At 61.5% G+C, this 230,686-nt stretch carries 190 protein-coding genes, 1 tRNA gene and 1 riboswitch (1 of these 192 cut by a window edge); of the genes, 106 read left to right on the top strand and 85 right to left on the bottom strand.

The window, feature by feature from the left end:
* The 9 genes from LPW11_RS02595 to LPW11_RS02555 all read left to right on the top strand — a co-directional run.
* Positions 1 to 381 carry the final stretch of an asparagine synthase-related protein gene (locus LPW11_RS02595; protein WP_230996569.1) on the top strand. The gene continues 1,443 nt to the left of window position 1, outside the view, so only the last 381 of its 1,824 coding nucleotides appear in the window; its start codon lies off the left edge, out of view; it ends in the stop codon at positions 379 to 381.
* Between the two features lie 10 nt (positions 382 to 391).
* Positions 392 to 1,306, top strand: coding sequence for a glycosyltransferase family 2 protein (locus LPW11_RS02590; RefSeq protein ID WP_230996568.1), 915 nt, complete (start codon positions 392 to 394; stop codon positions 1,304 to 1,306).
* A 10-nt stretch (positions 1,307 to 1,316) separates the two neighbouring features.
* The gene (locus LPW11_RS02585; RefSeq protein WP_230996567.1) at positions 1,317 to 2,411 is read left to right on the top strand and encodes a lipid II:glycine glycyltransferase FemX; all 1,095 of its coding nucleotides are present in this window, start codon (positions 1,317 to 1,319) and stop codon (positions 2,409 to 2,411) included.
* 32 nt (positions 2,412 to 2,443) lie between these two features.
* Positions 2,444 to 3,808, top strand: coding sequence for an O-antigen ligase family protein (locus LPW11_RS02580; RefSeq protein WP_230996566.1), 1,365 nt, complete (start codon positions 2,444 to 2,446; stop codon positions 3,806 to 3,808).
* Positions 3,792 to 5,096 (top strand): glycosyltransferase family 4 protein, encoded by a 1,305-nt coding sequence (locus LPW11_RS02575; RefSeq protein ID WP_230996565.1) that lies wholly within the window; start codon positions 3,792 to 3,794, stop codon positions 5,094 to 5,096. The genes LPW11_RS02580 and LPW11_RS02575 overlap by 17 nt, the downstream gene beginning before the upstream one ends.
* Positions 5,097 to 5,194: 98 nt before the next feature.
* Positions 5,195 to 6,676, top strand: coding sequence for an O-antigen translocase (locus LPW11_RS02570; protein WP_230996564.1), 1,482 nt, complete (start codon positions 5,195 to 5,197; stop codon positions 6,674 to 6,676).
* Between the two features lie 36 nt (positions 6,677 to 6,712).
* Complete coding sequence (locus tag LPW11_RS02565; protein ID WP_230996563.1) at positions 6,713 to 7,702, top strand: glycosyltransferase family 2 protein; 990 nt, start codon at positions 6,713 to 6,715, stop codon at positions 7,700 to 7,702.
* Positions 7,703 to 7,733: 31 nt separating this feature from the next.
* Positions 7,734 to 8,753 carry a glycosyltransferase family A protein gene (locus LPW11_RS02560; protein WP_230996562.1) on the top strand — a complete coding sequence of 340 codons (1,020 nt, stop codon included), beginning with the start codon at positions 7,734 to 7,736 and terminating at the stop codon, positions 8,751 to 8,753.
* 29 nt (positions 8,754 to 8,782) lie between these two features.
* Positions 8,783 to 9,733, top strand: a complete 951-nt coding sequence (locus LPW11_RS02555) for a beta-1,6-N-acetylglucosaminyltransferase (RefSeq protein ID WP_230996561.1) — start codon at positions 8,783 to 8,785, stop codon at positions 9,731 to 9,733.
* A gap of 344 nt (positions 9,734 to 10,077) precedes the next feature.
* On the opposite strand, the gene LPW11_RS02550 is transcribed toward LPW11_RS02555, so the two are convergent.
* The 4 genes from LPW11_RS02550 to LPW11_RS02535 form a co-directional block, all read right to left on the bottom strand.
* Positions 10,078 to 11,754: a right-handed parallel beta-helix repeat-containing protein gene (locus tag LPW11_RS02550; protein ID WP_230996560.1), complete on the bottom strand. Its 1,677-nt coding sequence runs from the start codon at positions 11,752 to 11,754 to the stop codon at positions 10,078 to 10,080.
* A gap of 84 nt (positions 11,755 to 11,838) precedes the next feature.
* A complete protein-coding gene (locus LPW11_RS02545) occupies positions 11,839 to 13,419 on the bottom strand; it encodes a malectin domain-containing carbohydrate-binding protein (protein WP_230996559.1) in 1,581 nt (526 codons plus the stop codon).
* 203 nt (positions 13,420 to 13,622) lie between these two features.
* A riboswitch (cyclic di-GMP riboswitch) is annotated at positions 13,623 to 13,699 on the bottom strand.
* A gap of 259 nt (positions 13,700 to 13,958) precedes the next feature.
* Positions 13,959 to 14,777: a cytochrome c3 family protein gene (locus tag LPW11_RS02540; protein WP_230996558.1), complete on the bottom strand. Its 819-nt coding sequence runs from the start codon at positions 14,775 to 14,777 to the stop codon at positions 13,959 to 13,961.
* A complete protein-coding gene (locus LPW11_RS02535; protein ID WP_230996557.1) occupies positions 14,774 to 15,871 on the bottom strand; it encodes a cytochrome b in 1,098 nt (365 codons plus the stop codon). Before LPW11_RS02535 ends, LPW11_RS02540 begins: the two co-directional genes overlap by 4 nt.
* Before the next feature lie 490 nt (positions 15,872 to 16,361).
* Here LPW11_RS02535 and LPW11_RS02530 point away from each other — a divergent pair, with 490 nt between their 5' ends.
* The 4 genes from LPW11_RS02530 (at position 16,362) to arsS (ending at position 19,954) form a co-directional block, all read left to right on the top strand.
* Positions 16,362 to 17,870: a mercuric reductase gene (locus tag LPW11_RS02530; RefSeq protein WP_230996556.1), complete on the top strand. Its 1,509-nt coding sequence runs from the start codon at positions 16,362 to 16,364 to the stop codon at positions 17,868 to 17,870.
* Position 17,871: 1 nt separating this feature from the next.
* Complete coding sequence (locus tag LPW11_RS02525) at positions 17,872 to 18,537, top strand: TVP38/TMEM64 family protein (RefSeq protein WP_230996555.1); 666 nt, start codon at positions 17,872 to 17,874, stop codon at positions 18,535 to 18,537.
* Positions 18,538 to 18,660: 123 nt separating this feature from the next.
* Entirely contained in the window at positions 18,661 to 18,993 is a 333-nt protein-coding gene (locus tag LPW11_RS02520) for an arsenosugar biosynthesis-associated peroxidase-like protein (protein WP_230996554.1), read from the top strand.
* A gap of 10 nt (positions 18,994 to 19,003) precedes the next feature.
* Positions 19,004 to 19,954 (top strand): arsenosugar biosynthesis radical SAM (seleno)protein ArsS, encoded by a 951-nt coding sequence (gene arsS / locus LPW11_RS02515; RefSeq protein WP_230996553.1) that lies wholly within the window; start codon positions 19,004 to 19,006, stop codon positions 19,952 to 19,954.
* A 17-nt stretch (positions 19,955 to 19,971) separates the two neighbouring features.
* Here arsS and LPW11_RS02510 read toward each other — a convergent pair whose 3' ends face one another.
* The 3 genes from LPW11_RS02510 to LPW11_RS02500 form a co-directional block, all read right to left on the bottom strand.
* Positions 19,972 to 21,129, bottom strand: coding sequence for an NAD(P)/FAD-dependent oxidoreductase (locus LPW11_RS02510; protein ID WP_230996552.1), 1,158 nt, complete (start codon positions 21,127 to 21,129; stop codon positions 19,972 to 19,974).
* Positions 21,126 to 22,391 carry an SAM-dependent methyltransferase gene (locus LPW11_RS02505; RefSeq protein ID WP_230996551.1) on the bottom strand — a complete coding sequence of 422 codons (1,266 nt, stop codon included), beginning with the start codon at positions 22,389 to 22,391 and terminating at the stop codon, positions 21,126 to 21,128. Before LPW11_RS02505 ends, LPW11_RS02510 begins: the two co-directional genes overlap by 4 nt.
* Positions 22,392 to 22,931: 540 nt before the next feature.
* Positions 22,932 to 23,720 carry an alpha/beta fold hydrolase gene (locus LPW11_RS02500; protein WP_230996550.1) on the bottom strand — a complete coding sequence of 263 codons (789 nt, stop codon included), beginning with the start codon at positions 23,718 to 23,720 and terminating at the stop codon, positions 22,932 to 22,934.
* Positions 23,721 to 23,911: 191 nt separating this feature from the next.
* On the opposite strand from LPW11_RS02500, the gene LPW11_RS02495 reads away from it, so the two are divergent.
* The 15 genes from LPW11_RS02495 to LPW11_RS02425 all read left to right on the top strand — a co-directional run bounded on the left by LPW11_RS02495 (position 23,912) and on the right by LPW11_RS02425 (position 50,469).
* The gene (locus LPW11_RS02495; RefSeq protein ID WP_230996549.1) at positions 23,912 to 24,541 is read left to right on the top strand and encodes a hypothetical protein; all 630 of its coding nucleotides are present in this window, start codon (positions 23,912 to 23,914) and stop codon (positions 24,539 to 24,541) included.
* A gap of 517 nt (positions 24,542 to 25,058) precedes the next feature.
* Complete coding sequence (locus tag LPW11_RS02490) at positions 25,059 to 26,393, top strand: cytochrome c3 family protein (RefSeq protein WP_230996548.1); 1,335 nt, start codon at positions 25,059 to 25,061, stop codon at positions 26,391 to 26,393.
* A 124-nt stretch (positions 26,394 to 26,517) separates the two neighbouring features.
* Entirely contained in the window at positions 26,518 to 27,690 is a 1,173-nt protein-coding gene (locus LPW11_RS02485) for a hypothetical protein (protein WP_230996547.1), read from the top strand.
* A 162-nt stretch (positions 27,691 to 27,852) separates the two neighbouring features.
* Positions 27,853 to 28,431, top strand: a complete 579-nt coding sequence (locus tag LPW11_RS02480; protein WP_230996546.1) for a cytochrome c3 family protein — start codon at positions 27,853 to 27,855, stop codon at positions 28,429 to 28,431.
* A gap of 5 nt (positions 28,432 to 28,436) precedes the next feature.
* A complete protein-coding gene (locus tag LPW11_RS02475; RefSeq protein ID WP_230996545.1) occupies positions 28,437 to 30,407 on the top strand; it encodes a hypothetical protein in 1,971 nt (656 codons plus the stop codon).
* A 14-nt stretch (positions 30,408 to 30,421) separates the two neighbouring features.
* On the top strand, positions 30,422 to 31,492 hold the full coding sequence (locus LPW11_RS02470; RefSeq protein ID WP_230996544.1) for an SMP-30/gluconolactonase/LRE family protein: 1,071 nt from the start codon (positions 30,422 to 30,424) through the stop codon (positions 31,490 to 31,492).
* 69 nt (positions 31,493 to 31,561) lie between these two features.
* Complete coding sequence (locus LPW11_RS02465) at positions 31,562 to 33,298, top strand: cytochrome c3 family protein (protein WP_230996543.1); 1,737 nt, start codon at positions 31,562 to 31,564, stop codon at positions 33,296 to 33,298.
* Between the two features lie 739 nt (positions 33,299 to 34,037).
* Complete coding sequence (locus LPW11_RS02460; protein ID WP_230996542.1) at positions 34,038 to 34,835, top strand: cytochrome c3 family protein; 798 nt, start codon at positions 34,038 to 34,040, stop codon at positions 34,833 to 34,835.
* Between the two features lie 86 nt (positions 34,836 to 34,921).
* Entirely contained in the window at positions 34,922 to 39,919 is a 4,998-nt protein-coding gene (locus LPW11_RS02455; RefSeq protein WP_230996541.1) for a cytochrome c3 family protein, read from the top strand.
* 264 nt (positions 39,920 to 40,183) lie between these two features.
* Positions 40,184 to 40,855 (top strand): heavy metal response regulator transcription factor, encoded by a 672-nt coding sequence (locus LPW11_RS02450; RefSeq protein ID WP_230998234.1) that lies wholly within the window; start codon positions 40,184 to 40,186, stop codon positions 40,853 to 40,855.
* Between the two features lie 46 nt (positions 40,856 to 40,901).
* Entirely contained in the window at positions 40,902 to 42,353 is a 1,452-nt protein-coding gene (locus LPW11_RS02445) for a heavy metal sensor histidine kinase (protein WP_230996540.1), read from the top strand.
* Positions 42,354 to 43,130: 777 nt separating this feature from the next.
* Positions 43,131 to 43,910, top strand: a complete 780-nt coding sequence (locus LPW11_RS02440; protein ID WP_230996539.1) for a cytochrome c3 family protein — start codon at positions 43,131 to 43,133, stop codon at positions 43,908 to 43,910.
* Positions 43,911 to 43,994: 84 nt separating this feature from the next.
* On the top strand, positions 43,995 to 47,783 hold the full coding sequence (locus tag LPW11_RS02435) for a hypothetical protein (RefSeq protein ID WP_230996538.1): 3,789 nt from the start codon (positions 43,995 to 43,997) through the stop codon (positions 47,781 to 47,783).
* 260 nt (positions 47,784 to 48,043) lie between these two features.
* Positions 48,044 to 49,099, top strand: a complete 1,056-nt coding sequence (locus tag LPW11_RS02430; protein ID WP_230996537.1) for a glycosyltransferase family 2 protein — start codon at positions 48,044 to 48,046, stop codon at positions 49,097 to 49,099.
* Complete coding sequence (locus LPW11_RS02425) at positions 49,093 to 50,469, top strand: hypothetical protein (RefSeq protein WP_230996536.1); 1,377 nt, start codon at positions 49,093 to 49,095, stop codon at positions 50,467 to 50,469. The genes LPW11_RS02430 and LPW11_RS02425 overlap by 7 nt, the downstream gene beginning before the upstream one ends.
* On the opposite strand, the gene LPW11_RS02420 is transcribed toward LPW11_RS02425, so the two are convergent.
* The 16 genes from LPW11_RS02420 to LPW11_RS02345 all read right to left on the bottom strand — a co-directional run bounded on the left by LPW11_RS02420 (position 50,462) and on the right by LPW11_RS02345 (position 68,620).
* Complete coding sequence (locus tag LPW11_RS02420; RefSeq protein ID WP_230996535.1) at positions 50,462 to 52,135, bottom strand: tetratricopeptide repeat protein; 1,674 nt, start codon at positions 52,133 to 52,135, stop codon at positions 50,462 to 50,464. The two genes, LPW11_RS02425 and LPW11_RS02420, sit on opposite strands and share 8 nt — an antisense overlap.
* On the bottom strand, positions 52,135 to 52,533 hold the full coding sequence (locus tag LPW11_RS02415; RefSeq protein ID WP_230996534.1) for a DUF2304 domain-containing protein: 399 nt from the start codon (positions 52,531 to 52,533) through the stop codon (positions 52,135 to 52,137). The genes LPW11_RS02420 and LPW11_RS02415 overlap by 1 nt, the downstream gene beginning before the upstream one ends.
* Positions 52,534 to 52,537: 4 nt before the next feature.
* Positions 52,538 to 53,251 (bottom strand): glycosyltransferase family 2 protein, encoded by a 714-nt coding sequence (locus LPW11_RS02410; protein WP_230996533.1) that lies wholly within the window; start codon positions 53,249 to 53,251, stop codon positions 52,538 to 52,540.
* Positions 53,252 to 53,255: 4 nt separating this feature from the next.
* The gene (locus LPW11_RS02405; RefSeq protein ID WP_230996532.1) at positions 53,256 to 54,059 is read right to left on the bottom strand and encodes a glycosyltransferase family 2 protein; all 804 of its coding nucleotides are present in this window, start codon (positions 54,057 to 54,059) and stop codon (positions 53,256 to 53,258) included.
* A gap of 14 nt (positions 54,060 to 54,073) precedes the next feature.
* Complete coding sequence (locus tag LPW11_RS02400) at positions 54,074 to 55,267, bottom strand: glycosyltransferase family 4 protein (RefSeq protein ID WP_230996531.1); 1,194 nt, start codon at positions 55,265 to 55,267, stop codon at positions 54,074 to 54,076.
* 220 nt (positions 55,268 to 55,487) lie between these two features.
* Positions 55,488 to 56,414: a glycosyltransferase family 2 protein gene (locus LPW11_RS02395; protein ID WP_230996530.1), complete on the bottom strand. Its 927-nt coding sequence runs from the start codon at positions 56,412 to 56,414 to the stop codon at positions 55,488 to 55,490.
* Positions 56,411 to 57,478 (bottom strand): glycosyltransferase family 2 protein, encoded by a 1,068-nt coding sequence (locus LPW11_RS02390; RefSeq protein ID WP_230996529.1) that lies wholly within the window; start codon positions 57,476 to 57,478, stop codon positions 56,411 to 56,413. Before LPW11_RS02390 ends, LPW11_RS02395 begins: the two co-directional genes overlap by 4 nt.
* A gap of 7 nt (positions 57,479 to 57,485) precedes the next feature.
* Positions 57,486 to 58,577: a DegT/DnrJ/EryC1/StrS family aminotransferase gene (locus LPW11_RS02385; RefSeq protein ID WP_230996528.1), complete on the bottom strand. Its 1,092-nt coding sequence runs from the start codon at positions 58,575 to 58,577 to the stop codon at positions 57,486 to 57,488.
* A gap of 14 nt (positions 58,578 to 58,591) precedes the next feature.
* Positions 58,592 to 59,551 carry an NAD-dependent epimerase/dehydratase family protein gene (locus tag LPW11_RS02380; protein WP_230996527.1) on the bottom strand — a complete coding sequence of 320 codons (960 nt, stop codon included), beginning with the start codon at positions 59,549 to 59,551 and terminating at the stop codon, positions 58,592 to 58,594.
* The gene (locus LPW11_RS02375) at positions 59,548 to 60,513 is read right to left on the bottom strand and encodes an NAD-dependent epimerase/dehydratase family protein (protein ID WP_230996526.1); all 966 of its coding nucleotides are present in this window, start codon (positions 60,511 to 60,513) and stop codon (positions 59,548 to 59,550) included. Before LPW11_RS02375 ends, LPW11_RS02380 begins: the two co-directional genes overlap by 4 nt.
* Positions 60,510 to 61,496: an NAD-dependent epimerase/dehydratase family protein gene (locus tag LPW11_RS02370; protein WP_230996525.1), complete on the bottom strand. Its 987-nt coding sequence runs from the start codon at positions 61,494 to 61,496 to the stop codon at positions 60,510 to 60,512. The genes LPW11_RS02375 and LPW11_RS02370 overlap by 4 nt, the downstream gene beginning before the upstream one ends.
* Complete coding sequence (locus tag LPW11_RS02365; protein ID WP_230996524.1) at positions 61,493 to 62,590, bottom strand: radical SAM protein; 1,098 nt, start codon at positions 62,588 to 62,590, stop codon at positions 61,493 to 61,495. The genes LPW11_RS02370 and LPW11_RS02365 overlap by 4 nt, the downstream gene beginning before the upstream one ends.
* An 81-nt stretch (positions 62,591 to 62,671) precedes the next feature.
* On the bottom strand, positions 62,672 to 63,892 hold the full coding sequence (locus LPW11_RS02360) for a class I SAM-dependent methyltransferase (protein ID WP_230996523.1): 1,221 nt from the start codon (positions 63,890 to 63,892) through the stop codon (positions 62,672 to 62,674).
* A 22-nt stretch (positions 63,893 to 63,914) separates the two neighbouring features.
* On the bottom strand, positions 63,915 to 65,249 hold the full coding sequence (locus LPW11_RS02355) for a flippase (RefSeq protein ID WP_230996522.1): 1,335 nt from the start codon (positions 65,247 to 65,249) through the stop codon (positions 63,915 to 63,917).
* 79 nt (positions 65,250 to 65,328) lie between these two features.
* Positions 65,329 to 67,077, bottom strand: a complete 1,749-nt coding sequence (locus tag LPW11_RS02350; protein WP_230996521.1) for a tetratricopeptide repeat protein — start codon at positions 67,075 to 67,077, stop codon at positions 65,329 to 65,331.
* 598 nt (positions 67,078 to 67,675) lie between these two features.
* Complete coding sequence (locus LPW11_RS02345; protein WP_230996520.1) at positions 67,676 to 68,620, bottom strand: hypothetical protein; 945 nt, start codon at positions 68,618 to 68,620, stop codon at positions 67,676 to 67,678.
* A gap of 360 nt (positions 68,621 to 68,980) precedes the next feature.
* Here LPW11_RS02345 and LPW11_RS02340 point away from each other — a divergent pair, with 360 nt between their 5' ends.
* From LPW11_RS02340 to LPW11_RS02325, 4 genes are all read left to right on the top strand, one after another.
* Positions 68,981 to 70,660 (top strand): fibronectin type III domain-containing protein, encoded by a 1,680-nt coding sequence (locus LPW11_RS02340; protein WP_230996519.1) that lies wholly within the window; start codon positions 68,981 to 68,983, stop codon positions 70,658 to 70,660.
* A gap of 294 nt (positions 70,661 to 70,954) precedes the next feature.
* Positions 70,955 to 71,965 (top strand): hypothetical protein, encoded by a 1,011-nt coding sequence (locus LPW11_RS02335; protein WP_230996518.1) that lies wholly within the window; start codon positions 70,955 to 70,957, stop codon positions 71,963 to 71,965.
* Between the two features lie 82 nt (positions 71,966 to 72,047).
* Positions 72,048 to 72,719 (top strand): heavy metal response regulator transcription factor, encoded by a 672-nt coding sequence (locus tag LPW11_RS02330; protein ID WP_230996517.1) that lies wholly within the window; start codon positions 72,048 to 72,050, stop codon positions 72,717 to 72,719.
* The gene (locus LPW11_RS02325) at positions 72,700 to 74,142 is read left to right on the top strand and encodes a heavy metal sensor histidine kinase (RefSeq protein WP_230996516.1); all 1,443 of its coding nucleotides are present in this window, start codon (positions 72,700 to 72,702) and stop codon (positions 74,140 to 74,142) included. Before LPW11_RS02330 ends, LPW11_RS02325 begins: the two co-directional genes overlap by 20 nt.
* Before the next feature lie 204 nt (positions 74,143 to 74,346).
* Here the strand turns inward: LPW11_RS02325 and LPW11_RS02320 are convergent, their stop codons facing one another.
* On the bottom strand, positions 74,347 to 74,532 hold the full coding sequence (locus tag LPW11_RS02320; RefSeq protein WP_230996515.1) for a hypothetical protein: 186 nt from the start codon (positions 74,530 to 74,532) through the stop codon (positions 74,347 to 74,349).
* A gap of 288 nt (positions 74,533 to 74,820) precedes the next feature.
* On the opposite strand from LPW11_RS02320, the gene LPW11_RS02315 reads away from it, so the two are divergent.
* From LPW11_RS02315 to LPW11_RS02285, 7 genes are all read left to right on the top strand, one after another.
* Positions 74,821 to 75,600 (top strand): cytochrome c3 family protein, encoded by a 780-nt coding sequence (locus tag LPW11_RS02315; protein WP_230996514.1) that lies wholly within the window; start codon positions 74,821 to 74,823, stop codon positions 75,598 to 75,600.
* A gap of 70 nt (positions 75,601 to 75,670) precedes the next feature.
* The gene (locus LPW11_RS02310; RefSeq protein ID WP_230996513.1) at positions 75,671 to 78,517 is read left to right on the top strand and encodes a NapC/NirT family cytochrome c; all 2,847 of its coding nucleotides are present in this window, start codon (positions 75,671 to 75,673) and stop codon (positions 78,515 to 78,517) included.
* 118 nt (positions 78,518 to 78,635) lie between these two features.
* Positions 78,636 to 78,968 carry a hypothetical protein gene (locus LPW11_RS02305; protein WP_230996512.1) on the top strand — a complete coding sequence of 111 codons (333 nt, stop codon included), beginning with the start codon at positions 78,636 to 78,638 and terminating at the stop codon, positions 78,966 to 78,968.
* Positions 78,969 to 79,500: 532 nt separating this feature from the next.
* The gene (locus LPW11_RS02300; protein WP_230996511.1) at positions 79,501 to 79,845 is read left to right on the top strand and encodes a hypothetical protein; all 345 of its coding nucleotides are present in this window, start codon (positions 79,501 to 79,503) and stop codon (positions 79,843 to 79,845) included.
* 1,012 nt (positions 79,846 to 80,857) lie between these two features.
* Positions 80,858 to 83,614 carry a carboxypeptidase regulatory-like domain-containing protein gene (locus LPW11_RS02295; RefSeq protein ID WP_230996510.1) on the top strand — a complete coding sequence of 919 codons (2,757 nt, stop codon included), beginning with the start codon at positions 80,858 to 80,860 and terminating at the stop codon, positions 83,612 to 83,614.
* Between the two features lie 65 nt (positions 83,615 to 83,679).
* Positions 83,680 to 87,102, top strand: coding sequence for a cohesin domain-containing protein (locus LPW11_RS02290; protein WP_230996509.1), 3,423 nt, complete (start codon positions 83,680 to 83,682; stop codon positions 87,100 to 87,102).
* 138 nt (positions 87,103 to 87,240) lie between these two features.
* Positions 87,241 to 88,467, top strand: coding sequence for a hypothetical protein (locus LPW11_RS02285; protein WP_230996508.1), 1,227 nt, complete (start codon positions 87,241 to 87,243; stop codon positions 88,465 to 88,467).
* Between the two features lie 410 nt (positions 88,468 to 88,877).
* Here LPW11_RS02285 and LPW11_RS02280 read toward each other — a convergent pair whose 3' ends face one another.
* The gene (locus LPW11_RS02280; RefSeq protein ID WP_230996507.1) at positions 88,878 to 89,648 is read right to left on the bottom strand and encodes a hypothetical protein; all 771 of its coding nucleotides are present in this window, start codon (positions 89,646 to 89,648) and stop codon (positions 88,878 to 88,880) included.
* Positions 89,649 to 89,809: 161 nt separating this feature from the next.
* A complete protein-coding gene (locus LPW11_RS02275; protein ID WP_230996506.1) occupies positions 89,810 to 91,741 on the bottom strand; it encodes an OmpA family protein in 1,932 nt (643 codons plus the stop codon).
* Positions 91,742 to 92,300: 559 nt separating this feature from the next.
* On the opposite strand from LPW11_RS02275, the gene LPW11_RS02270 reads away from it, so the two are divergent.
* The 3 genes from LPW11_RS02270 to LPW11_RS02260 all read left to right on the top strand — a co-directional run bounded on the left by LPW11_RS02270 (position 92,301) and on the right by LPW11_RS02260 (position 94,035).
* On the top strand, positions 92,301 to 92,915 hold the full coding sequence (locus tag LPW11_RS02270; protein WP_230996505.1) for a cytochrome c3 family protein: 615 nt from the start codon (positions 92,301 to 92,303) through the stop codon (positions 92,913 to 92,915).
* A 194-nt stretch (positions 92,916 to 93,109) separates the two neighbouring features.
* The gene (locus LPW11_RS02265) at positions 93,110 to 93,586 is read left to right on the top strand and encodes a discoidin domain-containing protein (protein ID WP_230996504.1); all 477 of its coding nucleotides are present in this window, start codon (positions 93,110 to 93,112) and stop codon (positions 93,584 to 93,586) included.
* A gap of 140 nt (positions 93,587 to 93,726) precedes the next feature.
* The gene (locus LPW11_RS02260; protein WP_230996503.1) at positions 93,727 to 94,035 is read left to right on the top strand and encodes a hypothetical protein; all 309 of its coding nucleotides are present in this window, start codon (positions 93,727 to 93,729) and stop codon (positions 94,033 to 94,035) included.
* Between the two features lie 318 nt (positions 94,036 to 94,353).
* Here the strand turns inward: LPW11_RS02260 and LPW11_RS02255 are convergent, their stop codons facing one another.
* Together LPW11_RS02255 and LPW11_RS02250 are read right to left on the bottom strand one after the other, a co-directional pair.
* Positions 94,354 to 95,025, bottom strand: coding sequence for a response regulator (locus tag LPW11_RS02255; RefSeq protein ID WP_230996502.1), 672 nt, complete (start codon positions 95,023 to 95,025; stop codon positions 94,354 to 94,356).
* Positions 95,022 to 96,479: an ATP-binding protein gene (locus LPW11_RS02250; protein WP_230996501.1), complete on the bottom strand. Its 1,458-nt coding sequence runs from the start codon at positions 96,477 to 96,479 to the stop codon at positions 95,022 to 95,024. Before LPW11_RS02250 ends, LPW11_RS02255 begins: the two co-directional genes overlap by 4 nt.
* A gap of 376 nt (positions 96,480 to 96,855) precedes the next feature.
* Between LPW11_RS02250 and LPW11_RS02245 the strand changes: the two genes are divergently transcribed.
* Positions 96,856 to 98,313 (top strand): DEAD/DEAH box helicase, encoded by a 1,458-nt coding sequence (locus LPW11_RS02245; RefSeq protein ID WP_230996500.1) that lies wholly within the window; start codon positions 96,856 to 96,858, stop codon positions 98,311 to 98,313.
* A gap of 499 nt (positions 98,314 to 98,812) precedes the next feature.
* On the opposite strand, the gene LPW11_RS02240 is transcribed toward LPW11_RS02245, so the two are convergent.
* Together LPW11_RS02240 and LPW11_RS02235 are read right to left on the bottom strand one after the other, a co-directional pair.
* Positions 98,813 to 99,193: a desulfoferrodoxin gene (locus LPW11_RS02240; protein ID WP_230996499.1), complete on the bottom strand. Its 381-nt coding sequence runs from the start codon at positions 99,191 to 99,193 to the stop codon at positions 98,813 to 98,815.
* An 81-nt stretch (positions 99,194 to 99,274) separates the two neighbouring features.
* Complete coding sequence (locus tag LPW11_RS02235; protein ID WP_230996498.1) at positions 99,275 to 100,033, bottom strand: GldG family protein; 759 nt, start codon at positions 100,031 to 100,033, stop codon at positions 99,275 to 99,277.
* 179 nt (positions 100,034 to 100,212) lie between these two features.
* Here LPW11_RS02235 and LPW11_RS02230 point away from each other — a divergent pair, with 179 nt between their 5' ends.
* The 7 genes from LPW11_RS02230 to LPW11_RS02200 all read left to right on the top strand — a co-directional run bounded on the left by LPW11_RS02230 (position 100,213) and on the right by LPW11_RS02200 (position 107,670).
* Entirely contained in the window at positions 100,213 to 100,503 is a 291-nt protein-coding gene (locus LPW11_RS02230) for a Dabb family protein (protein ID WP_230996497.1), read from the top strand.
* A gap of 56 nt (positions 100,504 to 100,559) precedes the next feature.
* Positions 100,560 to 101,045: a YchJ family protein gene (locus LPW11_RS02225; protein WP_230996496.1), complete on the top strand. Its 486-nt coding sequence runs from the start codon at positions 100,560 to 100,562 to the stop codon at positions 101,043 to 101,045.
* 385 nt (positions 101,046 to 101,430) lie between these two features.
* The gene (locus LPW11_RS02220; RefSeq protein WP_230996495.1) at positions 101,431 to 102,675 is read left to right on the top strand and encodes a pyridoxal phosphate-dependent aminotransferase; all 1,245 of its coding nucleotides are present in this window, start codon (positions 101,431 to 101,433) and stop codon (positions 102,673 to 102,675) included.
* A 284-nt stretch (positions 102,676 to 102,959) separates the two neighbouring features.
* The gene (locus tag LPW11_RS02215) at positions 102,960 to 104,336 is read left to right on the top strand and encodes a sigma-54-dependent transcriptional regulator (protein WP_230996494.1); all 1,377 of its coding nucleotides are present in this window, start codon (positions 102,960 to 102,962) and stop codon (positions 104,334 to 104,336) included.
* 47 nt (positions 104,337 to 104,383) lie between these two features.
* Positions 104,384 to 104,776 (top strand): FxsA family protein, encoded by a 393-nt coding sequence (locus LPW11_RS02210; RefSeq protein WP_230996493.1) that lies wholly within the window; start codon positions 104,384 to 104,386, stop codon positions 104,774 to 104,776.
* A gap of 178 nt (positions 104,777 to 104,954) precedes the next feature.
* The gene (locus tag LPW11_RS02205; RefSeq protein ID WP_230996492.1) at positions 104,955 to 106,157 is read left to right on the top strand and encodes a methionine adenosyltransferase; all 1,203 of its coding nucleotides are present in this window, start codon (positions 104,955 to 104,957) and stop codon (positions 106,155 to 106,157) included.
* Between the two features lie 202 nt (positions 106,158 to 106,359).
* Positions 106,360 to 107,670: a hemolysin family protein gene (locus LPW11_RS02200; RefSeq protein WP_230996491.1), complete on the top strand. Its 1,311-nt coding sequence runs from the start codon at positions 106,360 to 106,362 to the stop codon at positions 107,668 to 107,670.
* 635 nt (positions 107,671 to 108,305) lie between these two features.
* Here the strand turns inward: LPW11_RS02200 and htpX (LPW11_RS02195) are convergent.
* Positions 108,306 to 109,163 (bottom strand): zinc metalloprotease HtpX, encoded by an 858-nt coding sequence (gene htpX / locus LPW11_RS02195; RefSeq protein ID WP_230996490.1) that lies wholly within the window; start codon positions 109,161 to 109,163, stop codon positions 108,306 to 108,308.
* Positions 109,164 to 109,369: 206 nt separating this feature from the next.
* Positions 109,370 to 109,945, bottom strand: coding sequence for an ANTAR domain-containing response regulator (locus LPW11_RS02190; protein WP_230996489.1), 576 nt, complete (start codon positions 109,943 to 109,945; stop codon positions 109,370 to 109,372).
* 223 nt (positions 109,946 to 110,168) lie between these two features.
* Here LPW11_RS02190 and LPW11_RS02185 point away from each other — a divergent pair, with 223 nt between their 5' ends.
* The 5 genes from LPW11_RS02185 (at position 110,169) to LPW11_RS02165 (ending at position 115,850) form a co-directional block, all read left to right on the top strand.
* A complete protein-coding gene (locus LPW11_RS02185; RefSeq protein WP_230996488.1) occupies positions 110,169 to 111,164 on the top strand; it encodes an HlyD family secretion protein in 996 nt (331 codons plus the stop codon).
* Positions 111,165 to 111,172: 8 nt separating this feature from the next.
* Positions 111,173 to 112,093: an ABC transporter ATP-binding protein gene (locus LPW11_RS02180; RefSeq protein WP_230996487.1), complete on the top strand. Its 921-nt coding sequence runs from the start codon at positions 111,173 to 111,175 to the stop codon at positions 112,091 to 112,093.
* A 49-nt stretch (positions 112,094 to 112,142) separates the two neighbouring features.
* Complete coding sequence (locus LPW11_RS02175; protein ID WP_230996486.1) at positions 112,143 to 113,099, top strand: ABC transporter ATP-binding protein; 957 nt, start codon at positions 112,143 to 112,145, stop codon at positions 113,097 to 113,099.
* A 387-nt stretch (positions 113,100 to 113,486) separates the two neighbouring features.
* The gene (locus tag LPW11_RS02170; RefSeq protein ID WP_230996485.1) at positions 113,487 to 114,620 is read left to right on the top strand and encodes an ABC transporter permease; all 1,134 of its coding nucleotides are present in this window, start codon (positions 113,487 to 113,489) and stop codon (positions 114,618 to 114,620) included.
* Between the two features lie 99 nt (positions 114,621 to 114,719).
* The gene (locus LPW11_RS02165) at positions 114,720 to 115,850 is read left to right on the top strand and encodes an ABC transporter permease (protein ID WP_230996484.1); all 1,131 of its coding nucleotides are present in this window, start codon (positions 114,720 to 114,722) and stop codon (positions 115,848 to 115,850) included.
* 10 nt (positions 115,851 to 115,860) lie between these two features.
* On the opposite strand, the gene ylqF is transcribed toward LPW11_RS02165, so the two are convergent.
* The 3 genes from ylqF to LPW11_RS02150 all read right to left on the bottom strand — a co-directional run bounded on the left by ylqF (position 115,861) and on the right by LPW11_RS02150 (position 118,352).
* Positions 115,861 to 116,751 (bottom strand): ribosome biogenesis GTPase YlqF, encoded by an 891-nt coding sequence (gene ylqF / locus LPW11_RS02160; protein WP_230996483.1) that lies wholly within the window; start codon positions 116,749 to 116,751, stop codon positions 115,861 to 115,863.
* A 124-nt stretch (positions 116,752 to 116,875) separates the two neighbouring features.
* Positions 116,876 to 117,787: an HDOD domain-containing protein gene (locus LPW11_RS02155; protein ID WP_230996482.1), complete on the bottom strand. Its 912-nt coding sequence runs from the start codon at positions 117,785 to 117,787 to the stop codon at positions 116,876 to 116,878.
* Positions 117,788 to 117,962: 175 nt separating this feature from the next.
* Entirely contained in the window at positions 117,963 to 118,352 is a 390-nt protein-coding gene (locus LPW11_RS02150) for a hypothetical protein (RefSeq protein ID WP_230996481.1), read from the bottom strand.
* A 360-nt stretch (positions 118,353 to 118,712) separates the two neighbouring features.
* Here LPW11_RS02150 and htpX (LPW11_RS02145) point away from each other — a divergent pair, with 360 nt between their 5' ends.
* Positions 118,713 to 119,570, top strand: coding sequence for a zinc metalloprotease HtpX (gene htpX, locus LPW11_RS02145; protein ID WP_230996480.1), 858 nt, complete (start codon positions 118,713 to 118,715; stop codon positions 119,568 to 119,570).
* A gap of 119 nt (positions 119,571 to 119,689) precedes the next feature.
* The gene (locus tag LPW11_RS02140) at positions 119,690 to 120,403 is read left to right on the top strand and encodes a TerC family protein (RefSeq protein WP_230996479.1); all 714 of its coding nucleotides are present in this window, start codon (positions 119,690 to 119,692) and stop codon (positions 120,401 to 120,403) included.
* Between the two features lie 338 nt (positions 120,404 to 120,741).
* Here the strand turns inward: LPW11_RS02140 and LPW11_RS02135 are convergent, their stop codons facing one another.
* Complete coding sequence (locus tag LPW11_RS02135) at positions 120,742 to 121,329, bottom strand: acyl carrier protein phosphodiesterase (protein WP_230996478.1); 588 nt, start codon at positions 121,327 to 121,329, stop codon at positions 120,742 to 120,744.
* A 12-nt stretch (positions 121,330 to 121,341) separates the two neighbouring features.
* Positions 121,342 to 122,394, bottom strand: coding sequence for an NAD(P)-dependent alcohol dehydrogenase (locus LPW11_RS02130; RefSeq protein WP_230996477.1), 1,053 nt, complete (start codon positions 122,392 to 122,394; stop codon positions 121,342 to 121,344).
* 264 nt (positions 122,395 to 122,658) lie between these two features.
* On the opposite strand from LPW11_RS02130, the gene LPW11_RS02125 reads away from it, so the two are divergent.
* The gene (locus tag LPW11_RS02125; RefSeq protein WP_230996476.1) at positions 122,659 to 124,272 is read left to right on the top strand and encodes a methyl-accepting chemotaxis protein; all 1,614 of its coding nucleotides are present in this window, start codon (positions 122,659 to 122,661) and stop codon (positions 124,270 to 124,272) included.
* Between the two features lie 691 nt (positions 124,273 to 124,963).
* Here the strand turns inward: LPW11_RS02125 and LPW11_RS02120 are convergent.
* From LPW11_RS02120 to LPW11_RS02110, 3 genes are all read right to left on the bottom strand, one after another.
* A complete protein-coding gene (locus LPW11_RS02120; protein WP_230996475.1) occupies positions 124,964 to 125,227 on the bottom strand; it encodes a hypothetical protein in 264 nt (87 codons plus the stop codon).
* Between the two features lie 74 nt (positions 125,228 to 125,301).
* On the bottom strand, positions 125,302 to 125,772 hold the full coding sequence (locus LPW11_RS02115; RefSeq protein WP_230996474.1) for an SRPBCC family protein: 471 nt from the start codon (positions 125,770 to 125,772) through the stop codon (positions 125,302 to 125,304).
* Positions 125,759 to 127,138, bottom strand: coding sequence for a deoxyribodipyrimidine photo-lyase (locus LPW11_RS02110; RefSeq protein ID WP_230996473.1), 1,380 nt, complete (start codon positions 127,136 to 127,138; stop codon positions 125,759 to 125,761). Before LPW11_RS02110 ends, LPW11_RS02115 begins: the two co-directional genes overlap by 14 nt.
* Before the next feature lie 686 nt (positions 127,139 to 127,824).
* Here LPW11_RS02110 and groES point away from each other — a divergent pair.
* Positions 127,825 to 128,112 (top strand): co-chaperone GroES, encoded by a 288-nt coding sequence (gene groES, locus LPW11_RS02105; RefSeq protein ID WP_230996472.1) that lies wholly within the window; start codon positions 127,825 to 127,827, stop codon positions 128,110 to 128,112.
* A gap of 63 nt (positions 128,113 to 128,175) precedes the next feature.
* Complete coding sequence (gene groL, locus LPW11_RS02100; RefSeq protein ID WP_230996471.1) at positions 128,176 to 129,807, top strand: chaperonin GroEL; 1,632 nt, start codon at positions 128,176 to 128,178, stop codon at positions 129,805 to 129,807.
* Positions 129,808 to 129,949: 142 nt separating this feature from the next.
* Here the strand turns inward: groL and LPW11_RS02095 are convergent, their stop codons facing one another.
* Both LPW11_RS02095 and LPW11_RS02090 read right to left on the bottom strand, forming a co-directional pair.
* On the bottom strand, positions 129,950 to 131,551 hold the full coding sequence (locus LPW11_RS02095) for a SpoIIE family protein phosphatase (RefSeq protein ID WP_230996470.1): 1,602 nt from the start codon (positions 131,549 to 131,551) through the stop codon (positions 129,950 to 129,952).
* Between the two features lie 229 nt (positions 131,552 to 131,780).
* A complete protein-coding gene (locus tag LPW11_RS02090) occupies positions 131,781 to 132,008 on the bottom strand; it encodes a hypothetical protein (RefSeq protein ID WP_230996469.1) in 228 nt (75 codons plus the stop codon).
* Positions 132,009 to 132,155: 147 nt separating this feature from the next.
* Here LPW11_RS02090 and LPW11_RS02085 point away from each other — a divergent pair, with 147 nt between their 5' ends.
* Entirely contained in the window at positions 132,156 to 136,643 is a 4,488-nt protein-coding gene (locus LPW11_RS02085; RefSeq protein ID WP_230996468.1) for a DEAD/DEAH box helicase, read from the top strand.
* A gap of 130 nt (positions 136,644 to 136,773) precedes the next feature.
* On the opposite strand, the gene LPW11_RS02080 is transcribed toward LPW11_RS02085, so the two are convergent.
* Entirely contained in the window at positions 136,774 to 136,965 is a 192-nt protein-coding gene (locus LPW11_RS02080) for a hypothetical protein (RefSeq protein ID WP_230996467.1), read from the bottom strand.
* 492 nt (positions 136,966 to 137,457) lie between these two features.
* On the opposite strand from LPW11_RS02080, the gene LPW11_RS02075 reads away from it, so the two are divergent.
* The gene (locus LPW11_RS02075; RefSeq protein ID WP_230996466.1) at positions 137,458 to 138,012 is read left to right on the top strand and encodes an alpha-ketoglutarate-dependent dioxygenase AlkB; all 555 of its coding nucleotides are present in this window, start codon (positions 137,458 to 137,460) and stop codon (positions 138,010 to 138,012) included.
* Positions 138,013 to 138,133: 121 nt separating this feature from the next.
* A complete protein-coding gene (locus LPW11_RS02070; protein WP_230996465.1) occupies positions 138,134 to 138,553 on the top strand; it encodes a PRC-barrel domain-containing protein in 420 nt (139 codons plus the stop codon).
* A 77-nt stretch (positions 138,554 to 138,630) separates the two neighbouring features.
* Here LPW11_RS02070 and LPW11_RS02065 read toward each other — a convergent pair whose 3' ends face one another.
* Complete coding sequence (locus LPW11_RS02065) at positions 138,631 to 141,582, bottom strand: PAS domain S-box protein (RefSeq protein ID WP_230996464.1); 2,952 nt, start codon at positions 141,580 to 141,582, stop codon at positions 138,631 to 138,633.
* A gap of 236 nt (positions 141,583 to 141,818) precedes the next feature.
* Between LPW11_RS02065 and LPW11_RS02060 the strand changes: the two genes are divergently transcribed.
* From LPW11_RS02060 to LPW11_RS02030, 7 genes are all read left to right on the top strand, one after another.
* Positions 141,819 to 141,895: transfer RNA gene (locus LPW11_RS02060), tRNA-Arg, on the top strand.
* A gap of 438 nt (positions 141,896 to 142,333) precedes the next feature.
* Entirely contained in the window at positions 142,334 to 143,074 is a 741-nt protein-coding gene (locus tag LPW11_RS02055; protein ID WP_230996463.1) for a hypothetical protein, read from the top strand.
* Positions 143,075 to 143,084: 10 nt separating this feature from the next.
* Positions 143,085 to 143,315 carry a hypothetical protein gene (locus LPW11_RS02050; RefSeq protein WP_230996462.1) on the top strand — a complete coding sequence of 77 codons (231 nt, stop codon included), beginning with the start codon at positions 143,085 to 143,087 and terminating at the stop codon, positions 143,313 to 143,315.
* 170 nt (positions 143,316 to 143,485) lie between these two features.
* A complete protein-coding gene (locus LPW11_RS02045; RefSeq protein ID WP_230996461.1) occupies positions 143,486 to 144,862 on the top strand; it encodes an ABC transporter ATP-binding protein in 1,377 nt (458 codons plus the stop codon).
* A complete protein-coding gene (locus tag LPW11_RS02040) occupies positions 144,849 to 145,616 on the top strand; it encodes an energy-coupling factor transporter transmembrane component T family protein (RefSeq protein WP_230996460.1) in 768 nt (255 codons plus the stop codon). Before LPW11_RS02045 ends, LPW11_RS02040 begins: the two co-directional genes overlap by 14 nt.
* 70 nt (positions 145,617 to 145,686) lie before the next feature.
* On the top strand, positions 145,687 to 146,244 hold the full coding sequence (locus tag LPW11_RS02035) for a hypothetical protein (RefSeq protein ID WP_230996459.1): 558 nt from the start codon (positions 145,687 to 145,689) through the stop codon (positions 146,242 to 146,244).
* 39 nt (positions 146,245 to 146,283) lie between these two features.
* Positions 146,284 to 146,670 (top strand): molybdenum cofactor biosynthesis protein MoaE, encoded by a 387-nt coding sequence (locus tag LPW11_RS02030; RefSeq protein WP_230996458.1) that lies wholly within the window; start codon positions 146,284 to 146,286, stop codon positions 146,668 to 146,670.
* A gap of 204 nt (positions 146,671 to 146,874) precedes the next feature.
* On the opposite strand, the gene LPW11_RS02025 is transcribed toward LPW11_RS02030, so the two are convergent.
* Positions 146,875 to 147,303, bottom strand: a complete 429-nt coding sequence (locus LPW11_RS02025) for a hypothetical protein (RefSeq protein ID WP_230996457.1) — start codon at positions 147,301 to 147,303, stop codon at positions 146,875 to 146,877.
* Between LPW11_RS02025 and LPW11_RS02020 the strand changes: the two genes are divergently transcribed.
* The 4 genes from LPW11_RS02020 to LPW11_RS02005 all read left to right on the top strand — a co-directional run bounded on the left by LPW11_RS02020 (position 147,259) and on the right by LPW11_RS02005 (position 152,525).
* Positions 147,259 to 147,546, top strand: coding sequence for an energy transducer TonB (locus LPW11_RS02020; RefSeq protein WP_331001608.1), 288 nt, complete (start codon positions 147,259 to 147,261; stop codon positions 147,544 to 147,546). The two genes, LPW11_RS02025 and LPW11_RS02020, sit on opposite strands and share 45 nt — an antisense overlap.
* 66 nt (positions 147,547 to 147,612) lie before the next feature.
* Positions 147,613 to 149,025, top strand: coding sequence for a fibronectin type III domain-containing protein (locus LPW11_RS02015; protein ID WP_230996455.1), 1,413 nt, complete (start codon positions 147,613 to 147,615; stop codon positions 149,023 to 149,025).
* An 86-nt stretch (positions 149,026 to 149,111) separates the two neighbouring features.
* On the top strand, positions 149,112 to 151,076 hold the full coding sequence (locus LPW11_RS02010) for a TonB-dependent receptor (RefSeq protein ID WP_230996454.1): 1,965 nt from the start codon (positions 149,112 to 149,114) through the stop codon (positions 151,074 to 151,076).
* Between the two features lie 15 nt (positions 151,077 to 151,091).
* On the top strand, positions 151,092 to 152,525 hold the full coding sequence (locus LPW11_RS02005; RefSeq protein WP_230996453.1) for a fibronectin type III domain-containing protein: 1,434 nt from the start codon (positions 151,092 to 151,094) through the stop codon (positions 152,523 to 152,525).
* A gap of 105 nt (positions 152,526 to 152,630) precedes the next feature.
* Here LPW11_RS02005 and LPW11_RS02000 read toward each other — a convergent pair whose 3' ends face one another.
* From LPW11_RS02000 to LPW11_RS01990, 3 genes are all read right to left on the bottom strand, one after another.
* Positions 152,631 to 152,858: a hypothetical protein gene (locus tag LPW11_RS02000; protein WP_230996452.1), complete on the bottom strand. Its 228-nt coding sequence runs from the start codon at positions 152,856 to 152,858 to the stop codon at positions 152,631 to 152,633.
* Between the two features lie 173 nt (positions 152,859 to 153,031).
* Positions 153,032 to 153,838: an amino acid kinase family protein gene (locus tag LPW11_RS01995; RefSeq protein WP_230996451.1), complete on the bottom strand. Its 807-nt coding sequence runs from the start codon at positions 153,836 to 153,838 to the stop codon at positions 153,032 to 153,034.
* Between the two features lie 46 nt (positions 153,839 to 153,884).
* Positions 153,885 to 154,742: a substrate-binding domain-containing protein gene (locus LPW11_RS01990; protein WP_230996450.1), complete on the bottom strand. Its 858-nt coding sequence runs from the start codon at positions 154,740 to 154,742 to the stop codon at positions 153,885 to 153,887.
* Between the two features lie 187 nt (positions 154,743 to 154,929).
* Here LPW11_RS01990 and LPW11_RS01985 point away from each other — a divergent pair, with 187 nt between their 5' ends.
* Positions 154,930 to 155,310, top strand: coding sequence for a molybdenum cofactor biosynthesis protein MoaE (locus tag LPW11_RS01985; RefSeq protein ID WP_230996449.1), 381 nt, complete (start codon positions 154,930 to 154,932; stop codon positions 155,308 to 155,310).
* Complete coding sequence (locus LPW11_RS01980) at positions 155,307 to 155,678, top strand: hypothetical protein (protein WP_230996448.1); 372 nt, start codon at positions 155,307 to 155,309, stop codon at positions 155,676 to 155,678. Before LPW11_RS01985 ends, LPW11_RS01980 begins: the two co-directional genes overlap by 4 nt.
* A gap of 217 nt (positions 155,679 to 155,895) precedes the next feature.
* Here LPW11_RS01980 and LPW11_RS01975 read toward each other — a convergent pair whose 3' ends face one another.
* The 4 genes from LPW11_RS01975 to LPW11_RS01960 form a co-directional block, all read right to left on the bottom strand.
* Positions 155,896 to 157,224 (bottom strand): hemolysin family protein, encoded by a 1,329-nt coding sequence (locus LPW11_RS01975; protein WP_230996447.1) that lies wholly within the window; start codon positions 157,222 to 157,224, stop codon positions 155,896 to 155,898.
* 25 nt (positions 157,225 to 157,249) lie between these two features.
* Positions 157,250 to 157,639 carry a family 16 glycoside hydrolase gene (locus LPW11_RS01970; RefSeq protein ID WP_230996446.1) on the bottom strand — a complete coding sequence of 130 codons (390 nt, stop codon included), beginning with the start codon at positions 157,637 to 157,639 and terminating at the stop codon, positions 157,250 to 157,252.
* A gap of 313 nt (positions 157,640 to 157,952) precedes the next feature.
* A complete protein-coding gene (gene chrA, locus LPW11_RS01965; RefSeq protein WP_230996445.1) occupies positions 157,953 to 159,125 on the bottom strand; it encodes a chromate efflux transporter in 1,173 nt (390 codons plus the stop codon).
* Positions 159,126 to 159,159: 34 nt separating this feature from the next.
* Positions 159,160 to 160,050: a DUF1259 domain-containing protein gene (locus tag LPW11_RS01960; RefSeq protein WP_230996444.1), complete on the bottom strand. Its 891-nt coding sequence runs from the start codon at positions 160,048 to 160,050 to the stop codon at positions 159,160 to 159,162.
* Between the two features lie 595 nt (positions 160,051 to 160,645).
* Between LPW11_RS01960 and LPW11_RS01955 the strand changes: the two genes are divergently transcribed.
* The 6 genes from LPW11_RS01955 (at position 160,646) to LPW11_RS01930 (ending at position 165,042) form a co-directional block, all read left to right on the top strand.
* Complete coding sequence (locus LPW11_RS01955; protein WP_230996443.1) at positions 160,646 to 161,542, top strand: GerMN domain-containing protein; 897 nt, start codon at positions 160,646 to 160,648, stop codon at positions 161,540 to 161,542.
* Positions 161,543 to 161,596: 54 nt separating this feature from the next.
* A complete protein-coding gene (locus LPW11_RS01950; RefSeq protein ID WP_230996442.1) occupies positions 161,597 to 162,958 on the top strand; it encodes a sigma-54-dependent transcriptional regulator in 1,362 nt (453 codons plus the stop codon).
* A 237-nt stretch (positions 162,959 to 163,195) separates the two neighbouring features.
* Positions 163,196 to 163,702 (top strand): heavy-metal-associated domain-containing protein, encoded by a 507-nt coding sequence (locus LPW11_RS22390; RefSeq protein ID WP_331001593.1) that lies wholly within the window; start codon positions 163,196 to 163,198, stop codon positions 163,700 to 163,702.
* 35 nt (positions 163,703 to 163,737) lie between these two features.
* Complete coding sequence (locus LPW11_RS01940; RefSeq protein WP_230996440.1) at positions 163,738 to 164,202, top strand: DUF2318 domain-containing protein; 465 nt, start codon at positions 163,738 to 163,740, stop codon at positions 164,200 to 164,202.
* 269 nt (positions 164,203 to 164,471) lie between these two features.
* On the top strand, positions 164,472 to 164,708 hold the full coding sequence (locus LPW11_RS01935) for a BrnA antitoxin family protein (protein WP_230996439.1): 237 nt from the start codon (positions 164,472 to 164,474) through the stop codon (positions 164,706 to 164,708).
* A complete protein-coding gene (locus LPW11_RS01930; protein ID WP_230996438.1) occupies positions 164,692 to 165,042 on the top strand; it encodes a type II toxin-antitoxin system PemK/MazF family toxin in 351 nt (116 codons plus the stop codon). Before LPW11_RS01935 ends, LPW11_RS01930 begins: the two co-directional genes overlap by 17 nt.
* Positions 165,043 to 165,113: 71 nt before the next feature.
* Here the strand turns inward: LPW11_RS01930 and LPW11_RS01925 are convergent, their stop codons facing one another.
* The gene (locus LPW11_RS01925) at positions 165,114 to 166,760 is read right to left on the bottom strand and encodes a fatty acid--CoA ligase (RefSeq protein WP_230996437.1); all 1,647 of its coding nucleotides are present in this window, start codon (positions 166,758 to 166,760) and stop codon (positions 165,114 to 165,116) included.
* A 208-nt stretch (positions 166,761 to 166,968) separates the two neighbouring features.
* Here LPW11_RS01925 and LPW11_RS01920 point away from each other — a divergent pair, with 208 nt between their 5' ends.
* On the top strand, positions 166,969 to 167,508 hold the full coding sequence (locus LPW11_RS01920; protein WP_230996436.1) for a DUF2284 domain-containing protein: 540 nt from the start codon (positions 166,969 to 166,971) through the stop codon (positions 167,506 to 167,508).
* 402 nt (positions 167,509 to 167,910) lie between these two features.
* The gene (locus tag LPW11_RS01915) at positions 167,911 to 168,354 is read left to right on the top strand and encodes a hypothetical protein (protein WP_230996435.1); all 444 of its coding nucleotides are present in this window, start codon (positions 167,911 to 167,913) and stop codon (positions 168,352 to 168,354) included.
* Between the two features lie 132 nt (positions 168,355 to 168,486).
* Here the strand turns inward: LPW11_RS01915 and LPW11_RS01910 are convergent, their stop codons facing one another.
* The 13 genes from LPW11_RS01910 to LPW11_RS01850 form a co-directional block, all read right to left on the bottom strand.
* Positions 168,487 to 169,500: a vWA domain-containing protein gene (locus LPW11_RS01910; RefSeq protein ID WP_230996434.1), complete on the bottom strand. Its 1,014-nt coding sequence runs from the start codon at positions 169,498 to 169,500 to the stop codon at positions 168,487 to 168,489.
* 261 nt (positions 169,501 to 169,761) lie between these two features.
* The gene (locus tag LPW11_RS01905; protein ID WP_230996433.1) at positions 169,762 to 170,514 is read right to left on the bottom strand and encodes a hypothetical protein; all 753 of its coding nucleotides are present in this window, start codon (positions 170,512 to 170,514) and stop codon (positions 169,762 to 169,764) included.
* 9 nt (positions 170,515 to 170,523) lie between these two features.
* Positions 170,524 to 171,627: a vWA domain-containing protein gene (locus tag LPW11_RS01900; RefSeq protein ID WP_230996432.1), complete on the bottom strand. Its 1,104-nt coding sequence runs from the start codon at positions 171,625 to 171,627 to the stop codon at positions 170,524 to 170,526.
* A 6-nt stretch (positions 171,628 to 171,633) separates the two neighbouring features.
* Positions 171,634 to 173,427, bottom strand: coding sequence for a hypothetical protein (locus LPW11_RS01895; protein WP_230996431.1), 1,794 nt, complete (start codon positions 173,425 to 173,427; stop codon positions 171,634 to 171,636).
* Between the two features lie 10 nt (positions 173,428 to 173,437).
* Entirely contained in the window at positions 173,438 to 174,322 is an 885-nt protein-coding gene (locus LPW11_RS01890; RefSeq protein ID WP_230996430.1) for a DUF58 domain-containing protein, read from the bottom strand.
* Positions 174,322 to 175,344, bottom strand: coding sequence for an AAA family ATPase (locus LPW11_RS01885; RefSeq protein WP_230996429.1), 1,023 nt, complete (start codon positions 175,342 to 175,344; stop codon positions 174,322 to 174,324). The genes LPW11_RS01890 and LPW11_RS01885 overlap by 1 nt, the downstream gene beginning before the upstream one ends.
* Positions 175,345 to 175,386: 42 nt before the next feature.
* On the bottom strand, positions 175,387 to 176,415 hold the full coding sequence (locus tag LPW11_RS01880) for a FecCD family ABC transporter permease (RefSeq protein ID WP_230996428.1): 1,029 nt from the start codon (positions 176,413 to 176,415) through the stop codon (positions 175,387 to 175,389).
* Between the two features lie 7 nt (positions 176,416 to 176,422).
* The gene (locus tag LPW11_RS01875; protein ID WP_230996427.1) at positions 176,423 to 177,442 is read right to left on the bottom strand and encodes an ABC transporter substrate-binding protein; all 1,020 of its coding nucleotides are present in this window, start codon (positions 177,440 to 177,442) and stop codon (positions 176,423 to 176,425) included.
* Positions 177,443 to 177,890: 448 nt separating this feature from the next.
* Positions 177,891 to 178,652: an ABC transporter ATP-binding protein gene (locus LPW11_RS01870; RefSeq protein WP_230996426.1), complete on the bottom strand. Its 762-nt coding sequence runs from the start codon at positions 178,650 to 178,652 to the stop codon at positions 177,891 to 177,893.
* Between the two features lie 20 nt (positions 178,653 to 178,672).
* On the bottom strand, positions 178,673 to 179,536 hold the full coding sequence (locus tag LPW11_RS01865) for a hypothetical protein (RefSeq protein WP_230996425.1): 864 nt from the start codon (positions 179,534 to 179,536) through the stop codon (positions 178,673 to 178,675).
* 104 nt (positions 179,537 to 179,640) lie between these two features.
* Positions 179,641 to 181,923, bottom strand: a complete 2,283-nt coding sequence (locus tag LPW11_RS01860; protein ID WP_230996424.1) for an ethanolamine ammonia-lyase — start codon at positions 181,921 to 181,923, stop codon at positions 179,641 to 179,643.
* Positions 181,924 to 181,969: 46 nt separating this feature from the next.
* Positions 181,970 to 182,794, bottom strand: a complete 825-nt coding sequence (locus tag LPW11_RS01855; protein ID WP_230996423.1) for a TorF family putative porin — start codon at positions 182,792 to 182,794, stop codon at positions 181,970 to 181,972.
* Between the two features lie 86 nt (positions 182,795 to 182,880).
* Positions 182,881 to 183,987, bottom strand: a complete 1,107-nt coding sequence (locus tag LPW11_RS01850) for an ABC transporter substrate-binding protein (protein ID WP_230996422.1) — start codon at positions 183,985 to 183,987, stop codon at positions 182,881 to 182,883.
* 411 nt (positions 183,988 to 184,398) lie between these two features.
* On the opposite strand from LPW11_RS01850, the gene LPW11_RS01845 reads away from it, so the two are divergent.
* The 6 genes from LPW11_RS01845 to LPW11_RS01820 all read left to right on the top strand — a co-directional run bounded on the left by LPW11_RS01845 (position 184,399) and on the right by LPW11_RS01820 (position 188,999).
* Entirely contained in the window at positions 184,399 to 184,713 is a 315-nt protein-coding gene (locus tag LPW11_RS01845) for a hypothetical protein (RefSeq protein ID WP_230996421.1), read from the top strand.
* Positions 184,710 to 186,170 carry an MFS transporter gene (locus tag LPW11_RS01840; protein WP_230996420.1) on the top strand — a complete coding sequence of 487 codons (1,461 nt, stop codon included), beginning with the start codon at positions 184,710 to 184,712 and terminating at the stop codon, positions 186,168 to 186,170. The genes LPW11_RS01845 and LPW11_RS01840 overlap by 4 nt, the downstream gene beginning before the upstream one ends.
* Before the next feature lie 307 nt (positions 186,171 to 186,477).
* A complete protein-coding gene (locus LPW11_RS01835; protein WP_230996419.1) occupies positions 186,478 to 186,693 on the top strand; it encodes a hypothetical protein in 216 nt (71 codons plus the stop codon).
* A 28-nt stretch (positions 186,694 to 186,721) separates the two neighbouring features.
* Positions 186,722 to 187,117: a response regulator gene (locus tag LPW11_RS01830; protein WP_230996418.1), complete on the top strand. Its 396-nt coding sequence runs from the start codon at positions 186,722 to 186,724 to the stop codon at positions 187,115 to 187,117.
* 15 nt (positions 187,118 to 187,132) lie between these two features.
* Positions 187,133 to 187,363: a hypothetical protein gene (locus LPW11_RS01825; RefSeq protein ID WP_230996417.1), complete on the top strand. Its 231-nt coding sequence runs from the start codon at positions 187,133 to 187,135 to the stop codon at positions 187,361 to 187,363.
* A 727-nt stretch (positions 187,364 to 188,090) separates the two neighbouring features.
* On the top strand, positions 188,091 to 188,999 hold the full coding sequence (locus LPW11_RS01820; protein ID WP_230996416.1) for a hypothetical protein: 909 nt from the start codon (positions 188,091 to 188,093) through the stop codon (positions 188,997 to 188,999).
* Between the two features lies 1 nt (position 189,000).
* Here LPW11_RS01820 and LPW11_RS01815 read toward each other — a convergent pair whose 3' ends face one another.
* The 3 genes from LPW11_RS01815 to LPW11_RS01805 all read right to left on the bottom strand — a co-directional run bounded on the left by LPW11_RS01815 (position 189,001) and on the right by LPW11_RS01805 (position 194,738).
* The gene (locus LPW11_RS01815; RefSeq protein WP_230996415.1) at positions 189,001 to 191,847 is read right to left on the bottom strand and encodes a PocR ligand-binding domain-containing protein; all 2,847 of its coding nucleotides are present in this window, start codon (positions 191,845 to 191,847) and stop codon (positions 189,001 to 189,003) included.
* 201 nt (positions 191,848 to 192,048) lie between these two features.
* Positions 192,049 to 193,374 carry a GAF domain-containing sensor histidine kinase gene (locus LPW11_RS01810; protein WP_230996414.1) on the bottom strand — a complete coding sequence of 442 codons (1,326 nt, stop codon included), beginning with the start codon at positions 193,372 to 193,374 and terminating at the stop codon, positions 192,049 to 192,051.
* Positions 193,375 to 193,541: 167 nt separating this feature from the next.
* Positions 193,542 to 194,738 carry a DUF1259 domain-containing protein gene (locus LPW11_RS01805; RefSeq protein ID WP_230996413.1) on the bottom strand — a complete coding sequence of 399 codons (1,197 nt, stop codon included), beginning with the start codon at positions 194,736 to 194,738 and terminating at the stop codon, positions 193,542 to 193,544.
* A gap of 397 nt (positions 194,739 to 195,135) precedes the next feature.
* Here LPW11_RS01805 and LPW11_RS01800 point away from each other — a divergent pair, with 397 nt between their 5' ends.
* On the top strand, positions 195,136 to 196,056 hold the full coding sequence (locus LPW11_RS01800; protein WP_230996412.1) for a hypothetical protein: 921 nt from the start codon (positions 195,136 to 195,138) through the stop codon (positions 196,054 to 196,056).
* 7 nt (positions 196,057 to 196,063) lie between these two features.
* On the opposite strand, the gene pal is transcribed toward LPW11_RS01800, so the two are convergent.
* From pal to LPW11_RS01770, 6 genes are all read right to left on the bottom strand, one after another.
* Positions 196,064 to 196,663, bottom strand: coding sequence for a peptidoglycan-associated lipoprotein Pal (gene pal / locus LPW11_RS01795; RefSeq protein WP_230996411.1), 600 nt, complete (start codon positions 196,661 to 196,663; stop codon positions 196,064 to 196,066).
* Between the two features lie 77 nt (positions 196,664 to 196,740).
* Positions 196,741 to 197,073, bottom strand: a complete 333-nt coding sequence (locus tag LPW11_RS01790) for a hypothetical protein (protein WP_230996410.1) — start codon at positions 197,071 to 197,073, stop codon at positions 196,741 to 196,743.
* 69 nt (positions 197,074 to 197,142) lie between these two features.
* A complete protein-coding gene (locus tag LPW11_RS01785; protein ID WP_230996409.1) occupies positions 197,143 to 197,403 on the bottom strand; it encodes a hypothetical protein in 261 nt (86 codons plus the stop codon).
* Between the two features lie 291 nt (positions 197,404 to 197,694).
* Complete coding sequence (locus tag LPW11_RS01780; RefSeq protein ID WP_230996408.1) at positions 197,695 to 199,626, bottom strand: response regulator; 1,932 nt, start codon at positions 199,624 to 199,626, stop codon at positions 197,695 to 197,697.
* A 141-nt stretch (positions 199,627 to 199,767) separates the two neighbouring features.
* Positions 199,768 to 200,562 carry an AraC family transcriptional regulator gene (locus tag LPW11_RS01775; RefSeq protein ID WP_230996407.1) on the bottom strand — a complete coding sequence of 265 codons (795 nt, stop codon included), beginning with the start codon at positions 200,560 to 200,562 and terminating at the stop codon, positions 199,768 to 199,770.
* Positions 200,563 to 200,768: 206 nt separating this feature from the next.
* On the bottom strand, positions 200,769 to 201,911 hold the full coding sequence (locus LPW11_RS01770) for a sensor histidine kinase (protein ID WP_230996406.1): 1,143 nt from the start codon (positions 201,909 to 201,911) through the stop codon (positions 200,769 to 200,771).
* A 231-nt stretch (positions 201,912 to 202,142) separates the two neighbouring features.
* On the opposite strand from LPW11_RS01770, the gene LPW11_RS01765 reads away from it, so the two are divergent.
* Positions 202,143 to 202,634: a hypothetical protein gene (locus LPW11_RS01765; RefSeq protein ID WP_230996405.1), complete on the top strand. Its 492-nt coding sequence runs from the start codon at positions 202,143 to 202,145 to the stop codon at positions 202,632 to 202,634.
* Between the two features lie 3 nt (positions 202,635 to 202,637).
* Here the strand turns inward: LPW11_RS01765 and LPW11_RS01760 are convergent, their stop codons facing one another.
* From LPW11_RS01760 to LPW11_RS01750, 3 genes are all read right to left on the bottom strand, one after another.
* Positions 202,638 to 203,819 carry a methyl-accepting chemotaxis protein gene (locus LPW11_RS01760; protein WP_230996404.1) on the bottom strand — a complete coding sequence of 394 codons (1,182 nt, stop codon included), beginning with the start codon at positions 203,817 to 203,819 and terminating at the stop codon, positions 202,638 to 202,640.
* Positions 203,820 to 203,948: 129 nt separating this feature from the next.
* Positions 203,949 to 204,107: a rubredoxin gene (locus LPW11_RS01755; RefSeq protein ID WP_230996403.1), complete on the bottom strand. Its 159-nt coding sequence runs from the start codon at positions 204,105 to 204,107 to the stop codon at positions 203,949 to 203,951.
* Between the two features lie 112 nt (positions 204,108 to 204,219).
* Positions 204,220 to 204,690, bottom strand: a complete 471-nt coding sequence (locus LPW11_RS01750; protein WP_230996402.1) for a universal stress protein — start codon at positions 204,688 to 204,690, stop codon at positions 204,220 to 204,222.
* 386 nt (positions 204,691 to 205,076) lie between these two features.
* On the opposite strand from LPW11_RS01750, the gene LPW11_RS01745 reads away from it, so the two are divergent.
* From LPW11_RS01745 to LPW11_RS01705, 9 genes are all read left to right on the top strand, one after another.
* A complete protein-coding gene (locus LPW11_RS01745; RefSeq protein WP_230996401.1) occupies positions 205,077 to 205,709 on the top strand; it encodes a DUF4136 domain-containing protein in 633 nt (210 codons plus the stop codon).
* Between the two features lie 80 nt (positions 205,710 to 205,789).
* Entirely contained in the window at positions 205,790 to 206,119 is a 330-nt protein-coding gene (locus LPW11_RS01740) for a hypothetical protein (RefSeq protein WP_230996400.1), read from the top strand.
* Positions 206,116 to 206,313: a hypothetical protein gene (locus tag LPW11_RS01735; protein ID WP_230996399.1), complete on the top strand. Its 198-nt coding sequence runs from the start codon at positions 206,116 to 206,118 to the stop codon at positions 206,311 to 206,313. Before LPW11_RS01740 ends, LPW11_RS01735 begins: the two co-directional genes overlap by 4 nt.
* On the top strand, positions 206,310 to 207,731 hold the full coding sequence (locus LPW11_RS01730; RefSeq protein ID WP_230996398.1) for an NlpC/P60 family N-terminal domain-containing protein: 1,422 nt from the start codon (positions 206,310 to 206,312) through the stop codon (positions 207,729 to 207,731). Before LPW11_RS01735 ends, LPW11_RS01730 begins: the two co-directional genes overlap by 4 nt.
* Before the next feature lie 321 nt (positions 207,732 to 208,052).
* Complete coding sequence (locus LPW11_RS01725; RefSeq protein ID WP_230996397.1) at positions 208,053 to 210,947, top strand: PAS domain S-box protein; 2,895 nt, start codon at positions 208,053 to 208,055, stop codon at positions 210,945 to 210,947.
* A gap of 518 nt (positions 210,948 to 211,465) precedes the next feature.
* Positions 211,466 to 212,404 (top strand): pirin family protein, encoded by a 939-nt coding sequence (locus LPW11_RS01720; RefSeq protein ID WP_230996396.1) that lies wholly within the window; start codon positions 211,466 to 211,468, stop codon positions 212,402 to 212,404.
* 75 nt (positions 212,405 to 212,479) lie between these two features.
* Positions 212,480 to 213,631, top strand: a complete 1,152-nt coding sequence (locus LPW11_RS01715) for an acyl-CoA dehydrogenase family protein (RefSeq protein ID WP_230996395.1) — start codon at positions 212,480 to 212,482, stop codon at positions 213,629 to 213,631.
* Positions 213,628 to 214,920 carry a thiolase C-terminal domain-containing protein gene (locus tag LPW11_RS01710; RefSeq protein WP_230996394.1) on the top strand — a complete coding sequence of 431 codons (1,293 nt, stop codon included), beginning with the start codon at positions 213,628 to 213,630 and terminating at the stop codon, positions 214,918 to 214,920. The genes LPW11_RS01715 and LPW11_RS01710 overlap by 4 nt, the downstream gene beginning before the upstream one ends.
* A 51-nt stretch (positions 214,921 to 214,971) precedes the next feature.
* Positions 214,972 to 215,451 (top strand): Zn-ribbon domain-containing OB-fold protein, encoded by a 480-nt coding sequence (locus LPW11_RS01705; RefSeq protein WP_230996393.1) that lies wholly within the window; start codon positions 214,972 to 214,974, stop codon positions 215,449 to 215,451.
* 152 nt (positions 215,452 to 215,603) lie between these two features.
* Here LPW11_RS01705 and LPW11_RS01700 read toward each other — a convergent pair whose 3' ends face one another.
* The 5 genes from LPW11_RS01700 to prpB all read right to left on the bottom strand — a co-directional run bounded on the left by LPW11_RS01700 (position 215,604) and on the right by prpB (position 222,480).
* On the bottom strand, positions 215,604 to 216,437 hold the full coding sequence (locus LPW11_RS01700) for an aldo/keto reductase (RefSeq protein WP_230996392.1): 834 nt from the start codon (positions 216,435 to 216,437) through the stop codon (positions 215,604 to 215,606).
* A gap of 16 nt (positions 216,438 to 216,453) precedes the next feature.
* Positions 216,454 to 218,409 (bottom strand): acetoacetate--CoA ligase, encoded by a 1,956-nt coding sequence (locus LPW11_RS01695; protein ID WP_230996391.1) that lies wholly within the window; start codon positions 218,407 to 218,409, stop codon positions 216,454 to 216,456.
* A 282-nt stretch (positions 218,410 to 218,691) separates the two neighbouring features.
* A complete protein-coding gene (locus LPW11_RS01690; protein ID WP_230996390.1) occupies positions 218,692 to 220,149 on the bottom strand; it encodes a bifunctional 2-methylcitrate dehydratase/aconitate hydratase in 1,458 nt (485 codons plus the stop codon).
* 316 nt (positions 220,150 to 220,465) lie between these two features.
* Positions 220,466 to 221,593 (bottom strand): citrate/2-methylcitrate synthase, encoded by a 1,128-nt coding sequence (locus tag LPW11_RS01685; RefSeq protein WP_230996389.1) that lies wholly within the window; start codon positions 221,591 to 221,593, stop codon positions 220,466 to 220,468.
* Complete coding sequence (gene prpB, locus LPW11_RS01680) at positions 221,590 to 222,480, bottom strand: methylisocitrate lyase (protein ID WP_230996388.1); 891 nt, start codon at positions 222,478 to 222,480, stop codon at positions 221,590 to 221,592. The genes LPW11_RS01685 and prpB overlap by 4 nt, the downstream gene beginning before the upstream one ends.
* Before the next feature lie 330 nt (positions 222,481 to 222,810).
* On the opposite strand from prpB, the gene pdhA reads away from it, so the two are divergent.
* Genes pdhA through LPW11_RS01665 form a run of 3 tightly spaced genes read left to right on the top strand, consistent with a single transcriptional unit; the run spans position 222,811 to position 226,160 of the window.
* The gene (gene pdhA / locus LPW11_RS01675) at positions 222,811 to 223,881 is read left to right on the top strand and encodes a pyruvate dehydrogenase (acetyl-transferring) E1 component subunit alpha (RefSeq protein WP_230996387.1); all 1,071 of its coding nucleotides are present in this window, start codon (positions 222,811 to 222,813) and stop codon (positions 223,879 to 223,881) included.
* Positions 223,868 to 224,830, top strand: coding sequence for an alpha-ketoacid dehydrogenase subunit beta (locus LPW11_RS01670; protein ID WP_230996386.1), 963 nt, complete (start codon positions 223,868 to 223,870; stop codon positions 224,828 to 224,830). Before pdhA ends, LPW11_RS01670 begins: the two co-directional genes overlap by 14 nt.
* 1 nt (position 224,831) lies before the next feature.
* The gene (locus tag LPW11_RS01665; protein ID WP_230996385.1) at positions 224,832 to 226,160 is read left to right on the top strand and encodes a dihydrolipoamide acetyltransferase family protein; all 1,329 of its coding nucleotides are present in this window, start codon (positions 224,832 to 224,834) and stop codon (positions 226,158 to 226,160) included.
* Between the two features lie 153 nt (positions 226,161 to 226,313).
* On the opposite strand, the gene LPW11_RS01660 is transcribed toward LPW11_RS01665, so the two are convergent.
* Together LPW11_RS01660 and LPW11_RS01655 are read right to left on the bottom strand one after the other, a co-directional pair.
* Entirely contained in the window at positions 226,314 to 226,829 is a 516-nt protein-coding gene (locus tag LPW11_RS01660) for a hypothetical protein (protein WP_230996384.1), read from the bottom strand.
* A gap of 10 nt (positions 226,830 to 226,839) precedes the next feature.
* The gene (locus tag LPW11_RS01655; RefSeq protein ID WP_230996383.1) at positions 226,840 to 227,946 is read right to left on the bottom strand and encodes a GNAT family N-acetyltransferase; all 1,107 of its coding nucleotides are present in this window, start codon (positions 227,944 to 227,946) and stop codon (positions 226,840 to 226,842) included.
* Positions 227,947 to 228,198: 252 nt separating this feature from the next.
* On the opposite strand from LPW11_RS01655, the gene LPW11_RS01650 reads away from it, so the two are divergent.
* Both LPW11_RS01650 and LPW11_RS01645 read left to right on the top strand, forming a co-directional pair.
* A complete protein-coding gene (locus tag LPW11_RS01650; RefSeq protein ID WP_230996382.1) occupies positions 228,199 to 228,645 on the top strand; it encodes a putative lipoprotein in 447 nt (148 codons plus the stop codon).
* Positions 228,646 to 228,651: 6 nt separating this feature from the next.
* Complete coding sequence (locus tag LPW11_RS01645; RefSeq protein ID WP_230996381.1) at positions 228,652 to 230,637, top strand: hypothetical protein; 1,986 nt, start codon at positions 228,652 to 228,654, stop codon at positions 230,635 to 230,637.
* Positions 230,638 to 230,686 lie beyond the last annotated feature (49 nt).

Genomic DNA, 230,686 nt, shown 5'->3' with positions numbered 1-230,686 from the left:
CTTGGCGGGGAGCAGGGGTATCTGGTCTCGAAGATCGCCTATCTCTACCGGGAGTTCCTCTTCAAGACGGACTACGCCTTCGATTACGGCATGCCGCAGTGGTACGCCGCCCTTGACCACCACCTGCTGGCACCGCTCCATCTCGAGCGCGTCTTCCTGGGGCGGCACAAGTTCTATCACTTCCGGGTCTGGTACAGGGACGAGCTCTCCGCCTACGTGAAGGAGGTGCTGCTGGACCGCAAGAGCTTGCAGCGCCCGTATCTGAAGAAGGAGACGGCGGAGAGGCTGGTTCTGGACCACACGAGCGGCCGCAGGAACTACACCTGCGACATCACGAGTCTCCTGACGATGGAACTCCTGCAGCGGCTCATGTTCGACTGAGGGGATGGAAATGACAGCGGTGAAAGAAGAGATCACCATATGCATCTGCACCTACAAGCGGGCGGCGCTTCTGGGCGACCTGCTGAAAAAGCTGTGGGCCCTGAAGACGGACGCCCTTTTCAGCTACCGGGTCGTGGTGGTGGACAACGACAGCGAGGAGTCGGCAAGACCGGTAGTGGAGTCGTTGCAGCGGCAGAGCCCGGTACCGATCTCCTACCACGTGCAGCCGGAGCAGAATATCGCCCTCACCAGGAACACCGCGGTGGAGAACGCCACCGGAGAGTACCTGGCCTTCATCGACGACGACGAGTTCCCGGAAGAGGGGTGGCTCCTCGCCCTGTACCTCGCGCTGAAGAAATACGACTGCGCCGGGGTGCTGGGGCCGGTCCGCCCCTGGTTCGGCGCGGAGTGCCCCCGATGGCTCGTGCGGGCGAACCTCGTGGAGAGGAAGTCCCACGAGAGCGGGACGGTCATGGACGCGCACGAGTGCAGGACCGGCAACGTCCTCATGGAAAGGAGGATCTTCGACGACCCGGATAACCGATTCGAGCGGCAGTACGGCAGGACCGGCGGCGAGGATGTGTGGTTTTTCGTGAGGGTGATGGCGAAGGGGTATCGCTTCGTCTGGTGCGAAGAGGGTCCGGTGCACGAGATCGTGACTCCGGAGCGGTGCAAGGCTCTCTACTACATCCGCCGCTCCGTGCGCATGGGTGGGGTGAGCGGTGAAGAGGTGCGCACGAAGGGGGCACCGGGACGGAGCTTTTCCCTCGTCTTCGCAGCCGCCTGCGCCTATCTCGCCTTTCTCCCGGTAGCTTTCCTCATGGGGAAGCACCGCTTCGTGCGCTGCCTTACCAAGGGCGCCTACCACTGCTCGTGGCTTCTGGGGTATCTCGGGCACGTGCCGATCAGGGTGAGGGACGATTGAGGGGGAAAGGATGAATTCTGCGGGTGCACAACGGTACAGCGTCGAGACGGCCCTTCTGGACCGGCAAGAGTGGGACGCGATCGTTTCCGCTTTTGCCGACGCCAACATCTACCAGACCTGGTCGTACGAGTCCGTCCTCACCGGAACGAAGGGGATGCAGCACCTCCTCCTCAGGAAAGAGGGGGAGATCGTCGCCGCCGCCCAGGCGCGGCTGACGAAGATCCCCTTCACCGGCACCGGCATTGCCTACGTGCGCTGGGGGCCCCTCTGGCGCAGGCGCGGCAAGGATACGGACCCTGCCCTCTTTGCCGCGGGGGTGCGTGCACTGCGGCGCGAGTTCGTGGAGAAGCGCGGCATGATCCTGCGCATCCTTCCCCTCCTCTTCGACGACGATGCGCAGCTCTTCCAGCCCGCCCTGGAGAGGGAGGAGTTCAGCCACCATTCCGTGGAGGTCCCGCAGCGCACCCTTCTCATCGATCTCCGCCGCTCTCCGGACGCATTGCGCAAAGGGCTGGAGCAGAAGTGGCGCAACTGCCTGAACCGGGCTGAGAAAAATGGACTTCTCCTTGCCGAGGGGACCGGAGACGACCTCTTCTCCGACTTTCTGGAGATCTATCGCGAGACAAAGGAGCGAAAGAAGTTCCTGGAAACGACGAACGTGCAGCAGTTCCGCACCGTGCAGGCTACCCTCCCGGAAGAGTTCAAGATGCGTCTTTTCATCGCCTACAACGGGGAGAAGCCGGCGGCAGGGCTCATCGTGAGCGGGATCGGGGACACGGGGGTCTTTCTCTTCGGGGGGACGAGCGATGCCGGGCTCACCAGCAAGGGGTCATATCTTTTGCAGTGGAAGGCGCTGAACTGGCTCAGGGAAAATGGCTCTTCCTGGTATAACCTCGCCGGTATAAACCCCCTCACCAATCCCGGCACCTACCACTTCAAGATCGGGCTGTGCGGCAAGAACGGGAAGGAGGTCTCCTCGCTCGGGACGTATGACGCCTGTGACGGCGTGGTCACAGCGAAGGTCTTCCGGTGGGCGAACCTTGCGCGCGTCCTGCACCGGAAGGGGATGGTGCTCGTAAGCCAGATCAGGGCGCGCTACGCCTGACGCCGGGGGAAGCCCGGAAAAGAGATGCTGCCATGACCAAAGAACTCGCCCTCGTGCTTTGCACAGCCCTCGTCGTCGCGCTCCTCGTGCGGGAGCACAAGCTGCGCCCCCTTCCTTCGGTGGAGCTGTGGATTCCCCTCCTCTGGCTCCTCATCATAGGCACCCGTCCCGTCTCCGCTTGGTTCGAAGGGCCCGTCGACTCCGAACAGATCGCCGCCTCCTACATCGAGGGGAGCCCCCTGGACCGCAACATCTTTCTGGTGCTCCTCTTCGGAGCGCTGTACACCCTGTGGAAGCGCCGCCTCGACTGGAAGAACATCCTCCTCTCCAACAGGTGGCTCCTCTTCTTTTTTATCTACTGCGGTGTAAGCGTCCTGTGGTCCGATTTCTTCTTCGTGAGCTTCAAGCGCTGGGTGAAGGACCTCGGCAACCTCCTGATGATCCTCATCATCCTGGGGGAGGAGGACCCGTTCGGGGCGGCGAAGGCGCTCTTTGGGCGCTACATCTGCATTGCCGTCCCCTTCTCCATGCTCCTTGTGAAGTACTTCCCGGGGCTTGGGCGCTACTATAACCGATGGACCTATGAGCCCTCCTACTGCGGGGTCACCACCAACAAGAACGAGCTCGGGATCATCCTCGTCATCTGCGGCATCTTTCTCGTACAGGACCTCATGGAGGTGCATGACACCCCGAAGGAGGAGCGGGAGCGTCTCTCCGTCGCTGTCCCTGTCGCTCTCCTTCTCATGTCCGCGTGGCTTCTGCGCATCGCCGGGAGCGCCACGGGGCAGGTGTGCCTCCTCCTCGGGGCGGTGCTTCTCCTCTCCCTGCGCTCCCCGCAGCTGCGCGGCATGACGCGGCACCTCGGCGCCTTTGCCGCCGTCGCCGGTTGCCTCCTCTTTCTCTTCTACGCCACCCCCTCCCTCACCGAAAGCGTGGTCACCCTCCTCGGGAGGGATGTCACCTTCACCGGGCGCACCGAAATCTGGAAGGATGTCCTCTCGGAGCGGAACAACCCCTGGATCGGCACCGGATACCGCAGCTTCTGGCTCGGGCCGGCGCTGGAAAGACTCCACCTGAACCAGGCGCATAACGGCTACATAGAGACGTACCTGAATGGCGGGTTCATCGGCCTCATCCTCCTAGTGCTGGTGCTCCTTGCCGCCGGACGCAGGTTCGCCGAGGAGGTTCCGTACGAGGGGGACTTCAGCGCGCTGCGGCTTACCTTCTTCATCGTGGCGGTCCTTTACAACTGGACGGAAGCGATGTTCAACGGACTCAGCCTCATCTGGTTCGTGCTCCTTCTTGCCGTCGTGGTGTGGCCTGAACCGGAGCCGGAGTTCGAGACGTCGCCGGAAAGCTACCTCTACTGGGGGGAAGAGGATGGGAGAGAGGCGTGAGAGCGCGGTGAAGCCTGGTGGACGCCTTGACGGTACCACCGTCCTCAGGTTCGCCCACATCTTCAAAAATGCCAGCGGGGGTATCGAGCAGTACCTCGACTCGCTGAACAGGACCCTTCTCGAGCGAAACCGCATGACGATCGTCCAGATGCACCTCGTGCGCGAGGGTTGCCGCCTGGAGGTGCAGCCGGAGCAGGTGGGGCAGGGGGTCCTCCTCTGGGTTCCCTCCCTCCTCTCCGAATCGCCGACCGCTCCCCGTTCCCTGAAGGTGAGGGTAAAGCGGGCTCTGTACAGCGCGGCAGCCGCCACCCCTCCTGTGGCGGCCCTCCTCAGGCGCGTCCTCAGCCGCGGCTTCCTCCACTTCGACGCAACCGTCTCCAACCGCCTCCTTCTGCAGACCGTGCGCCAGGGGAGGCCCGACCTCGTGGTATTCCACTGGGTGAGCGAGGACTCCGGCGAAGTCGTGCACTGTGCGCGAGAGATGGGGATTCCCTTCCTGGTGATAAACCACTTCGAGAACCGCCGCTTCAACCTCCCCCTGATGCAGAAGTCTCTGGCGGGCGCTGCAGGCTACGGCGGGGTCTCTCCCGCAGATGTCCCCGCCCCCTTCCGTCCCGGCTTCCTCAACTTTTCAGACGGTATCGACACCGACTTCTTCTCCCCCCAGGGCGTCACCTCCCCCGAGGATGGAGACGTTCTCCTCCTCCCGTCCCGCCTCACCCCCGGGAAGGGGCACAACGACCTCCTGCGCGCAGCGGCGCTCATCAAGAGGGGGGGAAGGAGGGTGAAGGTGGTATTTGCCGGGCGGGAGGAGTCCGGCTCCTTCGCTGCGGAGCTGAAGGGGGCGGCGGCGAGACTCGGCCTGCAGGAGGAAACGGTCTTCACCGGCCACCTCTGCGCCGCCGAGTTGCGCAGGTGGTACGGCGCGAGCACCGTCGTCGTCCTTCCCACCCTCTCCGAGGGTCTCGGCAGGGTGCTCCTGGAGGCGCAGGCGATGGAAAGGGCGGTCGTGGCGTACGATGTCGGCGGCGTCTCCTGCGCCATGGAAAACGGGAGCACCGGCTACCTCGTCCCGAAAGGGGACCACCGCGCCCTCGCGAGGATGACCGAGCTTCTCCTTGTGGACCCGGAAAGGCGCGTCACCTTCGGGCGAAACGGGCGGCGCTTCGTGCAGGAAAATTTCAGTCTCCCGGCGCTCGCCTCCCGCCACGAGGACTTCTACCTCGCGGCCTGCGCCCCTTCCCCGGTGCCGGAGTGGGCATTCTCCCTCCCCGCGCCCCCGCCGTAGAGCCCCCCTTTGTTGACCACGATCTCTTTTATTGTAGAATTCTAATGCAAATGTCCGGTTTACCTGCAGTTTCACGCCTCCGAAAACAGGAACAACTCATGTCCTACAAGCGGATCCTGGAAACGACCCTCATCATGGGGGGCTCCTCGGTGGTGAACACCATCCTCGGTATCCTGCGCACGAAGGTCCTCGCCCTCATGCTCGGCCCCTCCGGCATAGGGCTTGCCGGCATCTACACGACGGTCACCTCGCTTTTGAGCACCGTGTGCGGCATGGGGATCGGGGAAAGCGGCGTCCGGCAGATAGCGGGAGCTGTCGGGAGCAACGACGACGAGGCGGTGGCCCGCACCATCATCACCATCCGCCGCAGCGCCCTCATCTCCGGGGTCGTCGGGTGCGTCGTCCTCTTCATCTTTTGCGGCACGGTAAGCCGCTTCACCTTCGGCACCAGGGGGCACACCTTCGATCTCGCCCTGCTCTCCCTCACCATCCTCTTCGGGGCGGTCTCCTCCGGCCAGACCGCGCTGATCCAGGGGGTGCGGCGCATCGGGGACCTGGCGAAGCTCAGCATGATCGGCGCCCTTCTCGGCACCGTCTTCAGTATCCCCATCATCTACGCCTTCGGGCAGCGAGGCGTCGCCTACTTTCTCCTCGCCGTCTCCGCCACCAGCATCCTCACCTCCTGGTGGTACGCGAGAAAAGTGAGCACGAAGAAGGTGACGATGACGTGGCGCGAGTCGATGACGGAGGCGAAGCCGCTGCTGAAGCTCGGCTCCGCCCTCATGTGCGGCACCCTCATGATCGCCTGCACCCAGTACTTCCTCCGCGTCTTTATCGTGAGGAATCTGGGGCTCGATGCCGCCGGGATCTACCAGGCTTCCACCACCCTCTCACTCATATACGTCGGAGTGATCCTGAACGCGATGCTCACCGACTTTTACCCGCGGCTCTCCGAGGCGTCGCACGACAACGCCGAGTGCGCCTCACTCATCAACAAGCAGATCGAGGTCGGGCTTTTGCTGGCGGTACCGGGAATCCTGGCCATCATGACCTGCGCCCCCTTCGTCATCGCAGTATTCTACTCCTCCAAGTTTCTCCTCGCGGTCGATATCCTGCGCTGGCAGATACTGGGGGTCATGCTCCAGGTCGTCGCCTGGCCGATCGGATTCATCCTCCGCGCCAAGGGAAACGGAAAGCTCTTTTTCGAGACGGAACTCTTTGCCAACGCCACCCACCTCGGCTTCGCCTGGATCGGTGTCACCACCTTCGGTCTTCCCGGGGCGGGCGCCGCCTTCTTCGTCATGAACCTCTGCTACTTCGGCCTCATCTTTCTGATCGCGCGCAGCAATTACGCCTTCAGCTTTACCGGGGAGAGCGTGCGCCTTCTATGCATCTTCTCCGTCGCCCTCGGGGTGGTCTTCGCCACACCGTTTTTCCTTCCGAAGATCGTGAACCTGGTCTTCAACATCGCGGTGACGATCCTTGTCGGTCTCTACGCGCTCAAGATCCTCATCAGCAGGGCCGGCGAGGAGATGGCCCCCGGCTTTCTCCTGAAGATCAAGTCAGCGCTCACTTTCTAGGGACGGAGCTCTCTCCTCCCGTTGCGGGGTGCATAAGTGCCGCAGCTTTCAGTGATCATACCGACGTACAACAGGGCGAGGTACCTGACGAAGGCGCTGGACAGCGTGCTCGCCCAGGAGTGGAGCGACTGCGAGATCATCGTGGTGGACGACGGCTCCCGCGACGCGACCCGCGCCGCGCTGGAGCCGTACCGCGAGAGGATCAGGTATATCTACCAGGAAAACGCGGGAGTAAGCGCGGCGCGAAACAGGGGGATCCGCGCCGCCACCGGCACCTGGGTCGCCTTTCTCGACTCCGACGACGAGTGGCGCCGCGGGTATCTCGCCGAGCAGATGGAGAGCGTGCGGCGCTTTCCGGAGGCGGTGGCGAGCATAAAGAACAGCATCTGCATCTCCCTCGACGGTAGGTGCGCCGACGACCACTTCGCCGAGCTGGGGGTGCTGAAGCTTTTCGGGGAGCAGGAGGAGATCCTCCTGGAGAGGGCGTTTCGCACGGTTGTGGGGAGTTCGCACTGGTTCCTGCAGGGGATCGTGGTGCGGCGGGAGACCCTGCTGGAGGCGGGGCTCTTCAACCCCGCCCTCTCCATCGCCGAGGACATGGATCTCGTGGCACGGCTGGCGCTGCGCGGCGCGTTCGTCCTTTCCCGCAAGGTGCTGGTGGAGATCTACCGGCGGGAGGAGGATGGGGGGTCGCTTTCGGCGCAGTATATGAACCGCGGCATCTACAGCAGGGAGTCCTTTGCGAAGGTCTTCAGCGACCTCATGTCCCTGCCGGGGGTGACCCTTCCGGACCGGATCGTGCTGCGCAGCTCGATCGGCACCATGTGGCGGGCGCTCGGCAATATCTGCCTTGCCAGCGGAAGGGTGCGTGAGGCGCGGCAGTACTACCTGAAGTCGCTGGCGGTCCACCCCTCCCTGAAGGGGGTGGTAAAGTGCCTGGCTGCCTATCTCCCCCGGGGGGTGGCGCTCCTGGCGGTACGAAAGAGGGTGAACGTCGTCCCGGGGGACGAGGCGGAGCTCCGCTAGGGGTGCTCCATGAGGCGCAGGAGAAGTTCCGATGGGTAAGAAGCTCGTTTCGATCCTGATACCGGCCTACAACGCGCAGCAGTGGATCGTGGACACTCTGCGCTCCGCGCTCGCGCAGAGCTGGCCAGAGAAAGAGGTCATAGTGGTGGACGACGGGTCCCGCGACGAGACCCTCGCCATTGCCCGCACCTTCCAGTCGCCGTCGGTGCTGGTGGTCGGGCAGGAGAACCGTGGCGCGAGCGCCGCCCGCAACCGCGCCCTTTCCCTCGCGCAGGGAGAATTCATCCAGTGGCTCGATGCGGATAACATGCTGGCGCGGGACAAGATCGAGCGCCAGATGAAGGAGCCGCAGGCGGCCGATGAGCGGGTCCTCCTCTCCTCGCCGTGGGGCTTTTTCATGTATCGCTGGCAGAGGGCGCACTTTGTGAGAAGCACCCTCTGGGAGGACCTCCCCCCGGCGGAGTGGATCTGCCGCAAGTTCAGCGGCAACACCTTCATGGTCCCGGAATCGTGGCTGGTGAGCCGCGCCCTCACAGAGCGCGCGGGGCGGTGGGACGAGGCCCTCTCGCTCGACGACGACGGCGAGTACTTCACCCGGGTCGTCTCGCACTGCGACTCCATCCGTTTCGTGGACGGCCCGAAGTCGTACTACCGGTATGCCAACGCCGGGAGCCTGAGCAGCATGGCGTACCGGCCGCAGCACAAGCTGCAGAGCCAGTTTGCCTCCATCTCCTCCCAGATAGAGGTGCTCCTCTCCCTGGAGGCGAGCGGCAGGAGCACGGCGGCCTCGCTGAAGTTTTTGCAGGATTCCCTGATCTACTTCTACCCGGACAGCCCCGAACTGGTGCGGAAAGCGGAGGACCTGGCGCGCAGGCTCGGTGGCAGCCTCGTGGTGCCGACGCTCGGCTGGAAATACGCCTGGCTCGCCCGGCTCTTCGGCTGGAAGGCGGCAAAGGCCGCCTGCTTCGCGCTCCCAGCGGTGAAGGCCGCGGCCCAATCCCGCTTCGACAAGATGATGTACCGCTCGTTTTCCAACTACGCGCTGCCGTGACAAAACACGCGGCGAAGGAGGGTACCCCGGTGCGAATCGCCTATCTCCTCTTCGTGTACAAGAACCCGCGGCTGGTGGCGCGGGTGATCCGGACCCTTTCCTGCGACGATGCCACCTTCTTCGTCCATGTCGACCAGAAAAGCTCCCTTGCCGACTTCGACTGCACAAAGGGGGAAAACGTGCACTTCACCTCCCGCAGGCTCCCGGTCTACTGGGCGGAGTTCTCAGGGGTGCGGGCGACGCTCCTTTTGATGGAGGAGGCGCTCGGTGCGAAGCCGCTGCCGGACTATCTGGTCCTTCTGAGCGGCAGCGATTACCCGCTGAACGGAAAGGAATACATCCACGACTTCTTCGAGAGGCACCGCGGAAGCGAGTTCATCAACATGGTGGGGATGCCGAACGAGAAGGCGGGGAAGCCGCTGTCGCGCGTCAACACCTACCGGGCCCAGTCGCACGAGCCGATGAAAAGGGTGGTGTCGAAGGCGCTGGCAAAGGTTGGGTGCGCCACGCGCGACTACCGGAAGTACCTGGGGGGGATGGAGCCGTACGCGGGGAACACCTGGTGGGCCCTGTCGCGCTACGCTGTGCAGTACATCCTCGACTTCGTGCAGAAAAACCGGTCCGTCTCTGCCTTTTTTGAGGACACCTTCGCACCGGAGGAGATGTTTATCCACACCATCCTCGGCAACTCTGTCTTTCGTTCCAGCATCAGGCGAAACATCATGTTCGAGGACTGGTCGGGGCAGGGGGGGCACCCGGAGCCGATCGGGGAGGCGCACCTGGAGCTCTTCGAGAAGGGGGGGGCGGTGACGGTAAACGACGTCTACGGAAGCGGGGAGGCGCTCTTTGCCAGGAAGTTCACCGAGGATTCACCCCTTCTGGACCGGATGGACCGGCTGATTGCCCGCGGTGGGGCGCAGCTCTCGACTCCCGCCGGTACCTTCCGGCCGAGGACCGGCAACCTCGGGCTTGCCACTTGAAGGTAGGCCGGGCTGCCGGCAGACCCGCAGGCAGCGACTTCACCACCCCTCCGTGAAGCCTCTCCCGGGAATTCCGGGGAGCCGGCGTCAGGAAGGTCCCCCCTCCCTTGACGGGAGGGGGAGAGGGGGTGGGTGAAGCTGCTATGTGGCTGAAGTGGTGGCACCTTCCCCCCCACCCTGTCCCTCCCCCGCAAGGGGGGAGGGGACGTCCGACCGGCTGTCCCCGGAACCCGATGATCCCCCGTGAAGGGAGGGGGGACGTCACTCTGCGGTGATCACAAAAAAAACCAGGAGAGCACGAGCTCTCCTGGCTTTTTTCTTTGCTGCCGGCTTTGCGGGAAGGGTTACTGCACCTTCAGGGCGCTCGGGGCCATCGGGGCTTTCGTCACGCCACCCCACGGCATGCCGGAGCTCGGAGCGGTCGGGGCCATCGGGGAGAGGTCCGGACCGATCGCGGGCCATGCGGTGTTCCCCCACCAGGCCGGCTTCGTGCTCAGGTAAAGGCTCGCCGGGAGGACCCTGTCGTCCGAGCCGTTGTACACGGTGCCGCCGGTTACGCTGTCCCAGTTGGCGTGGCGCAGGAGGGTCGATTTCCCTGCCGCATCCTCAAACCCGTAGATCGCCTTCGCGCAGCTCGACTCCGCCGCATCGTAGGTCGTCTCGATCCCGGAGGTGCCGAGGACGTTGCCGATCACGTTGTAGTACTGCTGATGCGAGTAGATGTTGATCGCGTACTCCTTGCAGTTGTACCCGGTCTCGTTGATGACGCGGTTCCTAAAGAAGGTGTTGTTGCTGGAGGAACCCCAGTAGTTGTCAGCGACCATCGATACTTTGGAATAGTTCCCCTCGATCAGGTTCATGATCGGGTGCGAGCCGTGGAACGAGACCCCCTGCCCGGCGGAACCGGTGCTGTAGTGATAGAGGTCGTGCAGGTAGTTGTATGCGAAGACGTTACCGGAGGTCTCCCCGTTCATGGTGATGGCGAGCGCCAGGTTGAAGAACTCGTTGTTCTCGAAGGCGACCGCAGAGGCGCCGCTCAGCCAGATCCCGTAGCCGCGGTCACCACCGAAAGGGGTGCCGGAGGTGGCGGTGACGGGGTTCCCCTTGTGGAACTTGCAGCCGCGGATGGTGTTGCGGTAGCCGTTCCAGATCCTGAAGAGCTCCTTGTAGGCGCTGATCATCTCCACGTTGAGAATCCAGCTGTTGTTCACGTTGTCCCACTGCATCGCCGCCTCGCGGGCCGCGGAGACGCTGTTGTCCAGGGTGAGGGACTCGAGACCGAAGCCGGCTACCTGGTTGCTGACCTTCACGAGCTGCGGCGAAAGGGTGGAGTCATAGTCCCAGTAGAGGGGGATTTCCAGCGTGACGCTGTTGGAGGTCGGGACCGCCGTTACCTTCACGTACTGCCCAAGAGACCTGCCGCCGCTCGCCCTGCCGCACCAGGTGCAGCTGCCGCCGTCACCCTTATTGCTGACCGGCGGGTTGTCCGCCGCGTTGTTCACCTGGTCGATGAGGATGATGTCCCCCACCGCAAGGCCGTGGGAGGAAGCGGTGGTGATGCTGGTCGACCCCTTCTTGTAGCCGCCGGAGAGGGCGACGGACCCCGGGCTGGAGAGGTTATAGGACCAGGAGGAGGGCTCGGCCAGGATGATCTGGCTGCCGGAGAACCCGCTCATCCCCTTCACGATCGTCTTGCCCATCCCTGCGCCGCGGAGCACGATACCTTTGCGGACGGTCAGGGTGCTTTTCACGTTGAAGGTACCGGCTGCCAGCGCCACGACCTGGCCGGCAGGACAGTTGTTGATGGCGGTCTGGATCCGGGCGGTATCGTCGGTGCCGGAGGGGGTGAGGGTGGTGTACACGGTGCTTATGGAGGGGATATCGCCTTTGACCCCGACGTTCCCCGCCCAGGTAACAGCCCTCGTGGCCGGGACGGTGTAGGTGGCGCCTGCGAAGGAGGCGTATCCGGTTATAGCGGTTAAGAGAACAACTACCTTGGTAATGATTTTATGTCTAAGCATTCATATCTCCTATCAGAATAGACTGTCTGGGTGCCGGTCCGGCGGCCTCGGCGGCCGGACCGGCGTGAGGTAAGAGTCTGTGTACTACCGAGCGGTAACGAGGATGGCGCTCACCAGGGCGTTGTCGACCTTGGTGGTGAAGCCGATGCTCAGGTTGCCGTTGCTGACCGTTGCCGGGATCTCCACGTCGTAGGCCGCGTTCTTGCCGACCTTGGAGAAGATGTCCACGTTGCTGAGGGCGGTGGCCCCGTTGACTGCGACGTCGAAGACGCGGCTGCCGGCGGCGCTCCAGTACGTCTCGGCGAACTTCAGGCGCACGGTGTAGTTGCCGTTGGCGACGGGGATGTTGTAGGAGAAGTTGCCGCGGCGGTTGTTCTGGTACATCTTCCCGTCGGTCGTCCCGGTGATGGCGCTCGTGGTGGTGGAGGAATTCACACCCCCGGTGAACCTGGTGTCGGGGAGGTAGACGAGACCGGTGGCGCTCAGGTAGTTCGTACCACCTGCATCGATGGCGAAGACAGGGCTCCCGGCGGTCGTCGGCTTCACCACGATGGCGCAGACCTTCGCGTTGTCGACCACGCTCGTGAAGGCGAGGGAGAGGGTGCCGGTGGAGACGTTGACCGGAATGGTCACATCGTAGGCGGCGTTGCTGCCGACCTTCGCAAAGACGTCGAGGTTGCTGATCGCGGTGGTACCGTTCACCGCCACGTTGAAGACGCGTTTCCCCGCCGCGGTCCAGTACGTCTCCGCAAGCTTCAGGGTGACCGTGTAGTTGCCGTTTGCCACAGGGACGCTGTAGGTGAAGTTGCCGTAGCGCTCGCTCTGGTACAGCTTCTGATCTGCGGTGCCTCTGATGGCGCTGGTGACTGAAGCGACGCTCCCGCCGCTGTACTTCGTATCCGCGGAGTAGATCGCACCGCTGGCGTCGGTGTACTGCGCGCCGCCGCTGTTGGTCGCAAAGATCGGGGCCGCGGTGCCGGTGGTGGTGCCGGTGCCGGTTCCGGTGCCGGTCGTGGTGCCGCCGCTCGTCGCGCTGAAGGTGGCGGCGATGGTGTGGTTCGCTTTTACGGTCGCGAAGGTGTAGGAAGTGGCCGCCGCGACTGCCGCGCCGTCGACCGTCAGGCTCGCCACGCTGTAGCCGCTGGCGGGGGTGATGCTGAAGGTCTGGTTGGCGCCTGATGCGACGGTAACGCTCGTGATGGTCGTGCTGCCGTTCGTGGCGCTGGAGACGTTGGTGTTCCCCGTTGCGGTGATCGAACCGCCGGTTCCGGCGCTCGCCGTGATGGTGTATGCTGTGACCGCTGTCGCCTTGCTCACTTCATTGGAACGTGAGCTCTCGACCCTTGCGCTGTTGTACGCCGTGATGGCAAAGTAGTAGGTGCCGCCGTCGGTGAGGTTGCTCACGGTGTAGCTCGTGACCTTCCCGACATCGACCCCGGGCTGGTAGCTCCCGGAGGAGGTGCCGACGTAGACCTTGTAGCCGGCGAGGTCGGTGAGGCTCGAGCCGTCGCTGTTGGTGGTGGGGGCGCTCCAGGTAAGTGTCGCTGTTGCCGCCTGTGCCTCCGGGGCGCCTGCGAGGGTCACTGCCAGTACGGCCGCCACGACGGGGGCGAGACAGTTCCGGCGGAAAAATGCTGCTGCCTTTGAAACGGTAGTTCTAACCATAGATGATGCTTCCTCCCTTAGTTCTTTTGCCGGGCCCTTACGAGCATCCCGGCACCCTTCCGGACTTAGCATGGTGCTTGCTGCCGCTTTTTCAGCTCCTTAAAAGGGGTTTGGTTGGTGTTGCCACGTTTCCATTTCCCCGACTTCAGGTCGCAATTTCCCCTGCAGACGCAAAAAAGCCGGGTCCTCATATCGTGTGATATTTCGGCGACCCGGCTGTCTCGGTGAGACCCTGTAGGCTTTCCGTCACTCCCTCGCGGAAGCTTTAGTATTGTCGTGTATCGAACTGCTTATGCGAATTTTCGTTGAACGGACAGTACCACGGGATGCTCAAAAAAGTTGTGACCTCTGTCACTCTAATTAAGGATAGGGGCTAAAGTTTTCAATAAGGGCGTAACTAATGTAGAACGAGCCGAAGGTGGTGCGGAAGGAAATGCTGTGAAACCGGAGGGTTACCTGTGGACGGGTAGATGGGAAAGGGACACGCCGCGGCAGTCGGGCGGGTGGAGGGGCCCCGGGGGACCCCTCCCGTGGCAAGGCTACTCGAAGGTTTTTCTGAAGAGATGGAAGAGTCCCGCGATCGCCAGAGCCGCGCCGACGGCGATCCCCCCTGCGAGTTTCCGCTTCTTCTTCGTCTGGTCGATGACCGCGATCTCGCGCTGGAACTTGTCGAGCTCCGTGTTTATCTGCGCGGAGTCGCTGCGCACCTTTTCCACGTTCACTTCGTGGAAGAGGGAGTGGAAGCGGTTTCGCACCGCGAAGAGCCCCTTCTCCAGCGCTTCCGTGTCCACACCTTCCCCCTTGAACTCGGAGATGCGGGCGTCGATCGCCACCACACGTCCCTCCGTGCGCTGCATCGCGTCCCTTATGATGCTCGCGCGCTCGAAGCTGTGGCATCGGCTGCAGTCCTTCTCGTTGATGAGGGCGATCGTTGCTTTCACCACCTTGTGGTTGCTGTGGCAGGTGACGCAGGTCGGTCCCCCGCGCCCCAGCGCCCTGCCGTGCGCGCTGGCGAGGAAGTCCTTCATGACTCCGACGTGGCAGCGGCCGCAGAAAGCGGGGATCTCACCTTCGCTCGGTTTCCCCAAAAAGCCCATGGCGCGGTTCATGGCGTTCGCGGCGTCGCGCGGTTGTCCGCCGTGGCAGCCGTCGCAGCTTATGCCGTTCTCCGCGTGGATGCTCTGTTTCCACAGCGCGACCGGTTCCCCGAGTTTCCCCGGCAGCGCTCCGTGACACTGGATGCACACGGTCTCGTTCCCTTGCTGTTCCGCGGAGGCGGGCGCAACAAGGGAGAAAAGGATAAGAACGGCAGGAAAGAGGTTGCGCCGAAGCGGCGGCCAGTTGCCTTTCATGGTCATGAGAAGTGCCCCCAAATGCTGAGCCCCACCCACAGGAGTAACCCGGCGATGACGCAGGTGAGGAACAGCGGTCGCCGGTACGGATTGCGCTCCGGTCCCCGGTCGAGAAATGGCAAAAGGGCGAGGAGGGTCATCGCCGCCCCCTGCACGGCCAGCCCTATGAGCTCGTTTGGAAAGATCTTCAGCGTCTGGTAGTTTGCCAGGAAATACCACTCAGGCTTTATATGCGCCGGCGTCTGGAAGGCGTTTGCCGGCAGGAATGCGTCCTTCGGAAAGAAGATCGTGGGGGCGAAGAAGATCACCGCCAGAAAGAGTGCGAGATAGAGAAATATGGAGGTGGCGTCCTGCAGCGCGTAATTCGGGAAAAACGGTATGCCGCCGGGGTGGCTTTCATAGCTGTAGCTCTCCCCCGTCCAGCGTCGGTGCTTTTCCCGAAACGGCGGCGTGGAGACGCCGGTGCGCTTCAGGAGAAAGAGGTGGGCGCCTATGAAGCCTGCGATGAGGACCGGTATGAAGGCGACGTGCAGCGCGAAGAAGCGCCCGAGCGTCGAGGGGCCGACGAGCTTGCCGCCGCGCAGAAACTCCACGAGCTTTGGCCCCGCAAGGGGGGCTGCGCTGACGCTGTTCGTGGCGACGGTGGTGGCCCAGAAGGAGAGCTGGCTCCAGGGAGCGAGGTATCCGGTAAGGGAGATCCCCTGCACGAGGGTGAAGAGGATGAATCCCGTGAGCCAGTTCAGCTCACGCGGGCTTTTATACGCCCCCATGAAGAGGGTCGACAGAAGATGCAGCAGGAGCACCGCCACCATGAGGTTAGAGCCGACGGCGTGGGCCAGCCGGATCAGCCACCCGAAGGGGACGTTGTTCATGATGAAGGTGACGCTCTTGAACGCCTTCTCCGCGTCCGGGACGTAGTAGACGAGAAGGAGCATGCCGGTAAGGACCTGGATCAGGAAGATCACCAGGAGAACGCTCCCCAGGGAGTACCAGGCGTTTATGTCGTGCGGCAGCAGGTAGCCGGTGAGTTCCTTGTCCACCACTTCCCGCAGCCCGATACGCACGTCGAGCCAGTCGAAGAGTCTTTTGAAAATTGCCATTCTTCCTCCTTGCGGGGGCAGGAGCTGTAAAGCCGCGCCGGAAAGGGTTTTGCGGGGATTTTGCCTGGAGCTGCGACCTGCTCAGTATAATATAGCTTCCGTCCTTTTCAAGGTCGTGAAGTCATAGCCGCCGGTCTCGATGGACTTGGACAGTTGCGGTCGAGCCAATCGATCACTCTGTGCCACTCTCCTCCAAGGGGGGTGATGTCACTGTGTGTCATGGTGCGCCCTGTAGATGTAGTTGTCTTCAAAGGAGAAGGTAGCTACTTGTAAGCGCATCCGTGACATCCTCGGTTTTGACATGCGATACCTTCCTTGTCTTTCATGCTCTCCGCTGCTGCTGTACAATCTGTTCCTGTGTACCTGACCAATACAGAACTTCTTTTCTGCAGTGACAGGGTGGACAGGGCCGGTGCGATCCGCTATCCTGCGCAGCGCCTTTTCTGCCGCTCCGGTCTCCCCGGTGAGGGTGTGCCGGAAAGGGGGTACGATGCCGCACGTGACGCTGGTGCCGGAAGGGGAGGAGAACCGGGCCCTTCTCTCAAACGTCCATCCGGAACGCTGGGAGAACCCGGTCCCCTCCGGGCGCTACAACCTTGTGGTGATCGGCGCCGGAACCGCGGGGCTTGTGACCGCTGCCGCCGGTGCCGCACTCGGCGCGCGGGTCGCACTGGTGGAGCGGCACCTCATGGGGGGGGACTGCCTCAATACCGGCTGCGTCCCGTCAAAGGCGCTCCTTCGTTCCGCCCGCGCCCTCTTCGATGGGACGACCGCCGAGCGCTTCGCCCTCTCCGCGGGGACCCCCGGCTGCGACTTCGCTGAGGTGATGCGACGGATGCGTGCGCTGCGGGCGCAATTGAGCGGGCATGACTCGGCGCGGCGCTTCCGCGATGAGCTGGGGGTGGATGTTTTCTTCGGCGACTGCCGTTTTGTCGCGCCGGACGCGGTGGAGGTGGGGGGGCGAACCCTCCACTTTCGCAAGGCCGCCCTGTGCACCGGCTCGCGGGCAAAGGTCCCGGATCTGCCGGGACTCGAGGAGGGCGGCTATCTTACCAACGAGACGGTATTTTCCCTGGAGACCCTCCCGCCGCGCCTCGCGGTGGTCGGCGCCGGGCCGGTGGGGTGCGAGCTCGCCCAGGCCTTCTCCCGCTTCGGGAGCCGCGTCACCCTCATCGCATCGGGGGATCAGCTCCTGCCGCGCGAGGATCCGGATGCGGCACGCCTGCTGAACGATGCCTTCGCGGCTGAGGGGATCGAGATCCTTTTCAACGGTCGGCTCCGGCATGTCGAGGTCGCGGCGGGGGAAAAGGTGCTGGCCGTGGAGAGGGGAGGGGAGACGATTGCGGTCCCCTGCGATGCCATACTCCTTGCGGTGGGGCGTGCGCCGAATGTGGAGGGGCTTGATCTGGAACGGGGAGAGATCGCCTGGGACGGATCGGGGGTGAAGGTGAGCGACACGCTCCGGACGAGCAACCCGCGGGTGTACGCGGCGGGAGATATCTGCTCCCCCTACAAGTTCACCCACGTCGCCGACGCGCAGGCGCGGATCGTGGTGGCGAACGCGCTCTTCGGCGGCAGGCAGAAAAACTCCGCCCTCGTGGTGCCGTGGTGCACCTACACCGACCCGGAGATCGCGCACGTCGGGGGGTATGAGCGGGATCTGACGGGGAGGGTGCGGACGATCACGGTTCCTCTGTCGGCAGTCGACCGCGCCGTGCTGGACGGCGAGAGTGATGGCTTTGCCCGGGTGCACCTCTGGGGGAGCTCCGATCGCATAGCGGGCGCTACGGTGGTGGCGCGGCATGCCGGGGAGCTTGTGGGTGAGCTTGCCGTGGCTATGAGAAACGGAGTAGGGCTAAAGGGGATCGGCGCCACGATCCATCCGTATCCGACCCAGTCCGAGGTGCTCAGGAAGGTGGCGGACACCTTCAACAGGACGAGGCTCACCCCTTTCGTGAAGAAGGTACTCTCCGCGTGGCTTTCCTGGCAGAGGAGGTGAAGTGGCAACCAGAAAAATCGCTTTGATCGCCGGGGTGCTCGTGCTCGTCGCCCTCTTCTGGTACTTCGACCTCTGGCGCTACCTGACGCTTGAGTCGCTGAAGGGGAACCAGGGGCGACTCCTCCACTATTATCAGGGGCATCGCTGGCAGACGGTGACGGTTTTCGTCCTTCTGTATGTGACCGTGACGGCGCTCTCCCTCCCGGGGGCGGCGGTCCTCTCCCTGGGGGCCGGGGCGATCTTCGGGACGTTTTCGGGAGCGCTCTATGCGGTCCTCTCCGCTACGACAGGAGCGACGCTCGCCTTTCTCGTCTCGCGCTACCTCCTGCGCGACGCAGTGCTGCACCGCTTCGGGGGGAGGCTGGAGGGGATCAACAAGGAGCTGGAGGCGCGCGGGGGGAACTACCTCCTCTTCCTGCGGCTGGTACCTCTATTCCCCTTTTTCCTGGTGAACCTCGCCGCAGGGGTGACGCGGCTGCCGTTGAAGATCTTCGTACTGGTGACGCTGGTGGGAATCATTCCGGGGGGGCTCGTGTACTGCAATGCCGGTGCGAGCCTCGCCACTGTGGAGAGTATCGGCGGGATTCTGTCGGGGCGGGTGCTTCTCTCTTTCGTGCTGCTGGGGCTCTTCGCGCTCGCCCCGGCGATCTTTTTCCGGCGTCGCTAGCGGGACGCGCCCGCACCGGCCGGACCAGTCGGACCAGTCGGACCAGTCGGACCAGTCGGACCAGTCGGACCAGTCGGACCAGTCGGACCAGTCGGACCGGCTATATCTACCAAAGGAGTTGCAATGGAAAACTACTACGACCCGAAGGACCTCCCCCGCTTCGCCGAGATCGGCAACGACGCGCCGGAACTGGCGCAGAAATTTTTCGACTACTATGGCTCTGTCTTTGCCGAAGGGGAGCTGTCCGAGCGGGAAAAGGCCCTCATCGCCCTCGCTGTCGCCCACACGGTGCAGTGCCCCTACTGCATCGATGCCTATACCCGCGGTTGCCTCGAAAAGGGGGCGAGTCTCGGGGAGATGACCGAGGCGCTCCATGTGGTGACCGCGATCCGCGGCGGTGCGTCGCTCGTGCACGGCATCCAGATGCGCAAAATCGCCGAGAAGCTCTCCCTCTAGGTCTCCACTCATGCCCGATAAAATCGTGAAACAGGATCCCCCTGAGACTTTCGCGCAGACTCTGGTCCGGCACGGGGTGGAACTCACCCGAGACCGGACGGTGACGCTGCAGGTAAACACCGGCCGCCTCTGCTCCCTTTCCTGCCGCCACTGCCACCTGGAGGCGGGGCCCGGGCGGGGCGAGACGATGACGCGCGAAACCATGGACTCGGTCATCGATGCCGCCCGGCGCCTTCCCTTTGCGTCGATCGACATCACCGGGGGAGCGCCGGAGCTCGTGCCGGACCTCGAATACCTGCTGCGCGGGGTGGCCCCTCTCGCGCCGCGGGTGGTGGTGCGGACGAACCTCGTCTCCCTGGACGAGCGCCTCGCCCGCCTCTACCGGGAGCTTCGCGTAGTCCTTGTGGCCTCCTTCCCGGCGCTCAACGCCGGACAGACTTCCGCGCAGCGCGGTGAGGGGGTGTGGGAGAAGTCGATCGAGGCGCTGAAGCTCCTCAATTCCGTTGGCTATGGTGTCCCGGGGGAAGGGGTGGAACTCGATCTGGTGAGCAACCCGAGCGGCGCGTTCCTTCCCGCAGCGCAGGCCGGATCGGAGAAGAGATTCCGGGCGGAGCTCTCGCGCCGCTACGGGGTCTCCTTTGACAACCTCTTCTGCTTTGCCAACGTGCCGCTCGGTCGCTTTCTGGCGTGGCTGGAAAAGTCGGGGAATCTGGAAGGGTACCGGGAGAAGCTGGCGGCCGGGTTCAATCCGTGCGCGGTGGCGGGGCTTATGTGTCGCTCGCAGCTCTCGGTCGACTGGGACGGAGCTCTCTACGACTGCGACTTCCACCTCGCCGCCGGCATCCCCTTCGGCGGAGGGGTCGCCAACATCCGGGAGCTTCAAGAGCTCCCGGCGCCGGGGACGCCGATCCCGACCGCGCAATACTGCTTCGCCTGCACGGTCGGCTCGGGCTTCACCTGAGGGGGGAGCATCGCGGCCTAGGTAGGCTGCTTTTGTATCGTCGGCGTCGCCGCGGGACGATCGGGATCGAAGAGTGGGAGCGGCTGCACCCCCTGGTGGAGAAACCAGCGATCCAGGAGGAGTCGGCGGGTCAGCCATTTGCTGGAAAAAAGGAGTGCGCCGCCGTAGTGGCGCAGCCACGCGGGGGTGGCGGCGTTTCCTGCGCTCCCCCCGAACCGCGCTGCAAGGTGCGCGGCGTACGGTTCCAGATTCTTCTGCCGATAGTCTCCGTGCGCTGCCACGATGGTGTGCACCGCCATGATGGCGGACTCGATCGCCGGCAGTATCCCCTCGCCGCTTTCCGGATAGGCGAGTCCCGCGGCATCGCCGATAAGGAGCGCCGCGTCCCCCACCACCCGCCGCGCCCCGGGGTTGCCGTAGGGGAGGTAGGCGTGCCCCTTGAAGCGGTGCGGGATCTCCCCGATCCCCCCGCGCTCCTGCAAAAAGGCGCAGAACTCCGCCATGCGGCGCGGTAGCTCCTTCGTTTCCCTGCTCCCCAGACCTATGTTGAGATAGCGCCCCTTGCGCAGTATCCAGCCGTAACCCTGCAGGTCCTCGGTGAAAAAGAGTGCCGGGACACCGGCCGGGATGCCGCACCTTTCGACCTCCTCCTCGGTGAGGCAGAACTCGCACCCCTGCGCCGCGATCGCCTTTTCGGTGCTTCCCCGTGCGCCGAGGGCACGCGAGACGGGGCAGTAATGACCTCCGGCCCCGATCAGGAGGCCCGCCTTGATGTTGCCGTTCACCAGCCAGCCGTCCGCGACCCGCTCCACCGTGCGGACCGGTTCTCCCAGCCGGTGCCTGGCCGCGCTGCGCACCAGGAGGTAGTGGTCGAATTCCCATCTCCTGATCCCGTAACTCACGGGGTTCGGATAGCTCGTGACGATCTCTTTACCTCCGATCGTCGCCGTCCTGAATTCCCTTATCTCCTGCAGTACCCGCCCTCTGCAGTACCCTTCCGGGTCGATCTCCAGCGCCTCCAGCACGGCCGGTGTGATCCATCCGGCGCACAGCTTCTCGCGAGGGAACTCGGCGCGGTCCATGAGGAGGACGTCCAGTCCCCCCCGTTTCAGGAGCCTCGCGCAGGTCGACCCCGCGGGACCGGCTCCTACGATGAGCACTTCACATCTGGTCATAGCGGCTCTCTCCCCCTGTCGTCCCCCCTGCGGGTCCAGGGGATGCCGTTGTTGTCGAAACGGGAAAAGACGACCTGGAATAGCTGCAGGTTGCCGGCCCTGAAGTTGGCGATGGCACCGCAAAGATAGAGGCGCCACGCCCTCAGGAAGGCATCGTCGAAGAGTTCCTCCACCTGCTGCCGGTGCGACTCGAAGCGCTCCAGCCACTCCTCGCAGGTGCGGGCGTAATGGAGGCGCAGGTTCTCCACGTCGAGGATGCTGAAGCTGTACGGCTCGAAGATCGCCGCCATCTCCTTAAGGGTCGGAGGGTAGCTTCCCGGGAAGATCCGCTTTTCCATCCAGCCGCTCATCGATTCGGGGACGTTTTGTCCTATGCTGTGGATCAGTCCGAGTCCGGTGTCGGACAGGGTGCGGTTGATGACCTCTCCCAGCTTCCGGTAGTGGCTGGGACCGACATGCTCCAGCATCCCGACGGAGACGAAGGCATCGCACTCTCCGGTGATGTTGCGGTAGTCGTCCTCGATGAATTCCACACCGGTTATCGACTCCGCGTCCGCTCGCTTCCTGGCGTAGGCGATCTGCTCCCGCGAGATGTTGAAGGCGCGAACCTTCACGCCGTAATGCTTCGCCATGTAGCGGGCGAGCCCCCCCCAGCCGCACCCGGCCTCGATGACCCGGTCCCCCTCCTTCAGGCGCAGCTTGCGGCAGACAAGCTCCATCTTGGCGATCTGCGCCTCCTCGAGGGTGGCATCGGGGGCAGGGTAGTAGGCGCAGGTGTAAAGCATCTCCTTGTCGAGCCACAGCCGGTAGAAGTCGTTGCCGATGTCGTAGTGGTGGTGGATGTTGCGGCGCGAGTCGGAGAGGGAGTTGACATTTCTCTGCAGCCAGTGGGCGACCGGGCGGGAGCGGCGGCAGGTCCTCCCCGGGCGCATCATCCCCCGGTACACTGCCTCCAGGAAGTTGACCACACCCCCTTCGATCTCGATGTTCCCTGCGCTGTAGTCGTCCCCGAAGTTGAGGAGAGGGTTTGCCATGAGGCGAAGGAGGGTGGCGCGGTTGCGGATCACCATGCCGACCCGTCCCGCCCCGGGATGGGAGATGTCGCTGCCGTCCCAGAGGACGCTGCGGATCGCGGGGTTCCCTATCCCCTTCAGAAAGAGGGAGAGTATCCACCTGTCGATCGGATAGACCGGTCCGGGGTCACCGACTGTGGACCGGAAGAGTGCCTTCGGTCTGACTGCACTGGCCCGCATCTCGCTCATACCGCCCCCCGGACTTCTTCATGACATTGTTAGAGCACATGAAGATTTTGTGGGGTGATCTGGAAATGTCAAGCGCTCAAATGGCGGCCCGTGCGGGTTTGCGGGCGTTTTCGGTGGACCGAACCGGAAGCAGAAGCGGGAAAAGCTGAACATCCACCGCAAAGACGCAAAGGGCGCAAAGGAAACCACGCAAAGGAAAGTCTTTTCCGGGGCAGGGCAAGGGACGCAGGCGAGATCGAAGTGACCGGCGTTTCCTCGCAGAGCAGGAGCTCAGGGCGTCCCCTCCCTTTCAAGGGGAGGGACAGGGCGGGGATGGGGTAGAGGCTGGTTCAAGTGGTCATCGATAAGGAGGCGAAGGCAAATCCCCCCTGCCCCCCCTTCGCAAAGGGGGGAACGTCAGGCGTTCTGCAGTGCTTCGTGGCAATGTACCCACGCTCCTCCGGAATTTCCGGAAGGAGCTCAGGCGTCCCCTCCCTTTCACGAGGGATGTGCTGCCGAGGGCTTCGCTTCTTTCCATCTCGCCCCGCAGTAACGGGTTCGTCAGCGCAGCGTTTGTGCGATGAGCGGGTTTACCAGCTGCGGGTGGGTGAAGGGGGCGAGGTGGCCTGCGGGCACCTTGTGCAGCGTGCAGTGCGGGAGAGTCCGGGAGAGCACCTCGGTGACAAAGAGGGCAGGGGGACGGCTCCTTTCCCCTACGATCAGGTGCACCGGGAGCTGCAGCCGGCGGTAATCCTCCACCGTTATGGCGGTGCGGGTAATAGCCTGGAAGTCGAGCCGCAACTTCGGTGTTCGCGCGGCGAAATCTTCCTTCAGCCGCGCCGGATACGCAGCAAAGGTGCCGGGTCCCCCCCAGTAATCGAGAAAGGTCTCGGCGGCCAGCTCCGGCTTCCCCTGCGCCCCGAGCCGCTCCAGCGTCTGCGCCATCTGCAGCACCGTCGACAGCTGCGGCTCGGCGAGGTCCAGCAGATGAAATGCCACAGGCTCGAATGCGCAGACGCTTCGTACGCTCTCGGGATAGTAGTGGCAAAAGGAGAGGGCGACGGCGCCGCCGTAGGAGTGGCCAACGAGGTGAAAGACCGCGCCGGCTGGCAGCTCCCGCTCCAGTACCTCGCGCACGAGCTCCACTTCGTCTCGCAGGGAAAAGGCCGCCTTATCCGGCGGGAAGGGGGTCTCGCCGTAGCCGTAGAGGTCGACCGCGATGACCCGGTAGCGCCCGGCAAGGAGGGGGATCAACCCCTTCCACTGGTTTTTGGAGCTCAGCGAGGAGTGCAGGAGAACGACCGCGTCTCCGTCGCCGGTGCAGAGGTATCCTGGAGTGATCGGGGGCATCGGTTCATCCTTTCCGTGCAGGTGATGGCGCAAGAAGATACCTTCCTCCCGGCGCGGAGGTCAAGGAGTACCTTCAGCCGCAGGAATGGGAGGGGGAATGGCGCGAAGGTACGCGGGCCGCGTGTTTCCTTGACACCCGTCTCTCCGGCAGTGTATGAAAGATAGATACAAGCCACACGCTGGGGGAGCTGATGAGCAAAGACAAGGATGAACGCAAAAGGTCGCACCTGCGGCTCGTGGTGAACAACACCGAGAGAAGCGGCAGACCTCCCGGGGGAGAGCAGGAGTTCATCCCGCTGGAGGAGCTGATCGCCCGCAGGGACGACTTCCGCCCCGCCTTCTACCGCGGCATGCCCCGCTGGCAGGCGAAGGGGTACGCCACCCTGGAGCGCTTTCTCACCGCCCGCACCGCGCCGTACGGGATGGACCCGGTGCACGGCAGGGTAATGGTACTCCCCGCTGCCGTCGTCTCACGGGAGTCCCAGGAGTACGGCTCCCCCCAGGACGAGGTGCTCCTCAGCATCACCGAGGACGCCACCGGCTCCGGCGGCTTATGCTTCTCCATGGAGATGATCCTGCCGTACTTCAACGAGGACGACTCCGTTATGGAGGAGGCGCTTCTCTTCGCCCCGGTCCTGCAGTACGGCGCCCTCTTTCTGGAGGAGAACCCCCACGACGGGCTCCTCGACCTGATCTACAAGCTCGCGGTACCGCTGTACCCTCCCGCCTTTACCTTCCGGCTCGCCGACAGGATGTTCAACATCTTCTCCGCCGAGCTGAAGCAGACCTTCCACGCTCTCTCGGATTACCCGCAGGGATAACTGCACGGCGCCCACGGCACTCCGGGGCGCATCGAGCTTATAGTCGCGGGGAAATCTCTTTCAGTCTGGCGAAATACTGCATTAAGGGATTGTAATGCACTCTTAATTGTATTCCTTCCCAAAGATGAAAATCTTCTCTAACAGTCAAAGCGTTAGAAAGTTTTTTCGCTCTGAAGCTGTTCTTCAGACAGCATCAGCCAACCTGCCAGAAAACCCCGATTTTTGTTGAAAACATTTTCTGATTCTGGTAAATACAGTGCCGATTTAATACCTCTCAGCTCGCTCCAACTGTGACGCTTCGAGCCATTGAGGCTGTTCTTTCTCCGCCTCCACCGCTGACACAGGCGCGATTGGCCGTGAAAGTCTCAGCCCTTGTAGTCGATTTTTCAGGAGGGTACCTCGTCCCACCATGCGCCGGGGCCCGCCTCTTCTTCAGTTTCATCTCCGGGTCATTCCAGGAGCGCAGACCGTACGGTCCGCGGCTCTTCTCACTCTTTGCCTGGGCAGGGTGCCATCCATGAAGACATTTCGTACTCTTTTCACCGTGCTTGCCTGGCTCTCCCCCCTTTGCGCCCACCCCGCCTTTGCCGGCGGGTGTGTCACCTCTACCTGTCACCCCGACATCGCCGCCTTCAAGAAGCTGCACTCCCCCGTGAAGGACGGGGACTGCACCTCGTGCCACGTGCAGCGCGTGAAGGAGCACCCGTTGAAGGGGGGTAAGAGCTTCGAGCTCGCGGCGAAGGGCGCCTCTCTCTGCTCCAGCTGCCACGACGGGATGGTGAAGAAAAAGTTCGTCCACGTTCCGGTGAAGGAGGGGGAGTGCCTTTCCTGCCACAACCCCCACGGCGCGGCCGAGCGCTACCTCATGGATGTGGGGGACGACAAGACCGCGCTCTGTCTGAACTGCCACGACGAGGCGCCTTTCAAGGAAAAGTGGATGCACGGTCCGGCCGCCGTCGGCTCCTGCACCGAGTGCCACGACCCGCATGACGCCGCTGAGAAGAAGCTCCTGAAAGGGAGCGTGCGCGACCTCTGCCTCAAATGCCATGCGGACTTCTCCCATACCCTCAAAGGGGCGCCGGTGACGCATCCTCCGGTGAAGGAAGGACCGTGCACCGCCTGCCACAACCCCCACGGCACCCCCGTCTCCATGTTCCTGAACGACAAGATGCCGGATCTCTGCGTCGGCTGCCACAAGGGGATCGGGAAGAAAGCGGAGGAGGCGAAGGTCCCCCACAAGCCGCTGAAGAAGGAAGGTGGCTGCAGCAACTGCCACTCCAGCCACTACTCCAACGCAAAGGGGCTTCTCGCCCAGGACGAGAAGAGCACCTGCCTCAACTGCCACGGCACCGACACCCTCGGGAAGCCGCCGCTGCGCAACATCAAGAAGGAAATCGCCGGGAAGAAGTACGTGCACGGCCCGATCCAGAAGGGGCAGTGCAAGGCGTGCCACGACCCGCACGGCTCGGACAACTTCCGCATGCTGATCGGCGGCTACCCCGAGCCTCTCTACGTCCCGTACAAGGCGGGGAGCTACGACGTGTGCCTGAAGTGCCACGAGAAGAACATGCTCTCCTACCCTGACACGACGATCTACACCAAGTTCCGCAACGGCAACCGCAACCTCCACTACGTGCACGTCTCCAACGTGCGCAAAGGGCGCACCTGCAGGGTCTGCCACGCCGCGCACGCCAGCAACGGCGAGAGGCTTCTCCACGTGGAGGGGATGACCTTCGGGGAGTGGAAGATCCCCATCAACTTCAAGATCACCCCCAACGGCGGCAGCTGCGCCCCGGGGTGCCATCGTGCCTTTGTCTACGACCGCGTCACGCCGCAGGACTACAGGAAGTAAGCGGGCGCCGGCTACCCCCGGAGCCGCGGCAGGAACGAGCTTTATTTGCGCCGGCAACTGGACCGGTGCTTGATTGACGTTTTCACCAGCAATCACAGCAGGACCAAAGCAAGGAGAAATATCGATGGTAGTGAGGCGCACGGGTAGGATTCACGGTAAGGCACTGGTCATGTTTCCGCTGCTGGCCCTTCTTCTGGCGGGGTGTGCAGGGCAAAAGAAAGCCCAGACAGGGCCGATATTCTTTCCGCCGGAACCGAATCCGCCGAGGATCCAGTATCTGAAGGGGATCAACGGCTCGAAGGACATCGTGAAGGAGAAGCTCGGCTTCTCGGTCGTCTCCCTGGGCAAGGAAGAAGAGGATGTGGTAAAGAACATCGCCAAGCCGTACGGTATCACCGCGGAGAAGGGGAAACTCTACGTGGTCGATACGATCCTCAACGAGGTCTACATCGCGGACGTCGCCGCCCAGAGCTTCGTCAGCCTCCCCGGCAACAAGGGGCAGGGGAAGATGAAAAAGCCGATCAACATCGCGGTGGCGAAAGACGGCAACGTCTTCGTGGCTGACACCTTCCGCAAAGAGATCCTCATGTACGACGTCAACGGCAACTTCGTCCAGGGGTTCGGGAAGGATCTGGACATGAAGCCGGTGGACTGCGTCGTCGACGACGAGAACATCTACGCCCTCGACTTCAGCCACAACGACATCAAGGTCATCAGCCGCGCAACGGGGGAACTCGCCCGCACCATCGGAAAGAGCACCGAGACGGAGCAGGGGCTCTCCATGCCGACGAACCTGACCCTCGACTCCAAAGGGTTCATCTACGTCACGAACACCGGCAGCGGCAGGGTGATCAAGCTCGACCGCGACGGTCACATCGTCTCCTCCTTCGGCAAGATGGGCGACGCCTTCTCCGAGTTCGGCCGCCCGAGGGGGATCGCGGTGGACGACGCCGGGCGCATCTACGTCGCCGACGCCTCGCACCAGAACATCCAGATCTTCAACGACAAGGGACGCCTCCTCATGTTCTTCGGCGACCCGGGGCTCGTGGAGGGTTCCCTCAACCTCCCCGCCGGCGTGACCACCACGAAGGAGAACCTGGAGTACTACCAGAAGCTCGCCGATCCGAACTTCGTCCTGGAGAACGTGATCTTCGTGACGAACCAGTTCGGGCCGGTGAAGGTCGCGGTGTACGGCCTTGGCCACATGAAGGGGCAGAAGGTGATCGGCAACTACGGCGAAGGTGCCGAGCAGCCGAAGAAGGCGGCGCCGAAAGCTTCCGAGACTTCGCAGAAGTAGGTCGGCGGCACCCCGGCGCAGAGCCGGGAGGAGCACAGAAAGAGAACCGTCGGGCGCGCCGTGTGGCGCATCCGGCCTGAAGGCAGGTCAATGCGGAGAGCCCCTTCCCGTCCGGGGAGGGGCTCGAGGCGCGTAGGCACTTCTTTTCCACCCAAGGGAATTATGGGACTGCACATCAAACACATCCCCCTAGCGCTCCTCCTCGCCCTTTCCCTGGCGGGGTGCGACCCGGTGAACCGGCACATGGTGCTGTCGACGATCTTCGACGGCGTGCCGACCCTGCCGGAGCCCGCGCAGCTGTGCGTCGAGTACAACGACAAGAGGGTGGATGAGTTGCGCGACCAGCTGGCGGGAAAGACGGTGGCAAAGGACGCGGCTCCGGGGGAGGAGTCGGTGCACCGCCCGTACGGCGAGAAGAAGTGCGACGACTGCCACGACAAGAGCAAGGATTCCGGCCTCGTGCGCCCCGCGAACGAGCTTTGCCTCATGTGCCACAAGAACTTTTTCAAGGGAGCCTACCAGCACGGTCCCGCCGCGGTCGGCGACTGTCTCGCCTGTCACGTGCCGCACAACTCGCCGGACGGGCCGCTTTTAAAGATGTCGCGCACGAAGGTGTGCGATTCCTGCCACAAAGAACCGAGAGCAGCGCTCGCGCTGCACGATAAAGTTGCCGAGCGGAAAATGGCCTGCGTCGAATGCCACAATCCTCACGACGGGAACTCTCCATTCTTTCTGAAGTGATCGGTATGAGCAAGCGACGTCCCATCTTACTATGCGCAGGCCTCCTCACGGTGGCCGGAACGGCGCAGGCGCAGGTCACGAGCCTCATCTCGCTGACGAACTTCCAGCAGGCGGTCGATCTCTCCTATCGGGGCGACGCAAGCCAGGGGTCCGTCGGCTCCACGACCGACCACAGCCTGCAGGAGGACTACCGCCTCACCTTCGACTACGCGGTGTACCGGGCCCGCCTGCTGCACGGGCAGATCACCCTCGATCTGCAGGGTGACCAGAAGCTCTTCAGCGGCTCGGGGAACTCCAGTGGCATCTCCTCCGGCCTGAGCTTTCTCTACGACATAAGCGGCGTCTTCCTCGACCGCTTCCCGACGCCGGTGACCTTCACCGTCTCCTCCAGCATAAGCGAGGTGCCGAGGGACTTCGCCAGCAGCTACGAGCAAAAGAGGGACACCTACGGCGTCGCGGCCTCCATCAACAACGACTACATTCCGGTGGCGATGAGCTTCACGAGGACCACCACCGAGACGAGCGGTCTGGAGACGGACCGGGGCCAGACAAGCGACACCGTTTCTCTCGGCGCTTCCCACACCTATAAGCAGCTGAGCCAGACGCAGTTCACCGTCATCAACACCACGCAGCACCTGGACGGAACCGACGCCATCTCGTCCGAGGACACAGGAGACCTGGAGCTCACTCTCAACAACACCCTCACCTTCGGGAAGAAGGAATTGAACCGCGCCCTGTACACGAGGCTGCGTATCACCGACCAGACCGGTGCGAACCAGTCCCGCTCCACGGAGCTCGGTGAATCGCTCACCTGGGACCTCGGTAAGGCGCTCAGCTCCGGGGCCGACTATACGCTCAGCGACAGGCAGGTAGTGAACCAGAGCCAGCAGCTGCACCGCGGACGCCTGTGGCTGCAGCACCGTCTTTTCCGCAGCGTCACCACGAGGCTCAACCTGGAGGGGAGCGAGAACTTCCTCGGGTCCGGGAAGGAGGAGAACCTCTCCGGCGGCATCACCATGGCCTACTTCAAGGTGCTCCCCGCCGAGAGCTCGATCCAGCTCACCGGGCACAAGCAGTACGGCGTGACCTCCAGCCACCTTACCGACTCCAGCATTGTCGTCTCCAAGGAGGCGCACCAGGTCAACCCGAACGAGCCGTTGATCCTTTCCAGCATGAACGTCGTGCCGGAGAGCATCATCGTGGAGAACGCGGACCCGATCGCGCGCGCCATCCCGTACGTGGTGAACAAGGACTACGAGGTGAGGCAGTACGGGCCGCAGACCGAGATCTACTTCCTCCTCCCCGGCTCAGAGATCAAGGCGACGGATCGTCTCCTCATCACCTACAGCGTGCTGGTGAACACCGACATCTCCTACTCGAGCTCCTCGCAGGGGGTGGGCTCCGACCTCAACCTTTTCGACAACAGCTACCGCATCTTTGCGAGCTGGGACTCCACCGACCAGAGCCTCCTCTCCGGCAGGGCAGACACCGTTAACCTCACCAGCACCGAGGCGTACCGCTTCGGGGTGCAGAAAAGGCTCGACAGGGGGCAGGTGACGGCGGAGTACTCGGTGACGAAGTCGGACGTGGACAAGAACCAGTCGATCAGCGGCTCGTACCAGTACAGCGGCGTCTTCGCCCAGGGGACCCTCTCCTTCAACGCGAACGACCGCTACATCATGACAGAGGGGAAGTCGGGTACCACGGGCACCACCAACTCCCGCAGCGAAAACGTCCTCACCGCCGGCGGCACCTACACCCGAACGCTGGACAGCGGAGCGGTCCTTACCGCGACCGCGAACTACCTGAACAACAGGGGGTTCATCGACAGCGACAACCTCTCCTTTGGTCTGGGGCTCCGCTGGAGCCTGCGCAAGCTGACGATGTCGCTCCTTAGCCAGGCGAACTTCCGCTACACCCAGGGGTCGATGAGCACCGACCAGCACCTGCAGCTGCGGCTGTCGAGGTACTTCTAGTGACCGGAAGAGAGATGAGACCGCATACGCCGAAGCGCAGGCACCGGATCTTTGCCGGAGCGCTCCTTCTTTTGACCGTCCTCTCCTGCCTTGCCGGATGCGCTAGCGCGCCGGTAGCGGAGAGGTCCCAGTCCCCGGAGCTGCTGTGGCCCCCGCCTCCGAGCCAGGCCCGCATCGCCTGGGTAAGGGAGATCTCCGACTATCGCAGCGTGGGGATCAGCAAGGGGTTCTGGAGCCGGGTCGTGGAGGTGCTGGTGGGGGAGGAAACGGAGTCCCGCATCGGCAAGCCGTACGGGGTGTATGCAGATCCCGACCGCATCTTCATCGTCGACGTGGGGCGCGCCTGCGTGCACCTGCTGGACATGAAGCACAAGAAGTACAGCGTCATCGGGGAAGGGAAGGATGCGGTCCTGCGCTCGCCGATCGGGGTCACGGAGGACGATCGCGGCAACGTGTACATCACCGATTCCGGCTCCGGGCTCATCTACCGCTACAACCTGGAGGAGAAGAAGCTTCGCCCCTTCACCCCCTTCAAGATCGGCCGCCCGACCGGGATCGCCTTCAGCAGGAAGAACCGCCACCTCTACGTCTCGGACACGCTGAACCACCGCGTGCTCGTCCTCGATCTGGGGGGGACGTACGTGTCGCATATCGGGGAGCGGGGGCACCTCCCCGGGCAGCTCAATTTCCCCACCGACCTCTTCGTGGACAAGGAAGGGGAGGTGTACGTGACGGACGCGCTCAACTCGCGGGTCCAGATCTTCTCCCCCGAGGGGGCGCTTCTCAAGTACTTCGGGAAGGCTGGGGACACCTCCGGTTACATGTCAAAGCCGAAGGGGGTGGCGGTGGACAGCGACGGGCACATCTACGTCGCGGACGCCATGTTCAGCGCCGTGCAGATCTTCGACCGCTCGGGGCGCACCCTCCTCGATTTCGGTCAGCACGGCACGCGCCCCGGGGAGTTCTGGATGCCCTCGGGGATCTATATCGACAAGGACGACTACATCTACGTTGCGGACTCGTACAACAGGCGGGTCCAGGTCTTCAGGTATCTGAAGGAGAACGCGGCTGAGCCGAAGAAGTAACTACAGCAACTGACGTCCCTTCCCCCGGAGCGGGGGGAGAAGGATGCCCCCAATTCTCGAGGTTTTGAGATGCGTCATCGCAGAGCCATTTTCATAGTACCGATCATCCTTGCAGCGCTGGGGCTTGCTGCGGGAGAGTTGCGTGCCTCCACACAAGGGGTGCACATAGTAAACACTCCGCACAACCTCTCCAAGAGCGGGACGGGTACCCCCAACGTTACCGCCGCGAGCGACGAAGACCGCGTCTGCGTCTTTTGCCACACGCCGCACAACTCCTCGCTGGAGGGGCCGCTGTGGAGCCGCAAGTCGAACATCAGCATGTACACGCTGTACAAGTCCCCGACCATAAAGAGCCTGCCGGAGCAGCCGCAGGGGGTTTCTCGGCTCTGTCTCAGCTGCCACGACGGCACCGTCGCGCTCGGCCTTCTCCTGCACAATTTTGAAGCCTCCTCGCTCGGCGCCATCCCGGCAGGAAGAAACACGAACTTTGGCACCGACCTCTCGAAGAGTCACCCGATCTCCATCATCTACCCGACCGATCAGGAGTTCAGCGACAAGTCCACCCTGGAGTACAAGGGGATAAAGCTCGGCTTTGATGCCTACGTGGAGTGCACCTCCTGCCACGACCCGCACAACAACCAGTACGGCAACTTCCTCGTGGAGGACACCTCCACCCGTCATGACGCCCTGTGCGTCCAGTGCCACACGAAGAGCGGCTGGGCCACCAACGAGGACGCCACCCACAGAACCGGCGGGCAGCGCTTCTCCGAAGTCAGCGGGGTTGTTAGCTCCGACGGCTGCGTCAACTGCCATAAGCCGCACTTCGCCCAGCGCGGCGTCCACCTCCTGAAGCAGGCGGACAGCTCGTCTGGAGAGGAGTCGAACTGCATCTCAACCTGCCACAAGGGGGCGTCGTACCCCGGAGGGGATGTGGCGAGCTCCTTTGCGCTCGACTACAGGCATCCGATCCAGCTCTACCCCGGCGTGCACGAGGCGAACGAGACGCTTCCCGTCCCCGAGGGGAAGAAGCACGTGCAGTGCGTGGATTGCCACAACCCGCACCAGGCAGGCTTCCAGGGGAGCCCGCTCGGCTCCACATCCCCTGCCGTGTCGCCGCCGTCGAAGGCGCCCGAGGTGAATGGACCGCTGCGCGGGGTGCGCGGTGTGACGACTTTTGGGGAGGCGATCCCGGGTGAGGGGTATGCGAGCTCCGAGTTCCAGATCTGCTTCAAGTGCCACTCGGGGGGGAGCGCGAGCTACTTCAAGAGCAACCGCAGCTCCACGCAGCGCCCGGTACGCGTTTTCTCGAGCTACGACGAGAGCGTGCGTTTCGGGGCTTCGAGCGTCTCCTTCCACCCGGTCACGAAGCTGACGACCGGCACGGGGCGCAGCCTGAAGTCGGACTACCAGAACGGGAAGATGCAGATGGTGTACTGCTCCGATTGCCACGCGCCTCACGGCTCCGTCGAGCCGTACATCCTGCGGGAGAACAATAGCGACACCTTCCCGGTCGGTGCGGCAACCTTCCCGCTCTGCTTCCGCTGCCACGACGACACCTATCTCTACGGCACCGCCGGGAGCCGGACGCTGCACGTGTCACACGTGCGCAACCACCTGACTCCCTGCGCCTCCTGTCACGACCCGCACGGCATCCCCACCTTGACGGGGGTGACGCAGAACAACGCCGCGCACCTGATGAACTTCGACACCCGCTACGCAGGCGCCGGCGCCTCGTACGACGCCGCCGGGCGAAGCTGCACCGTAGCCGGCACGTGCCACGCAGCAGGGGACAAGCGGTACTACTAGCCTCGCCGCCAGCACAAGCACCGAAATGAAAAGGGATGGAAGCCTCGCGCTTCCATCCCTTTTTTAATGCCTGCATGCCCGCGGAACCTGAGGCGCCTTGTTCCGTTGGCAAAGCAGGAGCCCGCACGTCCCCTCCCTTTCAAGGGGAGGGACAGGGTGGGGATGGGGTAGACGTTGGTGGGAGCGCCGACCCCATCCCCCTCCTGTCCTCCCCCTTGAAAGGGGAGGGACGTACTGCCGGCGGCGGCTTGATCCTGTCCTGCCTTCCCCCATCCCCCCTTACGCTTCCTCTCCACCTGCCTACCGAAGGCGAAGCCGCCATTGCGCGATTAGGCGGAGCGATTCCGCCGATTCACCGCGAGAGCGCGTAGCGGCACTCTCATTCGCGAGATCTCCTCTGTCTCGGGCCAACCAAAAAATGTGAGAAAGTCTCTAATTTACGGTTAACCAAAAACGAGCATAACCTTAATCGTGGCTTGCGAAAAATGCTCCAGAAGATGTGTTGCACCTAATACAAAGTTAACCTAAATCACCTTCTTTCTTCGCTGGAAATTCACCAGTGGCACCTGCGTTGCACAATAGGTCGTGGGCGAATCCCTGTCATTGCCCCGGAATGCGGGGCGGCAGCTGTGAAATCAAAGGGAAAGGAGGGGTAGTCGGTAGCGAAGCAGTTACTTGAAATGGCTGTCTTTGTGTATTTGCAGCACCACTCATTCAATCAAAAAAGGAGAGCTAAGTAATGAACAAGAAGACAATCTTGGCAGCAATGACTTTCGTTGCCCTGACGGGAAGCCTCGCTTTAGCCGGGCAGAAAGCTGGAACCGGGGTTCCGGGTTCCATCCACGACATGACCATCTACGGTGCAATCGGAAGCAACGACCCCGAGGCCACCCAAGGCCGCGTGTGCGCCTACTGCCACACCCCTCACCACGCCATCACCGACGGCAACGACTACCTCCCGCTCTGGTCCCACACTGTGACCAGCCAGACTTTTACTCCGTATGCTTCCGCGACCATCGACGCCAACATCGATCCGACGACGATGATGGAAGGCCCCTCCAAGCTCTGCATGAGCTGCCACGATGGTTCCGTTGCTGTTGATACCCACTACGCCTTTACCGGCGGCAAGACCCTCCAGCAGGACGACAACCTCTTCTCGACCCCGGCAGTAGGAGCAAAAGGGAACCTCTCCAACGACCACCCGATCGGCTTCATATACGACAAAATCGATGGTGGTATCGCTGACGGTCCGATTGGTGTAGGTGGTGTAGGAAATGATCCCGACATCAAAGCCGTGCACCAACCCGGCGTTGATGAGTGGGTGCGTAATAAGAAATCTACTTTTTATGGCAGCAACATCACTATCGAAGATCGTCTCTGGGCCAGCGCCAGCCAGGGCGGCAAACCGATCATGACCTGCGCCACCTGCCACGACGTCCACAACAAGAAGAACAAGGACGAGGACGGCGCAACGAATTACCTGCTGCTCGCAACCAACAAAGGGTCCGCCCTCTGCATCTCCTGCCATATCAAGTAATGGTGGAGCCTGTATCATTCGCATCTTGTAAGCGGTGATTACAGGAGGCGGAATGCAATGAAAACTTACAAAAAAGGAGAATATACATGTTGAGAAAAGTAGGGTTAATGTGTGCCCTCGTCCTCACACTACCGGCATTCGCCAACGCATGGACCTTGACGGCGAAGGTTGCGAGCGGGCTCGGGGCCGTGGCGGGTGGCGCTAGCACGATCGTGACGAGGACCGCCGACGCAAAATCGGCGGTCATCGGCTACAGGCAGGTGGCGGCAGGCGAGAACGTCCTTGTGACCGTAACCCCCGACGCATCGCCGGCGAAGCCGTACGCGATCTCCTCCATCGTTGTAGATGGCGCGATGCGGACTAAGGTCGTTAACGGTGTTACGGTTGCTGATACGACGCCGACCTTTCCGGTTCTTGCCGACGGCAAGAATCATGCGGTCGTCGCTTACTTCACTCCTGTGACCTACTCCCTTTACTTCTTCGGCACCGATGCCGGTACTGCGGCCGCTCCCAAAGGCGGGGCCGTGTACGTGCAGCGTCTTGGCGCAGGGGACAAACTGGTCGGTGGCATTATCAGCGCAAGGACCGACGGCAAAGTCGCCCTCAGCGGACTGGCAGCTGGCACCAAGGTGAGGGTGTATGCCGCCCCCAATGCCGACTACACCGTGACCAGCATCCTTGACAAAGCTCCGCTGGAGTCCACTGGCGCAAACATCAGTGGAACTGGGGTCCGGTACTACAGGGACATGATCATTTCCACAAACAACACCGAGAACGTCGTGAAGGCAAGCTTTGCGCTCGTGCCGAACATCACGCTGTCTTTTGCCGCAAGCAACCTGAACGGTGTGGAGAACCAGGAAAAGCCGATTCTCCTCACGCTTGACAGCACAACGAATGATGGCTTCGTGACCTACACCCTGAGCGACCCAAGCCTTGTTCAGACCAGGCCGTATCCGATCGCGGCCCCCAACAAGGTTGAGGTAAATTACACGCCGACCACTGCGGGTATTAAAACGATCAAGGTCGTTGCAACGACAACTCATGGCGGGAAGGCCGAGAAGACCCTCACCTTCAACATCCTCAGCGATACCGCGAATAAGAATTCTATTTGCAGTTCCTGCCACAGCAATCGCAACCCGGGCAGCGTGCTTGCTGACTCTGTTGACAGGACCTGCTCTTCCTGCCATGACCCGAACAACACCGGACACCAGGAGTGGCCGGCACTTGGCGCAGCGTCGGCAAAATTTGCCTCCAGCCGCCACTGGAACAACCACTACGAGTACGGCCCCGAGTTCCGTGATCCGGTTACCGGGATCGATGGGATCCTGAACGCAAACGAGAGCTACACAACCGAGGAGCTCAAAAAGGGCGTATGGGGTGTAGTTACCTGCAGTGTCAGGTGCCACTTCAAGAACATCACGCAGAGCGGCGTGTATGGCTGCAAAGCTTGTCACTCAGACGGTCTCAAAACGGATGGTTCGTTCAAGAACGCCTCTTCTTCCCACGGCCTGGCGAAAACCTACAACGACACCTGCACCTACTGCCACTCCGGCTCGAAGCACGGGAAAGTTCCTGCTGAGTTTTTTGCCAGCAAGCACTGGAATAGCAGCCTGGAGGTGGGCCCCGAGTTCACCGCGCAGATGAACGTTACGGTTTCCGGCCCGACCGTTACCAATCTTGGCACCCAGACTGACGGGTATCTCAACGCCAACGACAGCTACAAAACAAAAGAAAATGGGGTTGTGAAGACCTGCGCCTATCGTTGCCACTTCCGTCCGGGGATGGCTCCTGCTGACGTTACACCCCCCGCTCAGTATGTGAAGGACGGCAGAGCCCTCACCTACGTGGCGTACTCCTCGCCGTACGGCGCAGGTAAGTACAGCCGTTATGGTGGAAATGCCTGCATGGCTTGCCATGATCCCCATGGGCTGGCAGCTAACGCTCGTACGACCTGCTATACCTGCCACGCAGGCGGAAACCACGGCTGGTCCGTTGCAGCTTTTGAAAAATCCACGCACTTCACTGGCAAATACGCAATCCTTGACGGCATCGGCGGCCCGACCGGCGAAGCCTGCACCGGCTGCCACAACCCGCACTCCACCGAGGCGGTATTCGCTGCATACTCGGCAGACTCCGCCGTTGTCAAGCGCACTGTCGGTTGCCAGAAATGCCACACCCCGGGCGGGAAGTTTAGTGTCTACAGCTCCACTGGCGTGCTTGCTCGCACCCACGGCGGCGGCGCCAAGACTTCAGCAACCAGCGGCGGTGCAAACGACAACGCTAAGAACCTTCTCCCGACCGCAAGACCGCAGTATATGGCACAGGGCATGAACTGCGTTGACTGCCATGGCCACAACAACACCATGAATGCCGATTATGCTGAGAGCGGCCACGGTCACGTATCCGCAGATCCCATGAACGCATTCACCCACTACGATTGGAAAGCCCGCGAGAACGACTTCAAGCCTGGCGTCTACGGTACCCGTCACAACAGCAACTGCAACCGTTGCCACACCACCTACGGCTTCCTCACCTTCGCCAACCAGACCACCGGCCTTACCCGTCTGCAACTGAAGCTTGGTGAGACCAACGCAGTCATGGCTTGCATCACCTGTCATAAGACTGCTGAAGGTGCTCTGCGCACCGACATGATCATCCCTGATGGTAACGTCACCCTGAAGAACGGCTATGTCGCCAGGTTCGTACAGGCTGGTCAGACAGATAAGACAGTCACCTTCCCTGCATTCAAGAACTCGAACATCTGCGTTCCGTGCCACTCCGGTCGTACCACCGGCAGCGTCGTGAAGGACTACTACGCTCTCGGCAACTACACCTCCGGTCAGACCAACTTCTACCAGCATGCAGCAAACATCGGCCAGACCTTCATCGGTACCGGCGCTTACGAGTTTGCCGCCGCTAACTACATCAACCTGCCGAAGCATCACACCGGCGCTGGCATGAGCCTCAACACCGAGAAAGGGCCCTGCGCAACCTGCCACAACGCGCACAGTCTGAAGGCCGAAGTCACCGAAGCAAGCTGCATGACCCAGTACTGCCACGATTCCGGTTTCAGCAACGAGAATGTGGAGCGTGCGAAAACCAACTACAACGCAGCAGTCAAAGTCCTTACTGGCCTTGTTCAGAAAAAACTCTTCCCGCTCTTCGTGAACGCTAGCGGGACGGATACCATCTACACCGAGCGTGCAGCAGTGCGCTGGGGCCGCTTTGGCAAGGCACCCGGTGAGGCTGCTGATGCCGAAACCGCGAGCAAGGCAAATGGCGCCTGGTACAACTGGCACATCCTCACCAACGCCGATCCTGCTGCCTGGGCGCATAACCCGGCATACGCCCGTGCGATCCTGCTCGACACCATCGACTTCCTTGATGATGGCGTCAACAACGATTCCGCACGTGCAACCGTAGCAACCAGCGCGGCCACCTCTTCCCAGGAGAAACAGGACGGGAAGCTTTTCGCGGCAACCCAGGGCTGCAACGGCTGCCACTACGAGGCGCTCGTATCGAAGCACTTCGCTAACGTCTCTTCCGCTATCAAGGCTTCCTACATCACTAGCCGTAGCGAGTGCGTTGACTGCCACACGAAGACCCAGTACCACTATGCAACTCCGGCAGCTAATGCTGCCTATGCCGAGTCCGGCCACGGCGAACTCACCGCAGCCCCCTGGAATGGTCGCAACTGGGCACAGCAGAGCGAGTGCGTTGTTTGCCACACCGCTACCGGCTACAAGAAGTTTGTAGCAAGCAACTTCACCGATGCGAAAGCCTGGGCCGCAACAACTGAAGGGCCCAACGAAGTACTGTCCTGCGTGGCCTGCCACACCGACGCCGCCGGCGCACGCGTTGCCGTTCCGCAGGTTACCGCATTCTACAACGTAAGCACCGTCGACAAAGGCACCAAGCTGACGGTTAAGAGCAAAATCGCTGCACAGTTCCCGAATGTCGGCGATTCCAACCTGTGCATCACCTGCCATGCCGGCCGCGTCAATGGTGACAACCTGGCGGCAATCTCCGCCGATGCCAACGTGACAGCTTCTAACTTCGGCTTCCAGAACAGCCACTACATGGCAGCATCGGGCATCATGTACATGAAAGCAGGCTTCATCAACTTCACCACCCTGACTGCTCCGGCGCCGTCCAACCTCGAGGGGGCTGCCTTTGCCAGCACCAAGACTTACGGCAAAACCCTCCTCCCTGACAACGCCAGCACACCTGGCGGCATCGCCGGCGGTCAGAAGAGCGCACACCGCATCATCGGCACCACCCTTCTTGCACCTGCCGAGGCTGACGACAACCTCTGGATCGAGAACACCGATTACCTCAGCCAGCAAGGGCCGTGCGTGAACTGCCACATTCAGGCATACAAGCCGCACAAAGGGAATGCCTCTGCAGAGTTCAACAAAGACCATGTCGACCTCTACGCCGGTGATGTCCCTGCTAATCGTACCGGTGCAGGTCACAAGCTGACTGCACTGGATGATGAAACCATCAAACAGATCTGCCTCCCGTGCCACGCCCACACCCAAGGGCTCAACATGGAAAACTTCATGGCAGTGAAGGTCGAGCCGGCCAGAGTTCCGTATCAGGATACGCTTGAGCTGATCAAGACGATCCTGTGGAACTACGGTATCTCCTACAACTCTGCTGCACATCCGTACTTCTATGACCTCACGAAGGACCCTGCTGGCAAGACTGCGGTGACTGACTGGACGCGTGGCGGCCAGCTCACCAAGCAGCAGGCAATGAGGCTGATGGGAGCGTGCTTCAACCTCAACGTTCTCGCCCGCGATCCGGGTGCCTATGTCCATGGCCGTACCTACAGCCAGCGGCTGCAGTACGATACCATCGACTTCCTGGACGACCTGAAGATGAACTTCTCTGCTCTTGATACCGCACGTAAAGTGTGGCCCCAGAAGTTCTACGGCAACAATGCAAACACTGGCTATACCGGTACGGAGTTCCCGGTCGCCAGCGAGGGTATCCTCTGGTTGTCGGGCACGCACCCGAACAACAACGAGATTGCCCCGCCGAACACCACGGATGTCATTCGTGTGAAAGTGCGTCCGTAACCCCTGATCTGTTCATTGCAGCTGCATTTGCCCCGCCTCGAAAGAGGCGGGGTTTTTTTATGCCGTGGCCGGCCACTCTGTCTATTCAATGGAGAACATGCTGTTTTTGTGGCACAAAGCTGCTGCTTTTTGTGCTATATCTTCTTGTCCCGGCGAAGCAGGTGGATGAGTTTATCTCTTGACTTTCAAAATTAGAAAATGTAATAGATTAGCGCCCTCTCAAAGGGGTGCTTTCCTATACCAATGACTGAGGAACCATATCTCGTGCGTATCTTGATAGTAGAAGACGAGGAAAAGACAGCGCTGCAGCTGAAAAGGGGGCTCTCGGAGCTGAATATCACCTCGGATGTTTCCATGAACGGCCTGGACGCGCTCACCTTAGCGGAGAAGATGGAGTACGACATGATACTCCTCGACGTCATGCTGCCGGGGGTGGACGGGTGGGAGGTCGTGAAGCGTCTGAGGGCGGCGAACGACCACACGCCGGTGCTCTTTCTCACCGCGCGTGATGCGGTCCAGGACAGGGTCATGGGGCTGCAGCTCGGGGGCGACGACTACATGGTGAAGCCCTTTGCCTTCTCCGAACTCACCGCTCGCATCCAGACGATCCTCCGCCGCGGCCATGACATCCAGCCGGACGTTCTCCGGGTCGCCGACCTCGAGGTAAACTTCTTCGCCTTCAGGGCGACTCGCTCAGGGAAGCGCCTCGACCTCACCCAGAAGGAGTTCTCCCTCCTCGCCCTCCTGATGCGCCACTCCGGCGAGGTCTTCACCCGCAGCCGCATAGCCGAAAGGATCTGGGACATGGACTTCGGGAGCGACATGAAGGTCGTGGACGTACATATGCGGAACCTGAGAGCAAAGGTGGACGATCCCTTCGAGCCGAAGCTCCTGCACACGGTCCGGGGAGTCGGTTACGTCCTGGAAGAGCGTTGAGTAAAACGCGTTGTGATCTGTTGAAGTCTTAGAAGTAAGGGAAAGTATGTTCAAGCTCCGCACCCTGCCGATCGCCTTTAGACTTACCGCCTTTTACAGCATCGCCTCCGCCATCATCCTGCTGGCCCTTGGCCTCATGCTCTACAGCTACACGGCTCAGACGCTGGAGCGCAACAAGTCCGCCTACATCGCCGACGAGATCAACCTCCTGCTCGACATTCTGTCCAGTCCGAGGGCGGAGGAGGCCATCAGGCAGGAGATGCAGCGCGAGCATCGGGATCGCGCCCATGTGGTCCACCATGTGAGGATACTCGACGAACAGGGAAAGACTCTGCTCGAGGACCCGGGGATGACCCGCGTTCTCCCTCCCAGCCTCTTCCCGGCTCCGACGCCGCCTGCCGCGGAGGCGCAGACCTTTATCAAGAGGCGCGTCGCTGACGGCAACATATACAATATGAGGGCGATCCGCACCGACATCCGTGGATTCGGGGGGAAAGCCCGGGTGGTGCAGGTCGCGATAGACGTCACCCGGCTCACCTCCTTCCTCAACAGTCTCCGTCAGGTCATCCCCGCCGCACTCTTCTTCGGGATAATCCTTACTTCCCTTGCGGGTGCGGCCATTGCGAGCTACTCGCTAAAGCCCCTCCACATGATCACCGGATCCGTCGAACGCGTCACCGCCCGCCGTCTCGGGGAGCGGATTGCGGCGGGGGAATTGCCCGAGGAATTGCAGGCGTTGGCTACAGCCTTTGACCGGATGCTGGACCGCCTGGAACAGTCATTCGACGCCCTCTCCCATTACACCGGCAATCTTGCACACGAACTGCGTACTCCGATCAACAGCCTGATGATGGAGGCCGACATCGCGCTCATGCGCCCGCGCACACCTGAGGAGTACCAGAAGGTGATCGGCTCCAGCATGGAGGAGTATGAGAGGCTCTCGTGCATGATCGACAGTCTCCTCTTCCTGGCTCGCGCCGACAATACTTCACACCTGCTGCGCCGGCGCACTCTGAACGTCGGGGAGGAGGTCGCGCGGATCTGCGAATTCTACCTCCCGGTGGCTGCCGATGAGGGGGTCGCACTTACCAGCACCGGCGATGCCTCCCTTTTCCTGGACAAGGACCTTTTCCGGAAGGCGGTGGGGAACGTGATCTCCAATGCCCTCAAGTACACTCCGGCAGGCGGAGAGGTGAAGGTGGCGGTGCGCCACAGGGACGAGAGGAGAGTGGAGGTGGCGATCTCCGATACCGGGTGCGGCATCGAGCCGGAGCACCTGCCGAGGATCTTTGACCGGTTCTACCGCGGAAGCGCGGAGAAGCGCCGGGACGTGCAGGGCTCGGGGCTCGGGCTCGCAATCGTGAAGGCTATCATGTCCATGCATGAAGGAAGTATCGAGGTGGAGAGCCGCCCGGGGCAGGGGACGACCGTCTCCCTCCTCTTTGATGTGAGTACCAGCGCCGACTCCGCAGATACGCAGCATCTCCCCGTAGCATAGGAAATCTCTTTCCGGTGGCGGCCGCCGTGCCGCCGCCTCACCCTCTCCGTCATCTCACCAGCCACCTCCTTCCCCGTCCGTAGCCTCATCGCCAAACTCCCACGAGCTCCTCGCCGTTGCTTCTGCCTCTTTACAAGCAAACGCATCTCCTCTTTAACTCAGCCCGGCGTGCGCCCGTTGTGGGTCCAGTAGCGCATTCAGCTGTGGCGTCGGCATCTTATGCCTATAGCACTCTTCAGCAATGCACAAGGGTAAGATGTCAGATGTGAGGTCGCACATGCTAGCTTAATCAAAACAGCGCTTTTGCCTTAACCGGACATGTACTTTTTCCTTTACTGGAAATTCGTCGGAATTCGCGGTATTTAGCCTTAGCGCTAAGTGAATTTGCCAGTCACCCCCTCGTCACCTCACTAGGAGGCGTTGCGTCACACCCCCTTCACCTCAGTGTCATCGTTTCGTAACTTTTTCTCGCCACCTCTCCATCAGCCCCTCCTCCTCCGTAAACGCTAAAAAAATATCAGTTTCTCCGTAATCGACCCCCCTCAGGGTGTCCGTCAGATGACGAAACTGTCACTTTGGCGAGCGGGGGCTGTCAGAAATGGCACCTCGGTTGCACAAGTCCGCCTGTCTAAGTCCTATCACTTACACCGCCGGGCGAAAAGGCCCGGCCCAAACTTGAGATCACATGAAAGGAGGGGTTTTAGAAGAAGCAACTTTGCAGCACCACTTAACTGGGTTGAGCAGCAACAATCATTCAATCAAAAGGAGAGCTAAGTAATGAACAAGAAGACTATTTTGGCAGCAGTATCCTTCGTTGCCCTTGCAGGGACCGCGGCGTACGCAGGTACGAAAGCGGGCACCGGTATCCCCGGCTCCATCCACGACATGACGATCTACGGCGCACTCGGCGCTAACGATCCGGAAGCGCAGCAGGGCCGCGTTTGTGCATACTGCCACACCCCGCACCACGCTATCACCGAAGGCAACGACTACCTGCCGCTCTGGTCCCACACGGTGACCACCCAGACCTTCACCCCGTACGCATCCGCAACCATCGACGCCAACATCGACCCGACCACCATGATGGAAGGTCCGTCCAAGCTCTGCATGAGCTGCCACGACGGTTCCGTTGCTGTTGACACCCACTACGCATTCACCGGCGGGAAGAAGCTCCAGCAGGACGACAACCTCTTCGCTACCCCGGCAGTCGGCGCGAACGGGAACCTCTCCAACGACCACCCGATCGGGTTCATCTACGACGAGGCTGACGGCGGCATCGCCACCGGCAACATCGATGGCACCGTTACCGTCGACAACCACGTCACCGGCAAGGACGAGTACATCAAGCGCAAAGGCGCCAAGTTTGACAAGAGCAACATCACCATCGCTGACCGTCTCTGGGTTTCCGCAAGCCAGGGCGGCAAGCCGATCATGACCTGCGCAACCTGCCACGATGTCCACAACAAGAAGAACAAAGACGAGGACGGCGCAACCAACTACCTCCTTCTCGCCTCCAACAAGGGCTCTGCTCTCTGCCTGTCCTGCCACATCAAGTAAGACGGCCGGTGAGTGAGGGGTAACCCTCAGAAGGACGAGGTTACCTCGATGAGCAATGAAAATACTTCTAAAAGGAGAATATACATGTTGAGAAAAGTAGGGTTAATCTCTGCCCTCATGCTCGCACTGCCGGCCTTCGCCAATGCGTGGACCATCACCGCAAAGGTAGGCAGCGGGGCTGGGACAATCGTGAGCGACTCGGCTGCCGGGACCGTGGCCAAGACGGCTGCCGACCGGACTGCGATCGTGGGCTACTTCAAAGTGGACAATGCTGACCTCGAACAGGTCATCACCATTGCACCGGCAGACGGCTACACTGTTTCTTCCGTCATCGTTGATGGTCAGAATGTGACTAAGAAGGACTCGAAGGGTGTTGTTCTTCTGTCCTATCCTGTCGCCGCTGGCGCTCCGGCAAAGAACCACACGGTGGTGGTGTACTACACCGCGGTAACCTACAAGGTTTCTGTCACCCAGGTTCCGAACGGCGTTGTTACCGTTCAGGCCCTCAGCAACGATGCCACTCCGAAAGTTATCGGCGCGTACAACGTTAAAGAGATCGCCAACCTGAAGGCCGGCTCCAAGGTCCGCATCAAAGCTGCTCCGAACGCTGACTACAAGGTTGTCACCGTTGCAGGCGTCGCGGCTAAAGCTGGCCTCTACGCAGGTGAGGCTGACTACCAAGACGTCACCGTTACCGGCAACGCTAACTACACCGCGACCTTCGCCATCGAGCCGAGCGTTGTGGCAAACATCTACACCAACAGCCTCAACGGCACCGTCGGCACCCCGATCACCGTGAAGGCAACTTCCATCGCCAACGGCCCGGTAACGTACAAGTTCACCTCCTCTGAGCCCACGGCCATCACCGCTTCCGGTGCTACCGCGGTCTACACTCCGAAAACCGCTGGCGAGCAGACCGTAACGGTGGTCGCTACCACCAACGGTAAGGACAGCGAGCCGAAGACCCTGAAGTTCAACATTCAGTCGGTGGCTTACAACCAGAGCGACGTCTGCAGCGCTTGCCATTCCGGCCGCGATCAATACATTGCTGCTGGGTACAACGCTTCTTCCCACAAGTCGACTACCAAGCATGTAATCACCTGCACCGACTGCCACGCACCTACCGCTGACAGCCACGCAACCCGTTCCACCTACGTTGTCTACAGCGGCAACTCCATCAAGCGTGCTGCTGGCTGCCAGGCTTGCCACACCCCGGGCATGAAGTGGGGCATCTACTCCTCCAACCTCGTGCTGAAAGCTCCGCATGCTGGCGGCGCTGTGACCAACGGGACCGCTACCGGCGGCACCTCCAAGACCCAGTACGTTACCCAGGGCTTCGAGTGCGCTGACTGCCACGGCCACAACAACACCATCAACGCTGAGTTCGCAGAAGGCGGCCACGGCGCAGTGTCCAGCGACGACCTGAACGCCTTCACCCACTACGACTGGAACACCCGCACCAACAACGGCAAGCAGGACAACGGCAACTGCGGCCGTTGCCACACCACCATCGGCTTCCTCAAGTTCGCCAACCTGAGCGCACAGTACAACGATCGTCTTAAGCTCGTGTCCGGCCAGCCGAACGCAACCCTTGCTTGCATCACCTGCCACAAGACCGCGGAAGGCGAGCTGCGCACCGACATCACCATCAGGGATGGTGGCCTGAAACTCGCCGACGGCTACAAGGCGAAATTCACCGCAACCGGTGCTACCACCAGCTACGTGCAGTTCGATAGCTACAAAAACTCCAACATCTGCATTCCGTGCCACTCCGGCCGTACCACCGAAGCGATTGTGAAGAGCTACTACGCTCAGAACAACTACTCCACCGGTACCACCGGCTTCTACCAGCACGCAGCTAACATCGGCCAGACCTTCGCAGGTACCGGTGCATACCAGTTTGACGCAACCAACTACGCGAACCTGCCGAAGCACCACACCGGGGTGGGCATGAGCGTCAACAGCGACAAGGGTCCCTGCGCTACCTGCCACAACCCGCACAGCCTCGAAGTCAAGGACTTCTCCAACTGCATGACTCAGTACTGCCACCCGAGCACCTTCGGTCAGGAAGATGTTGAGCGCGCACAGACCAACTACAACGCAGCCGTCAAGGTTCTTACCGCCCTGATGGAGCAGAAGATTCACCCGCTGTTTGCAGACACCTCCAAGCCTCTCGGCGAAGAGCGCACCAAAGTCTTCTTCGGCCGCTTCGGCAAGCTTGCTGGCGAGCCGGCAGACATGACCGTCACCTCCAAAGCTGCAGGTGCATGGTACAACTGGCACATCCTTACCAACGCTGATCCGACCGCTTGGGTACACAACCCGGCATACGCCCGTGCAATCCTGCTCGACACCATCGACTTCCTCGATGACGGCGTAAACAACGGCTCCGCAAAAGGCACTATCGCAACCTCTACCGCAACCACTTCCGTAGAGAAACTCGCAGCAAAAGGTCTCGTGGCCACCCAGGGCTGCAACGGCTGCCACTATGAAGCCCTTGCAACGAAGCACTTCGCAAACGTGACCTCCGCTATTGCAGCATCCTTCATCACCAGCCGCACCGAGTGCCTCGACTGCCACAACAAGACCACGTACCACTACGCAACTCCCGCAGTCAATGCAGAGTGGGCTGAGTCCGGCCACGGTGCACCGACCGGCCTTCCGTTCGTAGGCCGCCAGTGGGCAACCCAGGCAGAGTGCAACGTCTGCCACACCTCCACCGGCTTCCGCAAGTTCGTAGCAAGCAACTTCACCAACTCTGCTGCTTGGGCAGAGAAAACCGAGGGCGCAAACGAAACCCTCACCTGCAAGGCTTGCCACACCAACAGCAGCGACTTCAAAGGCAGCGTCCTGGCAGTTTCCCAGTACAACGCACCGATGGAAGGCAACTTCGCAAGCACCATCAAAATTTCCTTCCCGGATGTCGGCGAGTCCAACGTCTGCATCCCCTGCCACGCTTCGCGTGAAAACGGCGAGTCTCTGGCCAAAGTGGCAGACACGAAGTTCACCAACCCGCACTACCTTGCAGCAGCAGCAGTGTTCTACGGCAAAGGCGGCTTCCAGTTCTACACCTCCGGCGTCCGTTACAACACCTACGGTGCAGCTGGCAAAGTTGGCAAGAACGCCAACTGGAGCCACGGCAGACTCGGCATGGACAACTACTCCGCGAGCGGCAGCAATGACCTCCTCGGCGTGTCCAACAACACCGGCAACAAAGGCCAGTGCGTAGCTTGCCACCTCGGCCCGAAAAACACCCACACCTTCGGTGCAATCGAAGTTGCCAACGCAACCCTCGAAGGCGCGAAAAACCTGAAGAGCGGCAAGGCCATCACCCGTACCTGCTTCGGCTGCCACCAGGACAATGCTGACGCTGTTGCCCCGACCATCGCTTCCTTCATCGACGAGGAGAAGGAAATCTGGTACCGCATGTTCGACTTCTACAAGTGGCAGCTGTCCCAGTACGGCATCAACTACACCGATAACTACCCGTACTTCTCCGGCAGCTTCGCCGCCACAGTCGGCACCACCTTCGGCGGCGCCGGCGTGAGCGATGCCAACAAGACTGAAGGCGCAGCTATGAACCTGAAGCTTCTCATCGCCGAGAAAGGCTCCCACGTTCACAACCGTGCTTTCGGCCGCGCTCTTGTCGCCGACTCCATCACCTACCTCCAGAAAGGTTCTGTAGGCGACAGGACGGAGTTCAGCCTTGATCCGAACAACATCATCAAGTTCTCCGACTACTCTGCAGCTCGTCCGGCCAACTACCCTGGCCAGGTCGGTCCGAACGTCAGCATCTCGACGCTCAAGGGCTACCTGACCAAGGCTGCTTCCAACCCTGTCAAGGGTGAGCCTGATGGGTTTGTCCGCAGGTAATCACTTCCATTGCATTACATGAAGATGTATTTGCCCCGCTTCGAAAGAAGCGGGGCTTTTTTATGCCTGCTTCACGGCTGCATTTCGTTCCTTATAGTCATGACGCATGTACTGTACCTGAGACTAGTAGGTGATTATTAAAGTGCTTGAAAGGATTTAACTAAGGTGCTATAAGGTGCGCACTTTAGTCTTCCCTTCTTACATTACGTTTCATCTCTTTGAGTCAGTAGAAGGAGTTGTAAGTGGTTCATGAAGCTTTGATGCATAGAGGTGCTGAGGTAGCAAGTTCAAAGCACAAAACACTTGAGGATGACAAGCGAGTACTCCACCTTGCTCTTCCGAAAAGGCGCCCGCGAGTCGCCGTTCTCATTCCCTGCTACAACGAGGAAAAGACGATAGCGAAGGTGGTGGGCGATTTCAGGCTCCTCCTCCCGGAAGCGGAAATATATGTCTTCGACAATAACTCCGCAGACAGGAGCGCCGATCTTGCTGCGCTGGCGGGGGCTGTCGTAGTTCGGGAGAGGCGGCAGGGTAAGGGATTCGTCGTCAGATCCATGTTTCGCAACGTGGACGCCGATGTCTATCTCATGGTCGATGCTGATGATACCTACGAGGCTGCTGACATCGTCGCACTGGCGGGGCCGGTACTTGACGGGAGCGCTGACATGGTGATCGGCGACCGCCTTTCGTCCACCTACTTTGAAGAGAACCAGCGAGCTCTGCACGGGGCAGGGAACAGGCTGGTACGGCGGCTCATCAACACGATCTTCCGCGCCAACCTCACCGACATCATGACGGGAGGGCGTGCCTTCTCCCCGATCTTCGTGCAGACCTACCCGGTGATGTGCGGCGGGTTCGAGATCGAGACGGAGATGACCGTGCATGCGCTCGACAAGGGATTCATGGTCGCAGAGATGCCGGTCCGGTACCGCGATCGCCAGGCTGGCAGCGTGTCGAAGCTGAAGACAATTCCTGACGGAACACGGGTGCTGAAAACGGTAATGGCCCTTTTCAAGGACTTCCGACCCCTCCTTTTCTCCAGCATCATCTCCGCCGTCTTCCTCGCAGTAGCCATTGCGCTCTTCATCTCCCCACTCCACGAATATCTCACCACCGGATTCGTGCGCAAGGTCCCTTCCATCATCGTTTCCATGGCCTGTGGCATGTGCAGCCTTCTTGCGCTTTTTGCGGGGGCAATAATGGACTCGATCCGGAAGCAGTCCCGCATGCTCTACGAGCTTGAGTTGCACAGGTGGTCGCAGGAGCGGGAGGCCCGGACGCATCTGGAGTCCCCCGGATTGAGGGGGAGATGCTAGTGCGGATCTGCAGGCTTGTGGCAATCGGCCTCTCCCTTATCCTGGTATTTTCCCTTTCCATGATCGCCGCCTACACACTGCCTCAAGGACCTGTGAAGAGGCATGTTGCCGTCTCCCTCACCGAGCTTGCTGCGGAGGGGCACCCTTATCGCCCCCTTTTCGGCTTGTACTCTCTGATGCCGGACAACTTCACCGACTCGCTCATGCTGAACCAGGCCGTCGCGGCGGGTGACATGAGCCCGGTGAAAGCCTCCTTCGGCAATTACATGCGCATCGTCCCCGCACCAAATGGTGACCCGTCGCCTATCGACAGCCTTCGCGCTGCACTGGATGGACGTGGAGAGCTGACATCGTACTCGCGCTACTGGCACGGCTACCAGGTCATTCTCAGACCACTTCTCTTGCTCCTCGACTACAGCGCAATCCGGTGGTTGAACAGTCTCATGCTGTCACTGTCGGTATTAGCCGTGCTGGTACTCCTGCGCTATCGCCTCAACCTGCACACAGCACTCGCCTTCCTGCTGGCCCTCGCTTCTGCAGGCATCGTCATGGTGCCGATATCGATGCAGTTTTGCGCGGTTTTTTACCTTGCCATGGCCGGGATGGCAGCAGTCTGTTACGGAGTGGATGGTGACGGTACTTTTCGCCTCGACCTCGAGACATTTCTGGTGCTCGGGGCGTGTACCTCGTTTCTTGATCTGCTCACGGCGCCGGTGCTGACGTTGGGGATGCCCCTGGCGGTGTTGACGCTTGTGCGGATGCGTGCGCATTCCACGTCGTCATTGAGAGGACAATTCGTGCACTTTTGCAGGGTGTCTTTTGTGTGGGGGGTGGGATATGCGGGGACCTGGGTGGCGAAGTGGTGTCTTTCGTCCGCCATCCTGGGACACAGCCTATTTGCAGAGGCTGCGGAGAGTGTGGCAACAAGGCTCAATGGAGATGCCGCCGGTGTGGCTGTTAGCAGAGGTGGAGCGATTGTGCGCAACGTGGCGATGCTCTTCCCGCTCTTTGGTCTCGACAACACGGGGAACGCGAGGTGGACCGCTGTTGCGACTCTCTGCGCGCTCCCCGCTGTCGCACTGCTTCTCGGGATCCTCTTTCTCGTGCGGCACCTTCGGCAGGACGCGGGGCGGAAGTGCGTGGCGGCTCTCCTGCCTGTCGCCGCCCTCCCGTTCCTGTGGTACGTGGTGGTCGCTAACCATTCGTACGTACACTTCTGGTTTACCTACCGCTCACTCATGGTCACTGTCTTCACGGTGGCGGCTTCATACTGCTATCTTCTCGACCAGGAGTACCTGTCTGTCCTCAAGGAACGGGTAGAGTCGCACCTGCGGGGCTCAGCTGCGCGCCAGAGGCGAAATCTTACCTGAACGCCGAGCACACCCCTTGCACTGCCTGCAGGGAGGGATCTCCATTTCCCGGCATCTTGAGAATCTGGTAAAGCTTCAGATCCCCTTTCATCATCGGGTCTACCTGGTGGAGCTTCGTGCAGGCGTCTGAGGCATCGCTGGTGCGGCCGGTGACGACGTACAGAAGGACCAGGTTCGACAGGGCGTGAGGATCTACCGGGTCTAGCTTCGCCGCGATCTCGAACTCTCTCAGGGAATCCTCCACACGCTCCATCTCACCGTAGTACGTCCCGAGATTCACGTGCGGTCTCGCCTTCCCCGGGCTCTTCCGCTCAACATCCTGCCAGAGCGTAACCGGATTCTGCCAGATCATGTTCCTCGCCAGCGTCGCCCCCGAAAAAAGAAGGGCAACTGCCCCGATGGCCACCGCTGCGCCTTTCGCCGCGGCAGGCGCCGCGTCCTTTTTCCTCTCCACCCACATCATCACCAGAGCCACCACCGCCACAAAGAAGCCGAACGAGGGGAGGTACATCCTGTGCTCGAAGATCACGTCCACGATGGGGATGAGGCTCGATTCCACGGAGATGGCGAGGAAGAACCAGAAGATGCCGAACGCAGTGAGACGGGCATAGGCGGGGGCGAGGAGGTCTCTGGCCGCAGGTTTCGATCCTTTCCGCCACAGCCAGCACCCAAGCGCCACCAGCGCCACCAGGATAGCCGCGGAGAGAAGGGTGCGGAGCTCGAAGAGGGTATGGCTGACCGGGTAGTCGTAGTCCAGATTCTGGTTCACTGGCAAGAGGAGGAGCCGCAGGTACGTGACGATGACGCTGAACTCGGTGCAGAGGTAGTCCCAGCGGGAGAGGGTGGTCTGCACCGCGGTGGCGGAGTGGACGTCGCTGAGAATCTGGGCGGCGGGCTTGGTGAGGTTCAGCATCGTCGCCGGAATGATCGCCGCGGTAAGAATCATCGGGATGAGCTTCGGGATCACCGCGCGCTTCGGCACGCCGAAGAAAGCGAGTTCATAGAGGACGACGGCGAAGGGGAGGGTGAAGGCGATCTCCTTTGTCTTCATGGCAAGAGCCGCGGAGACAAGGGAAAGAAGGAACGTGCCGAGTACCCCGACGGAAAGGAAGCCGCGCCCGGAGAGTTCAGCCAGCCGCCAGCGCACATGTAGATACATGGAGAGGAGGAAAAAGAGAGTGGCGAGCGACGTAAGGCGCTGCACGATATAGGTCACAGCCTGCGTCTGCGCCGGATGAGCCACAAAGAGAAGCGCGACGAGAAACGGCAGGTAATTCGCAGAGGGCCCCGCTTCTGTGTCATCGCAACCCCTCCTGAAGAGAGGCGTCCTGAATGTCAGGCGTAGCAGGGCGTAGACCAGGAGCGCGTTCACCACGTGGATGGCGATGTTTAACAGATGGTAGCCGAAGACGTTCGTCCCGCCGATCTCGTAGTTGAGGGCAAGGCTGAGGTAGCCGACGACGCGGTTTGGCACTGCGGCGTAACCCCCCGACAGAAAGTTCTGCAGACCGTGGACCGCGGGGTTTTCCACGATGGAGGTATCGTCGTCGAAAAGGAACGGCACGTGGAAGGTGTTGGAGTAGCACAGAAATCCGACCGCCACCAGTATGAGGATGTGAAAGATGGGGCGCTGAAGGAGAGTCGCGGATTTGGTACCGGTGGGCATTAGTTACTCCTGTGCATGATTCTTTCCGTGCTACCGTTCTCTGTCCCCTCGCAGTCGCGGATCTTCACGATCTCCGCGCGGATCAGGGCATTGTCCTGCGCCAGATCTTTCAGCTGGTTGGTGAGCCGGGAGATCTTGAGGGAGAACTGAACGCAGATCAACATCAGGAAGATGATGGAGCCGATGAAGAGGGTGGTGGTGGGGAGGCCGGCTCCGATCAGGGCGGTCAGGGACTCAAGCCAGTCGTATTTCAGTACCAGCACGAACATGAGTAGACTAGTCCCCAGCCAGAGTACCGAATACTCTTCGCGCAGTTCGCGCTGGCGCACCATGTAGATGTTGAAGGCAAAGACGAGAATGCAGACGATGAGGGCGAAGACCTGTTGTTTTAAAGGCATGTGATCACCGGTGGTAGAACTTGCGGCTGCGCAGCAGGGTCACAGCAATGGAGAGGAACATCTTGAAGACGTAGTAAAAGGGCTTCAGTCCGTTGTGCATCGACTTCCCTTCGCTGTTGGCGTACATCCGTACCGGGACCTCCGCAATGGTGAACCCCGCCCTGTGCAGAGTGATGAGCATGTCTGCATCGGGGTAGTCGCAGGGGAAGATGTCGCCGGTGAAGAATTTGATGACCTCGCGATCGAAAGCCTGGTACCCCGAGGTGGAGTCGGTGATCTTCGTGCCGGTGACGAATGAGACGATCCTGCGAAAGCACGCCATCCCGATGCGGCGGGCCAGCGACGGCTCGTAACTTCCGGAAGAGAGGAAACGCGAGCCGAGGGCGAAGTTGCTGCGCCTCTCCATGACCGGTTCCAGGAGCTTCGGTATGTAGCTCGGGTCGTGCTGCCCGTCCCCGTCGATCTGCACCAGAAACTCGAATCCGTGCTGCGCCGCGTACTTGTATCCTGTCTGGATCGCCACGCCGTACCCCATGTTGAACGGGTGCGAGACGACTGTGGCCCCGGTGCCCCGGGCGGCCGCAGCGGTGTCGTCGCGGGAGCCGTCGTCCACCACGAGGATGTCGCAGTACGGCGCGGCGCGGCGGACCGTGTCGATGACCCCGGCGATGCGGGCGCCTTCGTTGAAGGCGGGTATCAGGGCGAGTATCCTGGACATCTGGCTAGGCTCCCGGTTTCAGAAAGTAGTAGAGAAGGCGCGTCCTCAGGCTGAGGATGCGGTGCACGAGGAGCGCGCACTCCCCCTTCGGGCCGTGCCCGCCGGCGTGCTTCCGGGCCGTTTCCAACGCCGCCGTGAGCTGCTCGCCCGTCTGTCGGCTCCCCTTTGCCGCGCCGTGGACGCGGAAGTCGGCGAGGGGCTCGTGAAGGACAGCAGGGGGGGCGACGGTGGCAAAACGCAGCCACAGGTCGTAGTCCATGTCGAGGTGCCGCTCCAGCTCGAGGCCGCCGGCCCTTTCCCACATCGCGCGGTTCCAGAAAACAGCCATCTGCGGGATGAAGTTCTCGGTGAGGAGCTTCGCTTTAGAGAAGCTTCTGCCACGCCACCTCTTGTAGCGCGAGATGAAGCTCGTCACCTCTTCCCCCTGCCCGCCGATAATCCCCGCCTCTCCGTACACCCAGCGAGGGTCGCACCCCTGGAGGAGGGGGAGCACCGTCCGCAGCGCGTCGGGGCGCATCCTGTCGTCCGAGTTCAGCCACCCGAGCACGCTCCCGCGCGCCAGCGCCATCCCCTTGTTCACTGCGTCGGACTGCCCGCGGTCCGGTGCAAAGACGAGGACCAGGCGGTCGCCATACTCTTCCTTGAGGCGGAGGAGTATCTCCCTGGAGCCGTCTGTGGAGCCGGGATCGAGGGCGATGAGCTCCACGTCGACGCCGCGCTGGTCGAGGACCGAACGGGCTGCCTCTTCAAGGAAGGACGCCTGCTGGAAAGAGGGCATCACGATAGTTATGGAAGGGGAAAAAGTCATCTGCTCCAATCGGTTCACAAATCCCGCGGCTGCGGGCGCGGGTCTCCCGCCAGTAACGCCTCCACCCTCGCTGTCTGCGAGTCGAGGCTGAAAAGTGTTTCGACCATCGCGCGAGCCCTCTTCCCCATCTCCGCGCGCTTCTCGGGGGCGGCTGCCAGCTCCGCGACGCAACGGGCGAGGGCGGCGATGTCGGAGACGGGGTGGACGTACCCTGCGCCGTGCTCGGCAACCTCGGGGACATTGCACTCCGCGGAAAGGACCTGCGGCACCCCGAGCGCCGCGACCTCCAGCACAGTCATCGGGAGCCCCTCGTCGCGGGAGGTGAAAAGGCAGAGGTCGCACGATGCGACGGCCTGCATTTTCTCGGCCCCGTTCACGATCCCGGTGAAGACGACGCGGTCGGAGATCCCCAGCCTGTGGGTCTCCATTTTCAGCTCATCCAGTACCCCTTCGTCCGGCCCCATGACGAGAAAGGAGAAATTCACCGTCTTTTTCAGCGAGGCGAGCACCTCCAGGGAGATATCGATCCCCTTGATGTAGGCGAGCCTCCCGATGAAACCTATCACGATGCTCCCGGAGGGGAGTCCGTACTTGCGGTGCAGGTCGATCCGTTCCGGCACCTGGATCTCGGCGAGGTCGAGGCCGTTCGGCACCACGGCGATCTTCTCGGCGATATCCCTTTTGAGGAGTACGATCCCGTTGCGCTCCTCTGCGGTGAGCGCGACGATGTGGCGCGCGCCGGTGAGGATGGTGCCGAAAATGGCGGTGAAGAGACGTTTCACCGCTGAAAACCGGGCCTCCCTGCGCACCGGCGACAGGCACCCGTGCGGCTGCACGATGAAGGGGACCTTGGAGAGCCGGCTGAAGATGCTCACCGCGATCGTCTGCATGGTGAAGAAATCGTGGCAGTAGATCGCGTCGAACTCCCCCCCGTGCTTCCACAGCCAGGGGATGAAGAGAAAGGGGGTGTAGCCGTTGCAGCGCTTCGCGAGCCTGTTGCTTACGTTGCGGAAACGGACGACGCTGATCCCTTCCATCGTCTCGGTCCGCTGCGCCACACGAGCTTTGTCGTCGAAGACATCTGTGGTCGCCACGGTGACCCGATGGCCGCGCCGGGCGAGCGACCTCGCGAGGTCGTACGCCACCTTCACCGGACCGCCGTAGCTGGTGGCGGGCATGAAGTAGGGAATGACCACGAGTATCTTCATTGTCTTGCCAGGGGCGTCAGAGGAACCCCATCCCCACCCTGACCCTCCCCTTGAAAGGGAGGGGACGTGAGGCGCCGTCCCTCGGCCTGAAAGGGAGGAGACGTGAGGCGCCGTCCCTCGGCCTGAAAGGGAGGAGACGTGAGGCGCCGTCCCTCGGCTTGAAAGGGAGGGGACGTGAAGCGCCGAATTGTCAGCGGTTTGTACCGTCAATGAGCCGTCCTCAGCAGGTCAGGAGCCAGCCGATGTTTCTCACCGCTCCCACATAAAAGAGGCGGTGCCGAAGGATGTCGATGCGCTTTCCCAAAATCCCCCTGGAGCCGAGGCCGGCGTAGGCGGAAAGAAGGGTCGCGGCGGAGGGGGCGATCTCCCCCCGGTATCTCTCGAGCAACGCCCCCGCTTGCCTTTGCAAAAGCGTCTGATAATGCCGCGCTGCGCCCAGGTTGGCAAGCTGCGCCGCTACGTAGGCACTCCCCCACCTCTTCGTCACCGACTCGTTCCCGCCGTGCTGGCGGTACAGGAGGGTCGGCTCAGGGAGATACCCCACCTTGCCGAGCGCACAGGCGACGAGGACGAGCCACGAGTCGTGCATCAGCGCCTCGGCCGGCACCGGGAGCGCCGCCTCGGCGAGGGCGCGGTTGAAGAGCATGGTGCAGCCGTTTGCGGGGTTCATCAGGAGGAGGCGGTTCATCCGCGTAGCGATCTCCGGGGCGGAGTGCTGGTACTCCCACATGGACGGCGCCAGGAGCGCCAGATCGGCGTCCGCCACGGAGGCGTCGCTGAAAACGAGAAGAGGTGTCTCCTTCCCGTACTTTTCCTCCAGCTCCTTCAGCTTCGCGAAGGTTCGTGCAACTTTCCCGGGAAACCACACGTCATCCTGGTCGCAGAACATCAGGTACTGCGCAGTGGACCGTTCGAGGAGCCTTGCAAAGCTGCGGCAGGCGCCCAGGTTTTCGCCGGAGTCGTCACTTATGCGGATCCGCCCCCCCGACTGCTGCGCGTACCTCTGCAGGAGCGTCACCGTCCCGTCTGAGGAGCCGTCGTCGCGCGCCGTCAGGCGCCACTCCCGGCACTCCTGGAGCAGCACCGAGTCGAGCTGCTGCGCGAGATATCGCTCGCCGTTGAAGGTGGAGAGGAGGATCTCGATCATGCGGCCGCGGAGCGCTGCGGGGCTCCCTCTTTCACCCTTCTCCACCCGTCGAAGAGAAAGCCGTAGAGGGTGAGGTAGAGGGAGCGGGTTATCATGCCGCCGAATCGCACGGCGGCAGATGCGCGTGCGCTCCCCCCCGTTTTGCGGTAGACGGACCAGTTGCGGCGTGCCTCGACGAGCACCCGTGATGCGGCGCGGGTAAAGGAGAGAGCTCCAAAATTCCCGCCGCCTGTTTCCACCCGCGCCGACCTGAAGCAGTAGGTGGAGAGGTGGATCATGGCGACCCCGAGGAGGTTCCGGTCGAAGTCCTCCTGCAGCGCCGGGTGGCGAAGGACCTCCGCCGAGCGGCGCAACAACTCCGGCGCGGAAGATTCGTACTTGTGCAGCTCGCTGTTCCCTTCGCTCCACGACTCGCTGTGGGTGCGAAAAACCACATAGGGGGCGTCCATGAAACAGATCCTCTCCAGCAGGGCGCAGCGCACCAGGAAAAGGTACTCGCAATACACGCCGATGGCGGACTGGCACAGCTCCTCGACCCCCCCCACGACTTTCCTGACGGCGGCGGTCTCGAAGAAGCCGCAGGTGGAGATGATCCTCAGCTTTCCTGCGAAGAAGCGGGAGAGGTACTCCCTGCCGGTCATCACGGAACTGCTCCTTGGTGTCACCTGCTGGGGGGTGAAGCTGTCCGTGCCGCGCAGGAGCCTGAACGACGGGAAGAGCGCGGCCGGGAAGGTGTGCCGTGCCAGTTCGCGATGCGCGGCGGAGAGGAACCCAGGCTCGTAGAGGTCGTCGTCGAAGAGCCAGGTGAAGTACCGCCCTGTCGCCGCGTTGAGGAGGGCATTCATGTTGCCGACCTCTCGCAGGTTCACCGGGTGGTTGATGATGCAAACGCGGGGATCGTCGATATCCAGCATCTCCAGCGTCAGTGTCTCCGCCTGGTAGTCGTTGCCGACGATCACCTCGAAGTCGCCGAAGTCCTGGGTCAGGATGGAGAGGAGCGCTTCCCTGAGCAGGTCGTGGCGGTTGTAAGTCGTGATGCCGATGCTGAAAAAGGGTGCTGTCATGACGGCCCTAGCGCTCGAAGCGGTTCACAAGGTCTATGACGCGCAACACGTCGTCGCTGTCGTGGCACGCTGAGATCGGAAGGCTGAGCGTGGTGGCGTGGATCTCCTCCGAGATCGGAAACTCCTCCCCGTCGAAGAGCCCCTGCAGTGCCTTCTGCCTGTGGGGAGGGACCGGGTAGTGGATCTCCGTCTGGACCCCATGCCCGGAGAGGTAGCTCTTCAGCTCGTCGCGCCGGGGGTGCCTGATGCTGTAGATGTGGAAGACGTCGAAGAAACCTTCCTGCGCCTGCGGCTTCACGAACCTCTCGCTGATCCCCTCCTGGTAGAGGGCGGCGAGCGCTCTTTTGTGCGCGTTGATGCGGTCGAGAGCCGGAAGCTTCACCGAAAGGAAGGCCGCCTGCATCTCGTCGAGGCGCGAATTGATCCCGATGTAGTCGTTGTGGTACTTCACCGACGACCCGTAGTTTCTGAGCGCCCGCACTTTTTCGGCGTAGCGCGCGTTCGCGGTGACGACCGCGCCCCCGTCGCCTAAAGCGCCGAGGTTCTTGGTGGGGTAGAAGCTGAAGGCGGCGCAGTCGCCAAAGGTCCCGGCCTTTCGCCCGTTGAGGCTCGCGCCGTGCGCCTGGGCGCAGTCCTCCACGATGCGCAGGTCGCGGCGCCTCGCTATCTCCCCGATACGCTCCATATCGCACAGCTTCCCGTAGAGATGCACCACCATGATGGCGCGCGTCCTGTCGGTGATCGCCTCCTCGATCCGCTCCGGGTCGATGTTGCAGGTGGCGACGTCCGGCTCCACGAGGACCGGTGAAAGACCGCTCTGCAGGATGGCGAGGATGGTGGCGATGTAGGTGTTGGAGGGGACGATGACCTCGCTCCCGGGGGGGAGCTCCAGCGCCTTCAGGGAGAGGACGAGCGCGTCGAGGCCGGAGGCGACCCCCACGCAGTGGGGCACCCCGCAGTAGGAGGCAAAGGCCTCCTCAAACCCCTGCACGCCCCCGCCGAGCACGAACCAGCCGCTGTCCAGCGTCTGGTCGAAGGCCGCACGAAACTCCGGGAAGAACGGCTCGTTCACCTTGCGGAGGTTTTCATATTGGATCACTGTCTCCCCCTTCGTCACGCAGCCTCCTGGGGCGTCGCCGCGGCAGTAGCCTGCTGCAGCCGGGCTATGGTGTCGCGAATGCCGCGCTCCAAGTCCCCCTTGCAGGAGAAACCGGCCTCCAGGAACCGGCGGCCGCTGACATGGTATGAGAGCTGGTTCATGATGCGGGTGTCGACGTAGGCGATGGAGATGCCGGGGACGTAGCTGCGTATGATCTCTGTGATCGCGGCCACGGAGGTGTTCACCGTAACCACGTTATAGACGCGGCGGTCGTACAGCTCCTTCTTGATGACAAAGAGGAGCGCCTCCACCCCGTCGACCACGTCGAGGTACGGCCGGTACTGGTTCAGCGCGGTGCGCCACACGGTGATCGGCTGCCCCATGACCGCCTGCCAGCAGAACTTGTTGATGGCGGTGTGGAAGCGCATGCCGGGGGAGATGCCAAAGATCGTCCCGAAGCGCAGCGTGACAAAGGAGAGGCCCTCCTCGCGCCCCAGCCGCTCCACGAGACGCTCCGCACGCAGCTTCGATCCTGCGTACGGGCTCTGCGGCTGGAGTGCCTCAGCGGTGCAGTCCTCATCCACCACGTCGGCTTGGGTGCCGTACACGCTGGTGGTCGAGAGGAGGATGAGCGGAACGCCTGCCTCGATGCACCCACGTGCCACTCGCTCCGTCCCCCGGTAGTTCACCTGCTCCACGGCCTCCGGATTCTGGAAGCTCCCGGCCGCGTTGGTGATCGCCGCGAGATGCACGACCGCGGAGGCACCGGCGAATAGGGGGGCGAGATCCTCCGTCAGGACGTCCGCCTCGTGAAAGGAGTAGCTCCCCTGCACCGGAAGGTCGAAGAGGGAGCAGTAGCGTTGTGTGGAAAGGTCGTCCAGCATGACGACGTGCGCTCCGGGGAGCGCCGCAGGGATCTCCCGTATCAGCCGGGACCCTATGTGTCCGAGGGCACCGGTCACCACTATCTTCATCTTCTCCCCCTTTCCTGCCGCTCCAGGATCTCCTTCACCAGGTGAAGCCCCGTCTCCATCGTGTGCCCCGGGTGCCATTCCACCATCGAGCGCAGCCGGTCCGAGGAGAAGAGGACGTGGTCAATCTCTATCCTTTTCCTCTCTTCGGGCCACTCCACGTGGGTGACCCGCCCGCGCCCGAAGATCTCCACGATCTTTCTGGCGATTTCGGCGACGCTGAGATGTTCGTCCCCTGTGGCAAACCAGCTTTCCCCCACCAGCGCAGGGGCGTGCGCCGCACGCCAGAGGATCTCCACCGCGTCATCGGCGAAAAGGACGTTGCGCATCTGCTCGCCGCTGCCGAAGATCTTGATCTCCTCCCCGGCCCAGGCAAGCTGGATAAAGTAGTTGATGAAGCCGAACTCCGGGTGCCCCTTCCCGTACGCGCCGTACAGGTTGGCGAAGCGCAGCACCACCGTGTCCAGGTCGTGCAGCGTGTGGTAGATGCGGTAGTACTTCTCGGCGACACCCTTGTTCGCCGAATAGATCTCCAGCGGGCGCTCCCAGTGGTCCTCGTCCACGACTTCGGTCAGGGCCTTCCCGATGACGGTGCTGCTGGAGGTGTACACCACCCGCGCCTTCCGGTTCAAGAGGCGGATGCTCTCCAGGAGCTTCAGGTTCCCGAGGCAGTTGATCTCGGCGTCGAGGAGGGGGTACTGGATGGAGAGGGGGTGCGAGGTCTGGGCGGCGCAGTTGAAGATCACATCCTGCCCTTGCACGATCTCTGCGAGAAGCGTCTCGTCCCGGATGTCGCCACGCACGAAGCGGATCCGGTCCCATACCTCCGAGAGGGTCCTGGTGCTGGCGTGCAGGTGGGGGTCGAGGGAGTCGAGCACCGTTACCCGCACTCCCGGCTCCTTCAGGCAGCGCCGTACCATGTTGGCACCGAGAAAGCCGGCACCGCCGATGATCAGTATGTTCATAGATAAGCCTCCAGGGTCCGGTCGATTCCGTCAGGAAGTGGTACGGCAGGCTCCCATCCGGTAGCCGCCCAAAACCTTCCGTAGTCGGCCACGAAGTTGCGCGCCTCGATGGGAGAGAGCCCCTGCGGCGGATCGATGTGCCGTATCTCAGGGCTCGTCCCGGTCTTTGCTCGGCAGCGTTCGGCGACGAGCGCCAGCGCCTGCGCAATGGTGTATCCCGTGCCGCTGCCGATCACGAAGTGCTCGCCGGAGAGAGCCTCGGCGTGCAGGGCGGCGGCAACGAGCGCCCGCGCCACGTCCTCCACGTAGAGGTAGTCCCTGAGCTGGTCCCCCGCGCCGTACACCGTCAGCGGCTCCCCGGCAAGAGCCCGCCGGATCATCTGGTTCAGGATCCCGCGGTCGGAGCGGCTGCTCCTGGGTCCCGGGCCGTAGACGTTGGGGAGCCTCAGCGCCACGCCGTGCACGGCCCCGAGCTCTGAGTAGCGGGACAGGTACTGTTCCGCCATCTGCTTGTGCAGGTCGTACATCGTGACCGGGTGGTCCGGGTGGCTCTCGTTCACCGGGAGGAGCTGCGGGAGGCCGGCGATCGTCACGGTGCTGGAGAAGCAGACGGCGGGGACGCTGCCCGCGTGGCGGCACTGCTCCAGGAGGTGGAGCATCGGCAGCACGTTTGCGGCATGATCAGCCACGGGATCGGCGTCCGCTGCGTAGCTGCTCGTCTGGGCTGCGAGGTGGAAGACGGTCGAGACCCCTTCGAGGCACCCCCCCTCCCAGAGTCGAGGGTCGCGCACGTCGCCGGCTACGTCCACGACCGCTACCTTTCCACCGGGGTGGGGGAGGGGGGCTCCGTGGCGGTGCACCCTCACGATGGTGCACTCCACATCGCGCAGGAGCGCGGTGAGCGCAGCGGCGAGGTAACCGGCGGCGCCGGTGATGAGGAGCTTTTTCCCGGCAAGCGCTTGGGCTGTGGCGGTGTCCCTCATCGTCCCCCCCCCTGCCACTGCGACAGTCGCTCGAGCTCTCTCTGCACCCTCCACTTCAGCTCTTCGGGGATGACGGCGGAAACCTTCAGCAGCATCTCGCCGACTCTGCGGCGCGCGAGCTCCCGCTTCAGCCCCAGGAGTTTCCTATCGTCGGCGGCTACATTGGCGACCGCCAGTTCCGCAAGTTCCCGTGCGCCATAGCAAAGGTAGACATGTCCCCCCCCGCGGATGCAGCGGCGGCACATCGGGTGCTCCGCGCGCAGGCGCTGGATCTCGGCCAGCGGCATCTCCAGATAGTTGCCGATGGTGAAGCGCGAGGCGTCGAAGATCCCGCAGCAGAGCTGGACGTCTCCCCTGAAGTCGATGGAGAGGGCGCCATCCTTCAGGGCGCACGGCTGCTGAGAATGGCGGGCGGCAACAGCCAGCGCCTCTTCCACGGGGAGGGCGAGCTCCGCCATGAGCTGCCGGTCCTCCTCGGTGAGGGGGAAACCCTCCCCGCCGTCGGCCAGGGGGAGGATCTTCTCCAGAGGGAAGAGGAGCGCCCACACGGACTGGAAGCCGAAACCGAGCTCCCTGGCGAAGTCCCGCATCAGCGGCTCCTCCTTCAGGTTCCCCCGGTAGCGGTGGTAGTAGACGTAGATCCTCGTGGAGGCACCGCGGCGTTTTCTCGCCTCGGCCAGTTCCACCATGTGCTTCTTGACCCGCTCCACGTCTCCGCCGCGGTGAAAGCGGCCGTACGTTCCCTGGGTAAAGCCGGAGGCGGAGATACGGAGCACATCGGGGTTGGCCGCCATAAGGGCGTCGGGGTCGGGGAGGAGGTTCAGGTTGGAGCTCAGGTAGCAGACCGTGCCGCTTCGGCGCACGATCCGGACGAGTTCCGTGATTTCCGGGTGGAGGAGCGGTTCGGCCCAGCTGAAAAGGCTGATGCGGGAGAGTGCGGCCTCGGAGGTGGCCTTCGCCACGATCTTCTCCAGAAGCTGCGGGTCGATGAAACCGTGCGGCAGGCGGTACTCCTTCAGGTTTCCCTGAGGGCAGCAGGGGCAGCGAAGGTTGCAGGCGCCCGTGACGTCGATGTCGAAACTGTACCGCTTCATGTGCTCAATACCGAAAAACCGCCGAAACTGCGGGTCCGTTCTCCCCTCGCGCCCTCACGCTGCACCGATACCACCCCGGAGCTATTCCAGCACCCCCACCTCGGGGACATAGACGATCCACTTCCCCCCGGAGGCACGGAAGGCCTCTTCCTTCTCCATGATCTCGCGGGCGTGGTTCCAGGCAAAGAGGAGGGCGTAGTCGGGATAGCTGGAGACGAACTCCTCATAGGGGCGCACCGGGATGTGAGCGCCGGGACTGAATTTCCCCTGCTTGATGGGCGTCGTATCGCTCACAAACTCCACCAGGTCGGGGGTGATGCCGCAGTAGTTGGTGATGGTGGTGCTCTTCGAGGTGGCGCCATATCCCACCACCCGTTTCCCCTGGGCCTTTAGTTCCCGCAGGAGGGAGATGAGGCGGTCGCGCGACTCCTCGCACTTTTTGCGGAACCTGTCGTACGTCTCCGGCAGGTGCAGCCCCATGGCGCGCTCCTTCTCGAGCTGGCGGGGGACGGCGGGGGAGACCGGTCGCATCCCCTTGCGGCAGAGCACGTAGCGCATGGAGCCGCCGTGGGTAACCTGCGGCTCCACGTCGATGACTTCGAAGCCGTAGCGGGCGAAGAGGTAGCTGACCGAGGCTGTGCAGAAGAGGAAGGTATGCTCGTCGTAGATCTGGTCGTAGGAGGTCTTCTCCACCACGTCCCCGAGGTAAGGGTCCTCGAAGATGACGACCCCGGAGGGCTTCAGGAGGAGGTCGATCCCCTCGACGATGGTGTGCAGGTACGGGATGTGGCACATGACGTTCGCGGCGAGGAAGGCGTCCGCCTGGCCGTTTTCTGCGACGATGCGGCGGGCAAGGTCGGCCCCGAAGAACTCGGTGACGGTGTTTATCCCCTTCTCCCGCGCGACCTGCGCCACGTTTCCGGAAGGCTCCACCCCGAGGTGCCTCATCCCGGCGGCGGCGAAGTTTTGCAGCATGATCCCGTCGTTGCTCCCCATTTCCACCACGAAGGGGTCCGGCTCCGCGAGGTAGCGCTCCATGACCCCCTCCGCAAACTCCCGGAAATGGACCGCCATGTAGCGTGAGGTGCCGGAGAAGAAGGCGTAGTTGTCGTGAAACATCCGCTCCCGGTCCGGCTGCTCGAGGAGCTGCACCATGCCGCAGACGGGGCAGAAGCCGACGCGCATGGAAAAGAAATACTCCTGTTCGTATTGTTCGGGGAGGAGAAAGCCGTTGCCGAGGGGCATCTTGCCAAAATCGATGAACGGGGAGATTTCAGTGCTGCAGATCAGGCATGATTCCATGTGTTTCCTTCGATACTGGGCGCTACCAGACCCGGGGATAGAGGAGGGACCTCGTCATCATGGTTCCGGTCCTGCGCAGGGGGGGGAAGAGGAAGCAGGAGCCATGCGCCACGAACCAGTAGGCGATCCCGGAGGCGGCGACGGCCCCCATCCCCCCGTAACGCGGGATGAGGATGAAGTTCAAAAGGATGTTCACTGCCGCACCGAGAAAGTCGGTGATGAAGTGGAGCCTTGTCCAGTTCATGGCGGTGAGATACTGACTGCGTGCCATCATGAGGTTGATGAAGATACCCCCCCAGGCAAGCCCCACGAGCATAAGGGCGGCCCCCTGGTAGGAGGCGCCGAAGAGGAGGGGGACCAGCCACCATGCCACCAGGGTGACGGGGATGGCGATGCCGTAGCCGAGGAGCGCCATCAGGTTGTAAAAGCGCTGCAGGCACTCCTGGAAAGCCGCTTCCCCCGCGGCGCGGGATTCCACGATGCGCGGGAACGCGGAAGTATAGACCGCGGTAGGGATAAAGTAAAGTCCTTCCGCCAGGAGCGCGGCGACGGAGTAAATGCCGAGCTCGGTGTTCCCCTTCAGCTCCCCGAGTATCAGCTTGTCCATGCGCAGGTACATAAGCATGGAGAGGTCGCTCAGAAGGAGTGGCCAGCTGTCGTGCAGCAGTTCGCGCACCATCGGCAGCGATGCCCGCCACGACGTCATGCGCCCGCCGCAGCACCGGTAGGCAGCAACGAGCGCCACTGAGCCGAGGACGATCTCCGCGGACGCCGCCCAGGCAAATGCGACCAGCGGCGCGCCGACAAGGATGAGGACGACCTTCGCGGCGGATACCGCGAGGAACGCGCCGCTTCGTGCCAGGGCAGGGTACTTCGAGCGCACCTCCGCCTGGAAGTGGAAGGAGACCGTGCCGAAGGCCTGGAAGAGGGTGCCGATGGAGATGATGGCGACGAGGGCGAGGGAAGCGGGGTCTCCCGGTCTCAGCACCAGTATGGAGGCGACGGTGGCGGCGAAGGCGCAGAGGGCGCCGACGGCTTTCAAGAGGAAGGTGCTGCCGAGGATCGTGTCGCTCTCTGCGGGGTTGCGGACGAGGTTGCGGACCGCGACTCCGTCCAGGCCGAGGAGCCCGATGGAGGAGACGAGAGAGACGAAGGCGGTGGCGTAACTCAGGACGCCGAAGCGTTCGGGGCCGAGATAACGGGTGACCCAGATATTGACGAGGAGTCCGACCCCCATGCGCAGCACGCTGTCGGAGATGTGCCACCCTGTGCTGCTGATCGCTTTCTTCAGATAGTGCCGCCCCTCCAGGTAGCTGCGCACCGATGCCGGCAGAAGACAGGCAAGGGACGCCTTCATCGGACTTCCCGCCAGGCGGCCGAGAACCCGCGGCTCTCCCCGGCGCTCTTCGCAAATCCCGAGCGGCTCCGTCGTTGCATCAGGGGGAACCGCCGGATGCTGCTCTGGCATTTGCGCGGTAGACGGCGTTTGCCGGGTCGAGGCGCAGCGCCTCGGCGAAGGAGGCGGCGGCGTTTGCCATGTCTCCCATCTCGCCGTAGGCGGTGCCGCGCTTGTTGTACAGCTCCGCGCTCAGCGGCTGCAGCTTCAGTGCTGCCTGGTAATGCTCTATCGCCTGGGGATACATCCCCTTGCCGCGATAGGCGTCCCCCAGGTTCTCCCGTGCAGGGGGGAACTTCGGGTCGATGGAGACGGCGGTGGAGAGCTCGGCAATCGCCCTGTCGTACGCTCCCGCGCGGCCGTACAGCATCCCCAGTATGTTGTGCGGCTCGACCTTGGCTGGGTTCAGCCTCGCAGAGAGCTCCGCCTCCCTGAGCGCCTCATCGAGCTCACCTTTCTTGAGAAGCGCCGCGGCGAGGTTTGCGTGCACCCTGGCCTTCTCCGGAGACTTCTCGGCGATGTCGCGCGTGAGGGTCACCTCGTCGCGCCACACCTGGTTTCTGGCGAAGGTGCTGCCGGCCAGAAGGAGAACGATGCAGCCGGCGGCCGCGGTCGCAACCCCCCTCGGCAGGCGCCGCGCCAGCAGTGCCCCGCCTGTTGCCAGCGCGAGGAAGGCGCCGACGCTTGGCAGGTAGAGGCGGTGCTCGAAGATGACGTCCTTGATGGGGATGACGCTCGACTCCACCGAGAGGGCGAGGAAGAACCAGATAGTCCCGAAGCTCACCACCAGGAGGGAGCTGTCGCCGCTGCGGCGTGCCCGGGCGATGAGCCAGAAAGCAGCACAAAGGATCGCGGCGAGGAGGAGGAAGGAGAGGGCGACCTGCGGCTCCAGGAAGGAGGTGAAGAGCGGGTAGTCGTAGTCGAGGTTCTGCCGGACCGGCAGGAAAAGAAGCCTGAGGTAGGTCGCGATGACCCGGAACTGGGTGAAAAGGTAATGATGGCGCGGGGTGCCGAGGTCCGCGCTGATCCGCTCCGTCCCGTCCAGAACTGCCGGGTCCACCGGCCCGAAGTGGACGAGCGAGAGGGGAATGATCGGCAGGGTGAGGGCGAAGGGGAGGAGCCAGCGGAGCCTCTCCCGCCGCGGCGGGCCGAAGAAGAGGATTTCGTACAGAACGATCGCGAAGGGGAGGGTGAAGGCTATCTCCTTCGTCTTCATGGCGAGGACCGCGGCAAGAAGGGACCCGAGGTAAAGCGGAGCGCGCCCGGCCGCCCCTTTCCTCTCCCTCAGCGATGCAACGACGTACAGGAGGAGGGAAAGAAGGTAAAAGAAGGTCGCCAGGGAGGCGAGGCGCTGAATGACGTAGGTGACCGCCTGGGTCTGAACCGGGTGCGCTACGAAGAGAAGGGCTGCAAAAAGGGAGACCGGCCCGGCGCGCTCGGAAAGGGAGGTGTCCGCCATCCGCGGGGTGCGGAAGGTGCTCTTCCCCAGGAAGTACACGAGGATGGCGCAGGCGAGGTGGATGACCAGGTTCACCACGTGGTAGCCGGCGACCTGGAGGCCGCCGGCCCAGTAATTGACGGCGATGGTGAGATATCCGAGAAAGCGGCGGGGGGAGTAGCCGTACCCCTCGCCGGAGAGGAAGGTCCACAGGTTCCTGATGACGTCATTGTGCACGATCGATGACTCGTCGTCGAAGACGAAGGGGACGTCGAAGGTCATGCAATAGGCGGCGACCCCCACCAGGAGGATCAAAGCGATGTGCAGTCGTCTGTTTTCGAGTAAAGCCATGCGCTCGTGGAACCAATCATAGGTGTAAAGGAGAAAAGGCTCACCCGAGAATTCCGGGGAAGCCGTAGTATGTTCCAATGAAGGGCCGCATGAGGCCTCGCGTCCCCCCTTTGCGAAGGCTCATCCGAGAATTCCGGGGAACCGGTATCTATCGGCCCTCCAGAAAGGAGGCCAGGCCATTTCGTTCCCCCCTTTGCGAAGGGGGGACAGGGGGGATTTGCCTTTGGCCTTGTCATCCCTGACCAGTTGAAGACGGTCATAAAGCAAGCTGCCGAGCAACTGCTGTGGCCTCATCTTCGCGCCCGGCAACGTCTTGATCTCCACATCACGACGAAAATGAGTGGCCCTCTGCTGATCTCTTTGCTGCCGAAGCACAGCGGGGATTGAGGTCGATAGGACCGCAGCACCTTCAGTTTCACAATGAACGGCTTACTGTTCGAAACGTTTCCGGCTCTACTGCCAACGAAAGCTAAATCCCCCCTGTCCCCCCTTCGCAAAGGGGGGAACGTTAGGGCTTCTGCAGTGCTTCGTGGCAATGTACCCACGCCCCCCCCCGGGAATTCCCAGAAGAACCAAGGAAAAGGTGCCGGCAGCGCTCCTACTGGGCGAGGCCCCGCGAAAACTGGATCTCCTCGAAGGTGCGCTTCATCTTTTTGCTCGGGAGGTTCCGCTTGATCTCGCCGGGGAGGAACTTCACCTCCTGCCCGACGGTGAGCTTCGTGGTCGGCACCGCGACCCAGAGTTTCTTTCCGTCCTTCTCCACCGCTACATAGCTGAAGCCGCCGACATCGGTCGTCTCGACGACCTTCCCGGAGACACCGACGAGGGCGAATTCCTCTTTGCCGGCCGCGTCATGCGGGGCAGCTGCAGGGGCGGATGCAGTCGTTGCCGCCGCGGCGTCGGCAAGCCCGTTGGAGAAGACGATGGTGTCGAAGGTGCGGTTGAGGAGGCGGCTGTTGAAGTCCTTGAGGACGTTCCCCGGGAGGAAGCTCACCGTCTGCCCCTTCTCTACCTTCGCCTCCGGAACGGCGACCCATTTTGTTCCCGCCGCGGTCTCCACCGAGCAGTAGGTGTAGCCGCCGCTGTTCATCGTCTCCACGACCTTGCCGCTTACCGCTTCCGTGAGCCCGGTGTCGGCGGCAAACGATTTGCCGTGCCCCGCAGCCATCGCTGCGGCTGCGCTCGTCTCACCTTTCAGCCCGTCGCTGAAGACGAGGGAGTCGAAGGTCCTGTTCAGCGCCTTGCTCTCAAACTTCTTCATCTCCATGCCGTTTCGCAGCTCGACCTGCTGCCCGACCTTCACCGTCGTCTTCGGAATCGCCGCCCACCTTGCCGTGCCGTTCGATTCGAGCTTCAGATAGGTGTACTGCCCCCCGTCCAGCACCTCGGAGACGGTCCCCGCCAGGGAAGGTGCCGCGGTGGAGGAGGAACCCGCGTTCCCCTGGGCAGCATCTTTGGCGACAGCCGATGCTGTGCCGGCGTTCTGGCAGGCGGTGGTGGCGATCGTTGCAGTAAAGAGGGCTGCTACAGTCAACTTGCGCATGATTCCTACTCCTTATGTGTGGTCTACCGCTTCAGTCGCGGTTCACGGTGTCCAGTGGGCGGAGGTGCGTGAACAGGCGGAAAAAGGGCCGCGAATGCAGCTGGTTAATATAGAGAAGATGATTGCAAAGTTCAAGCATATTCACTGTCGCGCGCCTTTCCTCTTCCCTTTCCTTGCGATACTCTCTACCGGGACGGTGACAAGGAGAAAATCATGCAAAATCAGATAATTCAATTGTATTCACTTTCAAAATGCATTATAAGACAGAGTCAATTGAAGCGCCTGTGCTGTCTCCTTCTCTGTCAGGTGCGTGATATGCAATGTCATCCCGGTTTCAGATCGGGAGGTATGGAGTAGATAGTGCGGAAGACTTCTTTGTTGTCGCTGGCCCTTTCCCTGTGCATCGCCGTTTTTGTCAGTAGCTGCGGTAATATCACCACCTCCACAGTAACCGCCTCCAACAGTGCAATCACGGCACCTTCCAACCTGAAGGTCGTGCAGGTCACCTCGACCTCCGCCATCCTCTCCTGGACCCCGTCGTCCGGTGACGTCTTTGCCTACAAGATTTTCCGCGACGGAGTGGAAGTCGGCAGCACCTCGCGACAGGGTACTGCCCCGGCGGCGACCGTCTTTGCCGATACCACCCTCACCCCTTCAACCTCCTACGAGTATCACGTCGCCGCCACCTCCAGCCTCGGCGTGGACACCGTGAAGTCGCTCCCGGTCACGGCGACGACCCTCTCGCTCGACGCGGGGGAGATCCCCCCTCCGACCGCGCTGAACGTGACCCAGACCACGTCGAGCTCCGTCACCATCACCTGGACGGCCGCAGCAGGAACCGCAGGTACCAGCCTGACTTACAAGGTGTACCGCAACAACCTGTACGTCGGGAGCGTTTCCGTGCCGGTCGGCTCGACAGCAAGCTTTACCGACACAAACCTCGCGCCGTCCACCACCTATGCATACAGCGTCTCCGTCGATACGGAGTCGGTGCAGTCCACACAGATAACCGCAACGACCCAAAGCCTTCCGTCGACCGCCCAGAATGCAGTCAGCACCGTGGCGGGAACCGCCGGAGGGAAGGGGTCGGCGGACGCCGTCGGCTCTCTGGCCGGATTCAACCTCTCCAGCGGCGTTGCCAGTGACGGTACCAGCCTGTACATAGCCGACACCGGGAACAACACTATCCGGAAGATCAGCCTTGCCACTAGGGAGGTTACCACCCTCGCAGGCGTCGCCGGGCAGACCGGGACCGCCGACGGGATCGGGAGCGCCGCTCGCTTCAACTCCCCGCGCGGCATCGCCTGCGACGGCAGAAACCTGTACGTCGCCGACAGCTCGAACAACACCATCCGCAGGGTGGTCATCAGCACCGGGGAGGTCGCCACCCTTGCCGGCGCCCCCGGGAGTCGCGGCTCAGCCGACGGCACCGGCTCGGCCGCCCGCTTCTACACCCCCCGGGGTGTCGCCACCGACGGCGTCAACCTCTACGTCACGGACACCAGCAACAACACCATCCGCAAGGTCGTCATCTCCACCGGAAAGGTCACCACCCTCGCCGGGTTCGCCGGGTCGCGGGGCTCCAGCGACGGCTTCGGCTCTGCCGCGAGCTTCTACGTTCCGTACGGCATCACCGTCAACGACGGGACGCTGTATGTGGCCGACACCGCCAACAACATGATCCGCAGGATCATCATCTCCAGCGGGGAAGTTTCGACACTTGCCGGTTCGCCGGTAGTGCACGGCTCGGGGGACGGTGTGGGGACCTCTGCAAGCTTCTACTACCCGGACGGCATGGCCAGCGACGGCACCTATGTCTACGTCGCGGACACCAACAACAACACCATCCGCAGGATCTCCATCGCCACCGCAGAGGTGAACACCATAGCGGGCTTCCCGGGGTCGCACGGCTCCACCGACGGCAACGGCACGGTCGCGCGCTTCTACGCCCCGCGTGGCCTCGTCTGGATCGGGGGCGCCCTCTACCTGGCCGACAGCAGCAACAACACCATCCGCAAGATCTCGCTGAACCTCCTCTAGCGGCCCGAAAAGCTTTATCCGCAGATTACGCAGATTAACGCAGATTTAAATCCCGATCACTCGATACGGGGATGCAGCGAGGCCCCGGATACCGCGGATTGTTTACTTTCTTGAGGTTCTAAAAAATCTGCGCAAATCTGCGTAATCTGCGGACAAAAAACGCCTTCCTAAGGCCGCTTTCGTGGAACATATAAAATGGAAATGTCAAGCAATATGCCTAGACAATTTCCGGCGGCTAAAGTTATAATGTCTGGCGCCGGTTAATAATGAGACCGGATTCACCTGGAGGGGCGCATGCGAAAGCTTTCTGCTTTACTTCTCATACTCATACTCGGACTCACCTTGGGCGGATGTGGCGTTGACTGGTTCCCGGCCGCTAATACGACCTCTTCAGGGGATGCTGCGGTAACGGCCTTCACCATCGCTGCGAAAAACGGTGTCGCGCCCGGCGCCACCGCCGTCTCCGACACCATCACCGTCGCCATGACTAGTACCACCACCGCCACCACCGCCGCGATCAGCGTTTCCGGCGCCACCGGCAGCGAGTACTCCACCGACAACGGCGCGACCTGGACCAGCACGGCAGGGACGGTCTCCAACGGCGCCTCCGTGAAGGTCCGCCATATCGCATCGACTACCCTCGGGCAGAGCGTCACCACCAAGCTCACCATCGGCTCGGTCAGCGCCGATTTTGTCAGCACCGTGTACACCGCGACAGTTTCATCCTTCGCCTTCACCAACATAAGCGGCGTGCAGCCTTCCACCACGCAGACCTCCAATCCCGTCACGGTCCAGCTTACCTCCGGCACGGCCGCAAACGTCAGCGTATCCGGCGACTCCAGCAGCGAGTACGCGGTTAACAGCCTGACCTCCTACAGCAAGGTCGCCGGATCGATGAAGAACAACGAGACGATCCTCGTGCGCAATACAGCCTCCGCAACTCTCGGGGCGACTGTGACCACCAACGTGACGGTCGGCGACAAGACTGTCGCCTTTACCACCAAGACCGCCAACGTGAAGAAGTTCGCAGTTTCGGCAACGGGGTTGGCCAACGCGGATGTCTTCACCCCCGCCACGGTCACCTTGAAGCCCGGCACCTACATGGTGTACGTCAAGGACGGCTCCGGCTACTTCTCCTTCGACGGCACCACCAGCTTTTTCCCGGGTGAGGATCCGGTTCCCTGGACCTTCACGAGCGCCGAGACGGAGATTCTTCTCGACGACATAGCGCCCTCCACCGGAAGTTCCGTGACGACGATTGTCATTGACGGGGTGGAGTCGACCTACACGGTAACGCCGCAGTAGATACGGACCAGGAGGGAAGCCAGCGGACCGCAGCCGCTTCCTCTCGGCAGCAGAGCAGGCAGCACGAGGCACGTTCGAAGTCATGCACATACTAGTCATCGAAGACGAGAAAAAGACGGCGGCGTTCATAACCCGCGGTCTCACCGAAGAGACCTTCACCGTCGACTCCGTGGAGAATGGGCGCGACGGGTTCAACCTCGCCATGAACCGCGAGTACGACCTCGTCATTCTCGACATCATGCTCCCGGGGATTGACGGCTGGGAAGTGCTGAAGAGGCTGCGCGACCAAGGTAACGAAACTCCCATTCTCATCCTCACCGCACTGGACGCCGTTGAAGACAGGGTGAAGGGGCTGAAGATGGGGGCGGACGACTACCTCACCAAGCCTTTCGCCTTCTCCGAGCTTCTCGCCAGGATCCACACGGTGCTGCGGCGCGGCCCGGTGCGCACCTCCGACGTGCTGCGGGTGGCCGACCTGGAGATTGATTTTCCCGCCCACCGCATCACGCGAGGGGGGAAGCGCGTCGACCTCACCCCGAAGGAATTTGCTCTCCTCTCTCTCCTCGCGCGGCGCTCCGGCGAGGTCCTTTCCCGCACCCGCATCGCCGAGCGCATCTGGGACATCGACTTCGAAAGCGACACCAACGTGGTGGACGTGCACATGCGCCGGCTGCGCATCAAGGTCGACGACCCGTTCGACAAGAAGCTGATCCACACCGTGCGTGGCGTAGGCTATGTCCTTGAAGAGCGCTGAAAAGGACCAGCCGCGCCCGTGGTCCCTGACCCTGTGGCTTACGCTGTTCAATACCGCCTTCTCCTTCGGTATACTCACCCTCATTTCGGTCCTTTTGTACCAGGGGCTCGCCTTTCAGCTGCGCCAGCAGAACTCCCTCTATCTTCACGACCTTGTGGACACCATCCGCCGCGAACTCGTGGAACTGGGGAGCGAGGTCCCGACACTTAAGGACGAAGTGGTAAAGGAGCACTCGGGGGCGGAGTACGTGAAGCATTACGTCCGCCTCTTCGACATGGACGGCCGCCTCCTGGTGGAGAGTCCCCGCATGGAGGAGATCCTCCCCCGCAACCTCTACCCCCTCCCGGTCCGGGACGGCAGGAGCCCCGACCACAAGCATCGCACCCGCGACGGCAGGCTCCTGGTCAGCACAATGGCCTGGATGCCGCTCGGCAAGAACGTTGGGGAGCAGGGGGTCCTCCAGGCGGCGCTCGATGTGAGCAACGTGGAGCAGATCCTCGTGGAATACCGCCGCAAGATCATGCTCGCTCTGGCACACGGGTTCGTGCTCTGTGCGGGAGGGAGCCTCCTCATTGCGCGGCGGGGCACCCGGCCTATCCGTGAAATCACCACGATGGTGCGGGGGATTACCGTCGCCGGTCTCGAAGAGCACCTGCACGGCGATAACTGGCCCCGCGAGCTCCAGCAACTCGCCGAGGCGCTGAACCTGATGATGGATCGCCTGCACGATTCCTTCACCCGCCTGTACAACAGCGCCACCAATCTCACCCACAAGATGCGCACCCCCCTTACCATTCTCCGCGGCGAGGCGGAGGTAGCGCTTTCACGTGCCCGCACCGTCGAGGAACTGCAGGAGGTGATCATCTCTTCCCTGGAGGAGAACGCCCGCCTCAGCCGCCTTGGGGACAATATCTTCTTTCTCGCAAATGCCGATATGAGGAAGTTCTCCGTGTCGCGGAGCGTCGTGCAGGTGCGGGAGGAGATGGAGAAGATTCTCGATTACTATTCGCCGCTGGCAGAGGAGAAGGAGGTTTCGATCGTTTGCAACGGGGATGCGACCTTCATGGTCGATCCCTCACTTCTGCGCAAGGCCGCCGCTGCGGTGACATCGAACGCAGTGACGTACAACAAGCCGGGAGGAAAGGTGGAGATCACCATCGTGCAGCGCGAGCCGCTCGGGGGGGAGATTTCCTTCAGCGATACGGGGTGCGGTATCGCCCTCGGCGAAATGCAGAAGATCTTCGACCGCTTCTACCGGATCTACGGGACGCGGCACATGGACCCGCACGGCACCGGCCTGGGGCTTCCGATTGCGAAGGCGATCATGGATCTGCACGACGGGAGTATCTCGCTGGAGAGCGGGCCTGATCTCGGGACGACCGTCACACTCACTTTCCCGCCCCCACCGCAGGGCGCGGCCTAGGCGCCCGCCTCCTTAATGTCCGAGACCTAACCCCATCCCCACCCTGACCCTCCCCTTGAAAGGGAGGGGACGCTGCGATCACCGGTGACGCCATACGGATCGACACCATACTTCTCAAAGCTGTACCTTCCTTTTTATCTACAATCCCATGCAGCGCCGCGACTCTCTTTGTCTCCATTTTACTAGCCGCGCACCCACCGTTTCTTACTCTTTTTCTTTTCTGACAAAACCGTAATCTGCTTGTAATACTATCGGTATTCTGTATGTAATCTTATCGGCTCTGTTATTCCGCCTATCAAAGCCATACTTCGGAAAATCACCGCTGACTCTTCCGCTCGCATTCTCTTCTCGTTCTTGTTTTAGCTCCCATTTCTTTCCGTGAGTATCCATTTGCTTCCCACCTCACATTTCTTTTTTCTTTGCACTACGCGCACTTGAACCTGCTGATACTGTCACTCGCCTCCTGAAATCTCTCTTTTTCCAGAGTGTGGCATTGCCGTTGCTATATAGATAAACGTAAAGCGCGACACGCTCTGTGGAACCTGACCACCAATATCATGTGATGCGGACCTTAGGAGGGACGCGGAAAGGAGCGACGAGGTAGCGTCAACAGGTGACGCTCTAAGTATGCAGTAGCAGTCCAGGCTGTAGTCATTCAACCCAAAAGGAGAGTAAGTAATGAACAAGAAAACCGTGTTGTCCGCATTAAGCATTGTTGCACTTGCTGGGACCGTGGCCTTTGCAGGCACCGCCCCGAGGTCCGGTATCCCCGGCTCCATCCACGACATGACCCAGTACGGCGCTCTCGGTGGCAGCGATCCCGAGGCACAGCAGGGCCGTGTGTGTGCATACTGCCACACCCCGCACCACGCTATCACCGAAGGTAACGACTACCTCCCGCTCTGGTCCCACACCGTGACCACCCAGACCTTCACCCCGTACGCTTCCGCAACCATCGACGCCAACATCGACCCGACCACCATGATGGAAGGTCCGTCCAAGCTCTGCATGAGCTGCCACGACGGTTCCGTTGCTGTTGATACCCACTACGCTTTCAACGGCGGCAAGAAGCTTCAGCAGGACGACAACCTCTTCTCCACTCCGGCAGTCGGCCAGAACGGCAACCTCTCCAACGACCACCCGATCGGCTTCATCTATGACGACGCTGACGGCGGCGTTGCCAAAGGCCCCGCAACCGGCGACCCGACTCTCGGCTCCCACACCGACGGCAAGGACGAGTGGATCCGCACCAAGAGCGCCAAGTACGCAGGCAGCAACCTCACCATCGCGGACCGTCTCTGGGTTTCCGCAAGCCAGGGTGGCAAGCCGATCATGACCTGCGCTACCTGCCACGACGTGCACAACAAGAAAAACCAGGATGCAGTGGGCGCAACGAACTACCTGCTCCTCGCTTCCAACACCGGTTCCGCTCTCTGCCTCTCCTGCCACATCAAGTAAGCCGGTCCGGCTCGATGTGAGAAAGTAGCGGATCTTGAATCGACTTAAACTTTACAAAGGAGAATTCTTCATGTTGAGAAAAGCAGGGTTTGCATTCGCCCTCATGCTCTCACTACCCACCTTCGCCAGTGCATGGACTGTGACGGCAAAGATCGGCAGCGGGGCAGGGACAATCACCAGAACAAGCGACAATGCCTCTGTCGCAAAGGCAGCGACGGAAGCTGCCAAGACTGCATACTTCAAGGTAGCCGACGACGTCTACGACGTTAACGGCAACCTCGTTTCCAATGCAGTTGCTTCCCAGACCCTCACCGTTGCGCCGACACCGGGCTCTTATGTGGTGTCCTCCGTTGTCATCGACGGCGTCAACAAAGGTAACGCAGCCGGCGACTACACCATCAACAACAACGGCAAGAACCACACGATGGTGGTGTACTACACCGCTGCGACCACCAGCATCTCCGTGAAGCAGCCGGTTGCAGGGGGCGGCAGCGTCTACGTTCAGCGCATGGCTAACGGCGTTCCCTACGGCCCCTTCAGCCGCACCGGGCTTAGCAGCATCAAGCCGGGCTCTACCATCCGCGTTTTCGCTGCTCCCAACGCGGACTACACTGTCAGCACCATCGCCGGCGCCAGCAAGACCGGTCTGGCAGGGCAGATTAAGTTTGCCGATGTTGTCGCTACAGGTCAGGAAGTGACTGCCAGCTTCGCACTGGTTGACGCAGTCCAGGCTCGCGTACTTGCCAGCACCGTGGCAACCGCCGTCGGGTCCGAAGTTACCCTCGACTTCTCCAAGACCACCGCAAACGGCTCCAGCGTCACCTACACCCTCGACCCCCTCGCGAACGTGACCTTCCGCCAGTACTCCGGCAACAAGGCGAAGTTCAAGGCCACCGCTGCAGGTTCCTACGTGGTGAAAGTGACCGCCTCCAACGGAACTGCATCCTCCACCGTCCAGACCCCGGCAATCACCGTGTACGCCCCGGGCGTCTACGGCTCCAGCGTGTGCGTTTCCTGCCACAACAACAGGAACAATGCACTGGTGGAAGAGTACAAGGTTTCCGGCCACGCCAACAACAGCCACGGCCCGCTCTGCTCTTCCTGCCACGTTCCGGGCACCACCATGCACGTCAACACCCTCCCGGAAGCGGGCAAGGCTTGCCTTGGCTGCCACAACGGCAACTACTCCAAGCAGTTTGACGGCGTAACCCACTTCTCCAACATCTCCACCGCGACCTTCAAGAACATCTCCGCCGCCTACGTCGGCCCGAAAGGTCAGGGCGTGAACGCCTGCAACAACTGCCACTTCAACCTTGATCCGCACGGCATCGGCGCAGCAAACGTCGAGACCTTCACCACCAACAGCGACATCCTCTCCGCTTGGGCCGAGTCCGACCACGGCAAGAGAAACGGTCTGGCATGGACTCCGACCGTTGGCGCAAAAGGGCACGACTGGAGAGGTTCCGGGGTTGCCGGCGACTTCCAGAAAAACATCCCGAGCACCGACTGCGTACGTTGCCACACCGCAGCAGGCTTCGCACAGTTCTTCGGCTCCAACTTCAGCAACGCCAACAGGGTTGACGGCACGGACAGCGCCCTCTTCAACTCCCCGCTGACCTGCGCAGGGTGCCACACCACCGACCCGACCGCAGTCAACGGCAGCACCACCGGCATCCGCCGCACCGCAGCAATCACCCCGGTTGTTTTCGCCAACCAGACCAGCTACAGCAGAAGCGTCGGCGTCCAGACCTTCTACAACATCAGCACCGTCGACAAGGTCACCAGCAAGACCGTGAAGGCACGCATCACCGCTAAGTTCCCGGATGTGGGCGACTCCAACCTCTGCGTTTCCTGCCACTCCGCACGCCTCTCCGGTTCCGCACTGGTAACCGCTCAGGCAAACGGCCTCAGCATGAACAACAGCAGCTTCCAGAACTCCCACTACATGGCAGCAGCAGGCGTCATGTACGTCAAAGCCGGCTTCACCGCCTTCACCTCGGCAAGCGCAGCATTCGGCACCAGCACCTACGGCAAGTCCCTGACTGCCGACAACGCATCCACCCCGGACGGCATCGCCGGCGGCGTGACCTCCACGCACCGCAAGCTCGGCACCATGTCCATCGTGAATGACCACGGCATCACCGCTACCTCCCCGCTCACCGCGGGCGGTCCCTGCGTAGCCTGCCACATGGGCTACAACCGCAACGCAGCCAAAGGGCACAGCCTCCTCATCGGCGAAGACGCAAACGGCGACGCATACAAGACCGTGTGCATCAACTGCCACACCTCCGAAGGCAGCCACAACGGTCCGGTGGCAATCGCTGCCGACGGTAGCAACTTCGCAGCCGCCTTCCTCGACCCGAACAAAGAGGCATTCATCGACAGCCTTGATCTTGCCAAGTACTTCCTGCTGAAGAACTACAAGATCTCCTACAACCCCGACGCGTACCCGTACTTCTACGACGAGAACCTGCCGAAGAAGAACGGCGCAATGCAGGCTGTGACCGACTGGACCCGCGGTGGCGCACTCGACGCACCGGCAGCACTGAAGCTGGAAGGCGCAGCATTCAACCTCAACCTGCTGAGCCGCGAGCCCGCAGCGTACGTTCATGCTCGCTCCTACACCCGCCGCCTGGTGTACGACAGCATCGACTTCCTTGACGATGGTGTGATCAACAGCTCGGTCGTGACCAACGCCAAGACTGCAACCTCCGCCACCGGCTCCGTCAGCGGCACCGTGGTCGACGTCACCGGCAAGTTCACCGCCGACACCGCAGCATACACCCTGGACAACGGCACCAAGTCCACCCTCGGCACCATCATGACCAACACCTCCGAGGGTATGCTCTTCATCAACGCCTGGGATCGCACCACCGGCAAGTGGAACACCTCCCTTGGGAAGCCGGAGCGTCCGTAGTCACAAGCATGCTGCAATGAATGTATGAAATGCAGGACCTGCCCCGCCTCGAAAGAGGCGGGGTTTTTTTCAAGGAAGTTCGGCTGCAGTCGATAAGGGTGCGGGAGAGGAGCTCAAAATGAGAAAAGCAGTCGCAGGATGTCTTCTGGTTCTGGCCACCGTGCAGGTGGCACATGCGGGGCACGGCACCATCGAGGAAACGGACACCGCCATTGTGGTTGAATACTACGGTGACGCCAGCGACAACGCCCCGATCCTGAAGGGGAGGGACCTTACCGCGAGCGCCCTCGCCCCGGCCCCGGGCGTCGTCTCCGCAGCGACGCCGAGCGAGGAGAGGCGCAGCGAGGTCGTGTCGGGACAATCCGACGAGGAGGCGCGGCGTGCCGCCAGGCGCCAGGAAAGGTTGGAGCGCGCCCGGCGCAGGACCCAGGCGAGTTCAAACGCCGAGTAGTTCCGCGAGTAGCTCCGAGTAAATCCGAATAGTTCCGAATAGCTCCCTCTTACGTCCCCCCCTTTGCGAAGGGGGGACAGGGGGGATTTGCCTTGGCCGGCACCGTCCTGCAAAGCGCGCAACTGCTGTGGGTCTCAAGCAATTTCTAAAAAAGAGGTGGGGCCTATGTCGTTGATCTTTAGCTGCCGTAGCACTGCGGTTCCGAGATGTACTATTTAGACGGGCTGCGGTTCTGGAGGAGACTTGAAGATCAAATCCCCCCTGCCCCCCCTTCGCAAAGGGGGGAACGTTAGGGCTTCTGCAGTGCTTGTGGCAATGTACCCAAGCTCCCCCCGCATCTAGGATAAGCCTTCGCAAAGGTGCGGACGCGAGGTCTCCTCCAGCGCTTTGTGAAACTGCACTGCAGGTTCCCTGCTTAAACCCACAAAACCCTCTCCGCTCCTATTGCCGCACCCGCCTCCGTGCTTTCACTGTTGCATTCGCCTCATCAGGATGTTAATGGTATGGCCATTTCGACCTACTGGGGGTGCCCATGCGTCTCTTACTGCCACTTCTAGCCATCCTTCTTCTCTCCGCTTCTGTCGTTTCCGCAGGACAGGGAACCATAGAAGAGACCGATGATGTCATCATCGTCGAGTACTCTGGTGAATCGTCCACTGCGAAAGCTTCTCCTCCTGCGGCGGCTCCTGTGGTGGTCGATTCCACCCCCGTGCCGGAACCTGTCGTGGACGATGCCGCTAAAGGACGGGATGCCGAGGTCTCCGTTCAGTCAAATAACGGAGAAACCGCGCCGTCGCGCCCCGTCTCCGCCCGGAAGGAAGCCCGGCGCAGAGCACGGGAGGCGGCCCGGGGTGGGGGCGGGGGGGAGGAGGAATAACCTCCGCCTGCACCTCGATTTTCCCCCTTCGTTGCACCTCTCTCTCCGCGGGGCCGCGCCGTGCGCGGCTTCACTCCTCTCCCTCGCGCCGTGAGGCTCGCGGCATCTCCGGCCGTACCGTCTTTTGCCGGAGGGCAGTCCCCCTTTTTTGTCGCAGAAAAAAAGATGGTGCTGCCGCATCTACACCCTTTGGCGTGCAACTTGCTCTTTGATGGGCGTTCACCGTTACAAGCTTCCATCACCGGCAGCTGAAGTGCAGACGGTCCATCGACCGAGGGCGCATCGAGTGAATCCTACCTCCTTCAATGTAATGCATTTCTCTTTCACTGCCGTTCTCCTTTCATGTAATTTGCTGCTATCTCTCATTTTTTGCACTGTCATGCTCTGCATGGAAGCTTCTGCCGCATCTCTCTCCTTCCATGCTGATTTAAAACGCGGCCTCGCTTCGGTCTTGGTCTATCCTGATGCCTTGGCACAGGCATCACTGTCACAATTCGCAAACACTCTGTGTGTGCTGAAAAAAGGTGTGACAGTACAGGAATTGTATTAAATGTAGCTAATTCTATGACTGAAAATTGGCCGCGTTTTTCTTTTTTCGGAGGAAAAGTCAGCTTGACAAAGAAGGTGCCCGGCTGTATTTTAAAGCCCTTGTTTTACGCTGTGTTGCGCCTTTTTTTATGAATCTGGCAGTAACAATTTCAGGTACTGCATGAAGTCTTTTTTGGCATGACAAGCATTCTTATGTAAATGTCTGGAGGGGAATTTGATATGCAATAAGCACGTCCTTCCTCCCATAAGTATCCATTACTGCGCAGCATTATGATGCGCTTTTCTCAAACAAAATCTAACGAAGTTGAAGTTGTTACTGTCCTGTCAGTTGGAAGTGGCGACTACTGTCACGTTGTAATGCAACTGCTGCTGGTCTAGAGGTGCGACTGCTGCCTCTTGTTGTGTCATGGCTGCATTGTGTCGCCGTGGCCGCGGCTCGCACGTGCACTATAAAGGAGGCGTAATGCGGAAGTATCTCTGGTTTCCCGTCCTGAAAAAAATCGCTCACAATGTGGCATTTGCCACACTCCTGGTGGTTGCCGCGGTCTGCGCAGCTTTTTCGTCCGCCGAAGCCGCTACCGGCACCCTTACCACCAACCACTGGAAAAAGGGTAGCACCGAAGGGTACTCCATCAGCGTCGTCGTCCCCGACTCCACTGCGCTCATCAAGTCGGTCGCCATCGACGGCCCCGGGCTCAGCGGTCCGGCCTCCCTTGACCTAGATGACAGCCTCGTCAACTTCGTCGGCACCCTCGATCTTACCGGCCGCCCCACTGTGGGGGATGCCTACACTGTGTACATCGCCTACCTCGATCCGGCCGTCCCGAGCGAGGAACTGCCCCTCACCGTCAGCGGCGTTGTCGACTCCTTCGCGGTGCAGGGCTCGCCAAGCGGGGCGATCGTCGGCACCTCCAGCCCCATCTTCAGCTGGACCGCTCCTTCGACTACGCCTTCCTGGTACGCGCTTTCCGTCACCGGGATGGACATGGCCTGGAAATCGAACACCTTCGCCTACACCAGCACCGCCAAGACGTTCAACTTCGACGGCACCGCAGGCACCGGTGCTACCCTCACCCCGGGGGTGCAGTACGACTGGTCCGTCTTTGCGCTGGACAGCAACAAGAACTCCGCCGAGACGCGCGGCTCCTCCTTCATGCTGGGGGTCAACTTCTCCGGGAAGGTGACGGACGTGAACGGTGCCGCTGTGGAAGGTGCCTCGGTCTACGTCTACGACACCCTCGGCAATGTGCAGCAAAACGTCGCCACCACCGGTGCCGACGGCAGCTACCTCTACGGCGGTCTCGCCGCCGGCAGCTACAAGATCGCCTTCAGCAAGCCCCCCGCATTCCGCGTCTTCTACAACAACAAGCTCCTCTCCGCCGAGGCAAACCTTCTCACCATCGCAAGCGGTGTCATCACCCAGAACGTGAACGCCGTCATCGGTGACTGGGGGACCGTGACCGGTAAAGTGTTGAACACCAGCGGAGCGTTCTCCGGTGTGAAGGCGACCCTCTACACCACGACCGGCACCCCCGTGTCCAACGTGGCGCCCGTATACTCCACATCGGACGGCTCCTTCACCTTCCCGATCGTTCCGGCCGGCAACTACAAGATCCTCTTCAGCGGCGCCGCAGGGTACATCGACCAGTGGTACGCGGGGGGGAACTACTTCAATGTCTCGGGTGGCTTCCCAAATCCCCTGGACGACACGGTGCTTAACAAAATCACCCTGACCGGGACCGTCACCGACGGAAGCGGCAACGGGATCCCCGACATCTGGGTCTGGCTCTACGACGCAAGTGGCATGTTCCCCTCCGGCTACAGCGGGGTGAAGACCGCGTCCGACGGTACCTACAAGATCGGCGGCGTTGCTTCCGGCAACTACCGCGTCCAGTTCGACTCCGTAGGAAAGTACGGGAAGCAGTATTACAACAAGAAGGCGACGCTGGCCGAGGCGGATGCAATCGCTCTCGACGCCACCGGCACCATCACCAACATCAACGCGGTCCTTTCCAGCGGCAAGCCGGCCATCACCACCTTTACGGTGCCGACCGCCTCTAAGAGCCTGACCGTTTCCGTCACCATCGCCGCGACGGAGCCTAACGGCGTCGTCTATGCCCTTACCGAGACGAGCTCTGCCCCGACCACCTGGAACAGCGCACCCCCTGCCGCCTATACCTTCACCTCCGCCGGGACGAAGACGCTGTACGCCTGGGCGAAGGGTTACAACGGGCTCACCACGTCGGTATCGAAGAGCGTGGTGATCGACACGACGCCGCCGACGATCGCCCTCTCCGCGCTGCCGACGAGCTCCGTCAGCAAGAACGGCATCCTGAACCTGACCGGCTTCGTCACCGTCCCCTACAGCACCGCCACGCTGAAGATCAACGGGACCGCCGTTACCGTCGGGAGCGACGGCTTCTTCGACTACGCGCTTCGCCTGACCGCCGGCTCCAACACCGTCACCCTCCTTGCCGACAGCAGCGGGCTGCAGAGCACCATCACGAGGACGATAACCTACAATGCATCGGCCCCCGCCCTGACGGTTACCGCACCTGCTGACAACGCGGCTACCGGCGCCACTACCGTCACCGTGACCGGCACCGTCGCCAGCGGCAGCACTGTCCAGGTGATCGTGAACGGGACGTCGCAGACCGCCACCGTGACCGGCGGCACCTTCACTACCGACGTGAGCCTTGCCTCCGGGATGAACACCCTCGTGGTGGTCGCCACCGACGCCTCCAACAACACGACCAGCGTGAAGCGCTCCGTGACTCTCCTCTCGGGCGGCCCGGAGCTGCAGATCACCGCACCGGTTGAGGACAGCACGAACCCGTCCAACTCTGTCACCATTTCCGGCACAGTCTCGACAACTTCCGATACAACGGTAACCATCAGCGCCGGAACTACGACCTACACCCCTGCGGTGACCGCGGGGAGCTTCAGCCAGGTCATCCCGGTCGTCGCAGGTGTGAACCGTGTCGTTGTCACCGCGAAGGACGCGTCCGGCATGGAAACTACCGCCATCCGCAACGTCGTAGTCTCCGGAAAGGCGGGCGACTGCAACTTCGACGGCAAGGTCTCCATCTCGGAGCTCCAGTCGGCAATCAGCATGTACCTCATGGCGAAAGCCACGACCGTATGCGTCGACATCAGCGGGGACAGCAAGGTGAGCATCTCCGAACTGCAGAAGGTAATCAGCGCGTATCTCACGCCTTGAAGTAATAGCCGCATCTCGGCTGACGGTTCAGTTTCAGTATCTGAAAATCTTTGTAAGGAGGAAGTATGCGGTTGAAGAGTTTATTCGTGGCCATCATGCTGCTGCTGTCAGCAGCGTCCGCCTTCGCTGCGGGCCCCACGCTCAGTCTGGGGAACGTGAGCGGAGTGCAGGGGCAATCGGTCACCATCCCGGTGACCCTCACAACGAACGGAGCAAACATCGGGGCGTGCGAGGTGCAGCTCGACTACGACCCTGCGGTGTTGACGCCGACAGGCGCGACCTTGGGCCCGGCCGGGACCGCCGCCAGCAAGACGGTGAACCCGGTCCAGGTGAATTCCGCGCGCTACGTCGTCGGGGTGTACGCCCTCAACACCACTTCGATCGGCGACGGCGTCGTCGCCAACGTCACCTTTGCCATCTCCTCCACCGCTACCGGCACCCCCGTCATCCTGAACGTACCCTCCGCCTCAGACCCGGATGGCAACGATGTCTCCATCTCCGGTACCGGGAGTACCATCACCCTTCCCGACACCACGGTTCCGACCATCAGCGGCTTCGTCATCCCCAGCACATCCGACACCCGCACCATCGCCGTCAGCACCACCACCAGTGACAACGTCGGCGTAACCGGCTGGCTCCTGACCGAGTCCACCTCCACCCCGAGCCTTACGGACACCGGCTGGGCAGGGACCGCTCCGACGAGCTATTCCTTCACGAGCGACGGCGCTAAGACCTTGTATCTATGGGTCAAGGACGCGGCAGGCAATCTCGCCAGCAGGTCGGGGCTCACCACTGTCGACACCGCAGCGCCTGCGGTGCAGACCTTCACGGTAACGAGCCCGGTCACCACGCTGGTTGTGCCCGTCACGGCACTCACCGCAACCGACAACATCGGCGTCACCGGCTACCTGATCACCGAAAGCGCCACCGCGCCGTCGGCGACCGCTTCCGGCTGGACGACAGCCGCACCCACTAGCTTCACCGCCAGCGGTATCGGCGTTACAACGCTCTACGCGTGGGCAAAAGATGCTCTCGGCCATGTCTCGACAGCCAAGACCGCGGCGGTTGTCATCAACCTCCCCGATACCGAAGTGCCGGTCATGACGTCCTTCAACGCCTCCGCGGTCTCCAGCACCATGTCCGCTGCCATCACCAGCCTCATTGCTACCGACAACAAGGGCGTAACCGGCTACCTCGTCACCGAGAGCGCCACCGCTCCGAGCGCAACCGACGCCGGGTGGAAAACCTCCATCACCTCCTATATCTTCACCACTTACGGTTCCAAGACCCTGTACGCCTGGGCCAAGGATGCCGCCGGGAACGTCTCCACCTCGAGAAGCGTGAATTTGAACATCGTCGATACCACCGCCCCGACCGTGTCCGCCTTCACTATCCCGGCTACCGGCACCACCCTCGCCGTCGCCGTGACCTCCTTCACCGCCACCGACGATGCCGCAGGCGGCGTCACCGGTTACCTGATCACCGAGAGCTCCACGAAGCCCTCTGCATCCGCCTCCGGCTGGAGCAGCACCGTGCCCGCCAGCTACACCGTCAGCACCGGGGGGAGCAAGACCCTGTACGCCTGGGCGAAGGACGCCGCAGGGAACGTCTCCGCAGTGAAGAGCGCGACCATCGTCATCACTCTGCCCGACACGGAGCTCCCGGTCGTCACCGCCTTCACCGCAACGGCCGACTCCGTTACCCTGACCGCCACCGGCATCGCCATCACCGCCACAGACAACATCGGCGTCACCGGGTACCTGGTGACCGAGTCCTCCACCGCTCCGGCAGCATCCGCCACCGGGTGGAGCGCTTCCGTTCCCGCCAGCTTCACCGTCAGCGGCTTCGGCACCAAGACGCTCTACGCGTGGGCCAAGGACGCGGTGGGGAACGTCTCCGTTGCCAGGACTATCTCCCTTACCTTCACCGACGGCACCGCTCCGGTGGTCTCCGCCTTCACCGCGGCAGCAAGCACCACCCGCACCGTCAACGTAAGCATCACCGCCTCCGACCTCGGCGGCGTGACCGGATACCTGATCACCGAGTCCGACGTGGCTCCGCTGGCAGGCGCGACCGGGTGGAACGCGACTGCTCCGACCACCTTCACCGTGAGCGGGGACGGGAACTTCACCCTCTACGCCTGGGCGAAGGACGCGGCGGGTAACGTTTCCGCCTCCAAGTCGGCAACCGTTTCCATCGACACGATCGCTCCGACTGTCACCACCTTCACCGCTCCTTCCTTCGTGAAGACGCTGACCATTCCGGTGGCCTTCGTGGCGAGCGACAGCACCGGTTCCGGCGTCGCCGGCTACCTCATCACCGAGAGCGCAACAGCACCAACCTCTGGCTGGAGCACCACAGCCCCGGCCTCCTACACCGTTGCGGCAGCCGGCTCCAAGACGCTGTACGCCTGGGTGAAGGACGCGGCAGGAAACGTCTCCGCATTCTCCAGCGCAACCGTTGTCGTTGATCTCACCGCACCGGTTCTGCTCCCCTCCATGCTGGAAAACAATACTTACACCGCTGATGCGGTTCAGAACATCTCCGGCAACGTCACCGACGCGGAGAGCGGCCTCTCCGCGCTCACCATTAGCCTGAACGGCGGCGAGGCCACTCCGGTCGTCCCGGAAACCAACGGGAACTTCACCACCTCTGTGACGCTGGTCGCCGGGGCCAACACGATCACTATCGTTGCCACTGACGTCGCTGGAAACAGCACGACCGTTGCCCGTACCATCAACCTCGACACCACGGCACCGGTCATCGACAAGGTCACCCCGACGGAAGGTGCCATCACCAACGTCACTTTCGTCACCGTTACCGGTGAGGTGACCGAAGGCACAGTAAAGGTCTCCCTGAACGGCGCCGCGGCCAATGCGGCCTCCATGAACGGCAACGTCTTCACTCTCTCCGTCGGTCCTCTCCTTGCCGGTCTCAACACGATCCAGGTCGATGCCACCGACCTCGCCGGGAACACCGCCTCTTCCGTGAAGAGATCGGTACTGTACGTCGACAAGGCTCCGACCCTTTCCATCACCGATCCGTCCAAGGACATCGTCACCAGGTTCGCGGACTACCAGGTGCAGGGTCTGGCCAAGTTCGACAACTCCGCCTACAGCAATGTGGAGTTCAGCGTGAAGCTCGCGGTCGACGGCGTGACCGTCAACCCGGCACTTGCACTCGACGCAGACGGAATATTTAAGCAAACGATCTCCTTTGCCGATGAGAAGGCCTATGCGGTCACCGCAACGGTCACCGATGCTACCGGCAACACCACTTCCATGACGCGCAACATCCGTTACCAGAAGTACACCATCCAGGACGTCCTGAAGGCGCTTCGCATCACCATCGGCGCCGACACCAAGACCGACGCGGACAGCGTACTCGACCTGGCACCGTACGTTGGCAGCAAGCCTGCACCGGACGGCAGCATCGACATCAGCGATGTCATCGTGCTGCTGAACTATGCGGTAGGTAACTACAAGTAGGACTCTGCCAGGGGGCTCCATCAGCTTCGGCTGGCGGAGCCCCCTGGGCTGCCGCTGTAGTCACTGGAAGGTAGCATAGGGTATCCACATCAACGAGCGAGGTTACGATCCATGTCTCAAACAAGCGAGGTTAGAAAGATGACTCTTAAGAAAGGGCTGCAGGTACTTCTTTTCGGTGCCGTGGTCGGCATGCTCGGTGCCTGCGGTGGTGGCGGCGGTTCCAAGGTTGAAAACACCGTGGTCAGCGGCGTCGTGTCCAAAGGCATATTCACCAGCGGCAGCACCGTGCGGATCTACGGCGTCGCACAGGACGGCACGAAGACTCTCCTGAAGGAAGACACGGTCAAGGCCGGCGGCGTGTACTCCACCGACCTGGGCACCCCCTACACCGGGGCGATCCTTGTGGAGGCGTTCGGTACCTACACCGACGAGGCCACCAACGCGACCGTTACGGTCCCCGCCGACGCTCCGCTGAAAGCAGCGGTGCCGTCTGCTGCCACTGCGACCACCGTTGTGGTCACCCCCCTTACCGATCTTGCGGTACGCAAGGCTACCGTCGACGGCAAGCTCTCCGTTGGCGCCATCGCCGCGGCGAACACTGACGTGGCGAGCGTTTTCCAGGTGGACAACATCATCAGCACCAAACCGGTCGCCTTCGAAGCCACTGCACTGAAAGCCGCGACTCCGGCGCAGCAGAAGTACACAGAGGTTCTTGCCCTCGTTTCCCAGTATGTGGCGAACGCCGCCACTTCGACTCCGACTTCGGCAGACCTGCAGAACTCCCTTGCCACGCTCAGCAGCGCCGTCACCCTGAGCTCCGGCTCGGCCGCCGCGACCATCTCCTCCTACGGCGTGAAGGCTGATCTCGTCACCGCTGTAAACGACCTTCTTGCAGGACCGAACACGAGCACCGTTCTCGCTTCCGACACTGCGGCGAAGGCGAATCTCGCCCCGGTGACCGGTGTTTCCTCCAGCAACAAGCTGGTGAGCTACTATCTCAATGTCTCCGGCGTCACCGGTGCCGTCATCGCCGGTCTCCAGGCAGACGTAGCACTGACCGGGCTCGGCGTGGCAAACGGCGACCTGAGCAGCGCGGCTCTCTTCAAGAGCGGCGTGCTGGCATCCAGCAGTGATGCGGCGCTCCTCGGGTACGTGAAGTCGGAGGTCGTCACCCTTGGCCTCTACGCCCCCACGCAGTTCGGCAACGGCCAGTTCGGTACGATCTACCTCGAAGTGCCGAAGACGGCGAATGTACCGGCGAGCTCCATGGTAGTCTCCAATGTGAAGGTAGTGGATCTCTCCTCCGTAACTCTCACCGGAGCGACCGTCACCGTAGAGGACGGACCGGTAACTGTGCTGAACTAAGTAGAAGCAGTTAGACCAAATGAAAAAGCCCGCCTTCCCGGCGGGCTTTTTTTGTGTCGAAAGGCGAGAAGCTTTGTCCGCAGATTACGCAGATTTACGCAGATTTCTGCAAACCTGGAATTGCGGATTCGTACCCTGCCTTCAAACCCACTCCTTTGATGATCAGGATTCTAATCTGCGAGAATCTGCGTAATCTGCGGACAACAAGGCTTTAAACGAAGAAAGGCGGGGCGGCAGATTTTTGTAATCTGGGATGGCGGATTCGTACCCTGCCTTCAATCCCAGTCCTTTGATGATCAGGATTCTAATCTGCGAGAATCTGCGTAATCTGCGGACAACAAGGCTTTAAACGAAAAAAGGCAGGGGAGCTGGTCCCCTGCCTTTCTTGCTTTCGCTCTTTTCCGCGGAACTTACTTCACAAGCCCCGGGGAGAAGATGATGTTTTCGAAGGTGCGCTTCAGGCTCTTGCTGGAGAAGGAGGGCATAACCGAACCGGACTCCACCGACACCTGGGAGTCGACTGCCACATCTTCCTGCGGAATGGCCACCCAGGTCTTCTTCCCGCCTTTCTCCAGGTTGAGGTAGGTGTAGCCGCCGGCATTCATCGCTTCCACGACCTTCCCGCTGATCGTCTCAGGTGCTGCGGCAGGTGCCGCGGCAGCCGGTGCCGGTGCCTTCGCCCCGTTCCCTTTCGGAAGCGGCGGATGCCCCGGCGGGAGCGCTGCTGCGCCTTCAGCCGGTGCTGCTGCGCCTGCCGGTGCGGCCGGCTTTGCCTCTGCCTTGCCTGCGCCGTCCTGAATGCCGGCGGAGAAGTGGATGTTCTCGAAGTTGCGCTTCAGCGCGTTGCTTCTGAAGTTCCCCATGTCGATACCGGGGATGAGGACGACGTTGTCGCCGACCTTGACACTCGTCTGCGGGATCGCGGACCATCCCTGCTTCCCGTCCTTCTCGAGCAGCACGTAGGTATACCCGCCGCCGTCCATCGTCTCGACTACCTTACCGGCCAGCACAGGCCCTGCGCTTGCCGCTGCCTGCTTCGGTGCATTTGCCTCCTGCTTTGCTGCGGGAGCAGGCTGGGAGGGAGCTGCTGCCTTGGTGGGGGCAGTGGCGCATCCGCTAAGGGATCCGACTGCGATTGCAAGCGTCAGCCCTGCGGTCAACAAAGTGTTCTTTCTTTCCATGTACAGACTCCTCAGAGAGATTTGGCAGCCCACGGCGCTGTCTATGGAACGACTCTGTCTGGGCTGAGGCAAGGTACGGTTTTACCCTATTCCGTACCTTTTTGAAAGACTTATTGTATTCAGAAATGCGGCATTGACCGATAGTTTCTGCGGAATGGATACTACTGCTGTTTCATCTCGATGATGACTCGCCTGTTCTTCGCCCTGCCATTGTCTTTTCTGTTGTCGTCGACAGGAATGGTGCACCCTTTGCCGACCAGCACCATCTTTGCCGCCTGGAGCTTGAACCGGCTCACCAGAATCTCCTTGATCGCCTTGACCCTGCGCAGGGATAGCTGCAGGTTGTATCCGGGGCTCCCGTGATTGTCGGCATGCCCCTCGATGTACACCGGCAGGTCGCGGTGCGCGCGGGCGAATTCGGCGATTTCCTGCAAGCGCGGCAGGAAGCGCGGCGAAACCTCGGCGCTATCGGTCTTGAAAAGCACCGTAGCGGTCATGTCCGCATGTTCCCTCTGGACGAGTTCTTCAAGGGGGGTGTCGGGGCACTTGTCCTGGCTCGTCACCTTCCGAGCCTTCTTCAGCGTGGAGAGGGTGGGCTCGGATGCGATTTCCGACGATTTCACCTGCGGCGCCGGCTGCGGCCGCGGAGCGGGAGCCTGGACGAGGAGCTCCTTGGCACGCTCGCTTTCGGTCGGCACCGTCAATTCGTGGCGCATTTCCTTCAGCAGTTTCGAATGCTTCTCCGGCTCGGGCTGCGGCGCAGGCACGACGGGCGCTGCAGGGGGCCTCAGCGGCTTTCTGAGCGCCGGCCTCGGAACCTTCGCTGAACTCGGCGCGCCCTGTACGAAAGAGGGATAAGGGACGACCGGCTTCGCCGTTGCCGCAGGAGCCGCAGGCACAGCAGGGACCGCAGGTGCGGCCGGGACTGCAGGGGCGGCGACGCGCGGCTCCTGCTCCTTCTTCGGGGGCGCCGTCTGCGGTGCCTTCTGCGCCTGCTTCGGCTGGGGCTGCGCACCGTTCGTTGCCGGGGCGGCCTTGGCCCCGTTCGTTGCAGGGGGGACAGGTGCTCCGTTTGTTGCGGGCTTGGCAGGAGCGCCGTTTGTTGCCGGCGTCCCTTCCGGCTTCGCCTGAGGCTTTCCTTCCGGCGCGACCTCCGGTTTCGGCTCCGGCTTCACTTCGGGCTTCGGCTCCGGCGCAGGGGTGAGCTCCTGGAGCTCGCGCTGCTTCTCGAGACGTTTCTGTTCCTCGAGCTCCTTCTGCTTCTCGAGGCGCTTCTGCTCTTCGATCTCCCTTTGCCGCTCGCGCTCCTGTTGAATCGCCGGGGGGACGGGGGGGAGCTGTTCGAGCGGGCACCCCTTCTTGTCGACTGCCACCCCTTTCGGAGTGTCCGGGCACTTGTCGAGGGAATCGGCAACGCCGTCGCCGTCGGCATCGGACGGACAGCCGTTCTTGTCCACCTTCACCCCCTTCGGGGTGGCCGGGCAGCGATCGGTATCGTCGGGTACACCGTCACCGTCGGAATCGACCACCGGGAGGCGCTTTAGCTTCTTGTCGCGGAAGAGGCTCATGCTGACCCCGGCGGTGTACTGGAAGTCGCTCTTTAGCCCCTGATCGTAGAGAAGGTTGTGGCGCAGGTCCAGACGCAGCGCCAGGTACTCCTTGAGGAAGTACTTCATCCCGGCGCCGTAGGCGAAGAGGGGGGTGGTCGTCGAATCCGCAGAGCCGCTGGTGATGAGCGCGCCGCCGCCGACGCTGAGAAAGGGGACTATTCTCTTGCGGGGGAAAAAGCTGTAGATCGCATCCCCTCTGACAAGGAATGCGTCGACAGTGGAATCGTCTTTGGAGGATTTGGTGGGGATGTACGACACACCACCTTCGATGCCGATACTGTCACTGATGCCCCGGCCTATGATGTCATATCCGAGCCGGATGTCATAGCCGATGCCGCTTTTTAGATTGTCCTGGGAACTGAGAGTGTAACCCCCAGTAGAGAGAATCAGAGAGAGAGACGTCGGTAGATCTTCTCCGCGCGCTTGATAAGCAGAGCTTAACAGCGTTATTAGAATGAAGCCGAAAGAGATGCGCCTTCTCACTAAACTCCCCTTGCCGTTCCAGTAAAAACCTTTTAGGCTTTTCTTGTCTATCTGATACGACAACCATTGTCAAGATGAATATGACATGGTGCTAATAGTATCCTTACCAGAATCAAGATTAGCAAGAAAGCACACCCAAAAATTGTGTAATGAGGATGATTCTCCCTCGGAAGTCCACAGCCGGAGATGCCCATATTCACAAAATCGGAAAATAGGTCGCCACTTTTTGTGCAAGTTCTGCACAGGTCCCGCCAAATCGCGGTCCGGCCGGAGAAACAGGAACAGGGTGCGCTGCGTTGATACCGATTTCCGTTGGAAGGGGGCCGTGGGGAAAAATAGGTCGCCTTTTTTTGTGCAGCTAATGAACAGCAAATTCTGAGAAAGGATATCAAAAGCATTTTCTCGCAGAGGAAAAAGAGTCGGGTAAACAGCATCTTCCAGCGTATATAGACGGCCCTGAAGAATCGGTACCGGCCTTGTAATGGTATAGCCAGAATCCATTGCAAGGAGGTGCTATATGCGTGTCGCCAGGAAGAGATCAAGGAGTTCGGTACGCGCTATGATGGTGGGAGGCCTCGCCTTCAGCCTTCTCTCCGGAGCGGTGGAATTGAAGGCTTTCCAGCTCCCTTACGGCATGTCCAAGAGCGGCGAAACGTGCGCGTTCACGCTGCAGATGGACAAGGTTTCCTTCCGTCAGCGTTACATGCAAAAGATCGCCGAGGTGCAGAGCGGGAAGGTGACCACGGAGCTCAGCGCGGTCGAGGAGATGTACAGCAACGTGCAGGAAGCTTCTCTCTTCTCCTTCGACGAGGAGAGCCCGAGCGCGAAGGAGCTGTCGAACCGCATCGGCGTCGATCCCTTAAGCATCGACTGCCTGGGGTGCCATGACGGCTCCGGCGCCAGCAACATCACCATCAACCTGAAGAACGACCCCATGAAGCGGGTACACAAGGGGCTTCGGGATAACAGTGCGGATCACCCCATCGGGATGGATTACGCAATGTACGCAGCACGTGCCGAGGACTACAAGCCGATTTTCGGCAGGTCGAAGATGATTCTCGTCAACGGGAAGGTAGGGTGCCTTACCTGCCATGACCCCTTCAACAAGGAGAAGGGGCACCTGGTGATGAGCGACAGGGGAAGCGCCCTGTGTCTGACCTGCCACAACAAGTAGCGCTGTCGACCCTCCCGGGCTGCCGAACCCGGGCCGCACAAATAGCGAGAAGAAAGAGAGACGTCCTTCAGGGGACGTCTCTTTCACTTTCCTCTTCCACCTTTCCGTCAGCCGCCATCTCCCTCGCCGTTTGTAATTCCACATTCTTTCTGTATCGTTATTCGAGTAAAAAAACTCGCTCAGAGGAGATCTGCATGCGTAAAACGATCATTGCGCCGGAGATACAGGGTGTGCTGCCGACAGGAGAGGGTTGGCTCGACCTGGAGATGCTCGCCCAGGCAGAACTTACCTCGGAGTCTCCGTCACATCGCCTGGAAGGGGCGCTGCGTGACGGAGGGACCGGGTGGCGGGCTGCAGAGCCGGGGGAGCAGACGGTCCGGCTTCTATTCGAGCGGCCGCTGCGTATGACCCGCATCCTTCTCGCCTTTCGCGAGGATGAGCGGGAGCGGACCCAGGAGTTTTTGCTGCGCTGGTCCGCCGACAACAGTACCTATCACGACATCGTGCGGCAGCAGTACAACTTCAGCCTGCCCAACAGCACGGAAGAGGTCGAGGAGTACACCGTCGACCTTTCGGGGGTGGTGGCGCTCGAATTAAAGATCGTCCCTGACATGAGCGGAGGGAGCGCCCGCGCCAGTATTGCCAAACTGAAGATCGCCGGAAGCACGTGATACAGGCAAAAGGGGGACGATGCCCGGGGATATGAGCGGCGCGGCTGTCGAAGTCGTGGCGGCTGCGCCGCACACCGCAGGGACGCAGTCAGGCGGTACCGGGCACTCCCTTTAGAAAGTAAGTGAAAGAAGGAGCTAGCGTGCATCTCATTCAGATCCTTCTTCCCCTTTATGACAACAACGGGAAGGAGTTCACCCAGAAGGATTTTGTAACGGTGAGAGACGAGCTTACCGATCGTTTCGGCGGGATCACCACCTACGTGCGCTCGCCGGCTCGGGGGCTGTGGAAGGAAACGGAAGACTCAACGGTGCAGGACGATATCGTGATTTACGAGGTAATGACCGATGTCCTCGATCGCGCCTGGTGGCAGGCCTACCGCGAACACCTCTGCCGCGCCTTCCGGCAGGATGTGCTTGTCGTGCGGGTGAGTGAAGTGCAGCTTCTATAAACCTGAAGGCTTTTGTCCGCAGATTACGCAGATTGACGCAGATTAAAAACAAAATCTATGACAAAAGGGCTCTTCCACTGAGCTCAACTCTCTCCTGCGTAAGTTCCTCTTTCAGGAATGAAATCTGCGAAATCTGCGTAATCTGCGGACAAACCCTTTTTCCTTTTTTGTTCCACCTCGAATACGCAGGCTCGCGCAGATTATAAGCAAAATTTACGAAAAGAGCCCTTTCCACCGAACTCAATTTTCTCCTGCGAAAGTTCCCTCTCCTAGAAAGTAATCTGCGAAATCTGCGTAATCTGCGGACAAAGCTTTTGCCTATTCCACCTCGTACTTATATCCCACCCCATATATAGAGTGAATAAGCTCCTCGTCGGGCGCCGCCTGCGCAATTTTTTTCCGCAGCTTCTTGATGTGGCTGTCGATGGTGCGGTCGCTCACTATCCGCTGGTCCGAGTAGATCCTGTCCATTAGCTGCGTGCGTGAGTAGATGCGCCCCGGATTGGAATAGAGAAAGTGGAGCAGCTTGAATTCCACCGCGGTCAGGTCGAGCTCCTGGCCGTGCAGCACCGCGCGGTACCGGTCCGGATCGAGCATGAGCTCCTTTGCCGCAACCGGCGGCTGCTCTGTTGCTCTGCGCAGCACCGTCTTGACGCGGGCCACGACCTCGCGGGGGCTGAAGGGCTTGCAGATGTAGTCGTCGGCGCCAAGCTCCAGCCCGAGGAGCCGGTCGATCTCTTCCACCCTGGCCGTTATCATGATTATCGGCAGGTTGGAAAAGGTGCGGATCTCCTTGCAGATGTCGAGGCCGTTGCGGCCGGGGAGCATCAGGTCGAGGAGCATGAGATCCGGCATCTCTCCCTTTACGTGCGGCACTACCTGCAGACCATCCCCTATCCACTGCGACTCGAACCCCGCCTGCTTCAGGTAATCCCTCAGAAGTGCTGCAAGTTTCTCTTCGTCCTCTACTATGAGAATCTTCCCGCTCATGCGCGGCCTCCTGTCATCGGAAGTTCCACCTTGATCCATACTCCCCCCTGCGGCGCGGCATGCGCTTCTATCGTCCCCTCATGCGCCTCCACGATGTTTTTGCAGATGGAGAGCCCGAGACCGGCTCCACCAAGCGCGCGGTTGCGCGAGCTTTCCACCCTGAAGAGGCGGTCAAAGAGCCGGCCGAGCTCGGAGGGCTCCACTCCCGGCGCGCTGTCCTGGAAGTCGATCACCGCCCGTCCCTCCTGCCGGGTCATTCGCACGGCAAGGACTCCGCCGGGGTCAGTGTATTTTAGCGCGTTGTCCAGCAGGTTGTCGAAGAGCTGGAGCAGGCGCTGCTCGTCGGCATAGACAGGGAAGCGGGAAGCGGCGGACAATTGCGCGTCGAGGTCGATCTTCTTCTGCTCGAATTCCCCCCGGAACGACTCGACTGCGTGCCGGAGCACCTCGGCCAGATCCAGATCCCTCTTGCGATAGGTGAGGGCGCCGACGTCGAAAAGGGAGAGTTGATAGAGATCGTCGACGAGGCGGCTTAAGTGCATGACCTCCATGTGCAGGGAACGGATGCTCTCCGGCGTCGCTTCCCGCACGCCGTCTTGGATCGCCTCGATCTCTCCCCGCAGGACGGAAAGGGGGGTGCGCAGCTCGTGTGAGATGTCCGCGACCCATTGGCGGCGCGCCTGCTCGTTTTTTTCCAGAGAGAGCGCGAGCGCGTTGAAATCCTTCCCGAGCTGGCCGAGCTCATCGGCGCTGGAGACCGCAACCCTGGTGTCGAACCGTCCGGATGCCAGGGCGTGGATGGAGAGGGCAAGGTCCTTGATGGGGCGCACGAGGTTGTTCGCCAGGGGGAGCGAGATAGCCGCACTCACCAGGAACATGACTCCCGCGATCATCCCCATGGCGACCTTCTGCTCCTTGAGGAAGCGCAGCTGCCGCGTGTCGGTGAGGTGCTTTCGCGGGAGGACCCCGATGTAGCCTACCGCCTTCCCTGCCGAGGTGATCGCCCGGTAGGTCGGCTGTTCTCCTGCAGGCTGCGTTGGAGCCGGCGCCCCGGCAACCTTGTGCCGTTGCGCGTCGAGGAGGAGGACCCGCGCCTCGAAGCGGTTCCCCATGCGGGATGCGTGGCGTGACGGAGGCGCGGGCTTCCCGTCCTCGGGGGGGCGGCGGCGGTCCCTCTCCGACTCCTGGTCCCCCCCGTCCCGGCGCAGGCTCTCGGTGAGGAGCAACTGCCACGCGCCCGGATCACGCTCGAGCGTTGACCAGTTTCCCTGCTTCTGGAAGCTGTCTTCCAGAAGCTCGGCGAGTTTGTCGAGGCGCTCGGCCTCCACCTTGTTGATGTAGGAGAGAAAGCCCTGACTGAAGCTCCACTGCATGATGAGATACATCGACACCACCACCGCAGTCGTGGCGGCGAGGATGGCGAGGAAAAGCCGGTATTTGATCATGATCTTCATGGGCGCTCCCTGATAAGATGCACCTTTTATTGTGACGCTATTTCCTTCCGGAGTTGCCGGATCAGCCATTATTTAGCACAGCTATATAAAACACGCCACGCCATCTTCCATACTCTCCGACATTTCCTTAATTCTTCCATTTTCACAGGAAAGGGGACAGGCACTCTATCAAAAGTGCCTGTCCCATCCTGCGGCTCAACAGCAGTAGCGGCGGACCGGATCATCCGATTCCACTGTATATGCAACTTCGGGCGGCAAAGGTTGCACCTTTTCTCCCATATGTGTTAAAGTTCAGCAGCTGTATCGTTGTGGACCCCAGGGGCCAATCAGCCTGCTGGGGTTTTTTTGTAGGAAAAACAGAACCTAAGGAGTATCAGTGGATTTCAAAAGCTTCAATTTGCACCCCCAGATTCAAACCGGAGTCGAGGAGCTCGGTTACGTCGCCCCGACGCCGATTCAGCTGCAGGCAATACCGACGGTGATGGCAGGACAGGATGTGATGGGACTCGCCCAGACCGGAACCGGCAAAACGGCGGCATTCGGTCTTCCGATGCTGCACCGCCTCATGCAGGGAGAAAGGGGGGTGCTGCGCGCCCTGGTTGTCGCCCCGACGCGCGAACTCGCGGAACAGATAAACGACGCCCTCAACGCCATGGGAAAGCATACCCGCCTGAAGAGCATTACCGTCTACGGCGGCGTCAATATCAATACACAGATCAAGCGCCTGAAGGAAGGTCCCGAGATCGTCGTAGCCTGCCCGGGACGTCTTCTGGACCACATAAGCCAAGGCACGGTGAACCTTTCCAAGGTGGAGATGCTGGTCCTCGACGAGGCCGACCAGATGTTCGACATGGGCTTTCTCCCCGACGTGCGCAAGATCCTGAGGGTGCTCCCGACCTCGCGGCAGAACCTTCTTTTCTCGGCGACGATGCCGGATGACATCAAGCGTCTCGCCCACGAGATACTGGTGAAGCCGACGACAGTGCAGGTGAGCCGCATCGCCCCCGCCATGACCGTGACCCACGCACTTTACCCCGTTCCGCAGCACCTGAAGACGCCGCTCCTTTTCGAGCTTTTGCGCCATACCGACACCGAAAGCGTCCTCATCTTCACCAAGACGAAGTACCGCGCGAAGAGGATCGGCGAGCAGCTGGAAAAATCGGGGTACAAGGCCACCTCCCTGCAGGGGAACCTCTCCCAGAACAGGCGTCAGGCGGCGCTCGACGGTTTCCGGGACGGCACCTACCAGATAATGGTCGCGACAGACATTGCCGCCCGCGGCATCGACGTCTCCCTTATCTCCCATGTCATCAACTACGACATCCCGGACACCCCGGAGGCGTACACCCACCGCATAGGGAGGACGGGGCGCGCCGCCAAGACCGGCGACGCCTTCACCATGGTGACGGCCGAAGACGAGCCGATGGTGCGCAGCATAGAGAGGGTCCTGGGGTCGAAGCTGGCGCGTCGCAAGATCGACGGATTCGACTACACCGTCCCGGCTCCGACAAAGGACACCGAGTTTGCCCGTCCTCCCCGCGAGCCGCGCGGACCGGGGAAGCAGAAGCCGAAAACGGAAGCAGGGCAGGGGGGCGCAGCCGCTGGTCAGCGTCCGGCGGGACACCACCCGAGGGGGGCGGCGCACGGCCAGCGCCCCGCGGGAAGCTCGCCCCGCCCGGCAGGGAGCGGCCAGCGGCCGGCAGGGAAAAGCTCGCGTCCGGCAGGTGGCGGGCAGCGTCCCGCAGGAAGCGGCGCACGCGCGGCCGCCCACGGTCACCAGCAGCATGCCAGCCGGAACGTGGCATCCGGCGGCGGGAAGAAGGCTTCCAACTAGACGCTCCAGATGTGCCGGGAACGCCTGCGGCTTATCCCGGCCTACATATTCCGGCCTGTAGCGGCGCACCCGGGCGTTTCCTCGAAGCGCTGGAGGAGCCCTCGCGTTCCCCCCTTTGCGAAGGGGCTTCCGGGAATTCTGGGGAACGCGCTACAAAGAATCCGGGTGCCCCACGCTGGAGCGTAGGCATCTTGCCTGCGATGGCGGCGCAGCCGCCACAGACCGCGCGGCTGGCGCCGCGGTACAGGCTGGGAAGCCTGTGCTCCAGCGCGGCGCCACTAGTGTCCCCTCACGTCAACGGAAGGGGCCGGGCTGAATTCCCGGAATTCCCGGATGAACCTTTGCGAAGGGAGGACAGGGGGATTTTGCCTCGCCTACTCCTTTGAGGGCACAGAAAGCCGGTCCGGACGAATTTTCGGCTGAACTTGAACGAAAAACCCCCGTCTCAACACGAGACGGGGGTTTTTTCTTAACAGTCGTAGCGGAAGGTGCGGTGGAACTACCCCTCTGCCAACCACTGGCCGTGCAGGTTGCAGTATTCCCTGGCGGTAACTTTGTCCGCCGTGATCGGGAAGGTCGCCTCCGGCGCCTGCCCCGGCTGCAGCGCCTGGCGGTAGATCTTGCCGTCGGCGATCACCTCGATCCACTCTATGTAATGCGCCGCCTCCATCGGGTGGGCGATGCTGCCGACCCTGACGGTGACGGTGCCATTACCCTTTTCGATGACCGGCACGTGCTTCTCTTTCGCTGCATCGACCGTGTTCGGTACTTTCAGCACCATGGGGGCGCCACAGCACACCAGTTCCCCGTCGCCGGGGTGAAAGACTTCGACAATATTCCCGCACACATCACACTTGTAGATCTCTAACGCATTTGCCATTTTTCCCTCCTCTTTCCTGTGGTTTAGCTGCCTTCGAAAAGGCGCGTCATTTCAAGTTGTCGGCTTTGCTGCCGTCTACGTCTATTCCGAAACCAGCCACGCCGCCAGATTGGCTGCCAGCGCCTTGTTGTTCTCGTCCAGGAACTTGTTCTGAAAGAGGGCATCGTCGCCAAAGACTATGTACCCGCCTTTTCCTACATTGCCGGCCACCGCGATCGCGAAGGCCGCAGTCTCTTCACTTCTCTGAACCTTGTCCCCGACAATATCGACCCACGCCTGCGGAGAACTCTCCGCCACGGACCGCCCGCCGGTCGCGCCCGCCATGAGCCCCCAGGCACCGTACACGCTGAAGGACTCGACGGAGCGGAAGATGGCGTGGTCTCCGAAGTGCCTGACTCTGAAGTTGAGCGGCTCGCCGTCGATGACGTCGCTGTTTTCCTGCACGACCCCGTTTGTGTAGCGGATGTTCAACCGTTCCAGGAGGGTCGCCAGGGGAGGCGCGATGTGCAGCATGACCGCAACCTTTCCGCCGCGCTCCATGAAGCGGACCAGCGCTTGAATCTCCGCCTGGGACAGAGCCCTGAACGCACCGGAAATAACCAGTGCATCGGCTCCCTGAAGAGAGGTGTCGCTGATGGCCTCGTCACTCGCAGCGACCCGGGCTCCCGCGGAGCGGATAACACCGGCAAGGCCGGAAAGCTGCAGCGGCCCTTCGCCGTCAATGACAAACCTCTCGCCGTGACTGTTGTCGAAGAGGACCGTACGGGACGCATCCGCCGCTGCAGTCAGGGGTGCGAGGAGCAGTACAATTATACACATGAGCCTTGTGAAGCAAGTCATCTAATCCTCCTTTTTCATGAACACAAACAGGACAATAATGATCCGGTTGGTCCCTTATAGCAGCATCCGCTGCACTGTGCAAGAAGTTTTCTCTCGCGCAGTCACCGCGGCGTTGACAGAGACGGCGGGGGCGATGTATTAAGGTGTATCGCAACTGCAATTTCCCAAAGGAGAGGGTCATGATAACGCATATAGTACTGTTCAGACTGAAGGATCAGGGGGCGGAATCGATTGAGAAAGCGAAGGAACGGATCCTCAGCATGGAGGGAAAGGTGGAGCAGCTGCGCCACCTTGAGGTCGGCACCGACGTCATCCGTTCGGAGCGCTCTTACGACCTCGCGCTGATCACCAAGTTCGACTCCCTGGAGGACCTCAACGCCTACCAGGTGCACCCGTACCACGCCGACGAGGTTGCCGCCTATATGCGAAGTGTCAGCGCCGCAGTAGCGGTCGTTGATTTCGAATCGTAGCTAGGTCTGTGACGGTGCAGAAACTGGAAGACAAACAAGTGAAAGGAAGGAGTTAGATGATGGAGCTGTGTCCGTGTGGAACCGGTATCGCCTATGCCGAATGCTGTGAGCCTCTTATCAAGGGGGTGCGCCCTGCGGCAACCGCTGAGGCGCTGATGAGGTCGCGCTACTCGGCGTATGCAAAGGTGGAGACCGACTACATATTTGAAACGACCCACCCCAAATTCCGTGAAGGGTACGATCACGAGGGGACGAAGGAATGGGCGGAGAGTTCAGAGTGGGAGGGGCTGGAAATAGTCTCCACCACCAACGGCGGTGAGGGTGACACGACCGGCGAGGTGGAGTTCATCGCCCGCTACACCGAAAAAGGTGCCCAAAGGGTGCATCACGAACTGGCGCTCTTCCAGAAGGAGAAGGAGAAGTGGTTCTTCACCGACGGAAAGACGGTGGGGCAAAAGCCGATCTCCCGCGTAAAGGTCGGCCGCAACGACCCCTGCCCCTGTGGCAGCAACCAGAAGTACAAGAAATGCTGCGGTAAATAAGAACGGAAAGAGAGAGGGGCGAGCCAAACGGACTCGCCCCTTTTTTTAACTGCGTCCCAACATTCCCGGAACGTGGAGTACATTCCCACAAAGCTCTGCACGAGAACCAAGGCTCCCCCCTTTGCGAAGGGGGGACGGGGGGGATTTGCCTTGTAGTAGTGGCACCCGCCCCCCTGTCTCACACTTCGGCATGCCGAAGTTGATGGAGAGGCTGCCGGAAACGCTGCGCTTATTCCGGCCTACATTACCCCCACATCGGCATCCGCCGCCTCACTCAAGGAGAAATCACACTCAAACGTCGACCGACTCACGAACCGAGGTTGGCCTTGCTCCGCAGAGAGTAAATGTGCTACAAAAAACGAATCTCACGGAAGGAGCGTACACAATGGCAGTTGCCTCTAAAATAGCCGGTTTCATCTTGAATTCGTCGTGGATCAGAAGGATGTTCGAGGAAGGGGAGGCGCTTCGCAAGGAGTTCGGGGCGGAGAATGTGTACGACTTCACCCTCGGCAATCCGGATGTCGACCCGCCGGCGGAGTTTTACGAGGAATTCCACAAGCTCGCGCACGACCCGATTCAGGGAATGCATCGCTATATGAGCAACGCCGGGTACCAGGAAACGCGCGGCGCAGTGGCCCACATCCTGGGTGAAGCCTCCGGGCTCCCGGTACAGGCGAACCACGTCATCATGACCTGCGGCGCCGGCGGCGCCCTCAACGTGGTGCTGAAGACGATCCTCAATCCCGGCGACCAGGTTATCATCGTCACTCCCTACTTCGTGGAGTACAAGTTCTACATCGACAACCACGGCGGCGTTCCGGTGGAGGTGTGGACCGACCGCGAGACCTTCCAGCTTGATGTCGACGCGATAAAAGACGCCATCAACGAGAGGACAAAAGGGATCATCATCTGCTCCCCCAACAACCCCACCGGCGTTATCTACCCTGCCGAAAGCCTGCAGGCGCTCGGGGAAGTCGTTGCCGCGAAGGAGCAGGAGTACGGCCGGCAGATCTGCGTGATCTCCGACGAACCGTACGCGCGCATCACCTACGACGGAAAGCAGGTGCCGAGCATCTTCAAGTACGTGAAAAACAGCGTCGTCGTGACCTCGCACAGCAAGGACCTTGCGCTCCCGGGGGAGCGCATCGGGTACCTCGCGGCGAACCCCCGCATGAACCGCGTTGACCACTTCATGGAGGGTGCGATTTTCGCCAACAGGGTGCTCGGCTTCGTGAACGCGCCGGCGCTGATGCAGCGGCTGGTGGCATGCCTGCAGCACATCTGCGTGGACATCCAGGCATATCAGGAGAAGCGCGATCTGCTCTATAATGGTCTCACGAGCCTCGGGTTCGAGATGGTCCGCCCCGACGGCGCCTTTTACCTCTTCCCGAAGTCCCCGCTGGCAGACGACGTGGAGTTCGTACGGATGGCGCAAAAGCACCGGATACTCCTCGTTCCCGGAACCGGATTCGGTGCCCCCGGCTACTTCAGGATCGCCTACTGCGTCGACAAGGGGATGATCGAGCGAAGCATGGGGGCATGGGAGGCACTGGCGAAGGAGTGCGGCCTCGAAGGACCGCGCAAAGCCGAGTGGGATGCCGAACAGGCGGATGTCGCGGAGCGCGGCTAGCGGCAGATCCAGTGAATTAATTACTCTCAGGAGTCCGTGGAAGTAACGTCCCCGCCCCCCTTGCGGGGGAGGGACAGGGTGGGGGGGAAGGAGCCACCGGCTCAGTAGGTGAGCTTCACCCACCCCCTGCCCCCCTCCCGTCAAGGCAGGGGGTTTTCCCCGACTGCCTGATGAACCGGTGTGGGCGCGCATCCGGATGCCCTGACTCAATTACGATAGGTTTCAGCATCTGCCTGCCCACCCCATACTGGTTCGACAAATCCACGTATGGATGAAGTGTTCCTATGAACGAGATGATACTGATAGTGGACGACGAGGAGGGTATCCGTTCTTCCCTTGCCGGAATCCTGGAAGACGAAGGGTACCGCACCGTATGCGCGGCTGACGGTATCGAGGCGCTTGCGGTGTGCAGACGCGAGCTTCCGGGGCTGGTGCTGCTCGACATCTGGATGCCGAGGATGGACGGGCTGGAGACGCTCAAATCCCTGCGCGAGCAGCACCCGTCCCTGGCGGTGATCATGATGAGCGGTCACGGCACCATCGAGACAGCCGTGAAGTCGACGAAGCTCGGCGCCTACGATTTCGTTGAGAAGCCTCTCTCGCTGGAAAAGGTGCTCCTGACGGTAAAGAACGCCCTCTCCGCCAGCCAGCTGAAGGAGGAAAACGCTTCCCTGCGCGGCATGGTCCTGCAGCGTCACGAGATGATCGGCACCTCCCCCGCCATGGTGCTGTTGATGGACCAGATCCAGATGGTCGCTCCCACAAATGCCTCCGTCCTCATCACCGGCGAGAACGGCACCGGGAAGGAACTGGTGGCCCGCTCGGTTCACTACCACAGCCAGCGCCGCGACAAGCCCTTTGTGGAGATAAACTGTGCCGCCATTCCCGAAGAACTCATCGAGAGCGAGCTCTTCGGCCACGAGCGCGGCGCCTTCACCGGCGCGGTGGCGCAGAAGAAGGGGAAGTTCGACCTCGCCGACGGCGGCACCCTCTTTCTCGACGAGATAGGGGACATGTCGCTGAAGACCCAGGCGAAGGTCCTGAGGATACTCCAGGAACGGAAGTTCGAGCGTGTCGGCGGCACACGGACCATGGAAGTGGATGTACGGATCGTCGCCGCTACCAACAAGCACCTCGAGGACGAGATCCGCAACGGCACCTTTCGGGAGGACCTCTTCTACCGGCTCAACGTCGTTCCCTTCAAGGTGCCGGCATTGAGGGACCGCCGCGACGACATCCCGCTTCTCATCGAGCACTTCCTGGACGTCTTCTGCAGGCGTGAGGGTAGAGACTTCAAGTTGATGGTCCCGGAAGCTATCGAGGCGATGAAGCGCTACGACTGGCCGGGGAACGTGCGGGAGCTGAAGAACATCGTCGAGCGCCTCGTCATCATGACGCCGGGGGGCACCATAACGGTGAACCACCTCCCCGACTACATCCGCGCGGACGGCGGCAACAGGGAAGCGAGCGGGGGGAAGCTCGACAGCGTGCTGGAGCTCTCCTCTTTGCGCGAGGCGCGGGAGGAATTCGAGAAGGAGTTCATCATCCAGAAGCTCGAGGAGAACGCCTGGAACGTGTCGAAGACCGCAGACGCCATCGAGCTTGAGCGCAGCAACCTGCATCGGAAGATCAAGACGTACGGCATCGACATGAAAAAATGAAATACTGGTTTCTGTCGGACCACTGGCACTTTTACCGTTGAGGATATATGTTCTCCCGACTCTTTCTCGTCTTTCTCATCGTACCGGTCATCGAGATCTATCTCCTGATCAAGGTCGGCTCCGTCATCGGCGGTGTGCCGACGGTGTTGGCTCTCCTGCTGATCAGCGCAATCGGAGCGTACCTGGTGAAGAGTCAGGGGCTCAAGACCTTCAGCATGATCCGGAGCGAGCTGGGGCACGGCCACCTTCCCGCCGCGCAACTGCTGGACGCCTTCCTGATCCTGGTCGGCGGCCTTCTCCTCATGACACCCGGCTTTTTTACCGACTTCCTCGGAATCTTCTTTCTCATCCCCGCCACCCGTATCCTCATCAAGAGATGGCTCGGCCTGTGGCTGCAGGCAAAGCTCGCCAGCGGCCGCTTCGTAATGCGCCGTCATTAAGTTCTCCGCCCTCTCTTTCCATCTCTCTGCCATTGCTGGAGTATCTGTGCGTACGCCGAAGAAAACCTTATAATTCAAGACCTGACCCCGGGGTCAGGTCTTGAATTATAAGGTATCCGAAGGGGCCGGGACCGTCAGCCTTCCTGACCTTTTCCCGCGGAAGTGCTAGAGTGAAAGCATGATCCTCATCGAGCCATATAAGGGAGATCCGGTAACGCTGCAGAGTGTGGAGATTGTGGAGCGCAAAGGCACCGGCCATCCCGACCAGATTTGCGACTGCGTTATGGATGCGGTTTCTGTGGCGCTCTGCGAGGCCTACCTCAGCGAGTTCGGCACCATCCTGCACCACAACGTGGACAAGGGGCTTCTGGCGGCCGGGAAGGTGTCCAGGCGGTTCGGGGGCGGCGAGGTCATCGAGCCGATGGAGCTCACCATCGGCGATCGCGCCACCTTTTCGGCGGGGGGGAAGGAGATCCCTGTCGTCGAGATCGCCAGGGATGCGGCGCAAAAGTGGATACGGGCACATCTTCGTCACGTCGACCCGGTTCAGCACGTGAAGTACCGGGTGAAGCTCGCTCCCGGATCGCAGGAGCTTATCGACATCTTCGATCGTCCCGGAGCGGTCATGGGGGCGAACGACACCTCTGCCGCAGTCGGCTACTATCCCCTGAGTCCGACGGAAGAGGCGGTCCTGGCGCTCGAGCGGGAACTCAATTCGGACCTTTTTAAGTCCCTTCATCCCGAGACGGGGGAGGATGTAAAGGTGATGGGGCTGCGCAGGGGGGACGAGCTCGACCTGACTGTGGCGATGCCGCTGCTGGCTCACAGCATTCACAGTGAGGGGCAGTATTTTGACAAAAAGGAGACGATCGTCGCTCACATGACGGAGTTTGTCAGGCGAAGACCCGGCTTTCGCAGCGTGACGGTGCACTTCAACGCGCTCGATGAGCCCGGGCGAGGCCTCGGAGGGGTCTATCTGTCCCTTCTGGGCACGTCGGCAGAGGATGCGGATTCCGGTCAGGTCGGCAGAGGGAACAGGGTAAATGGCCTCATCTCCATGAACCGCCCGATGGGTACCGAAGCTGCCGCAGGGAAGAATCCTGTGAGCCATGTGGGAAAGATCTACAATGTGCTCGCCCACAAGATGGCGATGGAGATATGCCGTGAAGTCCCAGGCGTCCGTGGCGCCTACGTCCTCCTCCTGAGCAGAATAGGCACCCCGATAAGCTCGCCGCTGATGGCAAACGCCCAGCTCCTTCTGGAGGGGGGGCGAACGATCCGGGACGTATCGGATCAGGTGGAACATCTTTTCGAGCGGGCCTTCTCCGGCATCAACTCATTCTGCATGTCACTCTCCCGCGGTGAATATCCCATTTCCTGAGAACCGACCTGCCTACGGAAAGTGCTGCCTTTGTGGCCGAGCTTTTGCATTACTTTGCCTCCGCTGCCTCATGACACAGAGTAGTTGTTGACAATGCTCCTTGAAGCAGGGAAAATGAGAATCTGTTGAAGCCAGCTACAGGGGCATCTGGCGCGGGTTTATCTCTCTCTTTTGTGCTGCCCTATCCACCCGGGGGACCTTTTTGGACACAGCGGTTATCGAGCTTTTCGTTGTTTTCATTCTCATCATAGTAAACGGTTTTTTTTCCTGTTCCGAATTCGCCGTGATCTCCATCAGAAAAAGCAGGGTTGCCCAACTCGTCGCCAGTGGGGACAGCCGCGCGATCAAGGTTGAGGAGTTCCAGAAGGACCCGCACCGGCTGCTCGCTCTGGTCCAGATCGGGGTCACGGTGGTCGGGTCGACCGCGTCAACCGTAGGCGGTGTTGTTGCCGTGGACTACTTGCGCCCCGTGCTGCGGGAATCCTCCATCGCTTTTGTGCGTAACGCCGCTGAACCGCTTGCCGTAACTGCCGTGGTCGCAGCTATTTCCTACCTCACCCTCATCCTCGGCGAACTGGTCCCGAAGACGATCGGGCTGCAGTATGCCGACAAGGTGGCCCTTGCCGTCGCCCACCCTATCACTTTTCTGGCGAGGATAGCAGCTCCCGTCGTTACCCTTCTTACTCTTTCGAGTAAGGCGGTGCTGGCGCTCCTGCGCATAGAAGGGGAGCAGAAGGCGTTCGTGACCCGCGAGGAAGTTCTGCACATCGTCGCGGAAGGGCATGAAACGGGCGTCTTCAGCGAGACCGAGCATACCTTCATCGACAACATCTTCGATTTCACCCACACCGCCGTCCGTGAGGTCATGGTTCCGCGCACCCGCGTCGTTGCCTTCGACCTCGACATCTCCAAGGAGGAGATAGTTCGGGGGGTGCTCGACAACATGTACTCGCGCTACCCCGTCTATCGTGGCAGCATCGAGGAGATCGTCGGATTTATCCACGGCAAGGACTTCCTCGGCAGGATGGTGCGGGATCCGGATTTCGACATTCGCTCCATCGTGCGTCCCCCTTTCTTTGTTCCGGAAGGGAAGAAGGTAAGCGACCTCCTGAAGGAGATGCAGAAGAGGCGGGTGCACATGGCGTTTGTGGTCGACGAGTACGGCGGCATCAGCGGTATCGTTACGACGGAGGACCTGCTGGAGGAGCTGGTTGGTGAGATCGAGGACGAGCATGACATAGGGGAGCCGAGCCGGGTGCAGATCCTGGCGGATGGTGCCATGTTGGTGGACGCGCTGATCTCGATCTCCGATCTGGAGGACCTGCTCCAGATCGACCTCGGGGCGGACCTTCCCTACGACACCATGGCAGGGCTCATCCTCGACCGCCTCGGGCGCTTTCCGGAGCGCGGCGAGCAATTGGCATTGGACGGCTACACTCTCACCTGTGAGGACGTGACGCAGACGGCGATCGTGCAGGTACGCATAACGCCGCCAGCGGAAGAAGTGTCTTAGGCACAGAGAGGCAAAAATCCACCGCAAAGACGCAAAGGGCGCAAAGGAAAATCCGCAACGAGAGGCATAGGCCGATTGTAGGCCGGGATAAGCCGCAGGCGTTCCCGGCGTCGGCGGAAGCGACTCGGAGTGGGCGACAAAGAGCAAATCCCCCCTGTCCACCCTTTGCAAAGGGGGGGACGCGAGGCCTCGTGCAGCCCTTCATTGGAACATACTACGGCTTCCCCGGAATTCTCGGATGAGCCTTCTCAAAGGGGGGGAACGTAGTAGGCGCCAGCCGAGTGGATGATGCACCAGACTGCCGGAAGCTCAGCCGGAACCTCGTTCCCAAGCTCCGGCTTGGGGACGCACGTGCGAGCGAGGCTCAGCCTCGCGAACCGCTGACGCGGATGCAAAGCCGCAGCTTTGCGCCCATCTGCGTTCCCAAGGTGGACCTTGGGAACGAGAAGCTAAAAAAGCCGGTGAATTGCCTCAGATCCTGAGGTTTCACCGGCTTTTTCTTTTGTTGCAAAAAGAGGCGGCTTCACCACTCCCTCCCCCCCGCGATGGTCCAACTTCTGTGCAGCCTTTCTTTGCGGATTTTCCCTTTGCGTCCTTTGCGCCTTTGCGGTGGGTTCTGAATCGGGTTCTGGATTCTATCTCACCGGCCGGTACGCCATCGACTCCAGCCTCGCTATCCGCTCCTCCATCGGCGGGTGCGTGGAAAAGAGGCTCATGAGGCCGCCGCCGGTGAGCGGGTTCACGATGAAAAGGTGCGCCGTCGCCGGCCGCGCCTCCGCCATAGGGAGCATCCGGGAACCATTCTCCAGCTTCCTCAGCGCGCTCGCCAGTGAGAGCGGATTGCCGCACATCCGTGCGCCCGACTCGTCCGCCATGTACTCCCGCGACCTCGATACCGCAAGCTGAATGAGCATCGCCGCCAGCGGCGCTATTATCGCCATGGCGAGAGAGCCGGCCAGCCCCCCCCTGTCGTCGTCATTGCTCCTCCCACCGCCGAAGATCGCCGCCCACTGCAGCATGTTCCCGAGCATGGAGATCGCGCCGGCGATGGTTGCCGCAATGGTGGAGACGAGGATGTCCCTGTTGGCGACGTGCGAGAGCTCGTGCGCCATTACTCCTGCCAGTTCGTCCCCCGAGAGGATCCTGAGGATACCTTCCGTCGCGGCGACGGCGGCGTGTTCCGGGTTCCTCCCCGTGGCAAAGGCATTGGGGCTGTCGGAGGGGATAATGTACACCTTCGGCATCGGGAGCCCCGCCTGTACCGCGAGCCGCCTGATGATGCCGTAAAACTGCGGTGCCTCCTGCTCCGTGACCTCCTTCGCTCCGTACATCGAGAGGACGATCTTGTCGGAAAACCAGTAGGAGAAGAAGTTCATCGCCGCCGCCATGAAAAAGGCGAAGATCATGCCGGATCTCCCTCCGATGGCGCTCCCCATGGCGACCATGAGGAGGGTGAGGGCGGTGAGGAGGATGAATGTTTTCATTCTGTTCACGGGCGGCCTCCCTTCTGTCTGGAATCAAAAAGACCCCTATCCTCTTCCCCATGAGGGGGGGGCGGATAAAGGTCTCTCGTTCTGTCTTCAGCCATTTCTGCGTACTCGTGTTCCCGGTTATGAACCGCTCTTATAGTATGGTTACCCCGCCCACTCTGTCAAGATTATTAGAGTTTTCCCCTGCTGGTCCTTTACGGGTCTCCCCTTCAATGGCCGATCCTGTCGGTGAGGAGGATCGCCTCCGCGAGCTGGCGCATGGAAATCCTCCGATCCATGGCGAGCCGCTGCATCCTGCGGAATGCCTCAGCCTCGGTCAGCTTGTCCCGCTCCATCAGGCGCCCCTTTGCCTTTTCCACCACTTTTCTCGCCTCGATCTGGTCTTTGAGGCGGCTCACCTCCTCGGTCAGCTTCGCCACTTCCCGCGAGGCGGCGAGAGTCAGCTCCACCGCCGCGCTGAGATCCGCATCCCTCACCGGTTTCGTGAGGATGGCGGAGACTCCGGCGCCGGCTGCCTGTGAGATGTCGTCCGCGCTGCACTGCTCGGCAATGACGATGATGGGCATGGTGTGCACCGATCTGATGCGCTCGGCTGCCGTCGCGATCTCGCCTGCGGGGGAGGTCGATTCCAAAAGCACCAGTGCCGGCAACTTCTCCAGCGCTGTCTCAGCGGTCTCGCCTGCACTGTCGCACAATATTATTTCAGCAAACGATTGCTCGTGGAGCCTCTTTTTTAGGCTCCCCACCATTTTTTCATCGTGCACGCACAGGACCGCTTTTCTCATAAATCCACCCCTTTACCTCGTATAGACCGCGCGGACTCAGCATTTAGGGATGGGAAAGAGCATATACCGTTCCAAATGAGCCGTTAAAATGCTATAAGTCTCCAAAACCCTTACCCTCCTCCCCTCGATTGCCGCATTGGAAGTCCAAGGCCGACTGGAGATACAGGGAAGGTGCGGCTTCCGGAAACGGACGCCATCGCTGCAAAGTGAGGTACGAAAGACGATGCTACATGTGAACAAGCGCCTGGTGGCCGTGGCCCTGCTGCTTACTATTTTGGCAGCGGCTGCCTGGTGGTACCTGGTGCCGAAGCGGGTGCCCCGCGACGTGCTGAAGGTTTCGGGAAACGTGGAGCTAACCGCCGTGCAGGTGAGCTTCAAGGTGCCGGGGCGGGTGAAGGCGCGACTGGTCGATGAGGGGGCGGTGGTGCGCCGCGGCGAGGTGGTGGCGCTCCTTGATGATGAGGAGTTGCGCCACGGTGTGGAGCAGGCGGCAGGGCAGGAGGGTGCGGCGGCCGCGGCGCTGGAGGAGCTGAAAAACGGGGCGCGCGCCGAGGAAATAGCCGAAGCGGAGGCGCTGGTGGAACAGGCCCAGGCTCAGGCGCAGCGGCTCCAGGCCGACTTCAAAAGGCAGGCGGCGCTGTACCAGAAGGAAGTCATCTCGAGGAGGGATTTTGAGGCGGCACAAGCCGCGGAGATCGCCAGCCGGGCGGCTCTTGCGGAGCGGAAGCAGGCGTTGAAGCTCCTGCGCAAGGGGGCGCGGCGCGAGCAGGTCGACCAGGGCGCGGCAAGGGTGCAGCAGGCGCGCGGCGTCCTCTCCGAGGCAAAGGCTCGCCTCTCCTATGCGACACTCCTCTCTCCCATTTCGGGAGTTGTCCTCTCCAAAGGGATCGAGCCGGGGGAACAGGTCGCACCGGGGACCCCGGTGATAACGGTCGGCGACCTGGAGAATACCTGGCTGAAGGCGTACATCCCTGAGACGGAGCTCGGGCGGGTGCATCTTGGGCAGGCGGCCCGTGTCACCACCGACAGCTATCCAGGGCGAGTATTCGAGGGAAGGGTCACCTTCATTTCCAGCGAGGCGGAATTTACACCCAAGAACGTGCAGACCGAGAAGGAGCGGGTGAAGCTCGTGTACCGCATCAAGATCTCCCTGCCGAATCCAAAGATGGAGCTCAAACCCGGGATGCCGGCGGATGCCCAGATCGTCACCGGCGGGTGATCGGCGCTATGGAAGCGATAAGAGCCGAGGGGCTCACGAAGCGGTTCGGCGAGACGATCGCAGTCGACGGCATCGACCTCAGCGTCACCGCCGGCGAACTCTTTGCTCTGGTCGGATCCGACGGCGCCGGCAAGAGCACCACGCTGCGCATGCTGACCGGGATCATGGACGCCAGCGCGGGGAGCGTCTTCGTCCTTGGGAAAGAGATGTCCCGCTACGGCAAGGAGGTGCGTGGGGATATCGGCTACATGAGCCAGCGCTTCGGACTGTACGAGGACCTCACGGTGGAGGAAAACATACTCTTTTTTGCCGACATCTACGGCCTGCCGCGTCGCGAGCGTCGGGATAGGGCGGAGGAGCTCCTCTCCTTCGGGAAGCTGACACCGTTCAAAAAGCGCTTTGCCGGCAAGCTCTCCGGCGGGATGAAGCAAAAGCTGGGGCTGGCCTGCGCCCTCATGCACAAGCCGCGCGTCCTCTTTCTCGACGAGCCGACAAACGGAGTCGATCCGGTGTCGCGCAGGGATTTCTGGCGCATCCTCCATCAGCTTCTGGCAGGGGGGGTGACCGTCTGCCTGGCCACGAGTTATCTTGACGAGGCGGAGCGCTGCAACAGGGTCGCCCTCATGGACCGCGGCAAAATCCTCGGCTGCGACTCCCCCGCGGGGCTAAAGAAGCTCATGAAAGGGGGAGTGCTGGAGATATCCACCTCCCAGCCCCGCCTTGCTGTACGGATCGTCTCGGCGGCCTTTCCCCCCGGATCGGTGGCACTCTTTGGGGAGAAGGTGCATCTCTATGCCGTCGACCCGGACGAGGCGCAGGGGCTCGCCACGGCGAGGCTGCGGGAGGGGCGGGTGGAGGTGACCGGCGTGCGGAGGGTGGAGCCTTCGCTGGAAGATCTTTTCGTCTCCCTCCTGAGGGAAAGGCACTGAGGGATCGGGATCGCGGGCTGGCGCCCTGGGAAAGGATCGAAAGGGGACGATGTACAGGATCACGGAAGCGTACGGCTCCGGCAGCGGTAACAGCAGCGCCGTCTCGCTGCGAAATCTCACCAGGCGATTTGGCGATTTCGTGGCGGTGGACAAGGTAAGCCTGGAGGTCGCGCGCGGCGAGATCTTCGGTTTTCTCGGACCAAACGGCGCGGGGAAGTCGACCACCATCCGGATGCTCTGCGGCATACTCCCGCCGAGCGAGGGCGGCGGGACCGTCGCAGGCTTTGACATCGAGAAGGACCCGGAGCAGATCAAGACCCGCATCGGCTACATGAGCCAGAGGTTTTCCCTTTACGAGGACCTGACGGTAGAGGAGAACATCGATTTTTACAGCGGCATCTACCGCATTCCGCAGCAGAAAAAGAAGGAGCGCAAGGATTGGGTCGTGCAGATGGCGGGGTTGCAGGACCATCTGAGAAGCAAGAGTTCGAACCTCTCCGGCGGCTGGAAACAGCGCCTCGCCCTCGGCTGCGCGATCCTGCACGAACCCCCCATCGTTTTTCTCGACGAGCCGACTTCCGGCGTCGATCCCATCAGCAGACGCAGTTTCTGGGAACTGATCTATCGCCTCGCCGGCGGTGGCGTCACCGTCTTCGTGACGACGCACTACATGGAGGAGGCCGAGTGCTGCGACCGGCTCGGGTTCATCTACCGCGGCCAGCTCATTGCGTTGGGGGCCCCCTCTGAGCTGAAGGAGAGCTTCCGCGGCGAGATCCTGGAGGTGAGTTGCGAGCGCCCGCACGAGGCGCTGGACGACCTGGAGCGGCTGCCGGGAGTGAAGCGAGCCGCCCTTTTTGCGGCCCAGATACATGTGACGGTGGAAAATGCGGAGCGGGATGAGCCAGCGATCTTGCAGGCGCTGTCGGACCGGAAGCCGCGGGTGGAGCGGATCACCCCTTCGCTGGAGGATCTCTTTGTTTCGCTTATCGAGGAGCGGGAGAGGTAGGGGGCGGTCAGCCGCATCCCCGCGCTGAACCTTTTCAGTGATCGGCCGCAATATGGGAGTGCGTTAAGCGCGCTGGCACTTGTAGGCCGGAATAAGCGGTAGCGTTTCCGGCATTCGCTGCCGCGCGGCTGCGTCTGAGGTGGACTGCCGGGAACGCCTGGCGGCTTATCCCGGCCTACATGGATGCTGGTCCGGGCTCTACCCCATCCCCACCCTGACCCTCCCCTTGAAAGGGAGGGGACGTGTGCGCGGCTCTCGGGCGGAGGATGATATGACTGGTCGTTCCGGCGTGACCATGTAGGCCGGGATAAGCCGCAGGCGTTCCCGGCATCGCTGCAGCCAGCCCCTCCGACTCGATCCACTGCCTTTTACTGCCAGAGGAAATTCGTGAAGCCTACCCGCGTCTGGGCCATTTCCCGGAAAGAATTTCTCCATGTCGTGCGCGACTGGCGCAGCCTCGGAATTGGCATCGCGATACCGATCGTCATGCTCTTTCTCTTTGGCTACGCGCTGACGCTCGACGTGGACCGCGTGCCCCTCATCGTGTGGGACCAGAGCGCCTCGACCGTCAGCCGCGACTTCCTAGGCGGGTTCAAGGGCTCACGCTACTTCTCGGTCGTCGGATATACCGACAGCTACCGCGAAATCGAGAGGGCCGTGGATTCAGGCGAGGCTCTCCTTGCCCTGGTGATACCGGTCGATTTTGCGGGCAAGGTCCTCTCGGGGCGCGGAGCGACGGTGCAACTCATCCTCGATGGGAGCGATCCCAATATGGCCACCTTCGCCCTCGGCTACGCCGAGGCGGTGACCCGCAATTTCACCCAGAGCGTGCAGCTCTCCCTGGTGCGCCGCATGGGGGAGCGCCCTTTTGGGGGGATGCTGCAGATCGAGCCGCGCGTCTGGTTCAACTCGGACATGGCGTCCCGCGACTACATCTTCCCGGGGCTCATTCCCATCATCATGATGGTCATCGCCGCGCTCCTCACCTCCCTGACCTTTGCCCGTGAGTGGGAAGTGGGGACGATGGAACAGCTCGTGGCGACGCCGGTAACGGGCGGAGAGCTCATTGCCGGTAAGCTGATCCCGTACTTCGTGATCGGCATGTTCGACCTTTTGCTGTGCGTGCTGGTGGGACAGTTTTTCTTCGACATACCGTTTCGGGGAGGGTTGCTCCTCCTCTTCGCCCTTTCCTCCATATTTCTCATCGGCGCCCTCGCATTCGGAATGCTAATCAGCATCGTCACCAAGAGCCAGCTCCTGGCGAGCCAGATCGCGCTGGTGGCGACCATGCTCCCGGCTTTTCTCCTCTCGGGGTTCATCTTCCCGATCGAGAACATGCCGTACCCGATCCAGCTCTTTACCTATCTCTTTACCGCACGCTATTTCGTGGCTTTGCTGCGGGGGATATACCTGAAGGGGGTCGGGCTGGAGATTCTCGGCGGGCAGGCGCTCCTGCTGGCACTCTTTGCCGTGGTCGTGCTGGGAGTCGCGCTGGTGAAGTTCAGGAAGAAGATTGAATAGCGGCAGGAACACTTTAATGCCGGGAACGCCTGCGGCTTTATCCCGGCCTACAGTACATGGTGCAGAGCCGGGGGAGATTCCCCCTAAAGGAGAAACGGGTTGCTCGAACGTCTGAAAGCGATGCTGATAAAGGAGTTCATCCAGGTGCTGCGCGACCCGCGCATGCGCTTTGTGGTCTTCTTTGTCCCGGCGTTCCAGACGATCATTTTCGGGTATGCGGTAAACACTGACGTGCGCCACGTGGCGACGGCGGTGTATGACCTCGACAACAGCAGGGAAAGCCGCGAGGTGACCGACAGGTTCATTCGCTCCGGGTACTTCGACCTGACCGAGAGGGTGGAGAGCGACCGGGAGGCGCGAAAGGCGATCGACAGCGGCAGGGTAAAGCTCGTCATCCGGATGAACCGCGGCTTTGGAAACGCCCTGACAGCCGGACGCGCGGCACCTTTGCAGATGATACTGGACGGGAGTGACTCGAATACGGCGGGAATCGTGCTCGGCTACGCGGCGAAGATCGCGGAGACATACACAAAGGAGTTGCAGCGGGAAGCGGTGGCGCGCGGCGCGGGGCGCGACATCCCCTTCAACGGGGTCGAACTGGAGAGCCGCGCCTGGTTCAACGAAAATCTCGAAAGCCGCAATTTTTACGTGCCGGCGGTCATCACCAACATCGTTTTCATCATCACCATGCTCCTTTCCAGCATGTCTGTTGTGCGTGAAAAGGAGATCGGCACCATCGAGCAGGTCATTGTCACGCCGATAGGGAAAGGGGAATTCATCCTCGGAAAGACGATCCCCTTCGTGCTTATCGGCTTCATCGACGTAGGTCTCATCTCGGCGGTGGCGGCGTTCTGGTTCGATGTCCCGTTGCGCGGCAGCATCACCCTTCTTTTCTTCGCCACGGCCCTTTTCCTGATGAGCTCCCTCGGTATCGGGCTTCTCATCTCCACCGTGAGCCGCACGCAGCAGCAGGCGATGATGAGCGCGTTTTTCGTGATCTTCCCTGCGATGCTTCTTTCCGGCTTTGCCTTCCCCATAGAGAACATGCCGGAGCCGGTGCAGTGGCTTACCTACCTGAACCCGATCCGCTTCTTCCTGGTGATCATCCGGGTGATCTTTCTCAAAGGGGTGGGGCTGGAGATACTGTGGCCTCAGCTGCTCGCGCTGTTCATACTCGGCTTCGCGATCCTCTCCTGCGCGGTGCTCCGCTTCAAGAAGACCCTCTCGTGACTTGCGCCCGTCAATGCAGCGATTCGGGGAGGACACCGCTCAGGTCGGGATTCTCCATCTCGCCCTCGACCTCAGTCTCCGGCTCCTCAAAGCTCACCCGCCCGAGCTTTCCCGCACGAACTTCCCGGACAAAGGCTTCTGCGGCGCGGTTCACATCGACCGCGCCTCCGCTCACCAGGCACCCCATGTGGCGACCCGCGGCCTCGAGGAAATGGTGCGGATCTTCGGGCAATTCCGAGAGCTTGTAACGGTTCCTTAGTAGTTCCGGATAGCGAGCCGCCATGTATCGGGCGGCGAATACCCCGACGTTGGTGTAGTCGAGGGCATTGGCGCCGATGGCACCGCTGGCCGCCAGACGATATGCACCCGTCTGGTCACTCATCTCGGGCCAGAGCAGCCCCGGAGTGTCGAAAAGGAGAATTCCGTTGTGCAGGTCGATCTGCTGGGCGATCACGGTGATGGCAGGCTTGTCCCCCACCTTGGCCAGGGACTTCCCCGCCAGGGTGTTGATAAGGGTCGACTTCCCGACGTTGGGGATGCCGATCACCATGGCACGCACCGGGTACCCCGGGTTCCCCCGGTTAGGGGCCAGGTGCCTGCACAGCTTGATGAGCTGCTTTACCTCGCCAGGCTGCTTTGCCGACAGCGGCAGAGCGCGGACGTTGGCAGATTTCCGGAAGTGGCGTACCCATGATTTTGTGACCTCGGGATCGGCCAGGTCGTTCTTGTTCAGGACCTTGATACACGGCTTGTCCCGACGCAGTTGCTGAAGCAGGTAGTTCGAGCTGGAGGAAGGGAGGCGGGCATCGAGGATCTCGACGACGACGTCTATCTTGCGCATCAACTCTTTAATCTGCTCGCGGGCCTTGCTCATGTGGCCCGGGTACCATTCTATGGTCATGACTTCTTCCCTCGCGCTTTATTGCCGGTGCAATCCTGCAACATAGCACAGACGGGGGAATGTTGGTGCTTTTATCTGCTACAAGCTCCCAAACGCATGGCGCTACGGGTGAGATACTCTGTCCTTAGCTGTTCGCGCTGTTCATACTGGAGTTCGCGATCCTCTCCTGCGCGCTGCTCCGCTTCAACAAGACCCTCTCCTGAGCCGCTCCCGTCACATGCAGCGATTCATCGAGGACGCCGCACAACTCCCTCAGATTCTGATCCGAAAGGGCGAGCCGCTCCGTCTCCGGGAGGATGGAGAGATTGAGGAACCGGTCGTGAAAGAGGCCGATGCCGCGGTAGTGGCAGGCGCAGTTCACGACTCTGACGAGTGCGGTCACAGCGTCGGAGGTGTCGTAGCGTTCGAGGTGGTGCTGCTCGACGACCTTGCAGTACGCCTTCGGCAGGTTCCACTCTTTCATGACGCTCTCACCCTGCTCCACATGCAGTTCCTCGAAAATCTCCAGAAGCATCGCCTCTTCCAGCGCGCTCTGCGCCACCCCCCGCTCGTTCAGCCGCTCCAGCGCTTTGAGGAGGTGCAGCTTCCCCACGTCGTGCAACAGTCCCCCCATGTACGCCTGCTCCGCGACCTGCGGGCGGCCGGAGGCGATCGCCAGCCAGCGGCATCCCGTGGCGCAGGCGTGGCTGTGCACCCAGAGCTTCTGCATGAAGCCGTTGATGACCTTGCTCTCCGAGGTGTGCAGCCCCGCCTGGGAGGCCGCCATGGCGATGTTGGCCACCCGGTGCGCTCCCAGCCTGATGACGGCGTCCTTCACGGTCTCGGTCCGCACGCGCCCGATGTTCCCCAAAGAATTCGCCATCCTCAGGATCTGCCCGGCGACGGACGGATCTTCGGTGGCGAGAGCGAGGACCTCATCCATCTTGAAGTCCGTCCTCTCCAGGAGGTGCTGCAACTTGAGCGCGATCGGGTGAAAGACCGGCAGCTCGACCCCTCTGATGGTGAGAAGCCTGCGTATCGTTAATGGGATTGCCATGCCTCGGTTTCCTTTTTGGCGTCAGGACGACAGAGACACGTATCGGTGGGTCCGGAAAAGAATTTAGCGGGAGGCGGTGAAAAGGTCGAAATAATCGAGGGTTTTTGCGGGTGGGAGGAAGGGGGGGAGGGGGCGGCGCACCCCGAAGAGGGGCCGCCGCCTCAATGAGATGGCGTCAGGAGCCTTTCTGCACGTTGAAGGCGTGGTTGCGCAGCACCTTCACGTTTTCGGCCTCGAAGACGTAGTAGTTGGCGATCTTGGTGAACTTCCCTTTCGCCTTGACCTCGTCGCCGCGGTCCGGCTGCTCGCCGAGGTACTTGATGGGAATGAAGATCTTCTCGCACCCTTTCTTGCACGACGCTTCCTTCGTGTCCATGATGCCGAAGACGTTCTTGTCGAAGTCGGAGGCTCCCGCCACGATTCCGGTGATGGCGATGATGCCGGTCCGGCCCGCGGGGTTACCGACTTCGCTCACCTGAAGCGCCTTCGGATCCTTGGTGAAAAGGAAGAAACCGGCGGTTGCCACCAGCACCACAGTTACAGCAATAAGTACCACTTTTTTCATAGAGACCTCATGTCGTGTGACGGATTTTCACGGCGACACACTTTACGTTTTTCGCGCTCCCGATGTCAAGGGTCAAAGCTTGTAAACGCCTTTGCAGGCACAGATTCTTCCGTCGCTGCCGCTCCGGTGCAGAGAAAACCCTTGACACTCCTTCATGCCATACCTATTATTCATTTCGAGTAAAGGGGAGTAGCTATCGGCCGGAGACATGGCCGACCTGAGGTTCGTCAGTACGGTGGAAACACCCGGGCCTGGGGCAAGAATTTCCTGCCAGCAAGACCTTTACCTGAAGCGACATTCACGCCGAGGGTACAAGGTCTTTTTTTGTGCCCCTCGGGATTCTTGCAACGGAGGTATCAAATGAACCGACTAAAGACGACCCTGCTCCTTACCCTCCTGACCCTCCTCATGGTGGCGATGGGAAACGCCCTCGGCGGGAAGACCGGAATGGTCTTTGCCTTTGCCATGGCCTGCGCCACCAACTTCTTCTCCTACTGGTTTTCGGACAAGATCGTCCTCCGCATGTACGGTGCGCAGGAGGTCGGGGAGCATGAGCACCCGGCCTTCTACGGCATGGTGCGCCGCCTCGCCATTCAGGCCGGGCTTCCGATGCCGCGCGTCTACATCATCCCCTCCGACAGCCCCAATGCCTTCGCCACCGGGAGAAATCCGGACCACGCTGCGGTCGCCGCCACCGAAGGGATCTTGCGCATCCTCTCCCCCGCAGAGCTGGAAGGGGTCATGGCCCACGAACTGGCGCACGTGCAAAACCGCGACATTCTCGTATCGACGATCGCCGCCACCTTTGCCGGAGCGATCTCCATGGTAGGGAACATGCTGCAGTGGGGGGCGATGTTCGGCGCGGGACGGTCTGACGACGAGGAGGGGGGCAGCATCGTGGGGACTCTTGCCATGGCGATAGTAGCCCCGATTGCTGCCATGCTTATCCAGATGGCGGTGTCGCGTTCCCGCGAGTACCTCGCCGACGAAGGGGGCGCCCGCATCTGCGGCAATCCCTTGGCACTGGCCGGCGCACTGAACAAGCTGCACAACTACTCGCACATGATCCCGATGCAGGAGGCAAGACCGGCTTCGGCTCACCTCTTCATCGTGAACCCCCTTACCGGGAGCAGCCTCATGAACCTTTTCAGCACGCACCCCCCGATGGAAGAGCGTATTGCGCGGCTGGAGGCGATGGCGTACGGGCGGCGCGCATAACGCTGCCGGTAGAGGACGCGCCCGCCTGCCGAGACAAGATGTCCGGCGGGCTCAGGGCGAACTGAAGAGACAGTGGGGAGAGACTTTCTCCCGCGACATAAACATCAGGAGTTATTTCTATGGAATGGCTGGCAGACCCGCAAACGTGGCTGGCTCTCATCACGCTGACGGCGCTCGAGGTAGTGCTCGGCATCGACAACATCATCTTCATCTCCATCCAGGCTGGGAAGCTGCCGGCGCATCAGCGGGAGAAGGCCCGGCTCCTTGGGCTCGGTCTTGCCATGTTCATCCGGATCGCGCTCCTCTTCTCCCTGGCGTGGCTCATGGGGCTCACCGACCCGCTCTTTACCGTGCTGCAGGCGGAGATCTCCGGACGCGACCTCATCCTCATAAGCGGCGGGCTCTTCCTCATCTGGAAGAGCACCATGGAGATCCACGAAAAGCTCGAAGGGGGCGGGGACCACATGACAGCGCGTGCCGCCGCTTCCTTCGGCTCCGTCATCGTGCAGATACTCCTTCTGGACATCGTCTTTTCGCTCGACTCGATCATCACCGCGCTCGGGATGGCGAACCAGCTCGCGGTGATGGTCGCGGCTGTCGTGATCGCCGTCGGGTTCATGATGGGCTTCTCCGGGATGATCAGCGCCTTTGTGGAGAGGCACCCCACCGTGAAGATGCTGGCCCTCTCCTTTCTGCTCCTGATCGGTGTGGCGCTCATCGGGGACGGCCTCGACATGCACATCCCGAAGGGGTACATCTATTTCGCCATGGCTTTCTCGGTGCTGGTGGAGATGCTGAACCTGCGGGCACGGAAGACGAATCCGACGCATTAAGGGCAAGTGGTTCTGTGCTCGCAAAAAACCCCGCCGGGAAAAGGTGGGGCTTTTTTGTGACAATTATGGACGAGACGAATTCAAGCTCAAACGCCGGCCGCGCGTCCCTCCCCTTTCAAGGGGGAGGACAGGAGGGGGATGGGGTTCGGCGCGCTTACGAACATCTACCCCATCCCCACCCTGACCCTCCCCTTGAAAGGGAGGGGACGCCTGAGCACCTGCTCTGCTAAAGTGAACATGCACCCGTAGGCCGGGATAAGCCGCAGGCGTTCCCGGCGTCGGCGCCAGCCGAAGAGATGCTGCACCGGGTTTGCCGGAAACGCTCCGCTTATTCCGGCCTACATTCCACCTCTTGCCTTGATTCCTTCCGCATACCTCACCGCCTCCGGCAGGAAAAGCCGGAAATCCCCCTCCAGCTCCCGATAATGCAGCAACAGTTCCTCTTCCGCGCCTGCCAGCGGATTGGGGCGGCGGACCCTCGCAGACATGCGCTTCAGCGCCTTCCCGATACCCTCCATCCTGTGATAGGAGGGTATCAGCTCGTCCAGAACGACCGGCATAAGCTCCTTCAGGCGCTCCGGCAGAAACTCCCTCTTTCCCTCCAGTACCCCTCTTACCCGCGCCAGGTATTGCGGCAACGGTTCATGGTGCCACTCCTCCCACGTCACGCTCAGGAAGTGGTCGTAAAATATGTCAACCAGCACGCTGCGAAAGAGCCTGTAGTGCGGCGCGATGCGCTGCCGGCTCTGCCGGAACGACTCCTCGCGCTCTGCGAATGAATCCACCAGCCGATGCAACTCTACCCCGCGCCGCATTCCGGGTGGATCAAAGCGGTCGAGCGGTCCCTTGACGAAGTCCCCCGCGAAGCCACCCGCGATGAGGTCGGGGTCTTCACCGGCCAGATAGAGGTGAAAGAGGTAGTTCAAGAGAGAGTCCCGTCACGCGCTCTTCTCTCTGAGGCTCGCGATGTCGATCACGAACCGGTACCGCACGTCGCTCTTCATCACCCTGTCGTACGCTTCGTTTACCTTTTCTATCGGTATCACCTCCACGTCGGCCGCAACATTGTGCTGTGCGCAGAAGTCGAGCATCTCCTGCGTTTCCCGAAGGCCCCCGATCAGTGAGCCGGCGAGCTGGCGGCGCTGCATCACGAGCGGAACGGCAGAGAGGGGAACCGGGTCGGGGATCCCCACCAGCACCATCGTGCCGCCGCGCTTCAAAAGCTCGAGGTACAGGTTGTAGTCGTGCTGCGCCGAGACCGTGTCGAGGATGAAGTGGAATCGCTTCGCATTCTCCCTGAAAGCACCTTCGGCGCCGGTGGCGATGAAATCGTCCGCACCGAGAGCGAGCGCGGCCTCCCTTTTGTGTTCGGAGTGGCTGAGGACCGTGACGGTTGCGCCCATCGCCTTCGCGATCTTCACCCCCATGTGTCCGAGCCCCCCCAGGCCGACTATTGCGACTTGGTCGCCGGGGGAGACAAATCGCCTGAGCGGTGAATATGTAGTGACCCCGGCGCAAAGAAGAGGTGCCACCCGCTCCAGCTGCATCCCCTCCGGAATCCGCAGAAGATAGTTCTCGTCCACCGTCATGCAGGTGGAGTAGCCGCCGTAAGTGGGCGTCTTTCCGTCGCGCTCGAAGCCGTTGTAGGTCGGGTTCATCCCCACCTCGCAAAACTGCTCCTCTCCCTCGCGGCACGACTCGCACTCGCGGCAGGAGTCGATGAAGCAGCCGACGCCGACGGTGTCGCCGGTCTTCCATCTGCCGACCGCGTCCCCTGTCTTTGCCACCTTGCCGACGATCTCGTGTCCCGGCACCATCGGAAAGGTCGAGCCTCCCCACTCGTCGCGCGCCTGGTGGATGTCTGAATGGCAGATGCCGCAGAAAAGGATATCGATGAGAACCTCATGCGCCCCCGGTTCACGGCGCTCCACCGCAAAGGGTACCAGCGGCTCCTTCGGATTCATGACGGCGTATGCTTGGGCTTTTGGCATTATCAACTCTCCTTCTCTATCTGAAATGGAGCCGTGGGGCAGGTGGGACCTGCTGATGGCTCCGTCGTGGATGCATGGGCTCACTTCCTTAAATGGTAGCACCCGTGCTGGCACAGCGCTCGGCCCCCGCTCCTCTCCTACCTGTGAAAGAGCTGAAGTGTTGGTGAAATATAATCCTCTGGCGTCTCAGGTTAAAAGGGGAACGGCCGAAATCATCACTACCGGCTGTTTCTCGAAAGTCAGTTGGAAAAGGAGAAAGATAAGATGAAGATTGGAATGCGGCTAGGTTTGGCTTTCGGAACGATCCTGTTGATCATGATTGCCCTCAGCGGGTTCACCATTGAGAGGCTCTCCTTTATCACCGGCAAGGTCGAGGCGATAACCCACGACAACTGGCCGAAGACGGTGCTTGTCCACGACATAAATGACAACATCAACATCATCGCCCGTGCGCTGCGCAACGCGGTGATTCTGGACGATCCTGCGAAAGTGGAAAAAGAGCTGGCGCGCATACCTGAGACTAGCAAGCACACGCTCGCCGACTTCAAGGCGCTGGAAGAATCCGGCATGAGCGCAGAGGCGACCGCTCTGATGAAGGAGATAAACGCCGTGCGGGCTCCCTACAAGGAAATCCAGAAAGAAGTCATGGACCTGATAAGGGCAGGGAAGAAGCAAGAAGCCGGGGAACTTCTCATGGGGAAATACCGGGATGCGCAGCTCGGCTACATGGCGGCTCTGCAAAAAATGACGAAATATCAGGGGGACTCGCTGGTTCAGGCTGGGGAGCATGTTGCAGAGGCCTGCACCCTTACCCGCAATCTCGCCATTGTCCTCTCGGCAATCGCTGTTCTGCTGGGAGCAGGGTTCGGGTTCTTCGTGACCAGGAGCATCACGCGCCCTGTTGCGGAGATCGTTTCCGCCAACGCCCGGCTCGCCGACGGTGACCTCACCCAGTCCGTGACCGTTTCCACCCGTGACGAAATCGGTGAACTGGCGGCCTCATCCCGAAAGGTGGTCGCCAACATGCGTGAGATCCTTACTAAAGTTGCCACCACTTCCCAGCACGTGACGCAGGCCTCCTACCAGCTGCAGTCGACTGCATCTATTATCGCCAGCGGCGCGGAGGAAGTGGCCTCTCAGACAGAGACGGTGGCGACAGCCAGTGAGGAGATGGCGGCGACGAGCGGGGATATCGCGCGCAGCTGCATGATGGCCGCAACGAGCTCGGATCGCACGTCCAAGACCGCCACGAGGGGAAGTGAAGTCGTCACCGAAACGATTGCCGGTATGGGCAAGATCGCGGCACAGGTAAAGCGGTCAGCGCAAACGGTGGAGGATCTCGGGGTGCGCTCCGAGCAGATCGGCGAGATCGTGGGCACCATTGAGGACATCGCCGACCAGACGAACCTCCTCGCGCTCAACGCGGCGATCGAGGCTGCCAGGGCAGGGGAGCAGGGGAGAGGCTTTGCAGTCGTCGCAGACGAAGTGCGCGCACTTGCGGAGCGGACCACGAAGGCGACGAAGGAAATATCGGAAATGATCCGCGCGATCCAGAGCGAGATCCGGACCGCCGTGCTGGCGATGGATGAAGGGGTCTGCGAGGTAGAGAAGGGGGCCGAGAGCTCGAAGAAGTCGGGCGAGGCGTTGGAGGAGATCCTCGGGCAGATCAACGAGGTGGCGATGCAGATCAACCAGATCGCCACGGCAGCCGAGGAGCAGACCGCCACGACGACCGAGATCACCTCTAACGTCCACCAGGTGACCGGAGTCGTGCAGGAGACATCGCGCGGTGCAAGCGAAACGGCAGCCGCATCAGCCCAGCTCGCAACCAACGCCAGACTTCTGGAGGAACTGGTCAGCCGGTTCAAGCTGGCGTAGAAGAAAGAGTGGCGACAGGGGTGGCGGTGAGTGGCCGCAACCCCACCAGTAGCGCTGTAGCCATGTAGGCCGGAATAAGCGGTAGCGTTTCCGGCATTTGCTGCCGCGCCCCTGCGTCAGTCGGTGGACCGCCGGGAACGCCTGGCGGCTTATCCCGGCCTACAGTAGGCGTCTCTCCCTTTGCGAGGGAACTTCCGGTAATTCGTGGGAGCATCGACTACATTTCCACGCAGCGCTGCACGCGAACTCACGTTCCCCCCTTTGCGAAGGGGGGACAGGGGGGATTTGTCTCACACGTCCGTGGCCCTGAGCCTCGTCTGTCGGTGGACCGCCGGGAACGCCTGGCGGCTTATCCCGGCCTACATTGACAGACGACAGCCGGAACCCCGAAACTCACCTGTGGCCGTGTAGCCATGTAGGCCGGAATAAGCGGTAGCGTTTCCGGCATTCGCTGCCGCGCGCCTGCGTCAGTGCGTGAGCTTCCGTAAAAGCCGGAGAAGCTGGAGTACCTTTCGACAAAGCGCTGCACCCGAACTCGCGTTCCCCCCTTTGCGAAGGGGGGACAGGGGGGATTTGTCTCACACGTCCGTGGCCCTGAGCCTCGTCTGTCGGTGGACCGCCGGGAACGTCTGGCGTCTTATCCCGGCCTACATGGACGCCGGCGCCGGCTCGGGGCCAGTGCTCCGTATTGTCAGTGCAGCGTCCTCTCCTTCACCATCTCCCCGATAATCCTCCGCACATCATCCTCTTCCACAAGGCTGAAGAGCTCGCTCCTTCCGAAGTCGACATCGATCCGCCCGTGGTGGCTCTTCAGGGTCACCGGCACCTCGTAAATGCCGTTTCCGAGGAGCCCGAAGTAGCGCTGCTCCCGGCTGCTCCCGAGGGTGTGCGGCTCTTTCCCGCAGAATTCGAAATAGACGGCGTGGTCCAGGGTGTCGTTGGTGAGATAGATCATGGCGCACCTCCAGTGTTTGGTATTGTAAGTAAAACACAGAGGTGCGACAAAATATGTCGCAACTGCGGCGGGGGCTACAGCGTCGTGCTGAACATTTTCTGCAGCGTCTTGTGCCGGAAATCAAAGATGGTGTCCAGCTGCTTCGCTACCTGCCCTGCGATGATGCGGCTGAAGGGGGCAAAGGGGAGAATGTAGTGCACGATGTCGTGCATCTCCACCCCTCCCGGCACCTCGCGCATGTGGTGCTGGTGGTGCCAGAAACGGTACGGCCCGAAGCGCTGCTCGTCCACGAAGAAGTGTGGCTCCTCCACGTGGGTGATCTCGGTGATCCACCCCAGGCGAATGAGCCCGAACGGCGTGACGGTGTACGACGCAATCATGCCGGGATGCATCCTCGGGGGGAGCGGGCCAGCCATCGTGAAGCCCAGCTCCGGAGGAGTGATGACCGGAAGGTTTGCGGGATCGGAGAAAAATGTCCAGGCATCCCCCAGACTCATCGTCAGCCTCTGGATGCGTTCCAGCCGTCTCATGTCATGAAAGAACATTTCCACCCTCCATTCGGTCCTTCATCTCCTGCACCCGCGCGATGTAACCCGCCACGCTGAACTTGCGCCGGCACCCCTTGTCGTTCATGTAGCGAACCTTTCCGAAGATAGGGCGCTCGCCCCAGGCGCGGTCGTGCATCCCCCCGATACTCCAGGAGATGCCCGCGTAACCGTTGGGGTCGCGCCCGTCCAGCTGGTACCGGTCGTTCAAGGCGATGGCGACCTTCATCGCCTCCTCGGGCGTCTCCGTCCACTCCAGGATCTTTTTCGCCCAGTACATGCGCAGGTAGCCGTGCATCCTTCCGGTCCGCACCATTTCGAGCTGCGACGCGTTCCACAGCGGATCGTGCGTATCTCCGGCGGCGAATTCCTCCAGCGAGTACACGAACTCGCGCGGGTCCTCCCGGTGCTCGTCCAGGGTTTCGCGCGCCCAACCCGGTAGCCCCTCGATGCTGTCGTAGTGCAGGTTGTACTGGCAGAGGTTGTCCGAAAGCTCCCGCCGCACGATCAACTCCTCGAGAAAGGCCTCTCGTGAGGAGATGCTTCCCTCCTGCCGCCCCGTCTCCAACGCCACCCGCTGCGCCGAAAGCTGGCCAAAGTGCAGAAAAGGGGAGAGCCCCGATTGGCCGTCCTGGGACGGGTCGTTGCGGCGGGTCTCGTAGAGGTCGACCCCTTCATCAAGAAAATTCTGGAGCCGCTCTCTCGCAGCATCCTCGCCAGGAGAAACGCGCCTCACCTCAGGGACCGTGCGGTCGAGGGGGAGTGAAGACAGCACCCTTTCGCTGTCGAAGAGGGGAGGCGGGAGTGGCCATGGAGTAGGGTGGGGGAGGAGTGGCGGGAACTCGTCCAGGAAGTCATGCAGCAGACGGCGGATCTTCGGTCGCAAGGTGTATGCGCCGAACTCCTGGCGGCTCGAGACGTAGCGGCAGGGGACGATATTGTGGGCATCTACCTCGACCAGCGGCACCGGAAGGTGCTTTGCCGCCTCTTCCCGCCACTGCCGCTTTATGCGCAGCGGGTCGAAGTCCGCCACCACCGCCCCAGCGCGGTGCTGCACGACGAAGGCGGCAATTTCCGCGGGCGGGTCCCCTGTGAGGAGGTAAAACGGGATCTTCAACTGTGCGAGGCGCTCTGCCACCTGTTGCAGCCCCTTCAGCATGAAGGCATACTGCCGCAGCGCCGCTCCGAGGAACTCCGGCACCAGGGTGAATACCACAGCAAGAGGGTGGCGCCCCTGGATCGCAAGTTCCTGGGCATGGAGGAGCGCCCAGTTGTCCGCGACCCGCTGGTCCCGGCTCATCCAGTACACCACCGGCCCGGGGCGGAGGGGACGCTCGTTCAGGGGATGAATGCGTTGAGGCATCATGGCGTATATTCCGAAATGGAGATCGCTGTGTAATGTAGGCCGGGATAAGCCGGAGGCGTTCCCGGCATAATCGCGGCCTTGTGCCGGAAACCCTCCGCTTATTCCGGCCTACATTTCACCAGAATTCACCAGAAGGTGCCCCGCGCTGGAGCGTATGCATCCTGCGATGGCGCTGTAGCGCCAAAGGTCGGCAGTCTGACATCAGGGTGAAATTGAATGTAGGCCGGGATAAGCCGGAGGCGTTCCCGGCATAATCGCGGCCTTGTGCCGGAAACGCTCCGCTTATTCCGGCCTACATTTCACCAGAATTCACCAGAAGGTGCCTCGCGCTGGAGCGTATGCATCCTGCGATGGCGGTGTAGCGCCAAAGGTCGGCAGTCTGACATCCGGGTGAAATGTGACTGTAGGCCGGGATAAGCCGGAGGCGTTCCCGGCATAATCGCGGCCTTGTGCCGGAAACGCTAACGCTTATTCCGGCCTACATGATTCTCCGGTGAGATAGTAGCAGAGAAGCCCGCATTGCCAATGGCACCGCGCGCCGGTGCCCGCGTTTGCTGCAATTTTCTTCCTCCCGTCCCCTTGATTTTTGCCTCACGCTGCTTATTATTGCCCGGAGCATTAGCACTCTCTATTTTTGAGTGCTATTTTTTTGCCACACCACATTCTTTTGAGGAAGGAGACAAAGCATGAACCTGAGACCGATGCAGGACCGAATCATCGTGAAAAGGCTGGAAGAAGAAGCCCGTACAGCCGGCGGCATCTTCATTCCGGAGACTGCTAAAGAGAAACCCCAAAGGGGTGAAATTGTCGCCGTAGGCAAAGGAAAGCGCAGTGACGACGGCAAGATATTCCCGCTGGACGTGAAGGTCGGCGACAAGGTCCTCTTCGGCAAGTACGCCGGAAACGAGATAAAGGTCGACGGGGAGGAGCTCCTCATCATGCGTGAGGACGACATCCTCGGAGTCATCGAGTAGGCCCCCAGCGTAGCCCATACTGCACTTCACCAACTTCCACATGCATATCAGGAGGAATCATAGATGGCAGCAAAACTGATCAAGTTCAACGCGGAGGGGAGCAACGCGATCCTCAAAGGGGTCAATACCCTAGCGGATGCCGTGAAGGTCACCCTCGGCCCGAAGGGGCGCAACGTGGTTATCGAGAAGTCGTACGGCTCGCCCCTCATCACCAAGGACGGCGTCACAGTCGCGAAAGAGATCGAGGTCCACGACAAGTTCGAGAACATGGGAGCGCAGCTGGTGAAAGAGGTCGCGTCCAAGACCTCCGACACGGCCGGTGACGGCACCACCACCGCGACCGTTCTGGCGCAGGCGATCTATCGGCAGGGGACGAAGCTCGTTGCCGCCGGGCACAACCCGATGGAGCTCAAGCGCGGCATCGACCGCGGCGTCGAGATCGTGGTCGAGGAGTTGAAGAACCTCTCCAAGCCGATCCAGGACCACAAGGAAATCGCGCAGGTCGGCACCATCTCCGCCAACAACGACAAGACGATCGGCGACATCATCGCCCAGGCAATGGAAAAGGTCGGCAAGGAAGGGGTCATCACGGTCGAGGAAGCAAAATCGATGGAGACGACTCTCGAGACGGTGGAGGGGATGCAGTTTGACCGCGGCTACCTTTCCCCCTACTTTGTCACCGATCCGGAGCGGATGGAGGCCAACCTGGAGAACGTCGCCATCCTCATTCACGACAAGAAGATCTCCAACATGAAGGAGCTTCTTCCGATCCTGGAAAAGATCGCCAAGTCCGGCCGTCCCCTCCTCATCATCTCCGAAGACATCGAAGGCGAAGCACTCGCCACCCTCGTGGTGAACAAGCTGCGCGGCGTCCTCAACGTCTGCGCAGTGAAGGCCCCCGGCTTCGGGGACCGCAGGAAGGCGATGCTCGAGGACATCGCGATCCTCACCGGGGGCAAGGTGATCTCAGAGGAGCTCGGCTTCAAGCTGGAAAACGCCACACTGGACATGCTCGGTCACGCGAAGAGGGCAACGGTCGACAAGGACAACACCACCATCATCGACGGCGCCGGTCAGGAAGCCGATATCCAGGGGCGTGTGAAGATGATGCGCGCGCAGATCGAGGAGACGACCAGCGATTACGACAAAGAAAAGCTGCAGGAGCGCCTGGCAAAGCTTGTCGGTGGTGTCGCGGTCATCAAGGTCGGCGCAGCGACCGAGACGGAGATGAAGGAGAAGAAGGCGAGGGTGGAGGACGCGCTGCATGCGACCCGCGCTGCCGTCGACGAAGGGATCGTACCGGGCGGCGGCGTCGCCTACCTGCGCGCACTGCGGGTGCTGACCGAGGTACAGCTTGATACCGAGCAGCAATTCGGGGTCAGCATCGTGAAGGATGCGCTGGAGGCGCCAATCCGCCAGATCGCGCTGAATGCCGGGGTGGACGGCTCCATCGTAGTCGACAGGGTGAGAAACGCAGATGGCGCCTACGGCTACAACGCCGCCGACGACATCTACGTCGACATGATCCAGGCGGGGATCATCGACCCGACGAAGGTCTCCCGCACCGCGCTGCAAAACGCCGCCTCCATCGCCGGCCTCATGCTCACGACCGAGGCAGTGATCTCCGAGAAGCCGCGCGAGGAGTCCGCGATGCCGGCAATGCCCGGCGGGATGGGGGGCATGGATATGATGTAGGAGAGCTCCCCCTCCCTGGACGGGAGGGGGCTGGGGAGTGGGTGAAGCTGCCAGCATATGGATTGAGGTGGCGCCTTCCCCCACCCCCTGACCCCCTCCCGCAAGGGGAGGGGGGACCTTTTCGCACCGAGACCTCTTTCCTTCACGGCTTGCACAGCACCACCAGCACCGTCAGGTCGTCCGGGGGGGGGGAGGGGACGCCGGGGAGGGAGGTCAGCCGCTCCACCATCTCCCGGGAATTCGCACTCCCTTCAAGGCACCTCGCCAGCAGCTTCGGAGTCAGCTCGAGCTCCGGACGCGCATCTATCAGTCCGTCGCTGTACAGCACCAGTGCATCTCCCGGCTCGAACGTCAGTCGCCCTTCCTGGTACCTTTCCCTCGACGGCACGCCGATCGGGAGCCCGCGCGGCAGCAACTCCTCCACCCAGCCGTCGGCTCTCCGCAAAAAGGCGAAACCGTGGCCGCAGTCGACAAAGGTGAGGGTACGGCTCTTCCCCTCCACACGCGCGTGGAACATGGTGACGAATGCCTCCGAGCGCTCAAGGTCGTGGCGCAAGGCATACTCCACCCGTTGCATTGCCTTCTCCGGCTCGTTGTGCGCGCTCAGTGACCGGACCGTCGCCCGCACCTCCGCCATTAGTACCGCGGCGGCAAGGCCGTGCCCCATGACGTCCCCCAGCGTTACCGCTATTACCCCGGGGGATATTTCCAGCCAGTCGTAGAAGTCCCCCCCGATCTGGCGGGCGGGGAAGCAGGCCGCGGAGATCTCGAAGCCGGGCAGGAGAGGGGATGACCGCGGCAGGAGCTTCGCCTGCACCTCGGCCGCCAGCCGCAGCTCGGCCTCGAGCTGGTACCGCTCCCTCTCGCTGGTGCGCAGCGCCTCCTCCACCCTTTTTCGCTCGCTTATGTCGCGGATGATCCCGATGTTGCCTGTCGGCACCCCCTCCTCCCCGAGACGCCTGATCAGTGACAGCTCGCCGATAAAGGTGTCCCCGCTCTTCTTTGTGAAGGGGACTTCCAGCACACTGCCGGCCTCCGGCCTCTTCCTCGCGACCGGCACAGCGGAGGCCCGGTACCCGTCGTCATCGGCATACAGGATCCGCACATCCTTCCCCTGTACCTCATGAAGCTCATAACCAAAGGCGTCGCGCAGCGCCGGCTGGTTGGCGTCGGCGATGATGCGGTCGTCGTCGGTAACGATGATGACGTCACGGATACTGTTGAAGAGGTTGCGGTAACTCTTTGCCCTCTGCCTGATGACTTCGTTGGCCCGCTCCAGCTCCCTGACCTTCTCCTCTACCTTTGCCGTTACTATCCGCGAGTACTGGCGCAGGTACTCCTCCTCCTCGACTTCATGCGAGGTCCCCTCCCGGGAGCGCGCCCGCTCCACGACCCTCTCGATCTCCTGCCAGATCTCCTCGGGTTCCTTCGGCTTGACCATGAAGGCGTCGGCGCCGAGGGATCGTGCGAGCTTTTCGTCCCTGTCGCCGGTGTAGACGGATGAATAGAAGATGAAGGGGATATGCCTGAGGGCGGGGGCAGCCTTGATACGGTGCAGGAATTCGAAGCCGTCCATGCGCGGCATGAGCGCGTCGGAGATGATCAGGTCCGGAACGTGGCGCTCGGCCTGCTGAAAGCCCTGTTCGCCGTCCCCTGCGTCGATGACCTCGCTGTCGTGCCGCTCCAGCACATAGCGCAGGATCTTCCGGTCGGCTGCATTGTCATCTACAACGAGTACTCTCATTCCGGTACTCCTCCGGAGCGCCGCACCTGGTCGGCAGTCATCGCACTCTTTCTCAATTGTGCCTCAAAGGAGTGAAAAGGAGTACCCCGCGCAATGCCTATATGCACCACCTCTTCACTCGTCACCCTCAGCAACGGGTGATTGCAGGGGTAAGGGAGCTAGCAGCTGCGGGCGACAATGAGTGCGGGGAGCAGTGATGGGAAGATGGTTCTCAAGCAGCTCGGAGTAGTCAGGAAGGATCGGTGGGCACGGATATGCTGCGGGCCGGCTTTTCGAGGCGCTGCTCCCGCTCTCGTGTTTCTGCGAGATACCCGCTATAGGGGCCGGCGAGGGAGCCGGTAATTACCCGTACCCGTTCCGAGCTTTCCCGGTCCGGCTCGTAGGCGTAGAGGTCATCGAGTGAAGGTTCTTTCCGCGGCAGATGGTGGGGGGAATTGGAGAGTGGTGTGCTTTCCATGCTCTTCGCGTCCTCGGGGATGGGATGGGTGCGGCGCCACTGCCTTCCGCTGCCGGAGAACGGTGAACCCGCACCTGCTCTCCCGTTGCGGTTGCCTGGCCTGCCGGCATGGTAGAATGATACTGGCTTCACACACAAGGGTTCCCGATGCCCCCTGCAGATGTACGCAACCAGCCGCGCAACATCCTGAAACGGTTCCACCCTCTCATAGCCTCCTGGTTTGCCGAGCGGGTCGGCGCACCGACCGACGTGCAGCTGCGTGCCTGGAAAGAGGTGAGCGAAGGAAGGCATGTGCTGGTGACGGCTCCGACCGGGAGCGGGAAGACCCTCGCGGCCTTTCTGTGGGGGATCAACCAGCTGGTGACCGGCGCCTGGCCCCGCGGCGAGACCCGGGTCCTGTACATTTCCCCGCTGAAAGCCCTCAACAACGACGTGCGCAAGAACCTCCTCACCCCGCTGCAGGAGCTCGAGTCTGTCTTCCGGCGCGCCGGGGAGAGCTTCCCGCTCCTTTCGGTGCAGACCAGAAGCGGCGACACCCCCGGGAGCGACCGGCAGCGCATGCTGCGCAAGCCGCCGGAGATCCTCATCACCACCCCCGAGAGCCTCAACATCCTCCTCACCTCCGCCAGCGGTCGCCATGCCCTTGTCGGCATCAGCACCGTCATCCTTGACGAGATCCATGCAGTCGCGGGAACGAAGAGGGGGACCCATCTCGTCACGGCGGTGGACCGCCTTGTCCTTTTGTGCGGCGAGTTCCAGCGCATTGCCCTCTCCGCCACGGTGACGCCGCTGGAGACGGTGGCAGACCTTGTGGGGGGCTTCATCAGGCGGGGCGACTCGTACGAGAAGAGACCGGTGACTCTGGTGAGGGGGGAGCAGGCGAAGGAATTCCGCATCGAGATCCGCTCGCCGCAGGAGGAGCTGAGCGAGCAGGACGAAGCCTTTTGGCCGAGGCTGGCGCGCGATTTTGCGAAGCTCATCGCCGAGCACCGCTCCACCCTCTTTTTCGCCAACAGCAGGCGCACGACGGAGAGGCTTACCCGCCTCATCAACGAGGCGGTGGGGGAGGAGGTGGCGTACGCGCACCACGGCTCGCTGTCGAAGGAGATCCGGCTCGCAGTGGAGGAAAAACTGAAGCGCGGCGACCTGAAGGCGATCGTGGCTACGAACTCCCTGGAGCTCGGCATCGACATCGGGCGGCTCGACAGCGTCGTGCTGATCCAGACTCCGCGCACCATCTCGTCGGCAATCCAGCGGATCGGGCGCTCCGGGCACGGCGTCGGGGAGATCAGCCGCGGCCTGCTGTACCCCTCTCACGGCATGGATTACCTCGACGCCGCCGTCATGGCGGCAGCCATCGCCGAGCGCGACCTGGAGCCGCTCCATCCGGTGGAAGCCCCCCTCGATCTCCTGTGCCAGATCATCCTCTCCATGGCGCTCCCGGAGGAGTGGGACCTGGACGAGCTCTTCCTTTTCCTGAAGACGAGCTACCCGTACCGCAACCTGCAGCGCAAGCACTTTGATCTGGTGATCGGGATGCTGGAGGGGCGCTACGTCGATGCCCACGTTCCGGAGCTGCGCCCTCGGGTGACGGTCGACCGGCTGGCGAACACGGTCAGGACGCGGGAGGGGATAGCCTCCCTCATCTACCTCGAAGGGGGAACGATCCCGGACCGCGGCTACTTCGACCTGCGACTCCAGGATGGTGGCGCAAAGATAGGGGAGCTCGACGAGGAGTTCGTCTGGGAGCGGCGCATCGGGGATACCTTCTCGCTGGGGGCGCAGGTCTGGCAGATCAGGCAGATAACGCACAACAGTGTTGACGTCGCTCCCGCGCGCAATCCCCAGCAGATCATACCTTTCTGGCGCGCGGAGGAGCTGGACCGCGACTTCCACTTTTCCGAGCGCATCGCCCTCTTTCTGGAGGAGTGCAACGCCGCCCTGAAGGGGGATCTCCCCGCCGAGCTCATGGGTCGCTACGCGATGGAGCGCGGCGCCGCGGAGGCCCTCACCTCCTTCCTGAAGAGGCAGCAGGAGGCGACCGGCACGGATCTGCCGCACCGGCACCATATCCTGGTGGAGCACTTCCACGACCCGGCTGCGGGGGGGGATGCCCAGCAGGCAATCATTCACACCCTCTGGGGAAACGCCGTGAACCGCCCCTTCACCTTTGCGCTCGCCGCCGCCTGGGAAAAGGAGTTCGGCTACCCCCTGCAGGTTTTCTACGACAATGACGCCATCGCCCTCCTTCTCCCCCACGACTTCCAGATCAGCTACCTCTTCACCCTGGTGACGCCGGAAAACGTGGAGTCCCTCTTGCGGGTCTCGCTGGAGCGGACCGGCTTCTTTGGGGCGCGCTTTCGTGAAAACGCCGGGCGGGCGCTTCTTCTCCCGAAGCTCGGTTTCAAGAAGAGGATGCCGTTGTGGCTCAATCGCCTCCGCTCCAAGAAGCTCCTGGGAGCGGTGTCCCGCTACCGGGACTTCCCCATCGTGCTGGAGACGTGGCGCTCCTGCCTGCAGGACGACTTCGATCTGGCGAGCCTGAAATCGCTCCTGGCGCAAATCCAGGAGGGGGAGGTGGTTGTGGGCGAGACGCGCACCTCCGCCGCTTCACCCTTTGCCGAGGGGTTGATCTGGCAGCAGGTGAACAAGTACGTCTACGAGGACGACACCCCGCAATCTCCGGGGTCGGCGCTCGGCCAGGACCTGATCCGCGAGCTCGCGCTTTCGCCGCACCTGCGACCGAGGCTCCCCGCGCAGCTGATTGCCGGCTTTGAAGAGAAGCGCCAGCGGCTCGCCCCCGGATACGTCCCGGAGTCGGCGCGCGACCTCGTCGACTGGGTGAAGGAGCGCCTCCTTCTCCCGGCGCCGGAATGGTCCCGGCTCCTGGCAGCGATGGCGCGTGACCACGGAGCCGCCAGCGACGGCATCGTCGCCGAAGCTGCCGGAAGAATTGTCCAGATCCGGCCGCCGGGATCGGCCGTCCCCCTGATGGCGGCGCTCGAGCTTTTGCCGGAGATCGTGAAGGGAATGGGGAGAGAGCGGGACGAGGTTGCGGTGTCGCCCATTCTGCCGCAGGGGGACGAGGACGACGAGAGGGGGCGCGCCGCGGTGCACGAAATCTTCAGGCGCTTCGAGGTGCGGAGGGATTCGGCGGAAGAGGGTGAGGAGGACGAGCAGGGAGTGCGGCTCCTGGCCCAGTGGCTCTCATTTTACGGCCCGATGCCCCTTCCCCGCATGCGCGAGACGCTCGGGGTGGGTGAGGAGTTGTTGCGGCGGGCCCTGGGAGCGCTGGAGGAGGACGGGGCTATCGTCGCAGATCTCCTGACGGAAGGGGCGACGGAGCCGGAAATCTGCGATGCGGCAAACCTCGAATCGCTGCTGAGGATCCTGCGCCGTTCGCGGCAGCCCGCCTTCGAGGCGCTCCCGCTGGAAATGCTGCCTCTTTTTCTGGCGAGCTTTCAGGGGGTGACGGAGCCGGGGCGCACCCTCGACGACCTGCGCGGCAGCATCGAGCAGCTCTTTGGCCTTCCTCTCGCCGTCAGCGCATGGGAGGAAGAGGTTCTGCCGGCGCGGATGGTGAACTACAGCACCGCTTGGCTCGACAGCCTCATGCACACGAGCGACCTCGCCTGGGTGGGGTGCGGCGACCGCAAGCTCGCCTTCTCCTTTCCGGAGGATCTTCTCCTCTTTAAAGACGAGCAGGAGGGGGAGCGCACGGCGGAGCAGACGATCCTCTCGCGGCTGATCCCCGATCCGAAGGGGCGCTACAGCCTGCAGGCGATCGAGTCCTTCAGCGGCCTTACATCAGCCGCGGCGACGCGGGAGCTGTGGAGGCTCGCCTGGCAGGGGGAAGTCAGCAACGACTCCTTTGTGACGGTGCGCAAAGGGATTCAGACCCGCTTCGCGGAGCCGGCCGCCGTCGACACCGGCCAGCGCCGCCCCTTGGCGCGCCGCTGGAAAAGGGGGGAACGCACTGCCGGGAACTGGTACCTCATCGAGAGGGAGCCGGTCCCATCGGACCCGCTGGAGCGGGAGGAGCTGAATCGCGAGCGGGTGCGCCTGCTGCTCGACCGCTACGGCATCCTTTTCCGCGAGCTGCTGCAGCGGGAACTCCCGCCTCTCCAGTGGTCGCGCCTCTTCCGCACCTTGCGGATCATGGAGCTCTCGGGTGAGGTCCTTTGCGGGAGCTTTTTCCTCGGCATTCCCGGGCTGCAGTTCATCTCCCACGAGGCGTTCCGGCAGCTATCGAAGGGAGTGCGGGAGGAGTCGATCTACTGGCTCAATGCGGGGGACCCAGCGTCTCTGTGCGGCATCGGCCTCGACGGGCTGAAGGAGGAGCTGCCGCCGCGGATTCCGGGGACGCATCTCGTCTATCACGGCAGCCGTCTCGTGGTGGTATCGCGGCGCTTCGGGAAGGAGATCCAGGTGCGGGTCGAGCCGGAGCATCCGCGGCTCGTGGAGTATCTTTCGCTCTTCGCCATCCTGGTGTCGCGCGAGTTCAACCCGCGCCTGGAGGTGAGCGTGGAGCGCGTCAACGGCGCGGCGGTGCAGGACTCGCCATATCGCGAGGCATTATTTGCAGCAGGCTTTGAGGAATCGTACAAGGGGGTTGAGTTGCGCAGGAAGTACTGAACGGGGGTGGAGGTGGTCTTTCCTTTCGCGTGCGGCCGGCCGGACCGTGGGGCGCGGGAACAGAGGTGTTTGCTTGGCGGCAGTGCGTGACTGCGCCGCTTCCCCTCCCTGATTCTCTTTTGCACTCCTGCTAGATCGCTCTGATGCTGTAGCGGCGGATCTCGATATCGAGTTCCTTGATCTTTGAGCGGTACTCCTTGAGGTAGTGGTTCTGTCTTTCCGGGGTGTAGGTGGTGATGCCGCTCTCTAACTGTTTAACCCGGTCTCTCGCCATCTCTCTCATCATCTTCAGCGACTCTACGAACTCTTCCCGATCACTCATCGTGCCACTCCTTCTGCATTCAATCAAAAGTCTAACTCATTCCATTTCATGCCGCATCCTTACAGAGAGTGATAATTTGGGGAGTTTTTTCAGTTCACCCAGCCGCGGGATCAAAGCAGCGGCACTATACTCGACGCAGCGCTACTTTGGCAAGGGGTGGAATTTAAAAAGTTTAGGGAAAGAGAAGAGTGGGGAGGGGCGGGAGCCGGGTAGGGAAATATGGCGGCTGTCGCCGCCATCGCAGGCAAGATGCCTGCGCTCCAGCGTCACGGCCACCGTTATCCTTGGATCAGGAGTGCTGTCCGCGAGTGAGGATCGGTGGCACCGCGCTGGAGGATAGGCTTCCCAGCCTGTCCCGCGGCGGGAGCCGCGTAAGCCTATGGCTCGCGCCGCCACCGCAGGGAAGATGCCTGCGCTCCAGACGGCGTCGTTGCATCAACAGCCTCCTCCCGGGGGTAAAATGGAAAGAGCGCCAACGTCTGGAGGTCTGCTGTGAAAACCAGATCGGAAAAAGGGGGGGAGCTTCCCGAAGGCTTCCTCTACCAGGAAGATTTCCTCTCCGAAGAGGAGGAGCAACGTCTGCTGCGTATCTTTACCGAGCTTCCTTTCGAGACCTTCGAGTACAAGGGGTTCCAGGCCAAACGCAGGGTGCTGGCTTACGGCTGGACCTATGATTTCAACACCAACAAGCTCTCACGCGCCGTCGAGATACCCGCCTTTCTTCTCCCGCTCCGCGAGCGTGCGGCGCTTCCCGCGGGAGTGGCCGCCGATGACTTCGTGGAGGCGCTCCTGACCGAGTACGGCGCAGGCGCACAGATCAACTGGCACCGCGATCTCACCATCTTCGGCAAGATAGCGGGAATCTCGCTCGGCTCCAGCTGCACCTTCCGGTTCAAACCCTCAGATAAGGAAGGCGCTGCGGTTTCAGTCGTTCTTGCGCCCCGCTCCCTCTACGTCATGGAAGGGGTGGCGCGCTGGCAGTACCAGCACTCCATCCCGCCGGTGAAGGAGCTGCGCTATTCCATTACCTTCCGGACGCTGCGCTGACACCGTTGTACCCCTGTGCTTGCGTCCACGAGCTGTCTCTGTGTCAAATAATTGATTCGGGGCTTTTTTCTGATATTCTCATAACATAGCCTCACAACCTGTTCAAGAAAGGAGAAAGAGAATGAGACTACGGGTAATGCTGGCGACCATATTCGCACTCGCCCTTGCCTCCACCGTGCCGGCCTGGGCGGAGTCCAAAGGCGGGTCTTCCAAAGCTGGTGTCAGCTCCTCCGAGATGCAGTCATCTGTCATGAAGGGGTGGAGCGCCAAGGAAATGATCATGGGGAAGGATGTCTACAACGAGAGGAATGAGAAGATTGGCGCGGTGGAAGACCTCATCCTCAGCAAGGACATGAAGGCTTCCTATGCCATTATCGGTGTCGGCGGCTTCCTCAACATGGGCGCTCGCAAGGTTGCGGTTCCCATGCATCAACTGAAGATAATGGAGAAGGACAAGATCATGTTTAATGGCGCCACCAAAGACGCACTTAAGCAGATGCCGGAGTTCCGTTACCACGAGGGGGGAAAGGAGCACAAGTAGCTCCCCCTCCTTACCCCGCAGCTTGACCTCGCGGAAAAGGCCGCTCCAGTCGGACGCGGCCTTTTCTTTTGCTCCTTTTACTGCTCCTGGTCGAGCACCGCACGGACCTTCTCGAGGAGCGCCTCCGGCGCGAGCGGCTTGGACAGGAAGTTCAGGTTGTCTTCCAGGATCCCTTTCTGGTTGATGATGTCGTCGGTGTAGCCGCTGATGAAAATGGCCTTCACATCACCCGCCATGGCGCAGATATCGTCGTACGTTTCCTTTCCGTTCTTCTTCGGCATGATCACATCGATGAGGAGGAGGTCGATCTCGTCCTGGTGCCGCCGGAATTGCTCCACCCCCTGCTCACCGTCCCCGGCCTCTATCACCCGGTAGCCGCTGCGCGTCAGCAGGTCCTTGAAGAGATTGCGAATGTCCCGGTTGTCCTCGATGAAAAGGATCGTCTCGTCGCCGTGCCGCTGCGGCAGCGGGAGGGAGAGGTCGATGCTCTGCTCGACCGGGTCCGTTATCGGGAGGTAGATCTCAAAGGTCGTCCCCTGTCCCGGGGTGCTGTCGACGTTGATGTAGCCGTTGTGCTGCTTCACGATGCCGTAGACGATGGAGAGGCCAAGCCCGGTGCCGCACCCCGGCCCTTTCGTGGTGTAGAACGGCTCGAAGATGCGGTCGAGATCGTCGGCACTCATCCCCTTTCCCGTATCCGTTACCGAGACGAGGGCGTACGCCCCCTGGCGGCCGTAGCCGTGGCGCTCGATGAACTCGTTCAGCTTCGTGAATCCGGCATTGACCGCTCTGGAGCCCGGCTCCAGGGTCACCATCTTCGTCTCGATGGTGATGCTTCCGACTCCGGAGACGGCGTCGCGGGCGTTGGTGGCGAGGTTCATGAGCACCTGCTCCATCTGCCCTCCGTCCGCCATCACGCTGAGCGGCCCCGGGTGCAGCCTGGTCTCCAGCTCGATGTTCTCGCCGATCAGGCGGGACAGGAGCTTGTGCACCGCGCCGACGATACTGTTCAGGTCGACCGGCCTCGGCTCCAGGGTTTGGCGCCTGCTGTAGGTAAGAAGCCCCCGGGTGAGGCCCGCGGCCTTCTCCGCTGCAGTGAGGATCTGTTCCAGGTAGTAGCTCAGAGGCCCCGACTCCTCGATCATCCCCTGCATGACGCTGCCGCACCCGATGATGACGGTGAGAATGTTGTTGAAATCGTGGGCGATCCCGCCGGTGAGGGTGCCTACCGCCTCCATCTTCTGGGCGTGGCGCAGCTGGTTTTCAAGCCGTCTCTGTTCGGTGACGTCGCGGTACGATATCACGCGGCCGACAATGGCGCGGTCGACCAGTTGCGGGTGCGAAACCCGCTCGATGACCCGGCCGTCGGTGAACTCGAGGACGGTGCTCGTCACGAGGTACGGATTGGCCTCTTCCGCCTCCAGCTTCTGCGTCAGCTTTTCGGGATCCCTTACCTTCTCCAGGAGGTAGAGCTGCGCCTTTTGCCGCACCAGGGGAGCCACATCGATCTGCATCATCTCCGCGTAGTTGCGGTTGTAGCGCATGATGTTCTTTTCGGTGTCGACGACAAGGATGCCGTCGCCGGTGGACTCAAGGGTCGCGGTGAGAATCGAGAGGGTATGTTTTATCTTCGCCTCATTCTGCTTCCGTTCCGAGATGTCCGTTATGGTCGCCAGCACGAGGTCCCTGTCGGTGAGCCGGATGCCGTTCAGGAAGACCTCGACGTCGAAGGTGCTGCCGTCCCCTGGGCGTCTCGCTTTCCACTCGAACTGCCGGCTGCGCCCCGTATGGACCTCGTCCCACCACGACCGGAGGAGGGAGACGTTGTTTTCTCGCGAGGAGAGGTCGGCGGCGATGGAGAGAGCGGAGATGCGGGAGGAGTCGATCCCTTCGAGGGCGTACATCTGCACGGCTCTGTCGTTCAGGCTGATGATCGTCCCGTCGAGGTCGTGCAGGATGATGCCGTCGTTCACGTTGTGGAAGATCTGGAGCAGCGTCGCCTCGGAGTCCTGGAGGGATTTCTCCATGCGGCGGCGGTCGGTGATGTCTCTGGCGATGCCGGTGAGCCCGATGAGGTTTCCGCGCTCGTCGCAGATCGGCGTACGCACAGCCTCGGTCCATACGGTCCTGCCATCGCAGTACACGAGCGGCTCGTCGGAGTGCTTGTGTGCTCCGGTCTCCATGACCTCGTGATCGTCCCGCTGGTAGGTGGCGGCGAGGCCTTTGGGCCAGACGTCGAAATCTGTCTTTCCGACAACCTCCTCAGGCGAGATGCCGCATGCCTTGGCAAAGGCATCGTTGACCGCGATGAAGCGACCGTCCTTGTCCTTGAGCCAGGCGAGGTCCGGGATGTTGTTGAGGATTGCCTGCCTTTGCTGCTCCCGTTCCTGGAGTGTCCTCGTGGAACGCCTCCTCTCACGGCCGGTGGCGAAGATGAAAAGGGAAAAAAGGGCGGAGAGGAGGGCTGCGATGGTGACGACGTGGCGCTTGAGCTTCAGGTACCCCGACAGATACTCGCTTTTTTTCTCCCCGACATAGATGGCCCCGACGACGTGCCCGCGAGCATCTTTTATGGGGTCGTAGGCAGCAAAGTAGGGAACGCCGAGAATGACCGCCTCGCCCCGGTACGGTCTCCCCTCGAGGAAAACGGCGCGGTAGGGAGCCCCTTCCAGCCTTGTCCCCACGGCGCGGGTTCCGTCGGGGTGGCGTACATTGGTGGAGACGCGCACATTGCCGATGAAGATGGTGGCGGTGCCGCCGAAGATGGATTGGATCTGGTCCGGGAGCTCGTAGTGGTTTTCCAGGGGCTCGTTGCCGATCCACCCCTTGCCGTTGGCGACCGTGATCTTTCCCTTGCTGCGCAGGAGGGCCCAGAAGGTTTTGATGTGGGTTTCGTGCACCACGTTCGCCTGTCTGACCTCCTCCCTTTTCACCTGGGCGAGGAAAAGGGCGGCGGCGATCCAGATTGCCGCGACGACGATGACGATATTGAGGGCGTTGATGCAGCGGTTTCGGGTGATCTGATTCAACAGGGTGCAGCTCCTTTCAACCTGCGGCGACGGCGAGTCGCGGGGAGTCAAGAAGGGATACAGGAAGGAACCTCGTCAGGGAATGCCTGAATGCCGACTTATAACAGAGAAAAGCGGCAAATAATACTTAAGTTTCTGTAAAGAGAAGGGTGACAGAGGCGGCTCGAGAGGGGAGAAGATTCTGACACAACGCTTTGCAAAAGAGAGAGATGTACTGTACCTTCTTCTACAGGTGCGCGCCCGTAGCTCAGCTGGATAGAGTACCTGGCTTCGAACCAGGGTGTCGGGAGTTCGAATCTCTCCGGGCGTGCCAAAAAAACGATGAGTTACGACTTCTGCTGTCATCTGAACAATGATGGGTGTCGGAATTGACACCTTTTGCTTCCGACCCGCATTGCGAGCTTATGCTTCTTTTCTTTGCGGATCCGTGGACCGTACGAATTACCCTCCTCTCAGGGTCCGCTACTCCCATTTTGTCGTTGCCCTCACCAGATCTGCCTTCCCGATCGATCTCGCCACGCCAAACCCCCTTTTGAATTGAAAGTGCTCTTCCCCGATGCCGGTACAGATACAAAGAGCCTGGGACTGTAATGGCCGTCATCGCCCTCGTCGCGTCATGGAGATCGCCACGGACGGGAGATATGGCGCTATGTAGCGCGGTACATAACAATCGTTGTGTACTTTGCTATATATCTGTGGTATGTTCCCCCCCGCTTTTTCTGCTAAAACCACAGCTTAACAGGGGGGGGCCATGGAAGTCGTTATAGCTATCGATGATACCGACAACCTCGAAAGCAGAGGGACTGGTGATCTTGCCAGCGAGATTGCGGCGAGAGTCGAACAAGCGGGCTGGGGCAAGAGCAGTTATGTCACCCGCCACCAGCTCTATGTGCATCAAGATATACCGTACACCTCTCACAATAGTGCCATGTGCTTCACCGCCGAGATCGGCGAGGAGTGCCTTCCTGCTCTAATCGAACAGGCTGCGACCTATCTGACACGGGAGAGTGCTCCAGGCTCCGACCCCGGGCTCTGCATTGCCACGGTTGCAGCTCTAAAAGACCCAAAGAAGCTCCTGTCGTTCGGCCGGAAGGCAAAAGAAACAGTACTGACAAAGGAGGAGGCATACGATCTGGCCGGGCAACTCGGCGTCCATCTCTCCGAACATGGCGGTACCGGCCAGGGTGTGATCGGCGCCCTTGCAGGGGTGGGATTACGACTCGGGGGGAATGACGGCCGGTTGAAGGGAAACATCGACTTTCCCGCCGTCGATGGCATTACGACAGTCGATCGCCTCTGCTCGCACCCCCTGATCGACTCTGTTCAGACGACAGAGGGATTGGTGCTGGAACCCGGGGCTAGAGTCCGGGTGACGGATAGGCTGAAGACTGTTCTGCTCCAGGGACAGTCGGTGTTGCTGGTAAAGCCGGCAGACGGTGGAGGTATTGCGGAGTGGCAGGTGCTCCTGAAGCAGCAACTGAAGAGGTATTAGGAGGAGCCAGATGTGGCTGACGGGTGAGAGGTGCGAGAAGGTGTATCCCTATGGCAAGGAAGACTGGGCGGGAGCAGCGCGCAGAGCTGCTTCATGCCTCGGATTCCGCCCCGATGTGGAGGAGGAAGCTGTCTGCGATGACGAGCGCTCCTGCTACAACTGTCGTTACCGGCGTTGGACTGCCACGTCCTTTACCTGTCAGTCACGCTGCAACCATTACCCTGCGACTGCCTGCCAGTAGAGACGGGGTGAGAGGATGAGGAAACCAGCCACCACAGAGTGCAAGAAAGGCCCTTCCCACGGACCGCCTACAAAATGGACGCTGCCGTCGTCCACTCCCTGCCACTCCCGCCGCACGGCGCTTTGTTCTCCCCCTTGGCGCCGCGGCGGGCGTGTGCCGGAGCCTCGCTGATGGGCACTTTTCTCGAGGTGGAAGGATTTTCCCATACCTTTCATGGTGCTCCTGGGGCAGCGCTGAGTGATGTCTCCCTCGATGTGAGGAGCGGCGAATGCGTCTGCCTGGCCGGACAGTCCGGTTGCGGCAAGACGACGCTGCTGATGGCGGTAAAGGGGCTTTTGCGCGGCGGGGAGAGCAGTGGCGAGATCCGCTACCCGCAGTGGCAGGACACGGGTCTTTCCGGCGGCGTGGGGCTCGTTTTCCAGAATGTGGAGACCCAGATCCTGTGCTCGACGGTGGCCCAGGAGGTGGCCTTCGGCCCGGAGAACCTGTGCCTTTCCGAGATAGAGATTACAAGGCGGGTGCGCCGCGCGCTTCAGGCGACGAATCTGGTCAATTACGCGGCACGCAGCGTGGAGCGTTTCTCCGCCGGGCAAAAGCAGCGCATCGCCATCGCTGCGGCGCTGGCGATGGAGCCGCGGCTCCTTATCCTGGACGAGCCGACGTCGCAGCTTGATGACGAAGGGAAGACGGAACTGATCGGGGTGTTGGCGGAATTGAAGAGGCAGGGATACACCCTGCTCATCGCAGAGCACAACCTGAAGCCCCTGCAACGCATCGCCGATCGCTACCTCTACATGGAGAACGGGCGGATCGCCGGGGAGAGCTGCCGCTGCCCGCACTTCTGCGAGCCGACACAGCCGGATGCCGCGCCGCAACGGGAACCGTCCATTGGGGCGCCGGCCATCGAAGTGCGCGGTGTATCGCTTTCCTACCCGGAGACGGGTACGGTCCTCTCGAAGGTGTCGCTCCAGGTTCCGGCGGGAGCGCGGGTGCATCTCACCGGCCTGAACGGAGCAGGGAAATCCTCGCTTCTGCGCTGTCTAGCCGGGGTGGAAGTGGGGGACACCGGGACGGTGGTCATAGCCGGCATCGACAAGCCCCGACCGGGCCGGCTCCTCGGGAAGGTTGGATTACTGGTGCAGAACCCGGGCCGGCAGCTCTTCGAAAACACGGTGACGGAGGAGGTGGCCTTTTCACTGAAAAGGATGGAGATGCCGGCCGCACTTCGCGACGACGCGATCCGCGAAGCGCTGGAGCTTTGCGAGATCTCCCATCTCGCCGGGCGCGCCCCCCTTACCCTCAGCTTCGGCGAGCAGCATCGGGTGGCGCTCGCCTCGGTCCTGGCGCCGCGACCGGAGGTACTGCTGCTGGACGAGCCGTTTGCGGGACTCGACTGGGAACAGCGCCTGAGGCTTTTGCACATCCTGTACGGACTGCCGCAGCGCTTCGGCACCACGGTGGTCATCGCCTCACATGATCCGCTCCCTGCGCAGTGGTGGGCGGACCGCACGGTACTACTGGAGGGGGGGACAGTTGCCGCGGCGTGATCGCAAGAAGGGAAACGGGGGGCGCACCAGCGATTACGCCTGCCAGTACCGGGTGGTCGACTCCCCGGTGCACCGGCTGGGGGGAGGCACCAAGCTCGCCATCGGCTGCGTCCTCACCACCGCCGCGGTGGCGGCGCGCCGGCCTGCGGAGCTGGCAGCCGTACTGCTCTGCGCCCTTTGTTACTACTTCGCTGCGTGCTTGTCGCTCTACGACCTGTGGCGCGACGTGCGCTACCTCCTGCTGCAGGGGGTGCTCATCACCGGGTTGTACCTCTGCCGCTTTGGTGCGGCGGGTACGTGGCCGGCGCTGCGCACCTCGTTGCAGATCATCCTCGCGTTCCTCCCCGGCTCCGTCTTTCTGCGCACCACGCAGCCGACCGCCCTGATGAGGGGGCTGCGCAGAATTTTGCCATACCAGATATCCTTTCTGGTCTTCACGAGCCTGCGCTTCGTCCCCTTTTTCGCCCGGGAGACGCGGGAGATCGCGGTGGCGCAAAGGATGCGCGGCGCGCGTCTCTCCATCGCCGAGGTGAAGGACCCGCGCAACTGGCCGGATCTCTTGCATTGCCTCTTGCTGCCGCTCATGGTGCGCGCGCTGAAGACGGCGGAGGAAGCCTCCCTCTCCGCCCAGGCCCGTGGCTTTGGCTCTTCCAGAGTGCGCAGCTACTGGGACCCGGCGCTGCTGGAATCTCCCGAGGGTGCTGGCGAGAAGGAGCCGTTGCCGACTGTAAAGCCTGTCCCCCTAAACAGGTGATCCCCCGTCTTCTGCCGGTTAGGGGAGTTGAAATGAATACCTGATGTCTTTCATTGTTGAAGGAGGTTCCTTGGAAAGAATAGAGAAGTTGATCTGGAAACGTTTTACCCTGAAGGAGGCGATCCTCCTCGGCTTCTGCGCGACCTTCATACTGCTGACCCGCGTTGGGCTCAGGCTGCACCTGCACCTGCCCGGGCACGTCATGCTCTTCATGACCTTTTTCCTCCTGCTCTCCCGCGGCTGTGTTCCGAAGACCGGCGCGGCAACCCTCGTGGGGCTGATTGCCTCCATCGGGACGCTGGCCCTTGGGATGAGTAACGGCAGCCCCCTCATCCTGGTCAAGTTCCTCCTCCCTGCGCTCCTCGTGGACCTGGCGGCCATCTGCTACCCCGGCTTCGCGGTAAGCTATGCCGGCTGCCTCACCATCGGCATCATCGCCTCAGCGGTGCGCTCTCTTTCGGTAAGCGGCCTCGAGTTTCTCCTCGGTGTGGAGGACGAGATCATCCTGCAGCAGGCACTCATAACGGCGCTGGTGAACTGCCTTTACGCCGCGGCAGGAGCCGCCATTGTGCCGCCGGTGGTGAAAAGGCTGCAGGCAAACAGCCTCATTGCGAGAAGTCCCGCCTGACGGCGGCATGTCCGGCGGCTATGCATCTGGAGGTGCGCCATGGTCCTTGTAACTGACAGCCCCATCAATCCCTCCACGGTATTCGATCTGTTGGGGAGGGAGAATTCCGGCTCCGCGGTCTTTCATTACGCGGTGGTGAAGAGAAATACCGGGCGCCAGTGCCCCACCGAGTACGTCGAATACCTGGCGCAGGGGGATGTGATGGCAGAGCTGGAGGTCCTCGCATCAGGACTGAAAGAGCGCTGGCTTCTGGACGACGTCCTTATGATGCGGCGGATAGGGCGTGTGCCGGCTGGGGAGATCATCTCCCTTGTCGCAGCCACCTCCCCCAACAGCGCAGACGCTTTCGAGGCCAGCCGCTACGGCACCAGTCTCTTGAAGCGGATGGCCACCATTCACAAGCGAGAGGTCTTTGGCGGATCATGATCGGGGCGGTCCGAGCCGAACTGAAGGAACATGCGTCATTTTTCGGGTTGTCTCTGGCCCTGCACCTGGGACTTCTGGGCGCCCTCCTGGGCTCGCATCTCCCCGACCCCGGGCGTATTCGGCAGACCCCGCCGGCCGTCCACTTCGTGGAATTGGTTACCGAGACCAGGCGTGAGGGCGCCTCGGGGGGAGAGCGGGGAAAGCCTACGGTCCCCGCGGCTGCAGCCTCTGCGGCGCGACGGTCGGCGCCGGCGCCGGCAGAGCTTGCTGCCCCGGTAAAAAGGAGCGCCGCCCCGGTGCTCCCGGCTCCTGCCGCCGCCAGGGAAGCCTCTCATCCTCCGACGCCGCGTGCCGTAGCGCCCCCGCTTCCGACGCGTCCCGCGGCCGCCATGCCGCTCCCCGGCGCCCCCCCCTGCTGCTGTCGGCGACGGTGCCGCACGTGCTCCTTCCGGCGCCGCAGCCGGGACCGGCAAGGGAGGTGGAGAACCCGCCGCCGGGGCAGGAGCGGGCACCGGAACCGGAAAGGGAAGAGCGGGGGACGGGACCGGAACGGCACGTCACGGCAGTGGAGCATCCGATGGGGACCGTATCGCCGCCTACCGGAGGCTCCTCACGTCGCTCATCGAGGCGCACAAGAAGTATCCGGTCGCGGCGCGGCGCATGCGACAGGAGGGGAGTTGCCAGAGGGCAGTGATCCTCTCCCGCGACGGAGGGTTGAAAGGGGTGGAGACGCTCTCCTCCTGCGGCCACGACTCCCTCGACCAAGCGGCAACAGGGGCGATCAGGGCGGTGGGCAATTACCCTCCCTTTCCGGCGGAACTATCGCTCCATGAAGCTCGTTTCAACGTAACCATCACCTTCGGGCTCTCCAGGTAGGAGGTTGAGGAGGGCCCGTTCCATATGCTGTTATGACCACATGGATTGAAAAGGAGGTAGGAACAGATGAAGCAGAAGATGATTGTTGCGATGTTGCAGAAGGGGGTCGCGGTGCTGATGGCTGCTGCGGCCCTGGCCGGATGCGGCGGCGGAGGCGGGAGTAGCGTGCCTGCCACCCAGACGGTCACTGCCGGGACGGTAACGACGACCAATGGCACCACTGCTGCACAGCTCACGGTAGCAACTCCGGCGGGATTGACCCTGTCGATCCCGTCGGGCACCACCCTCACCGATGCCTCCGGCACCCCCGTGTCGGGGAGCGTGAGTACCTCGGTCAGCTACTCCACTACCGCATCGGACTTGCCGGCCGCGGCGGCGACCCTTCCGGCGGGGACTGCCCTGGCAGGGTTCACGAACATCGATATGGGCACCGTGAAAAGCTTCTCCCAGCCGGTAGCTCTCACCATGAAGGTGGCAGGGGTCAGCGCCGGCGACACGGTGGAACTCTACAGCTTCAGCAGCTCCGCCTGGAAGTACGAGGGTCTGCAGACCGTAAGCTCCGCAGGTACGATCACCCCGAGCATCACCCACCTCTCCGTCTGGGCCGCATTCAAGAATGCCACGCCGCATCCGGGCGCTCCAGCCGGGGTCCAGGCCATAGCCGGCGACGGCAAGGTCACGCTGAACTGGACCGCCGTTCCTGCAGCCACGAGCTACAACGTCTACTACGGCAAAGCCGCCGGTGTCAGCACCGCCACCGGGACGAAAGTCGCCGGCTCCGCAGCGGCGACACTGGCGATCGCTCCGTCCACCCCGCTCGATAACGGAGTCCCCTACTACTTCATTGTCACCGCGGTGAACGCCACCGGCGAAAGTCTTGCGTCGGCCGAAGTGTCCGCCACACCCCTGCCGGTTGCCGCAGCGCCCAAGTCGATGGTCGCTTCCGGGGACGTCGCCTCGGTGAAGCTCGCCTGGCTTTCTTCCGCCACCGCGACTTCCTACAACGTCTACCAGAGCAGCACCACCCCGGTGACCGCCGTGCCGGCCAATCTGGTCGGCACGACCACTGCGACCACCTACACCGTCTCCCCTCTCACCAACGGGCAGCAATACTACTTCGCTGTCACCGCGGTGAACAGCGCCGGCGAGAGCCTCATCTCCAGCGATAAGGCGGCAACCCCCGCCGCCACCGCGCAGGCGCCGGGGAGCCCGGCCAGCGTGACCGCCACCGTAGCCAACGGCCAGGTGACCGTGGACTGGGCGGCGATCGTGCCGAACGCGACCTCCTACAACGTCTATTACCTCAAGTCGTCCAACGCCACCACCGCCACCGTCATCAGCACGGGAACGAAGATGAATACCGCCACGGCTCCGGCAGTGCTCACCCTCCCGACCGGCACCTACTCGATCGTTGTAACGGCGGCCAACGCGGCAGGGGAGAGCGGCGCGCAAACCTCGCCGAAAAAGGCAACCCTGTAGTTTACCAGCGCATCGTGCCGCTCCTCCATCGGGGGAGCGGCAGCATCATCTTCAGGTACAGCTCAATGAATTTTCAGCAGAAGCGAATGCTCTCCCTCGTTATCGCCCTCGGCACCCTCTTCATTCCTGCAGTCGCGGCGCTGGCGGCGGATTCCGCCCCCGCCGACTTCTCTCTCGGCGAGATCGTCGTTTCCGGCCAGGAGGAGGGGGTCGAATCCACCCAGACGGTACGCGCCGTGACCGAAGAGGACATAAAGGCGAAAAACGCGCGCACCCTCGACCAGGCAATCTCACTTTTGCCCGGCGTCCACGTGCGCACTGGAGGGGAAGGGGTGCCCCGCATCGACGTACGCGGATTTCGCACCCGGCACGTGGTGCTCCTTCTGGACGGCATCCCCATCAACTCCGCCTTCGACCAGCAGTTCGACCCCGCCCTCATCCCCACCGAGAACATCGCCGAGGTGAAGGTCACCGTCGGCCCCAGTTCCATCCTGTACGGCCAGGGGGGACTGGGCGGGGTCATCAACGTGATCACCAAGAAGGGGGTGAAGGATGTCCACGGTGACCTGGGGATCGAAACGGGGGACGGCGAACCGTACCTCCTGCGCACCAGCGTCTCCGGTGCCACCTCGAAGTGGAACTATTTCCTGAGTGGCAGTTCCACGGACGTGGAGGGTTTCCCCATGTCGGCGGGATTTGACCCGGTGCCGGAGCAGGGGAAGGGGCTGCGCAAAAACAGCGACCGCAGGCGCAACAACGTCCTCGGGACCCTCGGATACACCCCCAGCAGCGACCTCGCCCTGGAGCTTACCCTGGGTTACGGGGAGGGGAGTTTCGGGCAGCCGACTACTATTGTCACCAGCGGCCTGGATCCGTTCGCCAACACTCCGAAGTACCAGAGGGTGGACCGCTTCGAGACGACCCTCCTGCAACTTGCGGCGGACTACCAGGTGAGCGACCGCTTCTCGGTGCGTGGCTGGGGCTACCTGAGCCATCGCGACGAGGACGACACCCAGTACGACACCATCGATCTCGACAGCTACAAAGCCTCCGGCTCGTTCCGCGCCCACGTCTCCTCCTCCATCGACGGCGTCACGATCCAGCCAAAGTACGGTTTGGGCAAGTATGGAGCGCTCACCGCATCCCTTGCTGTGGAGCAGGACAGCTGGGCAACCCACGGCGTCTCCGGAACCGGTGCGGGATCGTTCGCGCCCCTCGATGACGACAAGGCGTTCACCCTCTACTCCGCCGGGATCGAATACGAGGTCAAGCCGCTGAAGGACGTCGGAGTGGTACTTGGGTACGGCCACTACTGGCAGAACAGGAGCGAGAGGAGCGATGACGACTACTCCCTCCTTGCGGGAGTCTCCTATCAGGTGCTCGACGACACCCGTCTGAAGGCGGCCTTCAAACGCAGCGTGCGCTTTCCTTCGCTGGGGGATCTGTACGAGATAGGGAAGGGGGAGGAGAACCTCGCCGCAGAGCGCGCCGAGACGTACGAGGCGGGGGTGGAGCAAGGGATCGGTGCCGACGCCTCCATCGCCGTCACCGGCTTTCATACGATTGCCAAGAACCTGATTCAGAACGACCAGACCGTGAACCGCAATACCAACCTCTCCGAAGTGCGCTTCTACGGCGTTGAGTTCTCCGCCGCCGCTCAATACCTGAAGAAGCTTGTGCTGCGGGCTTCCTATTCCTATCTCCATTCCGAGGACCGCTCGCGCGCCGGGCGGGAGGAGCAGCAGTACACCCCGGGTGACCGAGTTACCGCCGAAGCACGCTACGACTTCGATTCAGGATTCACCCCGTACGCGTCCTTCACCTACGTCGGAAACCAGTTCTTCTACACCAAGAACAACGTCGCCCCGGTGCAGAAGCTGAAGCTAAACGACTACACCCTGGTGAACCTCAAGTTGAGCCAGAGGCTCTTTGATCGAAAGGTCACCCTTTATCTCGGAGCGGACAACCTGCTGGACGAGAACTACGAAAGCAGCTACGGCATGCCGCAGGCTGGCCGTTTCATCTATGGCGGCGTGGAGTTTCGGCTGTAGTGCCGTGGAGATCTTATGCAGAGCACCTTTAGAGGAATGAGAAACTGGAAGAGGCTGAGGCACGCCCTGGCTGCGGTCCTTTGCTGCTTTATCCTGTCATCCTGCTCCGGCGACAATCCGGTCCGCTACAGCACGTCGGTTCCGGCGGCACCTGTCGGCGTGGTCGCCACTGCGGGGGATCGCACTGTGTCGCTCAACTGGAGTCCCGTCACCGGAGCGACGGCCTACCGCGTCTATTATGGAACTGCGCCGGGCGTCACTCCCGCTGGAAGGATTGCAGTCGAGGTACCCGCCACCTCCGTTACCGTTACCGGACTGGACAACGACACCACCTACTATTTCGTGGTCACATCGGCGGTCGCCAACGGGGAGAGTGCTCCCTCTACCGAGGTTTTCGCCGCGCCAACCCTTCCCGGTCCCTATGTGCAGCAGGATCTGGAAGGTACCTGGAACTTCAACGTCCTTGTATCGGGGGATGCCCCCGGATGGATGCGGGGCGCCCTCACGGTGAGCAGCAGCGGAGCTGTTGCCTACACCCTCTATCAGGACAGCGCCGGGAAGAGCAGCGCCCCCGCCGGTCTCTTTCCCGTTCTCTTCCTGACCCCAACCGGCGAGGTGCGCGACGCAGTCGGTAGCGGCCCGGGGCTACGCGGCCACATCGCGTCAAACCGTGCCCTGATCGTGGGAAGCGGCCCGTGGACCGGCTCGAGCCGCTACCTGGCCATCCTGCAGAAGCAGCTCCCCATCACTTTCGTGGCGGCGGACGTGCAAGGGTTCGGCGGTTCCGGGGGCGGGGGGCGGCGCTTCGCCTATCACCAGATCTGCGCCGGTATCAATGGGGAGTGGGAGTGGGGCGCAGGGCAGCTGGGACGTGACCAAAAGGTGCAGTACTCCGCGCTCAGCGCGCCGTCCGCCCCGGCACTCCCCGCGGAGAAGGCTACGGTCTTCAACATCAGCAATACCGGGATCGTCACCGAAAGCCTCACCGGCGCCACGCCTGCCCCTGCACTGGTCATGGACCGCCTGGTGATGTCCGGGGACAAGTCCTTGATCGTGGGGACCGCGACGGAAAGCCGGGGTACCGGTCCGCGCTACGTCCTGCGCATATACCAGATGATCAACATTACCCCGAACGACCTCAACCGGTTTGTCGCAGCGGATCTCTCAGGTTCCTACCGCTTCCACACGGTCATGACCGGCGGTGTCCCCCTTACCGCTTCGGGGATCCTTTCCATAGACCTCTTGGGGAATGCTGGCTACACGAGCTACACAGACAGTGTCGGAGGAGCTTCAGCAGAATCTTTTTCCTTGGGGATGGACAGTGAGGGAGTTGTGACCGCCGCCGGGGACCCTTCGCTGCACGGCAAGCTCTCCTACTTCAAGGACATGCTGGTTTTCACAGGCAGGGACAGCGCGGGGCGATCAACATTGACGGTAGGGATGAAATAGAGCCCCGGATGAAGCGCTGACTTGAGGCACCTGTGCCGGAGTACACGCAAAAAGGGGGAAGGACCGTGCGTCCTTCCCCCTTTCGGGCACCGTACTGCCTGAGGGTCAGGCCGTCGTTTCACCCTCTGCCTCGCCCTGATGCTTTTGGCCGCGTTCCAGGTGGATCAGCTCGGCACCCACCGACTCGGCCATGTGTTTCATTTCGCTCATGCGGAAGTGCTGTCCGTGGACCTTGAGGTCGGTGCCGGAAGTAGCCATCACCACGTAACGCGGCGACTTCGAGCCGTCCTGTCCACGTTTTACTCTTTCCCTGTAAAAAATTTTTCCCGCCATGGTGACTACCTCCCTTTGCTATCCCCCGTCGAAGAGAAACCCCGCTACCACCCATGTTAATTAATATACCTCGTTTCAGCGGAAATCACGAGACCACCCGGATGCCTGGCCGAGTGCTATAGCAGCAGGTTTCTTTGTACAACATCGCGGTCACAGCTGCCCCGCCGCAGGCACTATTTCCGTATCACCGTACCTACTCGTTCTCCGTTCATTGCTTTTTCTATATTGCCGCGGCTGTGGCCGTTGACGATCCTTATTTCGCTTATGTTGGTAGCGTCTCGCAGGATATAGAGCATCTTCCGCTCCAGCACCATATCCTCCATGTCGAGGGCGATCAGTTCGTCGACGCCGATATCCTCGATGAGTTCCGCCTTGGGGTTCACCCGCGGGTCCTCGGTATAGAGCCCATCCACGTTTTTCACCAGGATGCAGCTCCTGGCACCGAGGACCTCAGCCATGAGCAGCGCACCGGTATCAGTGCGGTGCGGAGGGATCAAACCTACGCCAGGGGGATGCTCATAGAGGCCGTACGGTGGCGTCCCGTGAGTGACGGGGAGGAGACCGAGGTGCAGCATGGTGGGGAGGTCGAGGAGGTCACCGGTCTTTACTCTGGATCCCTTCCATTCTGAAAGGAGCAAGGTGACGATCTCCGCATTCTGTTCGCTTATTTTCCCCGCAAGCTCGGCGAGCACGCCGGTGGGCATTCCGAGGTCGATCCCGATGTCGAGGATGTGGCGCACTCGTACGCCGCCTCCGGTAACGACGAGCATCTTCTCCTTTAGCGACAACTCTCCAAGCTCCCTCATGAGCGGGAGCACCACTTCGCGGCCGTAGTCGATCACTCCGTGTCCGCCGATCTTCACGACGTTCAGGTCGGGAACGAGCCTGATCTGGGGGACGTGGGAGTGCTTCTTCATAAGCCCTTTGCGAGCGAGGCTTTCCCCTTTGAGGCTGCTGTCAATTTCGTGTCTCTGATTCATCTTGTCCCTCTTTTGGTGAGGCCCATTTGGCATAACAGCCGTTTTGCTACTTCTTTACCCGCTTTGCCTGCCACTGTACCGAGTTGGGATAAAAGAGGGGCTGACCATATTTTCCCCTGCCGAACTCGGCGATAATGCGCTGCCCCTTGTCCGGATCGGTAAGCCACTCCACGAAAGCGGCTGCATCCTTTTCGTTGACGGAGGGGAACTTCTGCTGGTTGACCGGAATAACGGACATGTAGTTCAGCAGCGCCTCGTCCTTCTCCACCAGCACGGTGAGTTTGATGCTGTCCTTCAGCGACAGGTAGGTCGCCCTGTCCATGAAGGTATAGGCCGCGATGGTATCGGTGTACTTAAGTGTCGGTCCGTTCCCGTCCTTTCCTTTCTCATACACCTGATACCACGGAGCCGCAGGCTTGATCCCGGACTTGTTCCACAACTCCTGCTCCGCAACGTGCGTCCCCGACTTGTCCCCACGGCTCACGAAGGTGGCACCGGCGGCGGATATGGCTTTCAAGGCGTCCGTCGCGCTCTTCATTCCCTTGATCCCTGCAGGGTCGGCTGAGGGTCCCACGATTACGAAGTCGTTGTACATGAGGGGAATGCGCCTGGTGCCGAATCCTTTGTTGACGAAAGCTTCTTCCAGAGATTTGGCGTGAACCAGCACCAGATCGAAGGTGCCACTCTCCGCCATCTTCAGGGCTTCCCCTGTTCCGGCGCCTACATGCCGCACCACAATCCCTGTCTCCTCCTGGAAGCGATCCTCTAGAAGAGGAACGATCCCTGCGTCTACCGGGCCTATGGTGCTTGCCACAAGCAGGAACTTTTCCGCTGTTTCGGCAGAGCCGGCTGCGGGAAAGCATAGCGACAGACAGGCCAGTACCAGCAAAATTTTCGATCTCATATTCTACCTCCTTAAATAAGTGTTGCATGGTGAAGTTTTAAGCGTTATATAGGGCCTTATATTACACATGGGTAGTATGAGTCAACTTGAATTAAGTCAACTGCAGCATTACACAGTGCCATAGCCTTGAGCAATTCATGGATGATTCTTTCGCATCCTCCCGGAGGGGTGTGGGCAAGAGGAATGTATGGTCCGAATTAGCTGTGATCCTATAGACACAGAAGAGGCGTACCGCGAGCTGAGTAAAAAAGGGGCGGGGTCGGTTCTACTGCACTACGCGGTGGTAAAGCCGCAGGATGGAAGCGATGGCACCACCTGCCACATCGATTTCAGCAGCGATGGTGACAGTGAAGGGGAGCTGCGGCACATCGCCGCGGAAATTAAGAGCCTCCTGAATCTGGAAGACCTTCTGCTCGTGCGGCGGGTGGGCAGGGTAAAGCTGGGAGAGGTCATTTCAGTGGTGGCGGCAACCTCACCTAACAGCGAAGACGCATTCGAGGCGTGTCGGCTCGGGATTGCCCGGCTGCGCCGGATGAAGACGATCGTGAAGAACGAGGTGCGGCGATGATTCGACTGAACTGCTTCGGCGTTCGGATAAACAGGGGTGGCAGGATTCTTCTTCTGTCGACATCGATTGCCATTTCTTCGCAAGCGGTGTTTGCTGGCGGGGAAGCCGGTTCCACGGCCACAGTCTTTAACAGGCGGTTTCTGGCGAAGATCCAGCCGATGATGCCTTACTTGCAGCTGTCTGCCATGATAGGGACACCTGGTGCAAAGGTTGCCGACCAGAGGTACCGTTGGAATGGCGGGAGGAATTCGCACCTTGAGGTCACGTTAGCCGCCGGTAAGATCGTGGATGCTACTGTCACATCACCCAAGAATGAGAAGATCTCCCTGCTGGAGAAGAGACGAAGAGGAAGGGTGGGGCAGGAATAAAAAGCGGCGAACACGTTGTGAACCCAGGTGAAGCTCGTTGTTAAACAGGTGTAAGACGGCGAAACGGCATAGATGTGCTGTTCTTGCCATCATTGCTTCCTTGATCTCTTGCCATGAACTGGTTCCGAATTTCGCTTCTCATTCAAAAACTTTCCCCATGTTTTCCGCCACCATTTCGTTCCTTTTTGCGCCAGTTTTTGCTTCAGATGACACGCAATTACCGCTTCCGGGGGTGGCCTGCCTCTGAGTCCGGTGCAGGGGTGAAGCGCACGCGTCCGATGCGGTGCCTCTCCAGGCTCTCCACCGTGAACCGCCCGTCCTTGTGCTCGACCGATTCACCAACATTCATCAGGTGCCCGGCCTGGGCGAGCAGGAATCCTGCCACTGTTGTGTAGGAAGCGTCCTCGGGCAGATGGAGCTGCAGTCGGCTATTGAGAGCTCGGACAGTCAGCATCCCGTCCATCACGTAGCTTCCGTCCTCTCCCGCTTCGACCTTTGTACTCTCCTCATCGAACTCGTCCGCGATCTCGCCGACAATTTCCTCAAGAAGGTCCTCCAGAGTGACGATCCCTTCAACTCCGCCATATTCGTCAACCACCATCGCAAGGTGGATATGGGAAGACTGCATCTGCCTCAGTGCGGTGCTGAGCTGCGCGTTTGCCGGAATGTACTTTGGCCGGTGCACCAGTTTTTCCAGATTGAAATCCTTGGGATCCGGGCGCTCCAGGTAAGGCTCGAGGTCCCGGCGGTACACGACGCCGACGATGCTGTCCAGCTGGTGGCGATAGACCGGCATCCGAGAGTACCCCAGAGTGCGGAATGCCTCCTTCGCTTCCTCAAGGCTCGCCGTCACAGGCAACGCGTCAACCTCCCCTCGCGGCACCATCACCTCGCGCACCTCGGCGTCTGAAAATTCGAAGACTCCATGCAGCAGCCTCTGCTCATCCGGCTCGATGGAGCCGCTTTGCCGGGAGGCATCGATCAGGTGACGCAGCTCGTCGGAAGTATAGACAGAGTCGTGCCCGGGCGAGGGATGCAGGCCGAAGAGGCGGACCGTCTGAGTCCCGGCCCAGTCCAGCAGCCGGACCGGCCACCGGAACACCGTATGGAAGAGCCGCATTGGCCGAGCGATCGCCAGGGCCATCTTTTCGGTGCGCTCCAGTGCAAGAGTCTTCGGCGCGAGTTCCCCAAGGACGATATGTAGGCAGGTGATTGTGGTGAAGGCCACGGCAAAGGCGATGGTCTCGAGCACCGTTTCCGAAACCCGCCCCTTGAGAGGCGCCTCCAGGAGATCGGCAAAGGCCGGTTCACCGATCCACCCGAGAGCGAGGGACGCCATGGTGATGCCGAGCTGCGTCGCGGAGATGTAGGCGCTCAGGTTGTCAAGGAGTTCAAGAAGCACCACGGCCCGACGGTCCCCTTCCTCGGCAAGGAGGGCAATTCGGGAGCGCCGCACCGCCACGATGGCAAACTCGGAGGTCACGAAGAATCCGTTTGCTGCGACGAGCAGGAAAACGACCAGGATGTACAGAACGGTCACAAACATTGCGTGCTTTGTTTGGATAGGCGCTCTAGTAGGCGGTGACTTTGACGTCGTCGAAGCATGTCACCGAATCCGCTTTTGTCCACAACCCCACTTTTCCGGCCTCGAAAGTTTTGTCGTGAGCCTCTACAACCATCTCACCGTTCAAGAAGCCGCGGATGAGGTCTCCCTTGACCTCCACTCGCAACTCCTGCCACTTCCCCGAGGGAACCTTCGCAGTTCCGTCTTTGATGCCGATGCGGCTGCCGTTCACGTACTTGTAGAGATTGACGTTGTCCTCCAGTGCGTTGGCGCGGAGGATGTAGAAGTTGTCCTTGTCCTGGATGCGGAAGATGATGCCCGCGGCCCTGTCTTCGCTGCCGGAGATGGCCTTGAACCGGGTGGACAGGGCCAGGTCGGCAAAGATCCTGTCACTCATCCCAACTCCAGGGAAAGGTGCGCTTCCGCTCTGGCAAAGGGCATTCGGCCTGGAGGGGGCATCCGGCTCCGCACGAACAGCCCAACTTCCGCTGAATGCCTGCGCCCCTGCGGGGAGGGCGCCTGCACGGTCAGTGTCGAATGCCCACTGCAGTGTCTGGCCGGTCTTCACATTTTTATCCTTTGCCTGGTACCCTGCCGTCGCTTCGCTTTGTGAGCAGCCGGCGGCTGTCAGCGATAGTAGCAGGAACGTCGCAAATAAAAGGGGTTGAAATTTCATTCCTTATCTCCTGAAGAGTTGAACCCTGGCGAAGCTACCCGCGGTAAAGGAAGATGCCGGCGACCGCGGCCACCGCGATCAGGAGCGGTTCGGGCACCTTGAAGCGCCACAGGATTAAAAGGCTCGCCGCGCACATTATAGCGGTAGGCACGTCTATAACGGAACCCTGCCCGAGAATGACGGACGCCCCTGCAATGGCGCCGGAGGCGGCCGAAGTCGCCCCCTTGATGAACCCCTGCAGCCCGGCATTTTCCCGGTACCGGATGATGTAGCGACCGATGAAGAGAACGAAGAAGTACACTGGGGAAAAGACGGCTGCCGCGGCCACTGCTGCGCCGACAAATCCATCCACCAGGTATCCCACGAAAGCCGCGGTGATCACCACCGGGCCGGGAGTGATGATTCCGACTGCAACTGCATCCAGAAACTGCCGCTCGTTCAGCCAATGGTGCTGCAGCACGACACCCTGGTGCAGAAATGGCACGATGGCGAGCCCGCTGCCGAAGGTAAACGCACCGGCTTTCACGAAGAAGGCGCCCAGCTCCAGGAGGCGGGGGGCGCCGGCGATGCCAAGAAATCCGGATATCCCCCATACCGCTGGAGTCGTCGTGCCCCGCCTCCAGTATCTCGGCGGGTGGTAGATGAGTACGCCGATCCCTCCTGCCGCGAGGAAGAGGAGGGCGATTTCGGCACGGACCACCACGGTTGTCAGCGCAACAACGGCAAAAATCAGCCAGAGGCGCCAGTCCCTCCCCACCGTCTTCTTGGCGATGCGCAGGGCCGAGAGCGCCACTATGGCGATGACGACCGGCCCGATGCCGTAGAAAAGGGCCTGGACGACGGAAATGCCGCGGTATGCGACGTAAAGGTAGGAGATCAAAAGGACGAGGAGGAATGTGGGGAGGATGAAAACGATGCCGATGAGGGAGGCTCCGACAACGCCGTGGCGGATGAAGCCGATCCACATGGCGAGTTGTGCGGCGAGGGGACCGGGCATCATCTGGGAAAAAGCCAGCCCCTCCTGGTATTCTCTGTCGGTGATCCACCCGCGGGGGATCAGGTCGCGCTGCATGTAGCCGGCCAGGGCTATCGGGCCTCCGAACCCGAGGGCACCGAGCCGCAGAAAGTAGAGGGTGAGTTCCAACAGCCCGACAGCTTTGGCACCGTGCTCCTCCCCCTTGACCTCTTCTTCGTTCTCTCTCTTCATTGGCGTGGGTGCTCTGCGCTCGCTACACCTTCCCCTATTTCTGCGAAGCTGTCTTGCCGAGAGCCGACTTGACGCCGTTAGCCAGCATTTCCGCCTTCCCCACGCCCCAGAAGTGGAGGAACATGATTCGCGGCTGCTCCAGGGTCATGTGGTTGTGGATGGCGACGATGCTGATTCCAGCACCGCGCAACGCCTTCAGCACCGGTTGCAGTTCCGACTCCAGCATGGCGAAATCCCCGTCCACCACCGCTTTGCTGTCGGATCCGGCAAAGGCTGCCCAGGTGTTCACCCCCATTTCCTTCCCTGCGTCGTGCCCGTGCATCTTTGTGGTGCGCCCGATGGTGACCTTGAAGACGCCGTCCTTGTACTCACCTTTGCCAAGGATCGCTTCCAGCTTGCTCGTGGTGAGGTTCGAGCTGGCCGGGTCGATGTCGGCACCGGCTTTCGTCGTCCCCCCAGAGGTTTCCTTTACGGCGTTGAAGACCTTGCCGACAGCCGAGGCGAGGTCGGCGTCCTTCCCTGTTCCCCCGATGTGCATGAACATGATGCGGGGATCGTCGTAAATGAAGTGGTTGTGCAGGCCTGTCACCTGCAGACCGCTCTTGAGGGCCGCATCCATCACCGGGTCGATCTGATCTTCCTGGAGCACGATGTCTCCCATCACCATCGTGCTGTTGCCGACCTTCTTGAAAGCTGCCCACGACGTGAGGCCCATCGGGGGAGTGACCTTGGTCCCTGCCACGGTGACCTTCAGGTCGGAACGAGGTGCGGTGACCTTGTAGACGCCTTCCTGCTCGTTCGCTTTTCCTTTCATCCCGGTCATCTGGTCGATGACTACTGTGTCCGGTAAACCGCCCTGCGCGTACGCCGTTGCCGAAAACATCACCAGCGCACATGTCATGATCGTCATACTTCTAGCCAACATTGCAAACTCCTTTGCCTGCGAAAGATTTGTTCAGCTTGTTAATGCGCAGGCACCAACTACAAGTGTACCATCGTGAGGATGTCGGCCTTCGGAGGGGCATACAGGTTTCCGAAGGTGGCGAGGCAAGGGGAGGTGGCATGTCACACCTGCCGTTGACAGCCGGCCACCTTTTGGCAAACTGGATGTGCGCGGGGATAGTTTAGTGGTAGAGCACAGCCCCACCAGGGTTGAGGCCGCAGGTTCGACTCCTGCGTTCCCGCTCCAAAAACTTTCAGATGCAGAAATGGGAGAGGCAGCCAGCGGTTGCCTCTCCCATTTTTGTATCCAGAAGCGGGAGTGCCGGGTCATGGGACGCGGACGGTAGCGATGTCCAAACCTCTTGTGCAGGAGAATATGCAACGGACGGTTGTGGAATATTCCACAGTAACTCACTGCTGCAACGAGAAAGTTGCAGCTCATTCAGGGCCTTACGCTTTGGTACGGGTTGTGCTGATTCGCAACAGTTGCAGTTGAGGACGCACGGCGCGTCGGTCGAAGTTCTGGTACACGCGAAGTAGTAACGACTAACGGTCGAATCTAAGGCGAGGGGATCGTAATGAAAAGGATACACGTACTGATGACGGCTCTGCGACTTCTCTCCATCCTCCTAATCCCTATGCTGCTCCTTACCGGCTGTTCCCGGAAGGACGCTGCGGCGCCCACCAAGCCGGTACGCGTCTCAGCCACCAAGGCATTTGAGGAACATTTTGGCCCGGCACCCACCACGGACAAGGGAAGCTGCTACGCGTTCGTCATCTTCTTCCCGTCTGCCAAAGACCCGGCAAAGGCTGTTCCTTTCCCCTTCTTCACCTTTGACCAGGCAAGCCTCAAGAAGGTTGCGGTTCAGCGACTGATGGGCGGCATGGCCGATCTGAAGAGCTACCAGGGGGAACTGCTCCAGCCGTTTCCGCCAGGCACTCGTCTCCTTTCCGTCGAAGAGGGAAGCGGGGTCGTGACCGTCAATTTCAGTCCCGAAGTTCTGCGTGCCAAGGAGGATGATGCCGCTGACCGGGCGCTCGTCAACGCCGTTGTGCTGACCTTCACCCAGTTTGAGGGGGTGAAAACGGTGCGGATTCAGGTCGAAGGGAAGGACTCGAGACTGAGCCAGCTTGTAAAGCGCGTGGACCAGCGTGCCGTCCTTCCCCTTCCGCCCCCGCGACTGCTGAGCGTCACTGCCATGAAGGAAAAAGGTGACAGGTACGTGGGAGAGGTGAACGCCTTCTTCGACCGCCCCGTGGACATCAAGCTGCTCCAGATGACAGCCGCCGACGGTTCCGTTTTTCACGGCGACATATACCACTCTGTCTTCGACATGGCTGCCGTCCTGAAGCCTAAAGATCCTTCCCTCTTCAAGGCGGGGATGCCGGTAAGAGTTCGTTGGCAGGTTGTCGACAAGAAAGGGCGGGCGTCCGAAGGGAGCAGCGATCTCCTTCTGGAGGTAAAAGAACATTGATGCTGGAGGGCCGAACAGGTAAGCGCCTTCAATATGCCGGCCATGGAGAGGATGATGAAAAAAAGGATACTAGTCATCGATGACGATGACTCCCTGCGTCGAGTACTCGAATACAACCTGCAGGAGGAAAGGTACCTCGTGGTGTCTGCTGCATCCGGCGAGCAGGGGCTGCGCCTCTTCGCAGAGGAGAAGCCGGCCCTCGTCATCACCGACCTGAAAATGCCTGGAATGGACGGTCTACAGGTCCTGAAGGCGGTGAAGGCCTCCTCCCCCGAGACGCTGGTTCTGGTGATAACAGCCTTCGGCGCCATAGACAACGCTGTGGAGGTAATGAAACTCGGCGCCTACGACTACATTACCAAGCCTTTCAACCGGGACGAGCTGAAGCTGACTGTGCGCAAGGCACTCGAACTGACGAGTCTGACGGAGGAGAACAGGCAGCTAAAGGCAGACCTCGCGGGTCGGACCGACTTCAAGAGCATCATAGGGTCTTCCGCCGCCATGGAAAAGGTGTTCGAGGTGGTTCGCCGGGTGGCTGATACGGAGGCTACAGTCCTCGTTACCGGAGAGTCGGGGACTGGAAAGGAGCTGGTAGCTCGATCCATCCACGCTCTCAGTTCCCGCCGTGGCGGTCCTTTCGTACCGATCAACTGTGCTGCAATCCCCCGTGACCTCCTGGAGAGCGAGCTTTTCGGCCACGTCAAAGGTGCATTCACCGGTGCCATAAAGGACAGGCTTGGAAAGTTCCAGCAGGCAGACGGTGGAACGCTTTTTCTCGACGAGGTAGGTGAATTGCCGCCGGCATTGCAGCCGAAGCTGCTCCGTGCACTTCAGGAGAGGACAGTTGAGGCGGTAGGGGGGACAAAGGCGCAGAAAGTGGATGTCCGTGTTGTGGCCGCGACGAACGTCGATCTGGAAGCCGGCATGAGAGATGGATCGTTCCGCGAGGACCTCTACTACAGATTGTGCGTCATTCCGATACACCTTCCGGCTCTGCGGGAGCGTAAGGATGACATAACCCTCCTTATCCGGCACTTTGCCACCAAGCATGGCTGTGGCGGCGTCATTTTCGAAAAGGACATAGTCGATGCCCTGACGGCGTACCCATGGCCCGGGAACGTGCGGGAGCTGGAAAATACGGTGGAGCGGCTCCTCATAATGCGGCGCAGCGATGTCATCTCGCTCGAGGACCTCCCGGTCAAGTTTGTGAATACCCGGAGAGCCGCGACGGGGCCGGTGGTAAACCTCCCGGAAGAGGGGTATTCCCTCGAGCAGCTTGAGCGCGAAGTGGTCGTGGAAGCGCTGGAGCGGAATAACGGCAACCAGACCTCGGCAGCACGGTTCCTGCGGGTTCCTCGACACGTGCTCATATACCGGATGGAAAAGTACGGGATCACGCTGCCGGACAGGCGGTAGAGATCACAGGAACCTCACCCCTCGCTATCAGGGAGCCACCGCATCCTTACCTGGTGTAGAATATCCCACAGCCGGTGCCCAATATTCTTCGGGCATCCACCGCTGCTGCACCCTCATCCCCCCGTGAGCAGGCTCAATCCGCCCATTCCCGGACGGCTGCACCGTTGGCACAAAGGTTGTACTAAAGCCGCAGACCATATGTGATTGTGGCACAGTACAAGGCATTGACTGGCAAGGATGCGGGGGCGCTTTCCGGCACTTCTGCAATGGCGGTTGTCTCGACCGGAACTGAGACAGGGTGGTGACATGAAAATCAGGATGTGTCGAATTGTGAAAATCGGAGCGACTTCTTTCACGCTCCTTCTCGCGCTCTTCGCTGCAGTAGCGATGGGGGAAAGTACGCCTCCAAAAGGCGCGGACGCAGTGGTCATCATGAAGTCCAAGGGTGTTTCCTGCGGGAGCTGTGCAGGCAAGATTGAGAAGGCCCTGATGGAAAAGCCAGGAGTTGCGGCCGTCGAAGTGGATGTCGACAACGGACGAGTCACCGCGGCGTACGATTCGGGAGCCATCAAGCCGGAAGTTATCGCTGACACCATTACCGGACTGGGATACGGCACTACTGTCGTGAAGGCCATGTCCCTTGACGAGTACCGTGCGGCGGCCGGAAAGGGTGATGCATCGCAGAACGCAGGTCGCGGCGGGTGCGGCGGTGGCTGCTGCGACAAGAATAGAAAAGCCAACTAGGAGGGGAGGAACACATGAAAATCTGGAGGAAGCATATGAAAAAACCGGTGTTGAAGCAGATTTTGATGAGTGCAGCAGCCCTGCTGCTCGGCGCGAGCGCAGTATTTGCCCTGCAACTCCCCGGCTTTGGAAAGGGGGAGAAGGTGACTGCAGCAAATGGAGCCGTCTCGATCCCTCTCTCCAAGGTTTCGGATGGAAAGGCGCACTTCTACAGGTTCGCCAATGGCAATAAGGAGATCGGCTTCTTTATTGTGAAAGGTGCCGATGGTGCTATTCACACTGCCTTCGACACCTGCGACGTCTGCTTCCGGGAGAAGAAGGGGTACGTGCAGGCTGGGAATATGATGCAGTGCAAGAACTGCGGCCAGAAGTTTGCCATCGCCCAGATCGGTCCCCACACCGTCGGCGGGTGCAATCCGAGCTACCTCCCTGCGACCCAGGCTGGCGGGAAGATCGTCATAACTGCCAATGATCTGAAGGCGGGGGCGAGGTTCTTCTAGGAGGACGGGCCGAAAATGAAATGCCCTCGAGATCCTGGAGAGGTCGAGATGGGCGTTGTCAGGCTACAAGGGCTGGCTCTACATACGGAGTCAGCCCTTTTTTACTGTGCGGCGCCTCCAACAGGGTTCCTTTACCAGAGGTGGGCCATAAAGAAGGTGAAACGGCGGAATGGTCCACATTGCATCCGTCTCCACCAAAGCACGAGGTGCTTGCTCGCGCGCGGTGTCAATGATAGTATTCATTGTTGTATCACTTTTCGGAGTACATTATGTCTACTATCTCTTTACGCCTGCCGGATCAGCTTATGAATGAAGTTGATGCCTATGCCAAGGAACTTCGCATGCCGCGTGCTGCGTATGTGCGGAAGGCGTTGGAGCAGATGAACGCTGCCGTCGCAGCAGAACGTCGCAGGACACGCCTCATGGAAGTCAGCTGCAAAGTGAGGGGGGAAAGCATGCGCGTCAATGCCGAGTTCGAGAACTTCGAAGATGATGCGACGCTATAAGCATGGAGAAATCTGGCTCGCGAACCTCAATCCGGGACGCGGGACGGAGCCGGGGAAGGTTCGGCCCGTGCTGATATTGCAGAATCAAGCTCTCCTTGATGCTGGCCATCCTTCGACGATAATTATTCCCCTGACGACCAACTTGGCTGAAGATGCTGAGCCGCTCAGGGTGCGTGTTCCTGCTCGTGATGGACTTGATAAAGATTCGGATCTCCTCATCGACCAGATCAGAGCCATAGATAACAAGCGCCTGATCGACGGCCCTCTTCTGACCCTCGACGAGAAGTGTCTTGAGCGTGTCTACGCCGCCGTAGCGGAAACATTGGGAATGTGATAAAGGGGAGGCAGGCTGCTTTTTCTGAGAATAGAGTAGCCTGTCCCCTTTTGTATGATTCCCACGGCGAATCAGCGCAGGTATTTCTCCCGCAGGGTCACCTTGCTCACCTTTCCCGCGCTCGTCTTGTCGAGTGCGTCGACGAAACGCACCTTCACCAGCACCACCTGCTTGCTTACCACTCCCTTGTCGGCATATTCCTTCACGTGCCGCGTCACGTCCTTCTCCGTTACCTTTCCCGCCTCGGCCGACTTCAGCACGACCAGCGCCAGCGGGCGCTCCCCCCACTTTGCGTCCGGTTGACCGATCACCGCCACTTCCGCGACGGCGGGGTGGTGGGCGACGATGTCCTCCAGTTCGAGGGAGGACACCCATTCCCCAGCAACCTTCAGGACATCCTTGCTCCGGTCCGTTATGCGCAGGTATCCCCGTTCGTCTCGCACCGCGAGGTCGCCGGTGTGCAGGTAGCCTCCCTTCCAGAGACGCTCGGAAAACTTGTGGTCCTTAAGATACCCTTGCGTAAGCCACGGGGCGCGCACCACCACTTCGCCTGTGCTGGACCCGTCGCGCGGCAGCTCCCGCATATTTTCGTCAACGACCCGCAGGTCGACGAGGGGCATGGAAATCCCGGTTCTGCAGCGGATCTCGGCCTGCTCCTCCAGGGGGAGTTCCAGCATCTCGGGGGTAAGCTGCGAGATGGTGAGAATGGGGCAGGTCTCGGACATGCCGTAGCCTGCGAAGACGTCGATGCCGCGCCTCAGCGCGTCCATGCAGAGGGTGCGCGACATCGCCGCCCCGCCGATGATGAGCTTCCAGTCGCTCACGTCGATCCGCTCCATGTGGGGGTGCTGCAGGAGCATATGGAGGATGGTGGGGACGCAGTGGGAAAAAGTCACCCCTTCCTGCTCCTTCAGGTGCAGCAGGAGGTCCGGGCTGTAGCGCCCGGGATAGACCTGCTTGACGCCAAGCATGGTGGCGACGTACGGAATCCCCCAGGCGTGGACGTGAAACATGGGGGTCATCGGCATGTACACGTCGTTGCGCCCGAAGCTGCCGTGCGCCACCGACCCGAGCACCGAAAGAACGCTCATAGTGTGGAGCACCAACTGGCGATGGCTGAAATACACCCCCTTCGGCAATCCCGTCGTGCCTGTGGTGTAAAAGGTGGTGGCGCGGGTGTCTTCGTCGAAATCAGGAAAGTGGAAATCGGGCGAGGCCGCGGCGAGAAGCGCCTCATATTCACCGCAGTAGGGGACGGTGCTTTCGGCAGGGACGCCGTCGTCGCAGAGGGCGACGTATGAGTGAACGGTGTCGATCCTGCCGCGGATCTGCTCCAGGATCGGAATGAACTCCGTGTTGACCAGCAGCACGTCGTCCTCGGCGTGGTCGATGGTATAGAGGATCTGCTCCGGAGAGAGACGGATGTTGATGGTGTGGAGCACAGCCCCGATCATCGGGACCGCGAAGAAGAGCTCCAGGTAGCGGTGACTGTCCCAGTCCATGACAGCGACCGTGTCACCCGGGTTCACCCCGAGAGCGATGAGGGCGTTCGCGAGTCGGGCGATCCGCTCTCTCAGGTTCCTGTAGCTGCCCCGGTAGTGGTCACGGTACACGATCTCCTGGTCGGGGTTGTCCACAACCGGATAGAAGAGGAGATTCTTTATGATGAGCGGGTAGTCGTATGCGGAGTGGGTGCGAGAAACGAGGGTGTCAGTCATCGTGAGCCTCCCGGTGATAGCCGCTGCGTGGGCACTGCAGCGGGCGGCCCAGTTATACATTAAAGGGGACGGCGAAGGCAACGCAGATCCGCGGCTGCATCCTCAGAGCGCCTCACTCCCTTGACTTTCTACCAGCACACATTACTACTGAAACGTCTGATGCTGTGGCTGATAGATTGAGTAGCAACGGTGAGCAAAGGGGAGTCGTATGCCGATTGACAGGGAGAAGATCGAGATCGTTGCCCGCAATCACGGATTTTCCGAATGCCGGTGGATCGCCGGGAAAGATGTGCAGGTCCGTCAATGGGTCCGCTTCAAGTGCATGTTTGGGTGCAGTTTTTTCGGGAAGAAGGCCGGGTGTCCTCCGGATGTGCCTTCTGTATCCGTGTGCCGGGAGATGTTTTCGGAATATGCCGACGTCCTGATCCTCCAGATAACTGCGACTGTGGGGCCGCATGAACTGACGCAATGGAGCCGCAAGACGAACCTGGCTCTCCTTCCCCTGGAGCGGGAGGTCTTCCTCGCGGGGCATCATAAGGCATTGCTTCTCTTCGTGGACGAGTGCCGGCTTTGTGATGAGTGCCCCGCCACACGGGCGGAGTGCACCAATCCTGCGATGGCGCGCCCCTGCCCCGAGGCGCTCGGTGTGGATGTTTTTTCAACGGTGCGAAGCGCTGGTTTTTCCATCGAGGTGGTCAGGGAGTACGGCCAGGAGATGAGGAAGTATGCGTTTCTGCTGGTTGATTGAAAGGAGGCACAGGCCAAACCAGGAGCAAATCCCCCTGTCCCCCCTTCGCAAAGGTTCATCCGGGAATTCCGGGAATTCAGCCCGGTCGCTTCCGTTGACGTGAGGGGACACTAGTGGCGCCGCGCTGGAGCACAGGCTTCCCAGCCTGTACCGCGGCGCCAGCCGCGCGGTCTGTGGCGGCTGCGCCGCCATCGCAGGCAAGATGCCTACGCTCCAGCGTGGGGGCACCCGGATTCTTTGTAGCGCGTTCCCCAGAATTCCCGGAAGACCCTTCGCAGGGGGCGAACCTAATGGGCTCGCACACCCCTTTGAGTGCACACAAATTCACCCCGCCGGAAAAACCTCAAGAACCTCTGTGAAGTGACGATAAAAAATTCTAATGACGTAATCAGGGGGTGGATTATGTTCAGGAAATGTATCCGTCTCTTCGCGCTCACCGCGGCTTGCCTTTTCACCGGAGTGGCCGCAGTGCGTCTTGGATTTGACCTCTACGAGGCTGCCTTCACCAGAGAGGAGGTGCTTCTCCTCGTTGGCATCCTGATCGCTGCTCTCATAATGTTTCTGGTCTGGGCGGTGACTGACGCTCCGGAGGTGGCCGCCGTCGGGGCATCGGGCGGAAAATCTACTCCCGGAACGAGATTCGCGACTCCCGTCACGGAACCGATCTGCATGACGTGCGAATTCTGGTACGGCGAGCGCGCCCCTGATCCGAAGTCGAGAAATGTGATCGCCAGGTCGAGCAAGTCCCCCGGGACCTGCATCCACAGTGGCAGCAGATACAAGGCGGCGAAGAAGGCGGCTACCCCCCGCTGCGAATCGTATGAGATCTGGCGGCTGCTTGCTTAATGGACCGCTCTATGGACCGCCGGGAACGCCTGCGGCTTATCCCGGCCTACAAAGTCATCATCGGGGGGAGCGAGATGGCATGTAGGCCGGAATAAGCGAAGCGTTTCCGGCATAAGCTGTAGCGGGCTTGTTTCACCGCCCGGTGATCAGGCTGAGCATGAAAAAAAGGAGCGCTGCGCCGAGGAGTGCCGGGGCGAGCGGATACCACGCCGGTTCGGTTGCCTTGGTGTATTCCATAGTCCGCGCACGCTTCAGGATGGCATCCACTATCCTCTCCTCGATACGCGTCTCTCCGGCGCGGAAGAATCCCCCTCCGGTAGCGGTGGCTACCCCCTTCAATGTCTCCGGTTCCATGCGGGTCTTTAGGACCGATCCATCCTCATCCTGGTAATACCCCTCTATCCCGGTCCCCGCACCGCTTCGTATCGGAATGAGTACCCCCTGTCCCATCCCGGTGCCAACCGTGTAAACCGCAACTCCTTCACCTGCTGCGCGTTGTGCGGCTTGATACATCGCAGACGAGTCGCCGGTTATGTCTTCGCCGTCGGAGATGAGCACCATGCTTTTCACTGTCTTGCGGGGAGATCCTTCAAGGAGGGAGAGTCCGGTGGTGATCGCCTGGCCGAGGTCGCTGCCGGGAATGGTGATGGTGGCATCGTTGAAGTGCTTGAGGATGTAGTCGCAGTAGCCGTAGTCGTTGGTCAGCGGCACGATGGAGACACCTTTGCTGGCAAACATGAAGACAGCCGCACGCTCGCCGCGCAGGGCGCTGATGATGTTGAGGGCACAGCAGCGGGCGCGGTTCAGGCGGTTTGGTACTGCAAAGAGCTTCCTGTCTTCTTCGGGAAGGGCTTCATCCTCTGCGAGCATCGATTTGGACACGTCGATGCCGATGGCGACATCGATGCCGCTGCGGTTGAACACGGTCTTCGTGTACTGGACCTTCGGCTCTGCCAGTGCGAGGATGACGGCGCAGAGGGCGAGGCTGAGGAAAACGGTTGTGAGCAGATAGGGGAGGGGGCGCTTTCTAATGTGGGCGAAGCGGTACAGCCATGCGCTGGCGTTTTGATAGGAGAAATAGGAGGCGATGGCGAAAATCGGGATGCCAAGGAGGAGCCAAAGGTAATGTGGTTGTTCTACGGTCATGGCGGTACCAGAAAGGGGGCAGGCTGCTTTTTCGGGTTCATGAGAAAGGGAGCGGGCTGTGCTAAATGGCCTACATCAAAGGCAAATCCCCCCTGTCCCCCCTTCGCAAAGGGGGGGACGTAAGTTTGCGTGCAGCGCTTCGTGGAAATGTACCTACGCTCCCCCGGAATTCCCGGATGGATCTTCGCAAAGGGGGGGCGTGATGGCCTCGCCTGCGCTTTCGGAACAGAAATTTGCCCCCGCAACTCTCGGAGGGACCTCTCACTTCTTAACGATTGTCTCTATCGGTTCGCCCGGGGCGTAGCCGCCCATTTCGGGCATCAGGGTTTCCAGGGTTTCCTTCAGCGCCTGGTTTCGCTCGGTGTCGGACATGGCGACGTCGAACTTCTGGACGTATTCCCTGCCGTTCAATACCTCGAAGTTCCAGCGTGGCACGTTCCTCTGCTCTGCGGGGGCACCGGCCTTGTCGACGGCATCTATTGCCGATTTGTAGTCGGCGAGGGCGTCGCGCATGATCCCCTGCACTTTGTCGAGATTCTGCTCGGCCTCGAGCATCACCAGTGCGCTCAGCACCTTTGCCGATCCGGAGGCATTGTAAAGCTGCCACAACACGTCGGGGCGCACGGCGGAAGGATCTGCCAGCGCGCTTCCGGTGCGCTCCAGCATCTCGTCGAGAATCCCTTTCAGTCTCGTGCCGTATGATGCCGTCTCGTTCTGCAACTCCACGTTCACCCGCGCCCGCTGCATGTATTTGAGAAGCTCGAGCGCCATGCGCCATTGGCGCTGGACGATGCGCAGCTCGACCTCCGGAGGCGCCGGGGCCAGCTTCTTCAGCACCGTTGCGGCTGCACTGTCGTCCTCCATGGCGTCCGCTCTTTTCAGCTCCTGCTCCTGGTGCCTCCTTTGCGTCTCCAGCGCGCTGGCGGAGCCGTACTCGCGGGCGCTGTACAGCCCGAGCACTACGAAAAGGAGAGCCAAAAGAGTGATCAATGCTATGCGCACAGGTTCTTTCATTTTCATCGCCTATATCTTTCTGGTGGCCGGCAGGAGGTGCATCAGGCAGTAGAGAGCCACAATACCGGCAGCCGTGAGCGCGAGGGGGCGCCTCGTGTCCTTTTTCCGTTTCTCCAGCTTCACCAGCAGCCGGTTCTTCTCCATCTCGTTTATGCGGTTGTACACCGCGGTGATCTGCGACCTGTCCAGGGAGCGGGGCATGTAGAAGATATGCCCTGCCGCAGACTCCCCCGCGCGCCCCTCGAGAGCCTGGCGGACCTCGGCGGTGACGTCCCCTCCGACTACGATCAGATAGAGCTTTATGCCGAGCCGCTTCACCAGCCCTATCACGTTGACGAAGTTGAGGAGCCCTTCTTCGGCGCCGTCACCTCCCGGGCTCGCTTCTATCCGGCCATCGGTGAAAAGGACGATGGCCATGCCGCGTCCGAAGTTGATCTTTTTCAGCGCGGCGGGGATCGCTGCCGCCGCATCGCCGCGACCCATCAGCGAGTAACGCAGGTTGTCGAGCTGCTCGTAGGAGGGCTGGCTCTCCTCGGGCAGCAGCATGAAAAAAACGCACGTGGCAAGCCACGCTGCGTGGGAGGCGTTGGTTTCCCCCCCGATGCTCAGCTCCCTGAAGACGCTGGAATCGTTCTTTCTCCTCAAAAGCTCCAGCTTTTTCTTCAGGATCTCCTTGTCGAAGGAGGGTGGCGCCACCAGTTGCGCGACGTTGGAAAAGGCGACGAGGCCGATGAGGTCGTCTTTCCTGCGCATGTCGATGAAGGCCGACGCTCCCTCCAGGGCAACGTCTCCGAGCGTCATGCTGCCGCTCTCGTCGCTGGGCCTGCCCATGGAGCCGGAGAGGTCCTGGACGAGCATGATCCACTTCGACTCCGGATACGTCTTTTGCCAGTAGCTCGAGTACTGCACGTTTGCAATGGCGAGGACGATGAGAACCATGGCACTTGCGGCCAGCACGTCCGGCCCATACTTCTTGAGCGGCCCTGGCTGCAGCTCCCGGCCGAGCGCCGGCACGGCAGAAAATCCGGTCCGCGCCGCCCCCTTTCTCCGGGCGAAGAGGACCGCCGGAACCAGTGCCAGGAGAAGGAGTGCCCATGGGTGCTCGACCGTCATAGCGGGCTACCCTTGGGCCGCCGAGCGCTGCGCCGTGGCTTCGACAACCTCCAGGATCTCGCGTTGCAGGGCCTCCATATCCTGATGGTGCTCCGTCTCCATTGCGACGCTGTTGTCGATGGCGGCAAGGATGGTGGTCAACGGTGCCACCGATTCATGCGGCAGCCGCGAGCCCATCCTCTCCATGAAGTGCCTGCCGCTCCCCCCCCGAAACCTAGCGTCCCCGCCGCAGAGCGCCACCAGGTACTCGCGCAGCAAGAGTCCTACCCGACCCAGATACGCCCAGTGAGGGGCCGAAGGCGGCTCCTGCAGCAGGGTGCGCAGCTGCTCGACGAGGATGCCGTCCCTCTTCCCTTCCCTGGTGCGGTCCCTCTCGAGGATCAATCTGTAGCGCATGTAGATGAACCAGCCGACGCAGAGGAAAAGACCGGCGAGGGAGAAGATGCCGAGCCACAGGTAGCGCAGGGACCGCTGGTGCAGCGCGGGGAGCCGGAAGTCGACCGATACGGGGGCGGTCGGGACGATGAGCCTGTTCTCCGATTTTTCCGCCGGGATGATGGAGGAGACCTTGAAAAGTACCGGCTGCGTCTGCACGAAGCGCACGTTGCTGTCTGCCGCACTGCCGGTGACCGCGTTAGTGCTGGAAACGGGGCTCCCGGCAGGGAGGGTATCCGGCGGCGTCGAGGTGTCGGGGGGGGGCGCGCTGCTGTCGGTGTCAGCTATCCCGTCCGGCAGCGGGGGAGGGGGCATCGGTACCGCACTGCTCTGCCCTGAGCCGGTGCTGCCGGTGCTGTTGGTGCTGTTGGTGCTGGCCTTCACCGAGCGGCTCGCAGTCTTCGTGCACGTCTGGCAGGTGTAGCTGATCTTCACCGGCGGGACGGTGAACTCTCCGGGCGCGTAAAACTTGAGCCGTCCTGTGATGATGATCGGGCTCTTCCCCACCGCCTTTGCATAGTCGTAGGGATCGAAGGTGCAGTCGAAGAGTTCCTTCTGCAGCTCCGGCGGCTTCAGGTTGAGGGTCGCTATGGAGCTGGGATCGATGCTTACGCGGTCGGAGAAGGCGATGGTGAGGGTAAAAGGGATGCTGTCACCGATGTTCGCGCCCCCCATGAGAAAAGAGAGCTTGGCACTTATGGACGGCTTGATCTCCACCAGGCGGGGGGCGACCTTCAGGACTTTCACGTCTTCGGCAAGGAGGTTCACCGCCCTGAAGTAGGGGATGGCGGCTAGGTCGACGACATAGCTCTTTCTCTTCTCATCCCTGTCGTCCGCCGCCACATGTGCGGCCTTCAGGAGGGAGTCGCGCTGCGCCCTCGGGGTTCCCGTCTTCCACTCCAGTTCGAGGTCGTCGAAAAAGGCGAAGGTCTTGTTGTCGATGATGACGGTGGGGTGGACGTAGCGCACCCCTCTCTCACCTTTCAACTCGCCGATGAGCCTCCCTATCTGGTCGAGCTTCACCCCGTCGCGCAGCTTGAAAAAGCAGGCGTCCTCCGCGAGGTTCGGGTCGTAGAGGTAGCTCGAGAGCGCTTTGTGGGACTTCACCATCCCGCGTGCCCTGCGCTGGATCACGTTTCCTTCCTCCTCGCCGGAGGTGAGGAAATCAGCGGCGCCGGAGCGGTAGCGCGAGTCGAAGACGACGGTGACCCAGCGCTTTCCGATCTCGGGCACCACCCGCGTGCCGTCGCGGTAGAACCAGAGCGAGTCAAAGGAGAAGGGCGCGGCGCTTCGTGCCCACGCTTCGAAAGGGGTATGCGCCAGCATGGCAACAATGAGCAGTATGATCGCAATACACTTCTTCATGGCATACCTGCTAGTAGGTTGACGGGGGCCTTCTCATGAAGCTGTTTATCTTCCGCCCAAAGTCGTCTGCCGGGCTTACCGTCAAGAGGTCGATGCCCGCGCGCCCCAGGAGCGTTCTCGTCCCCTCCCGCTGGCGGCTCATGGTGTCGTTGAAGGCCTGCCACTTCGTGAGGTCGAGCGACACGGTCCTGCCGCTCTCATAATCGTAGAGGGGAAGGATACCCTTCGTGCCCGGCGGAAGGGCGATCTCGCACTCCTCGAGAACCTGGAGCGCCTTCACCTCGTGCTTTGTGCTGCCCTGCGCGGCGTGATGAAAGGTGTAGCCGAAATCGAGCGGGTACAGGAAATCGGAGAGTATGAAGGTCAGACTCTCCGGCACCTCGTTCAGGAGCTTCGTCAGGGCGGGCCCAAGGCTCGTCCCCCCGCACCTCACCGGCTCCGCGTGCACGATGGCATCGAGAATCTCCATGAAGTGCGTCCGCCCCATGCGCGGCGGGATGTACTTCACGATGTCATCCGCAAAGAGGATCAGCCCGCAGCCGTCGTTGCTTGCGATCGCGCTGTAGGCGAGGGAGACGGCGATGTGCGCCTGGAGCAGCTCCTTTCTCCCGAACTGCACCGACCTGCTGACGTCGTAAAGGATCATGACGTTGAAGTAGCTCTCGGCGAGGAAATCGCGCACGAAGAACTTCCCCGTCCTCGCCTTCGCCTTCCAGTCGATGTTCTTGAAGGAGTCGGTCGGCTCGAGCTCCCTGAGCGCCCAGAACTCGTACCCGAGCCCCTTGAAGACACTCTCCCAGTCACCTGGGAAGGGAGAGTCGACCCGATGATTCACGAAGATTTCCAGAAGCTCTTTCTTCGATAAAAGTGTCTTTTCCGTCTTCTCCATCGGCATCAGTACGGTGGAACCATCTTGAGGATTTCCTGCACCAGCATGTCGGAGTCGATCTGCTGCGACAACGCGGTGCTGTTCAGCAGTATCCGGTGCCTCAGCACGTGTGCGGCACAGGCTGATACGTCGTCGAAATTCACGAAGTCGCGGTGCTGGCCGAAGGCAAATGATTTCGCCAGCGCGAGGAGCGATTCGGAGGCGCGGGGGGAGGCACCGAGCCGGATGTACTGGTGAATCTCCGCGACGAGATCCTGGGGGGAGTAGGTCTCGCGCGGACGGGTGGCGGTGCAGACGTTGAGGATGTAGGCCATGACTTTCTGGCTCACCCTGACCTGGTCGTGGATGAGCTGCTGCATCGCCGTTATCTCCTCGAGCGAAAGGATGTTTCGTATCTCCGCCTTCTGCTGGTCAAAGTCGGTGTTCTTCCTGAGGATGAGCTCCAGTTCCTCGTCCTTCCCCGGATATCCCACGTCGTACTTCACCATGAAGCGGTCGACCTGCGACTCGGCGAGCGGATACGTTCCGATCTGCTCGATCGGGTTCTGTGTCGCCAGCACCATGAAGGGGGGGGAGATGTCGTAGCGCTTGCGCTCTATCGTCACCTCCTTTTCCTGCATCGCCTGCAGCAGCGCGGACTGCACTTTCGGGGAGGCCCGGTTTATTTCGTCGGCAAGGAAGATGTTGCAAAAGATCGGACCGTAGTAAAACTCGAACTTCTTCTCCTTCTCGTTCCACACCATGGTGCCTGTTATGTCGCTCGGCATCTTGTCAGGGGTGAACTGGAAGCGCTTGAAGTTGCCGCCGATGACTTTCGCGAAGGTTTCCACCGCGAGGCTCTTCGCAAGCCCCGGCACCCCCTCGAGAAGGATGTGCCCCCTGGAGAGGAGGGTGTGGATCATCAGGGTGATCATCTCCTCCTGGCCGATCACGACCTTGGCGATCTCGGCCTTTATCTGCTCGACCCTTTCGGCGTACTGGTCGAAGAGCTCCGCCACCTCGACCTCTGTTGCCACGTTTTCCCTCATGTACCGCTCCCTCTCTTTCTCTCGGCCCCTTCAAACGGCCTGTCACATGTACTCGAAATGCTTTCTGTGTTTCATGATCAGGTAGAGAAAGAAGGGCCCCCCCAGCATGGAGGTGATGATCCCCACCTTCAGGTCGACCGCCACCACGAGCCGGACGAAGAGGTCCGCGTAGATTATGAAGACCGCCGCGAGTAGACCCGAGAAGAAGACGAGCTTGCGGTTGTCTGGCCCCACGAGGCTGCGCATGATGTGCGGCGCGACGAGCCCCACAAAGCCGATGACGCCGGAGACGGCGATGGCCCCCCCCGTCTCAACGGAGGAGAAGAGGAGGAGGGCGTTGCGGGCCCTTTTGGTATCGACACCGAGGTTCGCCGCCGTCTCCTCGCCGAGCATGAGGAGGTTCAGGTCCCTGGCGAAGAAGAGGGTCCCCAGAAGCGCCAGGAGCGTGGTCGGGGCCACGATACTGACGTGCTCCCAGGAGCGGTTGTTGAGGTCCCCCATGAGCCAGTTCACGATGACTCGCCCGACGTCGAACTCCCGCGTGCTGAGGGTGATGATGAACGACGTCAGCGCGCCGAAGACGAGGTTCAGGGCGATCCCTGCCAGAAGCAGCGTGGAGATCGAGGTCCGCCCGCCGGAGGTGGCGATGGCAAAGACCAGGATCAGCGTGAGGATCGAAAAAACTATCGCGGCGCAGGGGAGCACCACGAGCGAATCGGAGGCGACGCCGAGGTAGATGGAGAGCACCGCCCCGAGAGCTGCTCCCGAATCGATCCCCATGACACCGGGGCTGGCCATAGGGTTCTTGAAAATGCCCTGCATGACGGTGCCGGCGCCACCGAGGGAAAAGCCGACCAGAAGCGCGACCAGAAAGCGCGGCAGCCGCCCGTCCCAGACGATCGCCGCCTCCACATCGTTCACCACCCCACCGTGGAGTCCGAGCTTCGCCAGGAGTATCGCAGGGACATGGGAGGCCGGTACGGACCACGAACCTGAGGACAGCGAAATGACCCCTCCCGCGAGGATGAGGGCCACCAGCACTATGAAGAGGAAGAAGTCCTTTCTGTGCATGGCGGCTTCAGCGGGGGGGGCGGTATATGACCCCGGCGAGGTAGTCGGCGCTCAGGAGCATGTACTGTGACGACGCCCGGAGATACACCCCGGGTACATAGTAGACGGCGCCGCTCCTGATGGCGCGGGCGTGGGCGAGGACGCGGCTGGACATGAGGATGTCCCTGAGCTTCGACCGCGCTGGAACGACCACCACATCCGGGTTCCACTTCAGCACCGTTTCGTAATCGACCTGCGACCACGACTTTATCCCCTGCTCCGTCCCCACATTGACCGCGCCTATCATCCTGCAGATCGAGTCGAAATTCGACGTGGCGCCGGGGACGTAGCCTCCCTCGTCGTAGTAGAGCACCCGCACCGGCGGCCCTTTGCGCGGCAGCTTCGTCTTCAGTTCCCGCATCTTCCGGTCTATCAGGCTCACCAGCGCGGCGGCGTTCCCTTCCTCTCCGATCACGGTGCCGATGAGGGCGATCTGCTCCTTTATGGAGTCGATCGTTCCGAAGTAGCCGAGGTCAAAGGTCGGTATGCGCGCCTGCCTGAGCTTCTCCTTGAAGTCGGGGCTCGAATAGGAGACGGTAAAGACGAGGTCCGGGCGGTAGCCGAGCACGAGTTCCGTCTCCTTCGAGCGGAAGATAGGTCCGCGCTGGCGCACCTCGGCTGCAATGAAGCTGGATTCCGGGTCGGCGGAGAGCTCGTTGAACGCGACCAGGCGCTCCCGCGGGCAGATCGCCCACAGGATCTCGGCTACGCCGACGGAATGTGGTATCAGCCGTAGCGGCTTCTTCTGCACTAGCAGCGTTCGTCCTTCCTGGCGGAAGGTGTCGCTTTTGAAGTCGTAGGTCTTGAGTGGAGAGCGGATCTCCCGCGGCCATCCCCCTTGCGTCTTTCCGGTCCCACGGACCAGGCTCAGCTCCGTTCTCAGCCTCTCCAGGTCGAGGGGAGCCTTCTGATCGGCTCCCTCCGAATGGGTCGCGCAGAAGATGATGGAGCAGACCAGAAGCAGTGCGTGTAGCAGGAATGCTCCCATGGCACTTGTTGCTGGTTTATCCGGATGGCGGGGGATAGAGGCCATCACGTCCCCCCCTTTGCGAAGGTTCATCCGGATTTTCCGGGGAGGCGTCGATACATTGCCACGAAGCACTGCAGAAGGCCTAACGTCCCCCCCTTTGCGAAGGGGGGACAGGGGGGATTTGGTCTTTGCCGGCATATCCGAAATATCTCCTCCAGAACCGCATCCGTTTCCAACAATACCTGCCGGTCATACCTAAGTACCATCAGTGGCGCCGCGCTGGAGCACAGGCTTCCCAGCCTGTAGCCGCGGCGCCAGCCGCGCGGTCTGTGGCGGCTGCGCCGCCATCGCAGGCAAGATGCCTACGCTCCAGCGCGGGGGCACCCGGGTTCTTTGTAGCGAGTTTGTCGCGCACTGCCTGGTGCGCATACGCTCCCGGGGGCCTCGGAAGTAAGGATACTGTGCTTTATCGCGCGAACTCGAGGAACGTCGTCTCCTCCACCCTGTATTCCTTCACGTTCACCTCGAACACCTGCCGTATGTTCTCCTCCGAGAAGGCCTCCTCGGGCGTGCCGGAAAAAAAGAGCCTGCCGCGGCAGAGGATCGAGATGGTGTCGCAGAATTTCCTCGCGAGGTTCAGGTCGTGGATGCTTACCAGGATCGTCTTCCCCTCTTCGCGAAAACGGTCGAGGATCCCGAATATATCGAGGGTGTGTCTCACGTCGAGCTCCGAGGTCGGCTCGTCGAGGAGGATCAGCTCCGCCTCCGTGGCGATCGCCCGGGCGATTATGGCGAGCTGTCCCTCACCGCCGGAAAGCTCGTTTATGTTCCTCTCCTTCAGCGGTTCGATACCCGTTTGCCGCAACGCCCGCTCTATTATTTCCCGGTCCCTTTGCCGCATCCCCTCGAACCGCTGCAGGTGCGGGTTGCGCCCCATGGAGACGACATCGAAGACGGAGATCGGGAAGCCGATGGAGGTGTTTTGCGGGACAAGGGTCACCAGGGTGCTGAGCTCCTTCCTCGATATCGTCCTGTTGTCCCTGCCGTTTATGCTGATTGTCCCGGACTGCGGCTCCCATATCCTGCAGATGGTCTTCAGCAGCGTCGATTTGCCGGAGCCGTTCGGCCCGATGATGCCGTGGATCTTCCCCCCCTCGAATCTCGCGGAGATGCCGTCGAGGATCTTCGTGCCGTCTATGGCGAATTCGATGCCGTCCAGTTCGAGCATATGAAGCCGCGCCCCCGCCCCTACGAGCAGAGCCTCATTTTGTACATGGCCGGCAGTATGAATTTCGACGCCACGACGCAGAGAAAGCCGGTGTAGACGGTCGCGCTCAGAAGCGGCGCCGTCAGATTGGGGGAAAATTCCGTGGTCATGGCGAGCGTCCCCCATATGAAGAGCTGCCCGAGCAAAAGCTGGAAGTTCTGCGCGAGGGTGTAGATGACCCAGAAGTTCCGTGACAGCCTCTTGTCCTCTCCCTTGCGAATCTTTATCTCGATGATCTTGAACCAGGTCCTTCCTTCCACTATCTGCGCGGAGCCGTCGCACACGTGATGGAGCAGATAGATCAGCACCAGGAGGTGAGGCTTGAAGGAGACGGCTCCGAAGAAGTACATGAATACGGGTGGGAAGCAAAGGAGCAGGCATATCGCCCCCAGCGACTGCCCCGTCGCCACCCCGAGCTGCGCCCTGATGAGCCGCGCGATCTGCGTTTTCGGGTCGTGGGTTGCCTCCAGGTGATCTATATAGCCGGAAATGCAGGTGCTGGAGATCATGCTGATTCCAGGATAGGCGTATTTCACCACCACGCCGAGGATCGCCGCGACTTTCAGCTGCTCCTCCGCCATGGAAAACATGGTGTACAGGATGACGCCGTCGAGGATGTTTTTCCCGATGGTGTAGCAGATGTTGCCGATCTCCCCGTAGCGGTAGAAGCACACGGAAAGGAGCGCGGCAATATAGAGCTTTATCTTCTGCGACAGGGGAGGGGTGACGTAATCCGGGGGAGCCGCCGGCTGGGACAGTGGAGCGATGTGCTCAGAGGATGCCACCGGCTTTGACAGTGCAGGAGGGGCATACTCCGATTGTGCCAACTGTTGCTCTTCTTTCATAGCGGCGAGCTCTGCATTCTGTGTGGTGGTTCGTTACGCCGACGGAAAGGGTTGGGGAAAGCCCCAAGGAGGCGGTGCGTTGCCTCCTTGGGGGTATGAGGCGCCTACGTTGACATAAGCCCCTTCAGGAGCTTCACGGTCTGCTTCGCCGCATCCTTCGGTTTCGTGGCCTGCTTGGAGATGCCGCACACAACCTTCACCATGTTGTGGTCGCACTTCTGCTCCTGCCACACTTGCCCTTTCGGAGCTGCGATGTACACGGAGAAGGCGTTCTGACCGGTGCCCGGACGCTCCCCTATGATGTGGACAATGGCGCGCGGCTTGTTGGGATCTGATTTTCCGTAGAGGATGTCCCCTACCATGTACCCGGCGCGCACGCGGCCGCTGTTGATCACGATGGTGTTCTTGTCCACCGTGAGGCCGGAGGCCTGGAGCTCTTCCCTGAGGGCCGTGATGTACGGCAACACATGGTCCGGATCCATGATGGAGTTCGCGTTCAGGCCGTCGGAGACCACGATCTGCACGTCAGGCACTTTCCCCTGCCACGCGTCGCGCAGCTTCTCCAGCGTCGCCACCGACTGCGGGTTCAGCTTCTCGCCGGATTCCGGATGCACGATGTAGTTCTCGCGGTCCTTGGAGAGGGTGGCGAGCTGGACGGAGTCGGGGATCTTCTTCACAAACTCGGGGGAGAACTCGGACCAGATCGCCTTCTTGGCGTCGGCGTAGAGCTCGCGCACCCGCTTGTCGAGCTGCGGGTTGGGATCCCAATAGTTCTTGCCGTATCCGGATGCGAGGGGGACCTTGTTTCCGGTCTTCAGCCAGGTCGTCTGGATCTCGTTGTACTTCTTTTTCCCTTCCGCCATGATCGCCTGCTGCGTGCGGGTGTCACCCTTCGCCTTCTGGAACTGGTAGTACACCCAGACCGGGTCGCCGAAGTGTTTCGTCGGCTTGCCGTTGGCGTCGATGACCTGGATGCGCTTGAAGAAGTCCCACATGACGTCGTTTACCTTGTAACCGAACTTGCTGCGCAGCCGGACGTGGTCCTGGTAGCTCGTGGTGAGGTAGCTGAGCATCGGGTCGTTCCGGGTGGGGAGCGCCATGAGGTAGGCGGGGTTTGCCGCCATGATCTGGTCCTGGCACCACTGCAGGTCGTCGAGGCTGACCGACATGTGCAGCGTCGAGCAGATGTCGAGGCCGATGGTGATCCCCTGCAGTTTGCCCATCAGGATGTCTTCGAGACAGCAGCGTACCAGCTGCTCCTTCGTCCTGAACACTTCCGGCCCGATGAAGCCGGCCACGTCGTTCAGGTGGACGTAGGCGCCGTTGGGCTCCACCTGGGCGAGGATCTGCTTCAGGCCGCGCGCCATCCCGTACTTGCGGGACTCGAGGACGACCATGTCCACCCCTTCCGCGGCGCCGTTGGTGAAGTCGGAGCCCTGACCGGTCTCGAAATAGAGGCCGTACTTCTGTCCCTTGCGCGACTTGGCGTGGTCGACCATCTTGTCGACGGTGATGTCGAAGGTCTTGTTGGCGGCGTCGGTTCCGGCAAGGCTCTGGAACATGATGTTCACGAGCTCGGGTTTCTCGTTGTAGATCTCCCGCTGCACGTCTATGTGCGCCAGCACGCACCAGGGGAGCTTTCCGTTCAGCTGGAAGGCGTCGACCACCTCTTTCAGCGCGGTCTCGACCCGTGCGGTCTGCTCTTTGGTGCCGTCCACCGGATTGGTGCCGAGCACGAGGTCGCCTACCCCATAGGCGAAGCCGTCCAGCACCTGCCACTGGATCTCTTCCGGATCGTCAGTCGGGGAGTTAGGCTGGATGCGCGCGCTCAGGTACCCCTTGGCGCCGATCTTGGTACCCGGCAGCGGATTGAAGATCTTCCGGTTCACCGCGATCAGCTCCTTGTTGCTCATGAGCTTCGGCAGGCAGCCGACGACCTCGCAGTTCATCCCGTACATGACCGACTTTATCTGCGTCTCGGAAGCGGTGAGGAGGAAGCTTTTCATCTTGCCCAGGGGCCAGTTCTTTATCTTTTCGTACTGCGCCGCGTCCACCGAATCCTTGGCGAACTTGTACAGGTTGTCGTTCAAAAGGGGGTGGCTGGAGAGGTCCTTGATGGTGGTGTTTGCCAGGAGCTTGCGGGCGTTCTCCCTGCTGGCATTGGTGTCGGCGGCGACGCCGATCGTCTTGTCACCTTCCTTGAAGGCGTTGGACGCGCCGATGATCTGGCGGTACAGGGTCTGGTCGAAAGAGCCTTTCACCCGGGTCATGTACTTGAAGACATCCTCACCCGGTTTCACGGTCTTGATGACGATGGCGCCGCTGGTGCTCGCGAATCCGAGAACCACCAGGAAAAGCATCGCTGTGATCAAAAGTAATCGTCTCATGCTGTGCGGCCTCCTTTTATGATGTGGTCTGCAAAGTCACCGTGAGCTATATCGCCAGGTCGAAGACGAGGCCTCCGTACACGAAGTCGGAGTCGTTTTTGGTGAAGCTGAGATCGCGGATCTCGCGGCGAGCGTGCTCGTTGAGCGGGAAGGAGTACTGAACCCGCGGCGACACCGAGAGGTACTTGTTCAGCGGGATCTTCATGCCGACGGTGAGGTTGCCGTCGTGGAAGTTGGAGAAGTCGGAAGGCTCGGACTTGTCGTGCAGATAGGCGACGGTAGCGGCGAGGTCGAGGGAGAAGTCTCTGTAGACGGGGATGCTGTGGGAAAGGCCGAGGAGGAAGTACCAGGCCTGCCCGATCTCTATCTCGTTATAGACGCAGAAGGTCGGCTTCAGGATCGTGTCGAAGGTGAAGGTCGCAAAGACTTCCTGGTTCTTGTTTGGCTGGTAGTTGTAGTAGATCCATCCCAGCGAGTAGTTGAGCTTCAACGGCGCGATGGCGTTGCTGTAGGAGACGGTGACGTCCGTTTCCTGGATCTTGAACTCCTTGTCGGGGCCGCCGTAAAAGCGGGTGTCCATGTCGGCCCACAGGTTCACTGCGAATCCCTTGTAGCCGACGGTCGCGGTCGGGAAGATCACGAGGCTGTCCTTGCTGAGCTCGTAGCCGCGCCAGACGTACTTGGAGTAGAACGAGACGTTGAGATCGGCATTCAGGTCTTCGGGGATCTCCTTCATCCCCGGCTTGGGAGCCTCGGCAGCTGCGGACGGGTGCTTCTCTGCGGTAAGGTCCTCCCCGCGTGACTCAGACCCCATGCAGATCGCCAGTAGAACAAGGAAACTCAAAGAGAACAGTCTAAGCGATACCTTCATTTTCCCCTCCTGATTCATTTTAGGTGGTGCATCTCAGTGTGTCGGCTTCCGTCTCTTCATCCAGTCTTTGCTGGCACTGCGTCAGGTTATTTCTTTCTGGTGGCCTTTGCCGTCTCCCACATCTCGGCGTACGCCTTCTCCGTCTTCTCGCTCATGACCTGCCAGATCGCCACGGTCTTGAAGTAGTCGTTGTCCCCCACGTGGAACAGGGTCCTCTCCGTCGGGGTCACGAGACCCTCGGCGAGATTGACCACGGGGGAGACCCCCTGCTTTTTTACGACCGCTGCCTGGGCCTTCGGGGAAAGCTGCAGGTTGATCCATTCCTCACAGAGCTTCTTCTTCGTCCCCTTTGCGGCTGCCTTCGTTATGCACCAGTAGTCGATCCAGGCTGTGCCCCCTTCCTTGGGAGCGGCGACCATCCACTTGCCACCCTTCTGGTTTGCCTGCGCGGCAGCGAAACCCCAGTCCGTCGCGAGCGCGAGCTTCGGGAACTCCTCCGGTTTGGCCGAGCCGTCCCAGAAGCTGTAGGCGTTTTGTGCGAGAACGTTCAGCCTCTCCTGGACCTTCTGGCGGTCGAGCTTCTCGATATCGAAGATCTGGTCGTAACGGTACCCGAGCGAGAGGGCGGTGATCCAGATATTGCACTTACAGAAGTTGTTGTTGATGGTGTACTTCCCCTTGTACTGCGGGTCCCACAGGACGTTCCAGCTCTGCGGGGGCTCCTGCACCATCTCGGTGTTGTAATCGAGCCCGTACGGCCCGCAGTTGTACGGGACGCCGTAGCGCTTCCCCTTGTGGATCAGGGACTGGTCCGCCTGGAAGAAGGGGATCATCTTCTGTGCGTTGGGGATGTTTTTGAGATCCACCTCCGAGAGGAGGAAGTTCCCCTGCTGGAAGCAGTTGAAGCGCGGGGTCTTGGCGAGGTCAGCTGGCGGTGAGATGAGGTCGGCGGTACCATTTTTCGCTGCCTGGTAGAACTCGTCCTGGTCGGTGGGGTAGTGCGTCTGCACGTCGACGTCGATACCGTACTTCGCCTTCACCAACGCCTTGTATTCCTTCACGATGGCGGCGTCAGCGTACCCTTCCCAACAGGTGATCCTGAGCGTTTCTTTTCGGGCTGCCTGCGAGGCCGTGATCCCCAAAAGAGCGACAGTGATGACAATGCACAGTGACAAAAGCGACAGCTTTCTCATAGAACCTCCTCCTTTGCAATGACGACGCAGGGTCGTAATCCTCCAGCCTGACATAGCGTCCGGCTATTGTGACTTAATTGACGCCGTGAAGGCACCGGCGTAGCAGATCGCAGTTACAAGCAAAAGGTCAGACCACTGTCACAGTGCTAAACTATTCTGCGTTTTTTGCCTTTGTCAAGGGGGAATAATTAACATGAGTGAATGGATAAGTGAAAAAGGTACAAGCGCTGGATATGAGATAGCGTAACCGCCTCATTCAGTTCCACTGAGTGGCTGGTGGGTTCGGAGTGACGTCAATGAGAGAGGGAGGACCGGGGGGGGCAGGCTACTTTTTCTCTTCGTAGAAAAACCAAGCAGCATGTCCGGCTTTATACTCTTTTGAGGAGTGGAGGACGGACCGAGGAGGCAAAGATGCCGGTGACAAATACCTTTTTCGCAATGATGTTGCTCCTTTCACTTTCAGTGACTGCAGCACATGGCGACCCGAGCGGGTCGACGGGCGGCAGCAGCGCCAGCGAGGATGTGAAGGTGGTTGGTGGCGTTCGGGAGCTACTCTCGGAAAGGGAGGCGATCGCTACTGGAGCGGGAGCTCAACATTCTGACGTTGCACCATCATGGGACCCTTGCCTGAAGGAGGGGGAAACGTGCAACACGCTGAACGACAGGTGCTGCCACGGGTACTACTGTTTCGGGGGGCTTGTTCCGACGTGCGTCCGGAAGCCGTGAAAAAGGAAATGGGAAAAGGGGCGGCAGAGGTCCTGCAGATAGAGACGTCGATCCCCGCACGGATGGACCGCCTCCCGTGGTGCAGGTTCCACTGGCTGGTGGTGATCGCCCTCGGGATCACCTGGATCCTCGATGGGCTGGAGGTGACGCTCAAGGGTGCAATCAGCGGGGTCCTTCAGGATCCGGGCACCCTCCACTTCACCAGCCAGCAGATCGGGACTATCGCTTCCTTCTACCTCGTCGGCGCTGTTGCAGGATCCCTTTTCTTCGGCTATCTCACGGACCTCCTTGGACGGCGGCTCCTCTTTTTCATCACCCTTGCCGTCTACTTCGCCGGTGTCTTCCTCTCCGCCTTCAGCTGGAACCTCGGGAGCTTCATTCTCTTTCGCTTCATCACGGGGCTCGGGATCGGCGGGGAGTACGCCGCCATAAACTCGGCAATTGACGAGCTGATCCCGGCGCGGGTGCGGGGGCGCATCGATCTCATCGTCAACGGAAGCTACTGGATCGGGGCCGCCGTGGGCTCCGGTTCGACGATCATCCTGCTCGACCCCCACATCCTGCCGGTCAATGTCGGCTGGCGGGTCGGCTTCGCGATCGGGGCCGCTCTTAGCCTATTCATCCTGGTGCTGCGTCGCAAGGTGCCGGAGAGCCCCCGCTGGCTCATTACCCACGGTAGGCTGCATGAGGCGGAGGAAATGGTGGCCCGCATAGAGGCGGAGGTTGAGCGGGAAACAGGGCAAAAGCTCGAGGATGCAGAGGAAACGCTGACCATCCATCCGCACCGGCGGTTCGGCTTTGGCGCCATCATCCGTGGCATGTTCACGCTCTACCCGAGGCGCACGGTGCTCGGGCTGACACTGATGGTGTCGCAGGCCTTTCTCTACAACGCCATCTTCTTTACCTACGCCATGATCCTCACCACCTTCTACAACGTCCCGGGGAGCCAGACGGGGCTGTACCTTCTTCCCTTCGCCCTCGGAAACTTCTGCGGCCCCCTCATCCTCGGGATCTTCTTCGACACGATCGGGCGGCGGCAGATGATAGCTGCGACCTACACCATCTCAGCGCTCCTCCTTGCCGTCACCGGCTACCTCTTCAACATCGCCGCCCTCACCCCCTTTTCCCAGACCGCCATGTGGACGGTCATCTTCTTCTTCGCCTCCCCGGCCGCCAGTTCGGCATACCTGACAGTCAGCGAGATCTTCCCGCTGGAAACGAGGGCATTCGCCATCGCCTTCTTTTTTGCCATCGGCACAGCCGCCGGAGGAGTCGTCGCTCCGTGGCTTTTTGGCACCCTGATCGGGACCGGGTCGCGGCAGGGGGTCTTCTACGGGTACCTCGGCGCGGCGCTTCTTATGCTTTTGGCAGCGGTCGTGGAAGGTGCAATCGGAGTGAAAGCGGAACGGACCTCCCTGGAAAAGATAGCAGCACCCCTTTCTGCCTCGCTGGAATGAAGCCGCGCCCCCCCTCCATCAGGTGGCACCTATAAATTCCCGAAGGCATATTTTTTTATACATGAAAGGAACTTTTGTAACTATGCGGAATGACGGCGGTGAAAGCGCCTTCTCGCCTTTGCGTGTCCCTGAGGTGCCATTCTCCCCGTATATTTTTCGTATACACCCGACTCTGTCCTGGATGACATGCGCCAAAGATAAACGCAACGATAACGGCAGTTTATAAGAATCTTCTCCTGCCTGAAAAGTTGGCCCGACAGTTGCGTTAGGAAGAGTGAGATGCAAACCTGCTTCAGGGGAGGATGCCATGAAAAACATCATGAAAAGCCTGGCGGTCATTATAGCAGCGGCGACCCCCGCCTTTGCCACAGGTGACGGCGGCTCCGGTAACGGCCTGCTGATGAGCGCCTTCTTTGGTTTCGCGGCACTCGTCATTGTTTTCCAGTTCGTTCCGGCACTCGTGCTTCTGGGCGGGATGCTGAAGGGACTCTTTTCGAGTGCGGCTCCGGAGCCGAAGAAGTAGCGCTGCCGTGGGCGCTTGGGAGGGGGGTATGCTCGATATTCTGGTGGTCGACAAGGATAAGAACGCCACGAAAATGCTGGCGGATCTCCTGATGGAGGAGGGGTACCACGTCAGCGTCACCGGCTCAGCGGCACAGGCTCTGTATCTCGTGGTAAAGGAGCGCGCGCAGGTGGTGCTCCTCGGGGATGAGGTTGATGATTCCACCATAGCCGACCTGATACCGGTCTTGAAGCAGTGCAACAAGAAGCTGAGCATCATATTTATGTCAGGAAACGCGCCCCTGTCGTTGATCCGCCAGGTGCGCAACCATGGGATCTTCTATCATGCCCTGAAGCCTCTCGGCAGGGAAGGGTGGGAAGAGATACGGCAGGCAGTAAGGTGCGCCTTTGCCACGCAGCTCAAGGGATTTTGTCCCGCGTTTTAACCATAGGAGGATGTCATGAAGAAAGCCATTACCTTCGCCACCCTGTTCGGCACCGTCACCAACGCCTTCGCCGCCACCGGCCGTCAAGACGACAGCGGAATCTTCGTCTGGGCGTTCCTCGGTTTCTGCGCCCTCATCGTCGTTGCACAGGTGATCCCTGCACTCCTGATGATGTTCGGGCTCGCAAAGGGGATCACCAGCAAGCGGGAGCTCGCCCACCAGACCGGATCCACCGACTCCAAGTAGTAGCTTAAGTGAAATTTCTTGATATAAAGAGCTGCACCGGCCTCCGAAACGGAGGCCTTTTTTATGTTGATGCAGGCTCACCAGGGAATCTCAGGAACCGGAGTAGGCGGGGCCATCACGGCCTCCCTTTGCGAAGGTCCATCGGGAATTCCGGGGGAGCGTGGGTACATTGCCACGTAGCACTGCAGAAGGCCCAACGTCCCCCCCTTTGCGAAGGTTCTTCCGAGAATTCCGGGGAAGCCGCAGTATGTTCCAAGGAAGGGGCGCACGAGGCCTCGCGTCCCCCCCTTTGCGAAGGGGGGACAGGGGGGATTTGACTTGGCCAGGACCCTCCTGCAAGTGAGCAACTGCTGTGATCTCAAGCAACTTTTTTAGATTTTCACTTTGCAGAAAACTGGTGGAGCGTATGTCGTTGATCCGCAGCACTGCGGTTCGACGACCGAGATGTACGGTCAAACGGGCTGCGGTTCTGGAGGAGACTTGAAGATCAAATCCCCCCTGCCCCCCTTCGCAAAGGGGGGAACACTAGGCCTTATGCAGTGCTTCGTGGCAATGTACCCACGCTCCCCCGTAATTCCCGGGTGGACCTTTGTCGCAAAGGAGGAACGCGGGACAAGGCCGATTCTCTTTGTTCACCTTCTTTGCCTTATCGCCCAGCCGCCGAGGGCGGGGGTGGCCCCCCGAGGTACCCGCCAGAGCCTTCAACCTTCGCAGCCGAGAGGACTACATGCTGAACCGCCTCCTTCTTCCCCTGTCGACCCTTCTCTTCATCATCTCCTTTTCTCCGCTGGCCAGAGCCCAGGAAATTCGGGACACCGAAAAAGAGCACGGCGATGTCGTGACCCTCGCGGAAAAGCCGAACCCTTCCGTGTGGGATGCCTCGGCGGAGATAACCTTTCTCCCCTCCAGCGCAATGCGCGGAGCTGGCGATGACCTCTCCATGACAGAGGTCCGTGCGGGGATCGGCAGGAGGTTCCCTTTGAACTCCCGCCTGGAGCTCTCCGGCGGGGTCCGCTACTCCACGCAACTCATCGATGCGCCCGCCTCCGCCCATCTCCCCGACGCGCTGCACGCGCTCTCCATCTACCTCGGCGGCGAGTACCGTACCTCCGACAGCCTCACCCTGGGGATCAGGATCTCCCCGGGGTTAAGCAGCGATTTCAACGGGATCGGTACGGACGATGTCCGGGTCCCCGTCTCCTTCAACGCGCGCTACCAGCGCTCAAGGACCCTCACCCTCCTCGGAGGGATCATCTTCACGGGCGGAGCACACGCCTACCCCGTCCTCCCTATCCTGGGGGTGCTCTATATGCCTTCCGATCGGCTGGTATTTGCTGCCGGGTTTCCGCGCACGGGGGTCATGTACAGAACAAACGGTGTGGAGTGTTATGCTGGGGTGGAGAGCGGGCGGGGGGAGTACCGGCTGCACGACGACTCAGTCGGCGCGAAGATCATAAGCTACCGCGACTTCCGCGCCGTGGCCGGAGTCGATATGGCACTCTCCCGCTCCGTGAAGGCAGGATTCGCGGGAGGGTATGCCTTCGCCAGGAGATTCGTCTTCTACGAAGGGAGCCGCGACGATCTGCGCATCGACGGCGTCCCCTTCGGAAAGGTGCAGGTGAAGATCGCCTGGTGAATCAGGCCTTTGCCGGAACCGGTGTGCCCGTCTCGAGGACCTCACGCACCTTGTGCAGCAAGGTGCTCCGGGTGAGGGGCTTGGAGATGAAGTTGAAGTCCTCATCTATCCCCCTTTTGCTGCTCAGGAAGTCCCCGGTGTAACCGCTCATGAAGAGTGCGGCGACGTCGGGGCGCACCTTCCGGATCTCGTCGTACGCCTTCTTCCCGTTCATGCGCGGCATGATCACGTCGAAAAGAAGCAGGTGGATCTTGTCGCCGTCGGCCTGGAACTTCTCCAGCGCATCGAGCCCGTCGACCGCCTCCAGGACGCGGTACCCCGATGCCTCCAGTATCGACCGGGTTAGCTCTCTCACCATCGGCTCGTCCTCCGCGAGAAGGACCGTCTCATGCCCGCGCGGCGGCTCACTCTCGGTCCTTTCCTGCCGCGGAACCGTTTCCGCTACCGACGGGAGGCACACCTCCATCACGGTCCCCTTTCCGGGCTCGCTGTGCACGTCTATGTAGCCGTTGTGCTGCTTTACGATGCCGTACACGATGGAGAGGCCGAGACCCGTCCCCTTACCGGTCTCCTTTGTGGTGAAAAATGGCTCGAAGATCCTCTGGTGCAGGTCTGCAGGGATCCCGATGCCGTTGTCCGAAACGGAGATCCGCACGTATCTCCCCCCCTCCACCATTCCCTTCATCCGTGCCGCATCGGGATCGAGTTCCACCTCGTCGGTGCCTACGGTGATCATCCCACCGGCAGGCATGGCGTCACGGGCGTTCGTCACCAGATTCATGATGACCTGCTCGATCTGCACCGAGTCCGCCTTCACCTGGAAGTCTCCGCCGGTGACAAAGCGAAGCTCGATGTCCTCCGGGATGAGCCTCGAAAGGAGGTTCTCCGCCTTCCGCACGATATCGTTCACGCTCCCTGCGGTCAGTCGAACCACGTGCTTCCGGCTGAAGGCCAGCAGGCTATGGGTGAGGTGGGTGGCCTTTTCGGCGGACTTCACTATCTGGTCCAGATGTCTTAGCAGCGGCTCGTTCTCTTCCGTCTTCATCTGCAGGAGGTTTGCGTTTCCGAGGATGACGGTGAGGATGTTGTTGAAGTCGTGCGCGACGCCGCCGGCCATCTGCCCGATCGCCTCCATCTTTTGCGAGTGCCGCAACTGCTCTTCCAGTCGTTTTTGCTCCGTGATGTCCTGGAAGTTCTCCACCACCATCAGCCTCTTTCCGGTGACGATGCGCCGCGCGCTCTTGATGATGGGGATGTACCGCCCGTCCTTCCCCCGCAGGAGTATCTCCTTGTTGTCGAGGTGCTCGACGCCGTGATCGAGAAAGTGGCACCCCCCTTGCGCGTTGCTGCAGATCACGCCGCACGGCTTTCCCACCAGCTCGTCGCGGCTGAAGCCGGTGATGGTGCAGACCAGGTCGTTCACGTCCTCGATGATCCGGTTCTCGTTGACCGTGTAGCTCCCCCCCGGGAGGTTGTTGTAGAGGGAGCGCCACTTCTCCTCCGCCTCCTTCCGCTCCGTTATGTCCTCGATCGTTTCGATGGCGCCGATCAGCTTTCCCCTGGTGTCCCGCAGCGCAGCAGCTGTGAAGTGCAGCCACTTCCCACCCCCCGGAACCTTCGTGGAGAAGCCGGTGGACTCGTACGCCTCGGCGATCAGTTTCGACTTGTCGCAGAAGGTCCCGTACCAGCGCGATATCTCATCGCTTTTCCCCGTCGCCAGGAGGTCCGCCAGGAGAGGGCGCTCCGTGTCGTGGAACGCGCTCCACGCCCGGTCGGTTCCCACCACATCGGCCTCGCTGATCCCTGTCAGCTGTTCCAGCGCCCGATTCCAGTGGATCACCTTCCTGTCGCTGCCGACAACGAAGATGGGGATGGCGGAGCCGTGGATGGTGGTGCGCAGCCTCTGTTCGCTCTCCCGCAGCGCCTCGTCGATGCGCCTGCGCTCGTTGATGTCGCGGATATGCTCGACGACCGTCGCCACCTCTCCCGATTCGTCGAAGACGGGGTAGGCACGGACCTCGATGTGCCCCATGCGCGGGTTCCTCTTTTCGGTCACGACGCGCTCCCCGGTCTCGAAGGCCTTCGCGACATGGCAGTTGTTGCACGGCTCCCCGATGCCGAAGTAGAAGTCGTGGCACTGATCCGCCTCCCCCCTATCCGCCCTTTCCAGCCGCCCCGGCCGGTTGGAGTGGATGGTGCGGTACTCCCTGTCGATGAGGGAGAGCTGGTCCGGTATGGTGTCGAAAATGCTGCGCAGCACCGTCTCGGTCCGGCGCAGCGCCGCTTCGGCGTGCTGGCGTTCCTGCACCTCCTGGGCGAGGTGCAGGTTCTTTAGCCCCATGTTGGCGAGCAGGTGCACCAGGCTGCGGAAGTAGCGCATGGTGTGGCTCACCTGCTCCCTGGTAAAGACCGGGGCGCGACGCACCGCGTCGAGGTACTCCTCCTCGTCGAAGGCGAATTCACGGGCCTGCTGGCGGAAAAAATCCTCATCCGGCTTTTCGTCCTCGTAGAAGAACTGGCCTGTGAAGAAGGTGGCGAGGTGCTCGCCGGAGATGACGATCGGCATGGCGACGTCGCGCAGCCCGTTTAGGCAGCGGTAGTCGAGGTATTCCTCCGAGCCGGTGCCGAGGTGCTCCTTCAGGTAGGCATCGCTTTGCTGGCAGCGCCAGGCCGTCCTCGGATTGGCCCTGTGGAATCTGGTGCAGACGTCCTGCCACCCGGCGGCGACGAGGATGTTCCCGTCGGTGTCTACGATGGCAGAGACCGTTCCGGTGAGCTGCTGGTGCGCTTCCAGCATGCGGCGGACCTCTGCTATCTCCACCAGTTCGTGGAAGGCTACTCGTTTCATGATTCCTCACTGCGTTTTCGGGACTGGGGGCGGCGGAGGCTGAAGCGTTCCCCTTCCTCCGCGAGGCGGAGCGACCCCCCTGGTATGGGTGGCATCCGCCGAAGGGGCGAACGGCTGTATCTGACTGATTCCCTTATCGGGTATACAAAGGATTTCTTGAGGAGGGTAATTTCTTTAACAGGGAAGGGTGCCTCTGTTTTCCTACATCTCGATCCGGAACTGGGCACCTTCCTGCACGTTCCTCACCGTGAGGGTGCCGCCGAGGTTTCTTTCCACGATCATCTTGGACATGTACAGCCCGATCCCCGTCCCCTTCTCGGGTCCCTTCGTGGTGAAGTAGGGATCGAAGACCTTGCCGATGACCTCTTCCGGAATGCCGCCGGCGTTGTCGGTTATGGTGATGATGGCGCGCGCGTCGTCGTTGCCGATCTCGATGGAGATCGCGGGGGAGGTGATCTTCTGCGCCTGGAAGGCGTCCCTCGAGTTAATGATGATATTGAGGAGCACCTGCGAGAACTCCTTCGGGTAGCCGCTGACGACGGGGTCGGTCACTGCGAATATCTCCACCGTTATGTGGGCCTGCTTCAGGGTCGCATCGAGGAGGGAGAGGGTTTTTTGCACCGTCTCCATGACGCTGAACTCCACCTTTTCCTTCCCGAGGCTGAAGAAGTTGCGGAAGTTGTCGATGGTGTCGGACATGTGCTCTATCGCTTCCATCATCTTCTGGACGTTCTCCTCGAGGTACTCGGCGCTGAACTCCCCGAGCTTGTACGTCATGGGGAGTTCCTGGGCTCGCAGGGCGAGCATGTTGAGGGGCTGGCGCCACTGGTGGGCGATGTTTGAGAGCATCTCCCCCATGGCCGCGAGGCGGTTTTGCTGGATAAGGAGGGCATCTCTCTGCCTGAGCTCCTCGAGGGCGCGCAGGCGCTTCGCCGTCTCCCTTTCCAGCTCCTCGTACGCCGTGCGCAGCGCCTCATTCTGCGTTCTCAGTCTCTCCTCGACCTGGAGCCTCGTCTTTATCTCCGTGCGCAGCTGGATCTCCGTCATCACCGCATCCGCCAGGTCAGCCACGACGAGGATATCTTCCTTTGTCCACTGCCTCGGCTCCGTGTCGATGACGCAGAACGATCCGAGGACGTAGCCGTCGGTGGTGACGAGGGGCATCCCGAGGTACGCGACGACATGCAGATCCTCAATGGCGGGGTTGTCCTTGAAGAGCGGGTGCCTGCGGGCATCCTCCACCAGGAGGGGCTGCTTCGCGATGCGGTTGTGCTGGCAGAAGGAGTGGGAGAGGGGGGTCTCGCGCCGGGAGAGCCACGGCTCCGGAAGCCCGAGACAGCTCTTGAAGAACTGCCTGTCTGCATCGATGAGGGACACGAGCGCTACAGGCGCGTCCAGAAAGCGGGCGGCGAGCTGGGTCAGCCTGTCGAACGCCTCCTCGGTGGGGGTGTCCAGGAGCGCTACGGACCGGAGCGCCGCGAGCCGTTCCGGATCTGCTACGTGGGATGAGAGGTCAGTGCAGTTCATCGCAGCTCCTGCAAAAAGACTTCACTGCCCTCAGTATACCCCACAAATTGCAGCCGGAGTCCGGCTCCGGAGAGGGTGGGGCCGGACTCCTGTGTCGTGGAAAGTGAGGGAGCACTCGCTTTCTCCCTCAGGTACGGCAAGAAAAACAGGTGCCGCACAGCGTGCCTCTAGCGTTTCGGGGTGGTAGCGCTCGGGATCGGCGGGGTGCCCCCTGGCAAGGTAGTGCCGCTCGGTGTGGTCGTGCTGCCCTTGCTGGGGGGGGGCGTCGTGGTGCCAGGCGCCGTCGTGGTGCCAGGCGCCGTCGTGGTGCCAGGCGCCGTCGTCGTTCCGCCGGTACCCGTACCGGTGGAGGGGGTGGTCGTCGTCCGTCCGCTCCCCGTGCTGGTGGAAGGAGTGGTGGTAGTCCCGCTGCTCGGGGATGTTGTGGTGCCGCCAGTTGCGCCGCTCGGGGTCGTGGTGGTGCCGGGCGTCCCCCGGGTCGTGGAAGGAGTAGTGGCCGACACACCGCCAGCGGTCATGTCCAGCACGCGCCGCAACGTCCGCGCAACGGCGTCGGGGCTGTCCGTCGCCCAGAAGTGGAGATAGAAGAGTCGCGGGTTGTCAAAGAGCTGGTGGTTGTGCAGCGCGGTGATGTCGAATTTGCCGCCGTTCAGGACCTTGATCGCCTGGTTCACCTCCTTGTCCAGCAGGACGAACTCGCCGGTGGTGGCGACCTTGTCACCCGCCTTCTGGAAGAAGAAGTGGTGCGCTGCCCCGAAAAACGGCGGTACTGCCTTCCCCTTCTCGGTGACCTTGTCCTTCCTTGGGACCATTACCTCGAATACGTCCCCTTTCTGTTCACCCTTCTGCCCGAGCACCCCCTGAACCGTCGTCCATTGCGCCGCGACAGTCGTGCTCTTCGCCGCCGCCGCACTCCCCAGCGGGGTAGCCGTCTGGGAAAGGGCGGCCTTCAGGCTCGTGGCCAGCGCCTTCGCGGTGCCGGAGCCCGAGACGTGCAGGAAGAGGACGTTGGGGTCCGTGCCGAAAAGGTGGTTGTGCAGGGCGGTTATTTCCAGCCGCTGGGCCTGCAGCTGGGTCACCACCGGGGTCACCTCTTTCTCCAGGAGCACCAGGTCGGCGGCCATCATTGCCTTTTCAGGGGTGCCGGTAAACTTGATGTGTGTGGCGAGGCCGAACTCCGGCGCGAGCTTCGTGTCTCCCTTCATGACCGTCTGGTCCGAGCGAGGAATGCTGAACTCCACCGTCTTGCTGTCGAGCATCTTCCCGGTGGTGCGGAAGACGTCCTCGGCATCGCGCCAGTTGTCCTGTGCCATGGCGGTGCCGCTAACGAAAAGTGAAACTGCAAGTAGTGCGAATACTTTCATGGAAGCCTCCAATCCCTGACGTCCCCGCGCAGAGAGGTAACCGGTCATAAAGATGCCACGGGTGAGCAGCAGCATCCCGGCTGTCGTTCGAAATCTTCCTTTGGTCACTACCCGGGCGGGGGCGCATCTCCGAGTTTCTGTTTGCGTCGCATGTTAAAAAATTTAACACCGGCAGCCCTATTGTCAAGAAGGGGCTCCGTAAAACATCCTGTAAATTCAAATATTTACTGTTTTATCCTCCTGTGCGGATCGGCTCTTTCACGTTTCACGCACGGCAGGTCCGCCTCCCCGTTGTAGCGGTCGGGGCGCGTTGAAAAGGTTTATAGTTATTAGCAGAAGCGGGGGTGGCGGAACAGAGACCGAAGGTCGGCCAACCGGGATCGAGAGGCGTGACAATATGAGCGGAAAGTACTCCATCGTGCGCTGGTGCGGGTTCCTCTTACTTTCGACCCTCCTCGTTTTTGCGGCGGCAGGGGGAGTGATCGCCGATCCGGGGGGGGAGCAGGCGCTTCTGGCAAAGTACCCGGCCCTGCAGTCGAAGCTGGAAAAGAGCTACCTTGGCGCCCCCATATACCTCGAGTCCGCCGAGGCGGGGGACTCGCTGCGGGTCGATATGTACGGCGTCTTTCACCACCCCTTCTCCGCCTTGCGCGACGCGCTGCAGTCGCCGTCGAACTGGTGCGACATCACCTCGCTGCACATAAACATCAAGGCGTGCACCTACCGCAAGAGCGGGGACCAGTGGTACCTCACGCTGTACAGCGGGAGAAAGTACTATCAGCCTGCGTCGGATGCATACCCGCTCCGCTTGAAGTTCCAGGCCCCCTCCCAGGAGCCGAACTACCTCCAGCTCCTCCTCTCCGCGGACGAGGGGCCGCTGCATACGAAGAACCACCGCATGCGTCTGGAAGCGGCGCCCCTCCCGGAGGGGCACTCTTTCGTTCACTTCAGCTACACCTACGGGTACGGCTCCATGACCCGCATGGCGATGAAGAGCTACTTCGCCACGATCGGGCGGGACAAGGTCGGCTTCAGCCTGGCGGGGGGAGGGAAGGGGTTCGTCGGGGGGGTGAGGGGGGCGATAGAGCGAAACGCGGTCCGTTACTATCTGGCCGTGCAGAGCTACCTCGACACGCTGAGCTTTCCGGAGGGGCAGCGCTTCGAGCAGCGTACATCGCGGTGGTACGACCTCACGGTGCGCTACCCCCGGCAGCTGAAGGAGATGGACAAGCCGGACTACCTTGCCATGAAGAGACAGGAGCAGGCCAACCAGCTGGCCCTGCAAAAAAAGGAAGGGACCGCGCGGCCCCTTCCGTGACAGCTATCTACTTCGCAAAGACGAACTCGTCCCTGCGATTCTTCGCCCAGGCGGTCTCGTCGTGCCCCGGATCCGCCGGCTTCTCGTTGCCGTAGCTCAGGACGGAGAGGCGCTCGCGGGGGATCCCCAGCGTAGCGAGGTACCCCGCCGCCCCCTGCGCGCGGCGCTCTCCGAGCGCGAGATTGTACTCGTCGGAGCCCCTCTCGTCGCAGTAGCCTTCCACGCGCACCTTCCGCTCCGGGTTCTTTTTCATGATCTCCACGTTCTTCACCAGTGCAGCGCTCGCTTCCGCGCTCAGCGTCGACGAGTCGAACCCGAAGTAGATCGTCTCAAGGTTACGCTGCAGGCTCGTCTCACTGACTGCACTCTCTTTCTTCGCTGCCGACTCCTTCAGCTCTCCGCCGGAGAGGGGCGCAATCGGTTCTGCTGCCGGCGCCGCCTTTACGGTTGCCGGCGCGGCTTTCACTCCCGCGGCCGGGGCGGGTTTGACGGCTGCGGCGGGTGCCAGCGGCTCGTCCTTCTTCACCACTTCCTCCTTGGCGCAGCCGGCATAGGTAAAGGTCCCGACAAGAAGAAAGGGCAGGAGCCATTTCGAGGTAGCGTTCATTTTTTTCCTCCAGTATTTCAACAGTAGACGCAAGGTGGGCCCGGACTGCAGCATCTGCAGCCGGATGCAGTGACCGGTCAGCCTGTCGAAGCGGGAGGGGCGCGGGATGCGTGGGGGAACAGGGGGGGGTGGTGCAGCGACGGGATTTCGGTGCTGGTGCGCCCCGTGGTGTACCAGAAGGGGGGAGAGAGGGCGGCACTGCAGGGGAGGGGGGAGACGTCGGTGAAGAATTTCTTCGCGCTTCCCGCCGACTCCTTGATCTTCGTCTCGAGCACCGCCCGCCGGGTCGGCTTCGGCTGCCCGGGGGGCGAGAGGTCTGTCGTGCGGATCGCGGAAAAGACGAGGCAAAGGACTATGAGGAGGGAGGTGAGGGCCCATCCCCTTTTATGTCGCGGGCGACGCTGGACCATAGCGCCGGAAGCTTAATGTATATCGCCCAACAACGCAACCCTTCCGCGGAAATTAATCCGTCCGCAGCATCAGGCGTGACGCTTCAGCAGAACGGTGCGGGGACGGGGGGCGCGTCCTTCGAGGAAGAAATTGCCGTAATACGGAGCCTTTCGCGCCCGCGCGCGGTGCAGCCGCTCGACGGCGCCCGTGACGGCGGTGAGCCTTTGTCGCAGCTCCCCCTGCATCGCCTCCCACGTACCCTCGCTCACCATGTCGGCAACGATCTCCATCACTGTGCGATAACCGCAGAAGAGAACCACTCCCACACTTGCCAATACCAAAGGCTCCATAACTCCCCCCTTTCGCCGTCGCTCCGGCGATTCCTGCCGCTGCTCGCCGCGGTGGACCGGCTGCGCCGCCATCACCCGGTGATCTTTGAGCTCGAGTTTGGCAACATGCATGCCAAGGGCGGACGGAAGGATGGCCCCTGTAAGTGGCTCATTAAAAAGAGGAATGTGCGTGGGGGGAGGGAAGGTACCCTCCCTCCTGTGCAAGATTTGAACTGCAGTGTGTGAACAGCTGTTGAAAAAGAGACCGCAAGTAGTATCTCTGAGAGATTTTTTTGGCGGGGGTGGGAATGGTCAGCCACCGTCGCGGGCTGCGGCCTCGTCCAGGTTGTTGATTACTTCCGCCAGATCGGAGCTCTTATAAGGCTTCGGCAGGACGGCGCAGAAGCCGTGTTCGCGATAGTCGGCGAGGACCGGATCGTCGAAGTACCCGCTGGAAACCACCAGGCGGGCCTCCGGGTCGAGCCTCAGGATGTGCTCCGCTGCTTCTTTCCCTCCCATTCCGCCCATCACGGTGAGGTCCATTATGACCGCCTTGTACCGGTCCCCGGCCCCTTGCGCCTTGCGGTACAGCTCTATCGCCTCCTCGCCGTTGTTGCAGGTCGTCACCTCGTAGCCGAGGCACTGGAGCATCTTCCCCGTCACCTTGCGCACGACGCTCTCGTCGTCCATGACAAGGACCGCCCCGCCGGCGGCTTGGGCCCCCTCTTTCCTGGGCTTTGATTCCGCCGGCGCGTACGCCGTCCCCGTGGAGGGGAGGTAGCAGGTGAAGGTCGTTCCCCGGGCGGGGGAGGAGTCCACCGCTATGTGCCCGCCGTGCCTCATGACGATGGAGTGCGCCGAGGTGAGCCCGAGTCCCGTCCCTCCCGGCTTGGTGGTGAAATATGGGTCAAAGATGCGCTGCTGTTCCTTTTCCGGAATGCCGCAGCCGCGGTCCGAGAAAGAGATCCGCACGTAGCTGCCGGCGGGGAGCTCGGGCGCGTTTCCGGGGGGGAGGGAGATGTTTCCGGCGTTCACCACGATCTCTCCTCCCGGGTTCGCCTCCACCGCGTTTACCAGGATGTTCCGGAAGGCCTGCTGTATCTGGGCCGGGTCGACCTCCACCCCGTCGACTTCGTCGGTGAGCTGCAGCTCCCATCGCACCGAGGAGCCGCCGAGGGCGAGGGAGATCGCCTGTTCGAGAAGATGCCGCACCGATACCCGCTTCTTCACCGGCTTCCCGCCGTTGGCGAAGGTGAGGAGCTGGCGGGCGAGGTCGGCCGCGCGCAGCGAAGCCTTCTCTGCGTCCTCGAGGGCGGGCCGCACCGCATGGTTATCCCCTGCCAGCGCCTGCGCAAAGGAGATATTCCCGAGAATCCCGGTGAGGATGTTGTTGAAGTCGTGGGCGATCCCTCCCGCCACCGCCCCGAGCGATTCCAGTCTCTGGACCCGCTCCAGCTCCTCCTGCCTCTTTTTCCTGGCGGTGATGTCCTCCGCTATGGTCACGAAGTGGCAGATCGACTTGTCGCTGTCGAAAAGGGGGGATATGGAGGCCAGTTCCCACGAGACCTCGCCGCTCTTTCTGCTGCGTGTCCACTCGCCGTGCCACTCCGCGCCGGAGCTCACCGCCTTCCACACCTCCCGGAAGCGCTCCGGGTCGAGGGGGGAGAGCTCCTGCAACCCCTTCCCGAGGATTTCCTGGGCGCCCTGCTCGGCGGTCTTGCAGAAGGTGTCGTTCACATAGACGATCTTCCCTTCCCTGTCGCTGACCGCCACCATCCGGGAGTTCTGTTCTACTACCTGCGAGAGGACGCGGATGCACTCCTCCTGGCGCCGGACCTGTCTTTCCAACTGCACCGCCGAGAGGCATTCGCCGACCGCGTTGAAGAGGTGGCGGAAATCGAGCGGCTTCGTGAGGTAGTGCCGTATCCCCAGGCGCATCGTCTCGAAGAGATAGTCTGTCTTGCTGTGGCTGGAGATGATGATGACGCGGGTCCCGGGGGCGAAGGAGAGGATTTCCCGGGCCATCTCTATCCCATCGAGGGCGGGCATCTCTATGTCGGTGAGGACGATTTCGGGGCGCAGCTCCCGGCAGAGCTTGAGCCCCGCCGCGCCGTCTTCCGCGGGGTACACGGTGAGGCCGGGAAAGTTCCGGGTCAGGGCATCGACTACCTTTTCTCTGGCATAGGGGTCGTCCTCGACATAGAGGAGGGAGATGGCGGGACTCGAGTGATCGAACGGCAACATGTAGACCTCTTCCGCTTGGGAATGGACCGGGACAGTCGTCGGCGGCTGGGGCCGCATGGATGCTTAACCACGAAAGTTATAACAGGTATACGGTAACTGCATCTTGTGAAATTTTGCTCAAATTTAGGGATTTTGTGCTATTCAGCGTGGAGGGAGGAGCGTTTGGCATCTTTTTCGGGCATTGCGGTAGCGGGAAGGGGTCACACCGGTCGCCTTCTTGAACCACTTGGTGAATTCGCTCTGGTCGCTGAAGCCGCACTGTATGGCGACCTCCGAGATCGCTGCGCTATCACCGTCCAAAAGAGAGGTCGCCAGGGCTATGCGCCGCCGGAGCATGAAGTGCATGGGGCTCATGCCGTAGAATTTCTTGAATTCCCTGCAGAAGTGGAACTTGCTGAGGCACGCCTGCCGGGCGATCCCCTCCAGGTAGAGGGGGCGTGCGAGGTTCTCCTCCATGAACGCCGCCGCCTTGCGCAGCCGCTCCGGTACCCCCTCGGGTGGCGGGAATAGGGGCTCCCCTCCGACGGGGGACGGGATCTCGCTCTCTCCCCTCCCGGGCCTGAGAGCGAGGGCGCGGGTGAGGCTTGCTGCGATCTGCGTCCCGGTGAACGGCTTCCTGAGGTAGTCGACGGCGCCGAGCTTCATGCAGTCTATGGCGGTGTCGATCTGGCTGTTGCCGGAGACGATGATAACGGGGATGTGGGCCAGCCGGGAGCTGACGTAACGCAGAAGGTCGAGACCTGACATGTCCGGCAGGAAAAGGTCGAGGATGATCGCCGCGGCATCTCCGGTGCGGAGGAATTCGAGGGCGTTCAGACTGCTGTCAAAAAGGAGGGGGGAGCGGTACCCCTGCCCTTCGAGAATGATCCCGAAGAGGGAGAGGACGGCGGGATCATCCTCTACGACTACTATGGGGAGATCGGCAATATCCTTCATGAGGGGCTCGTCCGTGTGGGTGAGAGGTGGCCGATGCTTTGGGACGATGGCGGCAGAGGTGGCCGAGGCGGCACATAATAGCGCAGGGGAGCGGGGAGATGCAAGAGAGGACTTTCATCTTTTGCGGTTAATATGGCGTTGCTGCCCTTTGATTCGCCCCTTTCAGGGCAGGTCCGGGGGGAAAGGGGGCGCCCCCCCGCGAAGGGTCAGGAATCGAGTGCGAAGTAGAAGGTTGCCCCTTCCCGCGGCGCGCCGGTGGCCCAGACCTTGCCGCCGTGGCGCTGGATGATCCGCTGCACCGTGAAAAGCCCGATGCCGTGCCCCTCGTAATGCGCCTTGTCGTGGTAGCGGTGAAAGGGGCTGAAGAGGAGGTCGGGATTTTCCAGCTCGAAGCCGACTCCGTTGTCGCGCACGAAGAAGACCTGCTTGCCGTCCTCTTTCAGTCGCCTGAATTCGATCCGGGCCGACTCCTCCTTGGAGGTAAACTTCCAGGCGTTCCCGAGGAGGTTGTGGAGCACCAACTTCAGAAGCTGCTCATCCCCTTCGGCCTCGGTTCCCTCTTCTATGTCGAAGAGGACGTCGCGGCTCGGCTGCTGCAGCGAGAGCCCGTTGGCGATGTCGCTGGCGATCCTCCCGAGGTCCACCTTTTCCTTGCGGATAGGCTGGTGCGAGATGCGGCCAAACTCCAGGAGGGCGTCGATAAGCCGCACTATCTCCTCCACACTCCCGGTTATGTCCTGCAGGTACCCTTTGCTTTCGTCGTCCAGTACGGTGTCGTTCAGGTCGAGAAGGACCTGGCAGTACAGGTTTATCTTGTGCAGCGGTTGCCGCAGGTCGTGGGAGACCATGGAACTGAATGCCTCCAGTTCCCGGTTCGTCGCCTTCAACTCCTGGTTCAGCGTTTCCAGTTCTGCGCTGCGGGTGGCGAGGGACCGGGTGAGCGCCTCGATCCTTCTTCCTTGCGTGATGCGGGTGATCCCCTCCCGAATCGCCGCAAAGAGGAGGGTGCTGTCGACCGGTTTCAGCACGTAGCCGCTGGCGCCGAGGTTGATCGCGTCCATGAGGTATCGGGAGTCGCTGAATGCGGTAAGGAAGATCACGAAGGAGGCGGGATTTTCGGTACGGATCTCCTTTGCCATATCGATACCGTTTATGAGCGGCATGTTTATATCCGTAACGACTATGTCGCAGGGGGTCTCCCGGTAGGTGGCGAGGCCGACGGCGCCGTTCTCCGCACTGGTCACCTCAAGTTCGGGGAACTTCCGGGAGATGAGGTCGACGAGGGTGGCGCGGGAGATGGCGTCGTCCTCCACTACCAAAAGGGAGATCTTTATGGTCTGCTCTAGCATGGAAACCTCGGGGTCAGGCATTCTGTCCTGGATGTTTACGGTTAGCTTATGCTAATTCAATAATGAGAACATTGCAAGCTCTCGTTTATGTGTGCGCTCGGCTTCATGATTTTATTTTCCGGAAGGAATGCCCCATCCCTCCCCTTGACCTCTCTCGGGAAGGAGTCTATAAATGCTCCAGCCAAAAGCGGCTCGGCCGCTTGCCGACGAGTTGCGGCGCAGGAGGGATAGATGAAGAAAGCGGGTTTGTTGCGACATGCGGTGGTACCTTTGCTGCTGGTCGGTTCGCTCCTCACGGTCGGCGAGGGGAGTGGAAGGGGCGCCTCCTCCGATCCGTCCGGTGAGGTGAGCGTGCGCGCGGTGGTCACGGAGTATGCGAGGCTGCGCCAGGAGCTGAAGGGTGCCGAGACGGGGCTTGTCGCGATGCGGGAGGAACTCCCGAAGCTGCGCCACAAGTGGGTCGTCAAGAAGGGGAGGACTCCGACAGAGAAGGAGATAAAGGAGTTCGAGGAGAAACTGGCGAAAGGGAAGGCAAAGCCGGAGGAAAATCCGTACTACAACCAGACGCCGCTGACGACGCCGGCCCCGGCGCGCGCCGCTTACTACGCGAAGCTGGAGGAGATCCGCCGCAGCGAGGAGCGGATTGCCCGGCTGAAGCAGGAGCTCTCCGACCTCGACCTGAAAGCGGACCGGGCAGGGGTGCCGATGGAACTGCGCCGCTGACCGCTACCCCAGCCTGAAGCGGTTTATCATCTGCTGCAGCCCGCTCGCCGAGTCTGCCAGTTCGCAGGCGGCGCGCTCGGTGGCGTGGGCGCCCCCTGCCGCGATTTCTATGACCTGGGAGATGCCGCGCATGCTGTTCGTGATGCTGTGGCTGGTAGCCGACTGCTCCTCCGCCGCGGTGGCGACGTGCGAGACGTGCTCCAGAAGCGGCGCAAAGTGCGCCTCGATGAGCCGTATCGCCTCGCTGGAATGTTCCACGTCGGTGCAGCCGGTGCGCACGCAACTCGCGCTCTCCTCCATGCAGCGCACCACGTTCTTCACGTCCTTCAAGAGGGAGGCGACGATCCCCTGGATCTCGTGGGTCGAGGAGGTGGTGCGCCCCGCCAGGTTTTTCACCTCGTCGGCGACGACGGCAAATCCCCGCCCCTGATCCCCGGCACGAGCCGCCTCGATCGCGGCATTCAGCGCCAGGAGGTTCGTCTGGTCGGCGATGTCCTCGATCGCCACCACGATGTCTCCGATCCGCTCCGAATTGGCGCCGAGCGCCTTCACCGCCTCCACCGTGCCGAGCACCATCCGCTCGATCTCAGCCATCATCGCACGCATCCCCGCGACCGTCTCCGCGCCGCTGTGGGTGGCGCTGTTCGTCCCGGACGCCTTCTGCGCCATTTCCTGACAGCTGAGGGAGATCCCCTCGCTCACCGAAGCCATCTCCTCCACCGCCGTGCTCACCTCCCGGGACTGGCTGGAGGCCTGCTCCGTCTCCGCCACGATCTCCGAGGAGGTGGAACGCAGGAGCTCGGAGGAGGTGGCGAGGCGATCCGCCGTCCCCTTGATCCCCGAGATGATGGTGCGCATCGAATCCTGCAGTTCCTTGGTAGCCGCGATCATCTTGCTGAACTCGTTCTTGCGCAGCACCCGGATCTCCTGGGTGAGGTCCCCCCCCGCCATCGTCTGCAGGTACCCGATGGTGCGCTGGATCGGCCTGTTGATGGACCAGATGTTGATCCAGCCGAAGATCCCGCCGAGGAGGATCAGGAAGGCCATCGAGCCGTACTTCACCAGGGGAGAGCCGGACTGGGCGCAGACGCCGACGGCGATCATGCACAGGCTGTACGAGGCGCACAGCACGGCGAGCCGAAGCCGGATGGAGAGGTTCAGGTAGCAGTTCCAAAGGGTGTTCATGCAGATCTCCCGGGATGTCGTTCAATGCAGCTGTACAACACAACTATCCCCTCTATCGGATAGTGTTTACAAAACTTGAGGAGGGTTGTTCGGGGGAAGGGGGAAAGAGGGCGCGAGGAGGGCACCCTCTCACAGAGGTTTGAAGAAGTTCTTCTTCGCCTTGCAAACGGGGCAGGTCCACTCCTCGGTGAGCTCCGTAAAGGAGATCATGGCCGGGACGCCGTTTCTGTCGTCCCCCTGCTCCGGATCGTAGATGTGTTGGCATACCGTGCATATCCAGCGTTGCATGTACTCTCTCCTTTCAGGCGCCTTTCAGGGAGGACGGCTCAGCGCAACTGGGGGGGCGGGGGGAAACCCCGGCATGTGCGGGACTCGCCGCCGGCGCCGGCCTGCCGCTTTTTCACCAGGATACCGGCTCCGGCTCTTTCTTCACGAGGAGGATGGAGCACGGCATCCTGCGTATGAGCTCGTCGTTCTCTCCACCGAAGAGGAGATGCTCGAGGCGCCCTTCCTCCTGCCCGAGCATGATCACCAGGTCGATCTCTTCCTCCTTTACGGTCTTCACGATGTCGGCGACCCCACCGTCGTCGCCTGCGACGATCTTTATCGGGAGCCCTGCCTCTATCTCCCTTCTGAGAGTCTTGTCCAGTTCTTCCTTCGCTTCCTGCCGCAGCGTGACATACGTCTTGTATTTCCCTTCACTGATGAACTCCGGCGCATTGAGCGCTTCCATGTCCACCGGCTCGGAGACGATGTGAAGCACATGGAGCTTCGCGCCGTACAACTTTGCCATGGAGATACCGCAATCAACCGCATGGCGGCATGAGTGAGATGCCCTGCTCACTACAAGAATCTTCTGTACACTCCCCATAACCGACCTCTTACAAGCTGCCAGATACAGTACAAGATGCATGGTAATCGGTTTTGTGCCTGACATTTCAAGTATATAACTGTTGCGAAGCTTCGGCAACGTGGCATAGTTGACTTGAAAACGGCGCTGGTTCCCGGCGGTGCAGCGGCGCAGAAACGGAAGACCGCGACCCCCCGTGGATGGGGAAAGGGCGGGGCGGGGCGGCTTGACACGCACCTTTTTTAAGTTATTTTTTGGGTGCCTGCGCAGCAGGAAGGAGTCTCGACAGGCAGGGGGTGAGGGAGACCCTTTTCCTGATCTCACGCAGGGGAAGTCGGCAAGGCTTTCCCTTTTCTTTTATGAGCCAGCTGAAAAAGAGCCGCACACGGAAAGGTGGGGGGTGCCACATGCGAAGGAACATGCTGAAGCTTCTCGGACTCTTGCTCGTCACCTGCGTTCTTTCCTCCTGTGCCTCGACCACGCTGGTGGACACCTGGCGCAACCCGAACCTCACCGCGCCTCCCCACATACGGAAGCTCCTGGTGGTGCGGATCACCAACAAGGACGGGAACCGCAGCGTGTACGAGGATGTCATCGCCGCGGAGCTGCAAAAGCGGGGGGTCGAGGGGGTGCCTGGGCACACGCTGATAGCGGACGACAAGAAGCAGAACTGGGACACGCTGGAGGAGGCGCTGCGAAAGTCGCAGGCGGACGGGGTCCTCACCGTGCAGACGGTCAATGTGGAGAAGCACACGAGCATCCAGCCCGGATACCCCTCCGTCTACCCCGGCTACTGGTACCCCTCGGTCTTCTCCGCCTGGGACCTGCGCGGCTATTACGGGGCGTCCACCTACTACGACCCCACGCTCGTCTCCACCTACCAGGTCGCCTCCCTGCAGAGCAACCTCTTCGACGCGAAGAGCGGAAAGCTGATCTGGGCGGCGACTCTGGAGACCTCGGATCCTGAGAAGACGATCTCCGTGAGCAAGGAGCTCGCGCAGCTGGTGGTGAAGTCTCTGATAAAGGAAGGGCTGATCTAGCCTCGGTACACGGGCCCCCGAAGGGGTGCCGGCGCCTCGGGCGGCGCTGCAGAAGGCGGCGTGCGCCCCCGGGGGTACACATGCACTTCACGATCACCGAATCGATGCTGGCCATCATGCTAGCCATAGGGTTTCTGACGGCGGCGGTCTTCGCCATCGCCTGCTACCGCCCCTTCGGGGTCCGCGGCGACCCGCTCGACTCCTTCCTCATCGTCGCCGCCCTCATACTCATCGGGACCTCCGGCGGCTTCGGCGTCGCCTATGTCGCCAGGGGGGGGCCGGAGGGGCTTGGCACCTACGGCCCGGCATTCCTCGTGTGCATCCTGTCCGCCCTCGTCTTTACCGCGATCTTTGCGCTGCGGCGCAGGTCCCAGGAAAGGGAGGAGCGGTCGAAAGGAGGACCAGAATGAAAAAGGCAGATCTCTCCTTCCCCGAGCTCTCCCTCATCGCCGGCACGAGGATCGCCCTCGGCGGCGGGATCGCCCTCCTCTTTGCCGATCGCATGACCGAGAAGGAGCGCCGCATGGCAGGGTGGAGCCTCTTCCTCATCGGCGCGGCCAGCACGATACCCCTCATGAAGATGGTCCTGGACAAGAGGCGTTGAAAGGGGGGAAGCGCACCGGCTCCCAGGCCGGCGAGACCGCCATATCCCCCCTCTCGCGCTGTACAGGCAGAAGAGCGCTCTATGCCGCGGGGGTCCTCACCCTCCTCCCGGCACTCCTGGCGGCCTGCACCCACCGGGAAAGAAAGATCCCACCCGACGCCGAGCTGGCAGATGTCCTTCTCCTACCGCAGAGACTGGACGGGTATGCGGCCGACGCCGCAGACTCCCTTCCCATCCCCCCCCCTTGCCGCGCCCAGCTCCTGGAGGAGTTTCGTCGCGAGTACTTCAGGCCGTGGAGCGGTGGCCCCTCACCCTTCGACATCGCGCAGACAAAGGGGGGGATGATTGCGGTGGCGCGCGGGAAATGGTACGGGCAGAACAGACGCCGGGTGGACTCGGCCTTTCTGCGCACGCTCCTGGAGTCGTGCGCGCTGGAGAGCTTTCCCTCCAGGAACGATCCCGCCATCGCGGTCCTCCCCTCCCACCTGCGAGGGCTCCCGACCACGCTCCCCCTCTTCGAGAAGTTCGGGGATTTCCCTTTCGACCAGCTCGAATATCCGCAGATGAAGCTGAACGAGCCTCTGCGCGTACTGCACGCCACCACGGATGGGCTCTGGCTCTTTGTGGAAACCCCCTATTCCTGCGGCTGGGTCGACGCCCGCGCCGTCGCGCTCGTTGACCGGGGGGTCATGAAGCGCTGGCTGGACGGCGAGCTCCTGGTGCTGGTGCGTGATTTCCAGAAAGTCTCCGATGGCAGGGGGGGCGGGTTCCGCGCGAAGATCGGGACGCTCCTCCCCCTGTGCGGGGTCCGGGAGGGGGATTGGGAGGTCGCGGTGGCGAGCGCCGACGACAGCCGCAGTGCGGTGATCCGTGAGGTGCGGCTCCCCCGGGAAGGGGCACTTCCCTTCCCCGTTTCCTTCGATGCCCGGACCATTCCTCTTCTTGGAAACCAGCTGGCGGGGGGGGCATACGGCTGGGGTGAGATGTACGGGCTGCGCGATTGCTCGGCCTTGCTGCGCGATCTCTTCATGCCTTTCGGGATCTGGCTGCCGCGGACCTCGCGGGACCAGATCGAGTCGATGCCGCAGATAGATCTGAGCAAGCTGTCGCCGCAGGAAAAGGAAAGGAGACTGAAGGAGTCCGGCATACCATTCCGCACCCTCCTCTTCAAGCCAGGGCACGTCATGCTGTACATCGGGTGCGACCGGAGCGGACGCCCCCTCGTCTTCCACAACGCCTGGTCGATCCGCCTGGAAAGCGACCGGAAGCCACAGGTGCACTATGTGGGGAAGACGGTAGTGACGACCCTGCAACCGGGAAAAGAGATCGGGGCGGCGAAGGGAAGCACGCTTCTCGACCGCGTCACCGCCCTGGGGATCATTACCGGCCGCTGCCGCGATGCGATGCACCTCCCCTGAGAGCCCTGCATTTTCCTTTTCCTATCGAAGATCCTCATTCGCCCCGCCTCTTCTCCCCGTCCGCCGCAAAGTTCTCTCATAAGGTACCATTTTCTCCGGATCGACTCTCATAGCGTCGGCCCCTTAACACACAGCCCCTGCCCGGATAATCGGTTATGACAGAGTAATCTGCCCTTTCCCCTCCCTGTGCCAAGGGCACCACTGCCGACTGCGGGAAAAAATTACAAAACACACTTTTATTGACAATAATTGGATTGCTTTAAGGTGTAAAGTGAGCTAGATTTCCCTATCCCGGTAAAAAAAGTGACAGGTTAAGAGTCGATGTCGAAATTTTCAACAATAACGATACGGGCGCAGCTCTTCTTCATGGCGCTCATCATCGCGCTTCCTGCGGCGGGGATCATCGTGTACTCGGGGCTCAAGCAGCGCGAGGAGGCGCTGGTGAAGGCGCGGGTGGAGACGCAGAAGGTCGTGGCAAATCTTGTCTCGGAGCAGCAGACGCTCGTGGCGTGCGCGAAGCAGCTGCTGAGCACCCTCGCGCTCCTCCCGGACGTGCGCAACCACAACGAGGAGCGCGTCCGCTCGATCCTCGCCCAGAACCTGCAGATCAATCCGCAGTTTCTGAACATATTCATCCTCGACGCGAAGGGGAAGCTCTGGGCATCCGCGGTCCCGGGCCCCCCCGGTCTCGACGCGGCAGACCGCAGGTACTTCCAGAATGCGGTGCGGACCGGGAGGTTCTCCTCGGGCGAGTGCATCGTGGACAGGATACTCCACAAGCCGGCCCTGAGCTTCGGGTACCCGTACAGGAACGAGCGGGGCGAGATCGCCGGGGTGGTGTGCGCCAACTTCGACCTCAACTACTGCAGTCGCACGCTGGAGCGCTTCAGGCTCCCCGCCGGTTCCAGCTGCCTCATGGTGGACCGCAATGGCGTGATCGTCGGGAAAGGGATCAATCCGGTCGGCTACATAGGGATGAAGAGCACCGGGAAGCAGAGGGAGCAGCTTCTGAATACCCGGGACGGAGAGACGATGGTCTCTCCGGGCGTGGACGGCGTTGTCCGCTACTCGAGCTACCGCAGGATCTTCCTCGAGGGGGAATCCTCACCATACATGTATATCCGCGCCGGGATCCCGATGAAGTCCGTCTACGGGTCTGCCAACATGGCCCTTATCACCAACCTCTTCTGTCTTCTCCCCTTCCTGGCACTCGCTTTCTACGTCGCCGGGCGTATCGGGAAGCACTCGATCGTCGATCGGGTGGCGGTCCTGCACAGCGCATCGCAGCGCTTTGCCAGGGGGGACCTCGATGTGAGGGTCTCAGAGCTCGTCCAGGGGGGGGAGCTCGGAAGCCTCGGCGCCTCTTTCGATGCCATGGCCTCATCGCTGCAAAGGGAGCAAAAGGCTCTGCGCGAGAGTGAGAACAACTTCCGGACCCTCGCAGAGACGGCGAACGACGGGATGCTCGTAGTTGCGGAAGACGGCGCCCTCATGTACGCCAATTCCCGCATCGCCCAGATCCTCGGGTACAGCGCCCACAAACTGATCGGCGCGGATATCACGGAGCTTGCCCCGGCAGAAGAACTCCCGCGCTGGAAGAGCCTCCTGCGAGTCGCAGGGGAGAAGGACCAGCAGCAGTACGAGACGAGAGTGGTCACGACCGGTGGCGGCGAAGTCCCGGTCGAGGTTACGTGCTCGAGCACCCTGTGGCACGGCTGCTCCGCAAGTCTCGTCATTGTGCGCGACATCTCGGACCGAAAACGGGTGGAGGAAGACCTGCGTGCCTCCTACAACATCCTGCAGCGGACCTTCGCCAGCCTGAACGAGACGGTGCTGATAGTCGGGGCCGAGGGGGGGATCATTGAGGCCTGCAACGACATGGCGAAGAGGATGCTCGGCTTCTCCGTGGAGGAACTGGTCGGTAGACGGGTCGCCGATCTGCACGTCAGCCCAGAAATGTACGAGCACTTTTGTGAGATGAGGATGAAAATGTACCGGGAGAAGGGGTACTTCGAGGCCACCTACAAGCTGAGGCGCAAGGACGGCACCATCTTCGACTCCGAGCACGTCATCACCCCGATTCGTTCCGAGAGCGGCGCCGTCGTCAGCCATGTCGGCGTCATCCGCGACATAACGGAACGGAAGCGGCAGGAGGAGATGCTGCAGGCAAAGGCCCTTGTGCTGGAGAACATGGCGGAAGGGGTCAGCGAGTGCGCAGGTGACGGCACCATCCTCTTCACCAATCCCGCCTTCGACGCGATTTTCGGCTATCCCAAAGGTGAGCTGCTGGGGAAAAACGTCTCCATTCTCGGACACCGTCCCTCCGGTGACAGCGGGGCATTCCCCCCTGATGTCGCTGGAAGCCTGAAGCGACACGGCATGTGGTTCGGGGAGTTCGCCAACAGGAAGAAAGACGGCACCATCTTCCACACCTATGCGCGCGTCAACGTCGTCCCCTGCTCCGGCAACTGGATCACGGTGCTGGACGACATCACGGAGCGGCAGGAGATGGAGCGGATGAAGGACGGCATGATCTCGGCGGTAAGCCACGAGATGCGCACCCCCCTCACAGCGCTCATCGGGTACTTCCAGATCATCCAGGAGAAGGGGCTCGCCGATCCGCAGCTCAGGGAGTACCTGGAGACGATGTACAACGAGACAGTGCGCCTGAATGAGCTTATCGGCAATTTCCTCGACCTGCAGCGCCTGAAGGCCCGCAAGGCGCTCTACTCTTTCAAGCCGCTCGCCTTGAACAGCCTGATTACTGATACCGCGGCACTCTTTGCCAACACCTCGAAGAAGCACCACATCACCCTCAACGTTGACTCCGAACTTCCCGCGGTCATAGGGGACGAGGACCGCCTGCACCAGGTCTTCAACAACCTCCTGTCCAATGCCATCAAGTACTCACCCGCTGGGGGCGAGATCGTCCTGACGACGAGGTCCGAAGGGAGTAACGTCGCCGTCTCCGTACAGGACAGGGGGATAGGGATACCGCCGGAAGCGCTGAACAAGATTTTTGAGAGATTCTACCGGGTGGACAACACCGACGCTCGCACGGTGGGGGGGACCGGCCTCGGGCTCGCCCTGGTGCGTGAGGTGATCGACACACACGGCGGGAACGTGCGGGTGGAAAGCGTGCTCGGCAAAGGGAGCACCTTTCAGGTCTCCCTCCCCGTCGCGGAGAAGACGTACAACGCGCAGATGATAAGCTAGACATCTTCGGCTCTGTGGGCGGATCGTGCTACTCAAGCACTAAAGGCTTTTTTGTCCGCAGATTACGCAGATTACCATTCTGATTATTCGATGCGCGCCATGAAAGAATCAGAAAGATATGAGCTGAGAATCTCATTGCATCTAAAATCTGCGGAATCTGCGTAATCTGCGGATAAAGCTTTTTGTCGTCCCCCACCTTCGAGACGAAATTCCCCCTGTCCCCCTTCGCAAAAGGGGAACGTGATTCCTGCCTGCTCCTCTGACATCACTCGTAATCCCGATCTCTCCGACTCAATAGCCTCGCCTGTTCCTCCCGGCTCTTTTGTCAACTCCAACACCTTGCACGTAATGAACGTCATGCACGCCGGGACAAGCCGCAGGCGTCCCGGCAATCCCTGTGCCATCCGCCGCCACATGCCGCTTCACAGCGCATGAGGCGCTATGCAACCAGTGGACATTGAAGCTAATGAGGTTAAAGTTATCATGCCCATTTTGAGCTACAGAAAAGGAGGTTACGCATGCCACAGGGGCAAAACGAGGTCAGGCGCATAGCCAAGGTATGGCAGAGCAAGCCGACGATAGAGGGGGCGGGGGTACACCTGCAGCGAGCCTTCGGCTACTACCAGGTCCCGGATCTCGATCCCTTTCTCCTTCTCGATGACTTCCACTCGGCAGACCCCGCCGAATATCTCGCAGGGTTCCCGTGGCACCCGCATCGCGGTATCGAGACGATCACCTACGTCCTGCACGGCGACGTGGAGCACGGGGACAGCATGGGGAACAAGGGGGTGATCGGCTCCGGCGACGTGCAGTGGATGACGGCGGGGAGCGGCATCATCCATCAGGAGATGCCGAAGGGGGATGCCACCGGCCTTATGTGGGGATTTCAGCTCTGGGCGAACCTGCCTGCCTCCCACAAGATGATGGACCCCCGCTACCGCGGCCTCACGGCGGCAGAGATTCCGGAGGTTTCCCTGGAGGGGGGCGTGAAGGCGCGGATCATCTGCGGCGAGGTAAATGGCGTGCGGGGACCGGTACAGGATGTGGTGATCGATCCCGAATACCTGGACGTGACAGTCCCGGCAAATAGCACCTTTACCCACGCAACTCGCCGCGGCCACAAGGTCTTCACCTACGTTTTTGAAGGCTCCGGCTACTTCGATCCCGGCCGGGACCCCTTTTCCTATGAGGTGGTGGGGAAGAAGTGGTTCGAGCTGAATCGGCCGTGCAAGGTGGGAAGCCGCCACCTGGTCCTCTACGGCGACGGGGACGAGGTGACCGTGTGCACGGAGGACGAGCCGGTGCGCTTTCTCCTGGTGTCGGGGCGCCCTCTGAACGAGCCGGTGGCGTGGTACGGCCCGATCGTCATGAACACGAAGGAGGAGTTGCGCACCGCCTTCAACGACTACGAGAAAGGCACCTTCATAAAGGTAGGGAAGGTGGAGGGACCGGCTTGATGTTCCGCCCCCGCCCCTCGCGGCGGGCAGGGGGTGGTGGAAGGTGGCCGGCAAAAGACTTCCAGGAGGAGCACTATGGAATGGGAACTTACCAGCGAGCAGCGGGCATTGCGGGACATGGTGCGCGAGTTCGCGGAGGGGAAGCTGAAGCCCGGGGCGGCCAAGCGCGATGAAAGCGGGGAGTTTCCCTGGGACGAGGTCAGGGAACTGCAACAGATGGGGCTCTTCGGCCTGATCTTCCCGTCGGAGTACGGAGGGGGAGGGCGCGATCTCCTCTCCTTTGTCCTCGCCATCGAGGAACTGGCTCGCTGCGATGCCTCGGTCACCATCACCCTTCTCGCCCACACGCTGTGCACGACCCACATAAATCTCTTCGCATCGCCCGCGCAGAAAGACCGCTTCCTCGGGCCGCTGGTAAGCGGGCGGAAGCTTGGGGCATGGGCATTGACCGAGCCGGACGCCGGGAGCAATGCCGGCGGGATCAAGACGGTGGCCGCCTCCGAGTCGCAGGGGTGGCGGCTGAGCGGAAAGAAGTACTTCATCACCAACGGTTCGAAAGCGGACACACTCGTTATCATGGCGCTCACCGATGCGGAGCGGCAGGCGAAAGGGATCTCCGCCTTCGTCGTCCCGGGCGACACCCCCGGGCTCGCCCGCGGCAAGAACCTCGACAAGCTGGGATTTCGCTCCTCCGACACGACAGCGCTCATGCTGAAAGACCTCGTCCTGCCGCGCGACGCGCTCCTTGGGGAGATGCACCAGGGGTTCTACCAGGCGATGCAGGTGCTCGATACCGGCCGCATCGGAGTCGCCGCCATGGCGATCGGGATCGCGCGCGCCTGCCTCGAGGACAGCCTCGCCTACATGCGCAAGCGGAACGCCTTCGGAAAGCCGATCGGGGAGTTCCAGGCGGTCCAGTGGATGGTGGCGGACATGGCCACGGAGCTTGACGCGGCGAGGCTTCTCGTGCACCGGGCGGCAGTGCTGAGGGATCTCGGCCGCCCCTTCCGCCGGGAGGCGTCGATGGCGAAGCTCTTCTCATCGGAGGCCGCCACCCGGGCGGCGTTGAAGGCTGTCCAGATACATGGCGGCTACGGGTATACGAAGGCATTTCCGGTCGAGCGCTACCTGCGCGAGGCGAAACTTTGCGAGATCGGGGAGGGGACTTCTGAGATACAGCGTATGGTTATTTCCCGCGATCTTCTGAAAGAGGAGGGGGTATCATGAGACCGGTGTACATGGTAACGGGTGGCATCACGAAGTTCGCGAAATCGCATCCCGACAAAGATTTCCGACTCATGGTGAAGGAGGCGCTGGACTACGCCATGGGCGATCTTCCCGGCATTTCGCTCGACGAAATCGACGGCAGCGTCTGCTCCTACTTTTCCGACCACTTCACCCGGCAGCTTATGGCGGGTGCCATGGTGCAGGACTACGTGGGGCTCTCGCCGAAACCGTCGCGCCGCGTGGAGGGGGGTGGTGCCACCGGCGGCCTCTGCTTCCAGTCTGCCTGGGAATCGGTGGCCTCCGGTCGGATGGAAGTTTGCCTCGCCATGGGGTTCGAGACGATGGGCCGGGTCAATACCTGGAAAGGGAACGAGTTCATCGCCCTTGCCTCCGACACCAACTTCGACTTTCCGGTTGGAGGCTTCTATACCGGGTACTACGCGATGATGCTGAACCGCCACATGTACGAATTCGGCACCACGGTGGAGCAGATGGCGAAGGTGGCGGTAAAAAACCACATCAACGCCGTGCACAATCGCTACGCACAACGGCCGGGTAGGATCACCATCGAGGACGTGCGTTCCTCTCAGATGGTGGCAACGCCTCTTACGCTGCTGGACATCTGCCAGATGTCCGAGGGCGCCGCTGTGTGCATCCTGGCCAGCGAAAAGGCGGCGCAGCGCCTCGGGGGAACGCCGGTACTGGTGAAAGGGGTCGGCAGCGGCACAGACGCGATGCGCATGGCGGACCGCCCGCACGGGAAGGTGCTCCTGTTGCCTCATGAAAAGGAGGAGGATTACGTCGATGTGAAGTATCCCGGCGTCCACTCCTTCCGCGGCGGGAGGATGGCGGCGAAACTGGCCTACGCCATGGCAGGAATAAACGACCCTGGGCAGGATCTTGACTTCATCGAGCTGCACGACGCCTACACCTCATCGGAGATCCAGACGTACGAGGATCTGGGGCTCTGCCGCTACGGCGAGGGTGGCTCCTACGTCGACTCCGGCGCTCCCTTCATGCCGAACATCGAATACGGTCTCACCTTTTCCGACACCTCCCGGTGGCGGAAGCTCCCGGTGAACCCGTCAGGCGGGCTCCTCGCCTGCGGTCATCCGGTCGGTGCGACGGGACTCATGCAGGCGGTTTTCGCCTTCTGGCAACTGCAGGGCTCCGTGCAGAAGCACCTGGGGGACAGCACGCTGCAGTTGTCCGCCCCGAAGCGCGGGCTGATCCACAGCCACGCGGGGACCGGGACGTATATCACCGTGTCGATACTGGAGAAGGTCTGACGAGCTTTCGAGGCTTTCGGTCGAGCTGCACGCTTTCGCGGAGGGGGCGCCATGAACAAGGACATCAAGCTGCCGGAAACAGACGCTGGAACGATTCTTTTCAACGTGAATCCCATCATCCAGAAATTTCACTACGAGATAGATTACATACATACCTATGCGCAGGATACCCCGTTCTTTGCGGGGCTGGCGAAGCAAAAGCTCCTGGGGAGCCGCTGCAAGGGGTGCGGCTACACCTTCGCCACGCCGCGCAGCCACTGCATGGAGTGCGGGTCGCCGACGGAATGGGTGGAGCTGCCGCAGCGCGGGATCGTGCACACCTTCACGACCTGCCATTTCGGCGGCGAGGCGTTCCTGAAGGAGACGCCGTTCACCCTGATCCTGGTGGAGTTCGAGGGGGTGCAGACGCTGTTCCTCTCGCGGCTGCTCGGGGCAGAAGGGGACGAGATAAAGATAGGGATGCCGGTGCGTGCCCGCTTCCTGCGCAACTGCAAGTTCAAGCCGACCGACGTCTATTTCGTCCCGGTGTGAGGGATGCAGGGTCTGATGTAGGTGTACCGTAACACTGTAGGCCGGGATAAGCCCGAGGGCGTTCCCGGCGGTCCGACATCGCTGGACTGCCGGGAACGCCTGCGGCTTGTCCCGGCCTACATATTTTCCTCCAACGTGACGGCACCTTGTCCTCACGGCTTGTAATACATAAGCTGCCGCGCGAACGGGTGCAGGTATTCGACGATCTCACCCATCTCCTCATCCGTCATCTGCTCGAATCTCGTCGCGAAAAGAACATTCTGCTCTACCTGCCGCAGATCGTCACAGCCGATAACCACGGTGCTCACCGGGTGCGAGAGGGCGTAGCGCAGATACGGCTCCATGCTCTGGTATCCCGGCACCCGCGAAGCCAGGCCGCGCAGATACACCTTCATACCCACGATCCCCATCTCCCGCTCCATGGCATGAGGCAGGACCCCTTCCACAAAGCTCTTGTGGGACGCTTCCGCCGGATTAACCGGCATAAGGACGGTGTCGAAGGGAAATAGCTCCAGGGCGCTCCGCAAAATAGCGGGATCGTGATGGCCGGTGACGCCGATGAAACGGACCTTCCCCTGCTCCTTTGCCTCCACGAATGCCTCGATGGCTCCGCCGGGGCCAAAGATTTCCTCCAGCTCGCGCCGGGTGCGCACGTCGTGCACCTGCCAGAGATCGATATGGTCGGTCCCCATGTTGTGCAGCGTCTCGTGCAGGTGCTCCAGCGCTCCATCCTTGTCGCGCGCGTGCGACTTGCTGGTGAGGAAGATCTCCTTTCTCCGCTCCTTCAGCGCCTTCCCGTAGTACGACTCGCTCCCCTGGTAGGCCCGCGCCGACTCACAGTAGGTGATGCCGAGGTCGAGCGCCCTGTTGATGAGGGCATAGGCGTCGCGCTCCAGGCCGAAGGTGCGCAATATCCCCTCCCCGCCGAGCCCGAGGATCGTCACCTCCTCCCCGGTCTTTCCCAGTTTCCGTTTTGGTATCGCCATAGAGGCAGCTCCTTTGTCAGCTCTTTAGGTCCGGGAGGTCCCGATACAGCTCCAGTGCCTGCGGGTTGATGAGAGCCTCCCTGTTCGTCACCGGCTCCCCGTGGATTATGTTGCGCACCGCCAACTCCACTTTCTTCATGTTCACCGTGTACGGGATGTCCGAAACGGGAATGATCTTCGCCGGGACGTGACGCGGGGAGAGCTTCTCCCGGATCTCGCGGCGCAGCTTCTCCTCCAGCTCGGGCCCGAATTGCGCCTCTTCTGCCAGTCGCACGAAGAGGACCACCCTTTCGTCCCCCTCCACCCGCTGCCCCACTGCGAGGCTGTCCGCGACCTCCGGGAGGGTCTCCATGAGGCGGTACAGCTCCGCCGTGCCGATCCGGACCCCCCCCGGGTTGAGGGTGGCGTCGGAGCGCCCGTAGATGATGAGGCCGCCGGTGGGGGTGATCTCGCACCAGTCACCGTGGGTCCACACGCCGGGAAACTTTTCGAAGTACGCCTTGAGATACTTGCTGCCGTCCGGGTCGTTCCAGAAGAAAAGGGGCATGGAAGGAGTAGGCCCGGTGCAGACAAGCTCCCCCGCCTTCCCCTCCACCGCGTTGCCGGAGTCATCAAATACCTGAACAGGCATGCCGAGCCCCCGGCACTGCAACTCGCCCGGGTACACCGGCAGGACCGGACTGCCTATCCCGAAGCAGCCGTTTATGTCGGTTCCCCCGGAGATGGACGAGAGCTGCAGCTGGCTGCCGATCTCCCGGTACACGTAGTGGAAGGTGTGCTCGGCCAAGGGAGATCCGGTGGAGAGGATGGCGCGCAGGCGGGAGAGGTCGTGGCCCGAGGCGGGGCGGACGCCGGACCGCTCGAGAGAAGCGAGGTAGCGGGCGCTGGTGCCAAAGACGGTGATCTGCTCCTCTTCCGCGAGTTGCCACAGGACATCCGGTGCGGGATGAAAGGGGTGACCCTCGTACAGCACGATTGTCGCGCCGACCGCCAGGGCGCAGACGAGCCAGTTCCACATCATCCACCCGCAGGTGGTGACGTAGAGAATAGTGTCGTCGCGGGTGAGGCCCACGTGCAGCAGGTGCTCTTTAAGCTGGTTCACCAGTATGCCGGCCACGCCCTGCACCATGCACTTCGGGGCGCCGGTCGTGCCGGAGGAATACATGATGTAGAGGGGGTGACCGGCGGGGACCTGCACGAAGTCGATCTCATCTGGTGCATCTTGATACGAGACAAAATTCTCATAGCGCACCGCACGGGGGATCTCCGTGACACCCCCTTCCCTGTGCGGGTAGGGGAATACCACGACGTGCTCGAGGGAAGGGATCTTTTCAGCGATCTCGGAGACCCGCTTCAGCATCGGGAAGTGGGTCCCCTTGTGCAGGTACCCGCTGGCGGTAAAGAGGACCTTCGGCTCGATCTGGCCGAAGCGGTCCAGCACTCCCTGTACCCCGAATTCCGGCGAGCAGGAGGACCAGACTGCGCCGAGGCTGGTGGCGGCGAGCATGGCGATGACCGTCTCCGGGAGGTTCGGCAGATACCCCGCGACCCGGTCTCCTGCCACCACTCCCGCCGTCCGCAGGGCGTGAGCCAGCTGTGCTGCTTGCTGATAGAGCTCCCGGTAGCTGATGCGTCGGGTCCTGCCCTCCTCTCCCTTGAAGACGATGGCGGTACGCTCGTCGCGGTAGCGAAGGAGATTTTCGGCAAAGTTGAGGGTGGCCCCCGGAAACCATCTGGCGCCGGGAAACCTGGTGGGATCATCGATGACCTGGAGGTACGGCCGCGAGGCGATAATGCCGGCGAAGTCCCACATGTCGCCCCAGAAGGTGGAGGAGTCGGTGACTGACCAGCGGTAGAGGTCATGGTAGCCGGTGAAGGCTTTCCCGTGCCGTTCATTTACCAGGGCCATGAACCTGGTGATGGCTGCGGTCGCTACTTTATCCGGCGGCGGGTTCCAGATCGGTGTCTTCATATGGTGTTCCTGTTGGGGTGAAGAGGCGGAGGGGGCGCAAATGCCGCCAGAATGACGTCCTTTCCTCTAGTGGAGCAGATCCTCAGGCGTCCCCTCCCTTTCAAGGGGAGGGACAGGGTGGGGATGGGGTAAAGGTTCGTGAGCGCGCCAACCCCATCCCCCTCCTGTCCTCCCCCTTGAAAGGGGAGGGACGCACTGCCGATGGCTTAGTCGTCATTCAGGTCGTCCTCCAAAACTCCCGCGACAAGCAAAACGCCGGGAACGCCTGCGGCTTATCCCGGCCTACAAATTGCGGTCGAGCACCAGCATTTCCATGAACTCTGTCACCGGCAAGGCGTCGAGCCGCTCCGGATCGAGACACAGGGCCACTATCTCCTCCGCGCGCTGCGCCGGGAACCGGCTGCTCAGGTTCGCCAGGCACTTCTCCTCGAGGAGGGGAAATGCTTCCTGGCGCCGCCTTCTGTGCCCCACCGGGTACTCCACCTCCGCAAGATCGGTGCTGTCGCCGTCCTTGAAGGAGATCTGCACCGCGTTTGAAATCGACCTCTTCTCCGGATCGAGATAATCCTGCGAGTAGCGCAACTCCTCCACCACGACGATCTTTTCACGAAGCTCGTCTATGCGCGGATCTGCTGCTATCTCGTCGCGGTAGTGGTCGGCGGTGAGGTCCCCGAAGATGAGGGCGACGGCGACCATGTACTGGAGGCAGTGGTCGCGGTCCGCGGGGTTGTACAGCGGGCCCGTTTTGTTGATGATTCGCAGCGCGGATTGCTGTGTCGCGATGACCACCCTGTCGATCTCCGCGAGCCTGTCGCGCACCTGGGGGTGCAGCGTGATGGCGCACTCGACTGCCGTCTGGGCGTGGAATTCGGCGGGGAAGGAGACTTTGAAGAGTATGTTCTCCATGACGTATGAGCCGTAGGGGCGCGGCAGCCGGAATTTTTCGCCGCGGAAGGAGGCGTCGTAAAAGCCCCACCCCTTGGCGCTGAGGGCACTGGGGTATCCCGGCTCCCCCGCCACGGAGAGGAGTGCCAGGCGCACCCCGCGGCTGGCGGCATCCCCCGCTGCCCACGACTTGCGGGGGCCGGTGTTCGGGGCGTGGCGGTAGGTGCGCAGGCTCTGGCCGTCGACCCACACCTGCGAGACCGTGTTCACGATCTCCTCTCGTGTGCCCCCCAGGAGGTAGGCGGCAACCGCTGCGCTGGCGAGCTTGACGAGGAGAACGTGGTCGAGTCCCACGCGGTTGAAGCTGTTCTCCAGCGCCATGATCCCCTGGATCTCGTGCGCCTTGATCATCGTGGAGAGGACGGTCCCCATCGTCATCGGCATTCTCCCCGATCTGTTGCTGCGGCTCACCTGGCAGGCGCAGGAGAGGATGGCGGCGAGGTTGTCTGAGGGATGCCCCCATTCGGCGGCGAGCCAGGTGTCGTTGAAATCGACCCAGCGCACCAGCGCTCCGATGGCAAGGGTGGCGGTAACAGCATCCAGGCGCAGGTCGGTGCCCGGTACCGGCACCGGTCCGGAAGGGGGGGCATCGGCGGTGACGGTGTCGAGGAGCCGCCTGCACTCGGCGAAGCGCAGCGCCAGCATCGCGCAACCGATGGAGTCCATGAGGACGTAGCGTGCCGTGTCGTACGCTTCGGGGGTGCCGGCGTCGCTCAGCACGTACTCTGCGATATCCTGCATCTCCCGGTCCGGCTCCGGGCGCAGGTTAACGTCTGCGTCAGCACTGTTGATCATGGCTCCTCCTTGTCAAAGGCAAAAGCGAAAGGCGGAAAGGCTTGAACCGCAAAGACGCAAAGACGCAAAGGGGAAAACCGCGAAGGACTCTTCTTCACCTTTCCGACTCGTTCCCAAGCTCCAGCTTGGGAACGCAATTGCCCCCGAGGCTGTGCCTCGCACCGCGGATCATCAATATCCGCTGAGGCGGATGCAAAGCCGGAGCTTTGCACCCAAGTGCGTTCCCAAGATGACCTTGGGAACGAGCCGCACCTTGTCGCCCTGATCGATCTTTTTTTGCGTCCTTTGCGTCTTTGCGGTTCAAAATGTTTTGGATTTACCTCCTCTTCCCGATCGGCACATATTCCTGCCGCTCGGGCCCCACGTATTCGGCGATCGGCCTGAAGATACGGTTGGCGCTGCGCTGCTCTATGATGTGCGCGGACCAGCCGGCGACGCGCGCAAAGACGAAGAGCGGGGTGAACATCTCTGTCGGTATCCCGCAGAGGCGATAGACGATGGCGGTGTAGAAGTCGAGGTTGGGGAAGAGGTTCTTTTCCTTGTACATGACCTCCTCGATCCGCTCCGCGATCTCGCAAAGCCGCGCGTCCCCCACTCCGCCGCACAGCCTCAGCGCCCAATCCCGCGCGATGGCGGAGCGGGGGTCGGCATATTTATATATGCGATGACCAAACCCCATAACCTTTTCCTTGGCGGCGAGCATCTGCATGAGCCCCTGCTGCGCGTCGTCGGGGGAGGTGAACCGCTCGATCAGCTTTATCGCCTCCTCGTTGGCCCCTCCGTGCAGAGGACCGCGCAGCGTGCCGATTGCGGAGGTTATGGCGGAGTAGAAGTCGGAAAGGGTGGAGGCGGTGACCCGCGCGGAGAAGGTGGAGGCGTTGAATTCATGCTCGGCGTAGAGGATGAGGGAAACATCCACCGCCCGCTGCCTGAGCTCGTCAGGCTGCGACCCGTGCAGCAGCCTCAGGAAATGGGCGGCAATGCCCGGCTCGTCGCTTGCGCCGCTCAGCCGCGCCCCGCTCCGGTGAAACTGGTACCAGTGCAGGAGCATGGAAGGAAAGAGCGCGACCAGCCGGTCCGCTACCTGTTCCTCGTTTCCCGCCCCCACCTCCGGCTCCATCGTCCCTAGGGCGGAGCAACCGGTGCGCAGCACGTCCATCGGGTGCGCGGTGGGAGGTAGCTGTTCCAGTACTCTCTGAAGCGCGTCCGGGAGTGCGCGAAGTGCCGTCAGCCGCTTGCGGTAGCTGTCCAGTTCCGCCTCGTCCTGCGGGAGGGTGCCGTGGATCAAGAGGTGCGCTACTTCCTCGAACGAGGCGTGCCCGGCGAGATCTTCAATGGCAATGCCCCGGTACGTCAGCCCTCTTCCTTTCTTCCCGACCGTGCTGATGGCGGTGGTGCCGGCGACGACACCTTCCAGCCCCGGGCTGTAGTTTTCCATGCTCATGATGGCTCCTCCTTTTCGAGCGACTCATCCAGTATCTGCTCAAACTGGTGGTAGTTGAGGATGTCGTAGAGCTCTGCGCGGGTCTGCATGAAATCGAGCACGGAGGCCTGCGTCCCTTCCTGCCGGATGGCCCGGTACACCTTCAGCGCCGCAGCGTTCATGGCGCGGAAGGCGGAAAGGGGGTACAGCACCACGGCGACTCCAGCCGAGGCAAGCTCGGAGACGCTGTAGAGCGGGGTGAGGCCGAATTCGGTCATGTTGGCCAGAAGGGGCAGCCCGACGCGGTCGGCGAAGAGCCGGTACTGCGAGAGTTCGGTCAGCGCCTCCGGGAAGAGGAGATCGGCTCCTGCCTCGCGATAGCGGCAGCTTCGCTCTATGGCGGCCTCAAGCCCCTCGACGGCGACTGCGTCCGTCCGGGCCATGACCACAAAGGACTCATCACTGCGGCTGTCCACCGCCGCCTTAATCCGCTCTACCATCCGCTCTGTACTTACCAGCGCCTTCCCGGGGCGGTGCCCGCAGCGCTTTGCAGGCAGCTGGTCCTCTATGTGCATTCCCGCTGCCCCGGCGCGGGTCAGTTCGCGAACGGTGCGGCCGATCATGAGGGCGTGCCCCCATCCGGTATCCGCATCGACAAGGAGCGGCAGCTTTGTCGCCGCCGTTATCCGTCGAACGTCTTCCACCACGTCGCCTAGTGTGGTCATGCCGAGATCGGGAAGCCCCCACGAGGCATTCGCCACACCAGCGCCGGAAAGGTACAGCGCCCTGAAACCGCAGCGCTCGGCGAGAAGGGCGCTGTAGGCGTTGATGGCCCCCACCATCTGCAGCGGCTTCTCACTCTCCAGTGCCGCACGCAGCGTCTTCCCTGAGTAGTTTGCTTCGGCCATTGCGGCTCTCCTTTCACCTTCTCCACCGCCTTTGTCCTCGTTCTTCAAAACTAAGTATAGTCGCTATTTCCTTGGACGGGATGTTTTGGCGGGACAGTAGCAAAAGGCGACTTTTACGGGGAGTGGAGTAAAACTGCCAGCAATGGTGCGGTCTTTTCATGGCATAGAGCGTAAGAGTTATTGGCAACACGTCGCTAGGCACGATTTCAGTGTCTGGGGAGGGTGCGGGAGATACAGTTTATTGCCAATTCTACTCTCTGTTGACAGATGTGGGCCGCTCGTTAAACTCTTCAAGTGCGAGCCCATCAAAGGTTACAAAGGTAGAAACTCATGTCAGAGGAAGTACTTGCTACATTCGATGTGAAGCATCTGAGCGTGCTGGACGTAGAGGGAAACCTCGACCGCACGCAGATCGCCCCGCCCGACGATGCCCTGGTGCGGCGCATGTACGAGTGCATGGTGCTGTCACGTGTCTTTGACGAGCGTGCCCTCAGCCTGCAACGGGAAGGGAGGCTCGGCACCTACCCCTCCATTCTCGGGCAGGAGGCGGCGCAGGTGGGGAGCGCAATCGCGCTGGAACAGCCGGACTGGGTCTTCCCCGCCTTCCGCGAGAGCGGTGTCCATCTCACCCTCGGCTATCCGGTGGACCAGCTTTTTCAGTACTGGGGCGGGGACGAGCGCGGCATGCGCATTCCGGACAACATGAACATCTTCCCGGTCTGCGTCGCCGTCGGCACCCACATTCCGCATGCCGTGGGGGCAGCGCTCGCCGCAAAGTACCGGAAGGATCCGATCGTCGTCGTCGCCTACTTCGGCGACGGCGCGACCTCGAAGGGGGATTTCCACGAGGGGCTGAACATGGCGGGGGTGCTGCAGCTCCCTGTCGTCTTCATCTGTCAGAACAACCAGTGGGCGATCTCCATCCCGGTGAAGGGGCAGACCGCCGCGGCGACGATCGCGCAAAAGGCGATCGGCTACGGGTTCGACGGCATCCAGGTGGATGGCAACGACGTCTTTGCGGTGCACCACGCAGCGCAGCGGGCCTTCGAGAAGGCGCGCTCCGGCGGCGGGCCCACCTTCATCGAGTGCCTTACCTATCGTCTGAGCGACCACACCACCGCCGACGACGCAGGGCGCTACCGGCGTGCCGACGAGGTGGAGGCGTGGCGGGTAAAGGATCCGCTGCTGCGCCTGGAGCGCTACATGGCGAAGGAGGATCTCCTTACCGACGAGTACCGGGCGGAGGTAAGGAACCGGGCGGTGCAGACGGTGGACGACGCGGTGCGCGTCATGGAGGAGCATCCGCCCCCTGCTGTGGAGGACCTTTTCACCCATACCCTGGCGCAGCTCACACCGCGCCAGGCCCGGCAACTAAAGGAAGTGACCCATGGCCCAGCTTAACATGGTGCAGGCAATCAATCTTGCCCTGCGCCAGGAGATGGAGCGGGACGACCGGGTCGTGGTGCTCGGCGAGGACGTGGGGGTGGACGGCGGCGTCTTCCGCGTCACGGAAGGGCTACAGGAGCGCTTCGGCGCGGAGCGGGTGATCGATACCCCCCTTTCCGAATCCGCCATTACGGGGACCGCCATCGGGATGGCGGCGTACGGCCTGCGCCCGGTGGCCGAGATCCAGTTCCTCGGCTTTCTCTACGGTGCGATGGAGCAATTTTTCTCCCACGGCGCCCGCATCAGGGCGCGCTCCCGCGGGCGCTTCAACGTGCCGATGGTGGTGCGCACCCCTTATGGCGCGGGGATAAAGGCGCCCGAGCTGCACGAGGAGAGCACGGAGGCGTTCTTCTGCCACATGCCCGGGATCAAGGTCGTCATCCCCTCCGGCCCCTACACCGCGAAGGGTCTCCTGACCTCCGCCCTGCGCGACCCCGACCCGGTCCTCTTCCTGGAGCCGACGAGGCTGTACCGGCTGATCCGCGAGGAGGTGCCGGAGGATGAGTATACCCTTCCGCTCGGCCAGGCGAGAACGGTGCGCCAGGGGAATGACGTGACGATCGTCGCCTGGGGCTCCATGCTGGAGCGGGTGCTGAAGAGTATCGGGGATGTGAGCGCTGATGTCATCGACCTTCTGACGCTGAACCCCTTCGATGCAGAGGCGATCCTTGCCTCCGTGAGGAAGACCGGGCGCGCGGTGATCGTGCACGAGGCGCTGAAGACGGGTGGATTCGGCGCCGAAATAGCAGCGACCATCGCCGAAGAGGGGATACTGCACCTGCGGGCGCCGGTGCTGCGCGTCGCCGCGCCTGATGTGACGATGCCCCTCGCCAAGCTCGAGGACAGCTACCTTCCCACGGCAGCCCACATAAAGAAAGCCATCGACGAGGTAATGAGGTACTAGCATGCCCTACGAATTCAAGCTCCCGGACTTGGGTGAAGGGATATCCGAGGTCGAACTGCGCAGATGGCTCGTGCGCGAAGGGGATGAGGTCGCCGAACACCAGCCTGTCGTCGAGGTGGAGACGGACAAGGCGGTGGTGGAGGTGCCATCCCCCCGGAAGGGGCTGGTGGTGCGCCTGCACCGCAAGGAGGGGGAGACGGTCCCTGTCGGCGAGATCCTGGTCACGATTTCGGAGGGGACGGCTGCGGAGGGTTCCGAGCAGGCACCGCAGCAGGCGATTCAGGAGGCCATGCAGCAGCCGACCCAGGTAACGCAGGCCGACGAGTTACCGCCGCAGCGGCCGAAGTCGGTGGGGATCGTCGGGACTCTGCCGGAGGCGGAAGAGGAGCCGCAGCAGGAGCAGGCGCGGCCTCAGCCCCAGAGAGAGGCCCACGGGAAGGACATCCTCGCCACGCCGTCGGTTCGCAAGACCGCGCGGGAGCGGGGGATCGATCTCAGCCGGATCCAGGGGAGCGGCCCGCGCGGCAGTGTCACGCCGGAGGATCTGGAGCGGTTCGCTCCGTCGCGTGAGGGGGCGCCGGCTGAAGGGATGGCGTCGATGCCCCCTTTGCAGATCGACCCGGGGGACGAGGTGGAGCGGGTGCCGATGCGCGGGGTGCGGCGCAGCACGGCACGCAACGTCATCGCCTCGCAGCGCGTCACCGCGAGCGTAACCACCACGGAGGAGGCGGACATTACCGAACTCGCCGAGCTGCGCGATCGGGAACAGAAGATGATGGAGGGGCGCGGCAGGCACCTGACGTTCCTGCCCTTTTTCATAAAGGCGGTGCAGCACGCCCTGCGCGAGCACCCCTACCTCAATGCCTCCATCGAGGACGCCACCAGCACGATCATCCTCAAGAAGCGCTACCACTTCGGCATCGCCGTTGACACCCCCAACGGCTTGATGGTGCCGGTGATCAGGGACGTGGAGAAAAAGAGCATCTTTGATCTTGCGGGGGAGCTTCTGGAGCTGGGGAAGAAAGCGAGGGAGCGGACGATCGCAATTGAGGAGATGAAGGGAAGCTCCTTCACCGTAACGAACTACGGCCATTTCGGCGGCGGCTTCGCGACCCCGGTCATAAACTGGCCGGATGTGGCGATCCTCGGCTTCGGCCGGATCGCCGACCGCGCCTGGGTGCACAAGGGGCAGGTAGCGGTGCGCAAGATCGTGCCGATGTCACTTACCTTCGACCATCGCGCGACAGACGGCGTCGACGCGTCCCGCTTCCTCACGAAAGTAGTGCAGTACCTGGAGGATCCAGGGCTCTTCCTGATTGATTCGGTGTGAGTGCAAGCAGTTGGTGGAGGCCTCACGTTCCCCCCTTTGCGAAGGGGGGACAGGGGGGATTTGCTTTTTGGGTTAGCGCCTCCGAAAAAAAAGGGGACAGGCTACTTTCTCAGAAGTACCCTGTCCCCTTTTTGAATCCGATGATCTGCCGATCTACTCCTCGATCTTCTCCAGCCATTCCTCCCGCCAAAAAAAGTGGCAGGTGCGGTCGCAGAGCCCGAAGTCCTTTGTCCCCTCACAAAAAACCCCTTCCAGCAGCACGATCCCGTTGCACTTCTTCATAAGGTAGTCCCGCTCGTCGAGGAAGCGCTGCACACGCTTCAGGACTTTTTGCTGCGTCCCGCAGTAGAGCCACATCTCCTCCATGAAGGCGCAGTGGCGCAGCTGGTTCCAGTGGTCCAGGGTGGCGCTGATCTCCTCGCGCGAACGTACCTGCACCACGTCCCCTGCCTGCAACTTCACGGCTCCCCCCACTCCTGCGCGCGCGACTCCATCTTCGGCGACTGCTTCTCCCCTGAAGAGGTAGTTGCACAGAAAGTGGTAGCGCCTCTTGAAGATGCGGCGCAAACGGTTGCGGAACTGCCACACCCTGCTCGCCACGCTCAACGGCTTGCAGATTTCAGGGACGGTGTGAATCTGGCACCTGTTCATTGCCGCGGCGTTCTTCATCGTCCCCTCCTTATCCCATATGGCGATAGCAAAAATCCCCCACGAAGGTGACGGCGAAGTCAGGCGCGTGACTACAGAACGACCTGAACAGCCTGCCTTTCAGCGTGCTCCCCTCCATCTGAACCGGAGCCGGCGGTGTGGGATAGAAATATTGCGGCAGGTCCGTCGTCTCGGTCCCCCAATGCGACTTGAACTCCATGAGGCTCTTGTTCTGGATCGACGTCCTGCCGAAATCGAGAACATGATACCCCGAAACGCACGACTGCCGGATAGTCTTCCAGAAAAGGAAGTGCACCGGGCTGAGGTGTTTGTATTTGTCGTCGACGGCGGAGAATTCGACGGAGACCCGGGACTTGAACTTGAAGAGGATGACTCCCGCGATGGGGACCCCATCCTTGTAGGCGAGGAGCAGGTCGACGAGCCCCGTACCGGAGAAGGCGTCCCAGATCGATTTGATGAAGGTGTACGGTTGGGGGGGGAGCGCCCTTCTTCTCCTGGTCATGCGGTGCAGGAGGTAGAACTCTCTCAGATGGGCCTCATCGACCCCGGGAACCATGGAGAGCCCGCTCCCCTCCGCCCTGGAGATGCGCTGCTTAACACAGGTGCGGTGAAAGACGCTCCTCACGCGGTCGGGGTCGTTGCACAGCTTCAGAAAATGCGCCTTGTTGGAACAGAGGGAGACGCAACCGCAACCGCTCAGGATAGGGGATGAGGAAAAGGCGCGGATCTCCATGCGAGGGAGCTGAAGCTGCTCCAGAAGCCCCACTGCAGCAGTGAAGAGGCGGGCCATGTCGTTGGGGTCGGTGACCAGCGGGTCGGAGAGGGTGGCAAAGGGGATGCTCACCAGGCGCTTTCCGGTGAGCCAGCTCTCGACGGAGTAGAGGGGGAGGGCCGCGCGAATCGTGCCGTCGCTTTCGCAAAGCGCGAGGTAGTATCCGTGCATGTGCGAGAAGGCGGACTCGAGCGTCTTCTTCCACGCCGACAGATGGGTGATCCAGCCGAAAGGGTGCTGCTCCACGAACGCGTCCCAGCGCGGATCCGTCAGGGGATCGATGATGCTGACGCCAGGTCCGAGGTCGCTGCCTGATTTCTCGAGGGGAAGGTTTCGTGCTGGCATTTCCTCTCCTCCTTTACCTTCGGGGGTCGTGAGTCAGCATGGGTGTGCCGCAGGCGTGTATTGCTAATAATATCACGTTAATAATTGTAAAAAACGGGACAGCTCCATTGATTGCACAGGCAATAGGGGGTGCCTGGAGGTTCGCCACCACCCTTGACCCGCACCTGAAGAAAAGTGATACTTTTTGCAATAAAATATAGTATCGTCTGCGACACTCAAAGACGCTAACCACTGACAGGAGGTATCACTTCCATGCTCCCACTCCACCATGTAAAATCGGCAAAACCGCTTCTTTTTCTTGTCGCAGGAGGGCTTGTCTTCATATTCACCCAGACCGGGTGCTCTATATCGCGAAGCATCTCTGACAGTATTTCGAGCCCCTTCGAGTGGAGTTCCGATTCTTCCCACTCCTCTTCGAAGGACAACGACGAGTCTTACCGCAACGACATCAGGAATTACACCGACATCTACGTCCGCTCCAACCACGATCCTTCTGGTCTGCGCGACGGTGTGGCCGCCATTGCCAAAAAGCACGGGGTTACCGACTGGGAATCGGACAGTGCTACCTATGAGGGTATAGGGGCGGGACTCGGCAAGGCCAAGGTACCGAAGGACGAGTACGAGAAATACACTGTGGCACTGGCGGGTGGGGAGAAGCAGAGACACGCCATGGCAAAAGGGTATGACTCCACGAAGTAAGGGGCGATGAAGCGACTCACCGGAACATACCGTCATGAAAAGGCCGGCAGCCGCGTCGTCCGTGCTGCCAGCCTCCTTTCCTTTCTCATCATTCTCTATGCCTTTCCCGCCGCCGCGGCGAACCTTGTCGACTACCTCCACGTCGAGGCCAATGAAGGAGACTCCAGCGGCGGACATGCCGCGGTCCGCCTCGGAAGGTACACCTTCCATTTTGTGCACGAGGAGCCAGGGATCGTGCGCCTGCGTCGCTACGACTCCGAGGCCTTCGACTATGCCTACGCGAAGCTGGGCAACCGCCCGATCCACCAGAGCCGCATCGCTGTAGCAGATGATACCTACCGCTCCCTGGAGGATACCTTCAACCGCTTCCTCCTGCTGGAGGACGCGCAGATCGAGGAGCGGGACGCCCTGCTGCGCGACGTGCATGTGATCCAGGCGCTCCTTGCTCAGGCGGAAGGGGAGACGGAGGACGCTCACCTTTCCCTCCCCGCGATGGGGTACTTCCTTCCGAAGGTGCACCCTACCGCTGCCGGAGTGCAGGTGCCGGAGGGGGGGGCGACGGCGCTTGCAGGGTTGCGCGAGAAAGTGGCTGCCCGCTACGGAGCCGACTTTCTCCGGATGCGGCTGGCGGCCCTCGTGAAGGAGGTTGCCGACTCGGATCCCACGCCGGCGAGCTCGCTGCCGCGGGAGCTTTCCCTGCAGAGCTTTCCCCCTCCCCACATCTCAGGCGCGACCCGCTTCTACGAAGCTTCCTATGAACTCGCGGCGTTGAGCGTGCTGCAGGGCGCACTTCCCCTGCGCCCCGGGACCATCTGGGAGGGGAGGGACGATTCCGACAACCTTCTCGCCCTTGACGAGAGGGAACTGGAGACGCTGGCGCGCTATGCCAAACGGCTGGAAGAGGACATGGTCCGCGTGCTGAGCTCCCGGCGCCCCGACCGGGCGTACCCGCTCATGGTGGGGATGGCGCGCCTCTCCGCGGTTCGGCAGTCGCTGGCCACAGGGAGGCTGGTACTCCTCGATTTCTTCCCGCAGGAGGCTGCAACCGCTGCAGCAGAGAAAGAGCCGACCTACCTCGCTGAACTGGAGCGGGAGCTGCGCCAGGTATTTCAGCGGCGGCGCGCCGAGTTTTTCGCTGCAGGCGGGGAGGGGGAGGCGAGGTACACGAGTCTCGAGCGGGCGGGGAACCTTCTTCTGGAGGTGCAACGGGCCAGGCGGGATCATACGGAGTTGCGAAAGCCTCCCGTCCCTTCCTTCCCGACTCGTGCGGGACAATTTATTCCCTTCGTGCCGACCTGGATGACGAGAGCAGCCCTTGCGCAGCACCTGGCGGCGGCGAGGGAGGCGGAACGCACCTATTCCGCTCTACTGAAGGCACAGTACTCCTACGACCTGTTGCGCAGAAACTGCGTTACCGAGCTTTTTGCAGTGGTGAACGGCAGCATGGCGGCTCTCTGCGAGAAATCGCACGGAGGGAGCTGCGTCGATGCGCAGGTGCGGGAGGAATCGTCGCGGCGCCTCGGCGGCTACGTCGACGGCACCGGCGGGTTCGTCTTCATACCTTTCGTCTCCGCCGAAAAAGTTTCTTCCACATACCGCATCTCCTCCCGCAGCGCGACACCCTCCTACCGGCAGGAAAAGCTGGCGCTCATGCAGGAAAAGGAGGCGCCGCTGAAGGTATTCCTCAGGGAGTCAAACACCATCACCTCCACGCTCTACCGCCCCGGTCCCGACGATTCATTCTTCCTCTTTTTCACCGACGACGCGCCGGTGCTGCGCCCGCTCTTTGGCGCATTCAACCTGGTGGCCGGAGTAGGGGAGACGCTGTACGGCGTGGTGACCCTTCCGGTGCAGGGGACCCGGCACTTTCTTTCCGGCGTAAAGGGTGTCGTCTTCAGCGTCCCCGAGCTCTTCTTCTTCAGCTTACGGAAAGGGTCGATGGGATACGTGGAGCGGAGCCCGGAGAGCCCCGGGACGCCAGCGACAAAGTAGACGCCTCTCCCCTCCAGCCGCTTCAGCTGCCCTTCTTCAGCGCGAACCC

It is taken from the genome of Geomonas sp. RF6 (genome assembly GCF_021044625.1).
Taxonomy (GTDB): domain Bacteria; phylum Desulfobacterota; class Desulfuromonadia; order Geobacterales; family Geobacteraceae; genus RF6.
This window is presented reverse-complemented; position numbering and strand designations above follow the sequence as displayed.

Excerpts from the sequence above, each read along its gene's own strand:
- LPW11_RS02590 (WP_230996568.1), top strand. The coding sequence starts at position 392 with ATGACAGCGGTGAAAGAAGAGATCACCATATGCATCTGCACCTACAAG.
- LPW11_RS02585 (WP_230996567.1), top strand. The coding sequence starts at position 1,317 with ATGAATTCTGCGGGTGCACAACGGTACAGCGTCGAGACGGCCCTTCTG.
- LPW11_RS02580 (WP_230996566.1), top strand. The coding sequence starts at position 2,444 with ATGACCAAAGAACTCGCCCTCGTGCTTTGCACAGCCCTCGTCGTCGCG.
- LPW11_RS02575 (WP_230996565.1), top strand. The coding sequence starts at position 3,792 with ATGGGAGAGAGGCGTGAGAGCGCGGTGAAGCCTGGTGGACGCCTTGAC.
- LPW11_RS02570 (WP_230996564.1), top strand. The coding sequence starts at position 5,195 with ATGTCCTACAAGCGGATCCTGGAAACGACCCTCATCATGGGGGGCTCC.
- LPW11_RS02560 (WP_230996562.1), top strand. The coding sequence starts at position 7,734 with ATGGGTAAGAAGCTCGTTTCGATCCTGATACCGGCCTACAACGCGCAG.
- LPW11_RS02550 (WP_230996560.1), bottom strand. The coding sequence starts at position 11,754 with ATGCTTAGACATAAAATCATTACCAAGGTAGTTGTTCTCTTAACCGCT.
- LPW11_RS02545 (WP_230996559.1), bottom strand. The coding sequence starts at position 13,419 with ATGGTTAGAACTACCGTTTCAAAGGCAGCAGCATTTTTCCGCCGGAAC.
- LPW11_RS02540 (WP_230996558.1), bottom strand. The coding sequence starts at position 14,777 with ATGACCATGAAAGGCAACTGGCCGCCGCTTCGGCGCAACCTCTTTCCT.
- LPW11_RS02535 (WP_230996557.1), bottom strand. The coding sequence starts at position 15,871 with ATGGCAATTTTCAAAAGACTCTTCGACTGGCTCGACGTGCGTATCGGG.
- LPW11_RS02530 (WP_230996556.1), top strand. The coding sequence starts at position 16,362 with ATGCCGCACGTGACGCTGGTGCCGGAAGGGGAGGAGAACCGGGCCCTT.
- LPW11_RS02520 (WP_230996554.1), top strand. The coding sequence starts at position 18,661 with ATGGAAAACTACTACGACCCGAAGGACCTCCCCCGCTTCGCCGAGATC.
- arsS (WP_230996553.1), top strand. The coding sequence starts at position 19,004 with ATGCCCGATAAAATCGTGAAACAGGATCCCCCTGAGACTTTCGCGCAG.
- LPW11_RS02510 (WP_230996552.1), bottom strand. The coding sequence starts at position 21,129 with ATGACCAGATGTGAAGTGCTCATCGTAGGAGCCGGTCCCGCGGGGTCG.
- LPW11_RS02505 (WP_230996551.1), bottom strand. The coding sequence starts at position 22,391 with ATGAGCGAGATGCGGGCCAGTGCAGTCAGACCGAAGGCACTCTTCCGG.
- LPW11_RS02500 (WP_230996550.1), bottom strand. The coding sequence starts at position 23,720 with ATGCCCCCGATCACTCCAGGATACCTCTGCACCGGCGACGGAGACGCG.
- LPW11_RS02495 (WP_230996549.1), top strand. The coding sequence starts at position 23,912 with ATGAGCAAAGACAAGGATGAACGCAAAAGGTCGCACCTGCGGCTCGTG.
- LPW11_RS02490 (WP_230996548.1), top strand. The coding sequence starts at position 25,059 with ATGAAGACATTTCGTACTCTTTTCACCGTGCTTGCCTGGCTCTCCCCC.
- LPW11_RS02485 (WP_230996547.1), top strand. The coding sequence starts at position 26,518 with ATGGTAGTGAGGCGCACGGGTAGGATTCACGGTAAGGCACTGGTCATG.
- LPW11_RS02480 (WP_230996546.1), top strand. The coding sequence starts at position 27,853 with ATGGGACTGCACATCAAACACATCCCCCTAGCGCTCCTCCTCGCCCTT.
- LPW11_RS02475 (WP_230996545.1), top strand. The coding sequence starts at position 28,437 with ATGAGCAAGCGACGTCCCATCTTACTATGCGCAGGCCTCCTCACGGTG.
- LPW11_RS02470 (WP_230996544.1), top strand. The coding sequence starts at position 30,422 with ATGAGACCGCATACGCCGAAGCGCAGGCACCGGATCTTTGCCGGAGCG.
- LPW11_RS02465 (WP_230996543.1), top strand. The coding sequence starts at position 31,562 with ATGCGTCATCGCAGAGCCATTTTCATAGTACCGATCATCCTTGCAGCG.
- LPW11_RS02460 (WP_230996542.1), top strand. The coding sequence starts at position 34,038 with ATGAACAAGAAGACAATCTTGGCAGCAATGACTTTCGTTGCCCTGACG.
- LPW11_RS02455 (WP_230996541.1), top strand. The coding sequence starts at position 34,922 with ATGTTGAGAAAAGTAGGGTTAATGTGTGCCCTCGTCCTCACACTACCG.
- LPW11_RS02445 (WP_230996540.1), top strand. The coding sequence starts at position 40,902 with ATGTTCAAGCTCCGCACCCTGCCGATCGCCTTTAGACTTACCGCCTTT.
- LPW11_RS02440 (WP_230996539.1), top strand. The coding sequence starts at position 43,131 with ATGAACAAGAAGACTATTTTGGCAGCAGTATCCTTCGTTGCCCTTGCA.
- LPW11_RS02435 (WP_230996538.1), top strand. The coding sequence starts at position 43,995 with ATGTTGAGAAAAGTAGGGTTAATCTCTGCCCTCATGCTCGCACTGCCG.
- LPW11_RS02430 (WP_230996537.1), top strand. The coding sequence starts at position 48,044 with ATGCATAGAGGTGCTGAGGTAGCAAGTTCAAAGCACAAAACACTTGAG.
- LPW11_RS02425 (WP_230996536.1), top strand. The coding sequence starts at position 49,093 with ATGCTAGTGCGGATCTGCAGGCTTGTGGCAATCGGCCTCTCCCTTATC.
- LPW11_RS02420 (WP_230996535.1), bottom strand. The coding sequence starts at position 52,135 with ATGCCCACCGGTACCAAATCCGCGACTCTCCTTCAGCGCCCCATCTTT.
- LPW11_RS02415 (WP_230996534.1), bottom strand. The coding sequence starts at position 52,533 with ATGCCTTTAAAACAACAGGTCTTCGCCCTCATCGTCTGCATTCTCGTC.
- LPW11_RS02410 (WP_230996533.1), bottom strand. The coding sequence starts at position 53,251 with ATGTCCAGGATACTCGCCCTGATACCCGCCTTCAACGAAGGCGCCCGC.
- LPW11_RS02405 (WP_230996532.1), bottom strand. The coding sequence starts at position 54,059 with ATGACTTTTTCCCCTTCCATAACTATCGTGATGCCCTCTTTCCAGCAG.
- LPW11_RS02400 (WP_230996531.1), bottom strand. The coding sequence starts at position 55,267 with ATGAAGATACTCGTGGTCATTCCCTACTTCATGCCCGCCACCAGCTAC.
- LPW11_RS02395 (WP_230996530.1), bottom strand. The coding sequence starts at position 56,414 with ATGATCGAGATCCTCCTCTCCACCTTCAACGGCGAGCGATATCTCGCG.
- LPW11_RS02390 (WP_230996529.1), bottom strand. The coding sequence starts at position 57,478 with ATGACAGCACCCTTTTTCAGCATCGGCATCACGACTTACAACCGCCAC.
- LPW11_RS02380 (WP_230996527.1), bottom strand. The coding sequence starts at position 59,551 with ATGAAGATAGTGGTGACCGGTGCCCTCGGACACATAGGGTCCCGGCTG.
- LPW11_RS02375 (WP_230996526.1), bottom strand. The coding sequence starts at position 60,513 with ATGAACATACTGATCATCGGCGGTGCCGGCTTTCTCGGTGCCAACATG.
- LPW11_RS02370 (WP_230996525.1), bottom strand. The coding sequence starts at position 61,496 with ATGAGGGACACCGCCACAGCCCAAGCGCTTGCCGGGAAAAAGCTCCTC.
- LPW11_RS02365 (WP_230996524.1), bottom strand. The coding sequence starts at position 62,590 with ATGAAGCGGTACAGTTTCGACATCGACGTCACGGGCGCCTGCAACCTT.
- LPW11_RS02360 (WP_230996523.1), bottom strand. The coding sequence starts at position 63,892 with ATGGAATCATGCCTGATCTGCAGCACTGAAATCTCCCCGTTCATCGAT.
- LPW11_RS02355 (WP_230996522.1), bottom strand. The coding sequence starts at position 65,249 with ATGAAGGCGTCCCTTGCCTGTCTTCTGCCGGCATCGGTGCGCAGCTAC.
- LPW11_RS02350 (WP_230996521.1), bottom strand. The coding sequence starts at position 67,077 with ATGGCTTTACTCGAAAACAGACGACTGCACATCGCTTTGATCCTCCTG.
- LPW11_RS02345 (WP_230996520.1), bottom strand. The coding sequence starts at position 68,620 with ATGCGCAAGTTGACTGTAGCAGCCCTCTTTACTGCAACGATCGCCACC.
- LPW11_RS02335 (WP_230996518.1), top strand. The coding sequence starts at position 70,955 with ATGCGAAAGCTTTCTGCTTTACTTCTCATACTCATACTCGGACTCACC.
- LPW11_RS02330 (WP_230996517.1), top strand. The coding sequence starts at position 72,048 with ATGCACATACTAGTCATCGAAGACGAGAAAAAGACGGCGGCGTTCATA.
- LPW11_RS02325 (WP_230996516.1), top strand. The coding sequence starts at position 72,700 with ATGTCCTTGAAGAGCGCTGAAAAGGACCAGCCGCGCCCGTGGTCCCTG.
- LPW11_RS02320 (WP_230996515.1), bottom strand. The coding sequence starts at position 74,532 with ATGGATACTCACGGAAAGAAATGGGAGCTAAAACAAGAACGAGAAGAG.
- LPW11_RS02315 (WP_230996514.1), top strand. The coding sequence starts at position 74,821 with ATGAACAAGAAAACCGTGTTGTCCGCATTAAGCATTGTTGCACTTGCT.
- LPW11_RS02310 (WP_230996513.1), top strand. The coding sequence starts at position 75,671 with ATGTTGAGAAAAGCAGGGTTTGCATTCGCCCTCATGCTCTCACTACCC.
- LPW11_RS02305 (WP_230996512.1), top strand. The coding sequence starts at position 78,636 with ATGAGAAAAGCAGTCGCAGGATGTCTTCTGGTTCTGGCCACCGTGCAG.
- LPW11_RS02300 (WP_230996511.1), top strand. The coding sequence starts at position 79,501 with ATGCGTCTCTTACTGCCACTTCTAGCCATCCTTCTTCTCTCCGCTTCT.
- LPW11_RS02295 (WP_230996510.1), top strand. The coding sequence starts at position 80,858 with ATGCGGAAGTATCTCTGGTTTCCCGTCCTGAAAAAAATCGCTCACAAT.
- LPW11_RS02290 (WP_230996509.1), top strand. The coding sequence starts at position 83,680 with ATGCGGTTGAAGAGTTTATTCGTGGCCATCATGCTGCTGCTGTCAGCA.
- LPW11_RS02285 (WP_230996508.1), top strand. The coding sequence starts at position 87,241 with ATGACTCTTAAGAAAGGGCTGCAGGTACTTCTTTTCGGTGCCGTGGTC.
- LPW11_RS02280 (WP_230996507.1), bottom strand. The coding sequence starts at position 89,648 with ATGGAAAGAAAGAACACTTTGTTGACCGCAGGGCTGACGCTTGCAATC.
- LPW11_RS02270 (WP_230996505.1), top strand. The coding sequence starts at position 92,301 with ATGATGGTGGGAGGCCTCGCCTTCAGCCTTCTCTCCGGAGCGGTGGAA.
- LPW11_RS02265 (WP_230996504.1), top strand. The coding sequence starts at position 93,110 with ATGCGTAAAACGATCATTGCGCCGGAGATACAGGGTGTGCTGCCGACA.
- LPW11_RS02255 (WP_230996502.1), bottom strand. The coding sequence starts at position 95,025 with ATGAGCGGGAAGATTCTCATAGTAGAGGACGAAGAGAAACTTGCAGCA.
- LPW11_RS02250 (WP_230996501.1), bottom strand. The coding sequence starts at position 96,479 with ATGAAGATCATGATCAAATACCGGCTTTTCCTCGCCATCCTCGCCGCC.
- LPW11_RS02240 (WP_230996499.1), bottom strand. The coding sequence starts at position 99,193 with ATGGCAAATGCGTTAGAGATCTACAAGTGTGATGTGTGCGGGAATATT.
- LPW11_RS02235 (WP_230996498.1), bottom strand. The coding sequence starts at position 100,033 with ATGACTTGCTTCACAAGGCTCATGTGTATAATTGTACTGCTCCTCGCA.
- LPW11_RS02230 (WP_230996497.1), top strand. The coding sequence starts at position 100,213 with ATGATAACGCATATAGTACTGTTCAGACTGAAGGATCAGGGGGCGGAA.
- LPW11_RS02225 (WP_230996496.1), top strand. The coding sequence starts at position 100,560 with ATGATGGAGCTGTGTCCGTGTGGAACCGGTATCGCCTATGCCGAATGC.
- LPW11_RS02220 (WP_230996495.1), top strand. The coding sequence starts at position 101,431 with ATGGCAGTTGCCTCTAAAATAGCCGGTTTCATCTTGAATTCGTCGTGG.
- LPW11_RS02215 (WP_230996494.1), top strand. The coding sequence starts at position 102,960 with ATGAACGAGATGATACTGATAGTGGACGACGAGGAGGGTATCCGTTCT.
- LPW11_RS02210 (WP_230996493.1), top strand. The coding sequence starts at position 104,384 with ATGTTCTCCCGACTCTTTCTCGTCTTTCTCATCGTACCGGTCATCGAG.
- LPW11_RS02205 (WP_230996492.1), top strand. The coding sequence starts at position 104,955 with ATGATCCTCATCGAGCCATATAAGGGAGATCCGGTAACGCTGCAGAGT.
- LPW11_RS02190 (WP_230996489.1), bottom strand. The coding sequence starts at position 109,945 with ATGAGAAAAGCGGTCCTGTGCGTGCACGATGAAAAAATGGTGGGGAGC.
- LPW11_RS02185 (WP_230996488.1), top strand. The coding sequence starts at position 110,169 with ATGCTACATGTGAACAAGCGCCTGGTGGCCGTGGCCCTGCTGCTTACT.
- LPW11_RS02180 (WP_230996487.1), top strand. The coding sequence starts at position 111,173 with ATGGAAGCGATAAGAGCCGAGGGGCTCACGAAGCGGTTCGGCGAGACG.
- LPW11_RS02175 (WP_230996486.1), top strand. The coding sequence starts at position 112,143 with ATGTACAGGATCACGGAAGCGTACGGCTCCGGCAGCGGTAACAGCAGC.
- ylqF (WP_230996483.1), bottom strand. The coding sequence starts at position 116,751 with ATGACCATAGAATGGTACCCGGGCCACATGAGCAAGGCCCGCGAGCAG.
- LPW11_RS02155 (WP_230996482.1), bottom strand. The coding sequence starts at position 117,787 with ATGGCAATCCCATTAACGATACGCAGGCTTCTCACCATCAGAGGGGTC.
- LPW11_RS02150 (WP_230996481.1), bottom strand. The coding sequence starts at position 118,352 with ATGAAAAAAGTGGTACTTATTGCTGTAACTGTGGTGCTGGTGGCAACC.
- htpX (WP_230996480.1), top strand. The coding sequence starts at position 118,713 with ATGAACCGACTAAAGACGACCCTGCTCCTTACCCTCCTGACCCTCCTC.
- LPW11_RS02140 (WP_230996479.1), top strand. The coding sequence starts at position 119,690 with ATGGAATGGCTGGCAGACCCGCAAACGTGGCTGGCTCTCATCACGCTG.
- LPW11_RS02130 (WP_230996477.1), bottom strand. The coding sequence starts at position 122,394 with ATGCCAAAAGCCCAAGCATACGCCGTCATGAATCCGAAGGAGCCGCTG.
- LPW11_RS02125 (WP_230996476.1), top strand. The coding sequence starts at position 122,659 with ATGAAGATTGGAATGCGGCTAGGTTTGGCTTTCGGAACGATCCTGTTG.
- LPW11_RS02120 (WP_230996475.1), bottom strand. The coding sequence starts at position 125,227 with ATGATCTATCTCACCAACGACACCCTGGACCACGCCGTCTATTTCGAA.
- LPW11_RS02115 (WP_230996474.1), bottom strand. The coding sequence starts at position 125,772 with ATGTTCTTTCATGACATGAGACGGCTGGAACGCATCCAGAGGCTGACG.
- LPW11_RS02110 (WP_230996473.1), bottom strand. The coding sequence starts at position 127,138 with ATGATGCCTCAACGCATTCATCCCCTGAACGAGCGTCCCCTCCGCCCC.
- groES (WP_230996472.1), top strand. The coding sequence starts at position 127,825 with ATGAACCTGAGACCGATGCAGGACCGAATCATCGTGAAAAGGCTGGAA.
- groL (WP_230996471.1), top strand. The coding sequence starts at position 128,176 with ATGGCAGCAAAACTGATCAAGTTCAACGCGGAGGGGAGCAACGCGATC.
- LPW11_RS02095 (WP_230996470.1), bottom strand. The coding sequence starts at position 131,551 with ATGAGAGTACTCGTTGTAGATGACAATGCAGCCGACCGGAAGATCCTG.
- LPW11_RS02090 (WP_230996469.1), bottom strand. The coding sequence starts at position 132,008 with ATGGAAAGCACACCACTCTCCAATTCCCCCCACCATCTGCCGCGGAAA.
- LPW11_RS02085 (WP_230996468.1), top strand. The coding sequence starts at position 132,156 with ATGCCCCCTGCAGATGTACGCAACCAGCCGCGCAACATCCTGAAACGG.
- LPW11_RS02080 (WP_230996467.1), bottom strand. The coding sequence starts at position 136,965 with ATGAGTGATCGGGAAGAGTTCGTAGAGTCGCTGAAGATGATGAGAGAG.
- LPW11_RS02070 (WP_230996465.1), top strand. The coding sequence starts at position 138,134 with ATGAGACTACGGGTAATGCTGGCGACCATATTCGCACTCGCCCTTGCC.
- LPW11_RS02055 (WP_230996463.1), top strand. The coding sequence starts at position 142,334 with ATGGAAGTCGTTATAGCTATCGATGATACCGACAACCTCGAAAGCAGA.
- LPW11_RS02050 (WP_230996462.1), top strand. The coding sequence starts at position 143,085 with ATGTGGCTGACGGGTGAGAGGTGCGAGAAGGTGTATCCCTATGGCAAG.
- LPW11_RS02045 (WP_230996461.1), top strand. The coding sequence starts at position 143,486 with ATGGGCACTTTTCTCGAGGTGGAAGGATTTTCCCATACCTTTCATGGT.
- LPW11_RS02030 (WP_230996458.1), top strand. The coding sequence starts at position 146,284 with ATGGTCCTTGTAACTGACAGCCCCATCAATCCCTCCACGGTATTCGAT.
- LPW11_RS02015 (WP_230996455.1), top strand. The coding sequence starts at position 147,613 with ATGAAGCAGAAGATGATTGTTGCGATGTTGCAGAAGGGGGTCGCGGTG.
- LPW11_RS02010 (WP_230996454.1), top strand. The coding sequence starts at position 149,112 with ATGCTCTCCCTCGTTATCGCCCTCGGCACCCTCTTCATTCCTGCAGTC.
- LPW11_RS02005 (WP_230996453.1), top strand. The coding sequence starts at position 151,092 with ATGCAGAGCACCTTTAGAGGAATGAGAAACTGGAAGAGGCTGAGGCAC.
- LPW11_RS02000 (WP_230996452.1), bottom strand. The coding sequence starts at position 152,858 with ATGGCGGGAAAAATTTTTTACAGGGAAAGAGTAAAACGTGGACAGGAC.
- LPW11_RS01995 (WP_230996451.1), bottom strand. The coding sequence starts at position 153,838 with ATGAATCAGAGACACGAAATTGACAGCAGCCTCAAAGGGGAAAGCCTC.
- LPW11_RS01990 (WP_230996450.1), bottom strand. The coding sequence starts at position 154,742 with ATGAGATCGAAAATTTTGCTGGTACTGGCCTGTCTGTCGCTATGCTTT.
- LPW11_RS01985 (WP_230996449.1), top strand. The coding sequence starts at position 154,930 with ATGGTCCGAATTAGCTGTGATCCTATAGACACAGAAGAGGCGTACCGC.
- LPW11_RS01980 (WP_230996448.1), top strand. The coding sequence starts at position 155,307 with ATGATTCGACTGAACTGCTTCGGCGTTCGGATAAACAGGGGTGGCAGG.
- LPW11_RS01975 (WP_230996447.1), bottom strand. The coding sequence starts at position 157,224 with ATGTTTGTGACCGTTCTGTACATCCTGGTCGTTTTCCTGCTCGTCGCA.
- LPW11_RS01970 (WP_230996446.1), bottom strand. The coding sequence starts at position 157,639 with ATGAGTGACAGGATCTTTGCCGACCTGGCCCTGTCCACCCGGTTCAAG.
- chrA (WP_230996445.1), bottom strand. The coding sequence starts at position 159,125 with ATGAAGAGAGAGAACGAAGAAGAGGTCAAGGGGGAGGAGCACGGTGCC.
- LPW11_RS01960 (WP_230996444.1), bottom strand. The coding sequence starts at position 160,050 with ATGTTGGCTAGAAGTATGACGATCATGACATGTGCGCTGGTGATGTTT.
- LPW11_RS01955 (WP_230996443.1), top strand. The coding sequence starts at position 160,646 with ATGAAAAGGATACACGTACTGATGACGGCTCTGCGACTTCTCTCCATC.
- LPW11_RS01950 (WP_230996442.1), top strand. The coding sequence starts at position 161,597 with ATGAAAAAAAGGATACTAGTCATCGATGACGATGACTCCCTGCGTCGA.
- LPW11_RS22390 (WP_331001593.1), top strand. The coding sequence starts at position 163,196 with ATGCGGGGGCGCTTTCCGGCACTTCTGCAATGGCGGTTGTCTCGACCG.
- LPW11_RS01940 (WP_230996440.1), top strand. The coding sequence starts at position 163,738 with ATGAAAAAACCGGTGTTGAAGCAGATTTTGATGAGTGCAGCAGCCCTG.
- LPW11_RS01935 (WP_230996439.1), top strand. The coding sequence starts at position 164,472 with ATGTCTACTATCTCTTTACGCCTGCCGGATCAGCTTATGAATGAAGTT.
- LPW11_RS01930 (WP_230996438.1), top strand. The coding sequence starts at position 164,692 with ATGATGCGACGCTATAAGCATGGAGAAATCTGGCTCGCGAACCTCAAT.
- LPW11_RS01925 (WP_230996437.1), bottom strand. The coding sequence starts at position 166,760 with ATGACTGACACCCTCGTTTCTCGCACCCACTCCGCATACGACTACCCG.
- LPW11_RS01920 (WP_230996436.1), top strand. The coding sequence starts at position 166,969 with ATGCCGATTGACAGGGAGAAGATCGAGATCGTTGCCCGCAATCACGGA.
- LPW11_RS01915 (WP_230996435.1), top strand. The coding sequence starts at position 167,911 with ATGTTCAGGAAATGTATCCGTCTCTTCGCGCTCACCGCGGCTTGCCTT.
- LPW11_RS01910 (WP_230996434.1), bottom strand. The coding sequence starts at position 169,500 with ATGACCGTAGAACAACCACATTACCTTTGGCTCCTCCTTGGCATCCCG.
- LPW11_RS01905 (WP_230996433.1), bottom strand. The coding sequence starts at position 170,514 with ATGAAAGAACCTGTGCGCATAGCATTGATCACTCTTTTGGCTCTCCTT.
- LPW11_RS01900 (WP_230996432.1), bottom strand. The coding sequence starts at position 171,627 with ATGACGGTCGAGCACCCATGGGCACTCCTTCTCCTGGCACTGGTTCCG.
- LPW11_RS01895 (WP_230996431.1), bottom strand. The coding sequence starts at position 173,427 with ATGAAGAAGTGTATTGCGATCATACTGCTCATTGTTGCCATGCTGGCG.
- LPW11_RS01890 (WP_230996430.1), bottom strand. The coding sequence starts at position 174,322 with ATGCCGATGGAGAAGACGGAAAAGACACTTTTATCGAAGAAAGAGCTT.
- LPW11_RS01885 (WP_230996429.1), bottom strand. The coding sequence starts at position 175,344 with ATGAGGGAAAACGTGGCAACAGAGGTCGAGGTGGCGGAGCTCTTCGAC.
- LPW11_RS01880 (WP_230996428.1), bottom strand. The coding sequence starts at position 176,415 with ATGCACAGAAAGGACTTCTTCCTCTTCATAGTGCTGGTGGCCCTCATC.
- LPW11_RS01875 (WP_230996427.1), bottom strand. The coding sequence starts at position 177,442 with ATGGGAGCATTCCTGCTACACGCACTGCTTCTGGTCTGCTCCATCATC.
- LPW11_RS01870 (WP_230996426.1), bottom strand. The coding sequence starts at position 178,652 with ATGCTCGAACTGGACGGCATCGAATTCGCCATAGACGGCACGAAGATC.
- LPW11_RS01865 (WP_230996425.1), bottom strand. The coding sequence starts at position 179,536 with ATGAAAGAAGAGCAACAGTTGGCACAATCGGAGTATGCCCCTCCTGCA.
- LPW11_RS01860 (WP_230996424.1), bottom strand. The coding sequence starts at position 181,923 with ATGAGACGATTACTTTTGATCACAGCGATGCTTTTCCTGGTGGTTCTC.
- LPW11_RS01855 (WP_230996423.1), bottom strand. The coding sequence starts at position 182,794 with ATGAAGGTATCGCTTAGACTGTTCTCTTTGAGTTTCCTTGTTCTACTG.
- LPW11_RS01850 (WP_230996422.1), bottom strand. The coding sequence starts at position 183,987 with ATGAGAAAGCTGTCGCTTTTGTCACTGTGCATTGTCATCACTGTCGCT.
- LPW11_RS01845 (WP_230996421.1), top strand. The coding sequence starts at position 184,399 with ATGCCGGTGACAAATACCTTTTTCGCAATGATGTTGCTCCTTTCACTT.
- LPW11_RS01835 (WP_230996419.1), top strand. The coding sequence starts at position 186,478 with ATGAAAAACATCATGAAAAGCCTGGCGGTCATTATAGCAGCGGCGACC.
- LPW11_RS01830 (WP_230996418.1), top strand. The coding sequence starts at position 186,722 with ATGCTCGATATTCTGGTGGTCGACAAGGATAAGAACGCCACGAAAATG.
- LPW11_RS01825 (WP_230996417.1), top strand. The coding sequence starts at position 187,133 with ATGAAGAAAGCCATTACCTTCGCCACCCTGTTCGGCACCGTCACCAAC.
- LPW11_RS01820 (WP_230996416.1), top strand. The coding sequence starts at position 188,091 with ATGCTGAACCGCCTCCTTCTTCCCCTGTCGACCCTTCTCTTCATCATC.
- LPW11_RS01815 (WP_230996415.1), bottom strand. The coding sequence starts at position 191,847 with ATGAAACGAGTAGCCTTCCACGAACTGGTGGAGATAGCAGAGGTCCGC.
- LPW11_RS01810 (WP_230996414.1), bottom strand. The coding sequence starts at position 193,374 with ATGAACTGCACTGACCTCTCATCCCACGTAGCAGATCCGGAACGGCTC.
- LPW11_RS01805 (WP_230996413.1), bottom strand. The coding sequence starts at position 194,738 with ATGAAAGTATTCGCACTACTTGCAGTTTCACTTTTCGTTAGCGGCACC.
- LPW11_RS01800 (WP_230996412.1), top strand. The coding sequence starts at position 195,136 with ATGAGCGGAAAGTACTCCATCGTGCGCTGGTGCGGGTTCCTCTTACTT.
- pal (WP_230996411.1), bottom strand. The coding sequence starts at position 196,663 with ATGAACGCTACCTCGAAATGGCTCCTGCCCTTTCTTCTTGTCGGGACC.
- LPW11_RS01790 (WP_230996410.1), bottom strand. The coding sequence starts at position 197,073 with ATGGTCCAGCGTCGCCCGCGACATAAAAGGGGATGGGCCCTCACCTCC.
- LPW11_RS01785 (WP_230996409.1), bottom strand. The coding sequence starts at position 197,403 with ATGGAGCCTTTGGTATTGGCAAGTGTGGGAGTGGTTCTCTTCTGCGGT.
- LPW11_RS01780 (WP_230996408.1), bottom strand. The coding sequence starts at position 199,626 with ATGTTGCCGTTCGATCACTCGAGTCCCGCCATCTCCCTCCTCTATGTC.
- LPW11_RS01775 (WP_230996407.1), bottom strand. The coding sequence starts at position 200,562 with ATGAAGGATATTGCCGATCTCCCCATAGTAGTCGTAGAGGATGATCCC.
- LPW11_RS01770 (WP_230996406.1), bottom strand. The coding sequence starts at position 201,911 with ATGCTAGAGCAGACCATAAAGATCTCCCTTTTGGTAGTGGAGGACGAC.
- LPW11_RS01765 (WP_230996405.1), top strand. The coding sequence starts at position 202,143 with ATGAAGAAAGCGGGTTTGTTGCGACATGCGGTGGTACCTTTGCTGCTG.
- LPW11_RS01760 (WP_230996404.1), bottom strand. The coding sequence starts at position 203,819 with ATGAACACCCTTTGGAACTGCTACCTGAACCTCTCCATCCGGCTTCGG.
- LPW11_RS01755 (WP_230996403.1), bottom strand. The coding sequence starts at position 204,107 with ATGCAACGCTGGATATGCACGGTATGCCAACACATCTACGATCCGGAG.
- LPW11_RS01750 (WP_230996402.1), bottom strand. The coding sequence starts at position 204,690 with ATGGGGAGTGTACAGAAGATTCTTGTAGTGAGCAGGGCATCTCACTCA.
- LPW11_RS01745 (WP_230996401.1), top strand. The coding sequence starts at position 205,077 with ATGCGAAGGAACATGCTGAAGCTTCTCGGACTCTTGCTCGTCACCTGC.
- LPW11_RS01740 (WP_230996400.1), top strand. The coding sequence starts at position 205,790 with ATGCACTTCACGATCACCGAATCGATGCTGGCCATCATGCTAGCCATA.
- LPW11_RS01735 (WP_230996399.1), top strand. The coding sequence starts at position 206,116 with ATGAAAAAGGCAGATCTCTCCTTCCCCGAGCTCTCCCTCATCGCCGGC.
- LPW11_RS01725 (WP_230996397.1), top strand. The coding sequence starts at position 208,053 with ATGTCGAAATTTTCAACAATAACGATACGGGCGCAGCTCTTCTTCATG.
- LPW11_RS01720 (WP_230996396.1), top strand. The coding sequence starts at position 211,466 with ATGCCACAGGGGCAAAACGAGGTCAGGCGCATAGCCAAGGTATGGCAG.
- LPW11_RS01715 (WP_230996395.1), top strand. The coding sequence starts at position 212,480 with ATGGAATGGGAACTTACCAGCGAGCAGCGGGCATTGCGGGACATGGTG.
- LPW11_RS01710 (WP_230996394.1), top strand. The coding sequence starts at position 213,628 with ATGAGACCGGTGTACATGGTAACGGGTGGCATCACGAAGTTCGCGAAA.
- LPW11_RS01705 (WP_230996393.1), top strand. The coding sequence starts at position 214,972 with ATGAACAAGGACATCAAGCTGCCGGAAACAGACGCTGGAACGATTCTT.
- LPW11_RS01700 (WP_230996392.1), bottom strand. The coding sequence starts at position 216,437 with ATGGCGATACCAAAACGGAAACTGGGAAAGACCGGGGAGGAGGTGACG.
- LPW11_RS01695 (WP_230996391.1), bottom strand. The coding sequence starts at position 218,409 with ATGAAGACACCGATCTGGAACCCGCCGCCGGATAAAGTAGCGACCGCA.
- LPW11_RS01690 (WP_230996390.1), bottom strand. The coding sequence starts at position 220,149 with ATGATCAACAGTGCTGACGCAGACGTTAACCTGCGCCCGGAGCCGGAC.
- LPW11_RS01685 (WP_230996389.1), bottom strand. The coding sequence starts at position 221,593 with ATGAGCATGGAAAACTACAGCCCGGGGCTGGAAGGTGTCGTCGCCGGC.
- prpB (WP_230996388.1), bottom strand. The coding sequence starts at position 222,480 with ATGGCCGAAGCAAACTACTCAGGGAAGACGCTGCGTGCGGCACTGGAG.
- pdhA (WP_230996387.1), top strand. The coding sequence starts at position 222,811 with ATGTCAGAGGAAGTACTTGCTACATTCGATGTGAAGCATCTGAGCGTG.
- LPW11_RS01670 (WP_230996386.1), top strand. The coding sequence starts at position 223,868 with ATGGCCCAGCTTAACATGGTGCAGGCAATCAATCTTGCCCTGCGCCAG.
- LPW11_RS01665 (WP_230996385.1), top strand. The coding sequence starts at position 224,832 with ATGCCCTACGAATTCAAGCTCCCGGACTTGGGTGAAGGGATATCCGAG.
- LPW11_RS01660 (WP_230996384.1), bottom strand. The coding sequence starts at position 226,829 with ATGAAGAACGCCGCGGCAATGAACAGGTGCCAGATTCACACCGTCCCT.
- LPW11_RS01655 (WP_230996383.1), bottom strand. The coding sequence starts at position 227,946 with ATGCCAGCACGAAACCTTCCCCTCGAGAAATCAGGCAGCGACCTCGGA.
- LPW11_RS01650 (WP_230996382.1), top strand. The coding sequence starts at position 228,199 with ATGCTCCCACTCCACCATGTAAAATCGGCAAAACCGCTTCTTTTTCTT.
- LPW11_RS01645 (WP_230996381.1), top strand. The coding sequence starts at position 228,652 with ATGAAGCGACTCACCGGAACATACCGTCATGAAAAGGCCGGCAGCCGC.